Source organism: Mycobacterium sp. NGS50 (assembly GCF_059812545.1).
On the sequence record NZ_JCALCW010000006.1, the window covers coordinates 1 to 179,140 of the forward strand.

Below are 179,140 nucleotides of genomic sequence, written 5' to 3' on the forward strand. Positions count from 1 at the left end.
CAACCGGTTTAGGGCACCTTTGCGTCTGGTCGGCAGAGGTCAGGCGAGCCGGAAGTTGCCGGCACTGCCCATCACGGCGTCGGCCACGTTTGCGTCCGCGTGGTGCATGCCGTCATGGCGATCGGAGGCAGCCTGCGTCTGCTGGTTGTGCCGAGCGATCCAGGCCTCCAGGTTCTGCGAGACCTGGAGTTCTACCTCACGGACCGCAGCGGACCCCTGGCCCGAGAAAACCCCGTAGAGCACCCGGAACGCTTCGCTGAGCTCCTGGCTGGCGGCGTCCAACTTTGTTGCGTGCCCGGCCAACTCCTCCAGGTTTGCGTAAGCTGCCTTGCCGTAGTGAATCTCGTCTCCACTCATTGCCTATATCCTTTCAAGATCGAATGTGGTCGACTTTAGGCTTCGTCGTCGTGCGAGTGGAGTTGTCCCACTCCGTCTTCGCTGACCGTAATGAAGTTGAAAAGCCCCCGGGTGATCTCGCTGGCTTCATCGTTGTAGCTCGCCGACGCGGCCATGTACGACCCGTGGCTGCTGCCGCTCCAGTTGCTCGACATTGCGTGCTGCTCGTCCTCAATGCTGCGGAAGATCCGCTCGGCGTTTTCCGCGTGCTGACGTGCAGACTTAAACGCGGCCAAAGCCTCTGGAACGCTGACGGCGAGGCCGCTGTCGTTGTCGTTCATCTGATCGGGTGTTGCCATTGTGCCGTTCCTTACTTTCCGTTCGGATTGCCGTTTGCCCGTAGGTTTGAGTTATCCCTCATGTGGTTGACGCAGCCAAATCGAACTTGCCAACCGCCCGCATCGTCGTGCCAGATGCCACTCTCCTGAGCCTGGTCCGATAAGTCCCCTCATTTCTCGAACATCTCGACCTTAGGCTTTTCCGCGGTGATATTTCCGCAGCTTTGCCTTAGCACATGAGGCTAGCAGACTTGGGAGTAGGCATCGTGCAGAGATTTTTTCGCAGCATTCCCGACGATCGGGTCCCGGCTCTACTGCTGTGACGTGGGACGATGCTCAGATTCCGGATACCCGCCGGCCTGCTGGACGGGTGTCTGGGCTGGCCCGAAACTGGGCAGTCCCGCCTGCGGCCCGGTCGATGCCGCCGGCTGCTCCGCATGCGGCGCGGTCGGGTTACCGGCCGACTGATTTCCCACGTACTCCGCATAGGTTCCAGCCGAGGATGCCGAAGCCTGTTGTGACCGGTTGGCCGCAACCTGGTATTGAGCCTGTTGGGCCTGTTGGGCTTGTGCCGTCCCGCCGCGCTGCTGCGTGTCCGGCGCCGATTGCTGCTGCGTGTACTGCCCGTAGTACTGCGCCGCCCGCGCGTAGTAGTCGGCGTAGGCGTCGTATTCGGAACGGGTGGAGTGACCCCCGGCGGCGTCGCCGGCCAGCAGCAGTGCCCCGATTGCGGCCGCAGCCTGCAAGCCGGTGAGCACCACGATGACGGTGAGCGCCCAACCGGGGTGGCTGCCTTCGGGCGCGGTGATCCGGCTCGACAACGTTTCGAGGAATCCGACCGCCGCGAGGGCCGCGACGACCTTGGTGTTGGGCGTCTGCCCGGGTGCCAATCCGAATGCGGCCAGCAACCCCGCCAGCAAGGCGAACCGAACGCCCCACCCGAGGTCCCCGTCATCGAACACCGGTCCGTAACTGACCAGGTAGCTGGCCAATCCCAGGACCACCACCGCGATGCCCAGGTAGCCCGGCAACGCGGTCGAGCTGCCGGCACGCCCGGCAGGCCGCGGCGAATAGGCGCCATAGCCGCTGCTCGGGTTGCTCGCGTAGTACCCCTGGTTGCCAGACTGGTAGGACATGTCCGCTCCTGCGCTCGTAGCTCCCTGACCTGGGTGACTGTATTTACGCTAGTCCACCGGGGCGCTGAACACCGGCCGCATTGTCGCGGGTCTACTGACTCAGCTCGCTGACCTTGTCCATCATCGCGTGTGCGACCTGGACTGCGCTGGTTTCGGGATCGCCGTTGCCGGCGCGACCCGGCGATCGGTACTCGTCTTCAAAGCCGACCTTGACCTCGACAAGGCAGTTGACCCGGACGCCGATCGCATGCGCCGACAGGGTGGTGTATCCGCTGCTCAAGGTCGCCTGAAAGGTGGCCGCCAGCACCGAATCGGCAAGCCAGACGGCGGTGATCTTGCGGGTGCTCAGCAACGCGCCTTGGCTGTCGTAGGTGGTCACGGTCTTGCCGTCGCATTGGGTCCACTGCTGAGAGAATTTCGCGAACAACGCGTCGGCGTCGGCGGCCGTGCTCAGCGCGACGACGCCGGTGCCCACCACGGCCACCTTCACCGGCCGGGTCCGGTCCTCTTTCCAAGAGTGGTCGGCGAAGTTCTGCACGGTCGAGCCCCGGTAGGTGTTCGCTTGCAGTGCCGCAACCACTCCGCCGCATTCGCGGGGCGTATTCCTGGGCGAGGCGAATATGCCGTTGGGCATGTCATTGATCCCGCCGAACTGCGGAGGGAACTCTGGGTCGTCTTTCAACGGCTGATCCAACAGTTGCGCAAGCTGCTCCTGGTCGGGCAGCGCCTGCTGAATGGATGCCCCGGTCACCGGTCGCGGCACCAACCCGGCCGCGGGCCGCGCCGCGCCACCGACCGCTCCACCGCAGGCGCTTGCCAGCATCGCCACCGCCAGCAGAAGCACCGCACGCCGGACGCATCCGACGATGGTCACCGTCATCCGGATTCCCGGATCTTGGCCTGGATATTGGCTGCGATGTCGCTGGCCTGGCTGGTGAGCTCGCCGGGACGGCACACTTTGACGTCCACCAGGATGTTCTTGCGGGTGGCCAGTGCGCGGTCACAGGACAGCGTGCCCCCATCCAAAGCCATGGTGATGGCCACGGTGTCGCCATTGAGGTGGTTTAGCTGGCCGAAGGTCCAGTTCGCGTCGTGCCAGGTGAATGCGCGACCCATGCATTCGCCCCATTGATTCGACTGATTCATGAACAGGTAGTCGGCGTCTTGGGGTGTGGGTACCGAGACCACCGCTTGGCCGACCGTCGTCGCGTCTTGTTCTGGGATGTTTCGTTGGCCGGCCCACTGGATCCGGGCGGCGGTCCAGTTGCTGTCGGCGTAGGTCGCGGTCTGGGCCGGCCCGAAGGCGCCCACACACGCCGCCTCCGAGATGGACTTGCGGCCGTCGACCAGCGCGTCACCGATCGGGTCCCCCTGTACCGGCACTCCCACGATGGCGCTGATCTCGTCGCTGCTCAGCAGCATGTCGGCCAACGCTGCCGGCGACGTGGACGGCGATACGGTCTGTGTCGTTGTGGGTTGTGACACCGGCTCGGGTTTGTGTGCCGGCCAGTTGATGACGGTGACGGCACCGGCGGCCACCACGACGGAACCCGCTGCCGCCGCGAGGATTCCGGCGCGGCGACGACGTCGTGTCGGTCCTGGGGAACCCTGGGGTAGCAGGTGTGTGGTCGGTGCATTCGGCGCCAGCCGTACGGTCGGCGTGCTGCGCGGGCTCGGTGCGTGCAAGGCCGCTTTGGCGGCGGCGGCAAAGTCGCCGCAGGTCGGATAGCGCTGGGAGGGGTGCTTGGCGAGCGCGGCGGCGATCACATCGTCTAACGCGGGCGGCAACCAGGGCAGCTGCTCGCTGGCCCGCGGCGCGGGTCTGGTCAGGTGCGCCATCATCACCGCGGCCTGGGCCCCGACGTCGGCAAACGGGGCCTTGCCGGTCAATAGTCGAAACAGGCTGCAGCCCAACGAATACTGGTCGGCGCCCGGGCCGACCGGGTCGCCGGCGATGACCTCTGGGGCAGCGTAGGCGACGGTTGCCAGTACCTCACCGGTACCGGTCAGGCCAGCGTCGTCCAACGCCCGGGCGATACCGAAGTCGGCCAACAACACCCGCTCGTCAGGACCGACTGGCGCCGCCACCAGAAAGTTCGCGGGTTTGACATCGCGGTGGATCACGTTGCGGTGATGCGCGTAATCCAACGCTTTGGCAACCTCTTCCACGATGTGGAGCGCTCGCTGCGGGGTCATGTTGGCGCTCTTCGAGGCTTCGTCGGCGTCGGTGCCCTCGACGAACTGCATCGCGATCCACAGTTGACCGTTCTCGGTTTGGCCGCGCCGATAGATGGGCACGATATTCGGATGCTCAAGCCGGGAGGCCACCTCGGCTTCCCGGCTGAACCGGGCCCGGAAACCTTCATCTCGCGACAGTTCGGTGGACAACAATTTCAATGCTTCGCGGCGCGGCAGTTCGGGGTTGGCTACCAGGTAGACGGCGCCCATACCGCCCGAACCGAGCACCCGTTCCACCCGATAGCCGGAAACCAGTGATCCAACCGGGAGCACGTTTAGTCCTCCGAGTCGAACGAGGCCTTGATGTAACGCATCTCCTCGTCGGTGGCCACCATGGTCACCACCGACGAGCCGGCCTTGGTGCTCACCTTGACGGTGTCGGTGTCCAGGTCGAGTAGTTCCAGCGCCACATCGGCGTTCGGTGACACCACCGATTGCGGTGGCGTCACCAGGACCGCGGTGACCCCGACCCGCACCGACTGCTCGGCGACCCCGTCGAACATCTCCACCGAATAGTTGCGATCCGATCCGGCCTGAATGGATCCCCGGTTGAAGTCGCTGACCCACAGCAGATCGTGGTCGTCGACCTCGGCGACCATGTCCCGCCACATTTCCGGGCGGCGGCTGTGCACCAGCACGTGGGCGCCGAGCGCCAGCGAACGCAACACCGCCTGCTGCGCCAGGTGCAGGGTTCCGACGATCTCAACCCGGCTGATCTGCGGGCCGAACAGCGGCAGGGCCACCGCGCGGCCGTGGTCGTCGGCGCCGATGACCTGACCGCATCCGGAGGCCGGCACCGCCAACTCGTGGAAGGCCGCCTCGCCGGAGGCGGTCGCCCACTGGTCGATCTGGCGCTGCGGCTGCGGCACCGGAAGGCTGGCGGCCAACGCCGAGAACTGAAAACCACGCAGATGGGTCAGGCCGCGCAACTGGACGCGGGCACTTCCGTGCGTATCAAAGCGCGCCAATCCGCGGATCTGGACCCGGTTGCGTCGACCCCGGCGCAGCGACAGGCACACCGTGGTGGAGTAGCTGGGAATGGTCCACACCAGGCCCAGTCCGCCGGTGGTGAGCATTCCCGGTTTGATCGCGAAGCTGCGCAGCCGAAACTGCCCCTCCCGGCAGGTGCGCCAGGTCTCCTCCACCGTCGCCAGGTTCACCCCGTCGGAGAGTTGGTTGGTGGTCTGGCTGATCTCGCTGGCGGTCAGCACCCGTGAGCGCAGCCCAGCCTCGGTCAGCCGGTTGGCCACCCGCTTGGTCGCTGTGGTGGCGGTCCGCAGGATTCCGTCGCGCCCACCGCCGCGTCGGCGCACGGCCTCCGCGCACCGCGACGGATCGAACCGGACGGCGATCCACACGCTGCGCTGGGCGATGGCCGGCAGCGGTCCGAGCACCGCGTCGTAGACCGCGGCCACCTGGCTGTGGCCGTGGGAACGCGCTCCCTGGCTGAGCACATCAATCGAATCCAGGGTGATGTCGAATTGCTGCAGACAATCGACCAGGGCTCTGACCGGCACGGTTTCCCCGGACACCGTCATGCCGGGCTCCATGATCGTCATCGCCTGGGGATTCTCTTCGATCTTCAGCAGCGACAACAGGGTTTTGCCGTCCCATCGGAAGCCGATGAGGGCGCCGTCAGCCATGGGCACGTCAAACGGCTCGGCCGGAATCTTTTTCTGCGTCCTTTTGCGCCGCTGCCGGAAAAAGCCCCACCGCAATGCGATGAGGCGGGGCAGCGTCATTCCGCGCAGTCGAATTACGAATATCAACGCGACCGCGAGCCCGAGAGCGGCCCCCTGCCAGCCGGGAACATGCACGATCAGTGCCACCAGAAGTCCGATGGCGGCCAGTGCCTGCACCAGGATCAGGTCGGCCAGCGGCAGCATCCGTTGCACGCCGATATCGGTTGTCGACAGCAGTCGACTCGACTCCGGCGACTCCTGGCCCCGGCCACGGGGTGTCCCGGCACGACGACGAGGCACAGTCGGCTTCCTCTTCGCTACGTGGAGGCTGACAACTTGTGTGCTGTTACCCCCGCGACCTTGTTGTACGCTACCGACGCCTCGGTATGTGACCGACGCTGAGGGGAGCGGTAATGCCAGCGCAAGTTACCACGCGCGCACAGGTGAACGGTTATCGGTTCCTGCTCCGGCGTCTGGAGCACGCGCTTATCCGCGCCGATTCCCGGATGATTCACGACCCGATGCGCGGCCAGATCCGGTCACTGATGGTGGGCCTGGTCTTGGCGGTCCTGATCACCGGCGCGGCTGGCGTCCTCGCGTTTTTCAAGCCGAATCCCAACATCGGCAACGCACAAATATTGTTGAGCAAATCCAACGGCGGAATATTTGTGCGGATCGGTGACCGCGTCCACCCGGTGCTGAATGTGGCATCCGCCCGGATGATCACCGGAAGTCCCGACATTCCCAAACAGGTCGACGACAAATGGCTCAACAAACTGCCGCGCGGGCCCATGGTGGGAATCATCGGAGCGCCCACCGCGATCCACGGCGGCGACGACATGAGCATGTCGGCGTGGACGGTGTGCGACACCATGCAGACCCCCGAGGTCGCCAAGGGCGGCGGGATGGCCACCCTGGAGACCACGGTGCTGGCCAACGACCCGGTGCTCAGCGCCGATATCCGGGCCGCCACCCCCGCGCAGATGGTGCTCACCGTCGTCGGCAATGTGACCTACCTGATTTACGACGGTGTGCGTGCCCCGATCAGTCCGACGGATCCGATCGTCATCAACGCGCTGCATCTGCAGCGCGCGCAGGTGCGCCCCATGTCGGCGGCCCTGCTGAACGCGTTCCCGCTGGTCCCCGCGATTCAGCCGGTGCCCATCGAAGGGGTCGGTGAGCCGATCACCGCGATCCCGGCGCCGGTACGGGTCGGTGCGATCGTCAAAACCGTCGACTCTCGCGGGGAGCAGCTGTATGTGGTGCTGCATGACGGGCTGCAACCGGTCTCGGCGGCCGCCGCCGACATCATCCGCTACAGCAACCCCGGCGGCCCGACCGAAGCCGCGCGGGAGATCCCGCCGTCGGTGGTGAGCCGTGCGCCCATCGTGCACACCCTGCCCGTCGATCACTACCCGACCGTGTCACCGGAGATCGTCAACGTCGAACCCGACCGGGTGTTGTGCATGGCCTGGGAGCGGGGCAACACCGCCGCGCAGGCCAGCACCCGGTTGCTGGTGGGTCACCGGCTGCCGATACCGACTGGGGCGCAACCGGTCCGGCTGGCCGGCGCGGACGGCAACGGGCCCGGCCTGGACTCGGTGTACCTCAAGCCGGGCAGCGGAGAGTTCTTGCAGGCCACCGGAATCGACAAGGACAGCCGGGCGACCGGACAGCTGTTCTACGTCTCCGACACCGGGCTGCGGTACCACATCAAGGATCTGCCGAGCGCCAACGCACTCGGCGTTGTCGGGGTGAAGGACCCCGACGGCGACCCCCAGACTCAGATGCCGCAGCTGGCCCCCTGGCCGGTGCTCTCGCTGCTGCCCGCGGGTCCCGAGTTGTCGCAGGAGGCCGCGCTGGTCGCCCACGACGGGATGGCTGCGGATCCGGCCGGCAAGAAGATCGACCTGCCCAAGCACTGAGCGGCGGCTGGTGCGCGGCCGGCCCGTCGCCTCATCCGTCACTTTGGTCGCGACTTCCGGGCGTGTGTCGAAGTGCCCGCCTCTGAGCGACAATGCGGCGTTTGCCCAGGTGGCCGAGCAGCTCGGCTTTCACGTGCGCCACTGCCACCTCAGCAGCCGCGCATGTCACGGATTATCGTCGCCGAGCCGGGTGCCCGCGTCACAGCGACAACGGCGACGGCGGGTACGCGGCGGTGCGGTTTGTCGCTGCGAGGCGGGCACCTTCCTGCCAGCGCCAATCTGGGGAAGGTGGGTTATCCGAGGCGCCTGATGCACATGGGGCGCTATCCGAGCCGGCGCGCTCGCGCCCACCTGGGCTGATGCACCGCGTGTCGCTCAGGGGCGGGCACACCGACACACCCGCCGGCTCGCGGGACGGGTGAGACTCGAAGCGCCTTTTTAGATCCGCAGTTCCCGGAAGAAGGCGTACAGCCGGATGATCCAACAGCACAGCGGGAATACCAGCGCGATCGCGAGGTACTCCAACAGCTCGACCTGACGCCGCATCACCGGGGAGAACTCCAGCCGCGGGGCGATCACCCCGCACGCCACGACCAGCACCATCAGCACCGTCAACCCCAGCGCGGCGTCGGGCTGCCAGTCCTTGAGGTAGGCCGCATTCTTGATCAGCGCCGCCAGCGCGATCACCAGTCCGCCGACGATCAGCGTCGCCGATTGGACCAGGTCGTGGTGGCTGCGCCCGCGCAGGCACAGCACCGTCGCCACGGTGACCGCGAACGCCGTTCCCTGCCAGTAGAACCCGTGATTCACGTCAACGGCCAAATAGCAGCCGGCCGCGGCGGTGATCGCCGCCGCGACCAGGATGCCGGTCAGGTACTGGTTGGCCCGGCCGACCCGGGTAACCATGCCTTCTTCGGTGGGGATGATCTGCTTGCCGACGGCGTTGACCCCCTCCACGGTGGTGCCGCCCTGGGTCTCGATGTCGTCGAGCGGCTCACCGGCGGTCGGCACCCGCGGGATCGGCAGCTTCGACAGCAGGATCGTCACCCGCGGCGACACGTACACCACCACCACCGACATCGCCGCCAGCAGCGCGCCGACGGTTCGCTGCGGCGGACCCAGCAGCAGCGTGATCGTGGCGCTGACCCCGCCGATGGTCGCCAGCGCGATGACCGTGGTGTGCAGGGCACGGCCGCGACCGGAGATCAGCAGCACCACCAGCGACGTCAGTGCCGTCAGTGCGAACGCCATCGGCAGGGCGTTGACCCCGAAGCCGTCCGGAACCACATATAGCGCGCCCCCGAAGACCAGTGGTGTCGCCGCGGCGGCCACCCATTCCGAGCGCCGGGCACCGGCCGACCGGTAGGCGACGATGCAGGAGACCAGCACCCCGAGTACCCCGATGCCCAGGGCGGTGGCGGGCAGATAGATGCCGCTGGCGTGGCGGGGCAACAACAGAGCGGTGCCGATGGTGGCGGTCAGCGCCACCGCGAAGCAGGCCAGCGGCCGGGCCTCGCGGGCAAGCCAGCCGGCCACCGGGCTGTCCGGTGCGTCGGACACCTCTTCCACGTCGTCGAACAGCAGCGGGCTGACCGGCTGACCGATCTCGCGGATCACCAACAGCTCACCGTCGTAGACGTTGGCTTCGGTCAGCGAACGGCTCGGGTCGATCGCGTCGGCACCGAGCCGGGCCAGCGTCCAGCGCCCCTCGGTGGTGTCGAACTCGATGTCGGATACGGCCGGCTGCATCGCGAGCTGCTCGTTGGCGATGTCGATGACGTCGTCGATGAAGTCGGCGATGACGATGTTCGGCGGCAGACCCACGTCGATGCGCAGCCCGCCGACCACCAGCGTGACCCGGCTCAGCTCGAGTTCGGGCTCAGATTCTGCGTCAAGCTCCGACAACGACGGCGGTAAAGTCAACGCAATCGGCCTCCGGGTGATGGTGGTGCTTCGCACTGCGACAATACCCACGGCTGGCGCCAGTGTTAGTCGTCAACGAGAAGGGGACCGGTGGGTACCCAGGGCTTTGTACGCCGATTGCGCGCATCGCTACCGCGCATGCCCGGCGGCGAGGTCAACCTGCAGCCACCGCCGGAGGTGCCCCGGGTGATCCCGGGCAACCTGCTGATGAAGCTGATGCCGTTCGTGATGATCGTCGCGGTGGTCGGGATGATCGCGCTGATGGTGACCGTCGGCGGGCGCGACATGACCAAGAACCCGATGTTCTTGATCTTCCCGATGATGATGATCATGTCGATGGCCGGCATGTTCATGGGCGGCGGCGCCCGGCAGGGTAAGGCCGCCGCCGAACTCAACGAGGAACGCAAGGACTACTTCAGCTACCTGGCCAATCTGCGCGACGAATCCGACGTCACCGGTGAGCAGCAGCGCACCGCGCTGGAATGGAGTCACCCCGATCCGCGGGCGCTGGCCGACGTGGTGGGCACCCGACGGATGTGGGAGCGCCGGCCGGCCGACAACGACTTCTGCCATGTGCGGGTGGGCATCGGGACGCACCGGCTCGCGACCCGGCTACTCGCGCCGGAGACCGGGCCACCCGAGGACCTGGAACCGGTGTCCACGGTGGCGCTGCGCCGCTACGTCAAAACCCACTCCGTGGTGCACGCACTGCCCACCGCGGTGTCGCTGCGCGCATTCCCCGCGATCAGCTTCGAGGGTGACCGCAAGCTCGCCCAGCAGCTGGTGCGGTCCATGGTGTTGGAGCTGTGCGCGTTCCACGGACCCGACCACGTGCAGGTCGCGGTGGTGACCGCCAACCCGGACGGGGAGAACTGGAGCTGGGTCAAGTGGCTGCCGCACGCGCAGCACCCCGCGGCCCGCGACGGTATGGGCCCGATGCGGATGCTGTTCCCGACGCTGGAGCTGCTGGAGCGCTCGCTGACCGACGACCTGGGGCAGCGGGGCCGGTTCTCCCGCAACGCCGAACCCACCCAGGGGCTCAAGCAGCTGGTCGTGGTGCTCGACGACGGCTACATCACCGGCGACGAACGGTTGATGACCGACGCCGGGCTGGACAGCGCCACCATCCTGGACCTCAACGGCCCGGCCGATGGGGCCGCCAGCCGCCGCGGCCTGCAACTGGTGGTGGAAGGCGACGACGTCGGCGCCCGCACCGCGGTGGGAGTGGAGCGATTCGCCACCCCCGACACCATCACCATCGCCGAGGCCGAGGCCACCGCCCGCCGCATCGGCCGCTACCGGCTGGCCAGCGCCGCGCACATCGTCAGCCTGGAATCGGACAGCCGCGCCGAAGATCCCGGCCTGATGAACCTGCTCAAGATCACCGACGCCGCCGAGATCGTCCCCGAGCAGGTCTGGCGGCGCCGCACCCCGCGGGAGCGGCTGCGGGTGCCGATCGGCTACACCCCCAACGGGTTGCCGCTGGAGATCGACATCAAGGAGTCCGCCGAAGCCGGTATGGGGCCGCACGGGTTGTGCATCGGTGCAACGGGTTCGGGAAAGTCGGAGTTCCTGCGCACCCTGGTGCTCTCGATGATCACGTCGCATTCACCGGATGCGCTGAACCTGGTGCTGGTCGACTTCAAGGGTGGCGCGACGTTCCTCGGCCTCGAGGGTGTCCCGCACATCGCGGCGATCATCACCAACCTGGAAGACGAGCTGATCCTGGTCGACCGCATGCGCGACGCGCTGGCCGGCGAGCTGAACCGCCGCCAGGAACTGCTGCGGTCGGCCGGGAACTTCCCCAACGTCACCGAATACGAGCGGGCACGCGCCAACGGCGCGGAGCTGGATCCGCTGCCGGCGCTGTTCATCATCGTCGACGAGTTCTCCGAACTGCTGTCCCAGAAACCGGATTTCGCCGAGCTGTTCGTGATGATCGGCCGGCTGGGCCGGTCGCTGCATGTGCACCTGCTGCTGGCCTCACAGCGCCTGGAGGAGGGCAAGCTGCGCGGGCTGGACTCGCACCTGTCCTATCGGATCGGCCTCAAGACGTTCTCGGCCGGCGAGTCGCGCAGCGTGCTGGGGGTGCCCGACGCCTACCACCTGCCCAGCGTCCCCGGCTCGGCGTTCCTGAAATGCGATGCGTCCGAACCGCTTCGGTTCAACACCTGCTACGTCTCCGGTGACTATGTGCGGCCGCGGCGGGTCTCGTCGACCGGGCGGGTCCGTCAGTTGGGCACCTTGGCGCCCAAGCTGTTCACCGCCACCCCGGTCAAAAAGGACGATCCGCCACCGACGCCGGTGGAAGCGCCGGTCGCCGACGAAGCGGCGGCCCCGTCGGGGCCGACCAAGACCACCCTGCTGGACGTGGTGGTGTCCCGGCTGCGTGGCCATGGCCGCCCCGCCCACGAGGTGTGGCTGCCGCCGCTGGATGAGAGTCCTGCGGTCAACCAGTTGCTGCCGGTGTCGCGCTGGGATGCTCCCGAGAACGTCAACGGGCGGCTGTGGCTGCCGATCGGCCTGGTGGACCGGCCGTATGATCAGCGCCGCGATGTGCTGACCGTCGATCTGTCCGGCGCCCAGGGCAATGTCGCGGTGGTCGGCGGTCCGCAGTCGGGCAAGTCGACGGCGCTGCGGACGCTGATCATGGCGGCGGCCGCCACCCACACCCCCGAACAGGTGCAGTTCTTCTGCCTGGACTTCGGTGGCGGTACGTTGGCCAGCCTGGTGAATCTGCCGCACGTCGGTGGGGTGGCCGGCCGGATGGACGCCGACGGGGTCCGCCGCACCGTGGCCGAGGTGTCCGGGGTGCTGCGGGCCCGCGAGTTGCGGTTCCGCGACCTGGGGATCGAGTCGATGCAGGACTTCCGGCAGCGCAAGGCGCAGCTGGCCGCGCTGCCGCCCGAGCAGGCCGCGCGGGACCCGTTGAGCCAGGACAAGTTCGGTGACCTGTTCCTGGTGATCGACGGCTGGGCCTCGGTCCGCAGCGACTTCGAGATGCTGGAGCCGACGCTGCAGTCGTTGGCCATCCAGGGACTGTCCTACGGGGTGCACCTGGTCATCTCGGCCAGCCGGTGGTTTGAGATCCGCGCCGCGGTCAAGGACATGCTCGGCACCCGCGTCGAATTGCGGCTGGGTGATCCCCTTGACAGCGACGTGGGCCGCAAGTTCGCCGAGTTGGTGCCGGTCGGTCGACCCGGGCGCGGTATGACCGCGCAACGGCTGCATTCGCTGATCGCGTTGCCCCGGTTGGACTCCAGCTCCGACACCGAGGACCTGCCGGCCGGGGTGGCGGCGTCGGTCGACGCGGTGCGCACCCGCTACGCCAACCGTCAGGCGCCGCGGGTGCGGATGCTGCCGCACAGCGTGGACCGCGACGCGGTGGTGCGGGCGGCGCGGCAATCCGGTCGGCTGTCCAAGTCGCGGATCGCGATCGGCATCAACGAGGAGGAGCTGCGGCCGGTGGTCGTCGATTTCGACGCCCAGCCGCATCTGGTGGCGTTCGCCGACACCGAATGCGGTAAGTCGATGCTGCTGCGCAACATTGCCGCCGGCATCATGGAGAACGCCACCCCCGAGGAAGCCAAGATCATCCTGGTCGACTTCCGGCGCTCGCTGCTCGGTGTGGTGGACAACGACTTCCTGGGCGGGTACGCGACCGCGTCGGGATCGTGCGGCGAGTTGATGAAGGCACTGGCCGAACAGCTGCAGGGGCGGCTGCCACCCAGCGACATCACCCAGCAGCAACTCAAAGAACGCTCCTGGTGGTCGGGGCCGGACCTGTTCGTGATGATCGACGACTATGACCTGATCTCGGGCAGCTCGCTGAGCCATCCGCTCGGACCGCTGATCGAATACCTGCCCCAGGCCCGCGATATCGGCCTGCGGGTGATCGTCACCCGACGCAGCGGCGGGGCCGGGCGGGCGATGATGGACCAGATCATCGGCCGGTTGCGCGACCTGTCCTGCAACGCGCTGGTGATGAGCGGCTCCAAAGAGGAGGGTGCACTGTTCGGCTACAAGCCCACCCAGATGCCGCCGGGCCGGGGAATGCTGGTTTCCCGCACCATGAAGAGCGGGGTCATCCAATTGTCGAAGATGCCTGACCTGTGACGCGCTCAACCGGTGCCAGTGAACTCGCCCAGGCACGCGTGATCTCCGCGGCGCCCGAACGCATCCGGGTGTCGGTGTTCGGTGGCCGCACCCAGCTGGATATTGCGCTGCCGCTTGATATCCCGGTGTCGGGATTCGTCCCGGACTTGGCCCGGCTGGTCCGGTCCCGTGACCTCCCGCACGACGACGAGGATCCGGCGACCAAAGACGAGCGGCGAACCTTCTGGGTGCTCAGCCGTTTCGACAGCGGTGCGGAGGTGCGTCCGGAGCAGACGCTGCGGGAAGCCGGCGTGGTCAACGGTGAACTGCTGCGGCTGTCCCCCGAGCGCGCACTGTCGCCGCCCACGCTGTTCGACGACGTCGTCGACGCCGCCGCGCAACTGAACAAGGCGTCCTACGCCGGCTGGGATGCCCGCGCGGCGCGCTGGGTGGCCTTCGTCGGCACGCATCTGTCGGCGTTGGCGTTTGTGTTCTGTCTGCTGCACGGGGTGTTCGACGCGCAGCGCGCCCTCACGGTGGCGCTGGCCGGGGTCGTGGTGGTGACGCTGGTCGGGGTGGCGGCGGTCGCACGCCGTTCCTACCGGCTCAACAACGTGGCCGCGGCGCTGGGCTGGGCGGCGATTCCGATCGGCGCGGGAATCACCTGGGCGCTGCTGGGCCGGTACGGCGGCTACTGGGTGGCCGCGAGTTGTGCGGTGGTGGTGATCCTCAACGCCGCCTACTACCGGCTGATCGGAACCGGGCACTGGGCCTACGTCGCGAGTTCCGTGCTGGCCGGCGTGGGCGGTGTCGCGGTCCTGGCGGACGCAGCCGGTGCGCGCACCGACGTCGTCTGTGTGGCGTTGGCGGTGTCCGCGGTGCTGACCTGTCTACTGATCCCACGGCTCACCGCGCGACTGGGCCGGTTCGAGCCGCCGACGGTGGAGCCCGACGGTGACCGCGACGAATGGGCGTTTGAGAATCCGTTCGAGTCGTCCAGCAAGGCGACACCCGAGGAGAATTCGGGTGCGTCGATGCCGACCGCCGAGACCGTCTGGGCGAAGGTGCGCGGGGCGGCGTTGACCCGCTCAGCGCTGCTGGCCGGTTTGGCGAGCAGCGCCGCGGCGGGTGTCGCCGTGCTGCTGCGCGACACGCATGTCGGATGGTCGTCGTTGGTTTTCGGATTGGCCTGCGGCGCGGTGCTGGGTCTGCGGAGCCGGGTACCGGACACCTGGGTCGAGCGCTGCGCGCTGGCGGTACCGGCCGTCGCCGTCGTCGTCGTGACGTGCGCGCTGGCCCAGGGCGGCCGGTTCCCGATTCCGGTCGTCGGCGTGGGTGTGCTGCTGACGGTCGCCGTGGCCGCCGCTGCGGCGGGTTTGGCGCGGGCAGCCGCCGCCGGCGGTGCATCGGCGCGAGTGGCGACGCTGCTGTCTTACCTGGAGTACACCGCGGTAGCGTCGCTGCTGCCGCTGGCGTTGTGGGTAGTGCGGATCTACGAGCGGCTCGGACCGTGGTGGTGAGGTCCGTCCGGCAGGCGGCAGCGCTGGTGACGTCGCTGATGTTCGTCGCCGGACTGGTTCCCCCGGCGGCGTCGGCCATTCCCCCGCCGGTCATCGAGCCGGGGCCGCCGCCCACCGGTCCGGTCGGGCCACCGGAGCCCACCGAGCTGAAAGCCATCTGCGGCATCGAGACCGGGATCCTGCCGAACACGGATTTCTCGATACAGACCAGCGCCGAAGCGATGCTGGAGTACCGCGACGCCTGGAAGTTCTCCCTGGGGGCCGGGCAGAAGGTCGCGGTGATCGACACCGGGGTGAACCCCCATCCACGGTTGCCGTTGCTGGAGGGCGGCGGTGATTATGTGTCGAACACCAACGGGCTGCAGGACTGCGACGCGCACGGCACCCTGGTCGCCGGCATCATCGCCGGCACCCCCAGCCTCGAGGACGGCTTCGCCGGGGTGGCGCCGGCGGCGACGATCCTGTCGATTCGGCAGAACAGCGCCGTGTACGGGGTCGAGGGCTCCGGCGGCGGGCAACGCAACGATCCGGATGCGACCTCGGAGGGCTATGGCAGCACGCTGACCCTCGCCTACGCGATCACCCGGGCGGTTGAGCTGGGGGCCACGGTCATCAACCTGTCGGAGGTGGCATGCAGCTTCGCCTCGGCACCGCCGCACGACGTCGCCTTGGGGCAGGCGGTGCGCAACGCGTTCGAACACAACGTGGTGGTGGTGGCCGCCGCCGGCAACGTCAGCTCCCAGAAGGGGCAGGGGTTGTGCAGCGTCCAAAACGACATGACCGACCCCAACCTGCCGCAGGCGGCCGGATGGGATTCGCTGAAAACCATCGCCAGTCCCGCCTGGTTCGAGGACTATGTGCTGGCCGTCGGCGCGGTCACCCCGGCGGGCGAGCCGGCCGATTTCAGTCTGCGTGGGCCCTGGGTCGCGGTCGCCGCACCCGGTGAACGCATCATGTCGCTGGACTCCAAGGGTCCCGGCCTGACCAACGCCGAACCCAGCCAACAGGGGCTGGCGCCGATCAACGGCACCAGTTTCGCGGCGCCGTTCGTGTCCGGGCTGGCAGCGCTCATCCGATCCCGGTTTCCCGAACTCAACGCCCACCAGGTGATGGACCTGATCAAGCGGACCGCCCACACGCCCGGGTCCGGACCCAACGCCGCCACCGGATACGGCGTGATCGACCCGGTCGCGGCGCTGACCTATCAGCTGCCGGCCGCGAACAAGCTGCCCGATCCGAACGCCGGAACCGCTATTGCGGGACGGCCGCACGTCGACCCGGCGAGTCGTCGTGCCCGGGTGATCGTGTTGTCGGTCGCGGCCGGCAGCGTGGTGTTGATGGGCGTCGCCTGGGCGCTGGCGGTGACCCGCCGGCGCCGGGAACCCGGCGACGCCGACAAGACGCAGCAGGACCTGCTGGTCAGCTAGTTGGGTGGTCCAGGCCACCGTGGCGCCCGGTTGTGCCGTCGCGCACATCTGAACCGATCACCACGTCTCCACCCGCCGGTTCGCCGATCCTTAACGGTGCGTTCTGCGGTCCGGATATGGCGAAATTCGCGTCGTGAGCCCGCCGGATGTGTGGCAGCCTCGAATTGGGTATCGCTGCCTACCGATACGTAACATTGACGAGGGATAAGAGGCCTCACCTAACGAAAGGGGGGACGTTGCCGGAGCAAAAGCCTGCTGGGGATGAGCGTGGTTCGCTGGCGCGTCCGCCCTGGCTGCCCGAAGAAAAGCAGCGCCGCCGGGTTCGGTTGGGCCGCAGCCGGCACAAAGACCAGGTCGAGGCCGATAATAATTCGGCGCAGGCGCCCAACGGGGAGTCGGCCAGCAAACGCCGCAAGGAACGCTCGTCGGATGCCGCCGGCAATGTGCCGCAGCCTGCGCCCGCTACCGACAGCGTCGACCCCGAACCCAAACGGGTCCGGGTGGCCTTTGACCGCGGAGTCCGCCTCCCGCGTCCACCCGCGGAGTTAGACCAGGTCGAGCCCGTCCTTGAGCCCGACCACCCCGCCGATGCCGTCGGTTGGGACGACGTCGACGAGGCGCCACCCAGCCCCGAGGTTGAGGAGCCGGTCGTCGCCGCGGCCGATGTCGATCCCGAACCCGACGAGGCACCGGTGTTAGAGGAGCAGGTCGAGGCCGAGCCGTCGGCCGAGCCGCCGCCATGGGAGCCCACCCCGCCGGCGGAGCTCGCCGCCTGGCTGGAGCCCGACACGCCCGAGCCGCCGGTGCAAGAACCCGCCGCAGAAGTTGCGTCGGAGGAGGAACCCCAGGATTCCGACCCCGCACCGTGGAACATCGAGCCCTGGCCCGAGCTCGGCTCACCGAGCGCGGACGCGTCAGCCGACGTTTCCGTCGAGGCAGCGCCGGACGACGTGGCTGCCTCCCCTGAGGTGACCACCGAGCCGGAATCCTGGTCGTGGCTGCAGGCTGAACCATCGTCGCCCCAGGCGCTCGATGAGTTCAGCGCGCCCGCCGCGGAGCCGGTCGCGCCCCCCGCGACCGATGCGCTGGACGGCATGGCGGATGCGGACCTGCCGAGCTTCGAGGCGTCGCCCGATGAACCCGAGCAGGAGCCCGAGGTGGCTGCCCCCACAGCGGAGTCGTTCGAGGATGCCGCACCCGCGAGCGGGGAGCACTCCGAGACGTCGCCCGAGCCCGAGGCGCCCGCCTTCGACGCGGCCGAATCCGAGCCGGCTTGGTCCTGGCCGCCGGCTGAATCAGCGCCGTCCGAGATTCTCGAGGCATCCACCCCGTTGCCTTCCGAAGCGGTAGCGCCCGCCGAACCCGAGGTCCCCGACAGCCCCGCCGAACCCGAGATCGCGGCCTTCGAGGTGCCCGCATCGGACGACTTCGCCGAACCGGAGTGGTCCGCGCCGGCCGAACCGGAGCCAGAGCGCGTGGTGTCGGAGGCGTTCGACGACGCGACACCTCCCGACCCGTTCGCGGAACCAGAAGCGCGCCTCGTCGAGGCGGTACCCGAACCCGAGCCCGAGTCGTTCGACGCTTCGGATGCCGAGCCGCAAGAGCCGGCGCCGCAGGAGCCCCGGGAACTCGACGAGATCGAGATGCGGGCGGCGGCCCTGTTGGAGGCCATGGAAGCCCGGCGGTCGCAGCAGGCCTCCGCTGAGCCGGGTGACGACTATATGGAAGAGGCCGCACCCGAAGACGAGACGGTCGTTGAGGTCGTTGAGGTCGTTGAGGCCCCGCCCGCGTCGGAGGGCATCGAATTCGACGCCGAACCTGCCGAAGCTGCCATCGAGGAACCCGAACCTGTTCAGCCAGAGCTCAATACCTGGGTCCCGGCCGACGCTGCCGAGGATCAGCCCTCGCGTGACACCCCCGCGCCCGCACCGGTGAGCGAGACCGACGTACCCGTCGTCGACGATCCGACACCCGCTGCCAACGATCCAGAACCGGCATCGCCGCTGGAATCTGCCGAGGATGCGCCGGCCGCCGAGCGTGCGTCGAAACGAACCGCGGCACGCAAGTTCGCGCTGCCGCCGTGGCAGATGCCCACCGCCGCAGTGCCTATCGAGTTCGAACGATTCGGCGCCGACGGCCCGGTATCGGCGCCAGACCATTTCACCGCCCCGCCCGAGGAACCTGAACCGCCGCGCAAGCACCGTCGGGCACCCGAGCCGCCGGCACCCCCACCGGGGCCGCCGCCACCACCGCCGTTCCCGCAGGGGCCACCACCCGGCTACCCGCCGTTGCCCCAGGATCCGGCTGCGCAGCATGGACCACCGCCCGGGCCATTTCCACCGCCACCCTGGTGGCCCCCGCTGCCGCCCGGTGCGCCGGTCCCGCCGGGTGCACCACCGCTTCCACCTCCGGACTGGGTGCCGCCGCCTCAGCCGCCGCCGGCGAATGCCGGCGAGCAAACCCGCCGCGCCCCCGAGGCTCCACTGCCGCCGGGCTGGGTGCCGCCGCCGAATGCGGTGGCGCCGCCGCCGAATTACCGCCCGCCGCAGGCGTTCCGGGTGCCACCGCCGCTGGACGAAGCCGAACTGACCGACCGCAGCCGCCTCGCACCGCAGACCGGCTGGCGCCGCGCCGTGCACAAGGCGACCTCCGGACACGTCAACCCGGGCAAGTCCCGCAAGGAGCGTCGCCGCGAGGATCTGATTGCCCAAATCCAGCAGCCCATCGCGGGCGACTTCCGCATCGCCGTGCTCTCGATCAAGGGTGGGGTCGGAAAGACCACCACCACATTGGGTTTGGGTTCGGCGCTGGCGATGGTCCGCCAGGATCGGGTGATTGCGGTGGATGCCAACCCCGATCGCGGCACGCTGGCCGAGCGGGTGCGCGACGTCTCCACCCGCTCGACGGTGCGGGACCTGCTCGCCGACCCCAACATTCACCGCTACGCCGATGTCCGTAATCACACGCTGATGGCGACCAGCCGACTCGAGGTGCTGGCCAGCGAACAGGACCCCGCGGTGTCCGAGGTGTTCGGCGAGGCCGACTATCGGCGCACGGTCGACATCCTGCGGCACTTCTACAACATCATCCTCACCGACTGCGGTACCGGCATCATGCACTCGGCCATGTCGGCGATCCTGGACATGGCGCACACCATCGTGCTGGTGAGTTCACCGGCCATGGATGCCGCCCGCAGCGCGTCGGCCACCCTGGATTGGCTGATGCAGCACGGGCATTCCGGCCTGGTACGCGAAGCCCACGTGGTGCTGTCCGCCTCGCGGCCGGGGTCGGCGGCGTTGAAGCTGGACAAACTCTACGAACACTTCGAAACCCGCTGCCGCTCGGTGCATTTGATTCCGTTCGATCCGCATCTGGGTGAAGGCGCCGACGTCGACTTCGGGTTGCTCAAGCCGGCCACCATGGACGCCTACCTGGACCTCGCCGGGGCGGTATCGGAGAACTTCGGGCGGCTACGGGCTCCGCGCGAGCAGGGCTGACACCTCCCGATGTGCGTTGATCGCTGCCGTGTAACACCCCAGGGGTTTGGCCAAACGGTGCTACTGCCGCGGTAGTCCAGTGACATCCCCCATGATACGGCGGGGAGTGAGCTCACTCAGCAATTGCATGTGAACCAAGGCATCGAAAACCTCGACATTTCCCGGCAGCAGTGAACCACCGAGTGCGGGCGCGGGAACAAACCCATACATGGTGTCGCTACTGGTTGGGCCGCATGCTGCCAAGACCCTGTCAAAGAGACCCTTTTTGTCGTCTCCGAGCACGTCGGCGCTGTCTTTCGATGAGGCATTGAATTTAGCGTAGACTTGGCGATCCCTACTTTGACTGGAAGCCATACGCGACGATTTATCGGTCGGAAATACCCAGCCGCGATATGGAATGATGGATAAGCTCATCCCGGTTCGCTGCCCCCACAATCCCATCTCGCCGAATGCGGTGCGCGTGACAGCCAACCACGAATCGGTTCCCATCGACAAGTTCAAGTCGCGTGTCCAGATATCGACCACAGGCTGCCATACGGCCGGGTCACATATCCACCACATGCCATTGTTGAATCCACTAAATCCATACTCGCGCCAATACGCAAGGAGGGCATCGGGGACCCGATCCTGGTACTGTTCAAAACGTTCCGGCGGAACGCTTACGTGAAACGTAGGGTCGCCCCAGTTCTGCCGCAGAGTGAGTATTCGGTCGGTCATGCTCTCCCGCAGTCCCCTTCTCGCTGTTTCGTCAAAATTCTACCAGAGACGCGCGCTTTCACATTGGTTGAGTAATTTCCACGAAAGTAGCCACAATGAGGGAAGGTTTTGAACGCGCATTCAATCTTTCGATTTTCGGCCGCCTATGTTTACCCGCGAGCCCGGCGTCGGATTTCCTCTCGGCAAAATTGAGCATGGACGCGTTGGAGGTCTCCGGATGTGACCGTGGTAATGGCTCCGGAGTCACCGACCAGATATACCGGTCCGGCGCCGGTATCCAGGACGGCCTGCGGGTTATCGGGACCGTTGGGCGACGGGGTGTAAATCGTCCAACCGTACGGGAATCGGTCCGTGTGCACACGGCTGAGCACCACGTCATCGCCATGCTCGGCCGCCCACTGCCCCAGCGCGTCAAGCGCATCCCTTGACGTCTGCGGTGCGCCTACCCACGTGGGGCCGTCGGCGGTGTCCCCTTTGGAGCGTGGGAGCCAATGCATCAGATTGCCTTTGGCGTATTCGATACCGCCGACCATGGCGAACCACAACGGCACCGCGACCACCAACACGATCCATGGGTAATGCGCGGTCGGCCCGGATGCCCGCCACGCCAGCACGATCGCCGCCACGTAGATCCCGACGATCACCAGTGGCGGACCGACGACCGCGGCAGCTACGAGAAAACCCTCCAACTTTGCATACTGCTTGCCTTGTGACGAATCGCCCATCATCAACAAGAACGGTGCGATCCCGACGACGGCCAGGACGCCGAGGCCGACCAGGACGAATCCGGCAATCGTCCAGACGGTGTCCCCAGTATTCATCTAGTCAGGCCGGCCAGGTTGAGTTGGTTGTAGGCGGTGTCGAGGTCGGCGTAGCGATACTGGGTGAAGATGGCGGCCAACAGGTCGCGGGTGGCCGCTCGCTCGCCGGCAGCCGACAGCAACCGCGTGCATGCATCCTCGATGCCGGGGCCGACGACGGCGCCCATGGCGGCCACGGTTTCTTGCGGGGTCCAGATCACCGGCAGCGGTTCGTCGAGTTCGTCGAAAGTATCGGTGCTACCACGCCACCAGCGCCCTTCGGTCCACCAGTAGCAGAAGCTCAGAAGCCCGTTCTGGTTACGGGAGTTGAGTACGCTGTCGCTGACCCAGTCCGGGGCACCGGCATACAGGCCCGGTAGGGGCTGCTGCCGTTGGTAGGCCGCGGCCAGCAGCGGGGAGTTCCAGCGCCCACCCGAGAGCACGGCGCGGTTGCCGGGCAATACGTACAGGGTGGAGCCGGAGCGGGCATCGGATTCGTACCAGGCCATTCCGGTGGTGATACGTGGTCCCCACTGCGACCGTGCCCCGGCATACACAGCAGCCAGTACCGCCCAGCGGGTCCAGGTGTCGGGGAGGGGTTCGATGTCGTCGGTGCTGGTCGGGTGGACTCCGGCGGCGCGGTCGGCGGGCATGGCGGCCGCGGCCTGCGCCGAGGTGCGGCCCTGGGCGGTAGGGCCGGCCAGGTAACCGGCGAGCCACACCGGCAGCCCCGGACGCGGGTACGCAGCGATATCGGCCCGGTAGTTGTCGGCGGGCTGTAATTCGTTGTCGGGGAAGGGCTGATCACCATAGTCGTAGTTGGCGCGCAGCTCACCCTGGTGCGTGACGGTCATGATCAGTCGCCACCACGGGCCCGCCGACATTTGCGCGCTGACGCGGCGTTGTTCGCCTACCCGGGCCAGCACCGTGTCGGGCACCGCCATCGGCTGGAGTCCGTCGGTGGTTGTGAACCAGCACGTCGCGGAGCCGGCGCGCACCGTCAGCGCGAACACTGCGTTGAACTCCTGCCAACCGGGTGGGCCGAGCGCAGCCAACTCCCGGGCGACCGGATCCAGCAGCGTCGAGGCCTGCGCACCGACCTGCTCATCACGCGCCGCCACGCCTGGATCAACCGGTGCGGCGTCGTTCACGATGGTGAATCCGGCGGCTGCGGGCGCCCGCCCTGCCGAGGCGGCACCGAACGCATCCGCGAACTGCCCCATGAAGCCGCCGGCACCCGTGGTCGCGGCTTGCTGGGCCAGTACCCGCTCATCCTCCGCGAAGCGCTGACGCGCGATCTGAGGAGGGGTGGACGAGGACACTTGGTCAATGCGCCCGGAATCGCCGATCAAAAACACCGCCCGACCCACCGGCATGTCCAAAAAGGCCATCGGATCACTGGTATCCACCTCGACCGGCGCATACACCGACCAGCCCGCCTCGAACCGATCCGCCACCAGAGCATCGGTCGGATAGTCCAGGCCGGCCGCGCGAACGTGTTGAGTCACCGCACCAATCGCCTCGCGCGCATCCATAACTCAACGACCCTGTACCTGGTGCAGCAACGCCAATCCCTGAGCGGCGATCCGATCGGCGTCGGCCGGGCTCATCTGCCAGTTCTCGGCATCCCGGCCGTAGAAGAAGCGCACATCCCCACGCCCAGACCCACGGTCATAGACGACCGCCGCCGCATTCCAACGACGTTCCAACGGCAGATCCCCCGCGTCGCGGACACGGGCCAGCACCCCCTCGATCCGTCTTTCAGTTCCTTCTGTCACTCCGAACGGGACCGAAAACGGCTGTGCAGCCTGGCGAGCGTCATAGCGGAACCCGGAGCTTTTCGTGAAACCGTCACCGACATAGAAGAAATACACATACCCGTCCCATGACTCGTCGCGACGGATCGGCGGCTTCTGCGCCCCCGCCCGCCGATGCGCAATCACATCCTCATTGATGCCGTTGACATAGTCATCGGCGGCAATCAGTCCCACCAACTCAGCCACATCGGCCTCAGACACCGCCACGGGACGTGGCTCCGTGACCGCTGGCCCTGGTTTTTGGGCCGGAGGCTCCCACAACCCGAACAACGGCTGCCCATCCTGGCTTTGAAACGACGCTTGGAGATCAGACACTGACGAGTTCAGATACGCCGACAGCTGTACCAACGTTCCGGTACCAATCATTGCGTCATTCCAACTGATGGCCACGACCCCTCCCGACGGGTCGACCAGCGCTCGTCGGCTCGAGCCGTCAAAGTCCAAAACGCGGATGCAGAACCCAGGAGACAACTCGTCTTCGAAGGCGGGGATGTCCAGTTCGGCCAGACCACGCCGACTGCGTATCGCTTCGCCGAAATAGCCCAAGAAGTACCGCTCTAACACCACCAGCGAGCGCGCCGCGAACTCGAACTGCTCGCGGCCCATCCGCTCCGAGTCCGTGACGAGCAGCCACCCGTCCTGTCTGCTATCGATGAAATGGATGAGCTCCCCACCGCGATTCGAAAAAAATGCGCGATCTTTGATGAATGATTTCCACTCGTCCTCAGTCACCGACGCCTGCGTGAAATTAAACCCGGCAGCTTCGGCCCAAGTTATCAACTCGTTGGAGAATTCGATAGGAATCGGCATATCAGTTGGTGCCTCCCCTGCTGAGCACTCCGGGACCCATCTTGCTGGCAAGTTGCTTAACCGGCACTACGACACCTTCTTGGTTGATAACCCTGACCTGCAGGCCACCGCCGGGTTGTCCACACCCTGGGGCGATTTCTGATATTTCAATCTTCCACCCGGCGGGGAGGCTCTGCAACGTGAACTCGCTGTACTTTTCGTTCAGTGAGTCGACGTGCATCGCGCGCTGTTCCCAGCTGGCGGGGTGTCCATCTACCATCACTCCAAGGTACTTCCCGGTGTCCTCTCCAATACGATCCAGATACGGCCCATAGTTCTCGATGAACGCTTGGGCATCGGTGTAGAGGATCCGGGATCCCACCACGGCACCGTCGTTGCCGGGAAAGTTCATCCAATGACTGCCACCGGGACCTTCGCTATTGAACCGCGCCTCGTATTCGGCTTGCGTGTAGACATTACCGTCGGCGTCGCGTCCGTATGGAGCGGAACGGTCATCGATCAGCGCCGCAACATCGGGGTTCATTCGCGCGGAGTCAGTCGGGTCGTCGGTGTAGCTCCAATGCTTCGCTAGCGGTTCCCCATAGTGCGGATCGATCTCTTCGGGATGATCTTTGCCCCTGAACCAATCCGCGCCCACATCGTGGGGATGACCGGCACGCACCGGATCCGTCAGCGGCACAAGGGTTCCCTCATGCAGCCGCTGCCCCAGATCGAGGCGATGCACAATCTCACGGGTAGACAGCCGCCGGAAGCTTTGGTGCTCGTTGTTCTCGAAATTCACCCGGTCGTAGTAGATCTGGGCGCCATGCTTGTCGAAAACATCGTATTTGACGATGACGTTGTGCGGATCGGTTCCCGGCGAGTCCAGATCGATCGTGACCTCGACGTGGGCGCCCTTTTTGATCCAGGTCGCCCACTCGTTTTCCATCTTCTTGTAGACGGGGTCGTTGAAATGCTCGGACTGCCGGAACAGGTTGACTTCGCCCTGATCCAGCAGGAACCGGAAACCAACAATGTGTCCACCGTCGAAGCCCAAGCGACTCAGCGCGCGTGTCAGCTTGTTCTCGGTGTAGGGCCGGTCCACGCTTTCGTAGACGTCGCGTAAGACCGCTTTCACTTGCGCTGTCTTGCCTTCGGTCTGGATGAAGGTCGCCTCGCTGCTGCCAACCGTCCGGTGGATCTCGGTCACGGTGTGACCCGGGAAATCCGGATGGCTGCCTTGCGGATACGTGATCGCCTGCTCGGAGCGCGGCACCGTCACCGAGTGACCGTTTGCCTTGTCGGTGATCGTCGCGGGGTGCGCCGGCCCGTCGGAGTCGAGTCGGCGTCTACCGGCGACATCACCAATCTCGTCGGCGGCGCGCAACTGTTCGGGGTGACCATTCAGCGGCTCAGTTGGGTTGCCGTGCCGGTCGAAGTAGCCCACCGCGGTCTTGTCGACGGTGTGTTCGCCCCAGTGCGGCGGCCATCCCGACTGCACAATCCGATCGCCGACCCGTTCGTACAAGTGCACGGTGCCGTTGTCGTTGCGCGCCACATACGCATGCCCGCCCACCTCGCCGTCGCCGGACCACTTCGAGACCAGCACCGCCGTCGTGCCGTCCCCGCCACGCAGCAAATCGTGGTGCACCTGCTGGTAACTGGCGAAGTGCGCCGCAGACTGCCGCGCCTCGAACAGCTCGCGGGCCGGGGTACCGGCGAGGGAAGGATCGGTCGCCAAGCCGGCTTCCTTGCCGGTCAGCGTGGTCAGGATGTCGTTGGCGTCGTGTGCGCACCGGCCGCCTTGGTCACGAGGCGATCCGTCGTGGCCCACGGCGTCGTCGCCTGTCCGGCTCAGATCGTGGTGCCCCGAACTAAAGTCGCCGCCTTCGTGGGCGGTCGATATATCGTGTCCGGGCTGCCAGTGCGGATCCCAGACGCGTCTGGCGACCGAAAGTTCGCTCCCCCCATCACCATCGAGTCGAAGCGGACGGCCCTGCGCAGGTTCGGCGGTACCGGGGTGCCACAGCGGCTGATTGGTGCGCTGCAGTTCGGGGTGTACCTGATCGCCGTGCCCGGCGGCGATCCGGCCGAAGTTGGCCAACGATTCGCTGCGCACCCCCGGGCTGACGTAGTCGTAGTACGACGTGTGGGTGCCGACGCTGCCCAAACGGTCCATGCTCTTCGGGAACTCGGCGCTGATGCGCCGAGCCTCGAAGCCGTGCATTGCCGGATCGACGCCCAGACCGATCCCGAAGAAGTGACCGTTCGGATTGCCGCCGAGATTAGCGAATTGATACTTCGAGTAGGCGTCAAAGGCCCGCGACGCCCAATCTAGCGGCCGCAGCCGGAACGCCGAACCCGGTGTGCGCCCGCCTAGGGCGGTAACCGGGTCGCGTGAGGACGAGGCGACAAACACATTGTCACCGACATTGAAGTCGCTGGCGTGGTGCTGGGGCCCCGCGCCCGGAGATCCCAGCAGCGTGACCGTACGCACCTCATCACCCAACCGGCCGTGCTGGCCAGCGTAGCTGGTTGTGGTCGACCCGTAGGAATGCCCAAATAGGTGATTGTTCGAGAAGTGACTGCCATCACCGGCGATGACGTCACGCGCAGCGTTGAACGCCGCGATGTCGCCGTGCAAGATACTGCCGCCATCGCGAGCCAGCCCGTGGAACGCAACCCGCCAGGATCCCGTGCCGCTGGGGGCGTCGTAACCGATCCAGGCGATCGACGCCGCTTTCAGATCGGGGTTCTCCATCCGGACCGACTCCAGATGGTGCAGCGCGTTGGTCAGATTGCCGCCAAGGCTGTCGATCGTGGTCGTCAGGCCCGGGATATGCCACGACACCGAATCCGCGCGGTACGGGTCGTGACCGACGCTAACCACCATCCGGCCCTCGCCACCGAAGATCTGCGGGTCGAACGCCAGGATATGCACCTCATCGCCAGGCTGGACGCGACCCCTGACATCCTCGAGTGCTGTCTGCAGCTTTTCGTAACGCTGCAGTTCCTTGCGTTCGCTGCGGCTCAGGTGCTCACCGGCGTCCTTACGGGCCTGCAGATCATCGTGTAACTGATTCAGCTGATGCTCGTTGGCCTCGGTGCGCGCCCACGGCGGGATACCCTCGGCGTTGCCGATTTCGCGAGGATACGACTCAATCAGAGCACGTTGTTCCTCACCGCTGAGCTCATGCCACCACGCGGCGTTGTCCTTGGCGCGTTGTTCGCCAAACATCGCGTCAGCGAGATGATGCTGCACCTCATCGGGTGAAACCGGTGGAATCCGTTTCCACAACGCCTCATTGGCGACCGCTAGCGAATGATCGGGATCAACATTCGGCGCAACATGGCGGCCGGCCGCGTCGGGATCACGGCCGCCATCCTGGGCGGGCGCTTCCGCACGGCCTTGTCCCAGCTCGTCGGCTGGGTGTGGGGTCCTTTGAGCAGATCCCTCACCTTCGTCCTGTCTGGCGGGCGGTTCGCGAGTTGACAGCTCATCGGATCCAGCAGGCCGGCCTGGGTCGTTGCCCGCGGGCGCTGCTGGGGAGTCCTTACTGAGATGGGGATCGCCGGAGGAGATAGGCGATTCGTTGAGTCGCCAAGTGACATTCAGTCGCTCGTTGCCGCGACCTGTCGCAATCATGTGTTCGACGTAACCGCGGAGCGCTTCTATGCGGTGTTGCCACTGAGCGCCGATCGAGGAATTGACGTAACGGTCGCCCAAGCTGGGGAGGCCGTCGGATCCAACCCCGATCTGGTCCTGGCCGCCCGCCACAATGTCTGGTTCATGAAGCGCCGCCAATCCCGACATTCGCTCGTCGGCGCGCTGGCGTGCATACTCCTCGGGAGCTAAACCATTGAGCTGTTCGGGATGAGTTTCTTCGAGTTCATACGCCCTATCGAGCTCGTCTTCGTAAAGTTTGTCGCTGAACTCTTTACGTGCGGCTTCCTGCGCGGTGCCGTCTCGTTGGACCGTCTCGATGTTGTGCATCCAGTCGTTGGCCGTCATCTCATTTAGGCCATCGATCTGGCGATCTATCTGCCTTTCGTACTCCTCACGCTTTCCAATGGTGTTTTCCGTTTGGCCTTCGTTGAACGTGATAGCGAGTTCTTCGTCATTTTGGGGCGGCGCCGAATCTGACTCTGGTTCTGTTGCATCATGTTCCAACGGAGACTGTTCAGATTCGGTCCCCGATCGCTCAAGCGGACCTTCAGAATCAGGACCCGGCAGCCGCGCAGCCCTATCCACTTCGCCGGGAAGCGTTGTCGCCGAAGAATCCTCGGCTAGAACTCCGTCGTCGCCTCTTCGGGCCAGATCCCCTGGTTCTGCCGACTGGTCCACTCCGCGTACGACGTCGCGACGCTCGACAGCGTGTCCGTCGGTTGCCTCACCAGCGTGTGTTTGTTGATCGTCAGCGGATGTTCCTGTGCGGGTTCCGGCGGATTCTTCAGCGACAACACCGTCAATTGGTAGGTGATCGTCTCGGGATCCTCCTGCAGTCGGTGCATCGTGATCCTCCACTGGCGTGGGTAAATCTGACGGCCCTTCGGACGTCCGGTGCGTCTCGCTTCCAGGTGTGCGTTCGCCACCATCGGCACCGACCAGCTCGGATACCCCGTCACGGTTCCCGTCGCCGAGTCGATCACCACCTTCCCGAGCCCCACCGATGTGCTGTTCGGCCCCACCGTTGTGCTGCTCGCCACTTCCTCCCGGCTCTGGATCGGTGTGCAGACCCACCCCTTCTCCATCGCGTACACCTCGAAGGTGCGACTCGGGAAGATCTGCTCCAGGTAGCCCAGTGCTTGTTCCCTGGTCTCCAGCTCCGCCATGATGGGCTCCTTGCTGAGGTTGGGTCGCGCCGAAATGATCGGCTTCAATGGGGGTGGACCACAGGCGCGCCGACTCGTTGACCATCCAGGCTGGCGGGTGATCAGACGTCAGGCCCTGCTGGGGATCCCACCACACGGGTCCCGCGGCATCATGCGGATAAACAACAGCCGTTGCGTGCGAGCCCTGGATGACCGGCGTTCCGTCATCGTTGAAGCGAAGCGCTCCGGTTTCAGGGTCTCGTGCATGCCATTCGTTGACCACCAGCGCCGACGAGCCTGGGCCCATCTTCGCAACCTGATCGTGCAGCGCGGCGAACTGATCCGGGATCGACACGGTGGGATCCGCCAGATGCAGCTGGTCGCCCAGCCATTGTGCGGCACGCGGTAACCCGCTCTTTTCCCCGCTGGAGTCGAGGCTTCCGTCGGGTAGGAAGTCCATGTGCCGGGGGGCCGCAACGGTCGGGTGCCCACTGAACGACGCCAACGCCGACAGCGAGCAGTCAAGGCAATTGATATCCCGGCCGGCAACGTCAGTTCCACCATCGTTGATGAGCCGCCCATAAGGATTGGTGCGAGGATCTACGCCCGCGGCAAAGCTGCCGTCAGCTTGTCGGAGCTGGCTTTCAACCAGTGACTGATAGGCCGGGTTTTCAACAGGTGCAAGTTCATTCGGCCCGTAGACACGATGATCGGCAGGATTGTCGAACCCGTCCGGCCCGCCCGGTCCACTGCCGTCAGGTCCCGAGGGGGGCGGGTTGTCGTCGGACGGCTCGTCGCGGGTTGGTCGCTCAGCACCCGCATCGTGGTCGAGTTCTGAGGCTGCCCGGGGCATATCTGGACGTTCGGCGTCCTCAGTTAGAACTCCGTCGTCGCTTCTTCGGGCCAGACCCCCTGATTCTCCCGACTGTCCCACGCCGCTTTGGTCGTCGCCATGCCCGACAGTGTGTCCGTCGGTTCGTAAAGAAACGTCGTCTTTTTGATGGTCAGCGGGTGTTGCTCGGTCGGTTCCGGTGGATTCGTGAGGGACACCGCCGTCATCTGATACTCGATGGTCTCCGGATCCTCCCGTAGACGCCGCATCGTGATCCTCCACCGGTAGGGATAGATCTGACGCCCTGTCTGCCGCCCGGTGTTCTGCGCTTTCGTGTATGTCTGCATCACGCGCGGCACCGGCCAGCTCGGAAACTCCGTCACCACCCCCGTCCGGGAGTTGATCACTAGTTTCGTCGACCCGAGACCCATGCCCGTCGCGTTCTCCTCCTCGGTCATGATCGGCGTACAGATCCAGCCCATCTCGAATGGGACCACGCGAAAGGTCCGGTCCGGGTCGATCCGGGCCAGGTAGGCCTGCGCTTTCTCCGGCGTGTCCAATTCCGCCATCGTGGACTCCTTGCTCCGGTGTTGAGGTACTGAAGTGATCGTGAGGGATGGGTGTGGACCACAGGGACGCCGAGTTTTCGGTCATCCAGGCTGGCGGGTGATCAGATATCGTGCCGCTCTGTGGATCCCACCACACCGGCCCCTCGGCGTCGTGCGGATAAACGATGCAGGCGGCGTGCGAACCCTCGAGCACGGGTTGCCCGTCGGCGTCGTATAACAACGCACCCGTTTCCGGGTCACGGGCATGCCATTCGTTGACGACATACGCTGCCGAACCCGGACCCAACTCCGCGACCTGCTCATGCAGGGCGGTGAACTGCTCGGGGACCGACTGGTTCGGATCCGCTCGGTGGAGACTGTCACCCAGCCACGCCTCGACTCGGGACAGGCCGCCGGCCTCCCCGACGCGGTTGGCCTCAAATCGCGGTGCGGACACAGTGGGGTCGCCAAGAAATGATGCTAATCCGGACAATGCGCAGTCGTTGCAGTTGTTTGCTCGGCCGGGCACCTGGTCGCCGCCGTCGTTGATCAACCTCCCGTAGTGATTGGTGCGCGGGTCTGCTCCGACGGCAAAGCTGCCGTCAGCCTGCCGAAGCTGGCTTTCAAGCAGCGACTGGTAGGCCGGATTCTCAACCGGCTTGAGCTCGTTGGGCCCGTACTGACGCAGATCGGCAGGGTTATCGAAACCACCCGGCCCCTCGGGGCCACCACCATCCGGCCCCGAGGGGGGTGGACTATCGTCTCCAGATGGTTCGTCGCGGGTCGGCCGCGCCGCGGGTTCGCGATCCGAAACTGGCTCGCCCGCAACCTGATCCCGCGCTGCTGACCCGGGTTCTGTGATCCTGGATTTCGGTGTCAACGCGCTCGAGCGAGTGTGCGTTCCGCCAGTCGCCGGGTGCTCAATACCTGATAGCACCGGCGCCGCAGCCATCGGCTGCATCGGCGCGTCGTGCGGTCGTCCTGCCCCGTCGTGATCGCCAGCGGTGTACTCACCGGATTCCTTTCCGGCCGAGTGCTCGCCCGGCTCCGAGGCAGATTTGACCGGAGTCTCGTGGTCAGTCGCCCGATCCTGGACCTGAGACGGGTGCGGAGCCTCGGTTAAGTGTTCGTCCTGACGGGTCGAGTGTTGTTGGCGCAGCGGGGAGTCCGCCTCATCGGGTGCGCGATACCCGCCGCGGGTCAGGGGCTGCTGAGTTGCCGATTCGTCTATCGTTCCAGGGTCGCGTGTTCGGGCCACACTCCCTGGTTCTGCTGACTCAGCGCTACCGCGCGGGTTATCCCCAGCGTCGACAGTTGGTCGGCCGGTTCGCTCTGGTACGTCTGTTTGTTGATGGTCAGGGGATGTTCTTGGGTGGGTTCGGGCGGGTTCTTCAGCGACACCGCGGTCATCTGGTACTCGATGATCTCGGGATCCTCCCGCAGCCGCTGGATCGTGATCCTCCATTGGTGTGGATAGATCTGGTTGCCCGTCGGTCGGCCGGCTTTCTTCGCTTCCGTGTACATTGTCGCGACCATGTCCGTCGGCAGGCTCGAGTGCACCGTCACGACCCCGGTCTGCGAATCGATCACTAGATTCGCCAGGCCGAGACCCTTCCCGGCTGCCCTCTCCTCCTGCGTCAGGATGGTCTGACAGACCCAACCCATCTCGAAGGGGTACACCGCGAAGGTGCTGCTCGGGGACATCTGCGCCAGGTAAGCCAGCGCTTGTTCCCGAGTGTTCAGTTCCACCATTATGGACTCCTTGCTCAGGTGCTACCGGTGTGCAATACAGGGATGCTGATCTATCGACCATCCAGGCCGGTGGATGGTCAGAGGTGGTGCCGTGTTGCGGATCCCACCACACCGGCCCCGCGGCGTCATGGGGGTAGACGACGACGGTCGCATGCGAACCGCGTACCACTGGTGTCCCATCTGGGTTATAGAGGAGATCGCCAGTACTGGGGTCCAGCGCGTGCCATTCGTTGACGACCAGCGCCTTCGAGCCCGGGCCAAGGTGCTCCATGTACTGGTGCAGCGCGGCGAACTGTTCGGAGACGGGGAGGCCCTGCCCCTGGTAGCTGGATAGCCCGTCACCGAGCCATGCTTCGGCCCGCATCAGACCGCTCGCCTCGCCGCTTCGCAGGTCGATAGTTCCGTCCGGGAGTTGATCGGGGAATCTGGGGGCCGAGACGTTTGGATGTCCGTCGAACGATGCGAGCGCCGACAGCGAGCAGTCAAGACAGTTGTTGGCCCGCCCCTCGACTGAGGGTCCGCCATCGTTGATCAGTTCGCCGTAGGGGTTCGTGGTCGGGTCGGCACCGACCAGGAAACCATCCTCATTTCGCAACGCGTCTTCGACCGCCCGCTGATGAGCTGGATCCCTCTCCGGCCACAGCTCTCCGGCACCATAAATGCGCCCAGGCCCGTACGGCCGCGGTGAGGGCAAGTCGTCAGAGGTTGCCCCGGCGTCGGCGCCGTCATCTGCGCCGCCAGGTGGTTCGTGTTCGGCGTCGGCCACATGGTCGTCCGGATCCCTCGGCGAGGAAGATTCGGTCGAGCCGCTGGCGCCCTCGTGCTGATCGGAGCCCGCTTTCGCGCCGCGTTCGGTGCCCGAGTCGTCGGTCTCCCCGGCTCGACGCTCCGAGTGGTCCGTAGATGGTGGCTCTAGCGGTTGGTCCCCGCGTCTGGCCTGCGTATTGTCGATCGACTCGGTGGGACGTGGCTGTCCCTCTGATCCCGCCGATTTTTCATGCGGCTGCCTCGGGGTCGGTTGTGCCTCGCGTGCAGGCGCCTGGCTTTCCCGTGCCGGCGGCTGACCATCCCGTGTTGTTGGCTGGGTTTCCCGTGGTGGCGGCGTATCGCGCGCCGGCGACTGCTGTTCCCGCGAGGGCTGGACGTCGCGCGCGGGCGACTGTTGTTCGCGTGGGGCTTGAGTCTCCCGGGTCGACGGCTGAGGTTCACGCGGGGTTGCACGCTCGGGTTCTTGCGGGGGTCGGGCCGGTGCTTCAGGCGATTCGGTGACCCGGGCGCCGCGAACTTCCGCGCCCTCCCGGATTCCGCCGGCAACCGCGGAATCGGCGACGCGCGCGGTTGGGGTTCCAGCGGGCTGCGAGGACGGCGTGGCAGGGCCAGCACCTGCGCGCGCCGTGGAACTCGAATCGGACAATCCGGCCTGACCGTGCGATGGAGCGGCCGGGGTAGCCGGAGTACCGGAGGTGCTCGAGGTAGCGCCGGATGATGGGGCTGCTGGCGTCGAGGACGGAGCCGCCGCGTTCGCGGGCACACCGGCAGTGCCCTGCGCCGAGGCAGCCGTTGAGGCCGCGTCCGGAGCACCAGTCTGGTGCGAAGAGGCACCACCGCCCTGAGTTGTAACGGGCGCTTCGGCGCGGCCACCCCCGGACTGGGCCCCGGCATCGTTGAGCGCACTGGATCCGTTATGGCCCGACGATCCGCCGCCCGACGTCGTGCTGGAGCCCTGCTGGCCTGCAGGTGTTTGGGGGCCGCCGCCTTCACCCGAGCGCCCGGTCCCACCCTGGCCGCCCCCCGCTTGGGTGCCTTCGGAGCCGCCGCGGTGTCCGGTCGTCGACACATCGCTGCCACCGTGCTGTTGACCGGCAGCGGGAGCGTCGGCGGGGGCAGTTGGTTGCCCGGCCGCACGCGTGTCAGCCGCGGGGGTGCTATGTGATTGCCCTGCACCAGTTTCGGTGGTCGAATGCGGGGTTGACGGCGCCCCACCGGTTTCCGATGACGCGGGGGAACGTATGCCCCCGACGGCGCCCTGCGCGCCACCGGTGGCCGCCCCGCCGATCAGGGAGGGCGCTGAGAAAGCGTCGCTGAGTTTGCCGCCGAACGGCACCGACGCCACTCCGCCGGCGATATTGCCGGCTATGCCGCCGCCGGCCCCGGTCGCGGCGTCCCCAAGGACATGACTCATTGGGGAATTCCCGCCAGACAAGCCGGGGACTTTGCCGAGGCCGTGACCGGCCAGCGCCCCGCCCGCCCCGCCGGCCGCACCGGCAGCGGCGGATTGACCCAGCTGCTTGGCGTCGAACCCGTCACGGTGGTGTTCGCTGATCTGGAACGCCTGAACCCCGAACTCCTGTCCCAGGCCTTGCCCCAGACCCAGCAGAGTCGCCTTGAATCCGGTCCAGAGCAGCTCTTTGACGGCGGTCTCTGCGGCGGCAGCAGCGACCCTCGCCGCAATGTTTTCGATCAGCTGCGCCACAATCTGACGGATCGCGGCGATGGCACCGGCCTCGGCCAGGGCCGCCCACCCCAAGGACGCCCCCGCTGTCCAGACGGCCATCGCCAGCGCGTACAGGATCTGGGCGGCCGTGATCGCCAGTGTGGTGATGATGATGAGCTTGGTGTGCTCGATATCTCGGCCGGTGGTCTTGGCGGCATCGCCTAGCGCGTCCATCGCCTTGGCCAGTTTGTCCGCAGAGGCGTCACCGCTGAACAGCTTGCGAAACTGCTCGTCGAAGGCTTGTGCGGAATCGCCCACGAGCACCTGCAGGACCCCGGAATGGACCTGCTCAAGTTCCGGTATCAGATTAGACAGATCCCCAGAGGCCGTCTCCCAATATCCGGCGATCCGGAACATGGCGGTCTCGTCGCCCTCCGGCCATTTTGATCCAGCCAGATACGACACCCATTGCAAATAGCCGGGTATCTGAATACCCATTCAGTAACCCCAGCCAGCCAAAATCTGGACGCGCGTTGAACGGCGGCCCGCGCTACAGCTTCTCGGCGGTGTTGGCGGCGGTGTGCAGGGCGTCGGCGTTACCGGTCAAAAACTTTGTCTGCCCCTCGGTAGCGTTGTCGACCTGTTGCTTTTGCGGCAGATACGAACTGGAGAATTGCTGGCCGGGCTCATCACCACCCCAGGCTGAGCCCTCGCCGGCAAGATTGCCATGCAACGTCGACATGATGTTTCCCAGCCGAGACCCGAGGTCCTCTAGGCTGCCCGCTTGCGCGCGTACCTGGGCAACTTCTGCTTCGAATTTCTCGGCCATCGCTTAGCTCCTCACCGTGGGACGGTAGACGGCATCAGGATCATCGGTGTCATCGGGGGGCGGGCCGCCGGTGGTGCCCAAGTCAGGCATCAGGTTGTCGAACATCGCGCCGATGTCCGGGGCGCCGTCGACGATATCGGCCAGCGACGGGAACATTTTGCGCCGTTCATTGAGGGGCATGATGAGCTCGGCGGCGCGGCGCCCGACCGTAGCTGCGGCCTCCTGCGCTGCGGCGGTGACGTGCCCGCCCAGCGCGTCGAACTCGAAGTCCTCCAGATAGGACTCGTCTATGACCGTCCTGGTGACCACGCCCCGGGCATCCACAGTCACCTCGACGGTGCCGTCGGCGGCGGTTGCGATCGCGGTCAGCGCCGCCTGCTTCTTCTGCAGGGTGGCCAAGTCGGCCATCTGTTCCTGGACCAGCGCGAGCACGTCTTCCATCTGGTGACGTGCCGCGTCGTTATCCACGAAACCTTTCCCTTCGCACCCGCCATACCCGCAAAATGGGTGATCGCCGGTTAATTATGCCAGACCCTGCGGTGGCCGGGATCAGCAAAATCGTCCATGGGTCAATCCCGGCACCTGCAGTTTTCTCGAAGGACGAACTGAAACTGCTGCTTATCCTGAGGGTCTGCTGGCCTGGGCCACTCCCCCCTTACTGCGGCGGTATCAGCATGACCGGTGCGGATAGCATCGTCGTGACGGCTGCCAGCGACGAAAGGTGCCTCTGCGGTGAAGAACATCCTCTACGGGCTCGCCGGCCTGGTCATGGGGATCGCCCTACTGATCATCGGATTCTCGTCACTGACCAGCTCCGATGTCACCTGCGGCGACCAGGTGATGCACCAAGGTCAGCAATGCGACCACGTCAGCCGGCGCGGCAGTACCTCCGCCAACACCTACGACACCGAGAAATCCAACGGCCGCAATTCCGGAATCTTTCTGGTGATCCTCGGCCCGCTGATGGCCGTCGGTGGCACAGCGTTGGGCTACAAGGGCGTCAACGAGCGCCGCAACGCGCTACCCCGGGTCGCTGCCACGCTGCCGGGCCCCCTCCCGCAGGGCAGCATGCCGCCACCAGTGAGCGGCTACCCCGCAGCGCCTGGACCCACGGCCGACTACGTGACCCCCGCGACGGCGGGAAACCCCTACGATTTCACCCGCCCCACCGAATTGGCGTGCGTCCTGGACGCCAACATCGTGCTGAAACGGATGGCGTCGCTGTTCGTCATTCTGGCTGTGGTGGTCTGGCTGGTGGCCGCGGTGGCACTGGGACTGGTGTTTCCCAACACGACCGCGGCCTGGCTGGGAGGCAGCATCCTCGTGGCAGCCGGAACGGCTGTCGCGGCGTACACAGCCAAACGCAATCAGTTGCAGCGCAATTACGGGCAACTGCAGCGGCTGATCCTGCATCCCGGCGGGTTGCGACGATTCGACCCGTGGGTCGTGATCGACATCCCGTGGACCGGCATCAGCAGCATCACCTGGCGCAATTCGTCGCTGGGATCGCCCAGCCGGGTACACACGGCCAGCGGGTTCGGCGGCGCCGCCGCCAACGCCGCCATCGACCGGGCACACTCGGTGATGGCCAGCGGGATCACCGGTCAGGGCACGATCGCCCCGCTGCCCGGCGCCTCGCCGAAGATGCTACAGATTCAGGACCGGCAATACGGCTCCCAGCTGGCCCGCGGATACCCGCACAGCGGCGCCGACTGTGTGATCTTTCCCGCCGAATTCGAACACGACTGGACCGGTGGCGTCGTCGGGGCTTGGCTGCGCCACTACCGGCAGGACGTGGTTATTCCGGAGGCGCCGCCAATGGGGTGATCTCGGGCTTGGGCACGCCGTTAGGCGATATACCGGGCAACGGCCCGCTATGCGGGCTCAGGCGTCACGGGTGCCGTCTCTTTCCGCTCGTCGCCGATCACGGGGGTGACGGCCTCGGTCTCGCCGACTACATCCTTCCCGTTCCGCTGATTGCGTAGAGCCTTGTTCGCCTTGTGAATTACTCCGGCAGCCGCCGCACCCCGGTGGCCAGCCGCGGGCGCACCCGCCCCAGGTGTGCCTTGACCACTAACCCCGGCCCGAGAAGTTGGTGTAGCAGCGGCAGCCTTCGTCGGAGAGGTGGCCATCTTCGCATTTTCGGGTCGTGCCGATGGGACTTTCCCGCTCCCCGCGCCTCCACCTCGGCCAGTGCCCGCGCCACCACCTTTGCCAGCAGCGCTTAGGCCTTTGGGCCCTAAGCCCAGCACGCCCTCGGGCGGCTTAGCCGCCCCGTTTGGGACACCTTTCATAGCCTGGCCCAGCGCACCCAACCCTTGTTGAGCGGCATTGGCAGCTTGCCCGGCCGCATTCTTGGCTGCGTTGGTCGCCCCGTTGGCCGCGTTACCCAAGCCGCTGAGCGCGTCGGTCGGCGATTGTGCCTTGGGCGTCGACGGTGTCTGGCTCGGGTTAGTGAACTGCGAGAGATCCGGCGCAGCCGGCATGCCAACCGAGGGCGCGCCACCGGGTGCACCTCCGCCACCCCCTACCCCTCCGCCGGTGCCTCCCCCGCCACCTCCCGGGTTGGCGGGCTGCGCCGGGGTGTCAAGCTTGCTGACGTCGGGGTGGTGGCTCGCGATGCCCGTCATGTTCAGATTAAAGTTATTTACGATAGCATCCGACGACTTTTTAAATTCTTCACGCAATTTCTTTAGATTGTCCGTGGCGTTCTGCGTGTTGGAGCCGTCACCGTAGTGGTCGCCGCCCGGAAGGAATGATTCGTAATAGTGCCTAAAAGCGTCGTAGAGTGGTCCGTACGTGGCAATATATTCAACGGGTGGTTTGATCGTGTCGACGAACGCCTTCGCCAGCCGCGCCTGGGTCTTGAAGCTCGAACTCAGACCCGGCACCATATTCTCAAAACTTCTCGCTGAGCTGGTGATCGCCGTACCAGTATCGCCCGACCAATTCTTATCGTCTGTACTGTTTGGAGGTAATGCCTCCGGGTGATTTGCTGCGTCTTCCGCATAATTCAGCCACCCGTCGAACTTGCCATTCTCGCCGTCAAGCGCGGTGGCCTGGGTGTTCCATCCTCCTTCGCGGTCCGGCGGAGCACTCCGCCCCTTGAAATGGGGAACTAGCTCTTCCCATTCCATCAGAGGCACGGGACTGACTGTTTCGCCGGGACGCCCGGGCGGCATGCCGTTGAAGTCCACCCGCACGCCCTGGAATGGAGCCTTGTCCATATTGGGTGGCGGCACCCGCCCACTGGTTACGTGCGAGGATGGATTCCATGTACCATGCGTGGGATCTACTTTTTCTAAGGTAACATACTTACTATCCCTGTGCTCAAGAGTGAAGCCATAGCCCGAAAAGTTTCCTTGGAGAAAATCCAAGTTAAGATCATGAGAACCGTAGATTTGGTCAAGAGCTGCCGGTGGAATGCCGGCACGGTTGATTGTTCCCGAAATGGTGTCGTCCGAGCTGGTTTCGTTCCCTCCCATTAGCTGGTCAACTCCAGTCCGCCCGCGGCCGCCACCGTGGTTGCTCCGCTTTCACAATACTTCTGCGCCTTTGTGATCACTGGAACCATCGCGTGTAAAGTTCGATCGAAGGCAGCCACTGTTTGCCCAACTGCTTCCAGCGTTGGACCCTGGTACCCCTTGTAATTCAACGCCGCAACTTTCGTCGCACGGGTTTCCATGCATGTCCCCATGTCGTGGAACGCTGTGTGGGCGGCCTTCACCGCCGGCTCAGTCACGTGCAGCGTCTTCCGGCCAGACTCCCCTAGGCTATTCATCGCCTTCGTTGACGCCTCGAGCTGTGTGTCCTGGTCGCTCATCGCACCTCCCCGCAGAAGATCAGTAGTTGACATCGCACGCCAGCGCGTCGCTTCCTCGAATCATACCCACGCGGCCGGCCCCACAGCGCCTCGATTTCCAGGTCTGAGCTTGCCGCCAAGGCGTCACACGGCTCGAAACCACACCGCCCCCTGGATCGATTACGGCGGCTCAAGCCAGCAGCTTGAGCACGTGACCTGTCTGCTCGTCGCGGCCGATTGCCGTGATGTAAACATTGCCCGCGACATCGACCGCGACATTCTGCAAGTTATCGGACGAAATAGGCAGCGTGGTCGCCTTGGTCGAGCCGACAGCAAGTTTGCGGACTCGGTCACCGAGGTTGACGAAGATGTCGCCAGCGCCGCTGACCGCAAGACATTCCGGTCCTCCGTACTTCAGCTGCACAGGCAGACCATTGAGCGCGAAGATCCGTTTAGGCGCAGTCGACCCAACGGACAATTGCCACACAGTGGCGGCCGGCGTCGACTCAGGATAGGCGCCTTCGATGTCGAAAACGTAGAGTGTGCCGCTGGAATCTACGGCAATACCCCGTGGGCTGTGAAGTCCGGGGAAGGCTACTTCCGTCGCGCCGCTCGCGCCAGCTCCGAGTTTCCATACTTTGGGTGGCTGCGGATCACTCATGTACTCGTTGTCATAGTCAGTGACATAGACATCGCCAGCGGTGTCGACCGCCAACCCGCCGGCGATCCGCAGCTTGGGGAATGGCAGCAGCGTCGCATCGCTGGCCCCAGGCGTCAGCTTCCGCACAGCGGAGGAGTCGACGAAGTAGACATTGCCCACAGTATCCGCAGCCAAGCCACCAGTTTGGTTCCATGCGGCCAGCGACGGGTACGTCACCACGACCGGTTTGTCGGAGCCAGGCGCCAGCCGAAACAGTGAATGCATGTCGGTGACATAGACATTGCCGAGGCTGTCCACCGTTATACCTTGGGGCTGTCCGAGCCCGGGGAAAGGCAGTTCGTTATCGTCCGGCGGCGCGGCCACGGAGGGCTGCTGGTCGTTTCGATGCATCGACCGAAATGGCGAGGGGATAAATCCAGCGACAAGGAGGCCGACGACTGCCATTATGGCAGTCGTCGCGGCGACAGCACCGGCAATCGCAATTACGGCTGCCGCCCTTCGACTGCGGCGCCTTAGGGGCGGCGCAAGTGGCGTCACCGACCTATCCGCGAGCTGCGGTGCAGCTACCAACTCGGACGAGGTCAGCGCCGTGTCGTGGTACGGCCTGGCCGGCGGGCTACCCAGTGCCTGTTGGGCGGCGAAGATCATGGCGCCCGGCGTCGGGTACCGATGACTTCGGTCTTTGGCCATGCCGTTGGCGATCACTGCATCGAAACCGATCGGGATCGTCGGGTTTTGCTGGCTGGGCATCGGAATCGGCGCGCCCTGATGCGCAGCCACCAACGCGGACAGATCTTCCCCGGCGAGGAAGGGCGGGACGCCAATCAAGCATTCGTAGAGCACACAGGTCAGCCCGTACACCACGCTGAGTGGGTCGGCCGGAGCATGTGCACTCAGTCGCTCGGGCGCAAGATACGGCAGTGCGTCGACATCGATAGCTGAGTCGACGGCCGGTCCCACATCATTATTTGGGTCGGCCAGGTAGGCGATGTCGTCGGCGGCTACCACAATGTCCGCCGGAGTGACAGCATCGTGCGCGCAACGGCCGTCCGCCTCGAGTTCAGCGGCAATCTGGGCCAATATCGCCACCGCACGCCCCGGAGCCAGCATCTTCGACCGCGTCAGTACCGCGCGTAACGTCGCACCGCTGATCCCAGACCTATCCGTCACGGCCCAAACCTACCCAGCGCCGGCTCCCCATGCCAACGAAGGCGTACGTCGGCTCCGTCTCATGTAGGGACACCGAGGTACCATTCCGTCCCATGGAACGGGGCTCGCGTGATACCGAATCCGGGTTGCAGACGCGAACGGTGGCGATGAAACAAATAGGTAGCATTGATCTGTTTGATTTGGTGTTGATCTGCAGATTTTATGGACACGATGATCTGCCCCATCCGTTCATCCAGTTCCGGATCCCTGTCTTTGACAGCCAACAAGCCCGGGAGAGTCGCACGAATGACGTTCCTGATCGCTTCACGAGTGGGGATCTACAGGTTTTCAAGCAGTGGTTTACCACTCTTGTTGATGCCGATATCCGTGTCGAGTGCACCGAATATTCGAAGGGCTGTGAACTCAAGGTCGTCGCGCACCGGAGGGGTGACCTCGGATTTTTTGCGAAACAACAACAGGCCGCGGATGTGGTCGATGTGTTCGCGCTATCGCCATACGACCTCGGACCCGCAATCGCTGCCACATCCGTGCTGTCCCGGCCCGGACAACAGTCGAAGATCGCGGTCGTTGAGTACCCGGGGTGGTCATCGGATTCCGCCACCGACGCGGACGCCGAGGCATTCAGCGTCCTAGAGCGGGCGTCTGTCACGAACGCGCCGGAGACGTCGTACCACGCAGCCGCGTCGGTCGCTAGAGTCCAGAGTCGTCGCGAACCAGCCCGACAATGGGGATTCGATGAAGACAAGGATTCGGTGCTGTGGCTGACCGCGAAGAACGACGGTGATTACATCGCCGCGCCGGACCGCAGCTATTGGACTCCGATGACGCGACGGGTTCTGACCACCCGAATTGATCGACTAATCGCCGCTGACGTTCAGAAAGTACGAGAAATCCGCGGCTTGTAGGACAGAAGCTTGTTGGACGTCGCAAAGTACAGCAACACACTTCGCGCGACGCATCTACCAGCGGTCATCGGCTGACCGGCCCTCCAGCCAGCCGATGACCCTGCCCCTGGCTGCACGCGCCACGGGAAAAGCGCGCTAGGCTATGTCCATCCGCTAGCCAAACTTCTGTCCCCGTGGGCCGCTTCATCCATGCAGTTCTGCACGTAATCGTGTTGTTGGGTCAGCGGTTCGAGGACGTTATCGTTCATCTGGCTCAGGAGCAGCTTGTAGGCCGCCGTCTGTGCGTCGGCGACATCCTTGGTTTTGAAGACCGATTCAAGACTCATGATGACGTGGTTGACGTCGCTCATCGCGTGATTAACCTGCTGAATGCACTTGTTTACTTCTTCGAGGCAGTGCGACATGCCCTGGTAGTCATACGTAACCATTAATTATCTCCGTTCATGCAAAGTCTGGTTAGAAGCCCTTGATGTGCGACAGGTCAGTCCGGGAGTGGTCGATGTGCCCCGTCAACTGCTGGATCTGCTGGTCGAAGGTCGTCTTGATTTCGTCCATCGCACGATGGAAGGGTGGCGCTTTTTCATCACTAACCCAGTACTTCCCGATGTCTGCGACAGCCTCGTCCATCTGCTGGCCGCACTTCTGTATTTCCTCTTTCTTGGTTTCCATGTCCTTGTATGCGCTATGAGCAGCGTCAACATCGACATCAATACCGTCTGCCACGACTATCCTCCTCGGTAGGTTTTCTCACGACGTATCGACTGGTTTTCGGATTTTCTGGCAGTCAGCTATCGCTCCCCCATCTGTTGTCGGAAAGCTCCACCAACTGGCCGATCGCCTGGCTGATCGCATGATCCGATCCCGGTTTGAGGGTCGTCCACAATTGCCCGCTCGGTGATGCACTGGGCGCACCCACGATCCGTCCGCGTTTGGTGTAGAAGATCCCCACCGCGGCCGGTCGCCGCGAAATGCGGTCCGCGTCGTTACAAAGCGCGTAGTAAACGATCTCGGCGAAGGCGGCCCGCGACGCCAGCGCCGAGCCGAGCAGCATGGCAGCGCGGGATTCGGCGCCCAGCGACCGGATCCGGTCGGCCAGTTGCGCGGCGTCGTGTGTTCCGCTGAGCTGGCGGCTGACTGCCTCCAGCGGCGCCCCGACCGGGGTGATCTGGGCGGCTTCGGCCCGCGGCAGCTCACCAATCAAAGCGCGGGTGACCTCAACCAGGCCGGGCTCGCCCTCGACCACCCGCAACGTGATCTCGTTGGCCACCCGGCGGGCCAGCACCCCGAGATTTCCACGACGGATCACCGCCAGCCGGGCCATTCCCTCCGGGGTGACCAGCCGCACCGCCAACTCCCGGTCCGGTCGTTGCAGTGCCTGCAGCAGCGGAACCAATTCGGGTGCCACCTCGCCGTCGGCGATCAGCCGGCGCGACATCAAAGTGGTTGTGGCGCGGTCGAATGCGGCGGTCAACGCGTCGATCGTGCCGTGCCGCGGCCGAATCGCCAGCACCGCGGGGAAGCCCTGAATGCCGATGCGGGCCGCAATCACCTGCAACTCGTCATCATTGAGGACGAACTGCGACGCGACTGCGGTGCTCATCGGTTCGCCTCGGAGTCCGCGCCGATCACCGGCGGCGCCACCCACGCATCGGACACCTTCTGCAAGGTGCGTTCCGGCTCGTCGGTGAAGGCTTCGGTGGTGCGTTCCGGGGCGGCCAGCTCATCGAAGATTGCGGTGTTCGGGCCCCAGCTCACATTCGACACGGTGAACGGCGCATCGTTTTGCTGTGCGGCCGGCAGCCAGGACTGCCCTGCGGTGTCCGACAGGCCCGCCCCCGGTTCGCCGCCGCCCTCCAAGGAGGTGGCCGGGCGAATCGAATCGTGCTCGCGGTCATTACCCTGGCCGCGCCCCATCGCCCCCATCGGACCGTAGGCGCCGCGGCCCATCCCGCCGCTGCCGCCGCCGGTTCCATTGTTGAACGGTGTCTTCTTCAGGTCTTTGGCCTCTTCGCTGGACTTGAGCGGAGTGGCCATCATCGGGTTCAGCTGGCGCGGGGCCTTGCCGCCACCGCCGCCGCCATGGCCGCCACCGCCCTTGCCGGACTTGCCGTCCTTTTCGGCCTTGAGCGCATCGCCGTTGACGACCTGCGGAGGCGGGAGCTGTTCCCAGGGCTCGGCGAAGTCGGCGACCGCGTCCTCGTAGCGGGTCATCACCGCCGCGGCGTCGGCCTGCTCGGCGGTGGCCGCCTCCTCCAGCTCGGCGAACCGGCCATCCAGGATCGCTCCGTTGTAGGCGGCCAGGGAAGCCATCATGTCCGCAGATGCCTTGGCCTCAATGGCTTCCGAGACCGACGGCATCGACATGATCGCGACGGTGTTGGCGACCGCGGCTTCCTCGATTCGCTGCCCGTTGCCGGCTGCGCTCAACGCTACGGCCTGCAGCCACTTACCGAACTCCTCCAAGCGCTGCGCCGCAGCGGCGGAGCCGTCGCTGCTCCACGAGGCCTTGAAACGCTCGACGATCTTGTCGTAATCGGCGGACACCTTGGCCAGTTCGCCGGCCACCCGAACCCACGCGGCGCCGGCTTCACCGATCGAGGCGGTGCCTGGACCGTCGGTGAGGTCGCGCGCCAGCTGCTCAGTGCTGCGCGATTCCCACACCACATTGGTGAATCCCATGCTGCGACCTCCCCCCTTCGGCTAGCTGACTTGAAAGGGTCGACGTGGACAACTCGTTCTGAAACCTCAGGCCAGGTCCTGCTTTTCGATCTGCCCGGAGTGACCGCGCAGTGTCGCGGCGACTTCGTGCATTTCGGTGACGCCGGCGTCGGAGGCCTTGGTGAACAGCGCGTGCACCTCGTTGGCCGTCTTCGTAACGCGCTGCGACACCTCGTCGTTGCCGGAGGCCACCACAGTCAGGTTGGGCCGCTCGGTCTCCATCACCTTGTGCACTCGGTCGGCAAGCTCGTCGAGTTGTTTGGTGACGTCATTGACCTCACCGGGCTGGATCCTCAGACCATCGTTGTCGGCCATGTCAGTGCTCCTTAGATTCGTAGTTCAACGTCGGGGTTGTCGCTGTTGGGGTCGGCCTCCCCGATCACGGCCGGGGCGACGCTGCCCAGATCGCCGACGATTTCACCGCCCTGATCGGTGGTGTGCAGGAACGACGCAGAGGTGTGGGCGCCGCTGCTCGCGCCGGCACCGGCCTTACCGGCACCGGCTCCCATCATGCCCGCACCGCCCATGCCCGCACCGCCCATACCGGCACCGCCGGCCACGGCCGCCCGCACTGCCGACCCCTGGTTCTGCACCGCCGCAGTCTCGTTCTGCAGCATCGGCGATGCCGCGAGCGCCCGGGAGGCCGGTGTAGCCGCCGGTCCGCCGCCACCGCCGGATCCGCCGCCGCCCATCTTGGGAGCTGCACTGGCCAGACGCGCGGCACCCATGCCGGTGCCGGCCGCCGCGGCCGCCGGTGCACCATGCGCCCCCGCCTGGGCCAGCTGCGAAACCAGCTGCGTACCCGCCTGGGTGGCCATCTGGGTGCCTTGGGTCAGCGCCTGCATGCCCATCATCATCGGCATCATCGCGCTCTGCAGCGCCGGCCCGGCCATGCTGGTGGCCATCTGCAGCATCGGGGCGATCATGCTGGACGCGGCCTGCGGTGCCCCGGTGACGGCCTGCGGTGCGCCGATGCCGGCCGTCGCGCCGGCCTGCGCCGTCAGCTCCGACAACAACTCGCTGATCAGCTCGGTGCCGCGGGCGGTGTGCTCTCCGGCGGTCTCGCCCATCGCCGGTCCGGTCCACGGCAAACCGGCGCTCATGGCGTCGAGTCGTTCGTGCAGTTCGGTGATCAGCTGGATCATCCGGGCATACCCCTGCTGGGCGGTGGCCCCTGCCGCGGTTCCCTGGGTACCGAGTGCGCTGCCCTGTGCAGCGACCCCGGCGCCATTCAACAACGTCTCCCCGGTCTTCCCGAAAGTGCCGGCAGCGCCAGAGCCCATCCAGCCGCCGCCCTGCTGACCCATCTGCCCCATCAGCCCCTGCAGCGATTGGGCGCCCTGCTGAAACGCCTGCATGACCGGCTGGAACATCTGCTGGGGGTTCATGCCCTGAAAGATGCCGTTACCCAGCATCCCGAGCATGCCGACCAACGGGCTCATCAGGCCGGCGATCATGCCGGCGCCGCCGCCCATCGGGTTTCCCGCGGCCGCTGCCGCCGGGTCGTGGTGTTCCGGCTCGCGCGGGTCTAGGCCCAGTTCGCGCAGGATGTCCTGGGTCGGCTTGTTCAGCCAGTCCTTGAGGCTATGCTCGACGGCGTTGATGTGCGGCGCAGGGTCGAAAACGATGCCGCCGGGAGCCGGCGAAGCGGCTTGTGGCGGTGCGAGCGCCGCGGCCTGGCTGGGCGGCTGCGGCGCGCCGGGCTCGGTGGCGGCCATGGGCGGCTATACGTCGACGCTGGGCGCGTCGCCCGCGGGAGCGCTTCCGCCGCCGCTGAATTGGCCGCCCTGCGAGCTACCGCCGCCCCCGATGGCCTGGTCGACGTTGGTGTACCCGGCCTGCGCGGCTTCGGTGGACACACCCAACATCCCGTGGTTGACCGCCGTCAGCATGCCGCTGGTGACATTGTTCCCGGTGGCTTCGAAAAAGGCCGGGATCATGTTCGCCACCCCGATCGGCCCCAGCGCCGTCGAGAAACTCGCCAATTGCGCCGGGGTGATCAGCGAAAACGCGCTGGTGATTCCCGCGGACGCCGCTTGCTGCGCGGCAGTCATGGCGCTCATGGCTCCCGGCACCATCGCAAAATCTTCAGCCATTTCTTCCTCCGATAACGGGGCCGCAAATGCGGTGAACCTCTGGTGTAGCTACTATAACGACCCTTACGGACCGCCTAACACGGAAATTTTGACTGATCAGCGGGACGCTTGGCAAAACTTCAGCCGTCGGCCGGTTCCCCGCGGATGAAGGTACTGCCATCCCAACAGGTCAGTGGCGTTTTCTGCAGCTCCTGCATGCGGGCGTTGTATTCGCTGAACAGGTAGTTCTGCCGCTCCAGGGCCGTTCGGGCGGCCACCTGGGCGGTCTCGACGATCAGTTTCGCCAGCGCATCGGCACCCAGCTTGGTGGCCTGCGGGTTCAACCACAATCCGGTCAGCGCACCGCTGGCGTCGACTTCCGCACTCACCGACTGGTCGCGGCTGGTCACCCGCACCGAGATGGCGTTGCAGTGCTCGCTGAGCGCCTGCATCAGATCCCGTTGCTTGCGCGCCACCTCGAGGAGCGATTCCGCCAGGCTGGTCATACCGACCTCATCCAGCTGGCCGGCAACTGGTCGTCGTCGCCGCGCAACTCTTCCTCGGCCTTCACCAAGTCGTCTTCGGTCGCCAGCTTCATATCGCTGATCAGCTCCGGGCTGCGTCCCTCGTCCATCAACGCGCGCCGGTGCGCGACCTGGGCCCGCATCGCCGACAGCCGGCACAACGCCAGGATCTCGCCGGCGAGCTGCTGCGGTGATTTCTTCAGTTCACGCGGATCGATCTTGAGCGCGGTTGGCAGACCTCGTTCGGTGGTGGCGACCGCGATGCTGCCGCTCGGTGAGCGCGCCGTGCCCTGGTGTGCGCCCGCAGGCAACGGGCGAAATCCCGAGCCTGGTTCCGGCGTAACGTTGCGGTGTGCCACGACATTAAAATTAGTACACTGCCGTGGGCCGCGCGATCACTAATCAACCGCGGTTCGGCGGCCGCATCGCCGACGTAGTGAGGAACACCAACACATGACGAGTGCCAGGGATGCTCAGCGGGTTTTCGACGCTGGCGTGTTGTCGCTGGGGATTCCCGTCGACGGGTTGGAGACCGACCGCGACGTGCAGTACGCGGCGCTGGCGTTCAAGCGGGCCACCGAATACGACCCGGAGATGGCGGACGCCTGGCTTGGTCGCGCGGCCGCCGGGGACACCGGCCCCGAGGTGCTCTATCACCTGTACCGCACCAGCAAGGCCAACCTGAACCGCGAACAGCGTCGCCTCGGACTGCCCCGCGGGGTGCTCAGCGGGCGATTCCAGACCGGGCTGTACCTGGACTACACCCTGAGCACCTTGACCGAGGCGTGGCTGGCCTACGCCGTCAGCATGATCCAGGGCACCGACTACGACGAAGCCGAGAAGGTGCTCGACGAGCTCGACACCATGCGCCGCGCCATGCCGGACGGTGATTCGGCCTCGACCGAGATCTGCGCCTACATCCGGGCGGTGCTGCACTTCACCACCCAGCGCTGGCCGGATGTGTTGACCGCGCTGGCCAGTTCGGCATCGTTCACCGACGAGTACATCTCCGCCGGCGCCCATCTGATGGTGGGTTCGGCCTGCGCGCAGATGGGGCTGTTCGGGGAGGGGATCCGTCGCCTCGACCAGGCCATCGAGGGGCCGATCCCGGCCGCGCGGCGGGCCGCGGAATTCTGCAAGGGGCTGACGCTGCGCGAGATGGGCAAGGAACCCGAAGCGCGCGTCATCTTCGAACGGATTTACTCCGAAGAACCGGGATTCGAGGCCAACGCGGCCGCCCTGCACGACCCGAAATACCGCCTTATCGTTACGACCAAAGAGATTATCGATTCGCGCACCAACAAATGGGATCCCAACAGCGCTCCTACCCCAGGAGACATGGGTGCCGACGAGTTGGCCGAGCGCGGCAACGAATACCTGCGGGCAGCACAGGCCGAACTCGACCGCCAGATCGGTTTGGCCGACGTCAAGCTGCAGGTCGCCAAGCTGACGTCAGCGGCCAAGCTGGCCAAGGTCCGCGGCGACAAGGGCCTCAACGCCGCGTCACGCAGCCTGCACCTGGTGTTCACCGGTCCCCCCGGAACCGGCAAGACCACCATCGCCCGCGTCGTCGCGCAGACCTACTGCGGGCTGGGGCTGCTGAAAACCCCGGCGGTGGTCGAGGCCAAGCGCAGCGATTTCGTCGGCGAGCACCTCGGTAGCACCGCGATCAAGACCAACGCGCTGATCGATTCGGCGATGGACGGGGTGCTGTTCATCGACGAGGCCTACACCCTGGTCCAGACCGGGTTGTCCGGCGGGGACGCCTTCGGCCGTGAGGCGGTGGACACCCTGCTGGCCCGGATGGAAAACGACCGCGACCGCCTGGTCGTCATCATCGCCGGGTACGACGCCGAGATCGACCGTTTCCTGGCCTCCAACGAGGGGTTGGCGTCCCGGTTCACCAAGCGGGTCCGGTTCAGCTCCTATGACCCGACCGAGCTGGGCGACATCGGCCGGTTGATCGCCACCTCGCGGGACTCCGACCTGTCCGAGGGCGCGCACGACGAACTGGTCGCCGCCTGCCGAACCCTCTACGACGGTGAGTCGACGGATGCATCCGGCCAGGCGCGGCGCAACATCGACCTGGCCGGCAACGGGCGCTTCGTCCGCAATGTGATCGAGTCCGCCGAGGAGGAACGCGAGTATCGGCTCAGTGAGGACCATGGTGCTGACGTCGCAGACTTGGACGAAAACGTCTTGATGCGCATCGAACCCTCCGACATGCGGGCGGCACTGAAGAACGTGCTCGGCATGTTGAGCCGGACCTGAGGCTGTGACCGGGCCTGAGGAACGCCGGTCTTCGCCTGATCTAGGACTGGCGATCACCGACGTCGACACCACGCCGATCCCCGTCCTGCGGCATCTGGCGCCACCCGCGCAGAACTCGGGGCCGACGACGGGAGCGCATGCCGCGCCGTCCCCCGAGCCGAAGACCGCGCCCACCACCGGACCACAGCCGACGTCGGCGCCCGTGCCGGCCCCCGGAGCGCACGCGGTGCCGGCTCCCGTCCCGCCGCCGCCGATGCCTCCGGCCGCCGGCCCACCCACCAACCCACCGCGGCCGGCCCCGCCTCCCGGGCCCCCCGGGCCGCCCCCGCAGCGGCCCAACCAGGCGCCGGGGCCGTCCATGTATCCGCCGATCGCGACACCGTTCACCAATGCCACACCCGGCGGTTCGGCCCCCTACCCGGGCGCCCGGCCGATGCCTTCGCACAGCGAGCTCGGCCTGATCCGGCGCACCAAGCAGCCGCCGCAGGCTGGCTGGCGCAAGGTCGTGCACCGCGTCACCGGGATCAACCCGGGCGAATCCGACAAGGAGAACACCCAGCGACGGCTGGTGGAGCGGGTGAATCAGCCCGTCCACGGCGACTACAGCATCGCGCTGCTGTCGATGAAGGGCGGTGTCGGCAAGACCACGACGACGGTCGGCTTGGGCTCCACGTTCGCCGCGATCCGCGGTGACCGGGTGATCGCCGTCGACGCCAATCCCGACTTCGGCACACTCTCCCAACGCGGCCCCGACCAAAGTCGTTCCACCGTCCGGGATCTGCTGCTCGACGAGGGAATCTTCCGCTACTCCGACATCCGCAGGCATACCTCACAGAACTCCAGCCGCCTGGAAATCCTTGCTTCCGAGCGGGATCCGGCCACCTCGGAGTCGTTCTCCGAAGCCGACTACCGCGTCGTGATCCGGCTGCTCCAGCGGTTCTACAACATCATCCTGACCGACTGCGGCACCGGCCTGGTCCATTCGGCGATGGCCGGCGTGCTCGACGAGGCCGACGCGATCGTGCTGGTGGCGTCCCCGGCCATCGACTCCGCCCGCAGCGGTCTGGCGACGCTGGATTGGTTGGCACACCACGGATATGCGCATCTGATCCCGGGGGCGACGGTTGTGGTCAGTGCGGCCCGGCCCGGTCAGATGTCGGTGGATATCGACATGCTGGGCAAGCAGTTTCTGGCCCGCGTCCGCGCCGTGCACATCCTGCCGTTCGATGACCATCTGGCCCAGGGCTCCGAGGTCGTGCTCGACCTGCTCGGCTGGAAGACCCGCCAGGCATTCCTCGAACTGGCGGCGACGATCGCCGACGGATTCTCCGTCACCAAGCGCTCCGAACGCGGTTGACCCGGTTTTTAGGCCCATCGCCGGTCTAGCGCCGAGATCGACGCTGGCGCGAAGAATCGTGAGAGGTCTGCACGCTGGCGTCGATCTGGGTGCCATCCGCGATCGGTGAGGGCGTAATAGGCCCGGGCGACGATCTCCTTGCGGCGGTGTTCGGACACCACCCGAAGCACAGTCCAGCCCTGCTGGTGGGCCGCGGCAACCTTGGTGATGTCTCGGACGAATCGAGGGCGATTGGTGAAGTGGTATTCCCCGTCGTATTCCGCGGCGACCCGAAAGTCCTCCCAACCCATGTCGAAGACGCCTTCCAAAGCCCCGTCGCAGAACAGCGGGATCTGAGTGGTCGGCGTGGGCAAGCCGGCGTCGATGAACAGCAACCGCAACCAGGTTTCCTTCGGGGACTCCGCACCCCCATCGACCGAGGGAAGCGCGCTCCGGAGCCGGCGGAGCCCGCGGGTACCGTGGTGGCGTTTGGCCAACAGGTGTACGTCTTCACAGGCGAACGGTGCGGCCCGCATGAGCGCGTCGAGACGTGCCACCGCCTGCCCACGTGGGTAATGGCGGCCCAAGTCGAATGCGGTACGAGCCACCGTGGTGACCGGCAGCCGCTCGACCTGAATCACCTCATCTGGGGCAAGAGTTTCGTTGCGCACCACCAGACCGGGATGTGGCCGGGCATTGGGCGCGACGACTTCGATGGGGATCTCGGCGTCGACCCAGCGTGCTCCATGAAGGGCCGACGCTGCGGCCCCGGCGATCACCGCCCGCCGGCCCGACCACAACCAAGCCCCGACGGTGCGGTCCTGAAGCGACGGCTCGCGCCGCCTCGGCACGTAGACATCACGGAAGATCGGTCGATACCAGCGCCGCAGTTGATGCCCGGTCAGAGTTTTGGCTGCGAGCGCCTCGCTGCCAAGGAATACCTCCCCCATGCGGGGATGATGCGCGGTCCAGCCGCGGCATGCACTTCAGGTCGCCGAGATCGACGCCACCGCGGGAAAATTCGAGTGCGGGCCGCGCTACCGTCGATCTCGCGGCAAAGACGCTAAATCAGCTGAGCTCAGCAACCAGCGCCGCGATGCGCGACGCGTCGGCGTCGGCAACCGACTGCTCGGCCTCCACCGCGGCGATCAGCTCGGGCGCCACCCCCGCCGCGCTGGCCATCTCCGGCACCGACAACTCAGCGCGGCGCCGGGCGGTGTAGAGCCGCTGGCCCAGCGTCGCACCGGGTGCCGAGGCCGCGCGTCCCATCAACTCGTCGTAGCGGCGGCGAACCGCGCTGAGCGACAATGCCAATCCAGGGGTCCCCTGGGTGCGGCGTGCGGCGCGCGCCACCACGTCCTCCAGCTCACGCAGGTCAGCCAGAATCACCGAGATGCGCTCGGAGAACTCCGGCGACTCGGCTTCCGGCAGGGCATCCACCGCGGCGGCAAAGGTTTTCATCGCCACCTCGGCAGCGTCGATGATCAGCGACGCCTGGCCCTCGTCGGTCACCGGGGCGGTCTGCATACCGGGAACGGACCCGCCGTTGCGGATCAGCTCGATGGTTCCCGTCGGCCACTGCAGCACTTCCTCGAGCTTGGCACGGGTCCGCTCCCGCGGCCAGCTGCGGCCCTTCTCGAAGGAGATCAGCGCACCCGCGTTGATGATCTTGTACTTGGCCAGGTTGCGCTGGGTGATGTCGAGTTCGCGGCGCCGGGATGCGGCGGCCTCACCGGCCCGGATCAGCCCCGGGTCGATGTCGCTGTCCAGGGTGTCTTCGACATCCCGAAGGGGCCGAACGACTTCGGTGATCTCGGAGTCGTCCTCGTAGCTGAAGTCGAGGTAGGTGCCGTCGGGGCTGCCCACGTACAGCCGCAATCCGTCGCGAATCTCTACCGCGTCGCGTCGGTCGCCGTGAACATAGATGCCGTTGAGGCTGCCGTTGTCGACGGCGAACCAGCGACCGCCGCGCGATTCCAGTCGGACGTGCGCACGCGAAATCCGCGGGTCGGCGACATGCACATCGGCCTGATCGCCGCGGCCCACCACCACGACCTCCCGCTCGGGGGCAAGCGCGTACACCCTGTCCTCGCACCGCACCAGCAAGGTGTGCGGGACCCCGAATTCACTCATCGCCCGTCACTCTATCGGCCCCCCATCAGCTTCCGGATCACGATTCTTCGGTGCCGCCCGGGTTGCGCGGACGGCCCGGCCGGGAGGCGAAGAACTGCGACACGATCGCCGCGATCTGCAGGAACTTGCGCCGCGTCGCCGGCTGCATCTCGCCGTCGATGTCGATGACCCCGCCCGGGCGCAGGTGCGGATCGAAGGGCACCTCGACCACCGCCTGGCGGTGGCGCAGGAACTGTTGCGCCAGCATGGCCCGGGTGCGCTTGTCGGCGTGCCCGTCGGAGTCGTTGAGCACCACCACGCTGCGCTGCAGCAGGTCGGTTTGGCCGCGTTCGGCCAGCCATTCCATCGTCTTGGCGGCGGCCGAGGCCCCGTCGGCCCACGGCGATGACACCACGATCAGCGCATCCAGGTCGCGCAGCGCCTCCTGGGTCACCGGCGAGTCCATCGTCGAACCGCAGTCGATGATCGACAGGGTGAAGTGCCGGTCCAGCCGCAGGGCGGCCTCCCGGTACAGCGCGGCGTCCAGCACCCGGCGCCGGCCCGACGCCGGCTCCCCGGCCAGCACGTAGAGCCCGACCGGGTTGTTGCCGACGCGGGCGGTGATGTCGGCGAACGACTGCAGGTTCTTGTCGGTGGCCAGATCCCAGTACGAGCTGGCCGCATCGGGATCGATTCGGCTGGCCAGCCGCCCGAACGCGGTGTCGGCGTCGACGGCGACCACCCGGTCAGCGCGCCGCAGCTGGGCGAAGATCGATCCGACGCTGGCGGCGACGCTGGTCTTACCGACCCCGCCCTTGCCCAGCACCCCGACCTTGTAGTGGCCGCGAAAGCCCAACGCGATGGTGGCCTGGTACTCGGCTTCCTGCCGTTCGGCAGGCGACAAACCCAGGTTGACCAGTCCGAACGTCGCCCGAAGCACGGCCAGCCGCCATCCCCGCGTGGGCTGCGGGCGCGGCAGGGGGCCACTGGGGACCGGCCTGATGTCGCCGTAGGCCCACGGATCGGTCGTCGACCCTTCCGCGTGCACCTGCTGCAGCGGGGGATAGAACGGTTGACCCGGGGGTGCGGGCGGCGGGGGTGCACCGGATCCCATCCGGTCTCGCAGGAAGCTGTCGCGCGGGTCCATGAGCTCCTCGATGATCGGTTGCGTCCCCCCCAGTATCGACTACTCAATATGCACGGAAGGCGCGGCCACCAGCGGACTCAGGTATCCAGCCGCTCGGATGCCCAGTACTCGCGCAGGCCGGCGATCCGGTTGCCGTCGAATTCCAGGATGGCGACCTCCAGCATCCGCTTGCGATGGCCCTGCACCACGTCGTCGAACCGCGCTTCCCACTCGGCGATCGCGGTGTCGCCGTCGACGTAGAGGCTGAGCAACTCGGCCTGGATATCGGCCTGTCCGGCGACGACCTTGCGCTGCCAGTACTCCCGGATGCCGGCCCGGCCGCGGATCGGTTCGCCCAACACACGCTCGTGGTAGGTGGCGGCGGGTGTGAAGATGCTGACGATCAGATCGGGATCCTGGGTCATCCACGCGCGCAGATAGATATCGACAACGGCGCGCACCTCGTCGCGCGTCACGCCCCGGGCCACGCTCATCAGCGCATCCTAGATGCGCAGGCGAAATCGGACTCACGCTACGGTTTTTCCGCGGCACCGTGGTGCACCGGAGACCACCCGCTCGCCGCCGCGCCGAGAAATGAAAGACCAGCTAAACATCCGTAAAACAGGCCGTCTTTTTACAACCTCCATTTGCGCATCCACCGCGGATGGCACAGGATATTGGAGTGGCGGGGGGTCGCCACGTTGCGCTGCTTCAGTTTTAGTGCTACGTTTTGACGCATAGATCGCGACCCTGGAAGGAAACGCCATGACCAGCCCCTCGCCTGAGCCCCGCAGCCTCGACGAAATCGTTGGCGCATGCGCGAATGATCCCGACCGCTGGATGACGGCCACCGACGACGCCACCAAGGCGATCTGCCGCGGCTGCCCCCGGCGCTGGTTGTGCGCACGGGACGCGTGCGAGACCCCGGGCGCCGAAGGCATGTGGGCCGGGATCGTGATCCCCGAAGCCGGCCGCGGCCGCACATTCGCGCTGCGCCAGCTCGGATCGCTCGCCGAGCGGGGCGGCTATCCGGTGCGCGCCAAGCGTCGGCGCCCGATCGCCCTGGTGGCCGACTAGCGCCACCGGGGCGCCCGCAGCGGGAACCGGGCGCCATGACTGGCGGTTCTACCGCCGTCGAGGGGTTGCCATGGCCCCGGACCCGCGCAAACACTCGCCCAAGCAACCACTCCGCCTCAGCCGACTCAGCCGCCTCACCAATCGCCCGCAGCGTGCTTTATCCACGTCGTGGCGTGACCGACATCACGTTGTGTGGCCCAGCTGTAAAGTCCACCGACGTCACGGCGACGAGTTGAGAAGTTCGACAGCAAACTCTCCGACCGCCTTGCCAGCGTCGGCGGTCCAGCACCGCAACCCCAAACGCACCCCGTCCCGCGAACAAAACCGCAGGCCCGCGCCCTGATCGCGGCATTGCCGGTACGATGGGCGACATAACTCCGCCGGCCCCGCCGTTGCCTGGTGGGTGACAATCAAGTTGGCATGTCAGCGGGGTTTTGTCATATCGTTTTAAGGCTTGTCGCGACCGGCAACAACGGTCCACCGTTCAGCGCTGCACGGCCGTATCGCCGACCGGTCCATCGTCACCGGCGAAACGACAAGCCGACAAGACCGAAGCAGCCCAGCTCGCTGCCACCAGGCGCGGTGCTGAGGAACTTCGGAATGCCGCGCAGACAGTCTTGCTGAAGGGTCAGGTGGGAATGCCCAGCCAGGTCGGGCTTTATAACCCCGCGTTCGAACACGATGCGTGCGGTGTGGCCATGGTCGTCGACATGCACGGCCGCCGCAGCCGCGACATCGTGGAGAAGGCCATCACCGCACTGGTCAACCTCGAGCATCGAGGCGCCCAGGGCGCCGAGCCGCACACCGGCGACGGCGCGGGGGTGCTGATCCAGGTTCCTGACGAGTTCCTCCGTCAGGTGGTGGACTTCGAGCTGCCTCCGCAAGGCGAGTACGCCACCGGTATCGCGTTCCTGCCGCAGTCGTCCAAGGACGCCGGCACGGCCTGCAGCGAGGTGGAGAAGATCGTCGAGGCCGAGGGCCTGCGGGTGCTGGGCTGGCGCGCGGTGCCGATCGACGACTCGTCGCTGGGTGCGCTGGCCCGCGACGCGATGCCCACCTTCCGTCAGCTGTTCATCGGCGGCGCCACCGGTATGGACCTGGAGCGTCGCGCGTATGTGGTCCGCAAGCGGGCCGAGCACGAGCTGGGCACCAAGGGCCCGGGCGCCGACGGTCCCGGCCGCGAGACCGTCTACTTCCCGAGCCTGTCCGGCCAGACGTTCGTCTACAAGGGCATGCTGACCACCCCGCAGCTCAAGGCGTTCTACCTGGACCTGCAGGACGAGCGGATGACCAGCGCGCTGGGCATCGTGCACTCACGCTTCTCCACCAACACCTTCCCGTCGTGGCCGCTGGCGCACCCGTTCCGGCGGATCGCCCACAACGGTGAGATCAACACCGTCACCGGCAACGAGAACTGGATGCGGGCCCGTGAGTCGCTGATCAAGACCGATCTGTTCGGGCCCAACGGCTTCGAGAAGCTCACCCCGATCTGCACGCCGGGCGCCTCGGACACCGCCCGCTTCGATGAGGTGCTCGAGCTGCTGCACCTCGGCGGGCGCAGCCTGGCGCACGCGGTGCTGATGATGATCCCCGAGGCGTGGGAACGCCACGAGTCGATGGACCCGGCGCGGCGGGCGTTCTACGAGTACCACGACTCGCTGATGGAGCCGTGGGACGGCCCGGCGTCGATGACGTTCACCGACGGCACGGTGGTGGGCGCGGTGCTGGACCGCAACGGCCTGCGTCCGTCCCGGATCTGGGTCACCGACGACGGCCTGGTGGTGATGGCCTCCGAGGCCGGCGTGCTGGACCTGGACCCGTCCACCGTGGTGCGCCGCATGCGGCTGCAGCCCGGCAGGATGTTCCTGGTCGACACCGCGGCCGGCCGCATCGTCTCCGATGAGGAGATCAAGGCCGAACTGGCTGCCGAGCAACCCTACGAAGAGTGGGTGCAGCGGGGCCTGATCCCCATCGACAAGCTGCCGGAGGGCAACTACGCCCGGATGTCGCACCACCGGATCGTGCTGCGGCAGCTGATCTTCGGCTACACCTACGAGGAGCTCAACCTGCTGGTGGCGCCGATGGCGCGCGCCGGCGCGGAGCCGATCGGCTCGATGGGCACCGACACCCCGATCGCGGTGCTGTCGGCGCGGCCCCGGATGCTGTTCGACTACTTCCAGCAGCTGTTCGCCCAGGTGACCAACCCGCCGCTGGACGCGATCCGCGAAGAGGTGGTCACCAGCCTGCAGGGGGCGGTCGGGCCCGAGGGTGACCTGCTCAACCCCGACGAGAGTTCCTGCCACCAGATCGTGCTGTCGCAGCCGATCCTGCGTAACCACGAGCTGGCCAAACTCGTCGACCTCGACCCCGAGGTCGAGATCAACGGCCGCCGCGTCGGTCTGCACGCCGAGGTGATCCGCTGCCTGTACCCGGTCGCCGAGGGCGGCGCCGGCCTCAAGACGGCCCTGGACGATGTCCGCGCGCGGACCTCGGCGGCGATCGCCGACGGCGCCCGCATCATCATCCTGTCCGACCGCGAGTCCGACGAGACGATGGCTCCCATCCCGTCGCTGCTGGCCGTCGCGGCGGTGCACCACCACTTGGTGCGCGAACGCACCCGCACCAAGGTCGGGCTGATCGTCGAGTCCGGGGACGCCCGCGAAGTGCACCACATGGCCATGCTGATCGGCTGCGGTGCGGCGGCGATCAACCCCTACATGGCGTTCGAGTCGATCGAGGACATGCTCGACCGCGGCGTCATCGAGGGTCTAGACGCCGAGAAGGCGGTGCAGAACTACGTCAAGGCCGCCGGTAAGGGCGTGCTGAAGGTGATGTCCAAGATGGGCATCTCGACGCGGGCGTCCTACGCCGGCGCTCAGCTGTTCCAGCCGATCGGTGTCTCCCAGGACCTGCTCGACGAATACTTCACCGGGCTGTCCTGCCCGATCGGCGGCATCACACTCGACGACATCGCCGCCGATGTCGCCAGCCGGCACACCCTGGCCTTCCTGGATCGCCCGGACGAGCGCGCCCATCGCGAGCTCGAGGTGGGCGGGGAGTACCAGTGGCGCCGTGAGGGCGAATACCACCTGTTCAACCCGGAAACCGTCTTCAAGCTGCAGCATTCGACCCGCACCGGGCAGTACTCGATCTTCAAGGAGTACACCAAGCTGGTCGACGACCAGAGCGAGCGGATGGCGTCGCTGCGCGGCCTGCTCAAGTTCCGGCAAGGGCTGCGGCCGCCGGTGCCGTTGGAGGAGGTCGAGCCGGCCAGCGAGATCGTCAAGCGGTTCGCCACCGGCGCGATGAGCTACGGCTCGATCTCGGCCGAGGCGCACGAGACGTTGGCGATCGCGATGAACCGGTTGGGCGGCCGGTCCAACTCCGGTGAGGGCGGCGAGCACGTCAGCCGGTTCGAGCCGGACGCCAACGGCGACTGGCGGCGCAGCTCGATCAAGCAGGTCGCGTCGGCCCGGTTCGGTGTCACCAGCCACTACCTGACCAACTGCACCGACATCCAGATCAAGATGGCCCAGGGCGCCAAGCCTGGTGAGGGCGGCCAACTTCCCGGTCACAAGGTGTATCCGTGGGTGGCCGAGGTGCGCCACTCGACCCCGGGGGTCGGGCTGATCTCGCCGCCGCCGCACCACGACATCTACTCCATCGAGGATCTCGCGCAGCTGATCCACGACCTGAAGAACGCCAACCCGGCGGCGCGCATCCACGTCAAGCTGGTTGCCGAGAACGGGGTGGGGACCGTGGCGGCTGGTGTTTCTAAAGCACACGCCGACGTGGTGCTGATCTCCGGGCACGACGGCGGTACCGGGGCGACCCCGCTGACCTCGCAGAAGCACGCCGGCGCGCCCTGGGAGCTGGGCCTGGCTGAGACACAGCAGACGTTGCTGCTCAACGGACTTCGCGACCGTATCGTCGTGCAGGTGGACGGCCAGCTCAAGACCGGCCGCGATGTCATGATTGCGGCCCTGCTGGGCGGGGAGGAATTCGGTTTCGCCACCGCGCCGCTGGTGGTCACCGGTTGCATCATGATGCGCGTCTGCCACCTGGATACCTGCCCGGTGGGGGTGGCCACCCAGAACCCGGTGCTGCGCGAGCGGTTCACCGGCAAGCCCGAGTTCGTGGAGAACTTCTTCCTGTTCATCGCCGAAGAGGTCCGGGAACTGTTGGCCGAGCTCGGTTTCCGCACCCTGAACGAGGCCGTCGGCCAGGTCGGCGCGCTGGACACCACCCTGGCCCGCGCCCACTGGAAGGCCCACAAGCTGGACCTGACGCCGGTGTTGCACGAGCCGGAGTCGGCGTTCATGAACCAGGACCTGTACTGCAGCTCGCGTCAGGACCACGGCCTGGACAAGGCGCTGGACCAGCAGCTGATCGCGATGAGCCGTGAGGCGCTGGATTCGGGCACCCCGGTGCGGTTCTCGACCAGCATCTCCAACGTCAACCGCACCGTCGGCACCATGCTCGGTCACGAGGTCACCAAAGCCTATGGCGGGCAGGGGCTGCCGGACGGCACCATCGACATCACCTTCGACGGGTCGGCGGGCAACAGCTTCGGCGCGTTCCTGCCCCGGGGCATCACGCTGCGGGTCTACGGCGACGCCAACGACTATGTCGGCAAGGGGCTGTCCGGCGGGCGGGTCGTGGTGCGCCCGTCGGAGAACGCCCCGGCGGATTATGTCGCGGAGCAGAACATCATCGGCGGCAACGTCATCCTGTTCGGCGCCACCAGCGGTGAGGCCTACCTGCGCGGGGTGGTCGGCGAGCGGTTCGCGGTCCGTAACTCCGGGGCGCACGCGGTGGTCGAAGGCGTGGGCGACCACGGCTGCGAGTACATGACCGGGGGCAAGGTCGTCATCCTGGGCTCGACCGGGCGAAACTTCGCGGCCGGTATGTCCGGCGGGGTCGCCTATGTCTACGACCCCGACGGCATGCTGCCGACCAACCTCAACACCGAGATGGTGGACCTCGACGAGTTCGACGAGGACGACCTGACCTGGCTGCACGGCGCGGTGCAGGCCCATGCGGACGCCACCGATTCCGCGGTGGCGCAGCGCATCCTGGCGGACTGGCCGAGCGAGCAACGCAACTTCGCCAAGGTCATGCCGCGCGACTACAAGCAGGTGCTGCAGGCGATCGCGGCGGCTGAGAAGGCGGGAGCCGATGTGAACGAGGCGATCATGGCGGCCGCACATGGCTGACCCGAGAGGCTTTCTGACCTACACCAAGCGCGAGCTGCCCAAGCGGCGGCCGGTGGAGCTGCGGCTGCTCGACTGGAACGAGGTCTACGAGGCGTTCCCGCATTCGACCCTGCAGCAGCAGGCCACCCGCTGCATGGACTGCGGGATTCCGTTCTGCCACAACGGCTGCCCGCTGGGCAACCTGATCCCGGAGTGGAACGACCTGGTCCGTACCGGTCGCTGGCGCGACGCCATCGAGCGGCTGCACGCCACCAACAACTTCCCGGACTTCACCGGGCGGCTGTGCCCGGCGCCGTGCGAGGCGTCCTGCGTGCTGGGGATCAACCAGGATCCGGTCACCATCAAGCAGGTCGAGTACGAGATCATCGAGAACGCTTTCGACCAGGGCTGGATCGTGCCGCTGCCGCCGGAGAAGTCGACCGGTAAGACCGTCGCGGTGGTCGGCTCCGGGCCGGCCGGTCTGGCCGCCGCCCAGCAGCTGACCCGAGCCGGGCACGCGGTGACGGTGTTCGAGCGCGCCGACCGCATCGGCGGCCTGCTGCGCTACGGCATCCCCGAATTCAAGATGGAGAAGCGCTTCATCGACCGCCGGCTGGAGCAGATGGAGGCCGAGGGCACCGTGTTCCGGCCCGGCGTCGACGTCGGCGTCGACATCACCGCTTCGCAGCTGCGCGCGGATTTCGACGCGGTGGTGCTGGCCGGCGGCGCGACCGCCTGGCGCGACCTGCCGATCCCGGGCCGCGACCTGGACGGTATCCATCAGGCGATGGAGTACCTGCCGTGGTCCAACCGGGTACAGCAGGGCGACGACGTGCTGGGGCCTGACGGCCAGCCGCCGATCACCGCCCACGGCAAGAAGGTCATCATCATCGGCGGCGGCGACACCGGCGCGGACTGCCTGGGCACCGCACATCGCCAGGGCGCGGCCAGCATTCACCAGTTCGAGATCATGCCGCGGCCGCCGGCCGAGCGTGCCGAGTCGACGCCGTGGCCGACCTACCCGCTGATGTTCCGGGTGTCCTCCGCCCACGAGGAGGGCGGCGAGCGGGTGTTCGCGGTCAACACCGAGGAGTTCGTCGGCAGCGACGGGCACGTCACCGGCCTGCGCGCGCACGAGGTGGTGATGCGTGAGGGCCGCTTCGAGAAGGTCGACGGCTCCCACTTCGAGCTGGACGCCGACCTGGTGTTGCTGGCGATGGGCTTCGTCGGACCCGAGAAGCCGGGCCTGCTCACCGATCTGGGCGTGGAGTTCACCGACCGCGGCAATGTGGCACGCAACGGCGACTTCGCCACCACGGTGCCCGGGGTCTTCGTCGCCGGTGACGCCGGCCGCGGCCAGTCGCTGATCGTGTGGGCGATTGCCGAGGGCCGCGCCGCCGCGGCGGGGGTGGACAAGTTCCTGATGGGTGAGACTGCGCTGCCGGTCGTCATCAAGCCCACCGACGCCCCGCAGCGCTAGCCCGCCCCCTCGCGCGAGCAGACGCAAATGTGCCCATTTTGGGCTCCAAATGGGCACATTTGCGTCTGCTCGGCGTAATCCCATGCACCACTTGCGCCTCACCAGAATCATCCGTTGATTCGTCGGCGCGTCACCTCATGTTTGCCAGCTGGCAGGTGTCTAATGTCCTGCGGGGGCACTACAGCAGCGTGGGGCCCGGTCCACCCCGACCGACCGCAGGAGTGTTCGTCGTGCACATCAACTCGATATCCCGGTCACGCATGGGACGTATCGCCTGGACACTGCTTCGGCATCCGATGAAAAGCCGCGGCTTTCCCGCCAAGCACGAGCGTCTGGTGACCCCGGACGACTTGATGCGCTTCGGGTTCTAGCCCGCCTCGACACCGCTCCCGCGGGTTTGCCAGCCGACCTTCCGCCGCTACCGCAGCCCCGACTCCCGGATCGCCTCGGCCAGCGGTTCCAGCACCGCCGGCGTGTGCGGCGTGGGCAGGTAGACGATTGCCAGATCCAGGCCTTCGGCGCCCAGTGCGGCGGCGTCGGCGACCACCTTCGCGTAATCGCGATCGTCGTCCAACCGGAGGTGGGCGGACAGCCTGATCTCCTTGGGGTCGCGCCCGATGTCGGCGCAGTGCGCGGCCAGCACGTCACGCTTGCGGGCGAACTCCTCCGGCGGGCCGCCGACGAAATTCCAGTGCTGCGCGTAGCGCGCGGTGATCTTCAGGGTGCGCTTCTCACCGCTGCCGCCGATGCAGATCGGCGGGTGCGGGCGCTGCGGGCCCTTGGGTTCGTTGCGGGCGTTCTTGAGCTGGTAGTAGGTGCCCTGGAAGGTTGTCGTCTCCTGGCTGAGCAGGCTGGTCAGCACCTGGCAGGCCTCCTCGAAGCGGTCGAAACGCTCACGGAGGCTTCCTAATTCGATGCCGTAGGCGCCGGACTCCTCCTCGTTCCAGCCCGCGCCGATACCCAGTTCCAGTCGTCCACCGGAGATGATGTCCAGTGCAGCAGCCATGTTCGCCAGCACGGCGGGGTGCCGGTAGTGCACGCCGGTGACCAGGGTGCCCAGCCGCAACCGGGTGGTGGCCTGCGCCAACGCGGTCAGCGTCGTCCAGCCCTCCAGGCAGGGCCCGGACGAGTCGCTGAAGATCGGATAGAAGTGGTCGAAGGTCCAGCCGGATTCGTAGACGTCGATGTCGTCGGCGGCCTGCCAGACCGCCAGCATGTCGGCCCAGGTGGTGTTCTGCGGGGAGGTTTTGAACGCGAATCGCACGTGATCGAGCCTAGCCCCCACCGACTGTGTGGTTTCATACGCGACTCGCCGCTCACGCCGGATGAAAGCGCACACTCGCCGAGGAGCTGGTTGCCAACCACTCGGCAGCGGTTCCGATCACCCGGCACACTGGGATGCATGGATCCGGTAGCCGCGCTGCGGCAGATCGCCTACTACAAGGACCGGGCCCGTGAGGACACGCGGCGGGTGATGGCCTACCGCAACGCCGCCGACGTCATCGAGGGCCTCGACGAAGCCGCCCGGCAGCGTCACGGCGACGCCAACAGTTGGCAGAGCCTGCCCGGTATCGGGCCGAAGACCGCCACCGTCATCGCCCAGGCGTGGGCGGGCCGCGAGCCCGACACCCTGGTGAAATTACGCGGTGCCGCAGCGGATCTGGGCGGCGGGGAGATCCGTGCCGCGCTGCGCGGGGATCTGCACCTGCATTCCAACTGGTCGGACGGCTCCGCGCCGATCGCGGAGATGATGGCGACCGCCGCCGCCCTGGGCCACGAGTACTGTGCGCTGACCGACCACTCGCCGCGGCTCACGATCGCCCACGGCCTGTCCGCTGAGCGGCTCCGCGAACAGCTCGACGTGATCGACGGGCTGCGGGAGCAGTTCGCGCCGATGCGGATTCTCACCGGCATCGAGGTCGACATCCTCGACGACGGCAGCCTGGACCAGGACCCGGACCTGCTGCAGCGGCTCGACATCGTGGTGGCCAGCGTGCACTCGAAGTTGTCGATGGATGCCGCGTCGATGACGCGACGGATGGTGCGGGCCGTATCCGACGGCCACGTCGACGTGCTGGGTCACTGCACCGGACGGCTGGTCACCGGCGGGCGCGGACAGCGACCGGAATCGAAGTTCGACGCGGAGAAGGTGTTCACCGCCTGCGTCGATCACGACACCGCGGTGGAGATCAACTGCCGCCCCGAGCGTCGTGACCCGCCGACGCGGCTGCTGCACCTGGCGCTGGAGATCGGCTGCGTGTTCAGCATCGACACCGACGCGCACGCGCCGGGCCAGCTGGACTTCCTGGGCTACGGCGCCCAGCGGGCCCTGGACGCCGACGTGCCGGTGGACCGGATCGTCAACAGCTGGCCGGTGGACCGGCTGCTGGCGTGGGCCGCGGCATAAGTCGGGTTACACTCGCACCTTGTGTGCGCGCACCTGGGTATCGACACGCTCATCACGCTGCTGGCCGCCGGACTGATCTTCCTGCTGGCCCTGGGCCTGGGGGTGTGGAAGTACCAGCAGATGGCCACCACCGCGAACCACCTGGCCCATCCCTATGTCGACATCGCCCACCGGGCCGCGCTGCTGTACTCCTTCGCCACCTTGCTGCTGGCGGCGTTCGTCGAACTCAGCGGCTGGCCGACCTGGGTCAACCTGACCGCGGCGATGGTCGTGGTGTTCTTCTTCGTCGCCGCCATCGCCAGCTACATCATCCACGGCGCATTGCGCGACACCACCAATCAGTTCGAGCACCCGGATTTCGGGCTGCACGCCAGCATGTTCCTGCTGATCGCCGGCGAAATGGGCGGATTCGCGGTGCTGCTCGCCGGGTTCGTCACGGCTCAATTCCTCTGATTCAGTCCGGCAGCCGCGGCACCTCCAGTCCCGGGTCGCGGCCCAGCAACACGCCGCGGGTCAGCGCCGCCGAGCCATAGCGCCGTCGCACCCGGTCGATCGCGTCGTCGACCGCGGGCCGCTCCCGGGTGTCGAACGGCAACTCCAGCTGCTGAGCACCGCCACGGTCGATATTCGATACCGCGAACCCGATCAGCGTCAGCCCACGCTCGGCGATCATCGGGGCGGCGACGGCGGCCTGGGCGCGGGCGGAGGCCAGGATCGGTGCCGTCGACGACGTCGCCGCGGGCAGGGTGTGCGCCCGGGTGGCCCGGCTGAAGTCGTCGAACCGCAGCCGCAGCACCACCGTCCGCCCGGTGCGCCCGGCCGCCCGCATCCGGCCGGTGATCCGGTCGATCAACCCGATCACCACGGCGTCGACCTCGCCGAGTGTCCGCGATCCGGCGCGCCCCAGCGCGCGCTGCGCGCCCACCGAATGGCGGTGCACCCCGGTGTGGACGCGGCGCCGGTCGATGTTGTGCGACAGCGCATACAACTGTCGGCCCATCGCGCCGCCCACCAGCGACGCCAGCATGGACTCGCTGAGCTCGGCCACCTGCCCGACGGTGTCGATGCCGTGCGCGCGCAGCTTCTGTTCGGTCACCGCACCCACGCCCCAGAGTCGGCGCACCGGCAGCGGGTGCAGGAACGCCAGCTCGTGATCGGGCGCCACCAGCAGCAGCCCGTCGGGTTTGGCCTGTTGACTGGCGACCTTGGCCAGGAACTTGGTCCGGGCGATCCCGACGCTGATCGGCAGGCCGACCCGGTCGCGCACCTGGGCGCGCAGCCGGGTCGCGATCTGCACCGGCTCCCCCGACACCCGGCGCAGCCCACTCACGTCGAGGAACGCCTCATCCACCGACAGCGGCTCGACCAGCGGCGTGGTGTCCCGGAACACCTCGAACACGGCGTCGCTGGCCTGCGTGTAGGCGGCCATCCTCGGCGGCACCACCAGGGCGTGCGGGCACAGCCGCCGCGCCTGGCTGCCGGCCATCGCGGTGCGGACCCCGAACGCCTTCGCCTCATAGCTGGCCGCCAGCACCACGCCCGCGCCGACGATGACGGGCCGGCCGCGCAACGCCGGATCGTCGCGCTGTTCGACGGACGCGTAGAAGGAGTCCAGGTCCGCGTGCAGGATGGTGGCCAAACCCGACACGAACATATGTTCGCATTCGGGTGTGACGGGTCAGGCCGGTTCGCCGTAGATGCTGGTGACCCAGATGTGCACCAGGGTGTCCAGCAGCCGCTCGGTGGGCACCGACGGGAGCTCGCCGCCGAACGAGGACAGCATCATCTTCTCGTTGAGCAGGTTCAGCGCGGCCGACAGTTCGTGGGCCGGCAGCGTCACCGGCGCCGCGCCGCGGGCGCGTTCGGCTTCGATCACCAGGGCGATGTGGCCGACCCACTTCTGCATGAACCGCGACCACAATTCGCGCAGGTCGGTGTTGGTGCGTGCGGCGTCGGCGGCCAGCGACACCGCGCGGTGTGCGCCGAACGTCTCGACGAACACGTTGATGCCGGTGCGCCACAGCGCCCTGATATCGGCCGGCGGGTCGGCGACCATGGCCTCCAGCGCGGAGTCGGCTTCGACGATCACCCGCTCGAACAGGGTGAGCAGGACCGCGTCTTTCGACCGGAAGTAGAAGTAGAAGGTCGGGCGCGACAAGCCGGCGCCCTTGGCCAGGTCGTCGACCGAGATCGCGGCCAGCGGGCGTTGCTCCAGTAGCCGTTCGGCGGTGGTCAGGATGGCCATTTCGCGGTCGTCGCCCGACGGACGCGTCGAACGCCGGCTCCGCGAGGTCCTGATAGCGGTGGTCATGGCCGCTACTTTACACGGTGTTGATGTTTTCGACAGTGTGTTGACTATCTCGACACCGCGTTGATAATCTGGCGTCATGACCGAACACCTCGACGTTGTCATCGTGGGCGCCGGTATCTCCGGCATCAGCGCCGCCTGGCACCTGCAGGACCGCTGCCCGACCAAGACCTACGCGATCCTGGAGCGCCGCGACGACCTCGGCGGCACCTGGGACCTGTTCCGCTACCCGGGCATCCGCTCCGACTCCGACATGTTCACGCTCGGCTTCCGGTTCAAGCCGTGGCGCTCGGCGAAGGCGATCGCCGACGGCGACTCGATCAAGCACTACATCCGCGAAGCCGCCACCGAGAACGGCATCGACCAGCACATCCGCTACCGCCAGCGGGTGGTCGCGGCCGACTGGTCCGACGCCGACAACCAGTGGACGCTGACCGTGGACCAGGGGGACGGGACCCAGACGACCCTCACCTGCGGGTTTCTGTTCGCCTGCAGCGGCTACTACAACTACGACGAGGGCTACTCGCCGGAGTTCCCGGGCTCCGATGACTTCGGCGGCACCATCGTGCACCCGCAGCACTGGCCGGAAGACCTGGACTACGCCGGCAAGAAGATCGTCGTCATCGGTTCCGGCGCCACCGCGGTGACGCTGATCCCGTCGCTGGTGAACACCGGCGCCGGCCACGTGACCATGCTGCAGCGGTCCCCGACCTACGTCGGGTCGCTGCCCCTGGTCGACCCGGTCGCCGAGCGGGCGAACAAGCTGCTGCCGGCGCACGCCGCACACGTGGTGAACCGGTGGAAGGCGATCGGCTTCTCCACGGCGCAGTACCAGCTGTCGCGCAAGTTCCCGAAGTACATGCGCAAGACGCTGCTGACGATGGCCAAGCACCGCCTGCCGGAGGGCTACGACGTCGAGAAGCACTTCGGCCCGAGCTACAAGCCGTGGGACCAGCGGTTGTGCCTGGCGCCGAATGGTGACCTGTTCCGCACCATCCGGCAGGGTAAGGCCGACGTCGTCACCGACACCATCGAGCGCTTCACCAAGACCGGCATCAAGCTGAACTCCGGCGCCGAGCTGGAAGCCGACATCATCATCACCGCAACCGGTTTGAACCTGCAGCTGTTCGGTGGTGCGGAGATCCGCCGTAACGGCCAGGCCGTCGAACTCAACGAAACCATGGCTTACAAGGGCATGATGCTGACCGGCATGCCGAACATGGCCTTCACCATCGGTTACACGAACGCGTCGTGGACGCTGAAGGCCGACCTGGTCTCGGAGTTCGTCTGCCGGGTGCTGAACTACATGGACGCCCACGGCTTCGACAACGTGGTGCCGAATCACCCCGGCAACTCCGTCGAGGAGCGGCCGCTGATGGAGTTCACCCCCGGTTACGTGCTGCGGGCGTTGGACTACCTGCCGAAGGCCGGGTCACGGACACCCTGGCGACTCAAGCAGAACTATCTGCTGGACCTGCAGTTGATCCGCCGCGGCAAGGTCGACGAGTCGGCGCTGCACTTCACCAAGCACCGCACGCCGGTCGCGGTGTAGCTCCCGCCCTTTCCCGGCGAGTGGCATTCTCACGACACCGTCACGGCATGTCGCGTCGTGAGAGTGCCGCTCGCGGCGCCTGTTAACGCACGTCGGGCGGTTCGGGCGGAACGTGCCAGACTCCGGCCATGGACGAACCGGCATGGCCGTTTCTCGGCCCGGAGGTGCTGGCGGCCAGGGTGATCCCCGAACGGGCGATGCGCGCGTTGTACACGCCCGTTTACCCCGGCGTTTATGCACCGTGGGGCGTTGAGCTCAGCGCGGGTCAGCGGGCGCAGGCGGCCTGGTTGTGGTCGCGGCGCCGCGGGGTGCTCGCGGGTAACTCGGCGGCGGCGCTGCTCGGGACGAAGTGGGTGAGCCCGGCTTTCGACGCCGAACTGGTTTGGGCCAACCGCAATCCACCGCCGAGGGTGCGCGTGTTCAGAGACTCCCTGACACCGCAGGAGTGGACCACCGTCGACGGTATGGCGGTAACTAGGCCTGCCCGAACGGCTTTCGACATCGGGCGGCGCACCGCCTCGCGGCTGCATGCCGTGCAGCGGCTCGACGCCCTGGCGAGAGCCACCGGGTTCGGGGTGAGCGACGTCGAGGCGGTCGTTGAGGCGCATCCCGGTGCGCGCGGCCTGAAGCGATTGCGCGAACGGCTACCGCTGGTCGACGGCGGCGCCGAATCACCCCAGGAGACCCGCACCCGGCTGGTCCTGATCGACGGCGGCTTTCCGGCACCCGAGACCCAGATCATCGTCTCCGACGACTGCGGCGAGTTCGTAGCGAAGGTGGACATGGGGTATCGGGATCTGAAGGTCGGGATCGAGTACGACGGCGCGCAGCACTGGACCGACCCGAAGCAACGCCAGCGCGACATCGACCGGCATGAGGCGCTCCGCGCGCGGGGCTGGGTGATCATCCGGGTCACCGCCGAGCTGCTCCGCTACCGCGAGGCGACCTTTATCTCCCGGGTGGACGCGGCGATGTGCGCCGCCGGATGGGCCGGCCGGCCCGCGAGCGGCATCCTCACGACGCCTTATCGGCGCGTCGCGTCGTGAGAGTGCCACTCGGCGGGAAAGGGGGGAGGGGCTACACCACGACGATGCCGTCGTGGTCGCTGTAGGCGATCTGGCCGGGCACGAACTCGACACCGCCGAGTTCGACGACGACGTCACGCTCGCCGGCGCCGGTCTTGGTGCTCTTGCGCGGATTCGTGCCCAGCGCCTTGATGCCGATACCCAGCGTGCGCAACGTCGCCGCGTCACGCACCGCGCCGTTGACGATCAGCCCGGTCCAGCCGTTGCTGCGGGCCAGTTCCGCGATCACGTCGCCGACCAGCGCCGTGTGCAGCGACCCGGCGCCGTCGATCACCAGCACCGCGCCGTCACCGGGTTCGGACAGCACCGACTTCAGCAGCGCGTTGTCCTGGAAGCAGCGCACCGTGTGAATGGGTCCGGCGAACTCCTCGCGGCCGCCGTACTGGGTGAACTGCAGGTCGCAGCTGCGTACATCGGGTCCGATCTCGTCGACGAGATCGGCGGTAGGCCGGGCGTCGACGCTCACTGCTCGCCGGAGCGACGCAGCAGCTGACGGATCAGTAGCAGCACCAGCAGACCGACAGCTCCCGCGGCCAGCAGCGGAACCGGGGCACCGCCGCTCCGGGCTGCCGGCGGCGCGGCCGGGCGCAACACCGGATCCTTGGCCGAATCGACAGTGGTTTTCGCTTGTGCGGCAGTCTGTTTCGCGGCCTCGGCAAGATGCGGCGCGCCGTTGGTCGCGGCGACTTTCTTGGCCGGAGCCTTCTTCGCCGGCGCCTTCTTGGCCGGGGCCTTCTTGGCGGCCTTGGCGGGCGCCTTCTTGGCGGGCGCCTTCTTGGCGGGGGCCTTCTTGGCCGGCGCCTTCTTGGCGGGTGGCTGCGCTACCGGAGGCTCCGAGAGCACCGGCTCGGAAGCGGCCGGGGGTACCGGCGGCGGCGACGGCTCGGCGAGCGGCTCCGGCGTGGCGTCGGGTTGCTGATCGGGCTGGTCCTGCGACTCTGGCATGCGGCTGCTCCTTAATCTTCGGGTACGCCGGCAGCGATGCCCATCATGCCAGGACGGGCCCTACCGTGTTCCGGCCACCTGCGGGGGCCCGGTCAGCGTCGACGCTGAGCAGCCCACAGCCCGGCACCCACGATCACCACAGCACCCACCACGAACGGCCAGATCGGCAGCTCGCCGACGGGGTTGCCGGTCGACGGGGCGGGCAGCGGATCGGCCACCGCCGGCCCCGGCTCGCCGGTGCCCGCCACGGTCAGCCGAAATGTCCACGAACCGGCCACCGGATGTCCATCGGCCGAGGTCACCCGGTAGAACACCGTGTAGATGCCGGCCGGCCCGAGCGGCCGGACCGCGATGCTGGCGACCGCACCCTGCACCTTCGGTTGCCCGTCCTGCCACAGGTGACGGTCCGGACCCACCACGGTCATCGCCACGAAGGTGGGTTGCAGCTGCTCGTTGAAGGTGGCGCTGACCGTGTCGGGTCCGGTGGCGAGCTCGGTGTCTTTCGCCGGATCGGTGGACACCAGCGCCGCGTGCGCGTCGGCGGTGCCGCCGCCGGCGAACAGCATCGCCACCAGCAGCAGGCCGACGGTCAGGACGCCGGCCACCCGCGTACTCACCGCCTCCGCCCGATCGCGATCGCCACCCCACCGGCCGCCACCAGCAGCGCGGCACCGGCCAGCCACCGGGCGGTGTTGTCCGGGGCGGACGGCGCTGCCACGGGCTGCTCGGTGGGTGCAGGCACCCCGGAGGCCGCGAGCGTCAACACCGGCGCCGGATGCTCGGGTTCACCGCCGTCGGGCAGCGGCGGCTGGTCCCAGCGCACCACGGTGCCGTCGGCGTAGGTCTGCACCGCCGGGAAGCTGACGGTGTCGGTGTCGGGCAGTTTCACCGAGAGCCGGAACAGCCCGAACTGGCCGGCGCCGATACCGCCGCCCGGCACGGCGGTCCAGGTCACCGACCGAATGGTGCCGGCGGCGGCGTCGCGGTCCAGGCTGACCGTCCATCCCGGCACGGTCTCGGCACGCGCCGAGATGTTGGGCACTGTGATGCTGAGTTGTGTTGTCGCAGAACCTGCCCCGGATTCGTTGGGTACCTCGAAAATGAGCATCGCGGTGCTGCCGCGCGCCGCACCCGGGCTGCTGACATGGACATGGGCGGCTGCCGGCGCGATACCGCTGACAACGCACAACAGCGCCGTCGCCGCCAGCACGGCCGCGGCGCGCGCAACCACCCGATGGCCCGCCACGGCGCTCAGCCCAACCCCAACCGCGCCATCAGGTCGGCGTCGATCCCGTCGAGCTGCCCGGAGATCGCCGCGTGCGCGCCGCGGCGCCGCGTCGGCGGCATCTGCTCGGCGGCGGTCACGGCCGCCGACAGGTCGGCCAGCCGGCCGCCGACGGCGGCCACGAACTGCTTGGTCTCCGCATCCTTGGGGTTTCTGCTCTGCACCTGCTGCAGCGTCTTCTCGGCCCCGGCGATTCGCGCCGACAGCTGGCCACCGTGTCCGGAGAACTGTCCGAGCTGGGCCAACGGAACCCCGAGTCGATCCGCGCGGCGTTCGTCGATGAGCCCGCGAAGAGCGATGGCCGCCCGGTAGGCCACCGGCACCACCACCGGGGCGAGCAGCCGCGACACCGTCAGCGCCCGGCGTATCCGCACCGGCGAGAACACCTTGCCCTCCTGCGCCGCCTTCAGTTCGGTCTCGGCGACTTTCAGGGCGGTCCGGTCGCTGTCTCGCTGCGCCTTGAGTTGCGCCTTGAGCGTCTTGCCTTCGGTGCGCTGGGTGGCTTTGAATCGGCGGATCTCGTTCTTGGCGGCCAGCCGGGCTTCCAGTTTGGCGCGCGCCTTGAGCGCCCGCGCTTCGGCGCGACGGGTGGCGCGACTCTTTCGCTTGAACAGGCTCATCCCGGCTGCCTCCCGGTATCTCGTCGACTGTCGCGCTGCGCGGCCGTAATCGAGCTCACCCTATCGGCACGGCGCCGCGACCCGACGTCAGGGCGGGATCAGCCGTCGAGGTGTTCTTTGCGGCGCAACTCGTCGAGCCGGGCCAGAATGTCCTGCTGTGCTTCGGCCGACAGACCGACGGCGCGCTCGGCGATCCGCCGCACCCCGTCTTCACGCAGACTGTCCAGCCAGCACAGCTCGCGGTCCAGCCGCTCGTAGTAGTCGTCGTCGGTGAAGAAGGCCGGCTTGATGCGGAAGAAGTTCGCCAGCGCGGCCATCGTCGCCGTCGACGGATTGGTCCGGTTCCCCGAACGCAACTGCGACAGATACGGAGCCGACATCGTGATGCCCTCGGCCTTGAGTGCTGCGATCACCTCAGCGGATGTGTGTGGGCCCCGGCCGGGCGGATACACCGTGTCGAAGAGGCGGTTAAGGCGCGCGGCGAACGTCGTGCTCATCGATATGACCTCCAAAAACGGTTGGAAGAACCAGAGCGGGTAGCGAAATGCAATCGTTTGCTGATCATGGTAGCGACGTTTACGGCCGCAACCAAGTGCGAAGTGAGGAAAAGTGTCCGGCCCCGTGCCTTGCGGATCGGCGCCTTCGTGCACACACGACAGCGGCTTCACTCAATACGAAATCCGCAAGGTATACCAAGGGAATCCTGACACGCAGATGGGAACCGTCACAGGCTGCGTGGCCACCGATGATCACCGACAGCAGGGCGCGCATCCCGTCGGGCAATCACTGGCCAACCGGACTCGGTGCTGAGCGGACTTTGCTGCTGAGGTCGGTGATGCGGGAGTCGCCGGGGATCGCGAACACGGCGGTCAGCGCCCAATCGCGTCGTCTGCGCACCAGTGCCGTTATGCGGCAAGGAGCATCGCAAGGATGGCGGTGTCGGGGTGAGCGATCGGATCGACACCGATCCGGCTCACCATCGAGGTCACGGTGCCGTCGGCTTCGGCCTCCACCCATGCCGCACGATGTTCGAGACCCAGATAGGGCAGCCCGGGCAGCAGCACACAACCCGACGCCGCTCCACTGCACTCGGGCAGCGACGGCGTGGTCTCCGAAGGCGGGTGCAGCATCAACAGGGCGGAAGGTTGGTGCGCGGCGAAATGACCTGGTGGAATCGCGGATTCGCCGACGATCGTCCCCTCGGCCATCAGCAGGCCGACGGTGTCGGGCTGCGGAGGCTCCGGCAGTTCCTCACGAACTCCGAATACTGTTGTGGTGCGAAGCAATCCCGGCATCGACGCCACCCGGACGGCGATGATCAGCAGTTGTGCCCACTCCTTGGTGGAATCCGGCCATCGCCCGGAGATGATGAATCCGCGTAGCTGACCGCGAGAATGGAACGGGGCGACCTCGATCGCCCGCCGCTCTGACCCTGTCTCCATCGACAACCTCCGCGGCGCCTCGGTCCGCAATCAATGGCTTATTCGGCCAGCATGCGCCCGGGGTCCGGGGTGTGCAAGCAGACACGGCGAACGAGATGGAAATGAAATTCGGGGCGCCACGCGAGAATGCGCGACGCCCCGAATCGGGTTAGATGTTGACGGCTCAGCCGAAAATCAGACCCTTGGTCTTCGAGGTCGCCGCGGCGTACCGCGACTGCACGTCGGCCCAGTTCACCACGTTCCAGAACGCCTTGACGTAGTCGGCCTTGACGTTCTTGTACTGCAGGTAGAACGCGTGCTCCCACATGTCGACCTGCAGCAGCGGAATGATGCCCAGCGGGACGTTGGCCTGCTGGTCGTACAGCTGGAAGGTCAGCAGCTTGTCACCGAGGCTGTCGTAGCCGAGCACCGCCCAGCCGGAGCCCTGCAGGCCGTTGGCGGCGGCGGTGAACTGGGCCCGGAACTTGTCGAACGACCCGAACGCGTCGTCGATGGCCGCGGCGAGGTCGCCTTCGGGCTTGTCGCCACCATTGGGAGACAGGTTCTTCCACCAGATGGAGTGGTTGACGTGCCCGCCGAGGTGGAACGCCAGGTTCTTCTCGTTCAGGAAGATCGCGGCGTGGTCGTCCTTGGCCCGCGCTTCCTCAAGCTTGGCGACGGCGGAGTTGACGCCCGAAACGTAGGCGGCGTGGTGCTTGCTGTGGTGCAGCTCGTTGATCTGGCCGGAGATGTGCGGCTCGAGCGCTCCGTAGTCCCAGTCCAAATCGGGCAAAGTGTATTCAGCCACGAGGTTCCTTCCGTCGGTCGTTGATGAGTGGGCAATTTCCTGACGGTCCGCGCGTGGCGGTCCGCAGATGGGCTATGCGTAGTCAACCTTGCTCCATGCCCGCGTGCTCCGCAAGAACGGCCCCCACGGACGCGCGCCGAGGGGGATACCCACTCGGGACGGATCAGAACCAGACGACAGCGACGAAGAAGGCCAGCAAAACCAGGGCGATCAAACCGGCCCGCAGACCGGCCAGCAGGTAGGAGTGGCCGTAGGTCATCGACCCCGGATACCAGTTGGACGACGCGGTGCGCCGCGGTCCGACCGGATGTGCTGCCATCACTGCCCCCAATTCACTTCCGCAGCCCAACGCCCGTGAGATGTGTCACAGCCTGTCACTGTGACCGCGATCATAACGCGTCCTCCGCGGCAGCGACAACGGAGCCGCCGGGCACCCCGTGCCCAGCGGTTATGGCTGTTGATCGACGCCGATACGCGTCCCTGTGTTATCCACAGCCAAGCCTGTCCAGACGCACAGAATGCGCGCTCATCAACCGCGCCGCACCCTGTCGATGCTGTGGATAAAGTTGTGGAAATTGTGGATACCGGGAGGTAGTACCGCCGGCGCGTGCCAAGATCGGTGCCATGGCTGATCCCCACAACCCGGTAGCGCAGACCGATATCGCCGACCTGCCGCTGACGTTCGGGTCATCGTCGGCCACGGTGCTGCTCGATGTCCGCGAGAACGACGAGTGGCAGCGCGGCCACGCAGCCGACGCGGTGCACATCCCGATGGGCGAGGTGCCGTCGCGACTCGGCGAGATCGATCACGAGGCCCAGCTCTACGTCGTCTGCCACGCGGGGGGCCGGTCGCTTCGGGTGGCGCAGTACCTGCAGCAAAACGGATACGACGCCGTCAACGTCGCCGGCGGGATGGCCGCCTGGGCCCACGCCGGGCGTCCGGTGGTCACCGACGAAGGCCGCCCCGGCACCGTCTGACCGCACCCGCGCCCGCACCCCAGCTACCCTGGTGCGGTGATCCAAGTGTGCTCCCAGTGCGGCACGCGGTGGAACGTGCGCGATCGTCAGCGCACGTGGTGCCCGCGCTGCAACGGCGCGTTGCTGGCGCCGCTGGTCGAGGCGCCGCAACCCGATCAGTGGAGCCCGACGGGGCACCGCGTCGCGCCACAACTGCCGACCGGCTACCGATGGATCGCGGTGCGCCCCGGCGCTCCCCCGCCGCCGCGCCGTCGCCGCCGCCCGCTGGGGCCCACCCCGCGCTACGCCTCCATACCGCGATGGGGGTTGGTGGACCGGATCGACCCGGCGGCGACCGAACAGGCGTCGGGCACCCGGCGGGTTCCGTCGCCGAAGTTGGTGCGGGCGACCCTGTTGGCGACGATGATCACGCTGGGTGTCGCCGCCGCGGTTCACCTGCTGCGCTACGTGCTGTTGCTGATCAACCGCACGACACTGCTGCATCCGCTGATTGCCGGCGCCGGGCTGTGGCTGGGCATCGTGGCCGCGGTGCTGGCAAGCCTGGCGACGGCCGGCTGCGCCGCGGTTCTGACCTGGTGGCTGATCACCCGCCGGTCTGCCGCATTCGCCCACCGCCATCTGCCGGCCACCCGCGGCGACTGGGCGCTGTGGCTGGGCTGCCTGCTACCGCCGTGGATCGCGTTGACCGGGGCCCGAACCGAGGCGATCGTGCTGTCCGCGGCCGATTTTCGGATCACCACCGGGTGGCTGGCCGTCGCCATGGGCCTGCTGCTGCTGCCGCTGCTCGGGATGGCCTGGCCGCTGACCTACCTGACCGAGCTGGCCCGCACCGAAGGCCAGGAAAACCGGCTGCGCAAACCGATCTGGCTGTGCGCGCTGGCGGCCTTCTTCAGCGCGGCGACCTCGGTCTTCGCCACCCTGACCAGCTTCGCCAGCGACGCGCAGGGCATCGCCGACAACACCGTGGCGACGACGTTGGCCTACTTGTTGGCGATGGTGGCGGTGTTCGCCGCCGCCCGGGTCTACGACGGCTTCGAACGCCGGCCGGTGGAGCGGCCCGCCCACCGCTGGGTGGTCGTCACCGAGCAGACCGCGGCGCCGACCCCGGAACCCGTCGGCGCGGACGGCGCGGTGCTTGAGTCCAAGCCGCAGGAACCGGCAGCATAGAGCCATGTCGCCGGCCGACGGGGTGCTCACCGGGCATCCCTACGTGGTCGCCCACCGCGGCGCGTCGGCCGATCGCCCGGAGCACACGCTGGCCGCCTACGACCAGGCCCTGCAGGAGGGCGCCGACGGGGTCGAGTGCGACGTCCGGCTGACCCGCGACGGGCACCTGGTGTGCGTGCACGACCGCCGCGTCGACCGGACCTCGACCGGCGCCGGACTGGTCAGCGAGATGACACTGGCCCAGCTGCGGGAATTGGACTACGGCGCCTGGCACAGCAGCCGCACCCGGCCGGGCCGAAAAGACACCGTCGCTGACACCGGTCTGCTGACGCTGGATGCGCTGGTCGCGCTGGTGCTGGACTGGCATCGCCCGGTCAAGATCTTCATCGAGACCAAGCACCCGGTCCGCTACGGCGCCCTGGTGGAGAGCAAGCTGCTGGCGCTGCTGCAGCGGTTCGGCCTGGCCGCACCGGCGTCGGCGGATCGATCCCGGGCGGTGGTGATGTCGTTTTCCGCGGCCGCGGTGTGGCGGATCCGCCGCGTCGCGCCGTTGCTTCCCACCGTGCTGCTCGGCGAAGCGTCCCGACGGCTGGGCGGCAGTGCGGCCACCACCGTCGGCGCTACGGCGATCGGTCCGTCGATCGCCACCTTGCGGGCACATCCCGAACTGGTGGACCGCGCCGCGGCCCGGGGCCGGGCGGTGTACTGCTGGACGGTCGACGATTTCGACGACGTCGCGTTCTGCCGCGACGTCGGTGTCGCGTGGTTGGCGACGAACTACCCGGCCCGCACCAAGGCCTGGCTACAGCCGTAGGCCGTGGCGGCTAGCCGCCGGCGATCTTGGGTGCGCCCGGTTCCGGCGTCACCGAGCCAACCTCGCGGACCAGGAAGTTCTCCAGGTCGAACAGGTTGTCCCCAGCCCGGCCGGCGACCCGGACCAGCGTCGTCATCAACGCCACTTCCTCGACCTGCTCACGCAGGAACCACTGGATGAACTGTTCGGCGAGGTAGTCGTTCTCATCGCGGGCGACCGCGGCCAGCCGGCTGACCTGCTCGGTGACGGTGCGCTCCTGATCCAGCGCCAGCGCCAATGCGTCGCGCGGCGCGTCGAACCGGTTGCGCACCGCGTCCACCCCGGGAATCTCCACGTGCAGGCCACGATCCAGCAGATACTGGACCATCATCATCGCGTGATTGCGCTCTTCGGCGGCCTGGGCGTAGAAGTGCTTGGCCAATTGCGGCAGGTCGTATCCGTCGAAATAGACCGCAATCGCAATATATTGCTGTGCGGCACTGAATTCCGCGTAAATCTGCTCCTGCAGCAGACCGTGGAACTTGGTCCTGTGGGTCTCGAACTCACTCATGTTCGACACGGTACCCGCAGGTGAAAGACGTTGTCATCCAAGGCGATACTTACTCAGGCCAGCGTTGCCTAAGTTAGCGAAGGCTACATTTGTCGGATTACCCCGCGGTGCCGCTAGGGCTGCGGTTGTCCGCAATTCGGTACGCCGCCGTCGATTTCGGCGCAGGAAGACGATGGAACGGGAGCGTCGGCTCCCAGCGCCTCGAACAGTTCGGCGGCGCGCTGGTGGTCCCACACCACCACCGAACCCGAGTCGCTGTCGATGAATTCACCGATCGGCACGGTCAGCGTGCTGACCGGCCCGTGCAGCGCCCAGGCCAGTCGGGCCAGATCCCACACGTGGTCGTCGGTGTCGACGGTCAGCGCGTCGACCCCGGCGTGCGACACCGACCACCACCGCCACGGGTTGAGCCAGACGCTCGGTTCGGCCAGCCGGCGCATCAGCGCCGCCAGCAGTAGCCGTTGGTGGATCATCCGGTCCAGGTCGGCGCGCGGCGTGGCGCGGCTGCGGGAAAGGCCCAGGGCGCTGCGTCCGTCCAGGGTCTGGCAGCCGGCCGGCAGGTCGATGCCGGCCAACGGGTCGCTGACCGGCTGGTCCAGGCACACGCTCAGTCCGCCGAGGGCGTCGACCATTTCGGCGAATCCGCCGAAGCCGACCTCGATGTAGTGATCCAACCGCAGCCCGGTCGCCTGTTCGACGCTCTGCGCCAGTAGCGGCGCCCCACCCCACGCGTAGGCGGCGTTGATCTTGTCGCGGCCGTAGCCGGGGATCGGCACGTAGGAGTCGCGGGGAATCGACACCACGGTGGCCGGGGCCTTCGACCCGACGCCGGGCAGGTGGATGAGCAGGATGGTGTCGGTGCGGCCGTCGCCGATGTCTCCCCCGGTGGCCAGGCTGTCCTGTTGTTCGGGGGTGAGGTCCTGGCGGCTGTCCGAACCGACCAGCAGCCAGGTCATCCCGAGCCCGGCCGTGGGCCGATCGGGATATTCGGTCAGGACGCGGGCGCGATGCAGCTGCAGGTCCACCCACACGCCGGCCGCGACGGCGCCGCCTGCCGCCAGCACGACGACCAGCAGCAGCACCGCGACGATCCGGCCACCCCAACCGCGTGCCCGGCGAGACCGCGGCGTGCGGGGTTTGCGCGGCGGCGGGGGTGTGCGCGGCCTCGGCGGCCGGAGCGTCCGGCTCGGTCGTGGCCCCGACGGCGCCGGCGGTACCGGTTGGCCGGGCGGCGGCATCCGTCGCATCACCGGCGGCAACTCCCGGCCCGGATCCGACGGCTCGTTCATCGCAGCCATCCCAGGTGCCCGGCCAGCAGCGCATAGCCGACGAAGGCCACGGTGTCGATCAGCCCGTGCGCGATCACCAGCGGCCACAGCCGATTGCTGCGCTGCCACGCATAGCCGAATACCAGGCCCATCGCTACGTTCCCGAGCCCGGCGCCGAAACCCTGATACAGGTGGTATGCACCGCGGAGCACACTCGAAAAGACTAGCGCCAGGATCGGATTCAGCTGCAGCTGACGCAGCCGGGTGAGCAGATAGCCGACCACGATCACCTCTTCGGCCCACCCATTGGCGAAGGCGGCCGCGATGAGCACCGGCACCCGCCACCAGGTGTCGCCCAACCCGGACGGGATGACCGACGCGTTGAGTCCCAGCATCCGGGCCAGGAGATACAGCCCTAGGCCGGGCACCCCGATCAGCGCGGCCAGTCCGACGCCTCCGAGCAGGTCGGCACCGCCGAACCGGGTCAAACCGACGCGGCGCGGGCCGATTCCGCTGCGCCACAGCAGGTAGACGGCCAACGCGCCCCAGGCGAGCAGCTGCACGACCCAGGTCAGGTTCAGACCCAGGTCGATCAGGTCGAAGTAGGAGCGTCGCGGGTTCAGCGGCACCTTCTGGGCCGCCAGGTCGCGCAGCACCGCATCGGACAGCTGCAGGATCGCCGTCGCGGCACTGAGCCCGTAGGTGACCGCGAGGACGACAACGAGTTCGACCCGCAGCGCCCGTCGTTCGGTCATGCCGTCATCTTCGTTGACTCTGCGTTCAGGGCGTGGCGCACACGCACAACGTCACCCTCCGCGCAGAGTCATCGGGGTTTACGGCCGGGCGCGCAATCCGTTGAGGAAGGGGCAGCCCATCAGCACCCGAACGGCGCGGCCCAGACCCTTGACGTCGTCGACCGGCTCGTGGAACGGCAGCCGCACATCATGGTCGCCGTCGACGCTCTCCACCCGCAGCCGCATCCCGTAGCGGTCCAGCCCCAGCGGCCGCACCCGGCCACGACGCAGCCGGGACGGCAGCCGCGACGCCAGCCGGGCGATCACCTCCGGATGCACCGCCTCGAGATGCTGCAGCCAGCAGGCCTCCATCGCACAGAAGGGGTCGGGCCTGGCCGCCAGCAGCGCGTCGACCTGCACCGCCTCGGCACCGGTGGCGTCGGCGACCACCACCGATTCCATCTCCAGCCGTAGCAGCACCGAACGCGCCGGCGCGCCGGTCAACGCCGTCTGCACCTCCAGCAGCGCCGGGTCGGGATGGTGCGCCGCGATCGCGTCCAGCAGCGGCGCGACCTCCGGCAGCGGCACCCGCCGCAGCCGGCCCCGGATCCAGACCAGGGCGCGCACCGGTTCACGCAGCGCCAGCGGCGCCTGATCGGTGAGCTCCAGCACCGCGGGCACGCCGTCGTCGGCGAGACCGGCGGCCGTCGCCCCGTCGGCCGGGACCGCGACGGCGTAGCAGCCGTCGTCCAGCAGGTGGTGCACCAACGCGCTGGCGGGTTCGACACCTTCGACGGCCAGCAGGGCCGCGTCGGCTCGGACACAGGCGCTGCGAATCCGCTCGGCGGTGGTCGGGGTCGCGGTGCGGGTCATCGGCCGCCTTTCGTAAGTGAGGTAAGCCTAACTTAACTACACCCGCCGCCTCGCGCAAGAGCATCACGCGGCACTGACCGATAGGGTTGCGAGGTGGCCCGCATCGCCTACCTCGGCCCGCAAGGGACCTTCACCCAAGCGGCGCTGACCCAGCTGACCGCGGCCGGTTTGGTGCCCGGCGCCCGCGAGGACGCCGCGCAACCGGTGCCGCTGGACACCACCCCGGGTGCGCTGGAAGCCGTCCGCGACGCGCTGGTGGACTACGCCTGCGTGCCGATCGAGAACTCGATCGAGGGTGGCGTGCTGCCCACCCTGGACAACCTGGCGATGGGCTCGCCGTTGCAGATTTTCGCCGAGACGACGCTGGACGTGGAGTTCAGCATCGTGACCCGGCCCGGTGTCGGCGCCGCGCAGATCGCGACGGTGGCCGCCCACCCGGTGGCCGCCGCGCAGGTGCGTCGCTGGCTGACCGCCGAGCTGCCCGCCGCCGAAGTGGTGCCCGCCAACTCCAACGCCGCGGCCGCCCAACAGGTTGCCGACGGCCATGTTGACGCCGCGGTCAGCACCGCACTGGCCGGTGCGCAGCGCGGACTGACGGCGCTGGCCGACGGTGTCATCGACGAACCCAACGCCCGTACCCGCTTCGTGCTGGTCGGCCAGCCGGGTCCGCCGCCGCAGCGCACCGGCTCCGACCGCACCTCGGTGGTGCTGCGGCTGGACAACAAACCCGGTGCGCTGGTGGCCGCGCTCACCGAATTCGGTGTCCGGGGCATCGACCTGACCCGAATCGAATCCCGGCCCACCCGCACCGAATTGGGCACCTACATGTTCTTCCTGGACTGCGTGGGCCATGTCGACGACGATGCCGTCGCCGAGGCACTACGGGCGCTGCAGTGTCGGTGTACCGATGTGCGTTATCTGGGTTCCTGGCCGACCAAGGTGGCCCCGCCATGAGCGCGCGGCTGGTGCTGGTGCGCCACGGCCAGTCGGTCGGCAACGTCGAACGTCGGCTCGACACCCGGCCACCGGGCAGCGAGCTGACCGAGCTGGGTCGCGAACAGGCACGCGCGTTTGCGCAGGCCGGCCCGCCGCGGGTGGGGCTGCTGGTGCATTCGATCGCCACCCGGGCCGCCCAGACCGCCGCGGAGATCTCCAGGGTGCTGAACGTCGCCACCCATGAGGTGCCCGGCATTCACGAGGCGCAGGTCGGGGACTTCGAAGACCGCAGCGACGACGCGGCGATCGCCGAGTTCACCGCGGTCTATCAGCGCTGGCACAACGGCGATCTGGGCGCCGCGCTGCCGGGCGGGGAGTCCGGAAGCCAGGTGCTGGACCGCTACGTGCCGGTGCTGACCGATCTGCGGATGCGTTACCTCGACAACGCGGACTGGGCCGGTGACCTCGTCGTCGTCAGCCACGGCGCGGCGATCCGGCTGGCCGCGGCCGTGCTGTCCGGCGTGGACAGCAGTTTCGTCGTCGACCACCCGCTGGGCAACGCGGAGCCGGTGGTGCTGGCCCCGATCACCGACGGACGGTGGAGTTGCGTGCAGTGGGGGTCGCTGACGCCGCCGTTCTATCCCGAGCCCGACGCCACCCCGGTCGCCGACGCCGTGCAGTCCAGCACCGACCCGATGGGCTGACCGCCGCTCTGGCCACGTTGGTCACTTGGGCACCGATTTCCAGGCGCGCCACGACATTGGAATCGGCTATCGCCGGCGATATCACCCCGGCTGACCAGCGGCGATGCCGCGGCCGGGTGAATCAGACCGCCAGCGCCACCGAATGCCCGCACCCGCAGCCCGTCACGTCGCAATCGACGACGAAGGCGTGCGGGACCAATTCGGCTCCGACACAGTCCGGTTCGGTGCACTCCGAGCGGTGCAGCGGATGGTGAATCAGGGTGCCGTGGCAGTGCTCCAGGCCCGCACGGCAGTCCCGGCATTGCTGACCCATGGCTCGGTTCTAGCACCTGCCACCGACAGTCGTGGGATGGCGCGCCGCTCCGGTCAGCCCCAGCCCAGTTCGTGCAGGCGATCGTCGTCGATGCCGAAGTGGTGAGCGATCTCGTGCACCACGGTGATCTTGACCTCTTCGACGACTTCCTCGTCGGAGTCGCAGATGTCCAGCAACGCGTCGCGGTAGATGGTGATGGCGTCGGGCAGCGAGCCGGCGTAGTTGGAGTCGCGCTCGGTCAGCGCCACCCCTTCATAGAGGCCGAGCAGGTCGGGTTCCTCCGGGTTGCGGTCTTCGACCAGCACCACGACATTGTCGATCGCCGCGGTCAGCTCCGACGGAATGAGGTCGAGGGCATCGGAAACCAGCTCGTCGAAGCGGTGCGGGTCCATCCGGACGGCCACCCGCTACTCCCCCGGTGGCGGTTCGCCCGGCGGTGGCGGCTCCGGCGCGGGCCCTTCGGGGGCCGGCGCGGGTGGGGCGGCGGGCGGCTGCGCGGGCTGCTGCGGCGCCGGCTGCTGCTGTTGCGGCGGCGGTCCGGCGGGTTGCTGCGGCAGGTGCTGGTTGCCGCGCTGCGGCGAACCGGCACCGCCGTTGGACGGCGTCCCGGCGCCGGTGTTGCCCTGCATCGGGATCGGCGGCAGGTTGAGCCGCTCCTCGGGGATGTCCGGCGGCGGCACCGGCGGGTGTCCGTTGATCAGCACCGGCCCCTTGGCGCTGTTGAGCAGGGTGGCCCAGCCGCCGTTGCCGAGCGTCGCGCCGATGCTGCAGGCCACCTCGCGGCTGCCGGCCGACCAGCTCGGCAACGAGACCGTCTTGTAGATCAGTGTCAGCGTGGTGGTGCGCAACTGAATCGGCGCCAGGTAGCTGTCGGTCAGCCGGGTGCACTCTTCCTTGATGAACGAGTCCTGGTCGGGCTCGGCGGGCAGCACGTCGGGAAACTTCTCCGCCAGGTTCACCGTGCCGGTGATCTCCATGGCGTGCGGTGCCGCGCAGTCGACCGGCACGTCGTTGGGCTGGTTGCTGGTCTGGTCGATGCCCAGGCAGGTGCCCACCGGCCAGACGTTGGACTGATCGAGGTCGGCGACCTTGCCCTTGAAGGTCATGTGCTGGTCATTGGCGCCCGGTAGTTGCAGACCGCACAGCATCCGCCGCTCGCCGTGCTGACTCCACGCGGACTCCGACCACAGCATGCTGGTCACGAACTTGCCGACCGGGTCGAAGCGGGGACCCAGGTAGCGGTGCACCGCGGGCTCGCACTGTTCCTGGGTGATCTGTTCGATGCGTGCCCGCGACGGCAGCGGCGCGCCGGGCCCGTACTCCGAGCCGGGGAAGGTCTTCATGTCGACCGCTTCGGCGACCTCGAACTTGTGGTCTTCGCGGCAGTCGACCACCGTGGCGGAGTTCAGCGAACCATCCGGCCAGGTCAGGCAGGTTCCGCTGGTGGCGTGGTTGAGCGCCTCGTTGGTCGGAGCCCCGCCGCGCGCCAGCGGATTGGTCCCGAAGGCGCCCAGCAGCCGACCGGCTTCGTCGCCCACCGGCGCGACCGTCGCGACACCGGCGAGCAGCAACCCGCCCAGCGCGGTCAGCAGCAGCCACCGGCGCGTCGACCTGGCCTGCTTGGTGTGCAGCCAGGTCCGCCGCGGCGAGCGCTCTTGCGGCGGCTCGGCCGGTGATTCTTCCTGGTCAGCTTCCTGCGACATCGCCTCCATTCTGACAGGCGAGCCGGGCCGACTGACAAGAGCCGCGAACGCACCGTTATCCGGTTGTGCCCGGCAGGCACCGGCCACGCCGCGGCACCGCCGCAAAAGTAGGGTTAGCAGCCGTGATCGACCTGAAGTTGCTGCGCGAAGACCCCGAGCTGGTCCGTCGTTCCCAGATCAGCCGCGGCGAGGATCCCGCTCTGGTGGACGCGCTGCTGGCCGCCGACGCCGGCCGCCGGGCCGCGATCTCCTCGGCCGATGCACTGCGCGCCGCGCAGAAGACCGCCAGCAAGGCGGTCGGTGGTGCCTCGCCGGACGAGCGGCCCACGCTGCTGGCGCGGGCCAAGGAGCTCGCCGAGCAGGTCAAGGCGGCCGAATCGGCGCAGTCCGACGCCGAGACCGCGTTCACCGCCGCGCACATGGCGATCGGCAACGTCATCATCGACGGGGTGCCCGCCGGCGGCGAGGACGACTTCACCGTCCTCGACGTGGTCGGTGAGCCGGCGGCGATCGACAGTCCGCGCGACCACCTGGCGCTCGGCGAGTCGCTGGGGCTGATCGACATGGCCCGCGGCGCCAAGGTGTCCGGGGCGCGCTTCTACTTCCTGACCGGACGGGGCGCGCTACTGCAGCTGGGCCTGCTGCAGCTGGCGGTGCGCCTGGCGACCGAGGCCGGTTTCACGCTGATGATCCCGCCGGTGCTGGTGCGCCCGGACGTCATGTCGGGCACCGGCTTCTTGGGGGCGCACGCCGAGGAGGTGTACCGGCTGGAAGCCGATGACCTGTATCTGGTGGGGACCTCCGAGGTGCCGCTGGCCGGTTATCACGCCGACGAGATCCTGGACCTCTCCGCCGGGCCCCGCCGCTATGCGGGGTGGTCGTCGTGCTTTCGCCGGGAGGCCGGCAGCCACGGCAAGGACACCCGCGGCATCATCCGGGTGCACCAGTTCGACAAGGTGGAGGCCTTCGTCTACTGCGAGCCGGACCAGGCCGAGGCCGAACACGACCTGCTGCTGGCCCAGCAGCGCCGCATGCTGGCGGCCATCGAGGTGCCCTATCGGGTGATCGACGTCGCGGCCGGGGATCTGGGTTCCTCGGCGGCCCGCAAGTTCGACTGCGAGGCCTGGGTGCCGACCCAGAGCACGTATCGGGAGCTGACGTCGACGTCGAACTGCACTACGTTTCAGGCGCGTCGGCTTTCCACCCGGTATCGGGATGCCAACGGCAAGCCGCAGACCGCGGCCACCCTCAACGGCACCCTGGCCACCACCCGATGGCTGGTGGCGATCCTGGAAAACCACCAGCAGCCCGACGGCAGCGTGCGGGTGCCGGCGGCGCTGGTGCCCTATGTGGGCGTGGAGGTGTTGGAGCCGGTCGGCTGAGGTCTGGCCAACGCGGCGTCAAGTGAGCAACCGCCGCGCGCACTCCAGCAGCATCCGGTGCAGTTGCTCGTCGGCAACATCCTTGACCGCGGGATCGGCTGCCGCACCGAAGATCCCGGGCACCAGCACCGCAACCGCGGTACGCGTCGCCAGGTCGGGGTCAGGCCCGGCCAGAATCGCCTGCAGGCCCTGAAAGGCGCCGCGAAACTCGACGACGGCCTCGACCACGCCCGAGATGGTGGGGTCGGTGTGAACCAGTGCCGTCGTCCGGCGGTGCCGGACGGCTAGCTCGATCATTCCGCTCACGGTGGCCTCCCGTTGCACCTCCCGGGACGGGATCACCTCGGCGATCCGGATCACCCGGGTGATGTCTTCGAACACCGGGCGGAACACCGCGATGACGATGTCGTCCTTGCTGTGGAACTGGTAGTACACCGCGGACTTGTTGACGCCCAACCGGTCGGCGATCATCTGCAGCGACGTGGCGCTGACCCCGCACTCCATGAACAGTCGCTGCGCGGCGTCGAGCACCCGTTCGCGCGCGAATCCTCGCGGCGCCACCGCCTTGGCCACAGCAGCCTCCTCCCGTCCCGGCAGCGCCGACGAGTGAGTCAGATCGCACATGACGGTTGATTTATCGGTTGATAGTAGTTTACTAGTCGTATAAGTTCACCTGCGACTGTGTTCAACTGATGATTCCGGCGAACAGGAGCTTCCCGATGCTGAGCCACCAGGCAGCGACCAGACCCTCGTCCGATTGCGCGCTCAACGCCACAGCAGCACCCGCCGGGGTCACCGCCTACGTCGTCGATGCGCCCGAAGTCCTCGACACCGACCACCCGTTGCTGTCCGCGATCACCGAACTCGGCGCCACAGCGCTTCGGTCGGCCACCGACCTCAGCGTCCTCGTCGTCGTCCAGAAGGCCTCCGGCAGCACGGGATCGGCCCGGTGAAGCTGCTCAAACGGACCTGGCTACCGCTGCTCATCGTGGTGGTGATCGTGCTGGGGACGCTGTCGGTGCTGCGGGTGCGCACGTTCTTCGGCGGCGACGATGCCCACCTGATCAGCACCAAGGTCGACGACTCCCAGCCGTACAACCCGAAGGTCGTGACCTACGAGGTATTCGGTGAGCCCGGCGCGACCGCCGACATCAGCTACCTGGACCTCGACAGCAAACCGCAGCGCGTCGACGCCGCCGCCCTGCCCTGGTCGGTGACGCTGAGCACCACCTTGTCGGCGGTGTCGCCCAACTTGTTCGCGCAGGGCAAGGGCGTCTCGCTCGGCTGCCGGATCAGCATCGACCAGGAGCTCAAAGACGAGAGAACCGCCACCGGCGCCAGCGCCCTGACCTTCTGCTTGGTGAAATCTGCATGAGCACCTCAACGAACACCGAAGCCAAACACGGCGGAATCGCCAAATGGATTCGGCGCCTCGCTATTCCGATCATCCTGGGCTGGGTCGCCATCATCGTCGTGGCGAACCTGAGCGTCCCGCCACTGGAAAAGGTCGCCGAGCAGCGAGCGGTGCAGATGACTCCGGACGAGGCCCCGTCGATGATCGCGATCAAGCGCCAGGGCCAGGTGTTCGGTGAGTTCAGCTCGAACAGCTCGGTGATGATGGTGCTCGAGGGCGACCAACCGCTGGGCGCGGCCGCGCACACGTACTACGACGAGATCATCGCCAAACTCAAGACCGACACCAAGCACGTCGAACACATCCAGGACTTCTGGGGTGACCGCCTGACCGCCGCAGGCGCCCAGAGCCCGGACGGCAAATCCGCCTACGTACAGATCTACACCGCCGGCAACCAGGGTGAGGCCCTGGCCAACGAATCGGTCAAAGCCGTCCAGCAGGCCGTCGACAGCGTCACCGCACCACCGGGCGTCAAGGCGTTCGTCACCGGCGGCGCCGCCCTGGCAGCCGATCAGGACAAGGCCGGCACCCGCAGCATGAAGGTGATCGAAGCGCTGACGTTCGTCGTCATCATCACCATGATGCTGCTGGTCTACCGCTCCATCACCACCGTGCTGCTGGCGCTGGTGATGGTGGTGACCGGTCTGCTGTCGGCCCGCGGCATCGCGGCCTTCCTGGGCTATCACGGCTTGATCGGACTCTCGCCGTTCGCCACCAGCCTGTTGGTGACGCTGGCGATCGCGGCGGCCACCGACTACGCCATCTTCCTGATCGGCCGATATCAAGAGGCGCGCAGCGCCGGCGAAGACCGGGAACAGGCGTACTACACCATGTTTGGCAGCACCGCGCACGTGGTGCTGGGCTCGGGCCTGACCATCGCCGGCGCCACCCTGTGCCTGCATTTCACCCGGCTGCCCTACTTCCAATCGCTGGGCATCCCACTCGGTGTCGGCATGACGGTCGTCGTCATCACCGCACTGACGATGGGCGCGGCCGTCATCGCGGTGGCCAGCCGGTTCGGCACACTGCTGGAACCCAAGCGCGCCAACCGGGGCCGCGGCTGGCGCAAAGTCGGTGCCGCCGTGAGCCGTTGGCCCGGACCGATTCTGATCGCCGCGACCGCGGTCGCCATGATCGGCCTGCTCACCCTGCCCGGCTTCAAGCCCGGCTACAACGACCGCGCCTACATGCCGGACGATCTGCCGGCCAACCAGGGCTTCCTGGCCTCGGACCGGCACTTTCCGTCGGCGCGGATGAACCCCGAGATGCTGATGATCGAAACCGATCACGACATCCGCAACTCCGCGGACTTCTTGATCATCGAGCGAGTCGCCAAACGGGTGACCGGGGTACCCGGCATCTCCCGGGTCATGTCGATCACCCGGCCGCAGGGCAAGGCGATGGAACACTCCACGTTCGGCTACCTGATCGGAATGCAGAACGTCAGCTCGGAGATGACCCGCAAGTACAACGACGACCGCACCGCCGACATGCTGGCACAGGCCCAGGACATGCAGGTCAACATCGACAGCATGACCCAGATGATTGCGCTGATGGAGCAGATGAACACCACCATGGCGAGCATGGTCGGCAAGATGCACCTGATGGTCTCCGATATCGAGCAATTGCGGGATCACATGGCCGATTTCGATGATTTCTTCCGGCCGATGCGCAACTACTTCTATTGGGAGCCGCACTGCTTCGACATCCCGGTCTGTCACGCGCTGCGATCCATCTTCGACGCCCTCGACGGGGTGGACACCATGACCGACAACTTCAAGGACATCGTTCCCGACATGGACGCCATGGCGGCGATGCTGCCGCAGATGCTCACCCTGATGCCGCCGATGATCCAGATGATGAAGAACGCCAAGGCCATGATGGAGGCCACCTTCGCCACCCAGAGCGGGCTGGCCAAGCAGGCCCAGGAAGCCCAGGGCGACCCGGCCGCGATGGGTGAGGCGTTCGACAAGGCCCGCAACGACGATTCGTTCTATCTGCCGCCGGAGATCTTCGAGAACGCCGAATTCCTGCGCGGGATGAAGATGTTCGTCTCCCCCGACGGTCACGCGGTGCGGTTCATCATCAACCACGAGGGTGATCCGCTGAGCTCGGATGGCATCGCGCACATCGACGCCATCAAACTCGCGGCCAAAGAAGCCATCAAAACGACCCCGTGGGAGGGTTCCAAGATCTACGTCGGCGGCACCGCCGCGATGTTCAAGGACATGCAGGAGAGCTCCAACTACGACCTGATGATCGCCGGAATCGCAGCGCTGTGCCTGATTTTCATCATCATGCTGCTGATCACCCGTGCCGTGGTGGCCTCCCTGGTCATTGTGGGCACCGTCGTGGTATCTCTCGGCAGCGCCTTCGGCCTGTCAGTCCTGTTGTGGCAACACATCATCGGTTTGCCGGTGCACTGGATGGTGTTGCCGATGGCGGTGATCGTGCTGTTGGCGGTGGGCGCAGACTACAACCTGCTGCTGGTGTCGCGGCTGAAGGAGGAGATCCACGCCGGGCTGCATACCGGCATGATCCGGGCGATGGGTGGCAGCGGGTCTGTGGTGACGGCCGCGGGTCTGGTGTTCGCGTTCACCATGATGACGATGGCGGTGTCTGAGCTGACCGTGGTCGGTCAGGTCGGCACCACCATCGGGCTGGGTCTGCTGCTGGACACCCTGATCATCCGCTCGTTCATGACCCCGGCGATCGCGAACCTGCTCGGCAAATGGTTCTGGTGGCCGCAAGTTCCACGCCTGCGGCCCAAGCCGTCGCCGTGGCCGGAACCCAGCCAGCGGCGTCCGCAGGACGAGCTGGTCGGCGCCGGTGCGCATCGGGAAGGCTGGGCCTGATCCTCAGGCCAGCGGCTCGATCACGCGTCGCGCGGCATCCAGCAGGATGCGGTGCAGTTCCTCGTCGCCGACATCCTCGAGTTCGGGATCGGCGGCGGCGGTGAAGGTTCCGGACAGCAGCACCGACGTGATCGCGCGGGCGGTCGCATCCGGTTCGGGTCCCTGCAGGATTGCGGTGGCGTTGAGGAACGCGGCCATGAAGTCTTCGCGGGACCGCACGGCGCCCTCCACGGCGCGGTCGTAGAACAGGAACGTCAGCCGGCGGTACCGGACGGCGAGTTCGACCACACCGCTGACCGCCACCTCGCGTTTGCCCTGCTGGGTCGGCATGGCTTCGGCGATCTTGGCCACCCGGACGATGTCGTCGAACATCGGCTGCACCAGGGCGATGACGATGTCGTCCTTGGAGCGGAACTGGTAGTACACGGCGGGCTTGCTCACGCCCAACCGGTCGGCGATCATCTGCAGCGATGTGCCGCCCACGCTGTGTTCCATGAACAGGGCCACCGCCGCATCGAGCACCCGCTCGCGCGCCGTCCCGCGCGGTGCCACCGGCTTGGCCACGACATTCCTCCCGTCGTCGCGGTCAGCCTACTCACCCCGCGGAGGCCCGCCCGCTACGACGCCGCAGCATGCCGACGCTGGCGTTCCAGGGTGGCGAAGTAGAACGCGAACGCGAAGGCACAACTGGTGAACAGGCTGGACACGAAATACAGCCAGGGACGCCGCAGCCCGCGGCGATACCCGTCCACGATGCTGAACAGCGGCAGCAGAATGACATTGATGATGGTGTAGTCCTGGCTGGCCGAACCGGCCGCGGGATTGGTGAACATCAACTGGATGTACTGACTCCAGCTGCCGGGCCCCCAGATCGGGTTGTGGAGACCGTGCGCGTACTCGTTCACGAACCGGATATTGAAATACCAGCCCAAGACGATCGAGGCAATGCCGATCACGTAGTACACCATCTCCATCGGCGAGAACATCCCGCCTCCAGACGGTTTCGCGAAGACCGCGCGGTTGGATGCCACGATCCAGCCGATCGTCGCCAGGCCCAGTACCGCATGCACGATGAGCGAGATCATCCGCCCAGTCTCACCAGGGTCCAATGTTTTGTCAATATTGCCGTTACGAGCGGTTTGCGCCCTGCGGTACCTTTACCGGCATGCCCCGATCGCCGCAGACCGCACGCAGCGAACGCACCCGCGAAGCACTGCGCCAGGCCGCGCTGGTGCGCTTTCTCGCCCAGGGCGTCGAGGACACCTCCGCCGAGCAGATCGCCGCCGACGCCGGTGTCTCGCTGCGCACCTTCTATCGGCACTTCACCTCCAAGCACGATCTGCTGTTCGCCGACTACGACGCCGGGCTGCAGTGGTTCCGCAGCGCGCTGGGTGCCCGGCCGCCGGCCGAGCCGATGATCGAGGCGGTACAGGCCGCGATCTTCGCATTTCCCTACGATGTTGAGGCCGTCACCCGCATCGCCGCGCTGCGCGCCGAGGAACTGGACCCGGAGCGGATCGTGCGCCACATCCGCCAGGTCGAAGCCGACTTCGCCGACGCCGTGGCCGAACGACTGCGGTTGACCACACCCAACGCGGCGCCCGACGACCGGCTTCGGGTCGCGGTGACCGCCCGCTGCATCGCGGCGGCGGTGTTCGCCGCGATGGAGGTCTGGATGCTCGGCGAGGAGCGGTCGCTGGCCGAGTTGGCCCGGATGTGCCGAACCGCGCTCGACTCGCTGCAGGCCCTATAGTTCCGTCATTATTGACAAAACTATCTGTCGCGTGTCAGCCTGCCGGAAAGCGGGAAGGGTGGGCAGATGACCGACTACGACGCGATCGTCATTGGCGCGGGGCACAACGGGTTGGCCGCAGCCGTCATCCTGCAGCGTGCCGGCCTGCGCACGCTCTGTCTGGAGTCCGGGCTCTACGCGGGTGGGATGGCCTCGACGGTGGAGTTGTTCGACGGCTACCGGTTCGAGATCGCCGGCTCGGTGCAGTTCCCGACCTCGGCCGCGGTCAGCACGGAACTGGGCCTCGACGGTCTGGACAGCATCGACCTCGAGGTGATGTCGGTGGCGATGCGGGGTGTCGGCGACGACCCGCTGGTCCAATACACCGACCCGATGAAACTGTTCACCCACCTGTCCGAGGTGCACGGCGCCGAAGCGGTGAACGGCATGGCGGGGTTGCTCGCCTGGAGCCAAGCCCCGACCCGGGCGCTGGGACGCTTCGAGGCCGGCCGCCCACCGAAGACCCTCGATGAGATGTATGCCTGCGCCACAAACGAATTCGAGCGCTCGGCCATCGACGACATGCTGTTCGGATCGGTCACCGACGTATTGGACCGCTACCTACCCGACCGGGAGAAGCACGGGGCGCTGCGCGGCTCGTTCACGGTGCTGGCCGTCAACACCCTGTATCGCGGGCCGGCCACCCCGGGCAGCGCCGCCGCCCTGGCCTACGGCCTCGGTGTCCCCGACGAGAACACCGTGCTGATGAAGAAGCTGCGCGGCGGGATCGGTGCGCTCACCACCCATCTGCAGCAGACCTTCACCGGGCTCGGCGGCGAGCTGCGGCTGCGCACCAAGGTGACCGAGATCGTCGTCGCTGAGGGCCGGGTGTCCGGGGTGCGCATCGAAGCCGGGCACACCGTGAGCGCACCGGTGGTCGTGTCGGCCATCGCCCCCGACATCACCGTCACCGACCTGCTCGATCCGGCGAGCGTGCCCGACGACGTCCGCGCCCGATACGCCCGCACCGACCACCGCGGCAGCTACCTGCAGATGCATTTCGCCCTGGACGAGGCGCCGACGTTCATCCCGCCGTACGAGGCCCTCAACGATCCCGCCATGCAGGGCTCCATCGGGATCTTCTGCACGCCCGAGGAAGTGCAGCAGCAGTGGGAGGACGCGCGTCGCGGCATCGTGCCGGCCGATCCGACCGTCGTGCTGCAGATCCCCTCGGTGCACGACCCGGATCTGGCGCCGGCCGGCAAGCACGCGGCGTCGGCGTTCGCGCTGTGGTTCCCGATCGAGGGCGACGGCTCCTACGGTGCGATGAAGGTGGAGATGGGGCAGCGGGTGATCGACAAGATCACCCGGCTAGCACCCAATTTCGAGAAAAGCATCACCCGGCACACCACCTTCACCCCGCGCCATATGGGCACCATGTTCGGCGCACCGGGCGGCGACTACTGCCACGGCCTGCTCAACCCGGACCAGATCGGCCCCAACCGGCCGGGCGCTCGCGGCTTTACCGGGCAGCCGCTGGTCGACGGGCTGTATCTGGGTAGTGCGGGCTGTCACGGCGGGCCGGGGATCACGTTCATCCCGGGCTACAACGCCGCGCATCAGGTGCTGGCCGACCGCTGATCAGGCGGTTCCTCTACGCCGAGCGGCATCCTCACGACGCGACACGCCGGGTATCCGTCGGCCAAGTGGCGCTCGGCGCGATGGGGGTGCGGAATAGGGGTCAGAGCTGGGCGCAGCGCAGCTCGTGGCCGCGGGCGGTCAGGCATTTGCCGGTGCGCAGATCCCACTGCCAGCCGTGCTGGTTGCAGGTCAGCGTGGAGCCGTCGACCACCCCGAACTTCGACAGGTCAGCCTTCATGTGCGGGCAGCGGCGCTGAATCTCCCAGCCGTCGATGGTGATCGACGCCGAGTCGTCGTGCGTCTCGGCGAACCATCCGTCGGCGTAGACGATCCGCTCCTCGGTCAGGCACTTGAAGAACGTGTACAGGTATTCGTTGTAGCCACCGACCCGCCAGGCGCGGAATCGAGTGGACAAGAAGATGGTGTTGACCCAGTCCGGCTCGCCATCGCGCAGCACGGTGCGCACCAGCTCCGGCGCGATACCGAAGCCGTAGCGGAACTTCTCGTCGGCAATCGGTTCCCGCACTGCGCGTTTCGGAAAGTCCAGCACCACCGTCTCGGCGCCGATGGACAATTCCACCGGATAGCCCACCCCGTCGCAGATCTCGTCGCTGCGGGCCATGATCGGCTCGAACAGCGCACGCAGCGGCTCCAGCAGCGACTCCCCCGCCGCCGGCGCCCAGGACGCCTTCTCCGCGGCCAGCACCGGCGCCATCCGCTCGGCGTAGGCGGCGATGTAGTCGGCCTTACCGGTGGTGAAGATCGTCTCCACCTCGGCCTGCGGCAGCGGGTGGGTCATCGAATCCAGCTGTGAGCCGGTGAATTCCGCGGTGGATCCGGGGATCATCAGCAGTCCGCGGTCGTGGCCGTTGGCGCGCAGCTGCTCCAGGAAGACCATCTGGTCGGGGAAGATGTTGGCCGGGTCGCCGTGGTCGTCGTTGAGGTCGCGCAGCTCGGGGTCCAGGAAGCAGGGCGGGCCCGCGGACGGCACCACCCACGTCGCCCCCACCTGCGCGATGTACTGGCGGGACCGGTCCATCTGGCGCTGGCGCTTCTGGGTGCCGAACGACTCCTTGGCCCGGGCCGGCATGTCGTAGACCATCGGGTACCAGATCGCGCCGGAGTACTGCAGCATGTGCACGTCGACGTGGCCGAATTCGGCGTCGACCACCTCGAGGTCCACCGGTCGGGCGTCGTTCATATTGAAAAGGGTGGTACGGCCGTCCGCTACCACCAGCCCCGAGTCGCCGATCGGGCCGTCGGCGGGGGCGCGCAGCGCGATGATCATCACGTCCAGCTCGCCCTTGGGCCCGGCGACGGTGTGCTTGACCGAGTCGGTGGTCTCGAAGAACCGGTGGAATCCCAGCTTCTCCAGCGCGCCGCGCAGATCGGGCACCGGGAAGTCCGGCAGCAGCACGGTGGCGTCCTTGTTGACGTGGGCCGCCAGGTGGCGCGGATCGAAGTGGTCGTGGTGCAGATGCGAGATGTAGAGGTAGTCGCAGTCGCCGAGTGCATCCCAGTCCAGGGTGCTGTTGTCGGGGAACGGGAACCATGAGGCGAAGTACGCCGGGTTGACCCAGGGGTCGCACAGGATGCTGCCCGCGTGGGTCTCGATCCGGAATCCGGCGTGGCCGATGCTGGTGACCTGCACTGATGCCTCTCGATGCGGTGGGGGTGGCACCCCGAGCTTAGCGGGCTGGGTCGCGGTGCCCGGCGGCCGGCGACCCCGGCGTACCGCCCACCCTCGGGCCGCTGCCCCGGTGGCCGTCGGGGAATCGGGCAGCGGGCCAGATCACCATCCTGACCGGTGCGCACATCCCTTAGGCTGGGTCATTGTGGAACCGGTATACGGGACGGTCATCAAATGCGCGCGGATGGCGTGGCGCCTGCAGGGGTTGAAGTTCACCGTCACGGGCGTGGAGAACGTGCCGAAGACCGGGGGCGCGGTGATCGCCATCAACCACACCGGGTACTTCGACTTCACCTTCGCCGGGTTGCCGACCTTCCGCCAGGGGTTGGGCCGCAAGGTGCGGTTCATGGCCAAGCAGGAAGTCTTCGACAACAAGATCACCGGGCCGATTATGCGCGGCTGCCGGCACATCGCGGTGGACCGCAAGAACGGCGCCGCCTCGTTCGACGCGGCCTGCGAGAACCTCAAGAACGGTGAACTGGTCGGCGTCTACCCCGAAGCGACGATCAGCCGCAGCTTCGAGATCAAGGAGTTCAAATCCGGTGCCGCCCGGATGGCGATCGCGGCCGGGGTGCCGATCATCCCGCACATTGTCTGGGGCGCCCAGCGGATCTGGACCAAGGACCACCCCAAGAACCTGTACCGCCCCAAGGTGCCGGTCTCCATCGCGGTGGGCGAGCCGATCGAGCCGACACTGCCGGCCCCCGAGTTGACCGCGCTGCTGCACTCCCGGATGCAGCACCTGCTGGAGCAGGTGCAAGACGCCTACGGGCCGCACCCGGCCGGCGAGTTCTGGGTGCCGCGCCGGCTCGGCGGCGGTGCGCCGTCGCTGGCGGAGGCAACGCGGCTGGACGCGCAGGAAGCCGCGGAGCGGGCGGCCCGCGCCGCCCAGCGGTCCTCGGGCGCCGCGGAGTAGGGGGCGGGTATGGCAGAGCCGGTAACACGCACGCTGGAGTTCCTGGTCCCGGCGGTTGTCGCGATCAACGGAACCAAGATCACCTACCTGGGCCTGGAGAATGTTCCCGAGCGGGGTGGCGCCCTGCTCGCGTTGAACCACACCAGTTACGTGGATTGGCTGCCCGCGTCGCTGGCGGCCCTGCACCGTGGCCGTCGGCTGCGGTTCATGATCAAGGCCGAGATGCAGAAGGTGCGCTCGGTCAACTTCGTCATCAAGAACATCGGGCTCATCCCGGTGAACCGCAGCGAGGGTCACGACTCGTATGCGGTCGCGGTGCAGCGGCTGCAGGAGGGCGAACTGGTGGGGGTACATCCCGAAGCCACCATCAGCCGCAGCTTCGAGCTCAAGGAGTTCAAGACCGGCACCGCCCGGATGGCCCAGGCGGCCGGTGTCCCGATCATCCCGTGCATCGTGTGGGGCGCCCAGCGCATCTGGACCAAGGATCATCCGAAGAAGCTGTGGCGCAACAAAATTCCGATCACCGCGAGATTCGGCGAACCGATCCACGCCGGCGACGACGCCGAGCAGACCACCGCTGAGCTGCACGCCCGGATGAATCTGCTGCTGCACCAGACCCAGGAGGAGTACCCGCACCCGCCCGGCGAGTACTGGGTGCCCGAACGGTTGGGCGGCGGCGCACCCAGCATGGCGCAGGCGTTGGCGATGCGGGAGATCGAACTCGCCGAGCTCGCGCGCCAACGCGCCGAGCCTGCTGCGGTGGATCGCGGCCGGCGGCGCAGGCGCTCCGCCCGTTGATGACGCCGGCGCTGATCGCCAGCGACGTCGACGGCACCCTGCTCCGCGCCGACGAGTCAGTCAGTCCCCGCACCCGCAGTGCGGTGCGCGCCGCGGTAGCCGGGGGTGCCCGCTTCGTGCTGGCCACCGGTCGGCCGCCGCGGTGGATCTCTCCGGTGGTCGACGCACTCGGGTTTGCGCCGATGGCGGTGTGCGCCAACGGCGCGGTGATCTACGACCCGGACACCGATCGGGTGGTTTCGGCGCACACCCTGTCGGCCGCGGCGCTGCAGGAGTTGGCCGCGATCGCCACCCGCGTCATCCCGGACGCCGGGCTGGCCGTCGAACGGATCGGCACCACCGCGCACGACGCGGCGACCCCGCAGTTCGTCAGCTCACCGGGCTACGAACACGCCTGGCTCAACCCGGACAACACCGAGGTCTCGATCGAGGACCTGCTGTCGGCGCCGGCGATCAAACTGCTGATCCGCAAGGCGGGCGCCACCAGCGCGGATATGGCCGATGCGCTGGCCGGCCAGATCGGCGCCGTCGCCGAGCTGACCTACTCCACCAACAACGGCCTGCTCGAGATCGTGCCGGCCGGCATCAGCAAGGCCACCGGGGTCCGGCAGGTTGCCGGCCCGCTGGGCATCGGCGACGACGCGGTGCTGGCGTTCGGGGACATGCCCAACGATCTGCCGATGCTGCGGGCGGCCGGGCACGGGGTGGCGATGGGCAACGCCGATCCCGACGTGAAAGCTGCCGCCGATGAGGTCACCACGGCCAACACCGACGACGGGGTGGCCCGGGTGCTCGAGCGGTGGTGGATGTAGCCGGTTGGCGCCTCATTCGCCACTTTCGTCACGGCTCCGCCGACATGTGCCGATCTGCCCGCCTCTGAGCGACTTTTCGGCGTTTCCGCAGGTGGCCGAACTGGCCCGCTTTCTCATGCGGCACTGACGCCTCAGCAGGCTCGTGCGTTACGGATTGTCGCTGCTCGGCGGGTGCCCGGCTCGTAGCGACAACCGGGTCGATGTCGGAGGTCCGTGCCACTTTCGGGTCATGAGCACAACACGAACGGTGCGGGGAATCGAACTGCGCTACCTACTGACACTGCATCTGTTCAACCACGGTCCTGCCACGGTCGCCGAATTGGCCGCCGCCTTGGAGTCCCAGGGCTTCGGGGTTTCCGGGCGCGCCTCCAAGGTCATATCCGACGCGTTGCGTTGGGAGCGCGGACACAGCAGGGTGCGCTGCCGGGGACGCGGGCGCTACGGCCCGGGCTGGATGCCACGCGGCACCGAGCACCGGATTCACCGGCGGGTGATGGCGCTGCGCGACGAAGTCGAGTCCCGGCGCCGAACGCCCTCCGGAGACACCGCGTTGTCGCTGGTAGGCGGGCGCCCGCTGAACAGCGACAATCTGCGACAGCTGATGCAGGCGAGATCGATGGAGCGCATGTGACCACACTCGAGGCAGCCCGTTCGCCCCCACCTGGGCCGATGCCTCGGTTGTCGCTCAGCCGCGGGCAGATCGACACATGCTCCGGATCTCGTGACTCGTGAGGCCGGTGTGGGACCAGCGTGGCCCAGCGTCGGGAACTCAGGTGACCGGCGTGAAGTGTTCGGCGGGCACATCCTCGGCGCCCTCCGGCGGTGGCGGCAGCAGCGGCTGCGGGATCCCGTCGGTGATCCGGATGACGGTGCCGTTGAGCCGGTCGAACGTCAGGGCCCCGTGCTGGAAGTTCTGTCCGATCCACATCGGCTCGGCGAACTCCGCGCTGGTCGGCAAGCCCAGCGGCCCCCGCTCATAGCCCAGTGACGCCCAGGCCGCCAGCAGGGCCCCCATGATCGGCTGGGTTCCGACCTCCGGCGACCAGTACATCGCGCCGTGCTCGAAGGTGGCGTAGCGCGCCTCGCCCTCCGCCGGCAGCTCCGCGGACGTGGGCGCGCCGAGCACGCTGTTCATGCCGCCCATGTCCTGCCACCGGGCGTAGATCGCGCCGCCCTGCAGCGCCGCGGCCAACTCATCGGGGCTGGGTGGCGTGTTGAATCGCGCCGCGTAGGCGCGGATTTCGTCGAGCGCCGCATATCCGGCATTGCCCGGGCATTCGGTGGCGCCCACATCGCGGTGGGTGAAGATGGCCGGCAGCGTGGCGGCGGCGCCGCGGCCGAAGTGGGTGTAGGAGCCGCCCTCGGACACCAGCACCGCGGTGCCCAGCGGGTCGACCCCGGCCAATCCCAGCCGCCAGCCCAGCAACCGGCCCAGGTTGCGGATCTGGATCGGGGTGGGCGGCTCGGCTTCGAAGTTGCCGATCATCGCCACACCCCAGGTGTCGCGGTTGAAGCCTCCGGTGTGGGCGCCCTCGACGGGTCGGGCGATACCGCCGGCCCGGCCTTCGAAGACCTGCCCGTACCGGTCGACCAGCGCGTTGTAGGCGATGTCGCACCAGCCCAGCGTCTGGGTGTGATACGCGTAAATCGCCTGCACGATGCCCGGCGAGTCCTCCGGCTGGTAGTCGTTGCCCTCGGCGGTGTGGTGGACCACCGCAGCGCGGACCGCCGGGTCGTACTCCGTGCCGCCGCACCGCATCCCCTCATCGGCGCCCCACTGCACACGGCTGATGATGGCGGGCGGCTGGCCGGGCACCACGACGCCCGTCGGCGGGGTCCACTGGATGTCGACCGGGGCGCGCGGCGGACTGATCAGCACGGCCGAGAAACTCGGGCCGAGGGGTGCTTCAACAGCGGCCGGACGGTAGCCCAGGGCGGGTGCGGCCTTCTCCTGCTGCGTCGGCGTGACCGCCGAGCCCTCGGGCCGGCTGACCGAGATCTGCACGGAGGTGGTCAGCCCGACGAACACCGGTTCGGTGCCGTGCGGACCCGGCGAGGCGCCGGCGTCCAACGTCTCGGTGTCGTACCAGGGCCCCCACGACCCGTCGGTGCGTTTGGCCCGTACCCGCGCCGAGGTGCCGGTGAGATCCGTGCCGGTCAGCGCGACCATGGAGAACGGGGTCTGTTGACCGACCTCGCGGATGGTCACCCCGCCACCGACGCCGGGCAGCGGCCGTTCGGCCAGCTGGGTCGCCACGCGCGGGGGCGCGGCAGCCCGTTCGTCGTGGTGACGGTCGAGCGCCCAGGGCAACAACACCGCGGTCGCCGCAATGGCGGTCAACACGGCGGTCGGTGGGCGAGACAGCACGCCCTGATGTTACGGATGTGTCAGGTGTGACTGTTGTTATGACACGGTGTTTTTGTCCACCAATGTGGCAACGGCACCGCAGAGTGCGACCCTGCGGTGCCGTTTCGCGATAGGTCTCAGGCTATCGGCGCCACCGTGGCCACGTCGCCGGCCGCGGACGCGGCCTCACCAATGGCGGCCGGAGCGGCCGCGGCTCCACCGGCCCCCTGCATGGCCTGGGTGATCGACGGCATCACCATGCCCTTGAGCAGGTCGATCGCCTGGCCGGCACCCAGTTGGTTCGCGGCACTCATCACGTCGCTGACAATGCCGCCACTCGGGGCGCTTTGCGGCATCGCACCCAGCGACGGGTCACCCAGGATCGGGTAGGTCCCGCCCAGGCCGGGGTCCAACCCGACCGGTGCGGTGATCGGCACTTCGTTGGGGCCGGTCAGCCCGACCGGCGTGTAGGCGCCGGCACCCGGGTAGCCGCCCAGCGTCGGGTCGGTCAGGCCCGGGGTGCCGAGGCCAGGGGTGCCCAGGCCGGGCGTGCCCAGGCCCGCCGGGTTCGTCGCCCCGAGACCGCCGGGCAAGGCGCCGGGCAGACCGCCGGTCGGACTGGTCAGGCTGGGGTCGGAAACGACGGGGTTGCTCAGCGCCGGGTCGGTCAGACCCGGAGAGGTCAGTCCCGGTGCGGCGCCGGGCGTGGTCAGACCGGGGGTTCCCAGGCCGGGCGAGGTCAGGCCGGGGGTCCCCAGGCCGGGCGACGTCAGGCCAGGAGTTCCCAGGCCGGGCGAGGTGAGCCCCGGGGTTCCCAGACCAGGCGAGGTCAAACCGGGCGAGGTCAGGCCGGGCGAGGTGAGCCCCGGGGTTCCCAGACCAGGCGAGGTCAGGCCGGGCGACATCCCCGGGTAGGCACCGGCCCCCGTCCCGCCGGCCAGCCCGGTCGGCAGGTTGATCCCGAACTGCGACAAGCCCTGCGACAGGGCCGACATCAGCTCGTTGGGCAGGTCGGTGATCGACGCGGCCGGGACGAACTCCTGATGTTGTGGCGTGGCGGTCAATTCAGAAACAGCGATTACGGCAAAAGGACTCGCAACGGCCAGGGCGGCGACCGCACTTGCGGCTGTCGAGAGCCTGCGTCGACGTCGATTCGGCACGGAAGTCTCCTCAATATCTTGGGGCGTTTGCGGCGGGAAGCCGACACTGTCGATGGTACGGACGTGACAGTTGTTACTGGTGTGACGAGATCGAATCGTGAGGCAATCGCGACCTAAACTGCGTCGCACCTCCGCCGCCGTTGCGAATCGGGCCATGCCGGTGCGGTCGGATACCCTAGGCGCCGATGACTTCCCCTCCTAGACGCTATGACCTCTATGTCGTCGGCTCCGGATTCTTCGGCCTGACCATCGCCGAGCGCGTGGCCACGCAGCTCGACAAGCGCGTCCTTGTCGTCGAGCAGCGCCCGCATATCGGCGGCAACGCCTACTCCGAAGCCGAGCCGCAGACCGGCATCGAGGTGCACAAGTACGGCGCGCACCTGTTCCACACCTCCAACACCCGGGTCTGGGACTACGTCCGCCAGTTCACCGAGTTCACCGGCTACCAGCACCGGGTGTTCGCGATGCACAACGGGCAGTCCTACCAGTTCCCGATGGGGCTGGGCCTGGTCTCGCAGTTCTTCGGCCGCTACTTCTCCCCCGACGAGGCCCGGGCCCTGATCGCCGAGCAGGCCGCCGAGATCAACACCGCCGACGCGCAGAACCTGGAGGAGAAGGCGATCTCGCTGATCGGCCGCCCGCTCTACGAGGCGTTCGTCAAGGGCTACACCGCCAAGCAGTGGCAGACCGACCCGACCGAGTTGCCGGCAGCCAACATCACCCGGCTGCCGGTCCGCTACACCTTCGACAACCGCTACTTCAACGACACCTATGAGGGCCTGCCGGTCGACGGCTACACCGCCTGGCTGCAGAAGATGGCAGCCGACGACCGCATCGAGGTCCGGCTGGACACCGACTGGTTCGACGTCCGCGACGAGTTGCGTGCGACATGTCCGGATGCCCCGGTTGTCTATACCGGTCCGCTGGACCGCTACTTCGGCTACGCCGAGGGCCGGCTGGGCTGGCGCACCCTGGATTTCGAGCTCGAGGTGCTGGCGACCGGCGACTTCCAGGGCACCCCGGTGATGAACTACAACGACCCGGACGTGCCGTTCACCCGCATCCACGAGTTCCGCCACTTCCACCCCGAACGCGACTACCCAGGCGACAAGACGGTGATCATGCGGGAGTTCTCCCGCTTCGCCGAGGACGACGACGAGCCGTACTACCCGATCAACACCGAAGCCGACCGCGCGCTGCTGGCCGCCTACCGTAACCGCGCGAAGGCCGAGACGACGTCGTCGCGGGTGCTGTTCGGGGGCCGGCTGGGCACCTACCAGTATCTGGATATGCACATGGCCATCGCCAGTGCGCTGAATATGTACGACAACGTCTTGGCGCCGCACCTGCGCGACGGTGTGCCGCTGGACAGAAACGAAAGCAGTACTGATGTCTGACAACCCCGGCACGGCGGCCGTGAGCCAGCTCGCGCGGGTCATCCTGCCCCGCCACGGCGAGCCGCTGGACGTGCGCAAGCTCTACATCGCGGAGTCGACGACCAACAGCCGCCGCGCCCATCCGCTGACCCGGACCAGCCTGGAGATCGGCACGGAGTCCGAGGTGTCGTTCGCGACGTACTTCAACGCGTTCCCGGCGTCGTACTGGCGGCGCTGGTCGACGCTGCAATCCGTGGTGCTGCGGGTTGAGTTGACCGGGTCCGCCCGCATCGACGTGTACCGCTCCAAGGCCACCGGCGCCCGCATCGCGGTCGACGGGCGGGCGGTGTCCAGCGCGGCGGACGGCGGTCCGGCCGTCGTCGAGTTCGAGGTCGGGCTGCAGCCCTTCGAGGACGGCGGCTGGATCTGGTTCGACATCACCACCGACTCGGCGGTCACCCTGCACAGCGCCGGCTGGTTCGCGCCGTGCGAGGCGCCCGGCAAGGCCAACGTCACCGTCGGCATCCCGACGTTCAACCGGCCCGACGACTGCGTCAACGCGCTGGCCGCGCTGACCTCGGACCCGTTGGTGGACGAGGTGATCGGCGCGGTGATCGTGCCCGATCAGGGCACCCGCAAGGTGCGCGACCATCCGGACTTCCCGGCGGCGGCCGCCGCCCTGGGCACCCGGCTGTCCATCCACAACCAGCCCAACCTGGGCGGCTCCGGCGGCTACAGCCGGGTGATGTACGAGGCGTTGAAGAACACCGACTGCGACCAGATCCTGTTCATGGACGACGACATCCGCATCGAGCCGGATTCGATCCTGCGGGCGCTGGCGCTCAGCCGGTTCGCCAAGGATCCGATCCTGGTCGGCGGGCAGATGCTCAACCTGCAGGAGCCCTCGCACCTGCACGTGATGGGCGAGGTCGTCGACGCGAGCGTGTTCATGTGGACCAACGCCCCGCACACCGAGTACGACCACAACTTCGCCGAGGACCCCCTCGCCGAGACCGAGGAGCTGCACCGGCGCATCGACGTCGACTTCAACGGCTGGTGGATGTGCATGATCCCGCGTGCCGTCGCCGAGGAGCTCGGCCAGCCGGTGCCGTCGTTCATCAAGTGGGACGACGCCGAATACGGGCTGCGCGCCCGCGAACACGGCTACGCCACCGTCACCCTGCCCGGCGCGGCGATCTGGCACATGGCCTGGAGCGACAAGGACGACGCCATCGACTGGCAGGCCTACTTCCACCTGCGCAACCGGCTGGTGGTGGCCGCCCTGCACTGGAACGGTGACGTCAGCGGCCTGATCCGCAGCCACCTCAAGGCAACCCTGAAACACCTTGCCTGCCTGGAATATTCGACGGTCGCCATCCAGAACAAGGCGATCGACGACTTCCTGGCCGGTCCCGAGCACATCTTCTCGATCCTGGAGTCGGCGCTGCCCGACGTGCACGCGATGCGCAAGACCTTCCCCGACGCGGTGGTGCTGCCGGCGGCCAGCGAGCTGCCGGCGCCGTCGCGGATGCACCGGGCGATGAAGCCGCCGGTGAACCCGCTGGCCATCGGCTACCGGCTGATCCGCGGCATCGCCCACCAGATGAAGCGGGAAGACCCCACCCATCACCATCGTCCGCAGCTCAACGTGCCGACCCAGGACGCCCGCTGGTTCTTGCTGTGCACCCAGGACGGGGTCACCGTCACCACCGCCGATGGCCGCGGCGTGGTCTACCGCCAGCGCGACCGCGCCAAGATGGCGTCGCTGCTGTGGCAGTCGCTGCGCCGGCAGCGCCAGCTGGCGCGCCGCTTCGACACGTTGCGCCGCACCTACCGGTCGGCACTGCCGGTCCTGTCCAGCACCCACCAATGGGAATCGGTGCTGATCGATACCGCGTCGGGCCGTGACTGAGCCGGCGCGCGGCGAGGCGGCCGCATTGGTGGCGGTGCAGTCGGCGTTGGCCGATCAACCCGGCGTACTGACCACCGCGCGGGCCATGTCGCACTTCGGCGAGCATGCCCTGGGCTGGCTGGCGGTGTCGGCGGCCGGCGCGCTGGCCCAGCCAAGCCGGCGCCGCGCCTGGCTGCTGGCCGGCGCCGGGACGCTGGCCGCGCACGCTGCGGCGGTGGTCATCAAGCGGGTGGTCCGCCGCAAACGCCCGAACCACCCGGGAATCGCGGTCAACGTCGGCACCCCGAGTGCTTTGAGCTTCCCGTCCGCGCACGCCACCTCCACCACCGCGGCGGCGATCCTGCTGGGTCGCGCCGCCGGGCTGCCGCTGCTGCCGGCCGTGCTGGTGCCGCCGATGGCGCTGTCCCGGATGGTGCTCGGGGTGCACTATCCCAGTGATGTCGTGGTGGGCGCCGCGGTCGGTGCCGCGGTCGCCGCGGCCGCAATCCGGCTGGACAACTCGGGAGAGTCGCGATGAGTGCAGAAACTGAAGACCAAGTGTCGGAGCCCGGCCCGCCGGCCAACCTGGTCACCGGCGTCATCAAGGCGTTGCGGCCACGGCAGTGGGTGAAGAACGTTCTGGTGATCGCCGCACCGCTGGCCGCGCTCGGCCGCGGCGTGCACTACGACTACGCCGACCTGGCGTTCAAGGTGCTGATCGCATTCGTGGTGTTCTCCCTGGCGGCCTCATCGACCTATCTGGTCAACGACGCCCGCGACGTGGAAGCCGACCGGGCGCACCCCACCAAGCGGTTCCGGCCGATCGCTGCCGGGGTGGTACCCGAGTCGTTGGCCTACGTCCTAGCCGCGGTACTGGCGGCGGTGTCGCTGGGCCTGGCTTGGTGGCTGACACCGAACCTGGCCCTGGTGATGGCGATCTATCTGGCGATCCAGCTGGCCTACTGCTTCGGGCTCAAACATCAAGCAGTGCTGGATATCTGCATCGTCTCCTCGGGATTTCTGATCCGGGCCATCGCCGGCGGCGTGGCCGCCGACATCTACCTGTCCCAGTGGTTCCTGCTGGTGATGGCGTTCGGCTCGCTGTTCATGGTGGCCGGCAAGCGCTACGCCGAACTGCAGCTGGCCGAACGCACCGGGGCCAAGATCCGCAAGTCGCTGGAGAGCTACACCAATACCTACCTGCGTTTCGTCTGGACGCTGGCGGCCACCGCCATGGTGGTGTGCTACTCGCTGTTCGCCTTCGAGCGCGACAATGGCTCGGGTTCGTGGTTTGCGGTGTCGATCGTCCCGATCACCATCGCGGTCCTGCGCTATGCGGTCGACGTCGACGGCGGGCTGGCCGGCGAAGCCGAGGACATCCTGCGGCATGACCGGATGCTGCAACTGCTGGTGCTGGCCTGGCTCGGAACCATCGGTGCAGCCGTTGCGTTCGGCTAGCGCGGCACGCCGCCCGGAGCCGCCGCTGGCCGCAGGCTGGCCGGCGTTCCCCTACGACGTGGTGGTCCGGGTCAGCCTGTGGGTGAGCGTGGCCACCGTGATGGCGCTGTTCGGCTGGGGCGCCTGGCAACGACGCTGGATCTCCGATGACGGGCTGATCGTGCTGCGCACGGTGCGCAACCTGCTGGCCGGTAACGGACCGGTGTTCAACGCGGGTGAACGCGTCGAGGCCAACACCTCCACGGTCTGGACGTTTCTGCTGTATGCGGGAAGCTGGCTGGCCGGGCCGATGCGGCTGGAGTACGTCGTGCTGACCACCACCCTGGTGCTGTCGGTGGCGGGGGTGGCCCTGATCATGCTGGGCACCGCGCGGTTGTACGCCCCCAGCCTGCAGGGACGGCGCGCGGTGCTGCTGCCGGCCGGGGTGCTGGCCTACATCGCGGTGCCGCCGGCCCGCGACTTCGCCACCTCCGGTTTGGAGAACGGACTGGTGGTGGCCTGGTTCGGACTGTTCTGGTGGATGCTGGTGTGCTGGTCGCAGGCCCTGCGGGGACGCCCGGCCGGATGGGTGTTCGCCGGGGCGTTGGCGTTCGTGTCCGGGCTGTCGGTGCTGGTCCGCCCCGAATTGGCGCTGCTGGGCGGCGGCGCGCTGATCATGATGCTGATCGCCGCACAGGGCTGGCAGCGGCGGGCGCTGATCATCGCGGCCGGCGGGCTGCTGCCGGTGGCCTACCAGATCTTCCGGATGGGCTACTACGGGCTGCTGGTGCCGGCCACCGCGGTGGCCAAGGACGCCGCCGGCGACAAGTGGTCGCAGGGCATCACCTACCTGACCAACTTCAACCGGCCCTATGCGCTGTGGGCCCCGGTGGTGCTGCTGCTGGCGCTGGGCCTGTCGCTGGCCGCCACCCGCAGCCGGGCGTGGTGGATTCGCCGCCGGGTGCCGCCGAGCTACAGCCTGCTGGCCCGCATCATTCAAAGCCCGTCCTCGGTGGTGGTGTTCATCATGATCAGCGGGCTGCTGCAGGCCGCGTATTGGATCCGCCAGGGCGGCGACTTCATGCACGGCCGGGTGCTGCTGTTCCCGCTGCTGTGTCTGCTCACCCCGGTGGCGGTGATCCCGGTGATGCTGCCCGACGGGGTGCGCTACTCCCGCCAGGCCGGCTACCTGTTCACCAGCGCGGTCTCGGTGCTGTGGCTGGGCGTGGTGGGCTGGTCGATCTGGGCGGCGAACTCCTCCGGGCTGGGGGACGACGCCACCCGCGTCACCGAGTCGGGGATCGTCGACGAGCGCCGGTTCTACTCCCAGGCCACCGGACATGCCCATCCCCTGACCGGCGAGGACTACCTGGACTATCCGCGGATGCGCGCGGTGGTGACCACCCTGGAGCACACCCCGGAGGGGGCGCTGCTGTTGCCGGCGGGCAACTACGACCAGTGGGACGTCGTCCCGCCCATCCAGCCGATCCCGCCCGGAACCCTGCCCGGCGGGCCGACCCCGCACGCGGTGTTCTTCACCAACCTGGGCATGTTGGGCATGAACGTCGGGCTCGACGTGCGGGTGCTCGACCAGATCGGGCTGGTGAATCCGCTGGCCGCGCACACCGAACGGCTGCAGCACGGCCGGATCGGCCACGACAAGAACCTGTTCCCCGACTGGGTGATCGCCGACGGCCCCTGGGTGAAGTGGTACCCCGGCGTGCCGGGGTACCTCGACCAGGCGTGGGTCGCCCAGGCCGAGGCGGCGTTGCAGTGTCCGGCCACCGCGCAGGTACTGAACTCGGTGCGCGGGCCGATGGGGCTGCACCGGTTCACCTCCAACCTGCTGCACGCCTATTCGTTCACCAAGTACCGGATCAACCGGGTACCGCGTTACGAGCTGATCCGCTGCGGGCTGGACATCCCCGATGTCCCGTCGAACACCGGCCCGCCGTATACCGGTATGCCCGCGACCGGGCCCTGAGCGCGCACAGCGTCCGCGAGCGGTACTTTCACGACGCGTCCGCGGCGTGTTGCGTCGTGAAAGTGCCGCTCGGCATGGGGGTGCGTTTGACAAAGCCGCCGCGCGGCCGATCTACTGTCTTCTCGAAATCCGGGGGGATTCACTGGCGCGACGCGATTGTTACCAGCGTCACAAAATGCTTCCAGGACACAACCCGCCGGTGGTGCAAGGCAGCAACGCCGCATCCAAGTTCTCACCGGCAACAACTGCCCGGTGAGCATAGCGAAGCCGACGATTTCCGGCTTCCGGCGCAGGCCCGCGTGGCGCGTGGGTCAGCGATCGTCGATGAGAGAGTTTCCACAGAGTTGTGGTTGACTACACGGGATCTGCTGCGCCCTGCGCATGCAGTTGGACCAACAGGATTGGCCTAACAAAGGATGAGGAAAGCAAGAATGAAGCTGGTGAACAGGTTTGCCGCCGCGGCGAAGGACATGCCGCGCCGGCTTGCAGTCGCTGCCGCGGGTGCGGCCCTGCTGTCGGGTGCCATCGGCGTTGTCGGCGGTTCCGCGACGGCGGAGGCGTTCTCCCGGCCCGGGCTGCCCGTCGAGTACCTGCAGGTGCCGTCGGCCGGGATGGGTCGCGACATCAAGGTTCAGTTCCAGAGCGGTGGCGCCAACTCGCCGGCCATCTACATGCTGGACGGTCTGCGTGCCCAGGACGACTTCAACGGCTGGGACATCAACACCCCGGCGTTCGAGTGGTACTACGGCTCGGGTGTGTCGATGGTGATGCCCGTCGGCGGTCAGTCCAGCTTCTACAGCGACTGGTACCGCCCGGCGTGCGGTAAGGCCGGATGCTCCACCTACAAGTGGGAGACCTTCCTGACCAGCGAGCTGCCCGCCTACTTGTCGGCCAACCACAGCGTCAAGTCCACCGGCAGCGCCGCGGTCGGTCTGTCGATGGCCGGTTCGGCCGCGATGACGCTGGCGATCTACCACCCCGACCAGTTCGTGTACGCCGGCTCGATGTCGGGCTTCCTGAACCTGTCCGAGGGCTGGTGGCCCGGCCTGGTCAACATGTCCATGGGTGACGCCGGCGGCTACAAGGCCGACGACATGTGGGGTCCGTCCAGCGACCCGGCCTGGCAGCGCAACGACCCGATGGTCAACATGTCCAAGCTGGTCGCCAACAACACCCGCCTGTGGGTGTACTGCGGTAACGGCACCCCCAACGAGCTGGGTGGCAGCAACCTGCCGGCCGAGTTCCTGGAGAAGCTGACCATCCGCACCAACAAGACGTTCCAGGACAACTACATTGCGGCCGGTGGCCACAACGCGGTGTTCAACTTCCCGGACTCCGGTACCCACGACTGGGGCTACTGGGGCCAGCAGCTGCAGGCCATGAAGCCTGACGTGCAGCGGGTGTTGGGCGCCACGCCTGGCGGTGGCACTGCGGAGACGCAGGGCAACTAGCCCGATAGCACTAACCGCCAACGGCGGCGACCGTCCAGGTCGCCGCCGTTGGCCGTTTCCGGCCTCGGTCCCCGCCGGGTATGGTTCACTACCTTGCGGGCGGGCCGGGGGTTCACGCGGGCGCGGCGAAGGCAAGCGACGATTGAGTGAGGTGGCTGAAAGTGGCGAGGAACGGGTTGTCGATTCTGCTCCGGATGATGTGCACGGCAGCCCTGGCCCTCGGGCTGTGGGGTGTGACCACCGCGGCCGGCTCCACCGGCACCGCCCACGCCGCCTACGAGACGTTGATGGTGCCGTCGGCGGCGATGGGTCGTGACATCCCGGTGGCGTTCCTGGCCGGCGGCCCGCACGCCGTGGTCATGCTCGACCCGTTCAACGCCGGACCCGACGTCAGCAACTGGGTGACCGTCGGCAACGCGATGGGCACCCTGGCCGGTAAGGGCGTCTCGGTCGCCGCACCGGCCGGCGGCGCATTCAGCATGTACACCGACTGGGAGAACGACGGCTCCAAGCAGTGGGACACCTTCTTGTCCAGCGAACTGCCCGACTGGCTGGCCGCCAACAAGGGCCTGGCCCCGGGCGGGCACGCCGCGGTCGGCGCCGCCCAGGGCGGCTATGCCGCGATGGCGCTGGCCGCCTTCCACCCGGACCGCTACGGCTTCGCCGGTTCGCTGTCGGGTTTCCTGTACCCGTCGCGCACCCAGGACAACGGCGCCATCACCGCGGGCTTGGCGCAGTTCGGCGGCGTCGACGCCAACGGCATGTGGGGCGCGCCCCAGCTGGGCCGGTGGAAGTGGCACGACCCGTGGGTGCACGCGGACATGCTGGCCCAGAACAACACCCGGGTCTGGGTGTACAACGGCACCGGCGGCGCCAGCGACCCGGCCGCGATGATCGGCCAGGAGGCCGTCGCCACCGGCAGCGGCCGGTTCTTCTACCAGCAGTACCGCAATGTCGGTGGACACAACGGCCACTTCGACTTCCCCGGTGGCGACAACGGCTGGGGGGCCTGGAGCTCGCAGCTGGGCGCCATGACCGGCGACATCGTCGGCGCCATCCGCTGACCCGGCCGCGTTGACCCTGCGCCCAGGGCGCAGAAGTGCGAGTAGCCAACGCCACAGACGCAGGGTCAATGCGGTGAGCGGCCGCTCGGTACGGTGGAGGAGCTAGCCCACCGTGAGCAGGAGACCATGGCGAACAATTCCCGGCGCAAAAGGCGCCGCATTCTCGGCTGGGTTGCGGCGATCTCCATGGGGGTCGCGGTAGCGCTGGTCCTCGTCGCGGTGGTGATCTGGATCCGTCGCCCCGCCACGCCGCCCAGCCCCGAACCACCGATCGCGGTGCCCCCGACGACGTCCGGCCCGACGTCGCGGCCACACAAGCCGCGGCCGGCCTTCCAGGACGCCAGCTGCCCCGACGTCGAGCTGATCTCGGTGCCGGGCACCTGGGAGTCCTCGCCGGCGCTGGACCCGCATAATCCGGTGGAATTCCCGATCGCGCTGCTGCTCAACGTCACCGGGCCGATCGTCGAGCAGTTCGACGCCGCCCGCCTGGCCACGTTCACGGTGCCCTACACCGCGCAGTTCCACAATCCGTTCGCCGCCGACAACCAGATGTCCTACAACGACAGTCGCGCCGAGGGCACCACGGCCACCCGCAAGGCGCTCACCGACATGAACACCCGCTGCCCGCTGACCGGCTACGTGCTGGTCGGGTTCTCCCAGGGCGCGGTGATCGCCGGGGACATCGCCGGTGAGATCGGCAACGGCAAGGGGCCGGTCGACGAGGATCTGGTGCTGGGCGTGACGCTGATCGCCGACGGCCGTCGCCAGCAGGGCGTCGGCAAGGACATCGGCCCCACCCCGCCGGGCCAGGGCGCCGAGATCACCCTGCACTCCATGCCGATGCTGTCCACCCTCGGGTTGACGATGACCGGGGAACGTCCCGGCGGGTTCGGCGACCTCAACGACCGCACGAACGAGATCTGCGCGCCCGACGACCTGATCTGTTCGGCCCCGCCCGAGGCCTTCAACATCGCCAACCTGCCCCGCACGCTGGAGATCCTGGCCGGCGGTGCGGGCCAGCCGGTGCATGCGATGTACGCCACCACGCAGTTCTGGATGGACAACGGAAAGTCCGCGACGCAATGGGCGCTGGACTGGGCGCACGGCGTCGTGCAGAACGCGCCGACCCCAAAGCACGGCTGAACGCCCGGGCGCCCAGCGACACGCCGTACCCTAGTGATTTGGCGCACGGGATTTGGTGCGCGCCGGACTGGCCAGTAACATTAAGAAGATTTTAAGAGCATGAGCGGTCGGCTGCAGCCGGCACGAGTGCGTGAACAGGAGTAGCGGCATGACCCAGGCGGCCCGGGGGTACCACAACCCGTTCATCAAGGACGGCAAGATCCGGTTCCCCGACAACGGCAGTCTGGTCAACACCGTCGAGCGGTGGGCCAAGGTGCGCGGCGACCGGCTGGCGTACCGCTTCCTGGACTTCTCCACCGAGCGCGACGGCGTGGCCCGCGACATCTCCTGGTCGGAGTTCGGCGCCCGCAACCGCGCCATCGGCGCCCGCCTGCAGCAGGTCACCCAGCCCGGTGACCGGGTCGCCATCCTGTGCGCGCAGAACCTGGACTACCTGACGGCCTTCTACGGCACGCTGTACGCCGGCCGGATCGCGGTGCCGCTGTTCGACCCGGCCGAGCCCGGCCACGTGGGTCGCCTGCACGCGGTGCTCGACGACTGCACCCCGTCGGCGATCCTGACCACCAGCGACTCCGCCGAAGGCGTCCGCAAGTTCTTCCGCAGCCGCCCGGCCAAGGACCGGCCGCGCATCATCGCCGTCGACGCGGTCCCCGAGGAGGTGGGCGCCACCTGGGAGCGGGTACCGGCCGAGACCGACACCATCGGCTACCTGCAGTACACCTCCGGGTCCACCCGCACCCCGACCGGCGTGCAGATCACCCACCTGAACCTGCCCACCAATGTCGTCCAGGTGATCCACGGCATCGAGGGCAAGGACGGCGACCGCGGCGTCACCTGGCTGCCGTTCTTCCACGACATGGGCCTGATCACCATCGTCATCTCCTCGGTGATCGGCTACCAGTGCACGTTCATGACCCCGGCGGCGTTCGTGCGCCGGCCCGACCGCTGGATCAAGGAGCTGGCCCGCAAGGAGGGCGACACCGGCGGCACCATCTCCGCGGCCCCCAACTTCGCGTTCGAACACGCCGCGGCCCGCGGGGTGCCCAAGGACGGCGAGGCGCTGGATCTGAGCAACGTCAAGGCCATCCTCAACGGCAGCGAGCCGGTCTCGGCGTCGTCGATCCGCAAGTTCAACGAGGCGTTCGCGCCGTACGGCTTCCAGGAGAAGGCGATCAAGCCGTCCTACGGGCTGGCCGAGGCCACCCTGTTCGTCTCCACCACCCCGATGGAGGAGAAGCCCAAGATCATCCACGTCGACCGCGACGTGCTGAACAACGAGAAGCGGTTCGTCGAGGTGGACCCGTCGGCGCCGAACGCGGTGTCGCAGGCATCGGCCGGCCGGATCGGGATCGACGAGTGGGCGGTCATCGTCGACGCCGAGTCGGCCACCGAGTTGCCCGACGGTCAGGTCGGCGAGATCTGGATCGCCGGCAACAACATGGGCACCGGCTATTGGAACAAGCCGGAGGAGACCCGCGAGACCTTCCACAACGTGCTGAAGTCGCGCACCACCCCGTCGCACGCCGACGGCGCCGAAGACGACCGGCTCTGGGTGCGCACCGGCGACTACGGCGCCTTCTACGGCGAGGACCTCTACATCACCGGCCGGGTCAAGGACCTGGTGATCGTCGACGGTCGTAACCACTACCCGCAGGACCTGGAGTACTCGGCGCAGGAATCCAGCCGCGCGCTGCGCGTCGGCTACGTCGCCGCGTTCTCGGTGCCGGCCAACCAGTTGCCGCAAGAGGTGTTCGACAACCCGCACTCGGGCCTGCACTACGACGCCGACGACAGCTCCGAGCAGCTGGTCATCGTCGGCGAGCGTGCGCCCGGCGCGCACAAGATGGACTACCAGCCCATCGCCGACGACATCCGGGCGGCGATCGCGGTACGCCACGGGGTCACCGTGCGCGACGTGCTGCTGGTGTCGGCGGGCTCGATCCCGCGGACCTCCAGCGGCAAGATCGGCCGACGTGCCTGCTGCACGGCTTACATCGACGGCAGCCTGCGCGGCGGAAACACCGCCCCGAACTCCTTCCCCGACCAGGCGGAATAAATCCCCTTATAGCCCACCGGAGGCGCCTGCACATGACTGAGACACCGGACGACGCCACCCCGGGCCGGACCGAGATGACCGTCGCGGAAATGCGGGCCTGGCTGCGTAACTGGGTGGCCAAAGCCACCGGGCAGCCCGCCGATTCCATCAACGAGTCGGCGCCGATGGTCGAGCTTGGCCTGTCCTCACGTGACGCGGTGGCGATGGCCTCCGACATCGAGGATCTGACCGGCGTGACGCTGTCGGCCACGGTGGCCTTCCAGCACCCCACGATCGAGGCGCTGGCCACGGTGATCGTCGAGGGCGAGCCGGTGCTGGAGGACGACGCCGACGACGCCGACTGGTCCCGCGATGCCGACGTCGCCGATATCGCGGTGGTCGGCCTGGCCACCCGCTTCCCCGGCGACATGAACACCCCCGAGGAGATGTGGCAGGCGCTGCTGGAGGGCCGCGACGCCATCACCGACCCGCCGGAAGGCCGCTGGTCGGAGTTCCTCGACGAGCCCCGTATCGCCGAGCGGGTGGCCAGGGCCCGCACCCGGGGCGGATATCTCAAAGACATCAAGGGGTTCGACTCCGAGTTCTTCGCGTTGTCGAAGATGGAGGCCGACAACATCGACCCGCAGCAGCGGATGGCGCTGGAACTGACCTGGGAGGCGCTCGAGCACGCCCGCATCCCGGCGTCGAGCCTGCGCGGCCAGTCCGTCGGTGTCTACATCGGCAGCTCCACCAACGACTACCAGTTCCTGTCGGTGTCGGATCCGAGCATCACCCACCCCTACGCCATCACCGGCACCGCGACCTCCATCATCGCCAACCGGGTGTCCTACTTCTACGACTTCCACGGTCCGTCGGTGAACGTCGACACCGCCTGCTCGTCCTCGCTGGTCGCCGCCCACGCCGGGGTGCAGGCGCTGCGCAGCGGCGAAGCCGACGTCGCGATCGTCGGCGGGGTGAACGCGCTGATCACCCCGATGGTGACGGTCGGGTTCGACGAGGTCGGCGGGGTGCTGGCTGCCGACGGCCGGATCAAGTCGTTCTCCTCCGACGCCGACGGCTACGCCCGCTCCGAGGGCGCCGGCATGTTGGTGCTCAAGCGAGTCGACGACGCCCGGCGCGACGGCGACCAGATCCTGGCCGTCATCGCCGGGTCCGCGATCAACCACGACGGCCGCTCCAACGGCATGCTGGCACCCAATCCGGACGCGCAGGCCGCCGTGCTGCGCAAGGCCTACAAGAATGCCGGCATCGACCCGCGCACCGTGGACTACATCGAGGCGCACGGCACCGGCACCATCCTGGGTGACCCGATCGAGGCCGAGGGCCTGGGCAAGGTCGTCGGGCGCGGTCGGCCCGCCGACAAGCCCGCGCTGCTGGGGGCGGTGAAATCCAATGTCGGACACCTGGAGTCGGCGGCCGGTGCGGCCAGCCTGGCCAAGATGGTGCTGGCGTTGCAGCACAACAAGATTCCGCCGTCGATCAACTACGCCGGGCCCAACCCCTACATCGACTTCGACGCCGCGCACCTGAAGGTGGCCGCCGAGGTCACCGACTGGCCGCGTTATTCCGGCTACGCGATTGCCGGGGTGTCCGGCTTCGGGTTCGGCGGCGCCAACGCGCACCTGGTGCTGCGCGAGACCCTGCCGCGTGACGTCATCGAGAAGGACCCGGTCGCCGACGAACGGGCTGTTGCCGAAGCGGCCGCCGAGCCGGCCGGCGAGCTGATCGGCGGGGTGCGCTTCGACGAGTACGGCGAGTTCCTGGACTCCGAAGACCGGGTGATTTCCGGACCCGACGAGGAATACGAACTTCCCGGGGTCACCGAGGAAGCGTTGCGGCTCAAAGAGATCGCGCTGGCCGAGCTGGCCGAAGAGGAACCGCCGGTTCCGCTGGTCCCCTTGGCGGTCTCGGGTTTCTTGACCTCCCGCAAGAAGGCGGCCGCCGCCGAGCTGGCCGACTGGATCGACAGCGAAGCGGGCCGGGCCTCCTCGCTGGAGTCGATCGGGCGAGCGCTGTCGCGGCGCAGCCACGGGCGTTCCCGCGCAGTGGTTTTGGCGCACAACCACGACGAAGCCGTCGCCGGGCTGCGGGCGGTCGCCGAGGGCAAGCAGAAGCCCAACGTCTTCGCCGCCGACGGGCCGGTCACCAACGGTCCGGTGTGGACGATGGCCGGTTTCGGTGCCCAGCACCGCAAAATGGGCAAGAACCTGTACCTGCGCGACGAGGTCTTCGCCGAGTGGATCGAGAAGGTCGACGCACTGATCCAGGACGAGCGCGGCTACTCGGTGCTCGAGCTGATCCTCGACGACTCACACGATTACGGCATCGAGACGTCCAACGTCGTCATCTTCGCGATCCAGATCGCGCTGGGCGAGCTGCTCAAGCATCACGGTGCCCGCCCGGCCGCGGTGATCGGCCAGTCGCTGGGTGAGCCGGCGTCGGCGTACTTCTCCGGTGGTCTGTCCCTGGCGGATGCCACCCGGGTGATCTGCTCGCGCTCGCACCTGATGGGCGAGGGCGAAGCGATGCTGTTCGGCGAGTACATCCGCTTCATGGCGCTGGTCGAGTACTCCGCCGACGAGCTCAAGACCGTCTTCGGCGACTTCCCCGGCCTGGAGGTGTGTGTCTACGCCGCGCCCAGCCAGACGGTGATCGGCGGTCCGCCCGATCAGATCGACGCGATCGTCGCCCGCGCCGAGGCCGAGGGCCGCTTCGCCCGCAAGCTGCAGACCAAGGGCGCCGGCCACACCTCGCAGATGGATCCGCTGCTCGGCGAATTCTCCGCGGAGCTGCAGGGCATCGAGCCGTTGACGCCGTCGGTGGCGATCTTCTCGACGGTGCATGAGGGCAGCTACGTGCGGCCCGGCGGCGAGCCGATCCACGACGTGGACTACTGGAAGAAGGGGATGCGGCACAGCGTCTACTTCACCCACGGTGTCCGCAACGCCGTCGACAACGGCTACACCACCTTCCTGGAGCTCGCCCCCAACCCGGTGGCGCTGATGCAGGTGGGCCTGACCACGGCGTCGGCCGGTCTGCACGACGCGCAGCTGATCGCGACGCTGGCCCGCAAGGTCGACGACGTCGAGGCGATGATCTCGGCGATGGCGCAGCTGTACGTCCTGGGCCACGACCTGGACATGCGCACTTTGTTTACCCGCGCTCTCGGTCCGGCGGACTTCGCCGACATCCCGCCGACCCGCTTCAAGCGCAAGGAGCACTGGCTGGACGCGCACTTCTCCGCCGACGCCTCCGCGGTGATGCCCGGCAGCCACGTGGCGCTGCCCGACGGCCGGCACGTGTGGGAGTTCGCGCCGCGCGGCGACACCGACCTGGCCGCGCTGGTGAAAGCCGCTGCGGCGATGGTGCTTCCGGACGCGGTGCTCTCGGCGTCCGAGCAGCGGGCGGTGCCCGGCGCCGACGCGCGGCTGGTGACCACCCTGACCCGCCATCCCGGCGGCGCGGCCGTGCAGGTGCACGCCCGCATCGACGAGTCGTTCACGCTGGTCTACGACGCCGTCGTAAGTCGCGGCGTCGCGGGCACGGCGGCGGTGCTGCCGGCCGCGGTCGGCGCCGGTGCCGCGGTGGCTACGTCGACGGTTGCCGCTCCGGTCGAGGACGAAAAGCCCGACGATGCGGCGATCCTGCAGGACAACCTGACCGCGGGTGCCGGGCTGGCGGCCGGCTTCGCCAAATGGTCGCCGGACTCCGGGGAGACCATCGCCCAGCGGTTGGGCGCCATCGTCGGCGGCGCCATGGGCTACGAGCCCGAGGACCTGCCGTGGGAGGTGCCGCTGATCGAGCTGGGTCTGGACTCGCTGATGGCGGTGCGGATCAAGAACCGCGTCGAGTACGACTTCGACATGCCGCCGATCCAGCTGACCGCGGTCCGCGACGCCAACCTCTACAACGTCGAGGAGCTGATCAAGTACGCGGTCGAGCACCGCGACGAGGTCGAGGCGATGTACGAGCGTCAGCAGACGCAGACCGCCGAGGAGATCGCTGCCGAGCAGGCGGCCATGCTGGCCGGCGCCGCCCCTGTCACCGCGGCTCCCGAGGCTGCCGAAGCACCGGCTGCTGAAGCGGAGACTCCTGAGGCTGCTGCGGCGTCGATCCCGGCGCCGCCCACCAACCCCGCGGGTCCGGGCGTCCCGGCGCCGCCCACCAACCCCGAGGGTCCGGGCGTGAGCAAGGCGACGGCTGCCGCCGCAGCCGCCAAGGTGCTGACCCAGGAAGCGGTGACCGAGGCGCTGGGCGCCGACGTCCCGCCACGTGACGCCGCCGAGCGGGTCACGTTCGCGACCTGGGCGATCGTCACCGGCAAGTCGCCGGGCGGCATCTTCAACGAGCTGCCCGGACTCGACGATGCGACGGCCGAGAAGATGGCCGCGCGGCTGTCCGAACGCGCCGAGGGCACCATCACCGTCGACGATGTGACGTCGGCGACGACCATCGAGGGCCTGGCGACCGTCGTCCGCGACCAGCTCGAAGAAGGGGTGGTGGACGGTTTCGTCCGCACCCTGCGGGCCCCGAAGGACGGTTCCGGCCGGCTCCCGCTGTTCGTGTTCCATCCGGCCGGCGGTTCCACGGTGGTCTACGAGCCGCTGATGAAACGGCTGCCCGATGACATCCCGGTGTACGGCATCGAGCGGGTGGAGGGCTCCATCGAGGAGCGCGCCGCCGAGTACGTGCCCAAACTGCTGGAACTGCACAACGGTCCGTTCCTGCTGGCGGGCTGGTCGCTGGGCGGGGCGCTGGCCTACGCCTGCGCGATCGGCCTCAAGCAGGCCAGCGCCGAGGTGCGCTACGTCGGGCTGATCGACCTGGTGCTTCCCGGGGAGCCGATCGACCAGAGCAAGGAAGGCATGCGCGCCCGCTGGGACCGCTACGCCCGATTCGCCGAGCGGACCTTCAACGTCGAGATCCCGGAGATCCCCTACGAGGAGCTGGAGAAGCTCGACGACGAGGGCCAGGTCCGCTTCGTGCTGGACGTCGTCGCGCAGAGCGGTGTGGAGATCCCGGGCGGCATCATCGAGCACCAGCGCACGTCGTACCTGGACAACCGAGCCCTGGACACCATCGAGATCCAGCCGTACGACGGATACGTCGCGCTGTACATGGCCGACCGCTACCACGATGACGCCATCGTGTTCGAGCCCGCGTACGCGACCCGCAAGCCCGACGGCGGCTGGGGCGAGTACGTCAAGGACCTGGAGATCGTGCCCATCGGTGGTGAGCACATTCAGGCCATCGACGAGCCGATCATCGCTAAAGTCGGGGCGCATATGAGCCAGGCGATCACCCGCATCCAAGCCGAGAGCGAGACCCAGTGAGCAATAAGACCACCGCTGAGTTGCTGGCCGAACTCCACGAGAAGCTCGCGCTGGCCGCCGAGCCCGGCGGTGAGAAGGCCGTCGCCAAGCGGGAGAAGAAGGGCATCCCCAGTGCCCGCGCCCGCATCCACGCGCTGGTGGACCCGGGCACCTTCCTGGAGATCGGCGCGCTGTGCAAGACGCCCGGCGACCCCAACGCGCTGTTCGGCGACGGGGTGGTCACCGGGCACGGCCTGATCAACGGCCGCCCGGTCGCGGTGTTCAGCCACGACCAGACCGTGTTCCAGGGGTCGGTCGGTGAGATGTTCGGCCGCAAGGTGGCCAAGCTGATGGAGTGGGTGGCCATGGTCGGCTGCCCGATCATCGGCATCAACGACTCCGCCGGTGCCCGCATCCAGGACGCGGTGACCTCGCTGGCCTGGTACGCCGAGCTGGGCCGCCGCCACGAGATGCTGCGCGGCATGGTGCCGGAGATCTCCATCATCCTGGGCAAATGCGCCGGCGGCGCGGTGTATTCGCCGATCCAGACCGATCTGCTGGTGGCGGTGCGCGACCAGGGCTACATGTTCATCACCGGCCCCGACGTCATCAAGGACGTCACCGGTGAGGACGTGACCTTCGACGAGTTGGGCGGTGCGGACACCCAGGCCCAGCGCGGCAACATCCACAAGGTGGTCGAAGACGAAGCGGCGGCGTTCGCCTACGTGCGCGACTACCTGTCGTTCCTGCCGGCCAACACCTTTGACGACGCGCCGATCGTCAACCCCGGGCTGGAGCCGGAGATCACCCCGCACGACCTGGAGCTGGACTCGATCGTGCCGGATGCCGACAACACCGCCTACGACATGCACGAGATCCTGCTGCGGATCTTCGACGACGGCGACGTCTTCGAGATCGCCGACCAGCGCGGACCGGCGATGATCACCGCGTTCGCCCGGGTCGACGGGCGGCCGGTCGGGGTGATCGCCAACCAGCCGATGTTCATGTCCGGCGCGGTCGACACCGAGGCGTCGGACAAGGCGTCCAGTTTCATCCGGTTCTGCGACTCCTACAACATGCCACTGGTTTTCGTGGTCGACACCCCCGGCGCGATGCCGGGTGTGGAGGAGGAGACGAAGGGCATCATCAAACGTGGTGGCCGGTTCTTCAACGCGATCGTGGAAGCCGACGTCCCCAAGGTCACGATCATCATCCGCAAGGCGTACGGCGGCGGCTACGCGGTGATGGGCTCCAAGCAGCTGTCGGCGGACCTGAACTTCGCCTGGCCCACCGCCCGCATCGCGGTGATCGGCGCCGACGGCGCCGCCCAGCTGCTGATGAAGCGCTTCCCGGATCCGACCACGCCCGAGGCCCAGGCGATCAAGAAGGACTTCATCGACGGCTACAACGAGAACCTGGCGATTCCGTGGACCGCCGCCGAACGCGGATACATCGACGCGGTGATTCAGCCGCACGAGACCCGGCTGCTGCTGCGGAAGTCGCTGCGGCTGCTGCGGGACAAGCAGATCACCCGCGTGCAGCGCAAACACGGTCTGACGCCGATCTAGTCTCCTGCGCGAGCAGTCTCCTGCGCGAGCAGTCTCCTGCGCGAGCAGACGTAAATGTGCCCTTTTCGTGCCGAAAATGGGCACATTTGCGTCTGGTGGGCAGGGTTTGCGGGTCCACTCAGCGGGACTTACGGTCCTACGCGTCGCGTATTAGCGCTACCGTCGGGCCATGACCGCTGGGCTGCAGATTCCGCTGGCCGTTATCGGTGAAGACGGTCGCCACCTGCATACCTGTCCGCTCTGCGAAGCGATGTGCGGACTGGAGATCCAGGTGACCGACGGCCGGGTGTCCAGTGTGCGGGCCAACAAGGACGACGCCTGGAGTCGCGGCCACATCTGCCCGAAAGGCGCGTCGATCGGCGCCATGCACGAGGACCCCGACCTGATCCGCACCCCGATGATCAAGGTCGACGGGCAATGGCAGGAAGTCAGCTGGCACAGGGCGTTTCAGCGGTGCACCGAGCTGTTGGCCCCGATCATCGCCGAACACGGGATCGCCGCGGTGTCCGCCTATATCGGCAACCCCAGCGCACACACCTTCTCGCTGGGCCGCTACATCGGCGTGCTGCTCGGCATGTCGGGCATCCCGACCAGCTACTCGTCGGGAACCGTGGACCAGTGGCCGAAGAACCTGACGTCGCACCTGATGTACGGCGGCTGGTGGACCATCCCGGTGCCCGACATCGAACGCACCGACCTGCTGGTGATCATGGGCGCCAACCCGGCCGCCTCGCAGGGGTCGCTGATGGCCGCACCCGACGTGATGGGCATCATCGGCGGAATCCGCAAGCGCGGCAGGGTAATCGTCATCGACCCGGTGCGCACGCCCACCGCCGCCCGCGCCGACGAGTGGCTGCCGATCGTGCCGGGCACCGACGCCGCGTTCCTGCTGGGCGTGGTGCACACCCTGTTCGACGAGGACCTGGTGTCGCTGGGTGCGGCCGCACCGCACGTGGACGGTGTCGACTCCGTACGGGCGGTGGCCGCCGACTGGAGCCCGGAGCGGGTGTCCGACGTGACCGGGATCGACGCCGCCCGGATCCGGGAGTTGGCGCGCGAACTCGCCGGCACCGACCGTGCGGTCCTCTACGGGCGCATCGGGACCTGCACCCAGGAGTTCGGCAGCCTGAGCAGCTGGCTCATCGACGTCGTCAACATCCTCACCGGCAACTTCGACAGCCCCGGCGGCAGCATGTTCCCGCGACCGGCGGCGTGGTCGCTGACCACCCAGCCGCAGCCCGGACTCGAGGGCGGCAAGCCCGAATTCGGGCGTTGGACCACCCGGGTGCGCGGCGCCAAGGAGGTGCTCGGGCAGGTCCCGGTGTCGTGTCTGGTGGAGGAGATCGCCACCGCCGGCGATGGCCAGATCCGCGGGCTGATCACGGTGGCGGGCAACCCGGTGCTGTCCACCCCGGCCGGCGACCGGCTCGACGACGCCCTGGCGGGACTGGACGCGATGATCAGCGTCGACTGCTACCTGAACGAGACCACCCGGCACGCCGACGTGATCCTGCCCGGCCTGTCGCCGCTGGAGCAGCCGCATCATCCAGACCTGCTGCTGCAGTTCGCGATCAACAGCATGACCAAGTACTCGCCGCCCGTCTTCGCGCCCATCGACCCCGACCGGCCCGGCGAATGGGAGATCCTGATCCGATTGACCGGGCTGTGCACCGGAACACCGGCCGAGGACGTCGACGTCGCGGTGCTCGACGACGGGTGGTTCGACTACCTGTGTTACACCCAGGGCCTCGACGGCGCGCAGATCCGCCTCCATTACGACCACGGCGGCCCGGAGCGGGTGCTCGACCTGACGTTGCGCACCGGCCCGTTCGGCGACCGCTACGGCGAAAACCCGGACGGGATAACCCTGGACAAGGTCAAGGCGGAGCCCAACGGCGTCAACCTGGGCCCGATGGTGCCGCAGCTGCCGGGTGTGCTCAGTACGCCCGAGCAGAAGATCCGGCTGGCGCCGCAGTACCTGCTCGATGACCTGCCGCGGCTGGCGGACCGGTTGGAGCGACCGTCGGACGGCCTGGTGCTGGTGAGCCGCCGGCATCTGCGGTCGAACAACTCCTGGGTGCATAACGTTCCGGCGCTGATGAAGGGCAAGGACCGCTGCACGCTGCTGATCCATCCCGACGACGCCGCCGAACGCGGGCTGCGCACCGGAGATTTCGCGGTCGTGACGTCGGAGGGCGGCAGCATCGAGGTGCCGGTAGAGATCACCGACGCGATCGCAACCGGCGTGGTGTCGATGCCGCACGGCTGGGGCCACGGCAAGGTCGGCACCCGGCTGTCCATCGCCAACGGCACCCCGGGCGTCAACACCAATGTGCTGTCGCCGCCGACGTTCATCGACGTGCCGTCCGGAAACGGGGCGCTCAACGGCATTCCGGTGACGGTGACGGCGCTGTAGTTCTTTTGCGCGAGCAGACGCAGATGTGCTCACTTTCGTTGAGAAAAGGGCACATTTGCGTCTGCTCGCGCTCAACGCGCTGAACGAGCAGTGCACATTAGCCCCTCGCCGCACCGCGACGGCCCGCCAGTAGGTCTCGACGCGGTAAGCGTTCCATAACACTTTGGTCACTCCAGTAACTTCTGTTTCAGAACGGTTATCGTTTTGCCAGGCGATTCCGTATAGCTGCAACCGCTGAGTCTCGAATCGGTCAGGGGACGATCTCAGTTCCTGCCGAGCGATCGCCAGGCGAGATACCGGCGGCGTAACGAGGTGTGCCAGTGCGTCAACAGGGCGCGGGCCGATGAGCCTGCTGTTGCCGGCGACACCACTCGCGAGCCCACGCGTGTCGCAACCCGACGACGGAAACCGGGTGATCCGCAAGGCAATTGCGGCCTCGGCGATGGGAAACGCCGCCGAGTGGTACGACTACGGCGTCTACGCCGCCGTCGCGACCTACCTGACCGAGGCATTCTTCCCCGGCCCGCTCGGCAGCATCGGAACGATGCTGGGCTTCGCGGTGTCGTTCGTGCTGCGCCCGCTCGGAGGCATGGTGTGGGGCTCCCTTGGTGACCGGATCGGCCGAAAGTCGGTGCTGGTCACCACAATCCTGCTGATCTCCACCACCACCTTGCTGATGGGCACCCTGCCGACGCATGCGACGGCGGGCATCTGGGCGCCGGTCATGCTGATCGTTCTTCGTGTGGTTCAGGGATTTTCGGCCGGCGGCGAGTACGGTGGGGCCGCCACGTTCATCGCCGAATACGCACCCGACGACAAGCGTGGCCGCTACGGCTGCTTCCTGGAGTTCGGCACGCTGGGTGGGTTCGTCTTCGGCACCGCGGTGGTTCTGGGGCTGGAAACCCTGCTCACCCACGACCAGATGGTGGCCTGGGGTTGGCGGGTCCCGTTCTTCGCGGCATTGCCGCTGGGCCTGATCGGCCTGATGCTGCGCACCAGGGTCGACGACACACCGGTGTTCAAGGAGTTCGCGGCGCGCGAGATGCTGGCCGGACGCCGCAGGCCGGGCCTGGTGGATCTGTTGAGCAGCTACGCGCGACCGATCATGGTGATGTTCGCGATGGTGGTCGCCCTCAACGTCACCAGCTACACGCTGCTGACCTATCAGCCGACCTATCTGCACGCGACGCTCGGTTTAGGTGAGCGCAGCAGAACAGCGGTCATCCTGCTGGGCGAGTTGGCCATGATGGCCTGCATCCCGTTCGCCGGCGCTCTGTCGGATCGGATCGGCCGCAAACCCATGTGGCGGAGTTCGATGCTGGGGCTGGGCGTGCTCGCACTGCCGATGTACTGGCTGATGGCACAGGGATTCGGCTGGGCCATACTCGGATTCGCGATCCTGGGGTTGCTGTTCATCCCCCAGTTGGCGACGGTGTCGGCGACGTTCCCGGCGATGTTCCCGACTCAGGTGCGCTATGCCGGGTTCGCGATCTCCTACAACGTGGCGACCACGCTTTTCGGCGGCACCGCGCCGCTGGTCGCCGATACGGTGATCGACAGCACCGGGTGGCGGCTGTTTCCCGCCGCGTATCTCATGCTGGGCTGCTCGATCGGCCTGGCCGCCCTGCCGTTCATGCGGGAGACGGCCGGCTGCCCCATCGGCGGCACCGAAATCCCCGGTGAGGAAACCCTATTCGAGCGCGAGCTGAACACCGGCGGCTGGGCGGTCGCACCGGCGCACCCCTGACAGCGCCGGGCGGGTGGTTCTTGCCCACCGCGAGTGGCACCTGGACGACGCGACACGCCGGTACCGCGTCGTCTACGTGCCGCTCGCGGCCAAAGGATTACGCCTTGTAGCGGATGTTGCCGGGGGACCACCAGCCGCTGCGGGTCGCCTCACCCAGGTCGATGTCGGCGGGCACCGCATCGACGATGGTGTCGAACTTGCGCAGCGACCCCCAGTCGCGGCCCCAGTCCCGCGACAGGTAGGTCGCCATCACATGCGCACGCAACAGCAGGTCGCTGATACCCAGCAGGCCGCCGTTGACGCCGTCCTCCCAGGTGTCGGTGTCCTGCTTCTTGGCGGTGTAGTCGGGGGTGATCCGGTACTTCGGGATCTCGGTGACACCGTTGACGTGCAGCATCGGGTGCTGGCAGGGGAACGCCAGGCCCACCGCCCAGTCCAGCAGCACCGGCTGCGTCGAACCGACATACTCCTGCAGCGACCGCACGTCGGGCACCCGCGGCGGCGTCACCGCGATCCAGTCCCGCGGGGTCAGCGACGCATCCTCGGCCACCACCCGCACCGCGGTGGCGTCGGCCGGAATCTGCGAGCGGGCGAACCGCAGGTTGCGCCACGCCTCGGGCTGCTCGCCGTACAGGTCGAACGGCACCAGCCGCCCGCCGGGCACCACCAGCCCGTCGGGGCCGGGCTTGCCGTATTCGAGCACCACGGTCTGCCCGGGCGTGTACCCGTGCAGCACGCTGATCCCGGAGATCACGCCGGCGGCGGTCACCACCACCAGTGGATGACCGTCATCGGCTGCCGGCAGCCGGTACCACGCCGATGCCAGCTTGCTCAGCTGCTGTGGACCCGACGTGTAGGTTCCGGCCAGCGGAACCCGCTTGGGGTCAAGGCCATACGGCAGAGGCACGGTGGACCCGTTGATACCGGGGGTCTTCAGCTTGGTCGGCCCGAACCAGTCGTAGTCGACGCCGGGCTTGGTCATCGTCATGTGAATCGCCTCGGCGATCGTGTGTTCCGGAACGCCGTCCGGGGTGAAGCCGGTGGCGTCGGAGCCGCCCAGCGGGCCGAGTGCCCCGTAGTCGCCGGGCAGCGGCGTCATGTAGCCGTCGTTGGCGTCCGGTTCGACCAGCACATCGTCGGCCAGCCCGCAGCCGCCGACGAATGCCCGCACGTTGGCCCAGCCGTTGGAATAGGTCGGGTACTGCCGCACGATCCCGGCGACCATCGAGGCGATGAACACCAGCACCATGAAGCCGGCGACGACCGGGATCGGTGCGACGGTCAGCGCGCGGGCCACCCGCCCTTCGCCGTGCTCCCGGGATGCGAAGTGCAGCCAGAATGTGTACAGCGCCGACAACGCGAACAGCACGAAAATGACGGTGCTGACCGTCATTCCGCCGATACGCGGCATCGTGGAGTTGAACGGCACGCCGTAGCTGGACACATACCACCAGCCGTTCGTGGTGGCGAAACACAGCGACAGCGTGAACAGCAGGGCCGTGACGAACGCCCACCGGTTGCGCGACCAGCGCAGCACCGCCGGCGACACCAGCACGGTGACCAGCGCCGCCATCGCGCCGGCCACGGCCGCGAACAGCCCGAAGTGGTGCACCCACTTGGTGGGGGTGAACATCAGGAAGAACATGGTGCCGAAGATGACGCCCATCAGACGCCACGCCGGGCCGCGCGCCACCCCGGCAACCCGCTTGCGGCGCAGCATGACGAACACCGCGACAAACAGACACAGCGCGGTGATCAGGAACCCGAACCGCCGCGACAGCGACCCGTCGACGGTGGGCAGGATCAGGTAGTAGTAGCGCAGGTTCTCGGTGTACCAGGCCTGGCTGGGGCCGATCGCGCTGCGAACCTTGGTGGCTTCCAGCACCCCGCGCAGGGTCTGGTCGGCGAACACCACGGTCAGCACCACCACACCGGCGGCCAGCAACGGCAGCAGCAGCGGCCAGGTGCCGACCTGCCGGCGGCGGCGCACCAGGATGCGCAGGATCGGCCGGCCACCGGCGACCAGCGCCGCCACGGCGATCAGCCCGGTCGGCTGGATTCCCAGGGTGAAGGCGGCGGTGATGATCGCCATCGCGGCCGGGATCAGCCGCCCGGTGTTCATCGCCCGCTCGATCAGCACGTAGGTGATCAGCGAGCCGACGGCGATGATCGGCTCGGGCCGCAGCCCGTTGTTGAACGGCATCCACGCCGCCAGCAGCACCGTCCCGGCCGCCCACATCGCCGGGCGGCTCGACACCACCGCCGGACCCAGCCGTGGCAGCACCTCACGCGACAGCAGCAGCCAACACACCAGCCCGGCGACCAAGTCGGGCAGCCGGATCCAGATGCTGGCGTCGCTGACCTGGGTCATCAGCGCCAGCAGGTTGTAGTACCAGCCGAACGGGTCTTCGGGGCTGCCGAACCAGCGGAAGTAGTTGCTCATGTAGCCGGCGTGCCCGGCCACCCGCGCCATGCCCAGGATGTAGCCGTCGTCGGATGAGTTGGCGCCGATGACGTACCAGAGCAGGAAGCCGGAGACCACCGCGACGTCGGCGCCGCTGAAGAAGCGCCATCGCGCTGGGATGAGCCGGCGCATATGCCTGCCGTCCATCCGGTCCAGGCGCCACAGCGCCACCAGCGCGATGATCGTCGCGAGGATGGCCACGATCATGGCCGACAGCTTCAACGCTGTTGGCTTGGAGGAGAACCGGGTGTCGATGGTGGCCGAGAAGCCGAGGCCGTCGACCGCCGGCCCGGTCAGGTCGGTGAAGACCCCGACGACCTGCGGGCGCAGGTTGGCGTCGGTCCAGCCGCCGTCGTGACCGGGCAACCCGACGAAGGTGGCGAACGTGCCCGCATGCGAGGAGCTGATGTCGATGTGCTGGCAGCGTCGCGCCTCGATCAGTTCCCTTGGCACACTGGCGATCACCACGTTGCGGTCGGTGATGTCGAGGCGGCCCTTGCTGACGGTGACGAACAGGCCCTGCAGCGCGGCTTCCTTGCCCTTGGCCGGCGCGGTGCCCAGGACCAGCCCGCCCTCCGGCGGCATGGAGCGCACCACCGAGCAGGGGATCGTCGCGACCATGTCCACCGGGGTCAGCGAGATCAGCGGCGCGGTCACGTTGTTGATCTGCCCGTGCTGCGGCCAGTTCAGGGTTGCGGTGGTCTGCTCCACCGGCAGCAACGGTGTGGCCACCGACAGCACGAACCCGATCAGGCCGGCGATGGTGGCCACCCAACGGGTAAAGCGGATGCCGCTCATGGCAATGCTCGAATCGGTCCGCGCCGGGACCAGCCCGGCACCGTGCTCACGCCCTGCTCGATCACCGCGTCCGGAGCCCGCTCGGTCGACACCAGGCGGTGGTACTGCTCGACGGATCCCCAGTCCCGGAACCAGTCGCCCTTCAGGTAGGTCGGGATGGTGCTGGTGTACAACAGCTCCACCGTGAACAGGAACGGTCCCCCGTCCTCGGCGGACTGCCAGGTGTTCGACGATCCCGCGGTCTGCTTGCGATCCGGCAGGATGCGGTACGCCGGAAGTTCGGCGACGCCCAGGTGTTCGGAGAACGGGCGCTGGCACGGGAAGTTCGCGCCCGTCGCGACGTCGAGCAGCACCGGGGTCTGTGATCCGATCAGCTGCTGCAGGGTCTGGGTCACCGGGATCCGTGGCGGGGTGAAGGCGAACCACTGGTCGGTGGACAGGTTGGGGTCGGTGGCCACGATGCGGGCGACGTCGGCCTGCGGCGGCGCCCAGGCGAGCGGGAACCGCAGGTTGCGCCAGGCCCGTTGCGGCCCAAGGTCGATCGGCTCCACGATGCCCGCCTGAGCGACGGTGCCGTCCGGTGCGGTGATGCCCCACTCCAGTTTCAGCGGCTGCCCGTAGGACAGCGTGCCGTCCTCCTCGTGCGACCAGATGGCACCGGCCGCGGCGACCACCACCAGCTGCCGCTCCGGGGTACGCGGCCCCAGCTGATACCACACCGAGGTGGCGTGCGCGGCGACCTGATCCTGCTTATAGCTGCCCAGCACAGGGGTTTTCGCCGGGTCGAGGCCGAACGGCAGGATCACCCGCGACCCGTTCACCCCGTCCGGTGCGTCCGGCGGAATGCGTCCGCCGGCGGTTCCGGCCGCGTCGGTGATGGCGGCGTTGGGGCGGTCCGGGGAGGCGTCGGAGTTGACCAGCCCGGGCTTGACGCTGATCGGGTCGGACTTCAGGTCGTCGGCGACACCGTTGGGGGTGAAACCGACCGGGTCGACGCCGCCGAGCGGACCGTCGGGCCCGAACTTCTGGCCCGCAACCGGTTGCAGCAGACCGGCTGTCGTATCCGGCTCGGCCAGCACCTCGTCGGCCATGCCGCAGCTCGACAGCCCGGAACGCAACGCGGCCAGGTTCGCGCCGGCCGTGGTGTAGGTCGGGTAGCGTCCGACGAAACCCTTTGCCATCGAACCGACTTCGAGTAGCACCATGATGACGGCCACCACCAGCAGCGGGGTGGACGCCAGGACGCGGTTGCGGCGGGTGTTGGCTACTTCGGTGTGCCCGGCGTAGTCCAGCCGGAAGTGTTGCCAGGCGGCCAGCAGCCCGGTGGCGATCGACAGCGCCAGGAACATGGAGGTGACCGGGTGGCTGGCGATGACGGGCTGGATGTCGAACCACGGCACCCCGTAGGCGCTGGCGTAGAACCAGCTGTTGTACCCGGAGGTGGCCCAGGCCAGCAGGAACAGCAGCGCGGTCACATACAGCGACAGGTTGCGTCGGCTGTGCAGGCCGATGCGGGCGAACGCGAACGCGGTGACCGCGCCCAGGGCACCGGCCAGCCCGGCGAACGCGCCGAACTGGACCACCCACTTGGTGGGGGTGAAGTGCAGCAGCAGCAGGCCGATCGCGACCGTGCCGAGCAGCCGCCACACCGGCCCGCTGGCCAGGCCCGCAACCTTGCCGCGCCGCAGCAGCACCACCAGCACACCGAACAGCGACAGCATCAGCACCAGCACCGCGAACCGCCGCGACATCGACCCGTCGATGGTCTCCAGCGTCAGGAAGTAGTAGCGCAGGAAGTCCTGGTACCAGGCGACCGTCGGGCCGACCACGTATTTGATGCGCGCCGATTCGGCCACCGCCGCCAGCGTCTGCGACCGGCAGATCACCACCAGCACCAGCGTGGCCGCCGCCACCAGCGGAGCCAGCAGGGCCAGGGTGCCGTCGGTGGCACGGCGTCGGGCGATGATCGCGGCGATGGCCCGCGCACCGGCCAGCAGCGCCGCGAGGGCGATCAGTCCCTGCGGGGCCAGCACCGCGGTGAAGGTCGCGACGACGATGGCCAGCGCGGCGGGGGTCAGGCGCCGGGTGGCGATCGCCTTCTCCACCAGCACCCAGGTGAGCAGCGCGCCCAGCGCGATCAGCGGCTCGGGCCGCAGGCCGTTGTTGAACGGCAGCCAGGCCGCGACGAACACGGCCGCCGCCGTCCACACCGCCACCCGGTTGCCGGCCAGTCCGCCGCGGGCCGGGCCCAGCCGGCGCAGCACGAAACGGCTGATCACCAGCCAGGTCGCCACCCCGGCCAGCGTCGCGGGCAGCCGCATCCACACCCCGGCCGTGCTGACCTGGGCGAGGTGGGACAGCAGCGCCGGATACCAGTCGAACGGGGCCTCGGTGGCGCCGAAGAACCGGTAGTAGTTGGCGACGTAGCCGGCCCTGCCGGCGACCCGCGCGATGGTCAGGTTGTAGCCGTCGTCGGAGGAGGTGGCGCCGATGATGTGCCACACCCCCAGGGCGCCGATCACGCCGATGTCGGCCAGCCAGGTGGCGGGCCCGACGTTCCACAGCCGCGCCCAGTTGCGTGGCGCGCGTCGACCGTCGCGCCTGTCCAGCACTGCCAGCGCGACGATCGCGGCCAGCACGCACAGCACACCGAGCCCCATGGCCGCCGCCTTGAGCGGGGTGGGGTGGGTGATGAAGCGGGTGTCGATATCGATGCGGGCCGACAAGCCGGGTTGGGCGTCGGTTTTGAGTTCGGTGAAGATGCCGGCGACCTGCGGTTTCTTCTCGACTGGCAGGGTTCCGGTGGCGCCGGGGATGCCGACGAAGTCCGCGCCCACGCCGCCGATGTCGGCCCAGATGTGCAGGGTTTGGCAGGTTTGGGCCGGTGCCCGCTTGGCCGCGGCGGCGACGGTGTCGCGGAAGGCGACGAACACGGCGTCCTTGGTGGCCCGCACGAACAGCCCGCTCTTGGTGGCGTCGACCCCGCCGGCCGGGACCGTCGAGACCACCAGGCCGCCGTCGGCGGGAAGCGTCGCGATGGCCGCGCACGGGATCCAGATGTCCAGGGTCTGCGGCGCGCCGGCCACCAACGGGGCGGTGATATCGCTGACGTGGCCGTCGTGGCTGCCCTGCGGCCACGAGATGGTGGCGGTCGTCTGCTTGACCGGCAGCAGGGGGACCACGGCACACAGCAGGGCGCCGACGGTGCCCGCGATGATGGCGATCAGCCGGGCGATCCGGACGCTGGATCGCGAGGTGTCGTCGTGGGGCACGAGGGTCGATGGTATTCGACGCTTTATCGTCGAGATCGACGCCACCGCGGAAAAACACGAGTGGACATCGCGCTGGTGTCGATCTCGGCGCAGAAAAGCAGAAAAGAGGCGCTAGGTCTTGCGCAGCGGAGCCGGGCTCCACAGGCCGCTGCGGGTCGCGGTGCCCAACTGCAGCTCCGCCGTAACCGCATCGGGGTAATACGGCGTCAACCGCTGCAGGGCGCCCCAGTCGCGGAACCAGTCGTCGCGCAGATAGGTCGGCACGGTGCTCGCCTTGACCAGCAGCTCGGTGATGCCCAACGGGCCGCCGCCGATGTTGTCCATCACCGGCGAGTTGGCCTCGGCGCCGAAGCGGTCCGGCAGAATCCGCCACTTCGGTGTCTCGGTGATGCCGTTCTGATGCCCGAACGGCCGCTGACACGGGAACGCCAGCCCCACCAGCCAGTCCAGCAGCACCGGGTCGGTGGAGCCGACGACTTCCTGCAGGGTGCGCAGCTTGGGGATGCGCGGCGGCGTCACCGCGATCCAGTGCTGGGGCGCCAGGTCGTCGTCGGTGACCACCAGCCGGATCTGGGTGGCATTCGACGGGATCGCCGACAGCGGGGCCCGCAGATTGCGCCAGGCCGGCGCCGGCCCGACATCACCGAACTGGACGGTTCCACCCGGCTTGCCGTCGGCCGCCCCTTGATCAGAAGCCCACTCGACGGTGACCTCGTCGGCGTCGAAGCGGCCGGCGGCGGTGACCACCAGAAGCGGGCTGGCGACGTCCCGGGCCGGCAGACGGTACCAGGCTGAGCGCAGCACCGCGGGCACCTGAACCCCGGGATGCCAACTGCCCAGCACCGGGGTGCGGCTGGGGTCCAGGTCGTAGGGCAGCCGGGCCCGTGACCCGTTGACACCGGGGGCGGTGGTGCCGCCCTCGGTGCCGGGCTCGCTGCCGGTGACCACCCCGTCGTCCTGGAACCCGCCGCCGGGAGGCGCCATCACCGGGTCCGCGGAGATGTCGGTCGGCACGCCGTTGGGGTCGAACCCGTCGTTGCGCCCGGCGCCCAATGCCTGCCCGACGGGCGCGCCCACCGGCGCCAGCAGCCCTTCGGCGGGCTTCAGCTCGACCAGCACATCGCTGGCCAGCCCGCACGTCCGCCCGGTCAGGGCCTGCAGATTGGAGCGGCCCACCGACCAGGCGGGGTACTGGCTGACCATGGCCAGGGTCAGCGACACCACCTCGAAGACCACCAGAAGCCAGGAGGCGATCGCCAACGGGGACTGGATGATCCGGGAGCGGGCCGGCCCCCCGTCGTTCACGAAGTGGAACCAGGCCGCCGCCAGCAACACCAGCACCGTCAACCCGAACAGCACGTTGGCGAACGCCAGCCGCCACTCCGGGAACGCATTCGACCAGGGGACCCCGAAGTTGGACACGTACCACCAGCCGTTCACGCTGGCGAACGACAGCGCCAGGATGAACAGCACCAGCGCCGCGAACAGGGTGCGGTTGCGTCGGGACCGCATCGCCGCCGCGCTGACCGCGACCGCAGCCAGCGCCCCCAGCGAGCCGGCCAGCCCGGCGAACACGCCGAAGTGGTGCGTCCACTTGGTGGGGGTGAACATCATCGCGATGAACGAGATGGTGGTGATGCCGACGATGCGCCGGCTGGGCCCCGCGGCGGTGCCCGGAATCCTGCCCTTGCGCAGCGCCATCGCCACCGCGACGGCCAGCGCGACCACCAGCGCCAACACCCCGAAACGCCGCGCCACCGATCCATCGGGGGTGTGCATCAGCAGCCGCTCGTAGCGCATGTACTCGTCGAACCAGGCCAGGCTCGGCCCGACCGCCGATTTGAGTGCGCTGGCCTGCATTTCGCTGGCCAGGGTCTGGTCGCGGAAGATCAGGATGGTGGTGACGGTGGCCGCGGCCAGCACCGGCGCCACCAACGGCAACAGCCCGAACCGTTTGGAGCGGCGCGCCAGGATGGTGCGCAGCGGGCCGACGGCGACCATCAGGGCACCGATGGACGCGATCCCGGTCGGCCCGGAGAACAGGGTCAGCGCGCCGATGATGCAGGCGACGGCGACCGGCAGCAGCCGGCTGGTGGCCACCGCCCGTTCCACCGAGCACCAGGTCAGCAGGATGCCGACGGCGATGATCGGCTCGGGCCGCAACCCGTTGTTCAGCGGCAGCCAGAACGCCAGGAAGAGCCCCGCCGCCGTCCACGCCGCGGCGCCGCTGGTCTTGACCGCGTGACCCAGCCGGGGGATGACTTCGCGGCTGATCACCCACCAGCAGGTCAGCGCCATCACCAGGGTCGGCAGTCGCATCCAGATGCTGGCGGTGGACACATGCGCCCACAACGCCAGCAGGTCGTAGTACCAACCGAACGGCGCCTCCGGGGTGCCGAACCAGCGGTAGTAGTTCGCCATGTAGCCGGCGTGCTCGGACACCCGGGCCATGGTGAGGATGTAGCCGTCGTCGGCGGTGTTGGCGCCGACGAAATGCCACCACACCAGGACCGCGGCGACCAGCGCGTCCAGCGGTCGCATCGACCACCAGCGCGGCGGCAGGAAGCGTCGGTGCCGGCTTTGATCAGCGGTGTCCAGGATGTGCAGGGCGATCAGCGCGATGACGGTCAGCGCCACCCCGAGGATCATGGCGGCCAGCTTCAGCGCCGACGGGGAGCTGCTGTAGCGGGTGTCGACGGTCGCGGAGAACTCCAGCCCGGCCGGTGCGGGCCCGTCGAGGTCGGTGAAGACGCCGACGATCTGTGGACGAAAGTCGTAGCCGCCGCGCTCGCCGCGCAGCGCTTCACCGGGGTGATCGGCGTTGGGCCCCTTTTTGAGCCCGACGAATTCGCCGGTCACCTTGTCGGCGTGCGCGGTGAAGACCAGGTGCTGGCAGGCCGGCGACAACACCTGGCTCAGCGGCGCCACCACCACCGGGGTGTTGCGGACGATGACCAGCAGGTCGTCGTTGGCGCGTTCGATGAGCAGGCCGCGGTCGATGGCTTTAGGCGCCTGCTTGGGCACCGTCGACAACAGCACCGAACGGGCCTTGGTCAGCCCGGCGGCGGTCTGGCAGGGCACGGTGATGGTCAGGTCGGTGGCGACGTAGCCGATCAGCGGCGCCTCCACACTGCCCAACTCGCCGTTCTGCGGCCAGGTCAGCTGCGCCGTGGTCTGCGTGACCGGCAGCAGGGGGGTCAGGATGGCCAGCAGGGTTCCGAGCAAGCCGGCGACGACGGCGACGGTCCGGGTGACCCGGTGGTTTACCCGGTCGTCGGCGGATGGGCGCGCGTGGTCGCTTCGCTCTGCCTCGCTGCTACCGGCGCGTGTCACGGGTCTAGATGGTAATTGGCCGGTACCGCAGCCCCCGCCGGACATCAGCCGACGCGCGGGCAGCAAGGCTCTAACGCCGGGTCTACGACGGTGGCGTCCGGATCGCCAGCACGAACGGGCCGATGCTCGTGACCGTGAAGCGCGGGTCCTTGAACAGCGCCGCGTCCAGTTCGACGGTGTAGCGCCGCACGTTGGGATGGTTGGGGTAGACGTCCTCGGCCAGCCGCAGCGTGTAGCTGCCGCCGGTGCCGTGGCGCAGCAGGAACACCGTCGGCGCCGGCCAGGCCAGGGTGTCCAGTGCGTGGGTGAACTGATCCGCGGTCTTGAGTTTGGACCAGCTCTTGATGGCGGCGGCGCGCTGGTCGAACTGGGCCAGTGGGTTGGCGTAATGCGATGTCAGACCCTGGAAACCCCAGTACGGATAGAAGGACAGGAAGCTGTAGTCGGCGGTCAGGACGACGGTCTGATCGCGCGGTTTCTGAGTGATGTCCGCTATGGCTTCATCGATCTCACGGTAGTACTTCTCCGATGCGGGCGGCCGACGGTCGCCGCGCTGCCCGGTGCCGTCGGTGTCGGTGTAGGCGACGGTCAGGTCGGGGCGCAGCACGTCGGGAATGTCCTGGCTGAACGCCAGCGCCCCGGCCAGCCCGATCGCGGCGGCCACCGGGAGCACACCGCGGCTCCGGGGCCGCAGCGCCCGGGTCAGCTCGACGAAGCCGAACACCCCGGCGGCGGTCAGCAGCACGGTCAGGGTGGGTTGCAGCCGGAAGCTGAGCAGCGTGGTGCGGGCCAGGGTGGTCAGCATCGACAGCAGCGACCAGGCGTACACGCTGAGCACACCGATCCCCAGCGCGGCGGCCCGCACCGAACTTCCGGCGCGCACCACCAGCCACAGCGTGCCCAGCAGACACAGCGCGCCCAGCAGGGTGAACTGCAGCATCGGGAAGGTCAGCTCGGCGCCGTCGGGCGGCAGGTAGTGATATGCGCTGCCGGTATGGGGCACGCCTTCCCGGGCGGCCCGCAGCACAAAAGGCGACCAGGTGGTGGCGGCGATTGCGAGCGCGATGACGCCGATGACGGCCAGCCTCAGCAGCGGGTCCAGCGCCGCCCTCAGGCCGTCGCGGCGGGCACGGGCCGCCGCCAGCACCAGCGCCATCAGCGTCACGGTGAACGCGCTGAAAGCCACCAGCAGGGTGTAGGAGGTGGCCGCGAAGCCCAGGAAGATGCCCGCCCCGACGACAGCGCCCCAGCCTTTCCCCGCGAGTGGCACTCTGGCGACGGGCTGGTCGGCGTGTCGGTCGTCAGATTGCCACTCGGCAGCAACGCGGCCCGCGGCCCGCAGGCCCGACCAGGTCAGCACCAGCACCGGCGCCAGCAGCACGGTGATGATCGCGGCGTAGGGCTCCGGCGAGCTGTAGGCCAGCGTGACGGCCGCGGTCGCGATGGTGACGATCAGCGCGAACTCGAAGCGGATCAGCCGGGTCCACAGCACCAGGGCCACCGCCACCGCCATGGTGATCGAGGTGATCGCCCATGGCTTGTACATCTCCCAGCCCGGCATCCCGGTGAACGCGGCGGCCCGCCCGCCGAGCCAGAACCAGCCCGGCGGATAGAACGGCGGCAGCCCGCTATAGGTCATGTCGCGCAGCGCGGGGCTGTCGGTCAGGCGGGTCAAATACTCGGTGCGGAACTGCTGGTCGACGGAGATACCGAACAGGTACAGCTTGGTCGCGCCCAGCGGCATCCCCAGCGTCACCACCGAGAACGCCGACACGAACACCACCGCTGCCAGCCGAGCCAGCCACTGCCGTCCGCGCCGGTACAGCCAGCCGCAGCTGGCCAGCCCGGCCAGGCAGCCGACTTGCCCGACGGTGGTCAGCGCGTGCAGCTGGTTCGACGACGGGTAGGCCGGCCACTCCACCCGGCCGATCGCCATCAGGGCGACCACCGCGACGACGGCGGCCAGCGCTGCGGCGACGATCATCTGGCCGATGCTGGCCAGCGCGTTACGCATCAGATGGGCAGCTTGCGAAAGATCGCCCGCGGGACGTGCCGCAGCACCATCATCACGTAGCGGAATGCGCCTGGCGCCCAAACCAATTCCTTGCCCTTGGCCGCCGAGGTGACGGCCAGGTCGGCGACGTAGTCTTTGTCGACGGTCAGCGGCGCTTCCTTGACGTGCGCACTGAACCGGGTACGCACCTGGCCGGGCCGGATCACCAGCACCCGCACGCCGTCCTCCCGCAACGCCTCACCGAGGCCGAGGTAGAAGCCGTCCAGGCCGGCCTTGGTGGAGCCGTAGACGAAGTTGGTCCGCCGCACCCGCTCACCGGCGACCGAGCTCATCGCGATGATCTGCCCGAAGCCTTGGTCGCCCATCCGGTTGGCGAGCAGCACACCCACTGAAACCGCTGCGGTGTAATTGATCTCGGCGACCAGCACGGCCTTGCGCTGGTCGTGCCAGAGTTCCTCGGCGTCGGCGTCCATCCCGAATGCGACGATCGCGACGTCCACGTCACCACCGGCGAAGGCCTGCTCGATCACCGCGGGGTGGCTGTCGGTGTCCAGCGCGTCGAAGTCGATGACCTCCACCGATTTCGCGCCGGCGGCGTCCATCTGCTTGGCGGCGGCCTCGCGGCCCGGATCACCGGGCAGGCACGCCAGCACCACGCGGGCGCGCGCATTACGCAGGTAGCGTTCGCAGATCGCCAGCCCGATCTCGGAGGTGCCGCCGAGCAGCAGAATGGTCTGGGGGTTTCCGGTCGCGTCGATCAAATCGTTGAGCCTTTCTACAGCAATTCGAGGCGTCTGGCCATGTCCGAGGCGAAGACTCCGTGCGGGTCCGCCTTGCGCCGCAACGCAATCCACTCGTCGATACGGGGATACATCCGATGGAAGCGTTCTGCGTTGACCCGGGAGTCCTTGGCGGTGTACACCCGTCCGCCGAATTCCATGACCCGGTCGTCGAGTTCGTTGAGGAACTCGTTGACGCCGGGCTTGTTCGGGAAGTCCATCGCGACATTCCAGCCGGCCATCGGGAAACTCAGCGGGGCGTCGTTGCCGGGACCGAAAAGCTTGAACACGTTCAGCGCCGAATAGTGCCCGCTGGTCTGGATCCAGCGAATGATGGCCTTGAACTCCTCCAGCGCGTCGGGCGGCACCAGGAACTGGTGCTGCGCGAAACCCGCTGGGCCGTAAGAGTTGTTCCACCCGCTGACCAGGTCGAGCATGTGGTAGAACTGCGACAGGTTCAGGATCTTGCCGGTGTAGTTGCCGCCGAGCCGGTAGTACACCTCGCCGATCGCCATGAAGGACAGCTTGTTCATCGCGCTGATCGGGAAGATGTTCGGCACCGTCAACAGTTGCGGCGCGTCGAATTTCAGCGGGTTGCGTGCCAGCTTGGCCGGCAGCTGGTCCAGCGTGGCCAGGCTGCCCCGGCTGACCGATGCGCGGCCCAGTTTCGGTGCTGGGCTGATCAGGTCGAACCAGGCGCTGGAGTAGGTGTATCGGTCGTCGCTGCCGTCCAGGTGCACCGCGACGGTCTCGTCGAGGTCCTTGGTCGCGACGCCGTCGGCGATGAAGTAGGCGGTCTCGGTGCGGGTCATCGCGATGCGGGCGCGCAGCACGATCCCGGTCAGGCCGTTGCCGCCGACGGTGGCCCAGAACAACTCGGCGTCGGCGCCGTCGGGGGTGATGGTGCGCACCTCGCCGTCGGCCATCAGCAGGTCGATGGAGCGGACGTGGTTGCCGAAGCTGCCGGCGCTGTGGTGGTTCTTGCCGTGGATGTCCGAGGCGATGGCCCCGCCGATGGTGACCTGCCGGGTGCCGGGCAGCACCGGCACCCACAGCCCGAACGGCAGCGCCGCCTTCATCAGTTGGTCGAGGCTCACTCCCCCGTCGACGTCGGCGATCGCGGTGCCGGCGTCCAGCGAGTGGATCTTGTTGATCGGCGTCATGTCGACGACGACGCCGCCGCCGTTCTGCGCCTGGTCCCCGTAGGAGCGGCCCAGCCCGCGCGCCAGAATCCCGCGGCGCAGGTGCGCGGGGCTGTCGGAGTTGGCGTCGGCTACCTGCGTGACGACCTGCGCGATCTGCTCCACGTCCGGGGTGGACAGAACGCGCGCAACCGTCGGCGCGGTGTGGCCGAAACCGGTGAGTGCGCGCGGCGTCAGGGCCGGGGTCTGGGTAGACATCGCAGGCAAGGGTACCTGGGTCGGGGGGCCGCGGCGGGCGCGAGCAGACGCAGAATCGCACGATTTGACCTTCAATCGTGCGATTCTGCGTCTGCTCACCGGAAAACCGGCTCAGCGCAGGCGGAAGATCACCGCACGCTGGACGACGAAGTTGATCACCGTGGCGGTGCCCTGGGCGATGACGAAGGACACCGCCACCGCCCACGTGCGGTAATCGAACAGGTGCAGGCACAGGTGGTTGAGGCCGACCTGAACCGCGAAGGTCAGCCCGTAGAGCACCATGACCGCGACGAAGCGGCGGGTGCTGGGCGCCGCCTGGAAGGTCCACCGCCGGTTGATCAGATAGGCGGTGATGGTGCCGGCGACCCAGCTCAGCATCTTCGCGGGATCCCACGCCAATCCCAACGCGTGCAGCGTCACATACAGCCCGAAGTCCACGACCGCCGAGAACCCGCCGGTGACCACGAACCGCCACACCTGGGTGGTGAGGTTCAGCGGCGGCGGCGGTACGACGTCGGTCATTGCCGGGATTTTACGGTGCGGGCCCATCCGGTGAACCGACGTGCGGGTTTGTCCACCACCGGCGAAGACCCGTTGATACCATCGCGCAATGCCTGACGCCGATGAGACCGAAGTCATCACCTCCACCGAGCACCCCAAGGGTGGCGCCGACAAGCTTTCGGGCCTGTCGTCGCAACGAACGATGGTGGTGGCGTTGGCCATCGCGGTGCTCGCGGTCGTGGCGGCCGGCGGCTGGTGGTGGTACTCGCGGCACTCGGCGTCCTACAGCGACGAGCAGGTCTCCGACGCGAAGGCCAAGGTGTGCACGCAGACCGCGCTGGTGCGTCAGGGCGTGGTGACCAACACCCACCTACAGAACCCGGTGAATGACGACCCGATCGGCGGGCTGGCGGTGGCGGCCAACGCCCGCCTGGCCCTCTCCGGCGGCGGTGCGTACCTGCATGACCTGCTGGAGAACACCCCGGCGACGCCGTCGGATCTGGCCGACGCCGTCGGCGGCATGGCCAACACGCTCGAGGAGCTCGGCGTGAGCTATCTGGCCGGGCAGCCCAACGACGCGCAAGTTCCGTTGCGACACAACCTCGACGAGCAGCTCAAGCAGGTCGCCGACATCTGCCAGCAGCAGTGAGGTCGGCCCGGCGGGTGACTTTCGCCACGTTGGTACGATCGCGCCATGTCTGACGACTCCGAGAACGAAACCACCGAAACCACCGAAACCTTCGACACCGAGCAGCCGGTGCGCAAGCGGCGTCCGCGCCCCAAGCCCGAGCCCGAGGTGGAGGAACCCGCGTCGTCGCAGCGGCTGATGGTGGTGGCGCTGGCGGTGGCAGCACTCGCGGTGATCGGCGCCGGTGGGTACTACTGGTACAGCCACAGTTCGTCCTCCTCGTCGTCTTCCTCTTCCTCGTCCTACAGCGAGCAAGAGAGAAATGACGCCAAGACCGATGTCTGCAAGGCGTCGGTGTCGGTGTTCCGTGCGGTCGCCCGCAACACCCACCTGCAGAATCCGGTGCAGAACGACCCGATCGGTTCGCTGGCGGTGGCGGCCAACGCCCGCCTGGCGCTGTCCAGCGGCGGGGCCTACCTCCGCAGCCGCCTGGCCGACGACCCGGCGACGCCGGACGACCTGGAGAAGGCCGTCAAGGGGCTGGCCGACACCCTGGAGGGGCTGGGGATCAGCTACCTCGCCGGTGAGCCCAACGAGGCCCGCGAGTCGCTGCGCCAGGACCTCGAGGGTCGGATCAAGACCGTCGGCGAGATCTGCAAGTAGCCTGTCGCACACAGGGCCCTTTCTAGGAACCGCTCAGGTTTCTTAAAGGGCCCTGTGGCGTTTCACCGCCCTCAACGTTTACGGCGGTCAGCCACCGTAATGACGCAGCCGAAACCGGTCTGGGGAGTTTCATTGCGGTAGCTCACGTCACCGTCTACCTTAAGACGCATTAAGAACCGTTTACCGGTTCGTCAGTTCGTGCTTAAGAAAGATTGGGGCAGCTGCAATGGCTGGTCGGCACCGCAGCAACGAGTCGCGTCGCAACAAGGCGCGTCAGCACCGCAACCGGGCGCTGGGCGCCGGCACTGCGGTCGGCGCGTTCCTGGCCTTCGGCATGACGCCGCTGGCCCCCGCGCCCCAGGCCCGGGCCGACGTGGACTTCGGCTGGCTGCTGGACCTGTTCGACCCGGCCGCGGCCGGCCCGGACGCCACCGCCGACGTCGCCGCCTGGTTCGACCCGGGCACCTGGACGGACCACCTGGACGCGGCGCCGCTGGCCGGCACCGATCCGTTCGACTGGACCACCCTGGTCAACGACTGGTTCTACGCCCCGCTCCACGACGGCCTCGAGCAGTGGATCCACAGCGATGTCGGGATGCAGGTCGACGGCTGGATCAACGAGATGGCCGGGCAGTACCTGATCGGTGACGGCGCGGACGGCGCGGACGGAACCGCCGTCAACCCGCTCGGCGGTGCGGGCGGGGCCGGCGGTCTGTGGTTCGGCGACGGCGGCGACGGCGGCGCGGGGTACGGCGACGCGGCCGGCGGCGACGGCGGCGCGGCCGGCTACTTCGGTGACGGCGGTGCCGGCGGGCTGGGCGGTATCGACGGCGGCGCCGGCGGAGACGGCGGCGCCGGGGGCTCCTACCTGGGTATCGGCGGCGACGGCGGCACCGGCGGGCACGGCGCCGCTGGTGGCGACGGCGGCGACGCCAACGGCTGGTTGTTCGGTATCGGCGGCATCGGCGGCGACGGCGGCGCGGGTGTGACCGGCCAGTCCGGCGCCGACGGCCTGTGGGCGGTCAACAACGGCGCCGGCGGCAACGGCGGGCACGGCGGCACCGGTGGAACCGGCGGAACCGGCGGCAGTAGCTCCTCGATCTTCGGCGCCGGCGGCAAGGGCGGCGCCGGCGGCGCCGCCGGAGAGGGCGGCGACGGCGGTCTCGGCGCGGCCGGTACCTTCTCCTCCCTCAATGGCGGGGTCGGCGGCAACGGCGGTGACGCCGGTGCGGCCGGAGCCGGCGGGCAGGGCGGCCACGGCAGCAGCCTCGGCTCCGAGGGCGCCACCGGTGTTTCCGGGGCCGTCGCCACCGGCGGCGGCAACGGCGGCGCCGGTGGCGCGGGTTACGACGCGACCAGCGCGGGGGCGGCCGGCGGCCACGGAGGGACCGGCGGTAACGGCGGCAACCTGGGTAACGGGGGTGCGGGTGGCGCCGGCGGCGACGGCGGCGACGGCGGCAACGGCTCCGCGGGTCTCGCCGCGGTCAACCCCGGCGACAACGGCGGCAACGCCGGCGACGGCACCGACGGCGGCGCCGGCGGCCACGGTGGCGCCGGCGGCCTGGGCGGTTCGCAGTCCGGCAACGGCGGCACCGGCGGTGCCGGCGGCCAGGGCGGCGCGGGTGGCAACGGCGGCTCCGGAGCCGACGGCGCGACCGGCGCCGACAGCGGCGGGACCGGCGGCAACGGCGGTCAGGGCGGTCTGGCGGGTCACGGCGGCGCCGGCGGTCAGGGCGGCGCCGGCGGCGGTGTCGCGTCCGGCGGCTCTGGTGCATCGGGCGCCAACGGCGACGGCGGCAACGGCGGTGCCGGCGGTAACGCCGGCGAGGGCGGCAACGGCGGCCAGGGGGGTAGCGGCGACGCCAACCACGCCCAGGGTGGCGCCGGCGGCAATGGCGGCGACCCCGGCGTCAAGGGCGCCGGCGGCTCCGGCGGCGCGGCGGGCACCGGCGGCGCGGCCGGCACCGGTCATGCCGGCCAGGACGGCGGGGCCGGCCAGTCCGCGACCGGCGGCAGCAACGGCGGCGACGGCGGCGACGGGTTCGACGTGACGGCCTACAACGCTGCCCACCCGACGGCGATGCTGTTCGGCGTGAGCGGCGGCTCCGGCGGGGCCGGCGGCAACGCCAGCCTGTTGCTCGGCAACGGCGGTGACGGCGGCGCCGGCGGCAGCGGCGGTGTCGGCGGCAACGGTGGTAATGGCGGCTTCAACGGCGGCAACGCCGGTAACGGCGGCCGCGGAGGCGACGGCGGCGCCGGCGGTGTCGGCAGCCTCAACGGCGGTCAGGGTGGCACCGGCGGGGCCGGCGGCGAGGGCGGCCAGGGCGGCACCGGCGGCCACGGCAACACCGGTGTCGGCGGCAACGGCGGCCAGGGCGGTGCGGCCGGCAAGGGTGGCATCGGCGGGGCCGGCGCGACCGGTGAGGCCGGCAGCTTCGCCGCCGGCGGCGACGGTAATGGCGGAACGGGCGGCGTCGGCGGCGACGGCGGCGCGGGTGGAACGGGTGGTCTGGGCGGTGCGGCCGGAACCGGCGGCGCCGGCAACGGCGTCGACGGCGGGCAGGGCGTCGGTGGTGACGGCGGCCAGGGCGGCCACGGCGGGACCGGCGGCACCGGCGCGATCGGCAGTACCGGCGGCACCGGGAACGCGGGCGCGTCCGGAACCTCGCAGAGCATCAACGGCGGAACCGGCGTGCAGGGTGACACCGGCAGCCAGGGCGGCGCCGGCGGTGACGGCGGCCAGGGCGGCCAGGGTGGTGCGGCCGGGGACGGCTCGACCAACGGCAATGTCGGTGCCGGCGGTTTCGGCGGTAACGGTGGCCAGGGTGGTCAGGGCGGCACCGGCGGCACCGGCGGTGTCGGCGGCGACGGCTTCAGCTCGGCCACGGCGGACGGCTCCGATGGCGGCAACGGTGGCTCCGGCGGCCAGGGCGGCGCCGGCGGCCAGGGCGGCACCGCCGGTAATGCCGGCGCCGGCGGCTTCGACGGCGACGGTCTCAACCAGGCCCTGTCCGGCTCCGGTGGCGCCGCCGGCGCCCAGGGTGTCGGCGGCAACGGCGGCACCGGCGGTGTCGGCGGCAACGGTGCCACCGGCGCGCTGGGCAACACGGGCGGCACCGGCAATGCGGGTACCGCCGGTGTCCTCGGCAACGTCGACGGCGGCCAGGGCGGCACCGGTGTCGACGGCTTCCAGGGCGGCACCGGCGGCAACGGTGGCTCCGGCGGCCAGGGCGGCGCCGTGGGTGCCGGAGCGGCCGGTGGCGTGGTCGGTTCCGGTGGCCTCGGCGGCAACGCCGGGTCCGGTGGCCAGGGCGGCACCGGCGGCACCGGCGGTGTCGGCGGTTCCGGTTACAGCTCGGCGGCTGCCGACGGTTCCACCGGTGGTAACGGTGGCGGCGGCGGCCAGGGCGGCGCCGGCGGCCAAGGCGGCGCGGCAGGCAGCGTCGGCGCCGGCGGCCTTGATGGCAGCGGCCTCAATCAGGCCCAGTCCGGGTCCGGTGGCACCGCCGGCACCCAGGGTGTGGGCGGCAACGGCGGCGCCGGCGGCGTCGGCGGCAACGGCGCCACCGGCACGACCGGCAACAACGGCGGCACCGGCGACGCCGGCACCGATGGTGTCCTGGGCAATGTCAACGGCGGCCAGGGCGGCACCGGTGTCGACGGCCTCCAGGGCGGCACCGGCGGTGACGGCGGATCCGGCGGTCAAGGCGGTGCGGTGGGTGCCGGCGCATCCGGCGGTCAGGTCGGCGCCGGCGGTATCGGCGGCAACGCCGGTAGCGGCGGCCAGGGCGGCACCGGCGGCACCGGCGGTGTCGGCGGCGCCGGCTACACCTCGGGCTCCGCGGATGGTTCCGCCGGTGGTGCCGGCGGTGACGGCGGCCAGGGTGGCGCCGGCGGCCAAGGCGGCGCGGCAGGCACCGCCGGTACCGGCGGTCTCGACGGCGGCGGTACCAACCAGGCCGACGCCGGCAGCGCCGCCGGCAGCGGCAGCCAGGGTGTGGGCGGCAACGGCGGCGCCGGCGGCGCCGGCGGTGACGGCGCCACCGGCACGACCGGCGGCAACGGCGGCACCGGCACCGCGGGCACGAACGGAACGCTGGGCAACGCCGACGGCGGTGTCGGTGGAACCGGTATCGCCGGTGACACCGGCGGCACCGGCGGCAACGGCGGTACCGGCGGTAAAGGCGGCGCGGTGGGTGCCGGCGCACCCGGCGGTCAGGTCGGCGCCGGCGGTGTCGGCGGCGACGCCGGGTCCGGCGGTCAGGGCGGCACCGGCGGCACCGGTGGTGTCGGCGGCAACGGCTACTCCTCGGCCACCGCGGACGGCTCCGATGGCGGCAACGGCGGTGCCGGCGGCCAGGGCGGCGCCGGCGGCCAGGGCGGCGCGGCGGGCAACGTCGGTACCGGTGGCCTCGATGGCTCCGGCAACAACCAGGCCGACGACGGCGCCGCAGGCGGCACCGGGTCCCAGGGCGTGGGCGGTAACGGTGGCTCCGGCGGCGTCGGCGGCAACGGCGCCACCGGCACGCTCGGCGGCAACGGCGGCACCGGAAGCGCGGGCACGAACGGAACGCTGGGCAACGCCGACGGCGGTGTCGGTGGAACCGGTATCGCCGGTGACACCGGCGGCACCGGCGGCAACGGCGGTACCGGCGGTCAGGGCGGCGCGGTGGGTGCCGGCGCACCCGGCGGTCAGGTCGGCGCCGGCGGTGTCGGCGGCGACGCGGGCTCCGGTGGTCAGGGCGGTACCGGCGGCACCGGTGGTGTCGGCGGCAGCGGCTACTCCTCGGCGACGGCCGATGGCACTGATGGCGGCAACGGCGGCGCAGGCGGCCAGGGCGGCGCGGGCGGCGGTGGTGGCTCCGCGGGCACCGCGGGCGTCGGCGGCTTCGACGGCGCCGGCAACAACCAGGCCGGCTCCGGCGGCACCGCAGGCTCCGGCACCCAGGGGGTGGGCGGCTCCGGCGGCGCAGGCGGTGTCGGCGGTAACGGCGCCACCGGCACGACCGGCGGCAGCGGCGGCACCGGCGGCGCGGGCACCGACGGAACGCTGGGCAACGTCGACGGCGGCCAGGGTGGAACCGGCATCGCCGGCGACACCGGCGGCGCCGGCGGCAACGGTGGTACCGGCGGTCAGGGTGGCGCCGTGGGTGCCGGCGCGGCCGGCGGCACAGTGGGCTCCGGTGGTGTCGGCGGCAACGCCGGCTCCGGAGGCCAGGGCGGAACCGGCGGCACCGGCGGCGTCGGCGGTTCCGGTTACAGCTCGACGGCCGCCGACGGCACCAACGGCGGCGCCGGTGGTACCGGCGGAACCGGCGGCGCGGGCGGCACCGGGGGCAGTGCGGGCTCCGCCGGCGCCGGCGGCCTCGACGGCGCCGGCAACAACCAAGCCGGCTCCGGCGGCACCGGAAGCACCGGCACGCAGGGTGTCGGCGGCAACGGCGGCGCAGGCGGTGTCGGCGGCAACGGCGCCACCGGCACGACCGGCGGCGACGGCGGCAACGGGGGCGTCGGCAGCGCCGGCACGGCGGGCAATGTCGACGGCGGCGCCGGCGGCAAGGGCGATGACGGCCTGCAGGGCGGCGCCGGCGGCAACGGCGGATCCGGTGGCCAGGGCGGCGCGGTCGGTACCGGGGCGGCCGGCGGCGTGGTCGGCGCCGGTGGCGTCGGCGGCGACGCCGGTAACGGTGGCACCGGCGGCAACGGTGGCACCGGCGGTGTTGGTGGCAGCGGCTACACCTCCACCGCCACCGACGGCACCGACGGTGGTGCCGGTGGGATCGGTGGCGCCGGCGGTAACGGCGGCACCGGCGGCGCCGCGGGCACCGTGGGTGCCGGTGGCTTCGACGGCGCCGGCGGCAGCCAGTCCGGATCGGGCAACACCGGCAGCGCCGGCGTTCAGGGCAACGGCGGCACCGGTGGGGCTGGTGGCGACGGCGGAAGCGGAGCCGCGGGCACCGACGGCACCAGCGCGGTGCCCGACGGCCAGGCCGGCGGTGACGGCGGCGCCGGCGGCACCGGTGGCAGCGGCGGTAACGGCACGGTTGCCGGTGCTGGTGGCGCGGCCGGTGATGGGGGCTCCGGCGCCGTTGGTGGCAGCGGCTACACCGGCGCCGACGGCGTCTGGGGCACCGCGGGTTCCGGTGGCGTCGACGGCGCCGGCCAGGACGCCGGCGACGGCGGCAACGGCGGCAACGGCGGTGCGGGCGGCAACGGCGGGGCCGGCGGCAACGGCGCCGGCGGCACCACGGGCGCCACTGGAGCGGCCGGCAGCGGCGGCGACGGCGGCAACGCCGGCACGCCGGGCGACGGTGGCAACGGCGCGGCCGGCGTCGACACCCACCCGAACGGCGGTGACGGCGGCAACGGCGGCAACGTCGGCACGGCGGGCACGGCCGGCGGCGCCGGCACCGGATCCGGCACACCGACCGGTGGTACGGCCGGCACCGTGCCGTCCGGGCCGCTCGGCAATGGCGGCGACGGCGGCGACGGGTACGACAACCCGACCGGCTCCGGCGGCAACGGCGGCAACGGTGGCGACGGCGGCGACATCGGTAACGGCGGCAACGGTGGCCAGGGCGGCACCGGTGGCAACGGCCAGGACGGCGCCGACGGCAGCTAACCGGTTGAGTCACGCGACGGCGGCCGTTGTCCACCCGGGCAACGGCCGCCGTTGTCTTATTCGCAATTCACCCGATTGGCGATCAATTACGAATTACTAAGTATCGGTTGACGTTACATTCAGGTTGCGTAAAGTACTTGGGGTCTACAACGGAGAGGACGCCCTGGTGAATGCGCGGCTGAGGAAGCGTTGTCAGGCCTTCGGACTCGGCGCGACACTCAGCCTCTCAACCGCGCTGGCGTTGACGCCGGCAGCCGCACCGCAAGCGCACGCGGAAGGCTTCGAGGACGTCCTCGACCAGCTCATCTCCCCGTTCACCGATTCGGCCACGCACCACGTCGACTGGGACGCACTGCTCAGCCCGACCGCCTGGGAGGCGTTCCTCGAGCCGACGCACTGGGGCGTGGCGTTCAACCAGGCCGTCGCCGTGGAGGCCCTCGACGCCAACTCCTGGTTCGAGCAGGCCATCTACCTGCCGCTGCACGCCGGCGTCGAGGACTGGATTCACAGCGACCTCGGCCAGCAGGTGAATGGCCTCATCAACCAGCTGTTGGGTTCCTACGCGATCGGTGACGGCCTCGCCGGCACCGCGGAGAACCCCAACGGCGGCGACGGCGGCTGGCTGTTCGGCGACGGCGGCGCCGGCTACAACGGCGGCGACGGCGGCGACGCGAGCTGGTTCGGCAACGGCGGGGCCGGCGGCGACGGCGCGGCCGGGTCGGCCGGCGGTGCAGGCGGCGACGGCGGCTCCCTGCTGGGCGTCGGGGGCGCCGGCGGCAACGGCGGCGACGGTGTCGATGGCGGCTTCGGCGGCAACGGCGGCGACGCGACCGGACTGTGGGGTTTCGGCGGCGACGGCGGCGATGCCGGCAACAGCGGTGTGGGAGGCGACGCCACCGGTCTGCCGGCCCTCGGCGGTGCCGGCGGTAACGGCGGGATGTTCGGCGAGCACGGCGCCGTCGGCCACTTCGGTACCCTCGGCGACGCGGCCAGCCCGGCCGCCAACGGCGGCATCACCGTCACCGGCAACTGGCTCACCGACGACCAGGGCCGCGTCGTGATCCTGCACGGCACCAACGAGGTCTACAAGATCGCGCCCTATGAGCCGTCCGCGGAGGGGTTCGACGCCGATGACGCGGCGTTCCTGGCCGCCAACGGATTCAACGCGGTTCGGGTCGGCGTCGAATGGGCCGGCGTCGAGCCGCAGCCCGGCGTCATCGACTACGACTACCTGGCCTCGATCGCCCAGACGGTGAAGATCCTGGGCGATCACCACATCGTCGCGATCCTCGACATGCACCAGGACCTGTACAGCAACATCGAGGGCGCCGGCAACGGCGCACCGGATTGGGCGACCGACACCGGCGGCCTGACCCACGTCGACGCGCCGTTCCCGTTCGGCTACGCCCTGGACCCCGCGCAGAACCATGCCTGGGATTCGTTCTGGGCCAACGAGAAGGCCTCCGACGGGATGGGTCTGCAGAACCACTACGCCCTGATGTGGGAACACGTCGCGCACTATTTCGCGGGCGACACCAACGTGGCCGGCTACGAGCTGATGAACGAGCCGTGGCCCGGCGGCGCGCAGGCGCTGCCCAGCCTGTTGGGCGGTACGCACTTCGACGCCCAACAGCTGACCCCGTTCTACAACCAGATCACGATGGCGATCCGCGCCGTCGACCCGACCACCCCGGTGTTCTTCGAACCGACTGTGCTGACCCAGCTTTCCGTCCCGACCCAACTCGGCACAATCGACGACCCGTACGCCGTCCTGTCGTTCCACGACTACTGCCCGGTCACCGGGTTCGGTCCGCTGGAGTCGCTGTGCGACCTGCTGGTGGACAGCCAGATGAATATCGCCATGAGCTATGCGCAGGCGCACAACATCCCGGCGCTGCTCACCGAGTTCGGTGCCGTCGACTCCACCTCGACCATCACACACGTGCTCGACGGCACCAACGCCAACCAGATCGGCTGGCTGCAGTGGGCCTACACCGAGGGCTTGGTCAACGACCCGAGCCAGCCGTTGACCGGCGACAACGTGCACACCGGGATGCTGGACACACTCTCGCAGCCCTACCCGCAGGCGGTGGCCGGGACCCCCACGTCGTGGTCATTCACCGACGGCACCTTCCAGCTGAGCTACTCCACCGAGATGGCCGGCGGACAAGGCAGTTTCGCGGCGGGCTCGCAGACCGAGATCTCGGTGCCGGCCAGCCAGTTCCCCAACGGCTACACCGTCTCGGTCACCGGCGGGCACGTGGTCTCCGCCCCCAACTCCGATCAGCTGATCATCGCGTCGGACTCCGGCGCCGGCAGCGTCACCGTCACTGTCAGCTCGGCCCTGGTAGGCAGGGCAGGAGGGGGATAACCCGATGAAGCGCAGCCTGATCGCCGCAGCGACGCTCTGTACGGCGCTGGGCCTGACACCGTCGGCCCCGACGGCGCACGCGGACGGCATCGAGGACCTCTTCGATGACATCCTGTCACCGTTGGTCGATTCCACCGCCAACGGCGGCGGTTGGGACGCGCTGCTGAACCCGGCCACTGTCGAGGCCGTGGACCCGGCCACCTGGTTCGAGCAGGCCATCTACCTGCCGCTGCACGCCGGCGTCGAGGACTGGATCCACAGCGACCTCGGCCAGCAGGTGGACGGCTTCATCAACCAGTTGTTGGGTTCCTACGCGATCGGTGACGGCGTCGCCGGCACCGCGGAGAATCCCGACGGCGGCGCCGGCGGCTGGCTGTTCGGCGACGGCGGCGCCGGCTATAACGGCGCCGACGGCGGCGACGCGGCCTGGTTCGGCAACGGCGGGGCCGGCGGCGACGGCGGTGACGGGATGGCCGGAGGCGACGGCGGCGACGGCGGCTGGTGGCTGGGCAACGGCGGTGACGGTGGGGCCGGCGGCGACACCGCCGACGGTGGTCCCGGCGTATTGCCCGCCCTCGGTGGCGCCGGCGGGGACGGCGGCATGATCGGCACACACGGCGCGGTCGGGCATTTCGGCACGATCGCCGGACAGCCGGTGGACGCCGACGGAGACGGGCTGAGCACCACCGGAACCTGGATCACCGACAGCGACGGTCGGGTCGTCATCCTGCACGGCCTGAACCAGGTGTACAAGATCCCACCGTATGAGCCGTCGGCCGACGGATTCAGCGACGACGACGCGGCCTTCCTGGCCGACAACGGATTCAACGTGGTGCGCCTGGGCGTGATCTGGGCCGGGGTGGAACCCGAGCCCGGTGTGTTCGACCAGAACTACCTGGCGTCGATCGAGAGCACCGTGCAGACGCTGGCCGCCCACAACATCCGGGTCATCCTCGACTTCCACCAGGACATGTACAACGAACAGTTCCAGGGCGAAGGCGCCCCGGCGTGGGCGGTGCAGGACGGCGGGCTGCCCAACCCGCAGTTCGGCTTCCCGTTCAACTACTTCTTCAACCCGGCGGAGAATCACGCCTGGGATGCCTTCTGGGGCAACGCCAAAGCCGCCGACGATGTCGGCCTGCAGAACCACTATGCGCAAGCCTGGCAGCAGGTGGCCAGCTACTTCAGCGGCAACTCGAACGTGGCCGGCTACGAGATCATCAACGAACCGTGGGCGGGCTCGCAGGCGCTGCCCAGCGTGCTGGGCAACACCCACTTCGATGCCCAGGAGCTGACTCCGTTCTACAACCAGATCGCCTCGGCGATCCGATCGGTGGACCCGAACACCCCGGTGCTGTTCGAGCCCAATGTGCTGTTCAACTCGATGGCGCCCACCCATCTGGGGACCGTCGACGATCCGCACGCCATCTTCGCGTTCCACAACTACTGCATCGCCAACTCGGTGCTGGGCATCGACTTCCTGTGCCCGCTCACCGACGACATCATTCTGGGCAATGCCGCGGATTACGCCAACGCCCAGAACATTCCGGCGCTGATGACCGAATTCGGGGCCACCGACAATTCGAATGTGATCGCCGAGATGCTGGGTGTGACCAACCCGTACAAGTTCGGCTGGACCGAGTGGGCGTATACCGGCAACGACATCACCAGCAGCTCCCCCAACGGGCAGGCGCTGGTCTTCGACCCCAGCCAGCCGCCGGTCGGCGACAACGTCGACGCCACCAAGCTGGCGACGCTGGCCGAGCCGTACCCGCAGGTGGTGTCGGGCACCCCGACCGGATGGTCATTCACCAACGGCACCTTCAACTTCAGCTACTCGACCGAGATGGCTTCCGGGACGGGCAGCTTCGCCGACGGTGCACAAACGCAGATCTCGGTGCCCACCGTGGAGTACCCGAACGGCTACACGGTGGCGGTGACCGGCGGACACGTCGTCTCGGCACCCAACGCACCCGTGCTGATCATCGCGTCGGACGCCGGTGCGGGCACCGTCAGCGTCGTGGTGAACGCGGCCACCGGCTGACCCGATCACCGTCGGCGAATTAGGGTAGCCGGGCGCCCAGAATGGGGTAATCAACTGCCTGCGTGGGCCATCTGAGCGGCTCATACTCCGACCATGCCTATCGAGCAGCGGATGGTCATCAGTGTCGTCGACGAGCTCCCGGACGTTCTCCCGATCATCACCTATCAGCGTGACCAGCACTCGTGTACCGGGGCCTGGTCGCGCCCGAACGTTCCGGCGCTGGTCTTCGCCGACAACTCCCACGACGGCTCGCCGGTGACGTTTCATCACGGCGTGGTCGGCGGCGCGCACACGCCGGTGCAGTTGGTGTTCTGGGGCGATTGGTGGAACGGTGCCGGCGCCGGTCAACGTGACCTGATCACCGCGCGCACCCAATCCCTGTTGTCCAGCCGCTATTTCAGCGAGCTGGCCCAGTATTACATCAGCGGCGCCCCCGCCTGGCGCGGCTCGGTCATCGTCACCTCGCCGGCGCCGCCGCTGGGCGCGGTGGACTCCACCACCGTGATGCGGCGGGTGCTGGGCCTGATCGAGGACAGCATCGACGACGGTGTGTTCCCCGATCCCGACGACGGGCCGCGAATCGCGTTCATCGTGCTGATGCCGCAGGGATTTACCGTGGCCGGCGGCGGTGTCGCGGGTGCCCATTCCACCGACTACACCTTCGACTTCCCGTTCGACGCGGACCGGTACTGGGCGGGGTGGGTGCGTTATTTCAACCCGGCCACCGAGGACCCCGAGCTGACCATGTCGACGCTGGGGCACGAGTTGGTGGAGATGCTGACCGACCCGGAGGCCGACGGCTGGCGGCGGGATCCGCTGGACTCCAGCTGTGAGATCGCCGATTGGAGCGATTCGACCGTCAGCGGCGGCGCGGTTCGACAGCGCGCGTGGGTCAACGATGTTCGCGTTCAGTCGTATTGGTCGATCCGCCATAACGCCACCGTGCTGCCGATCGACGACGACTACGGCGCGCAACTCGAGGCGACCGTGTCGGAGTCCAGCCGCCGGGAGGTGTCGCGCGGCACGGTGGCCTCCGACCCCGCGGTGCGCCGGGCGTGCGCGACGGTACCGGCGTGCTGCATCGATGACAGCCGCTACGAGTACGTCGGGTACTCGTTGTCGGAGGCCGCGCAGATCCAGGTGAACACCACCCGCTACCGCACCCCGCGGGCGAGCTGGAGCATCCACGGCACACCGGTTTCCGGTTCGGGCAGCCTGAGTATCGACCTTCCGGTGGATGGCTTCGACGGGCAGACTCCGGTGTCCTCGGTGCAGCGGGTGACGATCGGCTACACCACCTCGGACGCGGTGCTGGATCTGACCGTCGCCGATCCCGGCGGCAACTTCGACCTGGCAGTCAGCTGCAGTGTCGTCGACGCTTCCATCGTGGGAAACGTCGCCACCAACGTGATCGCGAAACCCAGTATCGTCGTCGGGTTCGTCGGCGCCGAGGTGGTGGCCGACGCGGGTTACCTTGCCGCGCTGCGGCGCTGCTACAAGGGAATGCTGGACAAGTACACCGGCCTCTACGAGCCGATGGGGCGGCCCGGTCCCGGTGATCCGATCAAGTTCGATCCGACGGTCCTCAACATGGGCCTGCCGGTCTATGCCGGGCTGGCCGGTCATCAGCAGTTGCAGGAGACGGGCAAGCTGATCCGCGCGGCCGGGCATCTGTTGGAGCCCGACGACGCGTCGGTTTTTGTCGGGCATCTGCTTCGCTCGCAGCCCGCGCTGACCCGCACCCTGCAGGCCCGCGGGCTGTCGAACGTCGTTTCGTCGCTGCTGTCCTTCGGCTGAAATCCGGGCGCGGCTTATCCGGGGGTGCCCGGGCTGCCGGGGTCGCCGTTGAGGCCGCCATCGCCGCCGTTGCCGCCGGGGTTGCCGTTGGCACCCAGGCTGCCGTTGCCGCCATCGCCACCGACCCCACCGACGCCGCCGGGGCCGAGAACCGATCCGGGGCCGCCGTCGCCACCGAAGCCACCGCGACCGCCGATGCCGGTGCTGCCGGTGCTCGCGCTGCCGTCGCCGCCGGTGCCGCCGGACCCGCCGTCACCGCCGGTGTTGCCCTGGCCGCCGAAGCCGCCACCACCGCCACCACCACCGCGGCCACCGCCGGCCGCCGACGTCCCTCCGGCGCTGGTGGTGCTACCGGCTCCGCCCGAACCCCCCGCGCCGCCGTCGCCGCCGCTGCTCGCGTCGGTGCCTGGCCCACCGTGGCCGCCCGCGCCGCCATCGCCGCCCGCGCCGCCGACACCGGTGCTGTTGTAGCTGGAACCGCCGATGCCGCCCCACCCGCCGCGGCCGCCGTAACCGAAGTAGCCCGCGTCGCCGCCGTCGCCGCCCGTGCCCCCGTCGCCGCCGTCGACCGCGGACGACGTTCCTTGGACCGCGTTGCCACCGAACCCGCCTACGCCGCCGTCGCCGACCAGCCCGGCGTGACCGCCATCCCCACCTTTGCCACCGTTGATGCCGGCTCCGCCGTTGCCGCCCACGCCACCGCTGCCGCCGGCACCGGTAACGCCGAAGCTGCTGCCGGACTGACCGTTACCGCCGTGCCCGCCGTTGCCGCTGTCACCGCCGGCGCCGCCGGATCCGCCCACTCCGGGATCGCCGCCGTGGCCCCCGTCCCCGCCGGTGCCGCCGTCCGCGGTGGTGGTTCCGCCGCCGTCACCACCGACGCCGCCACTACCGCCGTCCCCGCTGTCGCCACCGTCGCCGCCGTGCCCGCCGGCACCGTGGTTGCCGTTGCTGTACCCGGCGGCGTGCGCGGTTCCGCCGGCACCTCCGTCGCCGCCGGCTCCCCCGTCTCCGCCCTTGCCGCCGTCGCCGCCGGTACCTCCTGATCCCCCGGTGGCGCCGGGGGCGCCCACGAACCCGTTGCCGCCGTTGCCGCCGTTGCCACCGTCACCGCCGTCGGCGCCATTGCCTCCCGCACCACCGGCACCGCCGTTCCCGCTGATCGTGCCGCCGTCGCCGCCGGCTCCCCCGGACCCGCCGGCGCCACCGGCGTGCCCGGCATTGCCGACGTTGCCGACCGCGCCGGACTCGCCGGGTGTGGTGCCGTTGGCGCCGGGGCCCGCAGCGTCGCCGGCCGTTCCGGCTTTGCCGTCCCCACCGGCCCCGCCACTCCCGCCATTGCCGACACTGCCGCCGTTACCGCCGGCCCCGCCGTTGCCGCCGGCCGCCCCCGCTGCCGCGGCGTCGAAGCCGTCACCACCCTTGCCTCCGTTGCCGCCGCCGGTGACGTCGGCGCCGTTGCCGGCGTCGAGGCCATGACTTCCGGTGCCCGCCGCCCCGGCGGTCCCGGCTGCACCACCGTGACCGCCGATCCCAACGTCGCCGGGGTTGCCGCCGTTACCACCGCTGCCGCCATCGAGATGCATGGCGGTACCCGCCGCGCCGTCATGTCCGTCTCCGGGGGTGCCGGCATCTCCACCGGTGCCACCCGCGCCGCCATCGCCGTTGGCGCCCGCGGCGGTGGCCGACGCGCCGCCGGACCCGCCCGCGCCGCCGGTGCCCCCGGCACCACCCGCGCCACCGTTGCCGCCGTCCAGGAACGCGGTGGTGCCGGTCGCGCCGGCGCCTCCCGAGCCGCCGGACCCCGCGTCACCACCGACACCTCCGGCACCGCCGGCGCCGTCCGTGCCCGCGACACCGGAGGCGGCGGTCCCCCCGGACCCGCCGGATCCGCCGCTGCCGCCGGCACCACCGTCGCCGCCCTTGCCACCGTCACCGCCGACGCCGAGGGCTGCACCGGCCACGCCCGCTGCGCCGGCGGCGCCGGTCCCCCCGGTGCCGCCGTTCCCGGCAGCACCGCCGGCGCCACCCAGCCCGCCGTCGCCGTACAAACCGGCCGCGCTGCCGCCGATACCGCCGGCCCCGCCGTTGCCGCCGATGTCGCCGATCGCACCGTCGGCACCCGCGGTGGTGCCGGAATCGCCGTCGGCGCCCGGTGCACCCGCACCGCCGGCTCCCCCGGCCCCGCCGTTGCCGAACAGCCAGCCCAGTGCGGCGCCCCCGGCGCCACCATCGCCGCCGGCATCACCGCTTTCGGCCGCACCGCCAGCGCCCCCGGCGCCGCCCAGACCCAGGAACGATCCCCCGGCCCCACCGACACCGCCGGCCAGACCCACATCGCCGGCGCCGCCGGCGCCGCCGTCACCGATCCATCCGGCCGCGCCGCCGGCCCCGCCCAGGCCGTCGTAGCCGTCACCGCCGTCGCCGAACCACAGGCCGGCCGCGCCGCCATCGGGGTGTTCGAGGGTGCCGTCGACCCCGTTGCCGATCAGCAGTTGCCCCGGGGACAGGGAGTTGATAAAGCCGTCGACGGCCTGACCGAACGGGCTGGCCATCCAGCCCTGGACGGCCTCGTGCAGCGGGTCGTAGATCCAGGTTTCGAACAGCATCGCGTCGTCGGCCGCCGGCAGAACGGGAGCCTCGGCCAGCACCGGCAGCGTCCAGGTGTCACTCCAGGTCGAGGGATCGAGCCAGCCGAACGGGTCGGCGCCGTCCGCTGGTGCCACCGAGGTGGCATTGACCACCGGATCGAAGATCAGGTCGATGAAGTCGGCCAGCGGGTCCGCATGGACCGGCGGCGCCAGCGGCGCCATCCCGAACGCCGCCAATGCCCCGGCAGCGGTGCCCAGACCGATCCGGCGACGGCCGGCCGCGACGCGGTGACGGTTGGCGCGACGGTGACCAGTCATCAGTGCCCCCCACATCCGCCCCCCAAGCGCAGGGCGACTAAGTGATAACCGACTCAGTCTTCAGTCGCCGCTCAGGGAGCTCATAGGGTAATCGCCTACTCCAATTTGGGCGGGCTCGCAGGTCCGGCTCCGGTCGGCGAGGAAGCGTCAGCAGGCAGAGGGTGAATTACGCCCGGATTGCGCTACTTCCGTACGGCTGGGTCTCGGATCCCGCCAGCGCGACGAAATTGATGATGGGGCCGATGTCGTAGGTGTAGTGCGCGGCGCCGGGGCCGGCTTGCGCGAACAAGCCGCCGTTGATGATCGCCTCGATGATGGGGATGAGCTCGAGCCCCAGGGTGGCGACGACGCCGATCACCTCCAGGATGATCTGGAAAATATCGGCCGCGGTGACGTTCTGGACGATGTTGTAGATATTCGTCTCGACCACACCGGTTGGGGCTTCAGCCGTCCACGGATTGGGCCCGACCGGACAGTCGGCGTACAGGTCGTTTCCGTTGCCGATCGTGTTGACGAATTCTCCCCAGTAGTGCCGCACCGTCTTACTCACCGGCACATACACCGCGGGCTGAAGGTCATCCGGGCCCGCGATGCCACCGGTCACGACGCCGTCCACGTAGGCGGGATCGGGCCATCCCGCGAAATCGTTTCCCGACGCGAAACCAGGTGTTCTGCAGGGATTCCCCCACGTCGCCACGGCCACGATATCGGGCCAGCGGGCGTGGCATTCCCCACTCGGGTTGACCACGTGATCCCTCATGAAGTGCGACACGACGATGGCACCTTGGCTATAGCCCAACAGAATTATGCCCTGCCCCACCGGGTTTCCCGGAGGGTAGACGTCGTTGACGAGTCGAATCAGTTCCCGCACACCGTCTTCGACCGACGGACCCATCGGGAACGGGGCGGCGGGATAGTTACCGACCGGCTGCCAGAAGAACGGACCGCTGTTTCCGCTGGCTACGCCGGGCAGAGCGTTCGCGACGGCAGCCGGTTGCGGCGGCGTCTGGTCCCACATATTGGTGCCGGTTCCGCTGACGGTCATGACCACGTGCTGAGCCATTTCCCCTCCTCGACGGTCGAAGGCATCGGGATCTCGCCCGAACGGCCTACTTTCGAAGCTACGCCGGTGACGGCGCGCCGTCGGGGTGCGCACGGCGACCGCGCCATCCCCACCCGACGCACGCAGAGGCGCATTTGAATCCGCAAACTGCTACGAAATGTAGACTGCATATCGGAACCATGCAGTGCAGAGGAGGGCCTCATGACGCAGGCTTCAGCGGACTCCGGAGCGACGCAGGGGCGCGCCCACGAACCCGGCGCGGTCAGCTATCAGCAGGTCATCGCCGAGGTCACCAAGGCGGGCATCACGCAGGCCGAACTGGCCGAAGCGGTCGGCTCGGGGACCCGGGCGGTGCAGAACTGGGCCAGCGGCCAGAACATGCCGCGCGGCACGACGATCGAACGACTCCTGGACGTCCACACGGTAGTGCGACTGCTCAGCGACACCTACACCGATGAAGGGGTCAACATCTGGCTACACTCCCGCAACCGCAACCTGGAGATGCGCCGACCGATCGACCTGATCAGGGATGGCGCGATCGAGCAGGTCATCGACCAAGCCAATTGGGTGGCGGGCGGTATGTAGCCGATGGCCATCGAGCTGGCCAAGGCTACCCGCACCCACGTCGATGGCGTCTGGCAGCGAAACTCGGGCGAGTAGCGTCAGCAAGGCGGCAAGCGCCACCCCCGCCCCAGTACCCCAGCGAAGGAGACAGCGTTGTCTAAGCGAATCGTGTTGTGGGGCACCGGATTCGTCGGTCGAATGGTGCTGGCTGAGGCGATCGGCCACCCGGAGTTCGAGGTGGTCGGCGTCGGTGTCTCCAACCCCGCCAAGGTCGGCGCCGATGCCGCCCATCTCGCCGGTCTTGACGACCCGATCGGTGTCGCCGCGACCGACGACGTCGACGCGCTGATCGCGCTTCACCCCGACGGCCTAGTCCATTACGGCCCCACCGCCGCGCACGCCGACGACAACATCACCCTGATCAGCCGCTTCCTGCGCGCCGGGATCGACGTGTGTTCCACCGCCATGACGCCGTGGGTGTGGCCGGGCCTGAAGCTGACGCCGCCGAGTTGGATCAACCCGATCACCGCGGCGTGCGATGAGGGTGGTGCGTCATGCTTCACCACCGGCATCGATCCCGGTTTCGCCAACGACCTGTTCCCGATGACATTGATGGGGTTGTGCTCGCAGGTCCGCAGCGTGCGGGCTTCCGAGTTGCTGGACTACACCAACTACGAAGGCGACTACGAGACCGAGATGGGAATCGGGCGCGAGCCGGAGTTCCGGCCGCTGCTGCAGATTCCCGAGGTGCTGATCATGGCGTGGGGCGCCACGGTCCCGATGATCGCCCACGCGGCCGGGATCGAGCTCGATGAGATCACCACGACCTGGGACAAGTGGGTGACCCCGACCGAACGCCAGACCGTCAAGGGTCCGATCAAGGCCGGACATGTTGCCGCCGTGCGGTTCACGATCAACGGCGTCTACCGCGGGCAGACCCGGATCCAGCTGGAGCACGTCAACCGCATCGGGCTCGACGCCGCCCCCGACTGGCCGTCGGGCACCCAGGACGATGTCTACCGGGTGGATATCGAAGGCACGCCGAGCATTTCGCAGGAGACCGCGTTCCGGTTCACCGACGGCTCCGGGCGCGATGCCGCGGCAGCCGGTTGTCTGGCAACAGGTTTGCGGACGCTCAATGCCGTTCCCGCCGTCAACGAGCTGCCGCCGGGTTGGGTTACCGCATTGGATCTGCCGCTGATTCCCGGCTACGGGACCATCCGGTAGGTGCATGGCCTATCGCGCGTGCCGCAGCCGCTCACTCAACTGGTCGGCGTAGGCCAGCGCGTCTTTCCTGCCGGTGAGTCGCGCGATCAGCGCCGGCGCGGTGCCCCCGAACCTGGCCAGGAATCGGACCGCGGCATCAGCGGCATCGACTTCGCCGCGGTCGTTTTCGATGGCGGTGATCACCGCCCGCGCGACGGTGTCCGACGACACCCCCTTGACGCCCGGTGCGACCGGGATGTGGGCGTCCGCCAGCATGCCGGCATCGGTGACCGACCCAGGAAAGACCACCGAGGCGCTCACCCCGGTGCCGCGAAGATCCTGGCGAAGCGATGCGCAAAACCCCCGCAGGCCGTACTTGGTGGCGGCGTAGATCGATGATCGGGCGGTGGGCAGCTTGCCGGAGATCGACGAGATGTACACGAAATGACCGTGTTTGCGACCCAGCATCCCGGGCAGCAGGTGCTGGGTCATCAGCATGGGCACCCGCAGGTTCACCTCGAGCGCGCGGTCCAGTTGCACCGGCGTGAAGGCATCGAGCCGACCGGTGGCGGGGAGCGCGGCATTGGCAACCACGATGTCGGTGTCCGCCAGGCGAGCGGTGAGTTCGGTTACCTGGCCACGATCCGCCAGGTCGCAGACGATGACCTGTGCGCCATCCAACTCCGACGCCAGCGCCTGCAGCGCGTCGGCTCGTCGGCCGGTCAGGATCACGCGTGCGCCGCGCGCGTGCAGCGCCCGGGCGATTGCGGTACCCAGGCCCCCGGCGGCGCCGGTGACCACCGCCTCGGCACCGTTGATCTTCATGGCCGCCTCCCGCTCTGTATCAGGAACCGTAGACCCCTTGGCAACCGAGGTCACCGTCCGCGTGTGGGTCGTCGCATACTTCTACTGCAATGCAAGGTGATTCGTCAGTTGTTACGCAATACAGGAAGAGTCGGATCGGACCTACTTCGGCGACTGAAGGCTGCACGCGCTGGCGTGGATACGCAGTCGAGGCTTAGCCACCGCTGCCACTAGCTCCTCCACCGCCATCACTCGCACCTTGGCTGCCCGTCGCCCCATTGGCGCCATTGAGGCCCGAGGGCGTGCCGGTTCCGGTGAGGCCGCCGGTTCCACCACCACCACCTGTGCCGCCGCTCCCCTTTCCGCCACCGGAACCACCGGTGCCGGCGTCGCCGGGGTTCTTGGATGCACCCCCGCCATTACCTGTGGCATGGCCACCGTTGCCGCCGGTTCCGCCGTTGCCGCCATTACCGCCGGTGCCGCCCGCACCGCCGTCGCCGCCCTTGCCCGCAGTCCCCGCCGTACCGTTGGTGGCTGTGCCCGCGTTGCCGCCGACTCCGCCCTGACCACCAACGCCACCGGTACCACCGGTGCCACCAACGCCACCTTTGCCACCGTTACCCCCGTCGATGTGCTGACCAACCGCATTCACCGATACGTTGGCGGTTCCACCGTTCCCACCGGTACCGCCGGTGACACCTTGTGCGCCTGCGCCACCAGCACCGCCGGTGCCGCCAGCACCGCCGTCGCCGCCGTCACCAGAGATCGACCCGCCCTTACCGCCGGCCCCGCCGGCACCACCGCTGCCCCCCGTCGTCCCAGTGTGGCCGATGCCACCCTGACCACCGTTGCCGCCGACACCCGCGGCCGCGCTACCCGAACCGCCGGTCGTCGCGCCGCCGCCGGCACCACCGTTGCCCGCCGCTGCACCGACACCACCGCTGCCTCCGCTTCCGCCGGCGCTACCGGTGGCCGAGCCCGCAAAGATGCTTCCTCCCCGGTCCTGGGTGTAGCCCGCCCCACCCGCACCGCCGCCTTGTCCTGCGACAGTGCCGTTTGAACCGTTATCGCCCGGATCGCCGGAGCCAGTTCCAGGGCTGCCAGCGCCGGCGGTGCTGGTGGTGCCATTCACCCCGGCAGCCCCCGCCACACCGTTGCCCCCGGCACCGCCATCACCACCGTTGCCGATGTTGCCGCCGTCACCACCGGTGCCGCCCGCGCCGCCGTTGGCCCCGGCCACCGTGGACGTGAAACCGTCACCGCCCTTACCGCCGTTGCCAACCGCGCCGGTGGGCATGCTGCCGTTGCTGCCCGCTGTGGCGCTACCGGCACCGGTGCCACGAGCGCCGCCGGTTCCGCCCGCTCCGGAGTCGCCGCCCTTGCCGCCGTCACCGCCGTTGACCGCAAAGCTGTTGCCGGCAGCGCCATTCCCGCCGTTGCCCGCGGCGCCCCCGGCGCCACCATTGCCTCCGCCGCCTGCGTTTCCGGTGGCACCGACACTGCCACTGCCGCCGGCGGCCACCCCGCCACCGGTGCCGCCGTTACCTCCGGCGCCGCCGTGTCCGCCCGCACCGCCGTCACCGCCGGCCATGCCGTCGTTGGCCTGGTTGCTGCCGACCGGGTTGCCGACGGATGCGTCGGTGCCGCCCAATCCGTAGCCGCCGGCCCCGCCGACCGCACCGGTACCGCCCGCACCGCCGGCGCCGCCGTTGCCGCTGATCGAGCCGCCCAGACCGCCGTTACCGCCGCTGCCACCGCTGCCGCCGGTGGAACCGCTGGTGCCCGAGGCGCCGGCAACCGTGGCGTTGACGCCGTTGCCGCCGGCCACCCCGTTGCCGCCGTCACCGCCGGCGCCGCCGTTGCCGTGATCGCCGCCGTCACCGCCGCTGCCGCCGTTGCCGCCCGAGGCGCCGGCGACGGTGGACGTGAAGCCGTCACCGCCCTTACCGCCGCTGCCGAACACCCCGGTCGGGGTGTTGCCGTCGCTGCCGTCGTTGCCGTGGCTGCCCGCACCGGCGTTGGCGGCGCTGCCGGCCGCGCCCCCGGCGCCGTGATTGCCCGCCGCTCCGGCGTTCCCACCGTTTCCGCCGTCACCGCCGTTGACGTTGGCCGCGGTCCCCTGGGCGCCGTCACCACCATTGCCGCCGGCGCCGGCGTCGCCCCCATTGCCGCCGAGTCCGCCGTTGCCGTTGTTTCCGTTGCCGGCACCACCGGTGCCCGCATTCCCGCCGACTCCGCCGGCACCGCCGTGGCCGCCGTTACCGCCGGCCCCACCGTCGGTTCCGTTGCCGTCACCGGTGGTGAAACTGCCCGCGGTCCCGGCCAATCCGGTACCGCCCTTGCCGCCGGCGCCGGCCGCACCGCCATGTCCGCCGTTGCCGCCGGTCCCGATGTTGCCGTGCCCGCCTTGGCCGCCGGTCCCACCGTCCCCGCCCTGGCCGCCGTTGCCCGCCGCGCCGCCGAGCGCGCCACCGTTTCCGCCGTCGCCCCCCTTGCCGCCGGCACCACCGGCCCCGCCGTTGCCGCCGTTGTAACCCCCGTTGCCCCCGTTGCCGCCGACCCCGCCGTTGCCACCGGTCCCGCCGTTGCCGCCGTTGCCCAACAGGCCGGCTGCACCGCCGTCGCCACCCGCGCCGCCGCGGGCGGCGAACAACATGGCCTGCGGGTGTGCGGCGTTGTAGGCCGCCACGTCGAATCCGGCGCCGCCGACGCCACCGTTGCCGACCACACCGGTGACCTCGCGGCCGGCAGCACCGTCCTGGCCCGCCGTGCCGGTGCCGGTCAAGCCGCCGGTTCCGGCTGCACCGCCCTGGCCGCCTTGGCCTACTTCGCCCGGGTTGCCGCCGTCGCCGCCGTCGCCGGCGTCCGGGTTACCGGCGTCCCCGTCACCGCCGTCGCCGCCGTTGCCTGGGGTACCTCCGCCGCCGCCCTGACCGCCCTCACCGCCGTCGCCGTTGGCGCCGGCCACGCCATGCTCGGAGGTTCCGCCCGCCCCACCGGCGCCGCCGTTACCGCCCAGCGCTCCGTTGCCTCCGTTGCCGGCGTCGCCGCCGTCCACCCCGACCTCGCCGGTTGTTCCGTCCGCGCCGCTTCCGCCGTCGCCGCCCGCGCCGCCTTCGCCCCCGGCTCCACCGGCGCCGCCGTTGCCGAAGACCGCCTTGCTGGCACCGCCGGCACCACCTTGGCCACCGTTGCCACCGGCGGCGCCCTCACCGCCGTTACCCCCGGCTTGACCCGCCTGGCCTGCCGCGCCGTGACCGCCGGCAAGACCGGAGCCGCCCGCGCCACCGGCCCCGCCGGTGCCGACGAACCAGCCGACCGCGTCACCGCCGGCACCAGCGGCACCGCCGCCCGCACCACCGGCCCCGCCGACACCGCCCATGCCCATCCAGAAGCCACCGGCCCCGCCGTCGCCACCGGCACCACCATCGAGGCCACCGACGCCCCCGGCGCCGCCGGTGCCGAAGTATCCGGCGGCCCCGCCGTCACCACCGGCCGCGTCGCCGTACCCGGCACCGCCGGCACCGCCGTCGCCGAACCACAGCCCGCCGTCACCGCCGTCACCGCCGGTCGGGTCGTCGATCGTTCCGTCCGCACCGGCCGCGCCGTTGCCGATGAAAATCGTTCCGGCCGGCGCGAACTGGTTGATCCAGTCATCGACCTGCTGCCCGATGTCGCTGTTGATCCAGTCGACCATCAGCTGATGCATCGGGTCGTACAGGGACTGCTGCAGCAGGCCGGTCAGGTCGAACGGGTCACCGGCGGCGGGCAGCGCATCACCGCCGCTGTGATCCGGCCAGGCCAGGTCCCACCAGGAGTTGACGTCGAGGCTCGGAGTGGCCTGGCCGGTGTCCGCGATCAGGTCGGTCGGCCAGTCGATGTCCAACAGATCGGCGTGTGCACGGGGAGGCGGTGCCAGCGGCGACAACCCGAACGCGAAGAAGGCTCCGGCCGCCGTGGTGGCAGCGCTGGCCCGCAGGCGCCCGCGGGTGTGCGCGCGCAATCCACCGTGACCCCGACCAGCCATTCCGATTCCCCTAGGTGTTCGCGCCTACATCACGACGAACCGAATGGAGCCGGTTCTCAGTCCGCATTAAGGTAGCCGGTCCGGATGGCCAGGGTCAACGCATTGGAATTTCCTCTTTTCGCCGACCATCGATAATTGACGGAGTCGTAATTCTAGCAAGTCAGCTTGTTTTTTCCGCTCTGAAGCCGCGGTGGCCAGGGCGTGAGCAGATCGCTTAGGAACGCTCAGGATTTTGGTAGGTACAGACTAGATTCCCCGGCCTTTTTGGCCGGTTGCGCCAGTGGCCCCGGTGCCGCCGGTACTGCCCGTGCTGCCCGGATCGCCGGCACTGCCGCCGGGGCCGCCGGCCGCGCCGACGGCGCCTGCACCGCCCCCGCCGCCCCCATTCGCGCCGGTACCCCCGGTGCCACCGCTGCCGGCATGTCCGGTGAAGCCCAGCGTGGTGGAGCCATCGCCGCCATTGCCACCCGCGCCCCCGGCACCGCCGGTCCCCCCGCTACCGCCGGAGCCGGCGTTGCCGCCGTCCCCGCCGGAACCGACGGTGCCGTGGGCAGCTGTCCCCCCGGCGCCTCCCGCGCCCCCGTTGCCCCCGGTCCCGCCGCTGCCGCCGAGCGCTCCGACCCCGCCGACGCCGCCGTTACCGGCTTGAACAGTCCCGAGATTCACAGCGACGCTCGCGTTGCCGCCCGTGCCTCCGGCACCCCCCGCGGGGCCGACGGCACCGATGCCGCCGGTGCCCCCGTTGCCTCCGGCACCACCCGCGCCCCCGTCACCGGAGATCGCGCCACCGGCCCCGCCCGCGCCGCCGTGGCCGCCGCTGCCCCCGGTTCCGCCGGCCGTGCCGACACCGCCGGCATTCCCGCCGTGCCCGCCCGTGCCGCCGGTGGCGCTGGTGACGCCCGCGGCCCCGGCTGCCGCTCCCCCGGCACCGCCGACACCGCCGGCCGCCGCCGCACCACCGTTGCCGCCGGCGCCGCCGTTGCCGGCCTGTGCGCCGATACCGAGGAGTCCACCGCCGCTGCCGCCGATACCGCCGGTGCCGCCCACCTGACCGGCAACGGTGCCGTTGCTGCCGGTCTGGCCGTTGGTGGCGGGAGTACAGCCGAGCACGCAGACCTGGTTGGTGCCATTGCCGCCGGTAGCGGCCTGTCCCGCCGAGGGGTTGACGCCGGTTGCCCCGGTGGCGCCGTTTCCACCGTTACCGCCCTGGCCGCCGTTGCCGTGGTCGCCGCCGGCGCCACCATTCCCGCCGTTGCCACCGTTGGAGCCAGAAGTGGCTGGGCTGTAGCCGTTTCCACCGTTTCCGCCGTTGCCCGATGCTGCGGTCGGGATGGTGCCGTCGGTTCCGTCGGCGCCGTGGCTGCCGGCACCCGCGTTCGCCGTGCTGCCCGCCGCACCGCCGTCGCCGTGGGTACCGACCGTGCCGGCGTCCCCGCCCGTGCCGCCGTTACCGCCATCGAGGTGCGCGGCGGTTCCCGCGGCGCCGTCGCCGCCATTACCGCCGACCCCCGCATCGCCGCCGTTGCCGCCGGTACCACCGCTGCCGTTGGTGCCGTTGCCCGCGCCACCGGTGCCCGCGCCGCCCCCGATACCGCCGGTTCCCCCGGCGCCGCCGTTGCCGCCGTTGCTGCCGGCGGTACCGGTGCCGTCCCCGGTGGTGAAGCTGCCCTGGACACCGGCCGTGCCCACGCCGCCCTTGCCGCCGGCGCCCGCCGCGCCGCCATGACCTCCGTTGCCGCCGGTTCCGGTATTGCCGTGCCCGCCTTGGCCGCCGGCCCCGCCGTCGCCGCCCTGCCCGCCGTTGCCGCCGGCCCCGTTCAGCGCACCTCCGGCACCGCCGTCCCCGCCTTTGCCCCCGGCCCCGCCGCCGCCGCCGTTGCCGCCGTTGAAGCCGCCGTTGCCACCGGTTCCGCCCTGGCCGCCGTTACCGCCGGCACCGCCGTCCCCGCCATTGCCGAGTAGCCCGGCCGCACCACCGTCACCGCCCACGCCGCCTCGGACCGAGAACAACATGGCCTGCGGGTGTGCGGTGTTGTAGGCGGCGACGTCGAACCCGGCGCCGCCATCGCCGCCGTTGCCGACGACGCCGCTGACCGCGAGACCAGTTGGGCCGTGGGCGCCTTCGGTACCGGTGCCGGCCCGACCGCCGGTTCCGGCTGCGCCGCCGGCACCGCCCTGGCCGGCCGCGCCCGGATCACCGCCGCGACCGCCGTCGCCGGCGTCGGGGTGGGTCGCGTCGCCGGCGCCCCCGGCTCCGCCGTTGCCCGGCGCACCCGCGTCACCGCCGCGGCCACCTGCTCCGCCATCGCCGTTGATGCCGGCTGACCCATGTGCCGCGGTGCCTCCGCCGCCGCCTTGTCCGCCCTGGCCACCGCCGCCGCCGTTGCCTCCATCGGCGCCGTCGCCACCGGTGGCGCCCGGGTCGGTGGCGGCTTCGCCATCGGCGCCCTGACCGCCCTGCCCGCCCTGGCCGCCGATGCCTCCCCGGCCACCGTGGCCGCCGTCGCCGAGCAGGGCGCTGCTGTGGCCGCCGCTGCCGCCGTCGCCGCCGCCGGCGCCGGATTGGCCGGGTTGGCCCGCTTGGCCGGTGCCTCCATCGCCGCCGGCGCCGCCCGTCCCGAACAACCAACCGACGGCGTCGCCGCCGTCACCGCCGGCCGCTCCCAGACCACCGCTGCCACCGGTGCCACCCAGACCCATCCAGGATCCACCGTCACCGCCAGCACCCCCGGCACCGCCGTCCGCGCCGCCCGCCCCTCCGTCGCCGCCGTCGCCGAAGAAGCCCGCATCCCCGCCGGCCCCGCCGGGCGCGTCGCCGTAACCGGCGCCGCCATGGCCGCCGTCGCCGAACCACAGCCCGCCGTCACCGCCGACGCCACCGAGCGGATCTTCGACGGTCCCGGCCGCGCCGGCGGATCCATTGCCGATGAATATCGTTCCGGCCGGGGCGAACTGATTGATCCAGTCGTCGACCTGCTGCCCGAGGTCGCTGTTGATCCAGTCGACCATCACCTGATGCAGCGGGTCATAGATGGACAGCTGGAACAGCATCGCCGGATCTTGTCCGCCGTCGGCGACCGGGGCGATCAGATCGGAGAGCCAGTCGATGTCGAGCAGGTCAGCGCGCGCCGTCGGCGCCGATGCCCATGGCGACAGGCCGAGTGCCAGCACGGCCCCGACCGCCGTCGTCGCAGCAGCCATCCGCTTACGCCCCCCGCTGCGGTGTCGACCGGCCATGCGGATACCTCAAGCGCCGTGACCTGCTACTGGAGGCCAGACTTGACGAACTGCTAAGTGATTCTTAGTCCGCTTAAAGGTAGTCCGCGCAAACACCCACGTCAACAGAGCTTTTTCGGCTCCGCCCCACCCTTCGGGCCGCCGGGACGGGTTCACCGCCGCGCCCAGCTCTTCCCGGACGCCGCCGGCTCGCCGGAACCCCGGACCCGAGCGCCCGAACCCCGATCCGCCCAACGGATTTCGCCATGGCGGTGATGTCGCGCCGGTTCTCCGATACGCTCACCCCGCCATATGATCCGGGCCCATCGGGCGCCGGTAGTCCCTAAAGCGCTTAGTGAGGAGCCCGTTGAGGTGACCGAGAATCCGCAGGCTGACATTGTTTCGCGCCAGTACGAGCGGTGGCAGTACCCGCCTCCCATTCAGGACCTGGAGCGCTGGCTGACCAGCAACTGGGAGTGGTTCGACCCCAGCCACGCGCACCGGCTGTTGTGGCCCAACCGGGAGTACAAACGCGACGCCGACATTTTGATCGCCGGCTGTGGCACCAATCAGGCCGCGGTTTTCGCATTCACCAATCCCGACGCCAAGGTGTTGGCGATCGACGTCAGCCAGCCGTCGTTGGACCACCAGCAATACCTCAAGGACAAACACGGCCTGTGGAACCTGGAGTTGAAGCTGCTTCCGATTGAGGAAGTGCCGAGCCTGGGCCGCGACTTCGACCTGATCGTGTCCACCGGCGTGCTGCACCACCTGGCCGACCCGGACGCCGGGGCCAAGGCCCTGGCCCAGTGCCTGCGCCCGGATGGCGTGCTGGCCCTGATGCTCTACGCGCGTTACGGCCGCTTCGGTGTGGAACTGATGCAGTCGGTGTTCCGTGACCTGGGACTACGCCAGGACGACGCGTCGGTGCGCACGGTCAAGGACACGCTGAACCTGCTGCCGGCCGATCATCCGGCGCGCGGCTATGTGAAGGTCGCCCGGGATCTGCGCGACGACGCCGCCCTGGTTGACACCTTCCTGCACGGCCGGGATCGCAGCTACACCGTCGACGACTGCATGGCGATGGTGCAATCGGCGGGTCTGGTGTTCCAGTCCTGGCTGCAAAAGGCGCCGTATCACTGCCACGATCTGTTCTCCTCGCCGAATGCGCTTTATGCGCGGGTCAATGACCTGCCCGAGGCGACGCAGTGGTCGGTAATGGAGCGCTTTTACAGCCTGAATGCGTGCCATTTCTTTATCGCCTGCCGGCCGGACCGTCCGCGCGAGACCTACGCCATCGATTTCTCCACCCAGGAGAGCCTGGATTACGTGCCGCTGTGGCGGCAGCGGTGCGGCGTGACCGGTAACGAGATCTTCCGGCCGGACTGGCGGGTCCGACTGAGCCCGGCCCAGTTGCCGTTCGTCCAGAAGATTAATGGTTCTCTCAGCATTCGAGAGATCGTCGCGGCGGTTGCGGAGAGCGGCGAGGCGCCGCGGACCAACACCGTGGAGATGGAGAAGTTCGCCCGCAAGCTGTTCCAGTCGCTGTGGCGGCTGGACTTCATGGCGATGGGGCTACGGTGACGCCCCCGGTGCACTACCTTGGCGGACACTCGATGCTCAACCGATCAGGAGGCATTTCCATGAACCGTTGGCGCTCGATCGGCGTGGGGCTGGCGGCCAGCACCGCGTTGGCATTCGCGATGGCTCCCGGCATGCCCGCCGCCTTCGGCGCACCCGATGACGGCGGTGCCCCCGCCGGCATCAGCATGCCCCGGATGTCCGGGCCCGACGGCGCCGACGGACAGGACGGGGCCGACGGCGCACCAGGTCAGGGCGGCGCCGGCGGCCAAGGGGGCCAGGGCGGCAAGGGCGGTGCCGGCGGCAAGGGCGGCGCCGGTGGGCAAGGTGGCGCCGGCGGCCAGGGCGGCAAAGGCGGTGCCGGCGGTAAAGGCGGCGCCGGAGGCAAGGGCGGCGTCGGCGGCCAGGACGGCGCGGACGGTGCCGACGGTGCGCCCGGCGCTGACGGCGCCGACGGCCACTGAACGACCTCGACGGGCATCCTTCGATGACAGAAAGCACGCGTTACGATCGCGCGGTGAACGACACCGTTGAGCCTGATCACGCCCCGTCGCCGGACAAGCGCGCGCGGTCCGGCGGGGGCGGCGGGCATCGTCCCAGCACAGACTCCGCGGGGTCATCGCCGCGAGTGATGGTGGCGGCCTTGGCGATTGCCGTGCTCGCGGCGGCGCTGGCCGGCGCCTGGTGGTGGCGTTCGTCGTCGGACCAGTCGTCCTACAGCGACGAAGATGTCCGCGACGCCAAGGCCCGGGTGTGCATGCAGTCCAAGGCGGTGCGCGAAGGCGTGGTCATCAACACCCACCTGGTCAACCCGGCCCACGACGACCCCCGCGGCGGTCTCGCCGTGGCCGCCAACGCGCGGCTGGCCTTGCTCGGCGGCGGGGCCTACCTGCACGACCTGCTGGGCGACCAGCCGGCGGCGCCCAAGGACCTGGCCGATGCCGTCTCCTCGCTGGGCGACACCCTGGAGCGACTGGGAGTCAGCTACCTGGCCGGGCAGCCCAACGAGGCTCAGGTTCCGCTGCGTAAGGACCTCGACGAGCAGCTCAAGAAGGTCGACGAGCTCTGCCACTGAGCCCGGTGCTCGACGTCTCGCCAGCTACGCCCGCGCCCGTTGACCTGAGCGCATGTGGGCCGGTAACTTAGCCTTTTCTGAGTCGCGCTAAATCTGAGCACGAGGGGGCTACATGCCGCGTCACAATCGACGCCGTCTGGTCGGGGCCGTTGCCGCAGCCGGGGCCGTCCTGACCTTCGGGATGGCGCCCGTTGCCGTCGCCCCGCCGGCGCACGCCGACTTCGGTCTCGAGGACCTGCTCGACCCCAGCTCCTGGTTCGACGCCGGCACCTGGACGGCGCTGTTCGACGGCCTCTTCGACCCGTCGGCTCTCAGCTTCGGCGACACCGACCTGACCAGCGGATTCGACGACCTGTTCGCGAACAGCGCGAACCTGGGCGACATCGACGCGCTGTCGGCGTCGTCGGTCGCGGTCCCCGACTTCGACCAGTGGCTGCAGCAGGACGTCTTCACCCCGCTGGAGAACGCCTTCAACCAGTGGGTGGCCAACCCGCTGGGCCTGCCGGTCGATGACGACGCCGCCGCCGTGGGCGCGGCCCCCGCGCTCGCCGAAGCCTCGACGCCGTCCACGGTCAGCGTCCCGCTGGACGTCTACAACACCACCGAGCCGCTGGTTGACGTCAAGCTGGGCGGCGGCGCGGCCATCCCGGTTGTGGTCGACACCGGATCCAACGGTCTGGTGGTTCCCTGGTACGACATCGGCTGGAACGACTGGCACTTCCCGACCGGCTGGGGTTTCGGCGCCTACACCGGCGGTCTGAACTACTTCTATCTGGAGATGCCCACCACGATCGACTTCGGTGGCGGCGCCATCACCAGTCCGACCACGGTCGACGCGGTGCTGTTCTCGTGGAACCCGAACACGCTGTGGCCGACCAGCCTGGAGTCGTTCTTGCAGACGGCCGGCGCCGACGGCGTTCTGGGTATCGGCGCCAACGCGGTGGGTCCGGACACCGACGCTGCCGGTAACCCGCTTGACTACAGCGCAATTCTTTCGGCCCTGCCCGGTGATCTGAGCAAGGGTGTGCTGATCGACATGGCTGGCAAGGAGATGATCTTCGGCGCGAACCCGCTGGGTGATGGGGCGATCAGCGTTGCCGGATCGCCCAACGCCGACCTGTGGGTGTCGATCAACGGTGGGGCGTTGCAGCACGTCAACGGTCTGATCGACTCCGGCGGTGTCTACGGCACCATGCCGAGCAACGTCACCGGCTTCACCCCGGTCAACGGGCACGTGCCTGCCGGTACCGAGATCACGGTCTACGGCAATGCCAGTGGCACCGATGAGCTCTACTCGTACACCACCACCGCGTCGAACGCTCCCACGGTCGTGAGCTCGGGTTCGTCGATGAACACCGGGTACATGCCGTTCTGGCAGCAGCCGGTGTGGATCGGGTCCGGCGCCAACGGCGGCGCCGCCGGTGGCAGCACCGTATTCGGCGGCGTCAACTAGCGTTCAGCGACATCGGCCCGGTCTGCTGGATCTTTGATCGGCCTTGCGGCGTGTTGCCATCGGCTGCGGCGCTGCTGAAAACGGCCTCCAGGCTGACATGCGACCCCGGAATTCGGGGGGTTGCGCCGCTGGGAGGCCGGTTTCAGTCACTACCCCGACTATCGCGGGCGGGGCCAGCCCCGATCAGCCGATGCCGAACACGGACTCCATCACGCTCTGCAGCGCGGCCTGCATCGCGGCCTGCACGCTCGCATCGGTGAACAAGTCGCTGAACTGGCTCCAGTCGAACAAGCCACCGGCTGCCGAGAAGAAGGCGTCGCCGTCGAAGTTGGACAGATCGGCGATGGCCGCCTGGAACTGTTCCGGCGAGAGCCCGGCCAGGTCCGCCAGGAACCCGGCGTCACCGCTGTCGAATCCCTGCAGGCTGGCCGTGATGTCGTTCGGGTCGTAGCTGACCCCCAGGAGCCCGTTGAGGCCGTGCTCCTGGGCCAGGATCATCGAGTTGAACTCGTAGAAGGCCTGGTTGACGGCACCGTTGAGGAAGTTCTCATCGGAAGCGTCGGCGCCGAACAGCGCCTCGATCATCGCCGTCTCGCGACCGAGCAGGTTCTCGTTGAACGCCAGCTCGGCGGCGACCAGCGCCTGCCCGAAGGCGAGCTGGACCTGCTGCACGGCTTGGAACAGGGTCGCCGAGATGCCGGCGAAGTCGAGCCCCAGCTGCGTCTGCAGGAAGGTCTGCAGGTCGGTGTTGCCGGCGAAGTTCTGGCCACCCAGGCTCGGGGTCAGGCCGCCGCCGATGCCGTCGCCGCTGACGATGTCCTGGACACCGCCGGGGTCGACCCCCAGCAGGAGTGGGGTGAGCTCGTGCAGAGTGGTGCTGTCGAGGCTGGGGCTGATTCCCAGCAGGGCATCGAGACTTTGCCCGTTGTCGAGAATGGTGTCGTTCGGCCCCTGCGTCGCCGCGAGGTACAAGTCCTGCATGACGTGATACAGGTCCGCCTCGGCGTCGGCGTCGCTGGTCAGCAGCCCGGTACTGCTGGCCTGATCCGACGGGTCGGACACCCCCAGCAGGTTCAGACCCCAGGCGAAGTCGTCGTCGACCGTGGTCTGCAGGCTCGATGCGACATCGGTCAGCTGGATATCGGCTGAGTGCAACGACGGTGAAACCGGCGCCGCTGGGACAGCGGCCATCAGGCCACCGGCAGCCGCCACCATCGCGGTGACCACCGCGGATGCTCGTGCAACGCGCTCCATGGCTTCCCCTAAGACGTGGAACATGCGCTTACCAGTTCCTGAGCGTAACGTAAACGCTCATCAAATCAAGAGGAAATGACTCCTTACACCCAGTAAGGAACCCGGGCCCGGTACTGGCGCATGGCAAACGCCGCGAACACCCAACCCAGCACCGTCAACACCAGCACCACCACCCAGTGCCGCATCTCCTGGTGTGCGCCCAGCAGCGGCGCCCGCACGATGTCCAGGTAGTGCAGCAACGGGTTGAGTTCGACGATCTTGGCCCAACGCTGCGCGCCCTGCTGATGCAGTGTCGCGTCGTTCCAGATGATCGGCGTCATGAAGAACAGCAACTGCACCACGCTGGCCAGCAGCGGCCCGATATCGCGGTAGCGGGTGGCCAGGATGCCGAAGCACAGCGACACCCAGACGCAGTTGAGCACGATCAGCGCCAGCGCCGGCAGCACCGTCAGATCGGCCCACGACCATGGTTTCGGATAGATCATCGCGATCACCACGTAGATGATGATGTTGTGGCCGAACAGGATCAGCTGACGCCACACCAGCCGGTACACATGCACCGAGAGCGGTGTGGGCAGTTGCTTGATCAGTCCCTCGTTGGCGACGAACACGTCGGCGCCTTCCAGGATGGCCGCGTTGATCAGGTTCCACACGATGAGCCCGAGCGTGACGTACGGCAGATGCTCGGCCAGGTTCAGCCGGAACAGCTTGGAGTACAACCCGCCCATCGCGACCGCGGTGGTGCCGGTGGCGATGGTGATCCAGAACGGCCCCAACACGCTGCGCCGGTAGCGCTGCTTGATGTCCTGCCAACCCAGGTGCAGCCACAACTCGCGGCGCTGGAAGCCCTCGACCAGGTCGCGGGTGGCGCGACGCATCGTCTTGGATTCCGAGGCCGCTTCGACTGTGGTCATCGGCGCCACTTCTCCTCATCGCTGCGCTCTGCATCGGCGTTGGCGCGGGTCATCAGCTCTCCCCCGGTCGGCTGAACTGTTCGCGACGACCCAGCCGCCGCAACCGGATCCATTCGATCAACCCGGCCGGGTCACGCCGCGACACCAGGAAGTACCAGCCGAACCGCAGCCATTCCTGCACCAGCAGCTTGCGCATTCCGGGCTGGGCCATCAGGTAGCCGCGGTTGCGGTAGGTGAAGTACCTCTTGGCGTGGTCGTCGGGATACTGGGTGTGCATCCGCCCGCCCAGAATCGGCTTGAACTCATCGGACCCGCACGGATGCAGATACACCGCGCCCAGACAGGTTCCGAACGGCAGCCCGGATCGCATCAACCGGCGGTGCAACTCCACCTCGTCGCCGCGCACGAACAGCCGCAGGTCCGGCACTCCCACCGCCTCCAGCGTCGCCGCCGCGAACAGCGCGCCGTTGAACAACGACGCGATGCCGGGCAGCAGATCCTGATCCGGCCCCTCCGTGCGCAATTCAGACGCCAGCCGCCGCCATACCAGCCCGCGCCGCAGCGGGAACGCCAGCCGCGCCGGATCGTCGAGGTTGCACACCATCGGCGACACCTCCGCCAGCCGATGCGTGGCCGCGCACGCCAACAGGGTGGCCAGCACCTCGGAGTCGGCCGGACGCCCGTCGTCGTCGGCCAGCCACACCCAGTCGGCGCCGGCCGCCAGTGCGTGCAGCATCCCTAAGGCGAAACCGCCTGCGCCACCCAGGTTTCGACGCGAGCCCAGGTAGGTCGAGGGCACCGGCATGCCGGCCACCATCGCGTGGACCTGCTCATCGCAGTCGTTGTCGACCACGATCACACGGTCGGGCAACCGGCTCTGGGTGCTCAGAGCGCGCAGCGATTCGGCCAGCTGCTCGCGCCGGCGGTGGGTGACCACCACCGCGTACACCAGCTCGGTCATATGTCACCGGCGGTTTCGGCCAGTACGTCGCGCACGTGGCGGGCGGCGTCCTCGCCCTCGTAGGCGCCCACCACTTCTTCGATGCCGCCGGTCATCCTGATCGTGCCGTGGTCGATCCACATCGCCGTCTTGCACAGCCGGGCCAGGAATTCATTGGAATGGCTTGCGAAGACCAGGATTCCGGAACGTTCCACCAAACTCTGCAGCCGGGTCTGCGCCTTCTTCAGGAATTCGGCGTCGACGGCGCCGATCCCCTCGTCGAGCAGCAGAATCTCGGGATCGATGCTGGTGACCACGCCCATCGCCAGGCGCACCCGCATCCCGGTGGAATAGGTCCGCAGCGGCATCGACAGGTAGTCGCCGAGCTCGGTGAACTCAGCGATCTCATCGACCTTGGCGGCCATCTGTTTTCGCGTCTGCCCCAGGAACAGTCCGCGGATGATGATGTTCTCGTAGCCGGAGATCTCCGGGTCCATGCCCACACCGAGATCGAACACCGGCGCCACCCGACCGGTCACCGACGCCGACCCGCGGGTGGGCTCGTAGATCCCGGACAACAGCCGTAGCAGCGTCGACTTCCCGGCACCGTTGTGGCCGACCAAGCCCACTCGGTCGCCCAGCTTCAGCGATAACGTGATGTCCCGCAACGCTTCGATGACCACCACATTGGAGTCGTTGCGGCCGATCTTGCCGCCGGCCTTGCCGAGAAACGCTTTCTTCAGCGAACGCGACTTGGCGTCGAAGATGGGGAACTCCACCCACGCCTCGCGCGTCTCGATGTACGGATCGGGCACAGCTACCTCTTACAGGTACTGTCCGGTGTCGGAATGGCCGTGCCCGGCGCCGGGAGCGCGCATCCCGGGCGGAAGCGCACCCTGACGCATCTGCTCCAGCTGGGCGCGGGCAGCCATCTGCTGGGCGAACAACGCCGTCTGGATGCCGTGGAACAGCCCCTCCAGCCAGCCGACCAGCTGGGCCTGCGCGATGCGCAGCTCGGCGTCCGAGGGCACGGTGTCCCCGGTGAACGGCAGGGTCAGCCGGTCGAGTTCTTCGCGCAGTTCGGGCGCCAGGCCGTCCTCGAGTTCGCGAATGCTCTGGGCGTGGATCTCGCGCAACCGGGAACGGCTGGCGTCGTCGAGCGGGGCGGCCCGCACCTCCTCGAGGAGCTGCTTGATCATGGTGCCGATCCGCATCACCTTGGCCGGCTGCTCGACCAGATCGGTCAGCGACCGGTCATCCGCGTCGGACTCGGCCAGCAGGCGCGGGTCGGCGCCGCCGATGATCTCGACGCCGTCGTCGTCGCCGGTGCTCAATGGGCTCCCCTTCCGTCTGTGCCGGGTCCGCGCCATTCGTAGATGCGGGCCCCGCCGTTGTCGTAGATCTTCGCCCACGACTTGGACTTGTCTAGTGACCCTAGCCCGTCGGGCAGTTTGAATCCCCGGACTATCGGGCCGCTGATCAGCACGTAGCGGATGTTGAGGGCGCGCACCACGTCGGCGACCCGCGGGTCGGTGTCGGCGTCGTCGGCGTGCGCCCAGAACAGGAACCGGTTGGGTCCCGGGCCCTGCTGCACCGGGTAGTCGTAGTGGGTCCACAACGGGTGCAGGTCGGCGACGGCGTACATCCATGCCGAGCCGTCGGTGTTGGCGTCCCCGATCACGGTGTCGCGCGCACCGGGCAGGGCGGCCAGGTGGGCGTAGGCGTCCAGGTCGCGTTGGTCGACGATCACCGAGTCGTATTTGTCGCCGAGCAGGAAGCGATGCCGCGGAAAATAATGCCAGCCCAACGCGACGGTGCTGATCACCAGCAGCGCCGCGATCAGCTGCGCCATTCGCGGCGGCTCTGCCGGATGCTCGGGCAGCCAGCGGCCCAGGCGGCGCGACCCGACCACCAGCCAGACCACCACCGCCGCCAACACCACGATGCCGATCAGCGCCAGCACGATGCCGAGCACCGCCGACAGCGGCAGACCCAATTGGCGCACCCACGCCAGCAGCGACTTCAGCGGGCCGCGCACCGGCGCCACCGAGTGCACCGTCACCACCACCGCCACCCACGTGGTCGCGGCCAGCAGCGCCGCGGTGACCCGGGTCCGCGCCGGACCGGCCACCACCGCGGCGATCAGGGTGAACAGCGCGATACCCGCCATCGGCACCAGCAGCAGCGTCACCACCGCCGACAGTCGGCGCGGGTCGTTGTAGAACAGGTCGCCGAACGGGCCGAGCAATGCGCCCAGCGGCCCGCCGAGCGGCTGCGCCGCGTGCACGATCAGCGCGATCAGCCCCGCCCACAGCGCCAGCGGCCACCACACCCGCCTGGCCAGCAGGATCAGCGCGCCGATCAGTGCCAGCGCGATCAGCGTCTGCTGCACCGGGAAATCGTTGAGGTGGCGGGTGTGCTGGAAGATGGCGTCGAACAGGTTCCGCTTCTGGCCCAGGTAGCTCAGGAACGAGTGCCCGGCGATGATGTCGGCCTGTTTACGCACACTGAGCAGCTGCGGCAGCATCACCAGCCCGGTGAGGCCCATGACGCCGGCCAGTGTGCAGAAATCGGCGAGCCGTCCGCGCACCGGATGGCGCAGCGCCTCCAGCAGCCACCACGCCGTCCCCAGCAGGATGACGATGACCCCGCCGGTCAGGTGCACCGACAGCGCCCCCACCAGTGCCAGCACCGCCGCCGGGATCCTGTCGCGGTGCGCCGGGGTAGAGGTGATCAGCACGAACACCGGCACCGCCAGCCCGTAGGCCACCAGGTTGGGCATCGCGGCGGTGCCGAACTCGATGTAGGGCACCGCGGTGAACGACGCGGCCAGCACTGCCGCGGTGGCCGCCACGCCGGCGGTGCGCCGCTCGCAGAGCACCGGCCGCAGCATCCGCCAGGCCAGGGCGGCGGCGCTGACCGGGAACAGCCAGATCGCGGCCGCCAGCGACTGCAGCGTGTAGGCGGTGGTCGGCGCGGCCGCGGTCAGCTGGCACTGCAGCGCGGTCAGGGCGTGAAACGCCGAGGGGTAGTACAGCGGGTCGTGGGTTTCGACGTTGCGCAGCTCGCCCATGTGGGTCGGCGAGGCCTGGCCGGTGTCCAGGATGAAGCGCACGGTGTTGGCGTGCCAGACCGCGTCCCAGGTGCTCGGGATGCTTTGCCAGTGCGGCAGGCCGGCCAGGGCGGCGGCGCCGATCAGCAGGGCGCCGAGCAGCACGCCCGCTGCTACCACTAGCGCCGAATCGCGCCCGGCCGCCAGCGCGTCGGCGCCGGCGTCGCGGTAGCGGGCCAGCAAAGCCCGCAAACCGGCCATCACGGCCAGCGCCACCGCCAGCGCGGCCAGCGCCGTCCATGCGTTCCAAGGGATTCCGACCGCACCGAACGGGACGATCGCCGCGGCGACCACCCCGTAAGTCAGGGCCGGGCCAACAACGACCGCCATCGGCCACGTTAGCCGGGCGACCCGCCCCACCAGCGTGCCCGGCACGATCTGCAGCAACAGCGCAGCTAGCACTCCAAGGCCCAAGCTCACTGGTCTAGTATGTCTGGCCGGGTGACCTGGCTCGGGGCGGCGGGGACGTAACCGGGCGCCCAGCTACCGTTTCGGTTTGCTGATCTGCGGAGCTTTAAGGTGGCAGACATGGTCTACGACGTCGCCCGGGTGCGAGGTTTGCACCCCTCGCTGGGCGATGGATGGGTGCACTTCGACGCCCCCTCCGGGATGCTGATCCCCGATTCGGTCGCCACCACGGTGTCCACCGCGTTCCGCCGTTCAGCCCCCACCAGCACCGGCCCGCATCCGATGGCGCAACGCAGCGCGGCGGTATTGGAAGCGGCTCGTCACGCGATCGCCGACCTGCTGGGCGCCGACCCCGCCGGGGTGGTGCTGGGCGCTGACCGGGCGGTGTTGCTGACCACGCTGGCCGACGCGTCGTCGTCGCGCGCCGGTCTGGGCTACGAGATCGTCGTCACCCGCCTCGACGACGAAGCCAACATCGCGCCCTGGCTGCGCGCCGCCAACCGGTACGGCGCCAAGCTGAAGTGGGCCGAGGTCGACATCGAGACCGGCGAGCTGCCCGCCTGGCAGTGGGAGAACCTGATCGGCAAGTCGACCCGGCTGGTCGCGATCGCCTCGGCGTCGGCGACGCTAGGCACCGTCACCGACCTGCGGGCGGTGACCAAGCTGATTCACGAGGTCGGCGGGTTGGCGGTGGTCGATCACTCCGCGGCCGCGCCGTACCGGCTGCTCGACATCCGCGAGGCCGACGCCGACGTGGTGGCGGTCAACGCGCTGAGTTGGGGTGGGCCGCCGATCGGCGCCCTGGTGTTCCGCGACCCGTCGCTGATCAACCGGTTCGGGTCGATGTCTGCCGATCCGGACGCCTACGGTCCCGCCCGTTTGGAGCTCGGCGGGCACCAGTTCGGTCTGCTGGGCGGGGTGGTGGCCAGCGTGGAGTACCTGGCCGCGCTGGACGAGTCAGCCCGCGGGACCCGCCGCGAGCGGCTCTCGGTGTCGATGCAGTCCGCGGCGTCCTACTTGAACGGGCTGTTCGACTATCTGCTGAGCTCGTTGCGGTCGCTGCCCCGGCTGATGGTGATCGGGCAGCCGGAGGTCCGGATTCCGGTGGTCAGCGTCGCCGTGCAGGATGTGCCCGCCGACCGGGTGGTGCAGCGGCTGGCCGACAACGGCATCCTGGCGATCGCCAGCTGCGGGTCGCGGGCGCTCGAGGTGCTCGGCGTCAACGACGTCGGCGGTGCGGTGACGATCGGGTTGGCGCACTACTCGACGATCGGCGAGGTCGACCAGTTGGTGCGGGCGCTCGCGTCGCTGGGCTGAGCCCCCTTTGGCCGAGCAGACACAAATGTGCTCATTTCACCCCCAGCGA

General features: G+C 68.6%; 131 protein-coding genes and 5 pseudogenes. 57 read left to right on the forward strand and 79 right to left on the reverse strand.

The window, feature by feature from the left end:
* Positions 1-39 precede the first annotated feature (39 nt).
* The 6 genes from AC5Y36_RS05995 to eccE all read right to left on the reverse strand — a co-directional run bounded on the left by AC5Y36_RS05995 (position 40) and on the right by eccE (position 6,030).
* Positions 40-357: a hypothetical protein gene (locus AC5Y36_RS05995; protein ID WP_500039955.1), complete on the reverse strand. Its 318-nt coding sequence runs from the start codon at positions 355-357 to the stop codon at positions 40-42.
* 35 nt (positions 358-392) lie between these two features.
* A complete protein-coding gene (locus AC5Y36_RS06000) occupies positions 393-695 on the reverse strand; it encodes a hypothetical protein (protein ID WP_500039956.1) in 303 nt (100 codons plus the stop codon).
* A gap of 290 nt (positions 696-985) precedes the next feature.
* Entirely contained in the window at positions 986-1,810 is an 825-nt protein-coding gene (locus tag AC5Y36_RS06005) for a DUF5336 domain-containing protein (RefSeq protein WP_500039957.1), read from the reverse strand.
* A 91-nt stretch (positions 1,811-1,901) separates the two neighbouring features.
* The gene (locus AC5Y36_RS06010; protein WP_500039958.1) at positions 1,902-2,690 is read right to left on the reverse strand and encodes a sensor domain-containing protein; all 789 of its coding nucleotides are present in this window, start codon (positions 2,688-2,690) and stop codon (positions 1,902-1,904) included.
* Positions 2,687-4,321: a serine/threonine-protein kinase PknH/PknJ gene (locus tag AC5Y36_RS06015; RefSeq protein WP_500039959.1), complete on the reverse strand. Its 1,635-nt coding sequence runs from the start codon at positions 4,319-4,321 to the stop codon at positions 2,687-2,689. The genes AC5Y36_RS06010 and AC5Y36_RS06015 overlap by 4 nt, the downstream gene beginning before the upstream one ends.
* Positions 4,322-4,323: 2 nt before the next feature.
* Positions 4,324-6,030 carry a type VII secretion protein EccE gene (gene eccE / locus AC5Y36_RS06020; RefSeq protein ID WP_500039960.1) on the reverse strand — a complete coding sequence of 569 codons (1,707 nt, stop codon included), beginning with the start codon at positions 6,028-6,030 and terminating at the stop codon, positions 4,324-4,326.
* A 113-nt stretch (positions 6,031-6,143) separates the two neighbouring features.
* Here eccE and eccB point away from each other — a divergent pair, with 113 nt between their 5' ends.
* On the forward strand, positions 6,144-7,655 hold the full coding sequence (eccB, locus tag AC5Y36_RS06025; RefSeq protein ID WP_500039961.1) for a type VII secretion protein EccB: 1,512 nt from the start codon (positions 6,144-6,146) through the stop codon (positions 7,653-7,655).
* A gap of 438 nt (positions 7,656-8,093) precedes the next feature.
* On the opposite strand, the gene eccD (AC5Y36_RS06030) is transcribed toward eccB, so the two are convergent.
* Positions 8,094-9,560 (reverse strand): type VII secretion integral membrane protein EccD, encoded by a 1,467-nt coding sequence (gene eccD, locus AC5Y36_RS06030; protein ID WP_500039962.1) that lies wholly within the window; start codon positions 9,558-9,560, stop codon positions 8,094-8,096.
* Between the two features lie 108 nt (positions 9,561-9,668).
* Here eccD (AC5Y36_RS06030) and eccCa point away from each other — a divergent pair, with 108 nt between their 5' ends.
* From eccCa to AC5Y36_RS06050, 4 genes are all read left to right on the forward strand, one after another.
* Positions 9,669-13,694: a type VII secretion protein EccCa gene (gene eccCa, locus AC5Y36_RS06035; protein ID WP_500039963.1), complete on the forward strand. Its 4,026-nt coding sequence runs from the start codon at positions 9,669-9,671 to the stop codon at positions 13,692-13,694.
* On the forward strand, positions 13,691-15,193 hold the full coding sequence (gene eccD / locus AC5Y36_RS06040; RefSeq protein ID WP_500039964.1) for a type VII secretion integral membrane protein EccD: 1,503 nt from the start codon (positions 13,691-13,693) through the stop codon (positions 15,191-15,193). Before eccCa ends, eccD (AC5Y36_RS06040) begins: the two co-directional genes overlap by 4 nt.
* Entirely contained in the window at positions 15,190-16,620 is a 1,431-nt protein-coding gene (gene mycP, locus AC5Y36_RS06045; RefSeq protein WP_500039965.1) for a type VII secretion-associated serine protease mycosin, read from the forward strand. The genes eccD (AC5Y36_RS06040) and mycP overlap by 4 nt, the downstream gene beginning before the upstream one ends.
* Before the next feature lie 236 nt (positions 16,621-16,856).
* The gene (locus tag AC5Y36_RS06050) at positions 16,857-20,117 is read left to right on the forward strand and encodes a MinD/ParA family ATP-binding protein (protein ID WP_500039966.1); all 3,261 of its coding nucleotides are present in this window, start codon (positions 16,857-16,859) and stop codon (positions 20,115-20,117) included.
* A gap of 60 nt (positions 20,118-20,177) precedes the next feature.
* Here AC5Y36_RS06050 and AC5Y36_RS06055 read toward each other — a convergent pair whose 3' ends face one another.
* The 13 genes and pseudogenes from AC5Y36_RS06055 to AC5Y36_RS06115 all read right to left on the reverse strand — a co-directional run bounded on the left by AC5Y36_RS06055 (position 20,178) and on the right by AC5Y36_RS06115 (position 35,915).
* A complete protein-coding gene (locus AC5Y36_RS06055; protein WP_500039967.1) occupies positions 20,178-20,834 on the reverse strand; it encodes a GAD-like domain-containing protein in 657 nt (218 codons plus the stop codon).
* A gap of 149 nt (positions 20,835-20,983) precedes the next feature.
* Positions 20,984-21,655 carry a hypothetical protein gene (locus AC5Y36_RS06060; RefSeq protein ID WP_500039968.1) on the reverse strand — a complete coding sequence of 224 codons (672 nt, stop codon included), beginning with the start codon at positions 21,653-21,655 and terminating at the stop codon, positions 20,984-20,986.
* Positions 21,652-23,142 (reverse strand): hypothetical protein, encoded by a 1,491-nt coding sequence (locus tag AC5Y36_RS06065; RefSeq protein WP_500039969.1) that lies wholly within the window; start codon positions 23,140-23,142, stop codon positions 21,652-21,654. Before AC5Y36_RS06065 ends, AC5Y36_RS06060 begins: the two co-directional genes overlap by 4 nt.
* Positions 23,143-23,172: 30 nt before the next feature.
* On the reverse strand, positions 23,173-24,261 hold the full coding sequence (locus tag AC5Y36_RS06070; protein WP_500039970.1) for an Imm61 family immunity protein: 1,089 nt from the start codon (positions 24,259-24,261) through the stop codon (positions 23,173-23,175).
* Between the two features lies 1 nt (position 24,262).
* The gene (locus tag AC5Y36_RS06075) at positions 24,263-28,411 is read right to left on the reverse strand and encodes a polymorphic toxin type 15 domain-containing protein (protein ID WP_500040081.1); all 4,149 of its coding nucleotides are present in this window, start codon (positions 28,409-28,411) and stop codon (positions 24,263-24,265) included.
* A 116-nt stretch (positions 28,412-28,527) separates the two neighbouring features.
* Positions 28,528-29,073 carry an SUKH-4 family immunity protein gene (locus AC5Y36_RS06080; RefSeq protein ID WP_500039971.1) on the reverse strand — a complete coding sequence of 182 codons (546 nt, stop codon included), beginning with the start codon at positions 29,071-29,073 and terminating at the stop codon, positions 28,528-28,530.
* Positions 29,074-29,197: 124 nt separating this feature from the next.
* Positions 29,198-29,905 (reverse strand): annotated as a pseudogene (locus tag AC5Y36_RS06085) (toxin glutamine deamidase domain-containing protein); the annotation flags it as partial.
* 23 nt (positions 29,906-29,928) lie between these two features.
* Complete coding sequence (locus tag AC5Y36_RS06090; protein ID WP_500039972.1) at positions 29,929-30,453, reverse strand: SUKH-4 family immunity protein; 525 nt, start codon at positions 30,451-30,453, stop codon at positions 29,929-29,931.
* A 121-nt stretch (positions 30,454-30,574) separates the two neighbouring features.
* Positions 30,575-31,393, reverse strand: a pseudogene (locus AC5Y36_RS06095) (toxin glutamine deamidase domain-containing protein); the annotation flags it as partial.
* 266 nt (positions 31,394-31,659) lie between these two features.
* Positions 31,660-32,184: an SUKH-4 family immunity protein gene (locus AC5Y36_RS06100; RefSeq protein ID WP_500039973.1), complete on the reverse strand. Its 525-nt coding sequence runs from the start codon at positions 32,182-32,184 to the stop codon at positions 31,660-31,662.
* Positions 32,185-32,281: 97 nt separating this feature from the next.
* Positions 32,282-35,116 (reverse strand): annotated as a pseudogene (locus AC5Y36_RS06105) (toxin glutamine deamidase domain-containing protein); the annotation flags it as partial.
* 52 nt (positions 35,117-35,168) lie between these two features.
* The gene (locus AC5Y36_RS06110) at positions 35,169-35,447 is read right to left on the reverse strand and encodes a hypothetical protein (RefSeq protein WP_500039975.1); all 279 of its coding nucleotides are present in this window, start codon (positions 35,445-35,447) and stop codon (positions 35,169-35,171) included.
* 3 nt (positions 35,448-35,450) lie between these two features.
* A complete protein-coding gene (locus AC5Y36_RS06115) occupies positions 35,451-35,915 on the reverse strand; it encodes a YbaB/EbfC family nucleoid-associated protein (protein WP_500039976.1) in 465 nt (154 codons plus the stop codon).
* Positions 35,916-36,179: 264 nt separating this feature from the next.
* Between AC5Y36_RS06115 and AC5Y36_RS06120 the strand changes: the two genes are divergently transcribed.
* Positions 36,180-37,274, forward strand: a complete 1,095-nt coding sequence (locus tag AC5Y36_RS06120; protein ID WP_500039977.1) for a hypothetical protein — start codon at positions 36,180-36,182, stop codon at positions 37,272-37,274.
* A 47-nt stretch (positions 37,275-37,321) separates the two neighbouring features.
* Here the strand turns inward: AC5Y36_RS06120 and AC5Y36_RS06125 are convergent, their stop codons facing one another.
* From AC5Y36_RS06125 to AC5Y36_RS06135, 3 genes are all read right to left on the reverse strand, one after another.
* Positions 37,322-38,932: a hypothetical protein gene (locus tag AC5Y36_RS06125; RefSeq protein WP_500039978.1), complete on the reverse strand. Its 1,611-nt coding sequence runs from the start codon at positions 38,930-38,932 to the stop codon at positions 37,322-37,324.
* A complete protein-coding gene (locus AC5Y36_RS06130; protein ID WP_500039979.1) occupies positions 38,932-39,270 on the reverse strand; it encodes a hypothetical protein in 339 nt (112 codons plus the stop codon). Before AC5Y36_RS06130 ends, AC5Y36_RS06125 begins: the two co-directional genes overlap by 1 nt.
* Positions 39,271-39,439: 169 nt before the next feature.
* Positions 39,440-41,080 (reverse strand): hypothetical protein, encoded by a 1,641-nt coding sequence (locus tag AC5Y36_RS06135; protein ID WP_500039980.1) that lies wholly within the window; start codon positions 41,078-41,080, stop codon positions 39,440-39,442.
* Positions 41,081-41,172: 92 nt separating this feature from the next.
* On the opposite strand from AC5Y36_RS06135, the gene AC5Y36_RS06140 reads away from it, so the two are divergent.
* A complete protein-coding gene (locus AC5Y36_RS06140; protein ID WP_500039981.1) occupies positions 41,173-41,985 on the forward strand; it encodes a hypothetical protein in 813 nt (270 codons plus the stop codon).
* Between the two features lie 140 nt (positions 41,986-42,125).
* On the opposite strand, the gene AC5Y36_RS06145 is transcribed toward AC5Y36_RS06140, so the two are convergent.
* The 9 genes from AC5Y36_RS06145 to AC5Y36_RS06185 all read right to left on the reverse strand — a co-directional run bounded on the left by AC5Y36_RS06145 (position 42,126) and on the right by AC5Y36_RS06185 (position 47,661).
* Complete coding sequence (locus tag AC5Y36_RS06145; protein WP_500039982.1) at positions 42,126-42,413, reverse strand: hypothetical protein; 288 nt, start codon at positions 42,411-42,413, stop codon at positions 42,126-42,128.
* A gap of 28 nt (positions 42,414-42,441) precedes the next feature.
* Complete coding sequence (locus tag AC5Y36_RS06150; protein ID WP_500039983.1) at positions 42,442-42,708, reverse strand: WXG100 family type VII secretion target; 267 nt, start codon at positions 42,706-42,708, stop codon at positions 42,442-42,444.
* 61 nt (positions 42,709-42,769) lie between these two features.
* On the reverse strand, positions 42,770-43,585 hold the full coding sequence (locus tag AC5Y36_RS06155) for an ESX secretion-associated protein EspG (protein WP_500039984.1): 816 nt from the start codon (positions 43,583-43,585) through the stop codon (positions 42,770-42,772).
* The gene (locus tag AC5Y36_RS06160) at positions 43,582-44,664 is read right to left on the reverse strand and encodes a PPE domain-containing protein (RefSeq protein WP_500039985.1); all 1,083 of its coding nucleotides are present in this window, start codon (positions 44,662-44,664) and stop codon (positions 43,582-43,584) included. Before AC5Y36_RS06160 ends, AC5Y36_RS06155 begins: the two co-directional genes overlap by 4 nt.
* 66 nt (positions 44,665-44,730) lie before the next feature.
* The gene (locus AC5Y36_RS06165) at positions 44,731-45,018 is read right to left on the reverse strand and encodes a PE domain-containing protein (RefSeq protein WP_500039986.1); all 288 of its coding nucleotides are present in this window, start codon (positions 45,016-45,018) and stop codon (positions 44,731-44,733) included.
* Positions 45,019-45,029: 11 nt separating this feature from the next.
* Positions 45,030-46,421 (reverse strand): hypothetical protein, encoded by a 1,392-nt coding sequence (locus tag AC5Y36_RS06170; RefSeq protein WP_500039987.1) that lies wholly within the window; start codon positions 46,419-46,421, stop codon positions 45,030-45,032.
* Between the two features lie 6 nt (positions 46,422-46,427).
* Positions 46,428-46,799: a hypothetical protein gene (locus AC5Y36_RS06175; RefSeq protein ID WP_500039988.1), complete on the reverse strand. Its 372-nt coding sequence runs from the start codon at positions 46,797-46,799 to the stop codon at positions 46,428-46,430.
* 119 nt (positions 46,800-46,918) lie between these two features.
* Entirely contained in the window at positions 46,919-47,284 is a 366-nt protein-coding gene (locus AC5Y36_RS06180) for a YbaB/EbfC family nucleoid-associated protein (protein ID WP_500039989.1), read from the reverse strand.
* Positions 47,281-47,661, reverse strand: a complete 381-nt coding sequence (locus AC5Y36_RS06185; RefSeq protein ID WP_500039990.1) for a hypothetical protein — start codon at positions 47,659-47,661, stop codon at positions 47,281-47,283. The genes AC5Y36_RS06180 and AC5Y36_RS06185 overlap by 4 nt, the downstream gene beginning before the upstream one ends.
* A 94-nt stretch (positions 47,662-47,755) precedes the next feature.
* Here AC5Y36_RS06185 and eccA point away from each other — a divergent pair, with 94 nt between their 5' ends.
* Entirely contained in the window at positions 47,756-49,573 is a 1,818-nt protein-coding gene (gene eccA / locus AC5Y36_RS06190) for a type VII secretion AAA-ATPase EccA (RefSeq protein WP_500039991.1), read from the forward strand.
* Positions 49,574-49,781: 208 nt separating this feature from the next.
* Positions 49,782-50,930, forward strand: a pseudogene (locus tag AC5Y36_RS06195) (MinD/ParA family ATP-binding protein); the annotation flags it as partial.
* Between the two features lie 8 nt (positions 50,931-50,938).
* Here the strand turns inward: AC5Y36_RS06195 and AC5Y36_RS06200 are convergent.
* The 4 genes from AC5Y36_RS06200 to AC5Y36_RS06215 all read right to left on the reverse strand — a co-directional run bounded on the left by AC5Y36_RS06200 (position 50,939) and on the right by AC5Y36_RS06215 (position 54,641).
* A complete protein-coding gene (locus AC5Y36_RS06200) occupies positions 50,939-51,859 on the reverse strand; it encodes a putative endonuclease domain-containing protein (RefSeq protein WP_500039992.1) in 921 nt (306 codons plus the stop codon).
* Positions 51,860-51,977: 118 nt separating this feature from the next.
* Entirely contained in the window at positions 51,978-53,042 is a 1,065-nt protein-coding gene (locus tag AC5Y36_RS06205) for an FHA domain-containing protein (protein WP_500039993.1), read from the reverse strand.
* A gap of 37 nt (positions 53,043-53,079) precedes the next feature.
* Positions 53,080-54,168: a MinD/ParA family ATP-binding protein gene (locus AC5Y36_RS06210; protein ID WP_500039994.1), complete on the reverse strand. Its 1,089-nt coding sequence runs from the start codon at positions 54,166-54,168 to the stop codon at positions 53,080-53,082.
* A 77-nt stretch (positions 54,169-54,245) separates the two neighbouring features.
* Complete coding sequence (locus AC5Y36_RS06215; protein ID WP_500039995.1) at positions 54,246-54,641, reverse strand: nuclear transport factor 2 family protein; 396 nt, start codon at positions 54,639-54,641, stop codon at positions 54,246-54,248.
* Between the two features lie 271 nt (positions 54,642-54,912).
* Between AC5Y36_RS06215 and AC5Y36_RS06220 the strand changes: the two genes are divergently transcribed.
* The 3 genes from AC5Y36_RS06220 to AC5Y36_RS06230 all read left to right on the forward strand — a co-directional run bounded on the left by AC5Y36_RS06220 (position 54,913) and on the right by AC5Y36_RS06230 (position 61,899).
* The gene (locus AC5Y36_RS06220) at positions 54,913-55,224 is read left to right on the forward strand and encodes a WhiB family transcriptional regulator (RefSeq protein WP_500039996.1); all 312 of its coding nucleotides are present in this window, start codon (positions 54,913-54,915) and stop codon (positions 55,222-55,224) included.
* 638 nt (positions 55,225-55,862) lie between these two features.
* Entirely contained in the window at positions 55,863-60,440 is a 4,578-nt protein-coding gene (gene gltB / locus AC5Y36_RS06225; protein ID WP_500039997.1) for a glutamate synthase large subunit, read from the forward strand.
* A complete protein-coding gene (locus tag AC5Y36_RS06230) occupies positions 60,433-61,899 on the forward strand; it encodes a glutamate synthase subunit beta (RefSeq protein WP_500039998.1) in 1,467 nt (488 codons plus the stop codon). Before gltB ends, AC5Y36_RS06230 begins: the two co-directional genes overlap by 8 nt.
* Before the next feature lie 418 nt (positions 61,900-62,317).
* Here the strand turns inward: AC5Y36_RS06230 and AC5Y36_RS06235 are convergent, their stop codons facing one another.
* On the reverse strand, positions 62,318-63,163 hold the full coding sequence (locus AC5Y36_RS06235; RefSeq protein ID WP_500039999.1) for an LLM class F420-dependent oxidoreductase: 846 nt from the start codon (positions 63,161-63,163) through the stop codon (positions 62,318-62,320).
* 138 nt (positions 63,164-63,301) lie between these two features.
* On the opposite strand from AC5Y36_RS06235, the gene AC5Y36_RS06240 reads away from it, so the two are divergent.
* Complete coding sequence (locus tag AC5Y36_RS06240; protein WP_500040000.1) at positions 63,302-64,306, forward strand: PHP domain-containing protein; 1,005 nt, start codon at positions 63,302-63,304, stop codon at positions 64,304-64,306.
* Positions 64,307-64,327: 21 nt separating this feature from the next.
* Positions 64,328-64,759 (forward strand): hypothetical protein, encoded by a 432-nt coding sequence (locus AC5Y36_RS06245; protein ID WP_500040001.1) that lies wholly within the window; start codon positions 64,328-64,330, stop codon positions 64,757-64,759.
* 1 nt (position 64,760) lies between these two features.
* Here AC5Y36_RS06245 and dinB read toward each other — a convergent pair whose 3' ends face one another.
* Together dinB and AC5Y36_RS06255 are read right to left on the reverse strand one after the other, a co-directional pair.
* Positions 64,761-65,960 (reverse strand): DNA polymerase IV, encoded by a 1,200-nt coding sequence (gene dinB, locus AC5Y36_RS06250; RefSeq protein WP_500040002.1) that lies wholly within the window; start codon positions 65,958-65,960, stop codon positions 64,761-64,763.
* Between the two features lie 24 nt (positions 65,961-65,984).
* The gene (locus tag AC5Y36_RS06255; RefSeq protein WP_500040003.1) at positions 65,985-66,617 is read right to left on the reverse strand and encodes a TetR/AcrR family transcriptional regulator; all 633 of its coding nucleotides are present in this window, start codon (positions 66,615-66,617) and stop codon (positions 65,985-65,987) included.
* Positions 66,618-66,693: 76 nt separating this feature from the next.
* Here AC5Y36_RS06255 and AC5Y36_RS06260 point away from each other — a divergent pair, with 76 nt between their 5' ends.
* Both AC5Y36_RS06260 and AC5Y36_RS06265 read left to right on the forward strand, forming a co-directional pair.
* Positions 66,694-68,166 carry a flavin-containing monooxygenase gene (locus AC5Y36_RS06260; RefSeq protein ID WP_500040004.1) on the forward strand — a complete coding sequence of 491 codons (1,473 nt, stop codon included), beginning with the start codon at positions 66,694-66,696 and terminating at the stop codon, positions 68,164-68,166.
* A gap of 128 nt (positions 68,167-68,294) precedes the next feature.
* Positions 68,295-69,212, forward strand: coding sequence for a DUF559 domain-containing protein (locus AC5Y36_RS06265; protein ID WP_500040005.1), 918 nt, complete (start codon positions 68,295-68,297; stop codon positions 69,210-69,212).
* 31 nt (positions 69,213-69,243) lie between these two features.
* Here the strand turns inward: AC5Y36_RS06265 and rraA are convergent, their stop codons facing one another.
* The 9 genes from rraA to AC5Y36_RS06310 all read right to left on the reverse strand — a co-directional run bounded on the left by rraA (position 69,244) and on the right by AC5Y36_RS06310 (position 74,649).
* Positions 69,244-69,717: a ribonuclease E activity regulator RraA gene (gene rraA / locus AC5Y36_RS06270; protein ID WP_500040006.1), complete on the reverse strand. Its 474-nt coding sequence runs from the start codon at positions 69,715-69,717 to the stop codon at positions 69,244-69,246.
* Positions 69,714-70,196: an Rv3852 family protein gene (locus tag AC5Y36_RS06275; protein ID WP_500040007.1), complete on the reverse strand. Its 483-nt coding sequence runs from the start codon at positions 70,194-70,196 to the stop codon at positions 69,714-69,716. Before AC5Y36_RS06275 ends, rraA begins: the two co-directional genes overlap by 4 nt.
* A 92-nt stretch (positions 70,197-70,288) precedes the next feature.
* On the reverse strand, positions 70,289-70,762 hold the full coding sequence (locus tag AC5Y36_RS06280) for a copper resistance CopC family protein (protein WP_500040082.1): 474 nt from the start codon (positions 70,760-70,762) through the stop codon (positions 70,289-70,291).
* 47 nt (positions 70,763-70,809) lie between these two features.
* On the reverse strand, positions 70,810-71,442 hold the full coding sequence (locus tag AC5Y36_RS06285) for a YcnI family protein (RefSeq protein WP_500040008.1): 633 nt from the start codon (positions 71,440-71,442) through the stop codon (positions 70,810-70,812).
* A 5-nt stretch (positions 71,443-71,447) separates the two neighbouring features.
* Complete coding sequence (locus AC5Y36_RS06290; protein WP_500040009.1) at positions 71,448-72,101, reverse strand: DUF6474 family protein; 654 nt, start codon at positions 72,099-72,101, stop codon at positions 71,448-71,450.
* A gap of 98 nt (positions 72,102-72,199) precedes the next feature.
* A complete protein-coding gene (locus AC5Y36_RS06295; RefSeq protein WP_500040010.1) occupies positions 72,200-72,598 on the reverse strand; it encodes a transcriptional regulator in 399 nt (132 codons plus the stop codon).
* A gap of 408 nt (positions 72,599-73,006) precedes the next feature.
* The gene (locus AC5Y36_RS06300; RefSeq protein WP_500040011.1) at positions 73,007-73,543 is read right to left on the reverse strand and encodes a peptidase; all 537 of its coding nucleotides are present in this window, start codon (positions 73,541-73,543) and stop codon (positions 73,007-73,009) included.
* A 163-nt stretch (positions 73,544-73,706) separates the two neighbouring features.
* Positions 73,707-74,330, reverse strand: a complete 624-nt coding sequence (locus AC5Y36_RS06305) for a superoxide dismutase (RefSeq protein WP_500040012.1) — start codon at positions 74,328-74,330, stop codon at positions 73,707-73,709.
* Between the two features lie 163 nt (positions 74,331-74,493).
* Positions 74,494-74,649 carry a hypothetical protein gene (locus AC5Y36_RS06310; RefSeq protein ID WP_500040013.1) on the reverse strand — a complete coding sequence of 52 codons (156 nt, stop codon included), beginning with the start codon at positions 74,647-74,649 and terminating at the stop codon, positions 74,494-74,496.
* A 305-nt stretch (positions 74,650-74,954) separates the two neighbouring features.
* Here AC5Y36_RS06310 and AC5Y36_RS06315 point away from each other — a divergent pair, with 305 nt between their 5' ends.
* Genes AC5Y36_RS06315 through AC5Y36_RS06325 form a run of 3 tightly spaced genes read left to right on the forward strand, consistent with a single transcriptional unit; the run spans position 74,955 to position 77,289 of the window.
* On the forward strand, positions 74,955-75,308 hold the full coding sequence (locus AC5Y36_RS06315) for a rhodanese-like domain-containing protein (RefSeq protein WP_500040014.1): 354 nt from the start codon (positions 74,955-74,957) through the stop codon (positions 75,306-75,308).
* A 36-nt stretch (positions 75,309-75,344) separates the two neighbouring features.
* Entirely contained in the window at positions 75,345-76,475 is a 1,131-nt protein-coding gene (locus AC5Y36_RS06320) for a DUF4328 domain-containing protein (RefSeq protein WP_500040015.1), read from the forward strand.
* Positions 76,476-76,479: 4 nt separating this feature from the next.
* The gene (locus tag AC5Y36_RS06325; protein WP_500040016.1) at positions 76,480-77,289 is read left to right on the forward strand and encodes a glycerophosphodiester phosphodiesterase; all 810 of its coding nucleotides are present in this window, start codon (positions 76,480-76,482) and stop codon (positions 77,287-77,289) included.
* 10 nt (positions 77,290-77,299) lie between these two features.
* Here AC5Y36_RS06325 and AC5Y36_RS06330 read toward each other — a convergent pair whose 3' ends face one another.
* From AC5Y36_RS06330 to AC5Y36_RS06345, 4 genes are all read right to left on the reverse strand, one after another.
* Positions 77,300-77,839, reverse strand: a complete 540-nt coding sequence (locus tag AC5Y36_RS06330; protein WP_500040017.1) for a ferritin — start codon at positions 77,837-77,839, stop codon at positions 77,300-77,302.
* Positions 77,840-77,952: 113 nt separating this feature from the next.
* Positions 77,953-79,128 (reverse strand): LCP family protein, encoded by a 1,176-nt coding sequence (locus AC5Y36_RS06335; RefSeq protein WP_500040018.1) that lies wholly within the window; start codon positions 79,126-79,128, stop codon positions 77,953-77,955.
* Positions 79,125-79,862, reverse strand: coding sequence for a CPBP family intramembrane glutamic endopeptidase (locus tag AC5Y36_RS06340; protein ID WP_500040019.1), 738 nt, complete (start codon positions 79,860-79,862; stop codon positions 79,125-79,127). Before AC5Y36_RS06340 ends, AC5Y36_RS06335 begins: the two co-directional genes overlap by 4 nt.
* A 78-nt stretch (positions 79,863-79,940) precedes the next feature.
* Positions 79,941-80,714: a DUF2470 domain-containing protein gene (locus AC5Y36_RS06345; RefSeq protein WP_500040020.1), complete on the reverse strand. Its 774-nt coding sequence runs from the start codon at positions 80,712-80,714 to the stop codon at positions 79,941-79,943.
* A 93-nt stretch (positions 80,715-80,807) separates the two neighbouring features.
* Between AC5Y36_RS06345 and pheA the strand changes: the two genes are divergently transcribed.
* Both pheA and AC5Y36_RS06355 read left to right on the forward strand, forming a co-directional pair.
* Positions 80,808-81,668, forward strand: a complete 861-nt coding sequence (gene pheA, locus AC5Y36_RS06350) for a prephenate dehydratase (protein ID WP_500040021.1) — start codon at positions 80,808-80,810, stop codon at positions 81,666-81,668.
* Entirely contained in the window at positions 81,665-82,354 is a 690-nt protein-coding gene (locus AC5Y36_RS06355) for a histidine phosphatase family protein (protein ID WP_500040022.1), read from the forward strand. The genes pheA and AC5Y36_RS06355 overlap by 4 nt, the downstream gene beginning before the upstream one ends.
* Before the next feature lie 121 nt (positions 82,355-82,475).
* Here AC5Y36_RS06355 and AC5Y36_RS06360 read toward each other — a convergent pair whose 3' ends face one another.
* The 3 genes from AC5Y36_RS06360 to AC5Y36_RS06370 are packed head-to-tail and all read right to left on the reverse strand — an operon-like array spanning position 82,476 to position 84,379.
* On the reverse strand, positions 82,476-82,667 hold the full coding sequence (locus AC5Y36_RS06360; RefSeq protein ID WP_500040023.1) for a hypothetical protein: 192 nt from the start codon (positions 82,665-82,667) through the stop codon (positions 82,476-82,478).
* Between the two features lie 53 nt (positions 82,668-82,720).
* Positions 82,721-83,071: a metallopeptidase family protein gene (locus AC5Y36_RS06365; protein WP_500040024.1), complete on the reverse strand. Its 351-nt coding sequence runs from the start codon at positions 83,069-83,071 to the stop codon at positions 82,721-82,723.
* A gap of 3 nt (positions 83,072-83,074) precedes the next feature.
* Positions 83,075-84,379: a septum formation family protein gene (locus AC5Y36_RS06370; RefSeq protein WP_500040025.1), complete on the reverse strand. Its 1,305-nt coding sequence runs from the start codon at positions 84,377-84,379 to the stop codon at positions 83,075-83,077.
* A gap of 113 nt (positions 84,380-84,492) precedes the next feature.
* Between AC5Y36_RS06370 and serS the strand changes: the two genes are divergently transcribed.
* The gene (gene serS, locus AC5Y36_RS06375) at positions 84,493-85,752 is read left to right on the forward strand and encodes a serine--tRNA ligase (RefSeq protein WP_500040026.1); all 1,260 of its coding nucleotides are present in this window, start codon (positions 84,493-84,495) and stop codon (positions 85,750-85,752) included.
* Positions 85,753-85,770: 18 nt separating this feature from the next.
* Here serS and AC5Y36_RS06380 read toward each other — a convergent pair whose 3' ends face one another.
* Complete coding sequence (locus AC5Y36_RS06380) at positions 85,771-86,325, reverse strand: TetR/AcrR family transcriptional regulator (protein WP_500040083.1); 555 nt, start codon at positions 86,323-86,325, stop codon at positions 85,771-85,773.
* Positions 86,326-86,471: 146 nt separating this feature from the next.
* On the opposite strand from AC5Y36_RS06380, the gene AC5Y36_RS06385 reads away from it, so the two are divergent.
* The 3 genes from AC5Y36_RS06385 to AC5Y36_RS06395 are packed head-to-tail and all read left to right on the forward strand — an operon-like array spanning position 86,472 to position 90,021.
* Positions 86,472-86,705 carry a hypothetical protein gene (locus tag AC5Y36_RS06385; RefSeq protein WP_500040027.1) on the forward strand — a complete coding sequence of 78 codons (234 nt, stop codon included), beginning with the start codon at positions 86,472-86,474 and terminating at the stop codon, positions 86,703-86,705.
* The gene (locus tag AC5Y36_RS06390; protein WP_500040028.1) at positions 86,702-87,127 is read left to right on the forward strand and encodes an MmpS family transport accessory protein; all 426 of its coding nucleotides are present in this window, start codon (positions 86,702-86,704) and stop codon (positions 87,125-87,127) included. The genes AC5Y36_RS06385 and AC5Y36_RS06390 overlap by 4 nt, the downstream gene beginning before the upstream one ends.
* Positions 87,124-90,021 carry an MMPL/RND family transporter gene (locus AC5Y36_RS06395; RefSeq protein WP_500040029.1) on the forward strand — a complete coding sequence of 966 codons (2,898 nt, stop codon included), beginning with the start codon at positions 87,124-87,126 and terminating at the stop codon, positions 90,019-90,021. Before AC5Y36_RS06390 ends, AC5Y36_RS06395 begins: the two co-directional genes overlap by 4 nt.
* A 3-nt stretch (positions 90,022-90,024) precedes the next feature.
* Here AC5Y36_RS06395 and AC5Y36_RS06400 read toward each other — a convergent pair whose 3' ends face one another.
* Together AC5Y36_RS06400 and AC5Y36_RS06405 are read right to left on the reverse strand one after the other, a co-directional pair.
* Positions 90,025-90,585: a TetR/AcrR family transcriptional regulator gene (locus tag AC5Y36_RS06400; protein WP_500040030.1), complete on the reverse strand. Its 561-nt coding sequence runs from the start codon at positions 90,583-90,585 to the stop codon at positions 90,025-90,027.
* Positions 90,586-90,638: 53 nt separating this feature from the next.
* Positions 90,639-91,106, reverse strand: a complete 468-nt coding sequence (locus AC5Y36_RS06405; RefSeq protein ID WP_500040031.1) for a DUF2834 domain-containing protein — start codon at positions 91,104-91,106, stop codon at positions 90,639-90,641.
* 80 nt (positions 91,107-91,186) lie between these two features.
* Here AC5Y36_RS06405 and AC5Y36_RS06410 point away from each other — a divergent pair, with 80 nt between their 5' ends.
* Positions 91,187-91,774 (forward strand): TetR/AcrR family transcriptional regulator, encoded by a 588-nt coding sequence (locus AC5Y36_RS06410; protein WP_500040032.1) that lies wholly within the window; start codon positions 91,187-91,189, stop codon positions 91,772-91,774.
* A 66-nt stretch (positions 91,775-91,840) separates the two neighbouring features.
* Positions 91,841-93,394 carry a phytoene desaturase family protein gene (locus AC5Y36_RS06415; RefSeq protein WP_500040033.1) on the forward strand — a complete coding sequence of 518 codons (1,554 nt, stop codon included), beginning with the start codon at positions 91,841-91,843 and terminating at the stop codon, positions 93,392-93,394.
* Between the two features lie 100 nt (positions 93,395-93,494).
* On the opposite strand, the gene AC5Y36_RS06420 is transcribed toward AC5Y36_RS06415, so the two are convergent.
* Positions 93,495-95,045: a Rieske 2Fe-2S domain-containing protein gene (locus tag AC5Y36_RS06420; RefSeq protein ID WP_500040034.1), complete on the reverse strand. Its 1,551-nt coding sequence runs from the start codon at positions 95,043-95,045 to the stop codon at positions 93,495-93,497.
* A gap of 184 nt (positions 95,046-95,229) precedes the next feature.
* Between AC5Y36_RS06420 and AC5Y36_RS06425 the strand changes: the two genes are divergently transcribed.
* The 4 genes and pseudogenes from AC5Y36_RS06425 to AC5Y36_RS06440 form a co-directional block, all read left to right on the forward strand.
* Positions 95,230-96,000, forward strand: a complete 771-nt coding sequence (locus AC5Y36_RS06425) for a lysophospholipid acyltransferase family protein (RefSeq protein WP_500040035.1) — start codon at positions 95,230-95,232, stop codon at positions 95,998-96,000.
* Between the two features lie 9 nt (positions 96,001-96,009).
* On the forward strand, positions 96,010-96,798 hold the full coding sequence (locus AC5Y36_RS06430) for a lysophospholipid acyltransferase family protein (protein ID WP_500040036.1): 789 nt from the start codon (positions 96,010-96,012) through the stop codon (positions 96,796-96,798).
* Positions 96,795-97,610 carry an HAD family hydrolase gene (locus AC5Y36_RS06435; RefSeq protein ID WP_500040037.1) on the forward strand — a complete coding sequence of 272 codons (816 nt, stop codon included), beginning with the start codon at positions 96,795-96,797 and terminating at the stop codon, positions 97,608-97,610. Before AC5Y36_RS06430 ends, AC5Y36_RS06435 begins: the two co-directional genes overlap by 4 nt.
* 229 nt (positions 97,611-97,839) lie before the next feature.
* Positions 97,840-98,133, forward strand: a pseudogene (locus AC5Y36_RS06440) (hypothetical protein); the annotation flags it as partial.
* A gap of 246 nt (positions 98,134-98,379) precedes the next feature.
* Here AC5Y36_RS06440 and AC5Y36_RS06445 read toward each other — a convergent pair.
* Both AC5Y36_RS06445 and AC5Y36_RS06450 read right to left on the reverse strand, forming a co-directional pair.
* Positions 98,380-99,978, reverse strand: coding sequence for an N-acetylmuramoyl-L-alanine amidase (locus tag AC5Y36_RS06445; protein WP_500040038.1), 1,599 nt, complete (start codon positions 99,976-99,978; stop codon positions 98,380-98,382).
* 116 nt (positions 99,979-100,094) lie between these two features.
* Entirely contained in the window at positions 100,095-101,117 is a 1,023-nt protein-coding gene (locus AC5Y36_RS06450) for a hypothetical protein (protein ID WP_500040039.1), read from the reverse strand.
* A gap of 185 nt (positions 101,118-101,302) precedes the next feature.
* Between AC5Y36_RS06450 and glf the strand changes: the two genes are divergently transcribed.
* The 13 genes from glf to AC5Y36_RS06515 all read left to right on the forward strand — a co-directional run bounded on the left by glf (position 101,303) and on the right by AC5Y36_RS06515 (position 124,562).
* Positions 101,303-102,514: a UDP-galactopyranose mutase gene (gene glf / locus AC5Y36_RS06455; protein ID WP_500040040.1), complete on the forward strand. Its 1,212-nt coding sequence runs from the start codon at positions 101,303-101,305 to the stop codon at positions 102,512-102,514.
* A complete protein-coding gene (locus AC5Y36_RS06460) occupies positions 102,507-104,405 on the forward strand; it encodes a glycosyltransferase (RefSeq protein ID WP_500040041.1) in 1,899 nt (632 codons plus the stop codon). The genes glf and AC5Y36_RS06460 overlap by 8 nt, the downstream gene beginning before the upstream one ends.
* Complete coding sequence (locus tag AC5Y36_RS06465) at positions 104,398-104,922, forward strand: phosphatase PAP2 family protein (RefSeq protein WP_500040042.1); 525 nt, start codon at positions 104,398-104,400, stop codon at positions 104,920-104,922. Before AC5Y36_RS06460 ends, AC5Y36_RS06465 begins: the two co-directional genes overlap by 8 nt.
* Positions 104,919-105,842, forward strand: coding sequence for a decaprenyl-phosphate phosphoribosyltransferase (locus AC5Y36_RS06470; protein WP_500040043.1), 924 nt, complete (start codon positions 104,919-104,921; stop codon positions 105,840-105,842). Before AC5Y36_RS06465 ends, AC5Y36_RS06470 begins: the two co-directional genes overlap by 4 nt.
* On the forward strand, positions 105,772-107,805 hold the full coding sequence (aftB, locus tag AC5Y36_RS06475) for a terminal beta-(1->2)-arabinofuranosyltransferase (RefSeq protein WP_500040044.1): 2,034 nt from the start codon (positions 105,772-105,774) through the stop codon (positions 107,803-107,805). The genes AC5Y36_RS06470 and aftB overlap by 71 nt, the downstream gene beginning before the upstream one ends.
* Before the next feature lie 431 nt (positions 107,806-108,236).
* Positions 108,237-109,256 carry an esterase family protein gene (locus AC5Y36_RS06480; RefSeq protein ID WP_500040045.1) on the forward strand — a complete coding sequence of 340 codons (1,020 nt, stop codon included), beginning with the start codon at positions 108,237-108,239 and terminating at the stop codon, positions 109,254-109,256.
* Positions 109,257-109,450: 194 nt separating this feature from the next.
* On the forward strand, positions 109,451-110,320 hold the full coding sequence (locus tag AC5Y36_RS06485) for an alpha/beta hydrolase-fold protein (RefSeq protein ID WP_500040084.1): 870 nt from the start codon (positions 109,451-109,453) through the stop codon (positions 110,318-110,320).
* Positions 110,321-110,446: 126 nt separating this feature from the next.
* Positions 110,447-111,463: a carboxylesterase Culp6 gene (culp6, locus tag AC5Y36_RS06490; RefSeq protein WP_500040046.1), complete on the forward strand. Its 1,017-nt coding sequence runs from the start codon at positions 110,447-110,449 to the stop codon at positions 111,461-111,463.
* 148 nt (positions 111,464-111,611) lie between these two features.
* Positions 111,612-113,519 (forward strand): long-chain-fatty-acid--AMP ligase FadD32, encoded by a 1,908-nt coding sequence (gene fadD32, locus AC5Y36_RS06495; protein WP_500040047.1) that lies wholly within the window; start codon positions 111,612-111,614, stop codon positions 113,517-113,519.
* A 32-nt stretch (positions 113,520-113,551) separates the two neighbouring features.
* On the forward strand, positions 113,552-118,852 hold the full coding sequence (gene pks13 / locus AC5Y36_RS06500) for a polyketide synthase Pks13 (protein ID WP_500040048.1): 5,301 nt from the start codon (positions 113,552-113,554) through the stop codon (positions 118,850-118,852).
* Positions 118,849-120,399, forward strand: coding sequence for an acyl-CoA carboxylase subunit beta (locus AC5Y36_RS06505; RefSeq protein ID WP_500040049.1), 1,551 nt, complete (start codon positions 118,849-118,851; stop codon positions 120,397-120,399). Before pks13 ends, AC5Y36_RS06505 begins: the two co-directional genes overlap by 4 nt.
* Before the next feature lie 169 nt (positions 120,400-120,568).
* Complete coding sequence (locus AC5Y36_RS06510; protein ID WP_500040050.1) at positions 120,569-122,815, forward strand: molybdopterin-dependent oxidoreductase; 2,247 nt, start codon at positions 120,569-120,571, stop codon at positions 122,813-122,815.
* A gap of 343 nt (positions 122,816-123,158) precedes the next feature.
* Complete coding sequence (locus tag AC5Y36_RS06515) at positions 123,159-124,562, forward strand: MFS transporter (RefSeq protein ID WP_500040051.1); 1,404 nt, start codon at positions 123,159-123,161, stop codon at positions 124,560-124,562.
* 97 nt (positions 124,563-124,659) lie between these two features.
* Here the strand turns inward: AC5Y36_RS06515 and AC5Y36_RS06520 are convergent, their stop codons facing one another.
* The 7 genes from AC5Y36_RS06520 to AC5Y36_RS06550 all read right to left on the reverse strand — a co-directional run bounded on the left by AC5Y36_RS06520 (position 124,660) and on the right by AC5Y36_RS06550 (position 139,144).
* Positions 124,660-127,824: an arabinosyltransferase domain-containing protein gene (locus AC5Y36_RS06520; RefSeq protein WP_500040052.1), complete on the reverse strand. Its 3,165-nt coding sequence runs from the start codon at positions 127,822-127,824 to the stop codon at positions 124,660-124,662.
* Entirely contained in the window at positions 127,821-131,096 is a 3,276-nt protein-coding gene (locus AC5Y36_RS06525; RefSeq protein ID WP_500040053.1) for an arabinosyltransferase domain-containing protein, read from the reverse strand. The genes AC5Y36_RS06520 and AC5Y36_RS06525 overlap by 4 nt, the downstream gene beginning before the upstream one ends.
* Positions 131,097-131,207: 111 nt before the next feature.
* On the reverse strand, positions 131,208-134,474 hold the full coding sequence (locus AC5Y36_RS06530) for an arabinosyltransferase domain-containing protein (protein ID WP_500040085.1): 3,267 nt from the start codon (positions 134,472-134,474) through the stop codon (positions 131,208-131,210).
* A gap of 37 nt (positions 134,475-134,511) precedes the next feature.
* Positions 134,512-136,443: a galactan 5-O-arabinofuranosyltransferase gene (locus tag AC5Y36_RS06535; RefSeq protein ID WP_500040054.1), complete on the reverse strand. Its 1,932-nt coding sequence runs from the start codon at positions 136,441-136,443 to the stop codon at positions 134,512-134,514.
* A complete protein-coding gene (dprE2, locus tag AC5Y36_RS06540; RefSeq protein WP_500040055.1) occupies positions 136,443-137,204 on the reverse strand; it encodes a decaprenylphospho-beta-D-erythro-pentofuranosid-2-ulose 2-reductase in 762 nt (253 codons plus the stop codon). Before dprE2 ends, AC5Y36_RS06535 begins: the two co-directional genes overlap by 1 nt.
* 14 nt (positions 137,205-137,218) lie before the next feature.
* Complete coding sequence (gene dprE1 / locus AC5Y36_RS06545) at positions 137,219-138,622, reverse strand: decaprenylphosphoryl-beta-D-ribose oxidase (RefSeq protein WP_500040056.1); 1,404 nt, start codon at positions 138,620-138,622, stop codon at positions 137,219-137,221.
* Between the two features lie 111 nt (positions 138,623-138,733).
* Complete coding sequence (locus AC5Y36_RS06550; RefSeq protein ID WP_500040057.1) at positions 138,734-139,144, reverse strand: GtrA family protein; 411 nt, start codon at positions 139,142-139,144, stop codon at positions 138,734-138,736.
* An 88-nt stretch (positions 139,145-139,232) separates the two neighbouring features.
* On the opposite strand from AC5Y36_RS06550, the gene AC5Y36_RS06555 reads away from it, so the two are divergent.
* From AC5Y36_RS06555 to AC5Y36_RS06580, 6 genes are all read left to right on the forward strand, one after another.
* The gene (locus tag AC5Y36_RS06555; protein ID WP_500040058.1) at positions 139,233-139,772 is read left to right on the forward strand and encodes a hypothetical protein; all 540 of its coding nucleotides are present in this window, start codon (positions 139,233-139,235) and stop codon (positions 139,770-139,772) included.
* Positions 139,773-139,817: 45 nt separating this feature from the next.
* Entirely contained in the window at positions 139,818-140,414 is a 597-nt protein-coding gene (locus tag AC5Y36_RS06560; RefSeq protein ID WP_500040059.1) for a hypothetical protein, read from the forward strand.
* A 226-nt stretch (positions 140,415-140,640) separates the two neighbouring features.
* Entirely contained in the window at positions 140,641-147,036 is a 6,396-nt protein-coding gene (locus AC5Y36_RS06565) for a PE family protein (protein ID WP_500040060.1), read from the forward strand.
* Between the two features lie 124 nt (positions 147,037-147,160).
* On the forward strand, positions 147,161-149,407 hold the full coding sequence (locus AC5Y36_RS06570) for a cellulase family glycosylhydrolase (protein WP_500040061.1): 2,247 nt from the start codon (positions 147,161-147,163) through the stop codon (positions 149,405-149,407).
* Between the two features lie 4 nt (positions 149,408-149,411).
* On the forward strand, positions 149,412-151,451 hold the full coding sequence (locus AC5Y36_RS06575; RefSeq protein ID WP_500040062.1) for a cellulase family glycosylhydrolase: 2,040 nt from the start codon (positions 149,412-149,414) through the stop codon (positions 151,449-151,451).
* A gap of 93 nt (positions 151,452-151,544) precedes the next feature.
* Positions 151,545-153,248, forward strand: coding sequence for a hypothetical protein (locus AC5Y36_RS06580; protein ID WP_500040063.1), 1,704 nt, complete (start codon positions 151,545-151,547; stop codon positions 153,246-153,248).
* Positions 153,249-153,262: 14 nt separating this feature from the next.
* Here AC5Y36_RS06580 and AC5Y36_RS06585 read toward each other — a convergent pair whose 3' ends face one another.
* Both AC5Y36_RS06585 and AC5Y36_RS06590 read right to left on the reverse strand, forming a co-directional pair.
* Positions 153,263-156,157 (reverse strand): PE family protein, encoded by a 2,895-nt coding sequence (locus AC5Y36_RS06585; RefSeq protein WP_500040064.1) that lies wholly within the window; start codon positions 156,155-156,157, stop codon positions 153,263-153,265.
* A gap of 166 nt (positions 156,158-156,323) precedes the next feature.
* The gene (locus AC5Y36_RS06590) at positions 156,324-157,220 is read right to left on the reverse strand and encodes a hypothetical protein (RefSeq protein ID WP_500040065.1); all 897 of its coding nucleotides are present in this window, start codon (positions 157,218-157,220) and stop codon (positions 156,324-156,326) included.
* A gap of 201 nt (positions 157,221-157,421) precedes the next feature.
* Here AC5Y36_RS06590 and AC5Y36_RS06595 point away from each other — a divergent pair, with 201 nt between their 5' ends.
* Both AC5Y36_RS06595 and AC5Y36_RS06600 read left to right on the forward strand, forming a co-directional pair.
* The gene (locus tag AC5Y36_RS06595; RefSeq protein ID WP_500040066.1) at positions 157,422-157,805 is read left to right on the forward strand and encodes a helix-turn-helix domain-containing protein; all 384 of its coding nucleotides are present in this window, start codon (positions 157,422-157,424) and stop codon (positions 157,803-157,805) included.
* Between the two features lie 177 nt (positions 157,806-157,982).
* Positions 157,983-159,011 carry an NAD(P)H-dependent amine dehydrogenase family protein gene (locus AC5Y36_RS06600; protein WP_500040086.1) on the forward strand — a complete coding sequence of 343 codons (1,029 nt, stop codon included), beginning with the start codon at positions 157,983-157,985 and terminating at the stop codon, positions 159,009-159,011.
* Positions 159,012-159,020: 9 nt separating this feature from the next.
* Here the strand turns inward: AC5Y36_RS06600 and AC5Y36_RS06605 are convergent, their stop codons facing one another.
* From AC5Y36_RS06605 to AC5Y36_RS06615, 3 genes are all read right to left on the reverse strand, one after another.
* Positions 159,021-159,815 (reverse strand): SDR family NAD(P)-dependent oxidoreductase, encoded by a 795-nt coding sequence (locus tag AC5Y36_RS06605; RefSeq protein WP_500040067.1) that lies wholly within the window; start codon positions 159,813-159,815, stop codon positions 159,021-159,023.
* Positions 159,816-160,008: 193 nt separating this feature from the next.
* Positions 160,009-163,821 carry a PE family protein gene (locus AC5Y36_RS06610; RefSeq protein WP_500040068.1) on the reverse strand — a complete coding sequence of 1,271 codons (3,813 nt, stop codon included), beginning with the start codon at positions 163,819-163,821 and terminating at the stop codon, positions 160,009-160,011.
* Positions 163,822-164,067: 246 nt separating this feature from the next.
* A complete protein-coding gene (locus AC5Y36_RS06615) occupies positions 164,068-167,058 on the reverse strand; it encodes a PE family protein (protein ID WP_500040069.1) in 2,991 nt (996 codons plus the stop codon).
* A 351-nt stretch (positions 167,059-167,409) separates the two neighbouring features.
* Between AC5Y36_RS06615 and AC5Y36_RS06620 the strand changes: the two genes are divergently transcribed.
* The 4 genes from AC5Y36_RS06620 to AC5Y36_RS06635 all read left to right on the forward strand — a co-directional run bounded on the left by AC5Y36_RS06620 (position 167,410) and on the right by AC5Y36_RS06635 (position 171,146).
* Positions 167,410-168,621, forward strand: a complete 1,212-nt coding sequence (locus tag AC5Y36_RS06620) for a class I SAM-dependent methyltransferase (RefSeq protein WP_500040070.1) — start codon at positions 167,410-167,412, stop codon at positions 168,619-168,621.
* 59 nt (positions 168,622-168,680) lie between these two features.
* A complete protein-coding gene (locus tag AC5Y36_RS06625) occupies positions 168,681-169,082 on the forward strand; it encodes a hypothetical protein (RefSeq protein ID WP_500040071.1) in 402 nt (133 codons plus the stop codon).
* Positions 169,083-169,135: 53 nt separating this feature from the next.
* Positions 169,136-169,693, forward strand: coding sequence for a hypothetical protein (locus AC5Y36_RS06630; RefSeq protein WP_500040072.1), 558 nt, complete (start codon positions 169,136-169,138; stop codon positions 169,691-169,693).
* Between the two features lie 112 nt (positions 169,694-169,805).
* On the forward strand, positions 169,806-171,146 hold the full coding sequence (locus AC5Y36_RS06635) for a PecA family PE domain-processing aspartic protease (RefSeq protein ID WP_500040073.1): 1,341 nt from the start codon (positions 169,806-169,808) through the stop codon (positions 171,144-171,146).
* Positions 171,147-171,329: 183 nt separating this feature from the next.
* Here AC5Y36_RS06635 and AC5Y36_RS06640 read toward each other — a convergent pair whose 3' ends face one another.
* From AC5Y36_RS06640 to AC5Y36_RS06665, 6 genes are all read right to left on the reverse strand, one after another.
* Positions 171,330-172,400 carry a hypothetical protein gene (locus tag AC5Y36_RS06640; protein WP_500040074.1) on the reverse strand — a complete coding sequence of 357 codons (1,071 nt, stop codon included), beginning with the start codon at positions 172,398-172,400 and terminating at the stop codon, positions 171,330-171,332.
* Between the two features lie 83 nt (positions 172,401-172,483).
* Entirely contained in the window at positions 172,484-173,314 is an 831-nt protein-coding gene (wzm, locus tag AC5Y36_RS06645; protein ID WP_500040075.1) for a galactan export ABC transporter permease subunit Wzm/RfbD, read from the reverse strand.
* A gap of 52 nt (positions 173,315-173,366) precedes the next feature.
* Positions 173,367-174,275 (reverse strand): galactofuranosyltransferase GlfT1, encoded by a 909-nt coding sequence (gene glfT1, locus AC5Y36_RS06650; protein ID WP_500040076.1) that lies wholly within the window; start codon positions 174,273-174,275, stop codon positions 173,367-173,369.
* On the reverse strand, positions 174,272-175,069 hold the full coding sequence (wzt, locus tag AC5Y36_RS06655) for a galactan export ABC transporter ATP-binding subunit Wzt/RfbE (RefSeq protein WP_500040077.1): 798 nt from the start codon (positions 175,067-175,069) through the stop codon (positions 174,272-174,274). The genes glfT1 and wzt overlap by 4 nt, the downstream gene beginning before the upstream one ends.
* 9 nt (positions 175,070-175,078) lie before the next feature.
* Positions 175,079-175,588, reverse strand: a complete 510-nt coding sequence (locus AC5Y36_RS06660) for a bacterial proteasome activator family protein (RefSeq protein WP_500040078.1) — start codon at positions 175,586-175,588, stop codon at positions 175,079-175,081.
* Complete coding sequence (locus AC5Y36_RS06665; RefSeq protein ID WP_500040079.1) at positions 175,585-177,786, reverse strand: DUF6541 family protein; 2,202 nt, start codon at positions 177,784-177,786, stop codon at positions 175,585-175,587. The genes AC5Y36_RS06660 and AC5Y36_RS06665 overlap by 4 nt, the downstream gene beginning before the upstream one ends.
* Positions 177,787-177,894: 108 nt before the next feature.
* On the opposite strand from AC5Y36_RS06665, the gene AC5Y36_RS06670 reads away from it, so the two are divergent.
* Positions 177,895-179,091 carry a cysteine desulfurase-like protein gene (locus AC5Y36_RS06670; RefSeq protein WP_500040080.1) on the forward strand — a complete coding sequence of 399 codons (1,197 nt, stop codon included), beginning with the start codon at positions 177,895-177,897 and terminating at the stop codon, positions 179,089-179,091.
* Positions 179,092-179,140: the final 49 nt, after the last annotated feature.

What these genes read in the sequence shown, in the direction of transcription:
- AC5Y36_RS05995 (WP_500039955.1), bottom strand. Translation starts at nt 357, where the DNA reads ATGAGTGGAGACGAGATTCACTACGGCAAGGCAGCTTACGCAAACCTG.
- AC5Y36_RS06000 (WP_500039956.1), bottom strand. Translation starts at nt 695, where the DNA reads ATGGCAACACCCGATCAGATGAACGACAACGACAGCGGCCTCGCCGTC.
- AC5Y36_RS06005 (WP_500039957.1), bottom strand. Translation starts at nt 1,810, where the DNA reads ATGTCCTACCAGTCTGGCAACCAGGGGTACTACGCGAGCAACCCGAGC.
- AC5Y36_RS06010 (WP_500039958.1), bottom strand. Translation starts at nt 2,690, where the DNA reads ATGACGGTGACCATCGTCGGATGCGTCCGGCGTGCGGTGCTTCTGCTG.
- eccB (WP_500039961.1), top strand. Translation starts at nt 6,144, where the DNA reads ATGCCAGCGCAAGTTACCACGCGCGCACAGGTGAACGGTTATCGGTTC.
- AC5Y36_RS06055 (WP_500039967.1), bottom strand. Translation starts at nt 20,834, where the DNA reads ATGACCGACCGAATACTCACTCTGCGGCAGAACTGGGGCGACCCTACG.
- AC5Y36_RS06060 (WP_500039968.1), bottom strand. Translation starts at nt 21,655, where the DNA reads ATGAATACTGGGGACACCGTCTGGACGATTGCCGGATTCGTCCTGGTC.
- AC5Y36_RS06070 (WP_500039970.1), bottom strand. Translation starts at nt 24,261, where the DNA reads ATGCCGATTCCTATCGAATTCTCCAACGAGTTGATAACTTGGGCCGAA.
- AC5Y36_RS06080 (WP_500039971.1), bottom strand. Translation starts at nt 29,073, where the DNA reads ATGGCGGAGCTGGAGACCAGGGAACAAGCACTGGGCTACCTGGAGCAG.
- AC5Y36_RS06090 (WP_500039972.1), bottom strand. Translation starts at nt 30,453, where the DNA reads ATGGCGGAATTGGACACGCCGGAGAAAGCGCAGGCCTACCTGGCCCGG.
- AC5Y36_RS06100 (WP_500039973.1), bottom strand. Translation starts at nt 32,184, where the DNA reads ATGGTGGAACTGAACACTCGGGAACAAGCGCTGGCTTACCTGGCGCAG.
- AC5Y36_RS06110 (WP_500039975.1), bottom strand. Translation starts at nt 35,447, where the DNA reads ATGGCCGAGAAATTCGAAGCAGAAGTTGCCCAGGTACGCGCGCAAGCG.
- AC5Y36_RS06125 (WP_500039978.1), bottom strand. Translation starts at nt 38,932, where the DNA reads ATGGGAGGGAACGAAACCAGCTCGGACGACACCATTTCGGGAACAATC.
- AC5Y36_RS06130 (WP_500039979.1), bottom strand. Translation starts at nt 39,270, where the DNA reads ATGAGCGACCAGGACACACAGCTCGAGGCGTCAACGAAGGCGATGAAT.
- AC5Y36_RS06140 (WP_500039981.1), top strand. Translation starts at nt 41,173, where the DNA reads ATGGAACGGGGCTCGCGTGATACCGAATCCGGGTTGCAGACGCGAACG.
- AC5Y36_RS06145 (WP_500039982.1), bottom strand. Translation starts at nt 42,413, where the DNA reads ATGGTTACGTATGACTACCAGGGCATGTCGCACTGCCTCGAAGAAGTA.
- AC5Y36_RS06155 (WP_500039984.1), bottom strand. Translation starts at nt 43,585, where the DNA reads ATGAGCACCGCAGTCGCGTCGCAGTTCGTCCTCAATGATGACGAGTTG.
- AC5Y36_RS06160 (WP_500039985.1), bottom strand. Translation starts at nt 44,664, where the DNA reads ATGGGATTCACCAATGTGGTGTGGGAATCGCGCAGCACTGAGCAGCTG.
- AC5Y36_RS06165 (WP_500039986.1), bottom strand. Translation starts at nt 45,018, where the DNA reads ATGGCCGACAACGATGGTCTGAGGATCCAGCCCGGTGAGGTCAATGAC.
- AC5Y36_RS06170 (WP_500039987.1), bottom strand. Translation starts at nt 46,421, where the DNA reads ATGGCCGCCACCGAGCCCGGCGCGCCGCAGCCGCCCAGCCAGGCCGCG.
- AC5Y36_RS06175 (WP_500039988.1), bottom strand. Translation starts at nt 46,799, where the DNA reads ATGGCTGAAGATTTTGCGATGGTGCCGGGAGCCATGAGCGCCATGACT.
- AC5Y36_RS06180 (WP_500039989.1), bottom strand. Translation starts at nt 47,284, where the DNA reads ATGACCAGCCTGGCGGAATCGCTCCTCGAGGTGGCGCGCAAGCAACGG.
- eccA (WP_500039991.1), top strand. Translation starts at nt 47,756, where the DNA reads ATGACGAGTGCCAGGGATGCTCAGCGGGTTTTCGACGCTGGCGTGTTG.
- AC5Y36_RS06200 (WP_500039992.1), bottom strand. Translation starts at nt 51,859, where the DNA reads ATGGGGGAGGTATTCCTTGGCAGCGAGGCGCTCGCAGCCAAAACTCTG.
- AC5Y36_RS06205 (WP_500039993.1), bottom strand. Translation starts at nt 53,042, where the DNA reads ATGAGTGAATTCGGGGTCCCGCACACCTTGCTGGTGCGGTGCGAGGAC.
- AC5Y36_RS06210 (WP_500039994.1), bottom strand. Translation starts at nt 54,168, where the DNA reads ATGGACCCGCGCGACAGCTTCCTGCGAGACCGGATGGGATCCGGTGCA.
- AC5Y36_RS06215 (WP_500039995.1), bottom strand. Translation starts at nt 54,641, where the DNA reads ATGAGCGTGGCCCGGGGCGTGACGCGCGACGAGGTGCGCGCCGTTGTC.
- AC5Y36_RS06220 (WP_500039996.1), top strand. Translation starts at nt 54,913, where the DNA reads ATGACCAGCCCCTCGCCTGAGCCCCGCAGCCTCGACGAAATCGTTGGC.
- gltB (WP_500039997.1), top strand. Translation starts at nt 55,863, where the DNA reads ATGCCCAGCCAGGTCGGGCTTTATAACCCCGCGTTCGAACACGATGCG.
- AC5Y36_RS06230 (WP_500039998.1), top strand. Translation starts at nt 60,433, where the DNA reads ATGGCTGACCCGAGAGGCTTTCTGACCTACACCAAGCGCGAGCTGCCC.
- AC5Y36_RS06240 (WP_500040000.1), top strand. Translation starts at nt 63,302, where the DNA reads ATGGATCCGGTAGCCGCGCTGCGGCAGATCGCCTACTACAAGGACCGG.
- dinB (WP_500040002.1), bottom strand. Translation starts at nt 65,960, where the DNA reads ATGTTCGTGTCGGGTTTGGCCACCATCCTGCACGCGGACCTGGACTCC.
- AC5Y36_RS06255 (WP_500040003.1), bottom strand. Translation starts at nt 66,617, where the DNA reads ATGACCACCGCTATCAGGACCTCGCGGAGCCGGCGTTCGACGCGTCCG.
- AC5Y36_RS06260 (WP_500040004.1), top strand. Translation starts at nt 66,694, where the DNA reads ATGACCGAACACCTCGACGTTGTCATCGTGGGCGCCGGTATCTCCGGC.
- AC5Y36_RS06265 (WP_500040005.1), top strand. Translation starts at nt 68,295, where the DNA reads ATGGACGAACCGGCATGGCCGTTTCTCGGCCCGGAGGTGCTGGCGGCC.
- AC5Y36_RS06275 (WP_500040007.1), bottom strand. Translation starts at nt 70,196, where the DNA reads ATGCCAGAGTCGCAGGACCAGCCCGATCAGCAACCCGACGCCACGCCG.
- AC5Y36_RS06280 (WP_500040082.1), bottom strand. Translation starts at nt 70,762, where the DNA reads ATGCTGTTCGCCGGCGGCGGCACCGCCGACGCGCACGCGGCGCTGGTG.
- AC5Y36_RS06290 (WP_500040009.1), bottom strand. Translation starts at nt 72,101, where the DNA reads ATGAGCCTGTTCAAGCGAAAGAGTCGCGCCACCCGTCGCGCCGAAGCG.
- AC5Y36_RS06295 (WP_500040010.1), bottom strand. Translation starts at nt 72,598, where the DNA reads ATGAGCACGACGTTCGCCGCGCGCCTTAACCGCCTCTTCGACACGGTG.
- AC5Y36_RS06300 (WP_500040011.1), bottom strand. Translation starts at nt 73,543, where the DNA reads ATGGAGACAGGGTCAGAGCGGCGGGCGATCGAGGTCGCCCCGTTCCAT.
- AC5Y36_RS06310 (WP_500040013.1), bottom strand. Translation starts at nt 74,649, where the DNA reads ATGGCAGCACATCCGGTCGGACCGCGGCGCACCGCGTCGTCCAACTGG.
- AC5Y36_RS06315 (WP_500040014.1), top strand. Translation starts at nt 74,955, where the DNA reads ATGGCTGATCCCCACAACCCGGTAGCGCAGACCGATATCGCCGACCTG.
- AC5Y36_RS06325 (WP_500040016.1), top strand. Translation starts at nt 76,480, where the DNA reads ATGTCGCCGGCCGACGGGGTGCTCACCGGGCATCCCTACGTGGTCGCC.
- AC5Y36_RS06330 (WP_500040017.1), bottom strand. Translation starts at nt 77,839, where the DNA reads ATGAGTGAGTTCGAGACCCACAGGACCAAGTTCCACGGTCTGCTGCAG.
- AC5Y36_RS06335 (WP_500040018.1), bottom strand. Translation starts at nt 79,128, where the DNA reads ATGAACGAGCCGTCGGATCCGGGCCGGGAGTTGCCGCCGGTGATGCGA.
- AC5Y36_RS06340 (WP_500040019.1), bottom strand. Translation starts at nt 79,862, where the DNA reads ATGACCGAACGACGGGCGCTGCGGGTCGAACTCGTTGTCGTCCTCGCG.
- AC5Y36_RS06345 (WP_500040020.1), bottom strand. Translation starts at nt 80,714, where the DNA reads ATGACCCGCACCGCGACCCCGACCACCGCCGAGCGGATTCGCAGCGCC.
- AC5Y36_RS06355 (WP_500040022.1), top strand. Translation starts at nt 81,665, where the DNA reads ATGAGCGCGCGGCTGGTGCTGGTGCGCCACGGCCAGTCGGTCGGCAAC.
- AC5Y36_RS06360 (WP_500040023.1), bottom strand. Translation starts at nt 82,667, where the DNA reads ATGGGTCAGCAATGCCGGGACTGCCGTGCGGGCCTGGAGCACTGCCAC.
- AC5Y36_RS06370 (WP_500040025.1), bottom strand. Translation starts at nt 84,379, where the DNA reads ATGGAGGCGATGTCGCAGGAAGCTGACCAGGAAGAATCACCGGCCGAG.
- AC5Y36_RS06385 (WP_500040027.1), top strand. Translation starts at nt 86,472, where the DNA reads ATGCTGAGCCACCAGGCAGCGACCAGACCCTCGTCCGATTGCGCGCTC.
- AC5Y36_RS06395 (WP_500040029.1), top strand. Translation starts at nt 87,124, where the DNA reads ATGAGCACCTCAACGAACACCGAAGCCAAACACGGCGGAATCGCCAAA.
- AC5Y36_RS06405 (WP_500040031.1), bottom strand. Translation starts at nt 91,106, where the DNA reads ATGATCTCGCTCATCGTGCATGCGGTACTGGGCCTGGCGACGATCGGC.
- AC5Y36_RS06410 (WP_500040032.1), top strand. Translation starts at nt 91,187, where the DNA reads ATGCCCCGATCGCCGCAGACCGCACGCAGCGAACGCACCCGCGAAGCA.
- AC5Y36_RS06415 (WP_500040033.1), top strand. Translation starts at nt 91,841, where the DNA reads ATGACCGACTACGACGCGATCGTCATTGGCGCGGGGCACAACGGGTTG.
- AC5Y36_RS06430 (WP_500040036.1), top strand. Translation starts at nt 96,010, where the DNA reads ATGGCAGAGCCGGTAACACGCACGCTGGAGTTCCTGGTCCCGGCGGTT.
- glf (WP_500040040.1), top strand. Translation starts at nt 101,303, where the DNA reads ATGACTTCCCCTCCTAGACGCTATGACCTCTATGTCGTCGGCTCCGGA.
- AC5Y36_RS06460 (WP_500040041.1), top strand. Translation starts at nt 102,507, where the DNA reads ATGTCTGACAACCCCGGCACGGCGGCCGTGAGCCAGCTCGCGCGGGTC.
- AC5Y36_RS06470 (WP_500040043.1), top strand. Translation starts at nt 104,919, where the DNA reads ATGAGTGCAGAAACTGAAGACCAAGTGTCGGAGCCCGGCCCGCCGGCC.
- aftB (WP_500040044.1), top strand. Translation starts at nt 105,772, where the DNA reads ATGACCGGATGCTGCAACTGCTGGTGCTGGCCTGGCTCGGAACCATCG.
- AC5Y36_RS06480 (WP_500040045.1), top strand. Translation starts at nt 108,237, where the DNA reads ATGAAGCTGGTGAACAGGTTTGCCGCCGCGGCGAAGGACATGCCGCGC.
- AC5Y36_RS06485 (WP_500040084.1), top strand. Translation starts at nt 109,451, where the DNA reads ATGATGTGCACGGCAGCCCTGGCCCTCGGGCTGTGGGGTGTGACCACC.
- culp6 (WP_500040046.1), top strand. Translation starts at nt 110,447, where the DNA reads ATGGCGAACAATTCCCGGCGCAAAAGGCGCCGCATTCTCGGCTGGGTT.
- fadD32 (WP_500040047.1), top strand. Translation starts at nt 111,612, where the DNA reads ATGACCCAGGCGGCCCGGGGGTACCACAACCCGTTCATCAAGGACGGC.
- pks13 (WP_500040048.1), top strand. Translation starts at nt 113,552, where the DNA reads ATGACTGAGACACCGGACGACGCCACCCCGGGCCGGACCGAGATGACC.
- AC5Y36_RS06510 (WP_500040050.1), top strand. Translation starts at nt 120,569, where the DNA reads ATGACCGCTGGGCTGCAGATTCCGCTGGCCGTTATCGGTGAAGACGGT.
- AC5Y36_RS06515 (WP_500040051.1), top strand. Translation starts at nt 123,159, where the DNA reads ATGAGCCTGCTGTTGCCGGCGACACCACTCGCGAGCCCACGCGTGTCG.
- AC5Y36_RS06520 (WP_500040052.1), bottom strand. Translation starts at nt 127,824, where the DNA reads ATGAGCGGCATCCGCTTTACCCGTTGGGTGGCCACCATCGCCGGCCTG.
- AC5Y36_RS06530 (WP_500040085.1), bottom strand. Translation starts at nt 134,474, where the DNA reads ATGTCCGGCGGGGGCTGCGGTACCGGCCAATTACCATCTAGACCCGTG.
- AC5Y36_RS06535 (WP_500040054.1), bottom strand. Translation starts at nt 136,443, where the DNA reads ATGCGTAACGCGCTGGCCAGCATCGGCCAGATGATCGTCGCCGCAGCG.
- dprE1 (WP_500040056.1), bottom strand. Translation starts at nt 138,622, where the DNA reads ATGTCTACCCAGACCCCGGCCCTGACGCCGCGCGCACTCACCGGTTTC.
- AC5Y36_RS06550 (WP_500040057.1), bottom strand. Translation starts at nt 139,144, where the DNA reads ATGACCGACGTCGTACCGCCGCCGCCGCTGAACCTCACCACCCAGGTG.
- AC5Y36_RS06555 (WP_500040058.1), top strand. Translation starts at nt 139,233, where the DNA reads ATGCCTGACGCCGATGAGACCGAAGTCATCACCTCCACCGAGCACCCC.
- AC5Y36_RS06560 (WP_500040059.1), top strand. Translation starts at nt 139,818, where the DNA reads ATGTCTGACGACTCCGAGAACGAAACCACCGAAACCACCGAAACCTTC.
- AC5Y36_RS06565 (WP_500040060.1), top strand. Translation starts at nt 140,641, where the DNA reads ATGGCTGGTCGGCACCGCAGCAACGAGTCGCGTCGCAACAAGGCGCGT.
- AC5Y36_RS06575 (WP_500040062.1), top strand. Translation starts at nt 149,412, where the DNA reads ATGAAGCGCAGCCTGATCGCCGCAGCGACGCTCTGTACGGCGCTGGGC.
- AC5Y36_RS06580 (WP_500040063.1), top strand. Translation starts at nt 151,545, where the DNA reads ATGCCTATCGAGCAGCGGATGGTCATCAGTGTCGTCGACGAGCTCCCG.
- AC5Y36_RS06585 (WP_500040064.1), bottom strand. Translation starts at nt 156,157, where the DNA reads ATGACTGGTCACCGTCGCGCCAACCGTCACCGCGTCGCGGCCGGCCGT.
- AC5Y36_RS06590 (WP_500040065.1), bottom strand. Translation starts at nt 157,220, where the DNA reads ATGGCTCAGCACGTGGTCATGACCGTCAGCGGAACCGGCACCAATATG.
- AC5Y36_RS06595 (WP_500040066.1), top strand. Translation starts at nt 157,422, where the DNA reads ATGACGCAGGCTTCAGCGGACTCCGGAGCGACGCAGGGGCGCGCCCAC.
- AC5Y36_RS06600 (WP_500040086.1), top strand. Translation starts at nt 157,983, where the DNA reads ATGGTGCTGGCTGAGGCGATCGGCCACCCGGAGTTCGAGGTGGTCGGC.
- AC5Y36_RS06605 (WP_500040067.1), bottom strand. Translation starts at nt 159,815, where the DNA reads ATGAAGATCAACGGTGCCGAGGCGGTGGTCACCGGCGCCGCCGGGGGC.
- AC5Y36_RS06610 (WP_500040068.1), bottom strand. Translation starts at nt 163,821, where the DNA reads ATGGCTGGTCGGGGTCACGGTGGATTGCGCGCGCACACCCGCGGGCGC.
- AC5Y36_RS06615 (WP_500040069.1), bottom strand. Translation starts at nt 167,058, where the DNA reads ATGGCCGGTCGACACCGCAGCGGGGGGCGTAAGCGGATGGCTGCTGCG.
- AC5Y36_RS06625 (WP_500040071.1), top strand. Translation starts at nt 168,681, where the DNA reads ATGAACCGTTGGCGCTCGATCGGCGTGGGGCTGGCGGCCAGCACCGCG.
- AC5Y36_RS06635 (WP_500040073.1), top strand. Translation starts at nt 169,806, where the DNA reads ATGCCGCGTCACAATCGACGCCGTCTGGTCGGGGCCGTTGCCGCAGCC.
- AC5Y36_RS06640 (WP_500040074.1), bottom strand. Translation starts at nt 172,400, where the DNA reads ATGGAGCGCGTTGCACGAGCATCCGCGGTGGTCACCGCGATGGTGGCG.
- wzm (WP_500040075.1), bottom strand. Translation starts at nt 173,314, where the DNA reads ATGACCACAGTCGAAGCGGCCTCGGAATCCAAGACGATGCGTCGCGCC.
- glfT1 (WP_500040076.1), bottom strand. Translation starts at nt 174,275, where the DNA reads ATGACCGAGCTGGTGTACGCGGTGGTGGTCACCCACCGCCGGCGCGAG.
- AC5Y36_RS06670 (WP_500040080.1), top strand. Translation starts at nt 177,895, where the DNA reads ATGGTCTACGACGTCGCCCGGGTGCGAGGTTTGCACCCCTCGCTGGGC.